Origin of the sequence: Flavobacterium sp., assembly GCF_039595935.1 — a bacterium.
GTDB lineage: Bacteria > Bacteroidota > Bacteroidia > Flavobacteriales > Flavobacteriaceae > Flavobacterium.
Genome location: NZ_JBCNKR010000006.1, coordinates 749,728 through 980,413, shown reverse-complemented (window position 1 = coordinate 980,413; position 230,686 = coordinate 749,728). Strand labels below are relative to the sequence as shown.

Annotated in this window: 214 protein-coding genes, 4 tRNA genes and 6 pseudogenes; 122 read left to right on the top strand and 102 right to left on the bottom strand. The window is 33.7% G+C overall.

Going from position 1 to position 230,686, the window contains the following annotated elements; translation table 11 throughout:
• The first annotated feature begins 256 nt into the window (after positions 1-256).
• On the top strand, positions 257-1,165 hold the full coding sequence (locus tag ABDW27_RS14120; protein ID WP_343696489.1) for a pseudouridine synthase: 909 nt from the start codon (positions 257-259) through the stop codon (positions 1,163-1,165).
• Between the two features lie 66 nt (positions 1,166-1,231).
• Here the strand turns inward: ABDW27_RS14120 and ABDW27_RS14115 are convergent, their stop codons facing one another.
• Together ABDW27_RS14115 and ABDW27_RS14110 are read right to left on the bottom strand one after the other, a co-directional pair.
• Entirely contained in the window at positions 1,232-1,834 is a 603-nt protein-coding gene (locus ABDW27_RS14115; RefSeq protein ID WP_343696488.1) for a DUF937 domain-containing protein, read from the bottom strand.
• 284 nt (positions 1,835-2,118) lie between these two features.
• Positions 2,119-2,619, bottom strand: coding sequence for a DUF456 domain-containing protein (locus ABDW27_RS14110; RefSeq protein WP_343696487.1), 501 nt, complete (start codon positions 2,617-2,619; stop codon positions 2,119-2,121).
• A gap of 47 nt (positions 2,620-2,666) precedes the next feature.
• Here ABDW27_RS14110 and ABDW27_RS14105 point away from each other — a divergent pair, with 47 nt between their 5' ends.
• Both ABDW27_RS14105 and ABDW27_RS14100 read left to right on the top strand, forming a co-directional pair.
• Complete coding sequence (locus tag ABDW27_RS14105) at positions 2,667-3,050, top strand: hypothetical protein (protein ID WP_343696486.1); 384 nt, start codon at positions 2,667-2,669, stop codon at positions 3,048-3,050.
• Positions 3,051-3,099: 49 nt separating this feature from the next.
• On the top strand, positions 3,100-3,585 hold the full coding sequence (locus ABDW27_RS14100; protein WP_343696485.1) for a hypothetical protein: 486 nt from the start codon (positions 3,100-3,102) through the stop codon (positions 3,583-3,585).
• 2 nt (positions 3,586-3,587) lie between these two features.
• Here ABDW27_RS14100 and ABDW27_RS14095 read toward each other — a convergent pair whose 3' ends face one another.
• Complete coding sequence (locus ABDW27_RS14095; protein WP_343696484.1) at positions 3,588-4,691, bottom strand: glycosyltransferase; 1,104 nt, start codon at positions 4,689-4,691, stop codon at positions 3,588-3,590.
• A complete protein-coding gene (locus tag ABDW27_RS14090) occupies positions 4,688-5,632 on the bottom strand; it encodes a hypothetical protein (RefSeq protein WP_343696483.1) in 945 nt (314 codons plus the stop codon). The genes ABDW27_RS14095 and ABDW27_RS14090 overlap by 4 nt, the downstream gene beginning before the upstream one ends.
• A 63-nt stretch (positions 5,633-5,695) precedes the next feature.
• Here ABDW27_RS14090 and ABDW27_RS14085 point away from each other — a divergent pair, with 63 nt between their 5' ends.
• The 9 genes and pseudogenes from ABDW27_RS14085 to ABDW27_RS14045 all read left to right on the top strand — a co-directional run bounded on the left by ABDW27_RS14085 (position 5,696) and on the right by ABDW27_RS14045 (position 11,868).
• A complete protein-coding gene (locus ABDW27_RS14085) occupies positions 5,696-6,379 on the top strand; it encodes a hypothetical protein (RefSeq protein ID WP_343696482.1) in 684 nt (227 codons plus the stop codon).
• Complete coding sequence (gene ruvC, locus ABDW27_RS14080) at positions 6,379-6,933, top strand: crossover junction endodeoxyribonuclease RuvC (protein WP_343696481.1); 555 nt, start codon at positions 6,379-6,381, stop codon at positions 6,931-6,933. Before ABDW27_RS14085 ends, ruvC begins: the two co-directional genes overlap by 1 nt.
• 38 nt (positions 6,934-6,971) lie before the next feature.
• Positions 6,972-7,829, top strand: coding sequence for a hypothetical protein (locus ABDW27_RS14075; protein ID WP_343696480.1), 858 nt, complete (start codon positions 6,972-6,974; stop codon positions 7,827-7,829).
• Between the two features lie 74 nt (positions 7,830-7,903).
• Entirely contained in the window at positions 7,904-9,058 is a 1,155-nt protein-coding gene (gene hemW / locus ABDW27_RS14070) for a radical SAM family heme chaperone HemW (RefSeq protein WP_343696479.1), read from the top strand.
• Between the two features lie 87 nt (positions 9,059-9,145).
• Positions 9,146-9,913, top strand: a complete 768-nt coding sequence (locus tag ABDW27_RS14065; protein ID WP_343696478.1) for a cyclase family protein — start codon at positions 9,146-9,148, stop codon at positions 9,911-9,913.
• A gap of 59 nt (positions 9,914-9,972) precedes the next feature.
• On the top strand, positions 9,973-10,374 hold the full coding sequence (locus tag ABDW27_RS14060; RefSeq protein WP_073413118.1) for a GNAT family N-acetyltransferase: 402 nt from the start codon (positions 9,973-9,975) through the stop codon (positions 10,372-10,374).
• Positions 10,371-10,721, top strand: coding sequence for a DUF4260 domain-containing protein (locus tag ABDW27_RS14055; RefSeq protein WP_343696477.1), 351 nt, complete (start codon positions 10,371-10,373; stop codon positions 10,719-10,721). Before ABDW27_RS14060 ends, ABDW27_RS14055 begins: the two co-directional genes overlap by 4 nt.
• A gap of 6 nt (positions 10,722-10,727) precedes the next feature.
• On the top strand, positions 10,728-11,099 hold the full coding sequence (locus tag ABDW27_RS14050) for an MmcQ/YjbR family DNA-binding protein (RefSeq protein ID WP_343696476.1): 372 nt from the start codon (positions 10,728-10,730) through the stop codon (positions 11,097-11,099).
• Between the two features lie 68 nt (positions 11,100-11,167).
• Positions 11,168-11,868 (top strand): annotated as a pseudogene (locus tag ABDW27_RS14045) (PH domain-containing protein).
• 109 nt (positions 11,869-11,977) lie between these two features.
• Here ABDW27_RS14045 and ABDW27_RS14040 read toward each other — a convergent pair.
• Positions 11,978-13,078 carry a DUF4407 domain-containing protein gene (locus ABDW27_RS14040; RefSeq protein ID WP_343696475.1) on the bottom strand — a complete coding sequence of 367 codons (1,101 nt, stop codon included), beginning with the start codon at positions 13,076-13,078 and terminating at the stop codon, positions 11,978-11,980.
• A gap of 230 nt (positions 13,079-13,308) precedes the next feature.
• Between ABDW27_RS14040 and ABDW27_RS14035 the strand changes: the two are divergent.
• Positions 13,309-16,120, top strand: a pseudogene (locus ABDW27_RS14035) (TonB-dependent receptor).
• Between the two features lie 73 nt (positions 16,121-16,193).
• Positions 16,194-17,252 (top strand): phytase, encoded by a 1,059-nt coding sequence (locus ABDW27_RS14030; protein ID WP_343696474.1) that lies wholly within the window; start codon positions 16,194-16,196, stop codon positions 17,250-17,252.
• A gap of 272 nt (positions 17,253-17,524) precedes the next feature.
• Here ABDW27_RS14030 and pckA read toward each other — a convergent pair whose 3' ends face one another.
• Both pckA and ABDW27_RS14020 read right to left on the bottom strand, forming a co-directional pair.
• On the bottom strand, positions 17,525-19,129 hold the full coding sequence (pckA, locus tag ABDW27_RS14025) for a phosphoenolpyruvate carboxykinase (ATP) (RefSeq protein WP_343696473.1): 1,605 nt from the start codon (positions 19,127-19,129) through the stop codon (positions 17,525-17,527).
• Positions 19,130-19,335: 206 nt separating this feature from the next.
• On the bottom strand, positions 19,336-19,722 hold the full coding sequence (locus ABDW27_RS14020; protein ID WP_343696472.1) for a DUF423 domain-containing protein: 387 nt from the start codon (positions 19,720-19,722) through the stop codon (positions 19,336-19,338).
• 187 nt (positions 19,723-19,909) lie between these two features.
• Between ABDW27_RS14020 and ABDW27_RS14015 the strand changes: the two genes are divergently transcribed.
• Positions 19,910-21,274 carry a saccharopine dehydrogenase C-terminal domain-containing protein gene (locus ABDW27_RS14015; protein ID WP_343696471.1) on the top strand — a complete coding sequence of 455 codons (1,365 nt, stop codon included), beginning with the start codon at positions 19,910-19,912 and terminating at the stop codon, positions 21,272-21,274.
• Positions 21,275-21,436: 162 nt separating this feature from the next.
• Here the strand turns inward: ABDW27_RS14015 and ABDW27_RS14010 are convergent, their stop codons facing one another.
• Together ABDW27_RS14010 and ABDW27_RS14005 are read right to left on the bottom strand one after the other, a co-directional pair.
• Entirely contained in the window at positions 21,437-21,895 is a 459-nt protein-coding gene (locus tag ABDW27_RS14010) for an energy transducer TonB (RefSeq protein WP_343696470.1), read from the bottom strand.
• Positions 21,896-22,141: 246 nt separating this feature from the next.
• Positions 22,142-23,530, bottom strand: a complete 1,389-nt coding sequence (locus ABDW27_RS14005; RefSeq protein ID WP_343696469.1) for a dipeptidase — start codon at positions 23,528-23,530, stop codon at positions 22,142-22,144.
• 110 nt (positions 23,531-23,640) lie between these two features.
• Between ABDW27_RS14005 and ABDW27_RS14000 the strand changes: the two genes are divergently transcribed.
• A tRNA-Leu gene (locus ABDW27_RS14000) sits at positions 23,641-23,722 on the top strand.
• A 244-nt stretch (positions 23,723-23,966) separates the two neighbouring features.
• On the opposite strand, the gene ABDW27_RS13995 is transcribed toward ABDW27_RS14000, so the two are convergent.
• Both ABDW27_RS13995 and ABDW27_RS13990 read right to left on the bottom strand, forming a co-directional pair.
• A complete protein-coding gene (locus tag ABDW27_RS13995; protein WP_343696468.1) occupies positions 23,967-24,836 on the bottom strand; it encodes an Abi family protein in 870 nt (289 codons plus the stop codon).
• 378 nt (positions 24,837-25,214) lie between these two features.
• Complete coding sequence (locus ABDW27_RS13990) at positions 25,215-25,409, bottom strand: hypothetical protein (RefSeq protein WP_343696467.1); 195 nt, start codon at positions 25,407-25,409, stop codon at positions 25,215-25,217.
• Positions 25,410-25,496: 87 nt separating this feature from the next.
• Between ABDW27_RS13990 and ABDW27_RS13985 the strand changes: the two genes are divergently transcribed.
• On the top strand, positions 25,497-25,727 hold the full coding sequence (locus tag ABDW27_RS13985; RefSeq protein ID WP_343696466.1) for a helix-turn-helix transcriptional regulator: 231 nt from the start codon (positions 25,497-25,499) through the stop codon (positions 25,725-25,727).
• A gap of 99 nt (positions 25,728-25,826) precedes the next feature.
• Here ABDW27_RS13985 and ABDW27_RS13980 read toward each other — a convergent pair whose 3' ends face one another.
• A complete protein-coding gene (locus ABDW27_RS13980) occupies positions 25,827-26,042 on the bottom strand; it encodes a hypothetical protein (protein ID WP_343696465.1) in 216 nt (71 codons plus the stop codon).
• Positions 26,043-26,242: 200 nt separating this feature from the next.
• Here ABDW27_RS13980 and ABDW27_RS13975 point away from each other — a divergent pair, with 200 nt between their 5' ends.
• Positions 26,243-26,506, top strand: coding sequence for a hypothetical protein (locus tag ABDW27_RS13975; protein ID WP_343696464.1), 264 nt, complete (start codon positions 26,243-26,245; stop codon positions 26,504-26,506).
• Positions 26,487-27,038, top strand: a complete 552-nt coding sequence (locus ABDW27_RS13970) for a hypothetical protein (RefSeq protein ID WP_343696463.1) — start codon at positions 26,487-26,489, stop codon at positions 27,036-27,038. Before ABDW27_RS13975 ends, ABDW27_RS13970 begins: the two co-directional genes overlap by 20 nt.
• 120 nt (positions 27,039-27,158) lie before the next feature.
• Here the strand turns inward: ABDW27_RS13970 and ABDW27_RS13965 are convergent, their stop codons facing one another.
• From ABDW27_RS13965 to ABDW27_RS13935, 7 genes are all read right to left on the bottom strand, one after another.
• Positions 27,159-27,824 carry an HAD family phosphatase gene (locus ABDW27_RS13965; RefSeq protein WP_343696462.1) on the bottom strand — a complete coding sequence of 222 codons (666 nt, stop codon included), beginning with the start codon at positions 27,822-27,824 and terminating at the stop codon, positions 27,159-27,161.
• Between the two features lie 233 nt (positions 27,825-28,057).
• On the bottom strand, positions 28,058-29,641 hold the full coding sequence (locus tag ABDW27_RS13960; RefSeq protein ID WP_343696461.1) for an MFS transporter: 1,584 nt from the start codon (positions 29,639-29,641) through the stop codon (positions 28,058-28,060).
• Position 29,642: 1 nt separating this feature from the next.
• Positions 29,643-30,692 carry an HlyD family secretion protein gene (locus tag ABDW27_RS13955; RefSeq protein WP_343696460.1) on the bottom strand — a complete coding sequence of 350 codons (1,050 nt, stop codon included), beginning with the start codon at positions 30,690-30,692 and terminating at the stop codon, positions 29,643-29,645.
• Positions 30,693-30,847: 155 nt separating this feature from the next.
• Positions 30,848-32,203 (bottom strand): TolC family protein, encoded by a 1,356-nt coding sequence (locus ABDW27_RS13950; protein WP_343696459.1) that lies wholly within the window; start codon positions 32,201-32,203, stop codon positions 30,848-30,850.
• A 287-nt stretch (positions 32,204-32,490) separates the two neighbouring features.
• On the bottom strand, positions 32,491-33,315 hold the full coding sequence (locus tag ABDW27_RS13945) for an AraC family transcriptional regulator (RefSeq protein ID WP_343696458.1): 825 nt from the start codon (positions 33,313-33,315) through the stop codon (positions 32,491-32,493).
• Positions 33,316-33,546: 231 nt separating this feature from the next.
• The gene (locus tag ABDW27_RS13940) at positions 33,547-33,792 is read right to left on the bottom strand and encodes a GIY-YIG nuclease family protein (RefSeq protein ID WP_343696457.1); all 246 of its coding nucleotides are present in this window, start codon (positions 33,790-33,792) and stop codon (positions 33,547-33,549) included.
• Positions 33,793-33,856: 64 nt separating this feature from the next.
• Positions 33,857-33,930 (bottom strand) — tRNA-Asp (locus ABDW27_RS13935).
• Between the two features lie 226 nt (positions 33,931-34,156).
• Here ABDW27_RS13935 and ABDW27_RS13930 point away from each other — a divergent pair.
• Positions 34,157-34,312: a hypothetical protein gene (locus ABDW27_RS13930; RefSeq protein WP_343696456.1), complete on the top strand. Its 156-nt coding sequence runs from the start codon at positions 34,157-34,159 to the stop codon at positions 34,310-34,312.
• 185 nt (positions 34,313-34,497) lie between these two features.
• Here the strand turns inward: ABDW27_RS13930 and ABDW27_RS13925 are convergent.
• From ABDW27_RS13925 to ABDW27_RS13905, 5 genes and pseudogenes are all read right to left on the bottom strand, one after another.
• Positions 34,498-34,571 (bottom strand) — tRNA-Asp (locus ABDW27_RS13925).
• Positions 34,572-34,657: 86 nt separating this feature from the next.
• On the bottom strand, positions 34,658-35,584 hold the full coding sequence (locus tag ABDW27_RS13920) for a DUF58 domain-containing protein (protein WP_343696455.1): 927 nt from the start codon (positions 35,582-35,584) through the stop codon (positions 34,658-34,660).
• Positions 35,581-38,154, bottom strand: a pseudogene (locus ABDW27_RS13915) (M1 family aminopeptidase). Before ABDW27_RS13915 ends, ABDW27_RS13920 begins: the two are co-directional and overlap by 4 nt.
• Before the next feature lie 99 nt (positions 38,155-38,253).
• On the bottom strand, positions 38,254-38,841 hold the full coding sequence (locus ABDW27_RS13910) for a hypothetical protein (protein WP_343696454.1): 588 nt from the start codon (positions 38,839-38,841) through the stop codon (positions 38,254-38,256).
• A 55-nt stretch (positions 38,842-38,896) separates the two neighbouring features.
• Positions 38,897-39,418 carry a hypothetical protein gene (locus ABDW27_RS13905; protein ID WP_343696453.1) on the bottom strand — a complete coding sequence of 174 codons (522 nt, stop codon included), beginning with the start codon at positions 39,416-39,418 and terminating at the stop codon, positions 38,897-38,899.
• A 203-nt stretch (positions 39,419-39,621) separates the two neighbouring features.
• Here ABDW27_RS13905 and ABDW27_RS13900 point away from each other — a divergent pair, with 203 nt between their 5' ends.
• The 3 genes from ABDW27_RS13900 to ABDW27_RS13890 are packed head-to-tail and all read left to right on the top strand — an operon-like array spanning position 39,622 to position 43,744.
• Positions 39,622-40,326 carry a LytTR family DNA-binding domain-containing protein gene (locus tag ABDW27_RS13900; RefSeq protein ID WP_343696452.1) on the top strand — a complete coding sequence of 235 codons (705 nt, stop codon included), beginning with the start codon at positions 39,622-39,624 and terminating at the stop codon, positions 40,324-40,326.
• The gene (locus ABDW27_RS13895; protein WP_343696451.1) at positions 40,327-42,405 is read left to right on the top strand and encodes an ATP-binding protein; all 2,079 of its coding nucleotides are present in this window, start codon (positions 40,327-40,329) and stop codon (positions 42,403-42,405) included.
• A gap of 16 nt (positions 42,406-42,421) precedes the next feature.
• The gene (locus tag ABDW27_RS13890) at positions 42,422-43,744 is read left to right on the top strand and encodes an agmatine deiminase family protein (protein WP_343696450.1); all 1,323 of its coding nucleotides are present in this window, start codon (positions 42,422-42,424) and stop codon (positions 43,742-43,744) included.
• A gap of 273 nt (positions 43,745-44,017) precedes the next feature.
• Here the strand turns inward: ABDW27_RS13890 and ABDW27_RS13885 are convergent, their stop codons facing one another.
• The 3 genes from ABDW27_RS13885 to trxA form a co-directional block, all read right to left on the bottom strand.
• Positions 44,018-44,209 carry a hypothetical protein gene (locus ABDW27_RS13885; protein ID WP_343696449.1) on the bottom strand — a complete coding sequence of 64 codons (192 nt, stop codon included), beginning with the start codon at positions 44,207-44,209 and terminating at the stop codon, positions 44,018-44,020.
• Between the two features lie 70 nt (positions 44,210-44,279).
• The gene (locus tag ABDW27_RS13880; protein WP_343696448.1) at positions 44,280-44,471 is read right to left on the bottom strand and encodes a hypothetical protein; all 192 of its coding nucleotides are present in this window, start codon (positions 44,469-44,471) and stop codon (positions 44,280-44,282) included.
• A 145-nt stretch (positions 44,472-44,616) separates the two neighbouring features.
• The gene (gene trxA, locus ABDW27_RS13875; protein WP_008466289.1) at positions 44,617-44,934 is read right to left on the bottom strand and encodes a thioredoxin; all 318 of its coding nucleotides are present in this window, start codon (positions 44,932-44,934) and stop codon (positions 44,617-44,619) included.
• Between the two features lie 243 nt (positions 44,935-45,177).
• Here trxA and ABDW27_RS13870 point away from each other — a divergent pair, with 243 nt between their 5' ends.
• The 3 genes from ABDW27_RS13870 to ABDW27_RS13860 all read left to right on the top strand — a co-directional run bounded on the left by ABDW27_RS13870 (position 45,178) and on the right by ABDW27_RS13860 (position 48,955).
• Positions 45,178-47,640: an AsmA family protein gene (locus ABDW27_RS13870; protein WP_343696447.1), complete on the top strand. Its 2,463-nt coding sequence runs from the start codon at positions 45,178-45,180 to the stop codon at positions 47,638-47,640.
• Between the two features lie 121 nt (positions 47,641-47,761).
• Positions 47,762-48,535, top strand: coding sequence for an HNH endonuclease (locus tag ABDW27_RS13865; RefSeq protein WP_343696446.1), 774 nt, complete (start codon positions 47,762-47,764; stop codon positions 48,533-48,535).
• Between the two features lie 105 nt (positions 48,536-48,640).
• Positions 48,641-48,955: an HPF/RaiA family ribosome-associated protein gene (locus ABDW27_RS13860; RefSeq protein ID WP_073413174.1), complete on the top strand. Its 315-nt coding sequence runs from the start codon at positions 48,641-48,643 to the stop codon at positions 48,953-48,955.
• Positions 48,956-49,108: 153 nt separating this feature from the next.
• Here the strand turns inward: ABDW27_RS13860 and ABDW27_RS13855 are convergent, their stop codons facing one another.
• Entirely contained in the window at positions 49,109-49,789 is a 681-nt protein-coding gene (locus tag ABDW27_RS13855) for a hypothetical protein (RefSeq protein ID WP_343696445.1), read from the bottom strand.
• Positions 49,790-50,111: 322 nt separating this feature from the next.
• Here ABDW27_RS13855 and ABDW27_RS13850 point away from each other — a divergent pair, with 322 nt between their 5' ends.
• From ABDW27_RS13850 to ABDW27_RS13830, 5 genes are all read left to right on the top strand, one after another.
• A complete protein-coding gene (locus ABDW27_RS13850) occupies positions 50,112-50,600 on the top strand; it encodes a nuclear transport factor 2 family protein (protein WP_343696444.1) in 489 nt (162 codons plus the stop codon).
• Between the two features lie 262 nt (positions 50,601-50,862).
• The gene (locus tag ABDW27_RS13845; RefSeq protein ID WP_343696443.1) at positions 50,863-52,245 is read left to right on the top strand and encodes an ammonium transporter; all 1,383 of its coding nucleotides are present in this window, start codon (positions 50,863-50,865) and stop codon (positions 52,243-52,245) included.
• A 350-nt stretch (positions 52,246-52,595) separates the two neighbouring features.
• Complete coding sequence (gene trmB, locus ABDW27_RS13840; protein WP_026727028.1) at positions 52,596-53,273, top strand: tRNA (guanosine(46)-N7)-methyltransferase TrmB; 678 nt, start codon at positions 52,596-52,598, stop codon at positions 53,271-53,273.
• 41 nt (positions 53,274-53,314) lie between these two features.
• A complete protein-coding gene (locus ABDW27_RS13835) occupies positions 53,315-53,953 on the top strand; it encodes a LysE family transporter (protein ID WP_343696442.1) in 639 nt (212 codons plus the stop codon).
• A 197-nt stretch (positions 53,954-54,150) separates the two neighbouring features.
• On the top strand, positions 54,151-54,477 hold the full coding sequence (locus ABDW27_RS13830; protein ID WP_343696441.1) for an MGMT family protein: 327 nt from the start codon (positions 54,151-54,153) through the stop codon (positions 54,475-54,477).
• Positions 54,478-54,634: 157 nt separating this feature from the next.
• Here ABDW27_RS13830 and ABDW27_RS13825 read toward each other — a convergent pair whose 3' ends face one another.
• Positions 54,635-55,960 (bottom strand): HAMP domain-containing sensor histidine kinase, encoded by a 1,326-nt coding sequence (locus tag ABDW27_RS13825; protein ID WP_343696440.1) that lies wholly within the window; start codon positions 55,958-55,960, stop codon positions 54,635-54,637.
• A 158-nt stretch (positions 55,961-56,118) separates the two neighbouring features.
• The gene (locus tag ABDW27_RS13820) at positions 56,119-57,462 is read right to left on the bottom strand and encodes a sigma-54 dependent transcriptional regulator (RefSeq protein ID WP_343696439.1); all 1,344 of its coding nucleotides are present in this window, start codon (positions 57,460-57,462) and stop codon (positions 56,119-56,121) included.
• 157 nt (positions 57,463-57,619) lie between these two features.
• Here ABDW27_RS13820 and ABDW27_RS13815 point away from each other — a divergent pair, with 157 nt between their 5' ends.
• The 3 genes from ABDW27_RS13815 (at position 57,620) to ABDW27_RS13805 (ending at position 62,258) form a co-directional block, all read left to right on the top strand.
• Positions 57,620-58,864 carry an HlyD family efflux transporter periplasmic adaptor subunit gene (locus tag ABDW27_RS13815; protein WP_343696438.1) on the top strand — a complete coding sequence of 415 codons (1,245 nt, stop codon included), beginning with the start codon at positions 57,620-57,622 and terminating at the stop codon, positions 58,862-58,864.
• Positions 58,865-58,985: 121 nt separating this feature from the next.
• Complete coding sequence (locus ABDW27_RS13810) at positions 58,986-59,693, top strand: ABC transporter ATP-binding protein (RefSeq protein ID WP_343696437.1); 708 nt, start codon at positions 58,986-58,988, stop codon at positions 59,691-59,693.
• A 138-nt stretch (positions 59,694-59,831) separates the two neighbouring features.
• On the top strand, positions 59,832-62,258 hold the full coding sequence (locus ABDW27_RS13805; RefSeq protein ID WP_343696436.1) for an ABC transporter permease: 2,427 nt from the start codon (positions 59,832-59,834) through the stop codon (positions 62,256-62,258).
• Positions 62,259-62,322: 64 nt separating this feature from the next.
• Here the strand turns inward: ABDW27_RS13805 and ABDW27_RS13800 are convergent, their stop codons facing one another.
• Entirely contained in the window at positions 62,323-63,942 is a 1,620-nt protein-coding gene (locus ABDW27_RS13800) for a L,D-transpeptidase family protein (protein ID WP_343696435.1), read from the bottom strand.
• Between the two features lie 420 nt (positions 63,943-64,362).
• Between ABDW27_RS13800 and ABDW27_RS13795 the strand changes: the two genes are divergently transcribed.
• From ABDW27_RS13795 to ABDW27_RS13780, 4 genes are all read left to right on the top strand, one after another.
• Positions 64,363-65,493: an Mrp/NBP35 family ATP-binding protein gene (locus tag ABDW27_RS13795; RefSeq protein ID WP_343696434.1), complete on the top strand. Its 1,131-nt coding sequence runs from the start codon at positions 64,363-64,365 to the stop codon at positions 65,491-65,493.
• A gap of 86 nt (positions 65,494-65,579) precedes the next feature.
• Entirely contained in the window at positions 65,580-65,819 is a 240-nt protein-coding gene (locus ABDW27_RS13790; protein WP_035646036.1) for a NifU family protein, read from the top strand.
• A 216-nt stretch (positions 65,820-66,035) separates the two neighbouring features.
• Positions 66,036-66,515: a hypothetical protein gene (locus ABDW27_RS13785; protein ID WP_343696433.1), complete on the top strand. Its 480-nt coding sequence runs from the start codon at positions 66,036-66,038 to the stop codon at positions 66,513-66,515.
• 57 nt (positions 66,516-66,572) lie between these two features.
• Positions 66,573-66,890 carry a 2Fe-2S iron-sulfur cluster-binding protein gene (locus ABDW27_RS13780; protein WP_012023404.1) on the top strand — a complete coding sequence of 106 codons (318 nt, stop codon included), beginning with the start codon at positions 66,573-66,575 and terminating at the stop codon, positions 66,888-66,890.
• Between the two features lie 184 nt (positions 66,891-67,074).
• On the opposite strand, the gene ABDW27_RS13775 is transcribed toward ABDW27_RS13780, so the two are convergent.
• From ABDW27_RS13775 to ABDW27_RS13760, 4 genes are all read right to left on the bottom strand, one after another.
• Positions 67,075-68,064, bottom strand: a complete 990-nt coding sequence (locus ABDW27_RS13775; RefSeq protein ID WP_343696432.1) for an aspartate-semialdehyde dehydrogenase — start codon at positions 68,062-68,064, stop codon at positions 67,075-67,077.
• Positions 68,065-68,240: 176 nt separating this feature from the next.
• Positions 68,241-68,954: a hypothetical protein gene (locus ABDW27_RS13770; RefSeq protein ID WP_343696431.1), complete on the bottom strand. Its 714-nt coding sequence runs from the start codon at positions 68,952-68,954 to the stop codon at positions 68,241-68,243.
• Positions 68,955-69,066: 112 nt separating this feature from the next.
• Positions 69,067-69,450: a large conductance mechanosensitive channel protein MscL gene (gene mscL / locus ABDW27_RS13765; protein WP_343696430.1), complete on the bottom strand. Its 384-nt coding sequence runs from the start codon at positions 69,448-69,450 to the stop codon at positions 69,067-69,069.
• 68 nt (positions 69,451-69,518) lie between these two features.
• A complete protein-coding gene (locus ABDW27_RS13760) occupies positions 69,519-71,987 on the bottom strand; it encodes a bifunctional UDP-N-acetylmuramoyl-tripeptide:D-alanyl-D-alanine ligase/alanine racemase (protein WP_343696429.1) in 2,469 nt (822 codons plus the stop codon).
• 246 nt (positions 71,988-72,233) lie between these two features.
• On the opposite strand from ABDW27_RS13760, the gene ABDW27_RS13755 reads away from it, so the two are divergent.
• Positions 72,234-72,839 carry a hypothetical protein gene (locus ABDW27_RS13755; protein ID WP_343696428.1) on the top strand — a complete coding sequence of 202 codons (606 nt, stop codon included), beginning with the start codon at positions 72,234-72,236 and terminating at the stop codon, positions 72,837-72,839.
• Here ABDW27_RS13755 and ABDW27_RS13750 read toward each other — a convergent pair.
• Positions 72,834-73,541 (bottom strand): porin family protein, encoded by a 708-nt coding sequence (locus tag ABDW27_RS13750; RefSeq protein WP_343696427.1) that lies wholly within the window; start codon positions 73,539-73,541, stop codon positions 72,834-72,836. The genes ABDW27_RS13755 and ABDW27_RS13750 overlap by 6 nt on opposite strands.
• Positions 73,542-73,764: 223 nt before the next feature.
• Here ABDW27_RS13750 and ABDW27_RS13745 point away from each other — a divergent pair, with 223 nt between their 5' ends.
• The 4 genes from ABDW27_RS13745 to ABDW27_RS13730 all read left to right on the top strand — a co-directional run bounded on the left by ABDW27_RS13745 (position 73,765) and on the right by ABDW27_RS13730 (position 80,060).
• Positions 73,765-74,118 (top strand): hypothetical protein, encoded by a 354-nt coding sequence (locus tag ABDW27_RS13745; RefSeq protein WP_343696426.1) that lies wholly within the window; start codon positions 73,765-73,767, stop codon positions 74,116-74,118.
• Positions 74,119-74,264: 146 nt separating this feature from the next.
• On the top strand, positions 74,265-76,472 hold the full coding sequence (locus ABDW27_RS13740; protein ID WP_343696425.1) for a TonB-dependent receptor: 2,208 nt from the start codon (positions 74,265-74,267) through the stop codon (positions 76,470-76,472).
• A gap of 135 nt (positions 76,473-76,607) precedes the next feature.
• Positions 76,608-78,716, top strand: coding sequence for a prolyl oligopeptidase family serine peptidase (locus ABDW27_RS13735; RefSeq protein WP_343696424.1), 2,109 nt, complete (start codon positions 76,608-76,610; stop codon positions 78,714-78,716).
• Positions 78,717-79,064: 348 nt separating this feature from the next.
• The gene (locus ABDW27_RS13730; protein WP_343696423.1) at positions 79,065-80,060 is read left to right on the top strand and encodes a Gfo/Idh/MocA family oxidoreductase; all 996 of its coding nucleotides are present in this window, start codon (positions 79,065-79,067) and stop codon (positions 80,058-80,060) included.
• Positions 80,061-80,318: 258 nt separating this feature from the next.
• Here the strand turns inward: ABDW27_RS13730 and ABDW27_RS13725 are convergent, their stop codons facing one another.
• Together ABDW27_RS13725 and dnaE are read right to left on the bottom strand one after the other, a co-directional pair.
• The gene (locus tag ABDW27_RS13725; protein WP_073413222.1) at positions 80,319-81,293 is read right to left on the bottom strand and encodes an outer membrane beta-barrel protein; all 975 of its coding nucleotides are present in this window, start codon (positions 81,291-81,293) and stop codon (positions 80,319-80,321) included.
• A gap of 179 nt (positions 81,294-81,472) precedes the next feature.
• Positions 81,473-86,011 carry a DNA polymerase III subunit alpha gene (gene dnaE / locus ABDW27_RS13720; RefSeq protein ID WP_343696422.1) on the bottom strand — a complete coding sequence of 1,513 codons (4,539 nt, stop codon included), beginning with the start codon at positions 86,009-86,011 and terminating at the stop codon, positions 81,473-81,475.
• Positions 86,012-86,345: 334 nt separating this feature from the next.
• Here dnaE and ABDW27_RS13715 point away from each other — a divergent pair, with 334 nt between their 5' ends.
• From ABDW27_RS13715 to leuB, 6 genes are all read left to right on the top strand, one after another.
• Entirely contained in the window at positions 86,346-87,149 is an 804-nt protein-coding gene (locus ABDW27_RS13715) for an SDR family oxidoreductase (RefSeq protein WP_343696421.1), read from the top strand.
• 292 nt (positions 87,150-87,441) lie between these two features.
• Entirely contained in the window at positions 87,442-88,359 is a 918-nt protein-coding gene (locus ABDW27_RS13710; RefSeq protein WP_343696420.1) for a helix-turn-helix transcriptional regulator, read from the top strand.
• 518 nt (positions 88,360-88,877) lie between these two features.
• Positions 88,878-90,272 carry a 3-isopropylmalate dehydratase large subunit gene (gene leuC, locus ABDW27_RS13705; RefSeq protein ID WP_308067576.1) on the top strand — a complete coding sequence of 465 codons (1,395 nt, stop codon included), beginning with the start codon at positions 88,878-88,880 and terminating at the stop codon, positions 90,270-90,272.
• A 111-nt stretch (positions 90,273-90,383) separates the two neighbouring features.
• Entirely contained in the window at positions 90,384-90,980 is a 597-nt protein-coding gene (gene leuD, locus ABDW27_RS13700; protein WP_091490627.1) for a 3-isopropylmalate dehydratase small subunit, read from the top strand.
• A gap of 121 nt (positions 90,981-91,101) precedes the next feature.
• Positions 91,102-92,622 carry an alpha-isopropylmalate synthase regulatory domain-containing protein gene (locus tag ABDW27_RS13695; RefSeq protein ID WP_343696419.1) on the top strand — a complete coding sequence of 507 codons (1,521 nt, stop codon included), beginning with the start codon at positions 91,102-91,104 and terminating at the stop codon, positions 92,620-92,622.
• Between the two features lie 108 nt (positions 92,623-92,730).
• Positions 92,731-93,786, top strand: a complete 1,056-nt coding sequence (leuB, locus tag ABDW27_RS13690; protein ID WP_343696418.1) for a 3-isopropylmalate dehydrogenase — start codon at positions 92,731-92,733, stop codon at positions 93,784-93,786.
• 119 nt (positions 93,787-93,905) lie between these two features.
• Here the strand turns inward: leuB and ABDW27_RS13685 are convergent, their stop codons facing one another.
• Together ABDW27_RS13685 and ABDW27_RS13680 are read right to left on the bottom strand one after the other, a co-directional pair.
• The gene (locus ABDW27_RS13685; RefSeq protein WP_343696417.1) at positions 93,906-94,253 is read right to left on the bottom strand and encodes an RNA-binding protein; all 348 of its coding nucleotides are present in this window, start codon (positions 94,251-94,253) and stop codon (positions 93,906-93,908) included.
• Between the two features lie 109 nt (positions 94,254-94,362).
• Positions 94,363-94,860: a DUF6252 family protein gene (locus ABDW27_RS13680; protein ID WP_343696416.1), complete on the bottom strand. Its 498-nt coding sequence runs from the start codon at positions 94,858-94,860 to the stop codon at positions 94,363-94,365.
• Positions 94,861-95,051: 191 nt separating this feature from the next.
• Between ABDW27_RS13680 and ABDW27_RS13675 the strand changes: the two genes are divergently transcribed.
• The 3 genes from ABDW27_RS13675 to ABDW27_RS13665 all read left to right on the top strand — a co-directional run bounded on the left by ABDW27_RS13675 (position 95,052) and on the right by ABDW27_RS13665 (position 96,943).
• Entirely contained in the window at positions 95,052-95,615 is a 564-nt protein-coding gene (locus tag ABDW27_RS13675) for a 30S ribosomal protein S16 (protein WP_343696415.1), read from the top strand.
• A 15-nt stretch (positions 95,616-95,630) separates the two neighbouring features.
• A complete protein-coding gene (gene rimM, locus ABDW27_RS13670) occupies positions 95,631-96,155 on the top strand; it encodes a ribosome maturation factor RimM (RefSeq protein ID WP_343696414.1) in 525 nt (174 codons plus the stop codon).
• An 80-nt stretch (positions 96,156-96,235) separates the two neighbouring features.
• Positions 96,236-96,943 (top strand): methyltransferase, encoded by a 708-nt coding sequence (locus ABDW27_RS13665; protein ID WP_343696413.1) that lies wholly within the window; start codon positions 96,236-96,238, stop codon positions 96,941-96,943.
• Here the strand turns inward: ABDW27_RS13665 and ABDW27_RS13660 are convergent.
• The 6 genes from ABDW27_RS13660 to ABDW27_RS13635 form a co-directional block, all read right to left on the bottom strand.
• Complete coding sequence (locus tag ABDW27_RS13660) at positions 96,940-98,232, bottom strand: HlyD family efflux transporter periplasmic adaptor subunit (protein ID WP_343696412.1); 1,293 nt, start codon at positions 98,230-98,232, stop codon at positions 96,940-96,942. The two genes, ABDW27_RS13665 and ABDW27_RS13660, sit on opposite strands and share 4 nt — an antisense overlap.
• A gap of 2 nt (positions 98,233-98,234) precedes the next feature.
• Positions 98,235-100,427 carry a peptidase domain-containing ABC transporter gene (locus ABDW27_RS13655; RefSeq protein ID WP_343696411.1) on the bottom strand — a complete coding sequence of 731 codons (2,193 nt, stop codon included), beginning with the start codon at positions 100,425-100,427 and terminating at the stop codon, positions 98,235-98,237.
• A gap of 177 nt (positions 100,428-100,604) precedes the next feature.
• Positions 100,605-100,796, bottom strand: coding sequence for a hypothetical protein (locus ABDW27_RS13650; protein ID WP_343696410.1), 192 nt, complete (start codon positions 100,794-100,796; stop codon positions 100,605-100,607).
• Positions 100,797-101,174: 378 nt separating this feature from the next.
• The gene (locus ABDW27_RS13645; protein ID WP_343696409.1) at positions 101,175-101,366 is read right to left on the bottom strand and encodes a hypothetical protein; all 192 of its coding nucleotides are present in this window, start codon (positions 101,364-101,366) and stop codon (positions 101,175-101,177) included.
• 48 nt (positions 101,367-101,414) lie between these two features.
• The gene (locus tag ABDW27_RS13640) at positions 101,415-101,585 is read right to left on the bottom strand and encodes a hypothetical protein (RefSeq protein WP_343696408.1); all 171 of its coding nucleotides are present in this window, start codon (positions 101,583-101,585) and stop codon (positions 101,415-101,417) included.
• A 26-nt stretch (positions 101,586-101,611) separates the two neighbouring features.
• Positions 101,612-103,177, bottom strand: a complete 1,566-nt coding sequence (locus ABDW27_RS13635) for a vitamin K epoxide reductase family protein (protein WP_343696407.1) — start codon at positions 103,175-103,177, stop codon at positions 101,612-101,614.
• A gap of 268 nt (positions 103,178-103,445) precedes the next feature.
• Here ABDW27_RS13635 and ABDW27_RS13630 point away from each other — a divergent pair, with 268 nt between their 5' ends.
• Positions 103,446-103,595 (top strand): rSAM-modified peptide, encoded by a 150-nt coding sequence (locus tag ABDW27_RS13630; protein ID WP_343696406.1) that lies wholly within the window; start codon positions 103,446-103,448, stop codon positions 103,593-103,595.
• Positions 103,596-103,636: 41 nt separating this feature from the next.
• On the opposite strand, the gene ABDW27_RS13625 is transcribed toward ABDW27_RS13630, so the two are convergent.
• Positions 103,637-105,400 (bottom strand): tetratricopeptide repeat protein, encoded by a 1,764-nt coding sequence (locus ABDW27_RS13625; protein ID WP_343696405.1) that lies wholly within the window; start codon positions 105,398-105,400, stop codon positions 103,637-103,639.
• A gap of 170 nt (positions 105,401-105,570) precedes the next feature.
• Between ABDW27_RS13625 and ABDW27_RS13620 the strand changes: the two genes are divergently transcribed.
• From ABDW27_RS13620 to ABDW27_RS13610, 3 genes are all read left to right on the top strand, one after another.
• The gene (locus ABDW27_RS13620; protein ID WP_343696404.1) at positions 105,571-106,752 is read left to right on the top strand and encodes an acyl-CoA dehydrogenase family protein; all 1,182 of its coding nucleotides are present in this window, start codon (positions 105,571-105,573) and stop codon (positions 106,750-106,752) included.
• Positions 106,753-106,837: 85 nt separating this feature from the next.
• The gene (locus tag ABDW27_RS13615; protein ID WP_343696403.1) at positions 106,838-107,620 is read left to right on the top strand and encodes a DUF3050 domain-containing protein; all 783 of its coding nucleotides are present in this window, start codon (positions 106,838-106,840) and stop codon (positions 107,618-107,620) included.
• Positions 107,621-107,680: 60 nt separating this feature from the next.
• Positions 107,681-108,445 carry an SGNH/GDSL hydrolase family protein gene (locus ABDW27_RS13610; RefSeq protein WP_343696402.1) on the top strand — a complete coding sequence of 255 codons (765 nt, stop codon included), beginning with the start codon at positions 107,681-107,683 and terminating at the stop codon, positions 108,443-108,445.
• 54 nt (positions 108,446-108,499) lie between these two features.
• Here ABDW27_RS13610 and ABDW27_RS13605 read toward each other — a convergent pair whose 3' ends face one another.
• The 3 genes from ABDW27_RS13605 to ABDW27_RS13595 form a co-directional block, all read right to left on the bottom strand.
• Entirely contained in the window at positions 108,500-109,069 is a 570-nt protein-coding gene (locus ABDW27_RS13605) for a transposase (RefSeq protein ID WP_343696401.1), read from the bottom strand.
• 88 nt (positions 109,070-109,157) lie between these two features.
• Positions 109,158-109,244: transfer RNA gene (locus ABDW27_RS13600), tRNA-Ser, on the bottom strand.
• Positions 109,245-109,303: 59 nt separating this feature from the next.
• Positions 109,304-110,173, bottom strand: coding sequence for a LysR substrate-binding domain-containing protein (locus ABDW27_RS13595; protein ID WP_343696400.1), 870 nt, complete (start codon positions 110,171-110,173; stop codon positions 109,304-109,306).
• A 90-nt stretch (positions 110,174-110,263) separates the two neighbouring features.
• On the opposite strand from ABDW27_RS13595, the gene ABDW27_RS13590 reads away from it, so the two are divergent.
• Complete coding sequence (locus ABDW27_RS13590; RefSeq protein ID WP_343696399.1) at positions 110,264-111,505, top strand: MFS transporter; 1,242 nt, start codon at positions 110,264-110,266, stop codon at positions 111,503-111,505.
• Between the two features lie 151 nt (positions 111,506-111,656).
• Here the strand turns inward: ABDW27_RS13590 and ABDW27_RS13585 are convergent, their stop codons facing one another.
• The 5 genes from ABDW27_RS13585 to ABDW27_RS13565 form a co-directional block, all read right to left on the bottom strand.
• Positions 111,657-112,688 (bottom strand): asparaginase, encoded by a 1,032-nt coding sequence (locus ABDW27_RS13585; RefSeq protein WP_343696398.1) that lies wholly within the window; start codon positions 112,686-112,688, stop codon positions 111,657-111,659.
• A complete protein-coding gene (locus tag ABDW27_RS13580; RefSeq protein ID WP_343696397.1) occupies positions 112,678-113,814 on the bottom strand; it encodes a 1-acyl-sn-glycerol-3-phosphate acyltransferase in 1,137 nt (378 codons plus the stop codon). Before ABDW27_RS13580 ends, ABDW27_RS13585 begins: the two co-directional genes overlap by 11 nt.
• 63 nt (positions 113,815-113,877) lie before the next feature.
• The gene (locus ABDW27_RS13575) at positions 113,878-114,657 is read right to left on the bottom strand and encodes a TatD family hydrolase (RefSeq protein WP_343696396.1); all 780 of its coding nucleotides are present in this window, start codon (positions 114,655-114,657) and stop codon (positions 113,878-113,880) included.
• Between the two features lie 195 nt (positions 114,658-114,852).
• A complete protein-coding gene (locus ABDW27_RS13570; RefSeq protein WP_343696395.1) occupies positions 114,853-115,575 on the bottom strand; it encodes a tetratricopeptide repeat protein in 723 nt (240 codons plus the stop codon).
• A 2-nt stretch (positions 115,576-115,577) separates the two neighbouring features.
• On the bottom strand, positions 115,578-116,162 hold the full coding sequence (locus ABDW27_RS13565; RefSeq protein WP_343696394.1) for a sigma-70 family RNA polymerase sigma factor: 585 nt from the start codon (positions 116,160-116,162) through the stop codon (positions 115,578-115,580).
• Positions 116,163-116,292: 130 nt separating this feature from the next.
• Between ABDW27_RS13565 and ABDW27_RS13560 the strand changes: the two genes are divergently transcribed.
• The 8 genes from ABDW27_RS13560 to ABDW27_RS13525 all read left to right on the top strand — a co-directional run bounded on the left by ABDW27_RS13560 (position 116,293) and on the right by ABDW27_RS13525 (position 125,761).
• Positions 116,293-116,592 (top strand): hypothetical protein, encoded by a 300-nt coding sequence (locus tag ABDW27_RS13560; protein ID WP_343696393.1) that lies wholly within the window; start codon positions 116,293-116,295, stop codon positions 116,590-116,592.
• A 190-nt stretch (positions 116,593-116,782) separates the two neighbouring features.
• On the top strand, positions 116,783-117,769 hold the full coding sequence (locus ABDW27_RS13555) for a hypothetical protein (protein WP_343696392.1): 987 nt from the start codon (positions 116,783-116,785) through the stop codon (positions 117,767-117,769).
• Between the two features lie 111 nt (positions 117,770-117,880).
• Entirely contained in the window at positions 117,881-119,833 is a 1,953-nt protein-coding gene (locus ABDW27_RS13550; RefSeq protein ID WP_343696391.1) for a PKD domain-containing protein, read from the top strand.
• 68 nt (positions 119,834-119,901) lie between these two features.
• Positions 119,902-122,595 carry a CHAT domain-containing protein gene (locus ABDW27_RS13545; RefSeq protein WP_343696390.1) on the top strand — a complete coding sequence of 898 codons (2,694 nt, stop codon included), beginning with the start codon at positions 119,902-119,904 and terminating at the stop codon, positions 122,593-122,595.
• On the top strand, positions 122,547-122,984 hold the full coding sequence (locus ABDW27_RS13540; protein WP_073413292.1) for a retropepsin-like aspartic protease: 438 nt from the start codon (positions 122,547-122,549) through the stop codon (positions 122,982-122,984). The genes ABDW27_RS13545 and ABDW27_RS13540 overlap by 49 nt, the downstream gene beginning before the upstream one ends.
• Positions 122,985-123,141: 157 nt before the next feature.
• Complete coding sequence (locus tag ABDW27_RS13535) at positions 123,142-124,110, top strand: glycosyltransferase family 2 protein (protein WP_343696389.1); 969 nt, start codon at positions 123,142-123,144, stop codon at positions 124,108-124,110.
• Complete coding sequence (locus tag ABDW27_RS13530) at positions 124,110-125,090, top strand: UbiA family prenyltransferase (RefSeq protein WP_343696388.1); 981 nt, start codon at positions 124,110-124,112, stop codon at positions 125,088-125,090. Before ABDW27_RS13535 ends, ABDW27_RS13530 begins: the two co-directional genes overlap by 1 nt.
• Entirely contained in the window at positions 125,087-125,761 is a 675-nt protein-coding gene (locus ABDW27_RS13525; protein WP_073413297.1) for a hypothetical protein, read from the top strand. Before ABDW27_RS13530 ends, ABDW27_RS13525 begins: the two co-directional genes overlap by 4 nt.
• 29 nt (positions 125,762-125,790) lie before the next feature.
• Here ABDW27_RS13525 and ABDW27_RS13520 read toward each other — a convergent pair whose 3' ends face one another.
• The 6 genes from ABDW27_RS13520 to ABDW27_RS13495 all read right to left on the bottom strand — a co-directional run bounded on the left by ABDW27_RS13520 (position 125,791) and on the right by ABDW27_RS13495 (position 133,884).
• Positions 125,791-126,672 carry a Wzz/FepE/Etk N-terminal domain-containing protein gene (locus ABDW27_RS13520; RefSeq protein WP_343696387.1) on the bottom strand — a complete coding sequence of 294 codons (882 nt, stop codon included), beginning with the start codon at positions 126,670-126,672 and terminating at the stop codon, positions 125,791-125,793.
• A 225-nt stretch (positions 126,673-126,897) separates the two neighbouring features.
• Complete coding sequence (locus ABDW27_RS13515) at positions 126,898-130,074, bottom strand: efflux RND transporter permease subunit (RefSeq protein WP_343696386.1); 3,177 nt, start codon at positions 130,072-130,074, stop codon at positions 126,898-126,900.
• 138 nt (positions 130,075-130,212) lie between these two features.
• Positions 130,213-131,280, bottom strand: coding sequence for an efflux RND transporter periplasmic adaptor subunit (locus ABDW27_RS13510; protein ID WP_343696385.1), 1,068 nt, complete (start codon positions 131,278-131,280; stop codon positions 130,213-130,215).
• Positions 131,281-131,289: 9 nt separating this feature from the next.
• Positions 131,290-132,624, bottom strand: coding sequence for a TolC family protein (locus tag ABDW27_RS13505; RefSeq protein WP_343696384.1), 1,335 nt, complete (start codon positions 132,622-132,624; stop codon positions 131,290-131,292).
• Positions 132,625-132,654: 30 nt separating this feature from the next.
• Positions 132,655-133,254, bottom strand: a complete 600-nt coding sequence (locus ABDW27_RS13500) for a TetR/AcrR family transcriptional regulator (protein WP_343696383.1) — start codon at positions 133,252-133,254, stop codon at positions 132,655-132,657.
• Positions 133,255-133,362: 108 nt separating this feature from the next.
• The gene (locus tag ABDW27_RS13495) at positions 133,363-133,884 is read right to left on the bottom strand and encodes a YceI family protein (protein WP_343696382.1); all 522 of its coding nucleotides are present in this window, start codon (positions 133,882-133,884) and stop codon (positions 133,363-133,365) included.
• 270 nt (positions 133,885-134,154) lie between these two features.
• On the opposite strand from ABDW27_RS13495, the gene ABDW27_RS13490 reads away from it, so the two are divergent.
• Positions 134,155-135,129, top strand: coding sequence for a polyprenyl synthetase family protein (locus ABDW27_RS13490; protein ID WP_343696381.1), 975 nt, complete (start codon positions 134,155-134,157; stop codon positions 135,127-135,129).
• Between the two features lie 128 nt (positions 135,130-135,257).
• Here the strand turns inward: ABDW27_RS13490 and ABDW27_RS13485 are convergent, their stop codons facing one another.
• The 3 genes from ABDW27_RS13485 to ABDW27_RS13475 form a co-directional block, all read right to left on the bottom strand.
• Positions 135,258-137,123 carry a trehalase family glycosidase gene (locus ABDW27_RS13485; protein WP_343696380.1) on the bottom strand — a complete coding sequence of 622 codons (1,866 nt, stop codon included), beginning with the start codon at positions 137,121-137,123 and terminating at the stop codon, positions 135,258-135,260.
• Positions 137,113-138,333: an MFS transporter gene (locus tag ABDW27_RS13480; protein ID WP_343696379.1), complete on the bottom strand. Its 1,221-nt coding sequence runs from the start codon at positions 138,331-138,333 to the stop codon at positions 137,113-137,115. Before ABDW27_RS13480 ends, ABDW27_RS13485 begins: the two co-directional genes overlap by 11 nt.
• Before the next feature lie 90 nt (positions 138,334-138,423).
• On the bottom strand, positions 138,424-141,063 hold the full coding sequence (locus ABDW27_RS13475) for a TonB-dependent receptor (RefSeq protein ID WP_343696378.1): 2,640 nt from the start codon (positions 141,061-141,063) through the stop codon (positions 138,424-138,426).
• A gap of 165 nt (positions 141,064-141,228) precedes the next feature.
• On the opposite strand from ABDW27_RS13475, the gene ABDW27_RS13470 reads away from it, so the two are divergent.
• Entirely contained in the window at positions 141,229-142,254 is a 1,026-nt protein-coding gene (locus ABDW27_RS13470; protein WP_343696377.1) for a LacI family DNA-binding transcriptional regulator, read from the top strand.
• A 41-nt stretch (positions 142,255-142,295) separates the two neighbouring features.
• On the top strand, positions 142,296-142,646 hold the full coding sequence (locus ABDW27_RS13465) for a hypothetical protein (protein ID WP_343696376.1): 351 nt from the start codon (positions 142,296-142,298) through the stop codon (positions 142,644-142,646).
• A gap of 31 nt (positions 142,647-142,677) precedes the next feature.
• On the opposite strand, the gene ABDW27_RS13460 is transcribed toward ABDW27_RS13465, so the two are convergent.
• The 23 genes from ABDW27_RS13460 to ABDW27_RS13350 form a co-directional block, all read right to left on the bottom strand.
• Entirely contained in the window at positions 142,678-145,812 is a 3,135-nt protein-coding gene (locus ABDW27_RS13460; RefSeq protein ID WP_343696375.1) for a lantibiotic dehydratase, read from the bottom strand.
• Between the two features lie 18 nt (positions 145,813-145,830).
• Complete coding sequence (locus ABDW27_RS13455) at positions 145,831-147,990, bottom strand: peptidase domain-containing ABC transporter (protein ID WP_343696374.1); 2,160 nt, start codon at positions 147,988-147,990, stop codon at positions 145,831-145,833.
• Positions 147,983-149,137 carry an HlyD family efflux transporter periplasmic adaptor subunit gene (locus tag ABDW27_RS13450; RefSeq protein ID WP_343696373.1) on the bottom strand — a complete coding sequence of 385 codons (1,155 nt, stop codon included), beginning with the start codon at positions 149,135-149,137 and terminating at the stop codon, positions 147,983-147,985. Before ABDW27_RS13450 ends, ABDW27_RS13455 begins: the two co-directional genes overlap by 8 nt.
• 407 nt (positions 149,138-149,544) lie before the next feature.
• Positions 149,545-149,697 carry a class I lanthipeptide gene (locus ABDW27_RS13445; protein WP_343696372.1) on the bottom strand — a complete coding sequence of 51 codons (153 nt, stop codon included), beginning with the start codon at positions 149,695-149,697 and terminating at the stop codon, positions 149,545-149,547.
• A gap of 31 nt (positions 149,698-149,728) precedes the next feature.
• Positions 149,729-149,878: a class IIb bacteriocin, lactobin A/cerein 7B family gene (locus ABDW27_RS13440; RefSeq protein WP_343696371.1), complete on the bottom strand. Its 150-nt coding sequence runs from the start codon at positions 149,876-149,878 to the stop codon at positions 149,729-149,731.
• 31 nt (positions 149,879-149,909) lie between these two features.
• Entirely contained in the window at positions 149,910-150,059 is a 150-nt protein-coding gene (locus ABDW27_RS13435) for a class IIb bacteriocin, lactobin A/cerein 7B family (RefSeq protein ID WP_343696369.1), read from the bottom strand.
• A 27-nt stretch (positions 150,060-150,086) separates the two neighbouring features.
• The gene (locus tag ABDW27_RS13430; RefSeq protein ID WP_343696370.1) at positions 150,087-150,236 is read right to left on the bottom strand and encodes a class I lanthipeptide; all 150 of its coding nucleotides are present in this window, start codon (positions 150,234-150,236) and stop codon (positions 150,087-150,089) included.
• Positions 150,237-150,267: 31 nt separating this feature from the next.
• A complete protein-coding gene (locus tag ABDW27_RS13425) occupies positions 150,268-150,417 on the bottom strand; it encodes a class IIb bacteriocin, lactobin A/cerein 7B family (protein WP_343696369.1) in 150 nt (49 codons plus the stop codon).
• 27 nt (positions 150,418-150,444) lie between these two features.
• Entirely contained in the window at positions 150,445-150,594 is a 150-nt protein-coding gene (locus tag ABDW27_RS13420; RefSeq protein ID WP_343696368.1) for a class IIb bacteriocin, lactobin A/cerein 7B family, read from the bottom strand.
• A 28-nt stretch (positions 150,595-150,622) separates the two neighbouring features.
• Positions 150,623-150,775 (bottom strand): class IIb bacteriocin, lactobin A/cerein 7B family, encoded by a 153-nt coding sequence (locus tag ABDW27_RS13415; RefSeq protein ID WP_343696364.1) that lies wholly within the window; start codon positions 150,773-150,775, stop codon positions 150,623-150,625.
• A gap of 27 nt (positions 150,776-150,802) precedes the next feature.
• Positions 150,803-150,952, bottom strand: coding sequence for a class IIb bacteriocin, lactobin A/cerein 7B family (locus ABDW27_RS13410; RefSeq protein WP_343696368.1), 150 nt, complete (start codon positions 150,950-150,952; stop codon positions 150,803-150,805).
• A gap of 27 nt (positions 150,953-150,979) precedes the next feature.
• Positions 150,980-151,135 (bottom strand): class I lanthipeptide, encoded by a 156-nt coding sequence (locus ABDW27_RS13405; RefSeq protein WP_343696367.1) that lies wholly within the window; start codon positions 151,133-151,135, stop codon positions 150,980-150,982.
• A 26-nt stretch (positions 151,136-151,161) separates the two neighbouring features.
• The gene (locus ABDW27_RS13400; RefSeq protein WP_343696366.1) at positions 151,162-151,308 is read right to left on the bottom strand and encodes a class I lanthipeptide; all 147 of its coding nucleotides are present in this window, start codon (positions 151,306-151,308) and stop codon (positions 151,162-151,164) included.
• 27 nt (positions 151,309-151,335) lie between these two features.
• Positions 151,336-151,488: a class IIb bacteriocin, lactobin A/cerein 7B family gene (locus ABDW27_RS13395; RefSeq protein WP_343696365.1), complete on the bottom strand. Its 153-nt coding sequence runs from the start codon at positions 151,486-151,488 to the stop codon at positions 151,336-151,338.
• A gap of 26 nt (positions 151,489-151,514) precedes the next feature.
• Positions 151,515-151,667 (bottom strand): class IIb bacteriocin, lactobin A/cerein 7B family, encoded by a 153-nt coding sequence (locus tag ABDW27_RS13390; RefSeq protein WP_343696364.1) that lies wholly within the window; start codon positions 151,665-151,667, stop codon positions 151,515-151,517.
• Positions 151,668-151,694: 27 nt separating this feature from the next.
• Positions 151,695-151,847, bottom strand: a complete 153-nt coding sequence (locus ABDW27_RS13385) for a class IIb bacteriocin, lactobin A/cerein 7B family (protein WP_343696363.1) — start codon at positions 151,845-151,847, stop codon at positions 151,695-151,697.
• 20 nt (positions 151,848-151,867) lie between these two features.
• The gene (locus ABDW27_RS13380; RefSeq protein ID WP_343696362.1) at positions 151,868-152,014 is read right to left on the bottom strand and encodes a class I lanthipeptide; all 147 of its coding nucleotides are present in this window, start codon (positions 152,012-152,014) and stop codon (positions 151,868-151,870) included.
• A gap of 1 nt (position 152,015) precedes the next feature.
• Entirely contained in the window at positions 152,016-152,171 is a 156-nt protein-coding gene (locus ABDW27_RS13375; RefSeq protein WP_343696361.1) for a class I lanthipeptide, read from the bottom strand.
• A 1-nt stretch (position 152,172) separates the two neighbouring features.
• A complete protein-coding gene (locus ABDW27_RS13370) occupies positions 152,173-152,337 on the bottom strand; it encodes a class I lanthipeptide (RefSeq protein WP_343696360.1) in 165 nt (54 codons plus the stop codon).
• Between the two features lie 28 nt (positions 152,338-152,365).
• Positions 152,366-152,530 (bottom strand): class I lanthipeptide, encoded by a 165-nt coding sequence (locus tag ABDW27_RS13365; RefSeq protein ID WP_343696359.1) that lies wholly within the window; start codon positions 152,528-152,530, stop codon positions 152,366-152,368.
• A gap of 27 nt (positions 152,531-152,557) precedes the next feature.
• Positions 152,558-152,722, bottom strand: coding sequence for a class I lanthipeptide (locus tag ABDW27_RS13360; RefSeq protein ID WP_343696358.1), 165 nt, complete (start codon positions 152,720-152,722; stop codon positions 152,558-152,560).
• 2 nt (positions 152,723-152,724) lie between these two features.
• Complete coding sequence (locus ABDW27_RS13355) at positions 152,725-152,910, bottom strand: class I lanthipeptide (protein ID WP_343696357.1); 186 nt, start codon at positions 152,908-152,910, stop codon at positions 152,725-152,727.
• 745 nt (positions 152,911-153,655) lie between these two features.
• Positions 153,656-155,494: a helix-turn-helix domain-containing protein gene (locus tag ABDW27_RS13350; protein ID WP_343696356.1), complete on the bottom strand. Its 1,839-nt coding sequence runs from the start codon at positions 155,492-155,494 to the stop codon at positions 153,656-153,658.
• 183 nt (positions 155,495-155,677) lie between these two features.
• Here ABDW27_RS13350 and ABDW27_RS13345 point away from each other — a divergent pair, with 183 nt between their 5' ends.
• The gene (locus tag ABDW27_RS13345) at positions 155,678-155,839 is read left to right on the top strand and encodes a hypothetical protein (protein ID WP_343696355.1); all 162 of its coding nucleotides are present in this window, start codon (positions 155,678-155,680) and stop codon (positions 155,837-155,839) included.
• Between the two features lie 117 nt (positions 155,840-155,956).
• On the opposite strand, the gene ABDW27_RS13340 is transcribed toward ABDW27_RS13345, so the two are convergent.
• On the bottom strand, positions 155,957-156,508 hold the full coding sequence (locus ABDW27_RS13340; protein WP_343696354.1) for a hypothetical protein: 552 nt from the start codon (positions 156,506-156,508) through the stop codon (positions 155,957-155,959).
• A gap of 116 nt (positions 156,509-156,624) precedes the next feature.
• Between ABDW27_RS13340 and ABDW27_RS13335 the strand changes: the two genes are divergently transcribed.
• The 7 genes from ABDW27_RS13335 to ABDW27_RS13305 all read left to right on the top strand — a co-directional run bounded on the left by ABDW27_RS13335 (position 156,625) and on the right by ABDW27_RS13305 (position 166,948).
• On the top strand, positions 156,625-159,399 hold the full coding sequence (locus ABDW27_RS13335) for a 2-oxoglutarate dehydrogenase E1 component (protein WP_343696353.1): 2,775 nt from the start codon (positions 156,625-156,627) through the stop codon (positions 159,397-159,399).
• Positions 159,400-159,472: 73 nt separating this feature from the next.
• A complete protein-coding gene (odhB, locus tag ABDW27_RS13330) occupies positions 159,473-160,720 on the top strand; it encodes a 2-oxoglutarate dehydrogenase complex dihydrolipoyllysine-residue succinyltransferase (protein ID WP_343698136.1) in 1,248 nt (415 codons plus the stop codon).
• Between the two features lie 226 nt (positions 160,721-160,946).
• Positions 160,947-163,391: a TonB-dependent receptor gene (locus ABDW27_RS13325; protein WP_343696352.1), complete on the top strand. Its 2,445-nt coding sequence runs from the start codon at positions 160,947-160,949 to the stop codon at positions 163,389-163,391.
• Positions 163,392-163,453: 62 nt separating this feature from the next.
• Positions 163,454-163,786, top strand: coding sequence for a hypothetical protein (locus tag ABDW27_RS13320; RefSeq protein WP_343696351.1), 333 nt, complete (start codon positions 163,454-163,456; stop codon positions 163,784-163,786).
• A gap of 13 nt (positions 163,787-163,799) precedes the next feature.
• Complete coding sequence (locus ABDW27_RS13315; protein ID WP_343696350.1) at positions 163,800-164,099, top strand: hypothetical protein; 300 nt, start codon at positions 163,800-163,802, stop codon at positions 164,097-164,099.
• A gap of 5 nt (positions 164,100-164,104) precedes the next feature.
• Positions 164,105-165,655 carry a PepSY-associated TM helix domain-containing protein gene (locus tag ABDW27_RS13310; protein ID WP_343696349.1) on the top strand — a complete coding sequence of 517 codons (1,551 nt, stop codon included), beginning with the start codon at positions 164,105-164,107 and terminating at the stop codon, positions 165,653-165,655.
• A gap of 171 nt (positions 165,656-165,826) precedes the next feature.
• Positions 165,827-166,948 carry a PepSY-associated TM helix domain-containing protein gene (locus ABDW27_RS13305; RefSeq protein WP_343696348.1) on the top strand — a complete coding sequence of 374 codons (1,122 nt, stop codon included), beginning with the start codon at positions 165,827-165,829 and terminating at the stop codon, positions 166,946-166,948.
• 35 nt (positions 166,949-166,983) lie between these two features.
• Here ABDW27_RS13305 and ABDW27_RS13300 read toward each other — a convergent pair whose 3' ends face one another.
• Together ABDW27_RS13300 and ABDW27_RS13295 are read right to left on the bottom strand one after the other, a co-directional pair.
• Positions 166,984-167,331, bottom strand: coding sequence for a membrane-binding protein (locus ABDW27_RS13300; protein WP_343696347.1), 348 nt, complete (start codon positions 167,329-167,331; stop codon positions 166,984-166,986).
• Positions 167,332-167,542: 211 nt separating this feature from the next.
• The gene (locus ABDW27_RS13295; protein ID WP_343696346.1) at positions 167,543-168,538 is read right to left on the bottom strand and encodes a TlpA disulfide reductase family protein; all 996 of its coding nucleotides are present in this window, start codon (positions 168,536-168,538) and stop codon (positions 167,543-167,545) included.
• Between the two features lie 156 nt (positions 168,539-168,694).
• On the opposite strand from ABDW27_RS13295, the gene aspS reads away from it, so the two are divergent.
• From aspS to ABDW27_RS13180, 23 genes and pseudogenes are all read left to right on the top strand, one after another.
• Positions 168,695-170,446: an aspartate--tRNA ligase gene (aspS, locus tag ABDW27_RS13290; RefSeq protein WP_343696345.1), complete on the top strand. Its 1,752-nt coding sequence runs from the start codon at positions 168,695-168,697 to the stop codon at positions 170,444-170,446.
• A gap of 302 nt (positions 170,447-170,748) precedes the next feature.
• Positions 170,749-170,943, top strand: a complete 195-nt coding sequence (locus ABDW27_RS13285; RefSeq protein WP_007137066.1) for a cold shock domain-containing protein — start codon at positions 170,749-170,751, stop codon at positions 170,941-170,943.
• Positions 170,944-171,186: 243 nt separating this feature from the next.
• A complete protein-coding gene (locus tag ABDW27_RS13280) occupies positions 171,187-171,552 on the top strand; it encodes an NADH-quinone oxidoreductase subunit A (RefSeq protein ID WP_343696344.1) in 366 nt (121 codons plus the stop codon).
• Positions 171,553-171,710: 158 nt separating this feature from the next.
• Complete coding sequence (locus tag ABDW27_RS13275) at positions 171,711-172,259, top strand: NADH-quinone oxidoreductase subunit B (protein WP_343696343.1); 549 nt, start codon at positions 171,711-171,713, stop codon at positions 172,257-172,259.
• A 1-nt stretch (position 172,260) separates the two neighbouring features.
• Positions 172,261-172,782: an NADH-quinone oxidoreductase subunit C gene (locus tag ABDW27_RS13270; protein WP_343696342.1), complete on the top strand. Its 522-nt coding sequence runs from the start codon at positions 172,261-172,263 to the stop codon at positions 172,780-172,782.
• Between the two features lie 18 nt (positions 172,783-172,800).
• Entirely contained in the window at positions 172,801-174,039 is a 1,239-nt protein-coding gene (locus ABDW27_RS13265) for an NADH-quinone oxidoreductase subunit D (protein ID WP_343696341.1), read from the top strand.
• Between the two features lie 194 nt (positions 174,040-174,233).
• The gene (locus tag ABDW27_RS13260) at positions 174,234-174,764 is read left to right on the top strand and encodes an NAD(P)H-dependent oxidoreductase subunit E (protein WP_331138575.1); all 531 of its coding nucleotides are present in this window, start codon (positions 174,234-174,236) and stop codon (positions 174,762-174,764) included.
• A 1-nt stretch (position 174,765) separates the two neighbouring features.
• Positions 174,766-176,136, top strand: a complete 1,371-nt coding sequence (gene nuoF / locus ABDW27_RS13255) for an NADH-quinone oxidoreductase subunit NuoF (protein WP_343696340.1) — start codon at positions 174,766-174,768, stop codon at positions 176,134-176,136.
• Between the two features lie 172 nt (positions 176,137-176,308).
• A complete protein-coding gene (locus ABDW27_RS13250) occupies positions 176,309-177,340 on the top strand; it encodes a 2Fe-2S iron-sulfur cluster-binding protein (protein ID WP_343696339.1) in 1,032 nt (343 codons plus the stop codon).
• 3 nt (positions 177,341-177,343) lie between these two features.
• Positions 177,344-178,396: an NADH-quinone oxidoreductase subunit NuoH gene (gene nuoH / locus ABDW27_RS13245; RefSeq protein WP_343696338.1), complete on the top strand. Its 1,053-nt coding sequence runs from the start codon at positions 177,344-177,346 to the stop codon at positions 178,394-178,396.
• An 83-nt stretch (positions 178,397-178,479) separates the two neighbouring features.
• On the top strand, positions 178,480-179,025 hold the full coding sequence (locus ABDW27_RS13240) for an NADH-quinone oxidoreductase subunit I (RefSeq protein WP_343696337.1): 546 nt from the start codon (positions 178,480-178,482) through the stop codon (positions 179,023-179,025).
• Positions 179,025-179,564, top strand: a complete 540-nt coding sequence (locus ABDW27_RS13235) for an NADH-quinone oxidoreductase subunit J (RefSeq protein WP_343696336.1) — start codon at positions 179,025-179,027, stop codon at positions 179,562-179,564. The genes ABDW27_RS13240 and ABDW27_RS13235 overlap by 1 nt, the downstream gene beginning before the upstream one ends.
• Positions 179,564-179,884 (top strand): NADH-quinone oxidoreductase subunit NuoK, encoded by a 321-nt coding sequence (gene nuoK, locus ABDW27_RS13230; RefSeq protein ID WP_133523522.1) that lies wholly within the window; start codon positions 179,564-179,566, stop codon positions 179,882-179,884. Before ABDW27_RS13235 ends, nuoK begins: the two co-directional genes overlap by 1 nt.
• 6 nt (positions 179,885-179,890) lie before the next feature.
• Positions 179,891-181,774 (top strand): NADH-quinone oxidoreductase subunit L, encoded by a 1,884-nt coding sequence (gene nuoL / locus ABDW27_RS13225; protein WP_343696335.1) that lies wholly within the window; start codon positions 179,891-179,893, stop codon positions 181,772-181,774.
• A 10-nt stretch (positions 181,775-181,784) separates the two neighbouring features.
• Positions 181,785-183,224 (top strand): NADH-quinone oxidoreductase subunit M, encoded by a 1,440-nt coding sequence (locus ABDW27_RS13220; protein WP_343696334.1) that lies wholly within the window; start codon positions 181,785-181,787, stop codon positions 183,222-183,224.
• Positions 183,225-183,359: 135 nt separating this feature from the next.
• A complete protein-coding gene (locus ABDW27_RS13215; protein ID WP_343696333.1) occupies positions 183,360-184,751 on the top strand; it encodes an NADH-quinone oxidoreductase subunit N in 1,392 nt (463 codons plus the stop codon).
• A gap of 159 nt (positions 184,752-184,910) precedes the next feature.
• Positions 184,911-185,686 (top strand): annotated as a pseudogene (locus tag ABDW27_RS13210) (Bax inhibitor-1/YccA family protein).
• 579 nt (positions 185,687-186,265) lie between these two features.
• Positions 186,266-186,466 (top strand): hypothetical protein, encoded by a 201-nt coding sequence (locus tag ABDW27_RS13205; RefSeq protein WP_343696332.1) that lies wholly within the window; start codon positions 186,266-186,268, stop codon positions 186,464-186,466.
• A 270-nt stretch (positions 186,467-186,736) separates the two neighbouring features.
• Positions 186,737-186,862 (top strand): hypothetical protein, encoded by a 126-nt coding sequence (locus ABDW27_RS13200; RefSeq protein ID WP_343696331.1) that lies wholly within the window; start codon positions 186,737-186,739, stop codon positions 186,860-186,862.
• Between the two features lie 26 nt (positions 186,863-186,888).
• Positions 186,889-187,269 (top strand): hypothetical protein, encoded by a 381-nt coding sequence (locus tag ABDW27_RS13195; RefSeq protein ID WP_343696330.1) that lies wholly within the window; start codon positions 186,889-186,891, stop codon positions 187,267-187,269.
• Positions 187,211-187,603 (top strand): hypothetical protein, encoded by a 393-nt coding sequence (locus tag ABDW27_RS13190; RefSeq protein WP_343696329.1) that lies wholly within the window; start codon positions 187,211-187,213, stop codon positions 187,601-187,603. Before ABDW27_RS13195 ends, ABDW27_RS13190 begins: the two co-directional genes overlap by 59 nt.
• Before the next feature lie 75 nt (positions 187,604-187,678).
• A complete protein-coding gene (locus ABDW27_RS13185; RefSeq protein ID WP_343696328.1) occupies positions 187,679-188,122 on the top strand; it encodes a hypothetical protein in 444 nt (147 codons plus the stop codon).
• A gap of 207 nt (positions 188,123-188,329) precedes the next feature.
• Positions 188,330-189,037: a T9SS type A sorting domain-containing protein gene (locus tag ABDW27_RS13180; RefSeq protein ID WP_343696327.1), complete on the top strand. Its 708-nt coding sequence runs from the start codon at positions 188,330-188,332 to the stop codon at positions 189,035-189,037.
• A 61-nt stretch (positions 189,038-189,098) separates the two neighbouring features.
• On the opposite strand, the gene ABDW27_RS13175 is transcribed toward ABDW27_RS13180, so the two are convergent.
• Complete coding sequence (locus ABDW27_RS13175) at positions 189,099-190,652, bottom strand: aldehyde dehydrogenase family protein (RefSeq protein WP_343696326.1); 1,554 nt, start codon at positions 190,650-190,652, stop codon at positions 189,099-189,101.
• A 180-nt stretch (positions 190,653-190,832) separates the two neighbouring features.
• On the opposite strand from ABDW27_RS13175, the gene ABDW27_RS13170 reads away from it, so the two are divergent.
• A complete protein-coding gene (locus ABDW27_RS13170) occupies positions 190,833-191,510 on the top strand; it encodes a 3',5'-cyclic-nucleotide phosphodiesterase (RefSeq protein WP_343696325.1) in 678 nt (225 codons plus the stop codon).
• Positions 191,511-191,529: 19 nt separating this feature from the next.
• Positions 191,530-191,790, top strand: coding sequence for a hypothetical protein (locus ABDW27_RS13165; RefSeq protein ID WP_343698135.1), 261 nt, complete (start codon positions 191,530-191,532; stop codon positions 191,788-191,790).
• Between the two features lie 417 nt (positions 191,791-192,207).
• Here the strand turns inward: ABDW27_RS13165 and ABDW27_RS13160 are convergent, their stop codons facing one another.
• The 5 genes from ABDW27_RS13160 to ABDW27_RS13140 form a co-directional block, all read right to left on the bottom strand.
• On the bottom strand, positions 192,208-192,456 hold the full coding sequence (locus ABDW27_RS13160) for a hypothetical protein (RefSeq protein ID WP_343696324.1): 249 nt from the start codon (positions 192,454-192,456) through the stop codon (positions 192,208-192,210).
• Positions 192,457-192,598: 142 nt separating this feature from the next.
• Positions 192,599-193,138 carry a 3-hydroxyanthranilate 3,4-dioxygenase gene (locus ABDW27_RS13155; RefSeq protein ID WP_343696323.1) on the bottom strand — a complete coding sequence of 180 codons (540 nt, stop codon included), beginning with the start codon at positions 193,136-193,138 and terminating at the stop codon, positions 192,599-192,601.
• A 335-nt stretch (positions 193,139-193,473) separates the two neighbouring features.
• Positions 193,474-193,683 carry a hypothetical protein gene (locus ABDW27_RS13150; RefSeq protein ID WP_343696322.1) on the bottom strand — a complete coding sequence of 70 codons (210 nt, stop codon included), beginning with the start codon at positions 193,681-193,683 and terminating at the stop codon, positions 193,474-193,476.
• On the bottom strand, positions 193,680-193,970 hold the full coding sequence (locus ABDW27_RS13145; protein ID WP_343698134.1) for a hypothetical protein: 291 nt from the start codon (positions 193,968-193,970) through the stop codon (positions 193,680-193,682). The genes ABDW27_RS13150 and ABDW27_RS13145 overlap by 4 nt, the downstream gene beginning before the upstream one ends.
• A 152-nt stretch (positions 193,971-194,122) precedes the next feature.
• The gene (locus tag ABDW27_RS13140) at positions 194,123-194,359 is read right to left on the bottom strand and encodes a hypothetical protein (RefSeq protein ID WP_343696321.1); all 237 of its coding nucleotides are present in this window, start codon (positions 194,357-194,359) and stop codon (positions 194,123-194,125) included.
• A 212-nt stretch (positions 194,360-194,571) separates the two neighbouring features.
• On the opposite strand from ABDW27_RS13140, the gene ABDW27_RS13135 reads away from it, so the two are divergent.
• The 11 genes from ABDW27_RS13135 (at position 194,572) to ABDW27_RS13085 (ending at position 212,572) form a co-directional block, all read left to right on the top strand.
• Positions 194,572-195,471 (top strand): LD-carboxypeptidase, encoded by a 900-nt coding sequence (locus ABDW27_RS13135; RefSeq protein WP_343694034.1) that lies wholly within the window; start codon positions 194,572-194,574, stop codon positions 195,469-195,471.
• 142 nt (positions 195,472-195,613) lie between these two features.
• A complete protein-coding gene (locus tag ABDW27_RS13130; RefSeq protein WP_343696320.1) occupies positions 195,614-195,985 on the top strand; it encodes a YraN family protein in 372 nt (123 codons plus the stop codon).
• Positions 195,986-196,104: 119 nt separating this feature from the next.
• A complete protein-coding gene (locus ABDW27_RS13125) occupies positions 196,105-196,761 on the top strand; it encodes a hypothetical protein (RefSeq protein ID WP_012023298.1) in 657 nt (218 codons plus the stop codon).
• A 390-nt stretch (positions 196,762-197,151) separates the two neighbouring features.
• Positions 197,152-197,715: an RNA polymerase sigma-70 factor gene (locus ABDW27_RS13120; RefSeq protein WP_073413377.1), complete on the top strand. Its 564-nt coding sequence runs from the start codon at positions 197,152-197,154 to the stop codon at positions 197,713-197,715.
• 317 nt (positions 197,716-198,032) lie between these two features.
• A complete protein-coding gene (locus ABDW27_RS13115; protein WP_343696319.1) occupies positions 198,033-199,211 on the top strand; it encodes a FecR domain-containing protein in 1,179 nt (392 codons plus the stop codon).
• A gap of 191 nt (positions 199,212-199,402) precedes the next feature.
• A complete protein-coding gene (locus tag ABDW27_RS13110; protein ID WP_343696318.1) occupies positions 199,403-202,606 on the top strand; it encodes a TonB-dependent receptor in 3,204 nt (1,067 codons plus the stop codon).
• A gap of 9 nt (positions 202,607-202,615) precedes the next feature.
• Complete coding sequence (locus tag ABDW27_RS13105; RefSeq protein WP_343696317.1) at positions 202,616-204,124, top strand: RagB/SusD family nutrient uptake outer membrane protein; 1,509 nt, start codon at positions 202,616-202,618, stop codon at positions 204,122-204,124.
• 13 nt (positions 204,125-204,137) lie between these two features.
• A complete protein-coding gene (locus tag ABDW27_RS13100) occupies positions 204,138-205,247 on the top strand; it encodes a SusE domain-containing protein (RefSeq protein ID WP_343696316.1) in 1,110 nt (369 codons plus the stop codon).
• A 106-nt stretch (positions 205,248-205,353) separates the two neighbouring features.
• On the top strand, positions 205,354-206,733 hold the full coding sequence (locus ABDW27_RS13095; protein WP_343696315.1) for an alpha-amylase family glycosyl hydrolase: 1,380 nt from the start codon (positions 205,354-205,356) through the stop codon (positions 206,731-206,733).
• A gap of 82 nt (positions 206,734-206,815) precedes the next feature.
• A complete protein-coding gene (locus tag ABDW27_RS13090) occupies positions 206,816-208,963 on the top strand; it encodes a glycoside hydrolase family 97 protein (protein WP_343698133.1) in 2,148 nt (715 codons plus the stop codon).
• A 243-nt stretch (positions 208,964-209,206) separates the two neighbouring features.
• Positions 209,207-212,572: an Ig-like domain-containing protein gene (locus ABDW27_RS13085; protein WP_343696314.1), complete on the top strand. Its 3,366-nt coding sequence runs from the start codon at positions 209,207-209,209 to the stop codon at positions 212,570-212,572.
• Between the two features lie 125 nt (positions 212,573-212,697).
• On the opposite strand, the gene mfd is transcribed toward ABDW27_RS13085, so the two are convergent.
• Complete coding sequence (gene mfd, locus ABDW27_RS13080) at positions 212,698-216,063, bottom strand: transcription-repair coupling factor (RefSeq protein ID WP_343696313.1); 3,366 nt, start codon at positions 216,061-216,063, stop codon at positions 212,698-212,700.
• Complete coding sequence (locus tag ABDW27_RS13075; RefSeq protein WP_343696312.1) at positions 216,056-216,664, bottom strand: hypothetical protein; 609 nt, start codon at positions 216,662-216,664, stop codon at positions 216,056-216,058. The genes mfd and ABDW27_RS13075 overlap by 8 nt, the downstream gene beginning before the upstream one ends.
• A gap of 397 nt (positions 216,665-217,061) precedes the next feature.
• On the opposite strand from ABDW27_RS13075, the gene ABDW27_RS13070 reads away from it, so the two are divergent.
• Together ABDW27_RS13070 and ABDW27_RS13065 are read left to right on the top strand one after the other, a co-directional pair.
• The gene (locus tag ABDW27_RS13070) at positions 217,062-218,000 is read left to right on the top strand and encodes an L-threonine 3-dehydrogenase (protein ID WP_343696311.1); all 939 of its coding nucleotides are present in this window, start codon (positions 217,062-217,064) and stop codon (positions 217,998-218,000) included.
• A 175-nt stretch (positions 218,001-218,175) separates the two neighbouring features.
• Entirely contained in the window at positions 218,176-219,372 is a 1,197-nt protein-coding gene (locus ABDW27_RS13065) for a DUF418 domain-containing protein (RefSeq protein WP_343696310.1), read from the top strand.
• Between the two features lie 86 nt (positions 219,373-219,458).
• Here ABDW27_RS13065 and ABDW27_RS13060 read toward each other — a convergent pair.
• The 4 genes and pseudogenes from ABDW27_RS13060 to ABDW27_RS13045 all read right to left on the bottom strand — a co-directional run bounded on the left by ABDW27_RS13060 (position 219,459) and on the right by ABDW27_RS13045 (position 225,050).
• Positions 219,459-221,338: pseudogene (locus ABDW27_RS13060) on the bottom strand (M1 family metallopeptidase).
• Between the two features lie 66 nt (positions 221,339-221,404).
• Positions 221,405-223,039 carry a S8 family peptidase gene (locus tag ABDW27_RS13055; RefSeq protein ID WP_343696309.1) on the bottom strand — a complete coding sequence of 545 codons (1,635 nt, stop codon included), beginning with the start codon at positions 223,037-223,039 and terminating at the stop codon, positions 221,405-221,407.
• Positions 223,040-223,177: 138 nt separating this feature from the next.
• Positions 223,178-224,035, bottom strand: a complete 858-nt coding sequence (locus ABDW27_RS13050) for an MBL fold metallo-hydrolase (protein ID WP_343696308.1) — start codon at positions 224,033-224,035, stop codon at positions 223,178-223,180.
• 85 nt (positions 224,036-224,120) lie between these two features.
• A complete protein-coding gene (locus ABDW27_RS13045) occupies positions 224,121-225,050 on the bottom strand; it encodes a hypothetical protein (protein ID WP_343696307.1) in 930 nt (309 codons plus the stop codon).
• 365 nt (positions 225,051-225,415) lie between these two features.
• Here ABDW27_RS13045 and ABDW27_RS13040 point away from each other — a divergent pair, with 365 nt between their 5' ends.
• The 8 genes and pseudogenes from ABDW27_RS13040 to sufD all read left to right on the top strand — a co-directional run bounded on the left by ABDW27_RS13040 (position 225,416) and on the right by sufD (position 230,636).
• Entirely contained in the window at positions 225,416-225,745 is a 330-nt protein-coding gene (locus ABDW27_RS13040; protein ID WP_343696306.1) for an iron-sulfur cluster assembly accessory protein, read from the top strand.
• An 88-nt stretch (positions 225,746-225,833) separates the two neighbouring features.
• Entirely contained in the window at positions 225,834-227,282 is a 1,449-nt protein-coding gene (gene sufB / locus ABDW27_RS13035) for a Fe-S cluster assembly protein SufB (RefSeq protein ID WP_263523870.1), read from the top strand.
• Between the two features lie 17 nt (positions 227,283-227,299).
• Complete coding sequence (locus ABDW27_RS13030) at positions 227,300-227,503, top strand: DUF2683 family protein (RefSeq protein ID WP_343696305.1); 204 nt, start codon at positions 227,300-227,302, stop codon at positions 227,501-227,503.
• 37 nt (positions 227,504-227,540) lie between these two features.
• Entirely contained in the window at positions 227,541-228,029 is a 489-nt protein-coding gene (locus ABDW27_RS13025) for a flavodoxin family protein (protein ID WP_343696304.1), read from the top strand.
• A gap of 11 nt (positions 228,030-228,040) precedes the next feature.
• Positions 228,041-228,787, top strand: a complete 747-nt coding sequence (gene sufC, locus ABDW27_RS13020; protein ID WP_008466070.1) for a Fe-S cluster assembly ATPase SufC — start codon at positions 228,041-228,043, stop codon at positions 228,785-228,787.
• Between the two features lie 47 nt (positions 228,788-228,834).
• Entirely contained in the window at positions 228,835-229,047 is a 213-nt protein-coding gene (locus tag ABDW27_RS13015; RefSeq protein ID WP_343696303.1) for a four helix bundle protein, read from the top strand.
• Positions 229,048-229,070: 23 nt separating this feature from the next.
• Positions 229,071-229,202 (top strand): annotated as a pseudogene (locus ABDW27_RS13010) (four helix bundle protein); the annotation flags it as partial.
• Between the two features lie 117 nt (positions 229,203-229,319).
• Entirely contained in the window at positions 229,320-230,636 is a 1,317-nt protein-coding gene (gene sufD, locus ABDW27_RS13005) for a Fe-S cluster assembly protein SufD (protein WP_343696302.1), read from the top strand.
• Positions 230,637-230,686: the final 50 nt, after the last annotated feature.

Genomic DNA, 230,686 nt, shown 5'->3' with positions numbered 1-230,686 from the left:
TTGTGAATCTTTGCGAAATAAGGCATTCACAATAAAAGAAGCCTAATGTTTGAATCTAGCCCCGATTGCAGTGAAAATCTTTTTATTTTTTTCTTTAAAAAATAAAAAATTGAAACAAAAAGCGGGAAACCATGCGTCAAAAAATGCCAAATGCATTGCTCCTGATTATCTTAAAATAAAATGCTATCAATCTAAGAACATTGAACTTAAGATTTATTAGCAGGAAAAAACTATCTTTGCACAAATTACAGAATTTATGAACAATAAGGAAGGCAATAATAAAAGAGGCGGATCTAGACCAAATAGCTCAAGATCAAACTCTAATAAGCCAAAACCTGCTTTGCCAAAACGTGCGCAGGGACCGAAAAAAGTGAAACCTGAAGTGAAAGCAGCGCAGGATGCCGCGGCTGAAAAATTCAGAAAACAAAATCAACCGGCAAAGAGACAAAAAGCTTCGGATGAGATTCGTTTGAATAAATATATCGCTAATTCCGGGGTTTGTTCTCGTCGTGATGCCGATTTATATATTCAGTCTGGAAACGTTAAAGTAAATGGCGTACCGGTTACTGAAATGGGTTATTTAGTAAAATTAAATGATGTTGTGAATTTTGATGGTGTTCTATTGACTCCTGAAAAGAAAGAATATATTTTACTTAATAAACCTAAAAACTTTACTACTGCTCTTGATGAAGGACAGGAATTTCGTAACGTTCTGGAACTTGTTCGCGGAGCTACAAATTCAAAAATTTCTCCTGTTGGAAGAATGGACAAAAATACAACCGGATTATTGTTGTTTACGAATGACAATGATTTGATTCGTAAGTTTACTTTGCCAAATCAGAAATCTTCTAAAATTTATCAGGTTTCTTTAGATAAAAACTTAAAGTTTGAAGACTTAGAAAAAATCAGCAAAGGTTTGGTTCTTGACGGACACCGCGTTTTTATTGAAGAAATAAGTTATATTGAAAAAGAAGCAAAAAGTGAGGTGGGTCTAAAATTACGCACATCGAATGTAAAGGTGGTTCGTGCTATTTTCGAACACTTTGATTATGATGTTTTAAGAATTGACCGCGTTTCTTTTGCTGGTTTAACTAAGAAGAATCTTCCTAGAGGAAACTGGCGCTTTTTGACAGATCAAGAAGTTATCAATTTGAAAAACTCATAAAAGGACTTTTCAAATTTAATTACTATAGAAATCCTGTTTTACTTTGTAAAATGGGATTTTTTTATTTCAGAAACTAAAAAAGTTATGTCCGAAAAGTGTAAAAATTGATCTTCCGATGTTTTGGTTTTTGTCTTCAACAGATTCGTAACATGAAAATCCTAAGATGATTTTGATTCCTGGCTGAATGCTGTTTAAAATATCTCTTTTTTGTTCTTCTAACAGTAATTTTAAACTGTCTAGTAATTGGATATTATTTTTAAGATAAGAGATAACTAGTAGTGCAGAGAAGTTAAGTATTTCGCGGGCTGTTTCGCTTTTGATTCCGACTTCATTTGAAATCATTTCAGAAATTCTGCCTTTTTTATTGGTGAAAATTTCTTTTAGCAATGCATTTCCTTCCAGACGGTAACAGTCGTCGACTGATAAAATTCGGCCGGAAGTAAAATCGACTTCCTGATAAAAATTTGAATTATCTTCGATTAACGAAACTATTTCTTTGTAGAAGCCTGTTTCTTCGGCCTTGTTATAAAGACCCATTAAAACTGTACCGATCGAAACATCAATTCCTTTGATTAGGAGTGCATCATTTTCAAAATAAAACTTATTTAGTTTTGAAACAACGTTAGAAGAAATAAAACGTCTAAGCTCAATTTGTAGGTTTGGGGTCATACTCATAACTTATTAGATAAATAATTTATACTCATTCAAAATAATCGATAAAGTGGGGCTTTTTATCGTTAATCAGGATAAAAATATAAAATATTTTAACATATCCAAAAAATAAGTTAAGATTTTACACTTAAAATTTTGAGCACTTTAAAGCCAAAAACTCTAAATACCAGTAAATATAACCCTTTCGAAATCAAAGTAAAGTGAAATATTTTTCTTAAAAAGTTCAAATTTTTCTTAAAAAAAAGAAAAAATAAGAAAAAAGCTAAATATTTATTACATAATTAAAACAATATGTTTCGATATTCCCATGTTGTGTGAATGAAAATTCCGAAATAAATGATGCAGAACATAAAGTTTATAAAACTAGATGCAAGGAAGCCTAAGAGGGATCCGGTCGCGGCTTTTAAAGCTCTTTTGTGATTGGTAGAATCGTAAATCATTTCGCCAATAAGTGCTCCCACAAACGGGCCTATGATAACTCCAAACGGTATGGGTGCCAAAATTCCAACCACAAGACCTATGTTGGTTCCCCAAACTCCGTATGAGCTTCCGCCAAATTTCTTGGTTCCTTTTGCCGGAATTATGTAGTCTAAAACCGTGATTATTATAGTCAGTAAAAGAGTAATTCCTAAAACCCAGTAATTATTGTCGACTGCTTTTGTTAGATATAATAGCAGCAAACCTACCCAACAGCTTGAAAGTCCAGGTAAAACTGGCAGAAAACTCCCAAATATACCCACAATCATACATATAAAACCTAATGTCAGTAATAGTAAATCCATATTTTTTTGTAATTTTGTACTTACAAATTTGTTTTTATATTTAAAAAATGCGCCGTTTATTGTCATTATCTCTACTTCTTTTTTTGGTCTTTTCGATCAGTGATTCGGCATTTGCACAAAGTAAAAAAATCCCAATCGACGATCAGCTTTTACAAGACAGTATTTATAAAAGTAATAAGAAAAAGATCATGAATTTTTCCATGAAAGAATTCGATTCTTTATTTTTCGAGTTTTTTAGCCGAAAAAACGATCCTGAAATTCTTTTAAGCAAAACCGACTTTTACAATTATACGGTACAAATTGCTGCATTTTCAGATCGGCTTGAAAAATTGTATCCTGACCAAAAGGAAGTTGCAAAACAAAATAAAGAACATTGGCTTTCTGAAAGTTATGAAGATTATTTAGAATACAAAGAATCTCAAAAAAAATAATTGTATTTTTATACTTTAAATCTATATTATTCAATTCAACATCAAAGCCTTGAAGTATTTTTTCATTTTTCTGATTAGTATCTTTTTTAACTCTTGTCAATATTTTGAGAAGAAAGTTCCGTCTGAAAAAGAGTTACTTCAAAAAGAATTAAAATCGATTAACTGGAAAGAAGTTGATGAATATCCTACAGTTGCCGACTGCGAAACTATAAACGATAAACAACAGCGCCAAAAATGTTTTTTTGATGTTATGTCGCAGCTTATACAACAAAAATTAGATGTAGATAGTTTATCTATTTTGTACCCTGATTTAGACACTATTAAGGTTAAGGTAACTATTTTCCCTAATTCAAAAATGAAGTTTGAGCCGGAGTTTAAAAAGGATTCTGTTAAATACAACACTACAAGAATAGATAGTATTCTTCATGCAAGATTAGTTGATTTTCCTAAAGTAAATCCTGCTATCAAACGCGGACTTCCGGTAAAAACTCAGTTTATTCTGCCTGTAATTATTAAGGCCAAAAACGAGAAATAGTTTTATTTTTCAAATCGTCTTCCCTTCCATTCATAAGAGCCAAATAAACTGTATAAAGCTACTGCTGAACTAAAAAACGGGTAAAGTAAACTACTCAATAAAAGGCTTTTAATTTTAGTCTCTGTTAAAAATTGATTTGTTACTGAAAGTAAAATAAAGTCGATTACAAACTTAAAGAAGGCAAATAAAACCAAAATGGGATAACCCAAAAATCCGAAAAGGAACAAGAAAAAACAAATAACTAAAGTTAGATTTCCTAAGAAAACAATTATCCCCAGAAACTTTCCAAAATTACTTTTGTAGGAACTTGTTTTAGCCGCCCAGCGTACTCTTTGATAGAAAAGAGCTCTCCAGTTTTCGGTTGGTTTTGTAATAACGATGGTGTTTTTCGATTTTAGATAATGAACTTCGTCCGGGAATTTTTCAATTGCTTTTTGCAGTAAAAAAACATCGTCACCACTTGCTATTTTGTCATTTCCCTCAAAACCATTTAAGCTTTCAAACAATGATTTTTTGTAGGCAAAATTGGCTCCGTTGCACATGAAACCTTTGTTGAGACCAAAACTTCCAATTGTTGCGCCTTGCAGGCTGGTTAAATCTAACTGCTGAAAATGATCTAAAAATGAATTCTTACATTCATACGAAACTGCCCCGGCAAGCATCGAAACTTTATTTTCCTGAATGTAATTATCAAACGCTAAAAGCCAGTTTTGAGGAACAATACAATCAGCATCTGTTGTAATTACCCAATTGGTTTTTACATGATTCATTGCTGTAGTTATCGCATCTTTTTTTGGTGAATTTGAAAGACGAATATTATCTATAATTGATAATTGATAATTAACAATTGATGATTGAAATTTTTCATTTGAAGAATCATCAACCAAAATTACTTCAAATAAATCTGTTGGATAATTAAGTCCGGAAATACTATTTAAAAGATTCGGCAGGTTTTCTTCTTCATTTCGAAAAGGAACAATTATGGTAAAACTCGTTTGCGGCTGTAAATCTGTTTTATGAAATTTTTTGATTTTGAAAAACCCATAAATAAGCAAACTAATACTAATTACATAAAAGGTCAATATGCCGAATAATGCAAAAATCATTCTGCAATTTTGGTTTTAAAATTCAGTACAAAATAACCTCCTAAAACTACTGGCAATACTACGTTTAAAAACCACATTAAGGTGCTTATAAATACGACTATCCATTCGTTTACGCCCAGAATACAAAAAAAATACATGGCAACACTTCCTTTTACGGCAAAATCTAAAAATTGAAATGTTGGCAGCGATGAAGCCAGAAAATAAACTGATGTTATAGTCGCAATCAAAATAGAATAAGGCAGTTCGACATCAAAAGCCAGAAACAAAAAGTAATATTGATGCGAGAAAACCAAATAACGCAAAATGCCTAAAATAATATTTTTGTGATGAATCGTTTTTGGAATTTCATTGATTTTATGAATCAGTTTTTCAATTGAATATCCTTTGATTTTGATTTTTTTAAGTGAAAATAAAATTACCAAAAGCAGTACAAATCCTCCAAATAAAATCGCTACCGTTTTAGTTGTAATTACATTATAACTTGCATTAAAATACATTAATCCGAATATTCCAAAAATGATCGTTAAAATCATCTGAATTCCGTTGCAGATAAGGTTCAGAAAAACTACTTTTTTGGCTTCTGATTTTGGATAATACAACGCTTTTCCTGCATACTCTCCTACTCCATTTGGCGTAAAAATCCCTGCTGTTAAAGCTGCTAAAACCTGTTTTGTGGCTTCATAAAGAGATATTTTATCAATTACCTGTGCCAGATTCTGCCATTTTAGAATCTCAAAATAACGATTCAAAACACTCAAAAGCAAGATAAACGAAATCCCTAAAACGGATTGATTTTTACGAAATAATACAATGAATTTCTGCCAGTCTAACTTATCGTTATTAGCGAGCTGATTGTAAATAAAATAAAATGCGCCGCCAACGATCAAAAGTTTAGCCAGAAGAACAAGGAATTGCTTAGCTTTGTGAGGAATTGAAATCATGCCGCAAAAGTAAACCAATTTGAGAATGTGGCAATTTGAAAATGAGAAAATGAATAATGAAATATGGAACACGAAAAAGATTTTGAAACTTTCAAAAAAGAAGTAATTTGGTTTTTAAAGCCAAATTCAAATATCAAATTTATTAAACAAGATTTTAGAATCAGCAAAGAATTCAGTAGCACATTCCCGAAATTAAGTTTATTGATAGAAAAAGCCAGAGTTTCAAATATCAAAATCGATAATCAAGATTATATTTTATTTGCTTGGAACGACCTAGAAGACAATATCTGTGGTTGGTTAAACAAAATAGAAAATGAAGAAAATAAAACTTTGCAGTTAATCCATGAACATCAATTATTATTAAAAAATATTGGTGGTATTCAAGAGTCTTTTAACTGTCCTGAAAATTCTTTTTGTAATAACCAGAATTTCATGTTTATAAATTCAGAATGTTTTAATGGAATTGGTGAATATGAAGATTATTATATCTCTGCTTGTGAAGAAGAAAGTTTTGAAAGAATAGATTCTTCTGACTTTTTATCCTTTGCATATGAAGCAAACGGAGCATTGACAATGTACAATCCTCATAATAAAGAAATTTTCCTGTTCTCTCATGATCATAGTTTCGATAATGTAAACTTTATTAAAAACCAACCAGAATACACATTTCATTCTTTTAAAAATGTTACGACATACGTTGATTATGTAGAAGAATTGGCTAATCAATGGATAGAACACATAAAATAATGACAAAAGAACGCATCATATTAGGTATTGACCCCGGAACTACAATCATGGGTTTTGGATTAATTAGGGTCATCAATAAAAAAATGGAATTTCTGCAATTGAATGAATTGCAGCTTTCTAAATATGATAATCATTATCAAAAACTGAGAATCATTTTTGAAAGAACTATTGAATTAATCGAAACACATTGTCCGGACGAAATTGCGATTGAAGCGCCTTTCTTTGGCAAAAACGTACAATCGATGCTGAAATTAGGTCGTGCGCAAGGTGTCGCTATGGCTGCGGGACTTTCAAGAGGTATTCCGATTACAGAATACGAACCTAAAAAAATAAAAATGGCTATTACCGGAAACGGAAATGCAAGCAAAGAACAAGTTGCTAAAATGCTTCAGCAGCTTTTAGGTTTAAAAGAATTACCTAAAAATCTCGATTCAACAGACGGTCTAGCGGCTGCTGTATGCCACCATTTTAATTCCGGAAAAGTCGTCGCCGGAAAAAGTTATTCTGGCTGGGATGCTTTTGTAAAACAAAACGAGGATAAGATTCGAAAATAATTATATTTGTTATAATTAATCCAAAATCAAATTTCCCAATGACAAAATTTAAAATTATTGCGTTTGTTTTATTTACAGCGCTTATTGCCTCATGTTCTTCTATTGACAGCAGTGAAGACGATTCATCATCAGAAACTTACTTCAACTTTACTTATGACGGTAAAACACAAAAAGTAAAAACATGGGAAGCCCAAAAACAAGGTGATTTCATAGAAGTTATGGGAACATCTGAAGAAGGAATCGCTATTGATTTTAAATTTAATGTTTATGGAAACCTGTATCAGGCTCTTACTAATCCCGTAACAAATAGTAATATTCCGTGGATGGAGGCTTCGGAAAATTTTACTGCAAATACTTTTACGTTTACTTTAGAGAACATAAATACCACAGACAAAACAGTTCAGGTAAAATTTACAGGAAAAGTGTTTGAAGACGGTTACGATTACGAATCAGATTTTGTTAACGTAAGCGGTTCTTTTAAAGTTTCTTATAAAGAAATTACTCCGCAAATTGAAGGTCTTGGTACTTCTGCTAAAATTGATGGAAAAGACTGGCATGGTTTATCATTTGACGGTACAATCGAAAATCAGGAAACAAGGATTATTTATGCAGAAAATGACAGCGAATACACAATAGGTATTGCTTTTCCTGATTATGAGGCAAAAACGGGTACTTACAATTTTACAAGCAACAACAATGCTTATAGAATTACTTTTCAAAAATACGATACAGCAACTCACCAAAACATTAATTATAATGTATCGGGTACTGTTACATTCACAACCCTGAATGATATTTTAGCCGCTGGAACATTTAGCTTAACAGCTACGAATCCGGAGACGAATGCAAAAATTACTATTTCGAATGGTACTTTTAAAGAAAGCGCATCATTCTAATAAAAAAAAATATAATTTATCACTAATTACTATTGAATATTGAAGAGCAAGATTTAACTTGCTCTTTTTTTATTATGTCAGGTATCTACATTCATATTCCTTTTTGCAAACAGGCTTGCCATTACTGCGACTTTCATTTTTCGACTTCAATGAAAAAGAAAGACGAAATGGTTTTGGCTTTAGCCAAAGAAATTGGCATGCGAAAAAATGAGCTTCTCGACTCCGCTCGAAGTGACAATGAGATTGTAGAAACTATATATTTTGGCGGAGGAACTCCTTCGGTTTTGACCAATGACGAAATCAACTTTTTAATTTCTGAAGTTTATAAAAATTATATCGTTGCAGAAAATCCCGAAATTACGCTTGAAGCCAATCCAGATGATTTATCTGCTGAGCGAATTTTCGAATTATCTAAAAGTCCGATAAACAGATTAAGCATCGGAATTCAGTCTTTTTATGAAGAAGATTTGAAGATGATGAATCGCGCTCATAATTCGGCGGAAGCCAAAAAATGTCTGGAAGAAGCAACTAAATATTTTGATAATATTTCGCTGGATTTAATTTACGGAATTCCGGGAATGAGCGACGAAATGTGGAGAAATAATGTCCAAACGGCTTTAGATTTTGGCGTTCCGCATATTTCGAGTTATGCTTTGACGGTTGAGCCAAAAACAGCTTTGAGCAAATTAATTCAAACCGGAAAAATTGCTGAACCTCAGGATGAAGTGGCTTCCAATCATTTTATGATTTTAGTTGAAATGCTTCAAAAAAATGGTTTCATTCATTACGAACTATCCAATTTTGGAAAAGAAAATTATTTCTCCAAAAACAATTCGGCTTATTGGTTAGGAAAAAAATATATCGGGATCGGTCCTTCTGCTCATAGTTATGATGGTGAAAAAAGAGGCTGGAATATTGCGAATAATTCTCTGTATTTAAAAGCGATTCAAAACGACGAACTTCCAATTGAAACTGAGATTTTAACCATTTCAGACCGTTATAACGAATATATTATGACGGGATTAAGAACCATTTGGGGCGTTTCTTTAGAAAGAATTGAAAACGAATTTGGATCGGAATATTTGAATTATCTATTAGAGCAATCTCAAAAATTCTTAAACGATGATTTGCTTTCGATTGAAAATAATATCCTGAAACCAACTCCAAAAGGAAAATTTTTAACGGATGGAATTGCAAGTGATCTGTTTTATTTAAATTTGGAAGAATAAAAATTAGACGCTGATTAAACGGATGCAGGCAACGCTGATAAATCCGTAGAAATCTGCGTTAGAATATCCATAAAATCCATGTCCCAAATGATTGCAATTCTTGACAATAAATACCAAATCGACTTATCAAAACCCATTGATATTTCTATTCCTTTAACAAATACAGACGAAAACCCAATTGCCTGGTACATCGAAAAACCAGTTATTGAACCCGTAGTTTTTGGAGATTGGATTGGAAAAGTTTCGGAAGGAAAATCATCAACAAATTTCAATAATATTTTCTTCAATCCGCATGGGCATGGAACGCACACGGAATGTTTGGGACATATTACGAATGATTTTTACAGTATTAATCAATCGCTAAAACAGTTTTTCTTTACAGCAAAATTGATTACGGTTGAGCCTGAAAAAATTGGAGACGATTTTGTGATTACGAAAGAAAGCATTTCGACTTCGCTCAATGTGACAAACGAGGCTTTAATAATTCGAACAATTCCTAATTCAAAAGATAAAAGATCAAGAAAATATTCGAATACAAATCCGCCTTATTTGTCTGAAGACGCTGCAATTTTCATCCGCGAAAGCGAAATTCAGCATTTACTGATTGATTTGCCAAGTGTGGACAAAGAACATGATGAAGGAAAATTATTGGCTCATAAAGCGTTTTGGAACGTAAAAGACACTCATAATCTAAATTCTGACGCAAGATTAAATGCCACAATTACCGAAATGATTTATGTTCGTGAAGACATTGAAGACGGAAATTATATTCTAAATCTCCAAATCGCTTCATTCGAAAACGATGCAAGTCCATCAAAACCGATATTATATAAAATTTTAGATTTTAGAATGTAGATTTTAGATTACTCTACTACAAAAAATCTAAAATCTGAACTCTAAAATCTAAAATTAAAATGATTACCGTCTCTACAGATAAAACAAAACTCGACGTTCCGTTTATACAGAACTTTTTAAAAGACATTTATTGGGCAGCCGGACGAACTATCGACGAAGTTCAGCGCACAATTGATGCTTCGGTTTGTTTTGGAATTTATTTGGATGACAAACAAATTGGTTTTGCACGCGTCATAACTGATTATGTCGTTTTTGCTTATTTAATGGATGTTTTTATTGATGAAAAACACCGTGGAAAAGGCTATTCATCCATTTTAATCGAAACAATGATGAATGATCCTCAATTGCAAGAAGTAAAAATATGGCGACTGGCAACAACAGATGCTCACTTTTTATACGAAAAATTCGGATTTACAAAACTGAATCATCCTGAAAAGATGATGGAAAAAATAATCAAATGAAAACTGTCTTAAAACTCGAAGAAACAGCTTTATTTCTTCTCGGAATATTTCTTTTTAACCGCTTAAATTTTGAATGGTGGTGCTTTTTGGTTTTAATTCTGGCTCCGGATTTATCCATGATTGGATATACTTTCGGAAATAAAGCGGGTGCTTTTCTCTACAATGTCTTTCATCATAAAGGAATTGCGCTTTTAATTTATGGTTTAGGATGTTATTTAAGTATTGAAAGTGTTCAATTAGCCGGAATTATTTTATTTTCACATTCAGCAATGGACCGTATTTTTGGTTACGGTCTTAAATATGAAAAAGGCTTTAAATACACGCATTTAGGTGAAATCGGAAAATAAACTGTTATGAATTTAGAAACGTTTTACGAATATTGTCTATCGAAAAAAGGGGTCAGCGAACATTTTCCTTTTGATGAAGATACTCTGGTTTTTAAAGTTGGCGAAAAAATGTTTGCTTTATCTTCTCTTTCGCAATGGGAAAAAAACGAACAATCTGTCAATTTAAAATGTGATCCCGACCGCGCACAGGAGCTCAGAGCAGAATATGATGAAATTGAACCTGGATATCATATGAGTAAAGTGCACTGGAATACGGTGGCTTTGAATGGAAATTTACCTGTAAAATTTGTCAAAGAATTGATAGATCATTCGTATGAATTGGTTTTCAAAAGTTTGACAAAGAAAATTCAAAATGAAATTACTCAATTAGAAAATTAGGCATTACATTTGTAGCGTCAGTAAAAAACTCAGCGACTTAGCAGCTTAGTAACTTAGAACTTAAAAAAATGAAAGAACAATTTAAAAAATTTCTGAACGAAGAACAAGATCCAAAAGCGATTGAAAAAATCACTTCGAAACTTAACGATTTATTGATGAAAGGCGAAGAAGTTGGATACATCGCTGTGCAAAAAAACCTGCAATTACTGTTTTTCCAGATAGTATTGTATTGACAAACAAGCGTATCATTATCTGTAAACCTAAAAATTTAGGTCTTTCTATGGATTTTACAGATTACACCTGGGATGATATTGCAAGTACTTTTGTAAAAGAAAACATTTTAGGTTCTGAATTTTCATTTGGTACTAAAACAGATTTAGCAATTTCAATTGACTATATTCCGAAAATTCAGGCTAGAAAAATTTATACTTACGCTAAAGAACAATTGGATTTATTAAAAAATCCGGTTACTTCTGCAGCTCCGGTTCAGGAAACTGCTGAACCAGTTTTTGAAGAAGAAGCTGAAGAAATTGAAGAAGTAGAAACGGAAGAAGTAACAAGTTTTGCTGAAATTTTACCAGCTGCGCCGGTTGTTACTGAAACTTACGAACCGCTTCCGACTCATCCAGCTGGAGAACGTAAATTAAGTGATTTATCTAAAGAAGAACTTTTTGATAAATTACAGAACTACAAAAAACTTCTTGATAATGGTTTAATTATGCAGGGAGAATATGATGCTTATAAAAAAGAAATTTTAAGCTATATGTAAAATGTGATTTGTGAGAGGTGAAATGTATCTTATCTCTCTTAAAAATAAAAAAGGCTTAAGTTCAAATAAACTTAAGCCTTTTTACATTTTACAAATTACCTTTTACATCTCACAGTGTCGCTTTCTGTTTGTCTAAAAATTTATGCGACTGTAATTCCAGTAATTCTTTTGCATTTTTTCTTTGCAAATCATACAATCCTTTATCTTCGGCAATATCAGCATAAACTCTATCGTGCATTTCGGCGCTGGTTTTCACTAATAAATCGCGTTGGTATTTATTTTGTGCCAAAGTTGCTTTCATAGCTGTTTCGGCTTCTTCTTGTTTAAAGTCGAATTCACCTTTTGGTGCTAATAATTTGGCAATAATTGGTGAAGTTTCGATTGCTAAAAACAACAACATTATAAAGAATGACGGAAGCCAAGGTAATTTATTCAAAGCATTAATACGCGCCATTAATCCGTCGAAACCTTCTATGATTGGCTGTGTCTGCGAAACTTTTTTATCTAAATCGGCCTGAAGTTGTTTTCCGGCTTTTTCTTTTTCGGCAATTTTAGCTTCGTTTGTTTTTTTAAGCGTTTCGAATTCTTTAAGAGCTGCGTCGTGTTTTTCGCGTTTTTCTTTATAAACCGGACCTTTTCCTAGTTTTTTAGTTCCGGCAGTTCCTTCGGCTTCTGTAATGTAAGTTGAATATAAAGCGTTTACCTCTTTTTCTTTCTTTACAATATCGGCTTTTAGCGCTGCAATCTCAGCTTTATTTTTATCTAAATCGGTTTTGAAATATGTTCCAATTTGCTTTTTATTGGCCAATTCCATTTCGTTTTTCTCTTTCAATAAAACGGTATTGATTTCTTTTTCGAAAATTTTAATTTCTAGAGGTTTCGAAATTACAATCGCAATAATAATAGCCAAAGCAATACGCGGAGTCGCCTGCAGGAATTCATCCATAAAACGATCTCTTTTTTTAATGGTAGAAACGATAAAACGGTCTAAATTAAAAATCAGTAAACTCCATACAAACCCAAAAATTAAGGCCGGATAAATAGAATCAAAAACGGTGAAAAGTGCATAGGCACTGGCTAAAAATGCCATTACAGCAGTAAAAAAAACGGTAGCGCCAATACCAACATATTTGGTTTGTTCGCCTTCTGAACATCCTTCTAAAATATCTCGGTCGGCACCGGAACAAAGGATAAAAAATTGTTTTAACATGATTGATGATTTTTGATTAATGATGATACGGCAAATTTAGCGCCAAATTTTCAATTACAATCAAATATTGATTTGTTTTTAACTGCAAATCAATTATTTGAGATTTGAATGTTAGTTAAACATTAATAAGAATAAGGAATAACTGACGAATCATAACACTATGTTAATTTTTTTTAAGGGTTTTAGTAATACAAAGAGTCTAGTTTCGCAAAAAATCAAACTACCCCGCAATGAAAAAATTCTATTTATTATTAACATTCCTATTTTTAGCCGTTTCCGGTTATGCCCAAAAGGCCATAATTTCTGGAAAAGTGCTTGATATAGACGACAAACTTCCTCTGCCTGGAGCTATGATTCAGATTGTTGGAGAAAACAAATACACGGTTTCTGACTACAACGGCCGTTTTGAATTATTAAATATTAACGCCGGAACTTACAAAGTTGAAGTAAAATATATCGGATATACTTCTATTACTCACGAAATTACGGTTGAGCAAGGAAAAAACAATGTTCTGGATTTTGCTCTTAAAGCTTCTGAAAATGAATTGAAAGAGGTTATTGTTGGAGACATCTTAAAAGGTCAGGCCAAAGCGCTGAATCAGCAAAAAAACAATAAAAATATCGGAAACGTAATTTCGTCTGATCAAATGGGGCGTTTTCCTGATGCCAATGTTGGAGACGCTTTAAAACGTGTTCCGGGTATTACCATGCAAAACGATCAGGGTGAAGCTCGTAATATTATCATTAGAGGTTTAGCTCCGTCGTTAAACTCAGTTACTTTAAATGGTGATCGTATTCCATCAGCAGAAGGAGATAACAGAAACGTACAAATGGACTTGATTCCGTCTGATATGATTTCTACAATTGAAGTAAACAAAACGCTTACATCTGACATGGATGCTGATGCGATTGGAGGTTCTGTAAACTTAATTACAAGAGCAACTCCAAATGGAGAAAGAATCTCTGCAACGCTTGCCGGAGGTTATTTACCAATTCGCGAACACGCAAGTTATACTGCAGGTTTTGTATACGGAAATCGTTTTTTTGATAATAAATTAGGAGCTGTTTTCAGCGGTTCTTATAATAATGTAGATTACGGATCTGATAATATCGAAAACGAATGGGTAAAAGATGATTTCGGAAATGAATATTTACAGGCTTCAGAAATTAGAAAATATGATGTACAGCGTATTCGCCGCAGCGGATCTGTTGCTTTAGATTATAAATTTGACGAGAACAATACCATTTTTGCGAATGCAATTTACAATTGGAGAGACGATAGAGAAAACCGTTTCAGAACTACTTATGATGATATCGAACCTATTTACAATGGTGAAGAAATCACAGGTTTTGAAGGTCGTGTAAAACGTCAGACAAAAGGTGGTGTAGACAACAGCAGAAACAAAAACAGAAGATTAGAAGACCAAAGAGTTCAGAATTATTCGCTTCGCGGAGAACATTTAATCAATTCTACTTTAGATTTGGACTGGTCAGCAAACTATGCAAAAGCAAGAGAATACCGTCCGGGCGAGCGTTATATCGAATACCGTCAGAAAGGTTTAGAAATGTTTGAAGATTTATCAAATCCAAGATTTCCTTTAATGACAATTGTTGGAGAATCTGTTGACGAATTTAAATTTGATTCGGTTACTGAAAACACAGATGAAACCAGCGAAAGTGAATTTGGTGCAAAAGTAAATATCCGTTTTCCTTTCTCTGTAATTGCTGGAGAAAAAGGAAGATTAAGAACTGGCTTAAGACTTCGTTTGAAAGAAAAAGAAAGAAATAATATGTTCTATTCTTATGAACCGGTTAATGATGGAATGGAATTATTATCTGAAGTTCCAAACAGTTATTATGACGGAAAAGGATTTAATCCGGGAAGTAAATATGTTCCGGGAACTTTTGCTTCGGCCGCTTTCTTAGGAAGTTTAGATTTAAACAATGCTAGCTTTATTTGATAAAGAAGCCGATCCTGCAGAATATTTAGCAGTAAATTATAATGCTAAAGAGCGTATTTATGCCGCTTATGTAAGATGGGATCAGGATTTTAATGATAAACTTTCGATGGTTTTAGGTTTCCGTATGGAAAATACGCATATCGATTATACCGGAAACCGAGTTTTGGATGAAGAAGAATTAGAAAGTAAAATCAACAATACAAATTCTTATACTAATTTACTGCCAAGTATTTCTTTTCAATATAATGCGACTAAGGATTTAGTTTTAAGAGCTGCTGCTACAACAGCTTTGGCAAGACCAAATTATTATGCTTTGGCTCCTTACGTAAACAATATTGCTGCCGATAAAGAAATTACAGCCGGAAATCCCGGTCTTGATGCAACATATTCATACAATTATGATTTCATGGCCGAGAATTATTTCAAATCTGTTGGTTTAATTTCCGGAGGTGTTTTCTACAAAAGATTAAATGATTTCATTTACAATTACAGCGACAATCAATATACTACTGAAAAATTTGCTGCCGATTTTCCAAATCAGGTAAACCCAATTCCGGTTGGCGAAAACTGGTCATTCTTGCAGTCAAGAAACGGCGATACAGTTGATGTTTACGGATTTGAAGTTGCGTTTCAGCGTCAGCTGGATTTTCTTCCGGGTCAGTTCTTAAAAGGTTTTGCGGTTTATTTAAACTATACGTACACAAAATCTAAAGCAAAAGGAATTGCCGATGAAGACGGAAACGAAAGAAACGACATCAGCCTTCCGGGAACAACGCCGCACATGTTTAACGGATCTTTATCTTGGGAAAACAAACGTTTTTCTGCCAGAATCTCAACCAACTTTACATCTGATTATTTAGATGAATTGGGTTCAGAATCATATAAAGACAGTTATTATGATAAGCAGTTTTTCTTAGATGCAAATGCTTCTTATAAAATTACGCCAAAACTTCGCTTTTTTGCAGAAGCAAATAACTTAACAAACCAGCCGTTACGCTATTATCAAGGAGTTGCTGCACATACAAAACAAGCTGAATATTACCAGCCTCGTTATAATTTCGGATTGAAATTAGACTTGTAAAATCAATTATAAAAACGACTAAATTAGACAGAACTTAGCGGTTCTGTCTAATTCATTTCAATAAAATATCACAATGAAAAATAAATCGATACTTGCTTTTTTGCTTTTATCCCTTTCATTTACAGCTTGTAAAGACGATAAATTAGCCCCAGTTTCACCAAATGCCGTAAAACCAACAACTGTTACCGAAGCGCTGCCTCACGATACTGACGATCCTTCTATATGGATTAATCCTGCCGATGCTTCAAAAAGTATTATTGTGGGAACTGATAAAGATACTGATGGTGGTTTATATGCTTTTGATTTGAATGGAAAGATCCTGAAGAAATCAATTCCTTTAAAACGTCCAAACAATGTGGATATCGCTTACGGATTAATCATCAACGGAAAAAAAGTTGACATTGCCGTTACGACAGAACGCGAAAGCAATAAAATTAGAATTTTCAGTCTCCCTGATTTAGAGCCGATTGATAATGGCGGAATTCCTGTTTTTGAAGGAGAAACAGAACGCGATCCAATGGGAGTTTCTTTATACACACGCCCAAGTGACAAGAAGATTTTTGCTATTGTAGGAAGAAAAACAGGACCTTCAGGAAGTTATTTATGGCAGTATGAACTCTCAGGTAATGGAAAATTTGCTGTTGCAAAAGTGGTTCGTAAATTCGGAACATACAGTGGAAAGAAAGAAATCGAAGCCATTGCTGTTGATAATGAATTAGGCTTTGTTTACTATTGTGATGAGCAGGCCGGAATTAGAAAATACAAAGCCGATCCTGCTTTAAATGATAATAAAGAACTGGCCTTCTTTGGTCAGAAAGATTTCAAAGCAGATCATGAAGGAATTGCGATTTATAAAAAAACAGATTCTACAGGATATATTTTGGTATCAAACCAACAGGCGAATTCTTTTATGGTTTATCCGAGAGAAGGTTTTAAAGGAAATCCAAACAATCATCCATTATTAGCTGAAGTTCCAACTTCTACAATTGAGTGCGACGGTGCCGATGTTACAAGCGTAAATTTAGGTCCAAAATACAAAAACGGACTTTTCGTAGCGATGAGCAACGGAATGACATTTCATTATTACACTTGGGATTTGATTCAAAAACGAATTGATGAAACTAAGAAATAGTTCTTTTTGTTTCAGGTTTCAAGTTTCAAGTTTTAGCGAGACTTAAATCTAGTGTCACACTGAGCGAAGTCGAAGTGCTTTGCGAGAGATTCGACTTCGCTCAGTCTCAGAAGTGTTCACTCAACCACAAACTTGAAACTAAAAAAAGCTGTTCAGTCACGGTTTTCAGTCGCAGTACCCGTGTTAGTGTTTATTTTTTTTTACTGCGATTGGAAACTAAAAAAAGCTGTTCATAATGAACAGCTTTTTTATTTTGAATTAAATAATTCCTTTTATTCTGTAATTGGTGCTCCTGCTAAAATTTCAGCATTGGCAAACTCTTCAAATTTGGCAAAATTAGCTTTGAATTTCTGAGCTAATTCCAGCGCTTTTTTATCATATAAATCTTTGTCTTCCCAAGTGTTTCTAGGATTTAAAATTTCGCTTGGAACATTAGGGCAAGATTGTGGTTTTGCAATTCCAAATACTGCGTGATTTTGATATTCTACATTATCCAGTTCTCCGTTTAATGCAGCAGTAATCATAGCACGCGTATATTTTAGTTTCATACGGCTTCCTGTTCCGTATGCGCCGCCAGTCCAACCAGTGTTGATTAACCAAACTTTTACATCAGCATCTTTCATTTTTTTGCTTAACATTTCAGCATATTTTGTTGGATGTAAAGGCATAAAAGGCGCTCCAAAACAAGCAGAAAAATTAGGCTGTGGTTCTGTAACTCCGGCTTCTGTTCCGGCAACTTTTGCTGTATATCCTGAAATAAAATGGTAAGCAGCCTGACCTGGAGTTAATCTTGAAATTGGAGGCAGAATTCCGAAAGAATCTGCTGTAAGGAAAAATATATTTTTTGGGTTATGACCAATAGAACCCGGCTGAATATTGTCAATATGTGTTATTGGGTAACTTACACGCGTGTTTTGAGTAATCGAAACATCATCATAATCTACTTCTTCCGTTCCTGGTTTGAAAACCACATTTTCTAAAAGCGCACCTTTTTTGATTGCTCTGTAAATGTCCGGTTCATTTTCTTCAGTTAAGTTGATTACTTTAGCATAGCATCCTCCTTCGAAGTTAAAAACTGTATTTTCAGCAGTCCAACCGTGTTCATCGTCACCGATTAATTTACGTTCAGGATCTGCAGAAAGAGTAGTTTTTCCTGTTCCGGATAATCCAAAGAAAATAGCTGTATCGCCGTTTTTACCAACATTGGCACTACAATGCATTGGTAATGTATTTTCGAAAACAGGCAAAATGAAGTTTAAAGCAGAGAAAATTCCTTTTTTCATTTCTCCAGTATAACCAGTTCCGCCAATTAACGCGATTTTTTTAGTAAAATCTAAAATGGCAAAGTTAGACTGACGTGTTCCGTCTACAGCAGGATCTGCCATAAAACTTGGAGCGCAAACTACTGTCCACTCTGGTTTAAAATTTACTAATTCAGACTCTTCTGGTCTTAAGAACATATTATAGCAAAACAAATTCGACCATGCCGTTTCTGTAACAACACGTACATTTAGTCTGTAATTTGGATCTGAACACACATAAGCATCACGTACAAAAACTTCTTTGTCTGATAAAAACTTCGTTACCTTATTATATAATTTCTCAAAAGCTTCTGGTGAAAACGGGATATTTACATTTCCCCACCATACTTTATCTTCTGTAATGCTGTCTTTTACAATAAAACGATCCTGAGGCGAACGTCCTGTAAATTCTCCTGTATTAATTGCCAAAGCACCTGTAGAGGCCTCAACACCTTGTCCTGACTGCACAGTTATAGCATGCAGCTCATCTGCAGATAACTGGTAACGAACCGTTGCATTTTCTATTCCTAATTCTTTTAACGAAATCGATTGCGCGAAAAGTGTGTTATTGTCCATAAATTTAATGTTGTGTTGTAAGTTATTTTTTGGTGCAACAAAATATAATTTTACTAATTCTTAAACGTAAAGCCCAAGTTTGCAAATTGTTATATTTTTTTATCAAAGAAGATAAAAGCAATAAAAATTCACATAAGTAACCTTATATGTTAATTATGAGACAAAATTAAAGATTAATTTTTATACAGAATTTTTTTTTCGGGATTTTATGATTTTTTCCTCAAAATAGTAAGAAATAATACCAACCAGCCAATAATTAATAAGAATCCGCCCAAAGGTGTTGCGAATACGATAATTTTAGAATCAAAAATTGTAAGACTTTTTGTAGCTAAAATATAGATTGATCCGCTAAATAGAACAACACCGGCCACAACCAGATTATAGATCGTTTTTACTGTTTTTTCGGCAATATCTTTTCGGGTAGAAAGAAAAAGTAAAAAGAGTGCATGGTACATTTGATAACGAACACCAACTTCAAAAGTATTTAACTCTTCAACAGACAAATATTTTTTTAGTAAATGTGCTCCAAAAGCACCAAAAATAATAGCTAACATACCTATAAAGGCGCCAGTTAAAACGATTCTTCTTTTCATATTTTCTAAACTTTTAATTTGGAAACAAAAATACTTCATAGTAACCAATATTCATTTTAGTTTTTGAAATATTTCAATCTCAAAATTGACTTTTTTAGCCCATTTACGAATTAAATAAATATCATTTTTGAAATTAAATTTGTTATATTTATAACATTTTAATATGTTTGTGTTAAATATTAGAATTATGAGAAGCGTTTTAATAATTGGAGCAGGCAGATCGGCATCTTCGTTGATTCGTTATTTACTTGCCAAATCAGAAACTGAAAACCTGCATCTTGTGGTTGCCGATTTATCTTTGGCTCTGGCCGAGAAAAAAACGCAGAAACATCCTAACGCAACTCCAATTGCTTTAGATATTTTTAATACCGAAGAAAGACGTGCAGCTATTGAAAAAGCGTCAATAGTTATTTCGATGCTTCCCGCACATTTACATATTGAAGTAGCCAAAGATTGTATTCAGTTTAAAAAACATCTTGTTACGGCATCTTATATAAGTGATGCGATGCAGGCGCTTGATGAAGAAGTTAAAAAGAACAATCTGATTTTCATGAACGAAATTGGTCTTGATCCCGGAATCGACCACATGAGCGCCATGAAAGTTATTGACGAAATCAGATCAAAAGGCGGTAACATGCTTTTGTTTGAATCATTTTGCGGCGGTTTAGTCGCTCCGGAATCTGACAATAATTTATGGAATTATAAATTTACCTGGGCACCGCGAAATGTGGTTTTGGCCGGACAAGGCGGCGCTGCTAAGTTTATTCAGGAAGGAACTTATAAATATATTCCGTACAGCGCATTGTTTCGCCGGACAGAATTCTTAGAAGTTGAGGGTTACGGAAAGTTTGAAGCCTATTCCAACCGAGATTCGCTTAAATACAGATCAATTTACGGACTTGACGATGTTCTGACATTATATAGAGGAACAATTCGAAGAGTTGGTTTTTCGAAAGCCTGGAATATGTTTGTACAGCTCGGAATGACAGATGATAGTTATGTTATCGAAGATTCTGAAAACATGAGTTATCGCCAATTTATGAATTCGTTTCTGCCTTATCACCCAACGGATTCTGTTGAAATAAAAACCCGTTTTATTCTTAAAATCGATCAGGATGATATTATGTGGGATAAACTTTTAGAATTGGATTTATTCAACCCAAACAAAAAAGTAAATCTGCCAAATGCAACTCCTGCTCAAATTTTAGAAAAAATCTTAACCGACAGCTGGGCTTTAGAACCAGATGATAAAGATATGATCGTGATGTATCACAAATTTGGTTATGAACTAAACGGTGAGAAAAAACAAATCGATTCAAAAATGGTTTGCATTGGCGACGATCAGACTTACACGGCAATGGCAAAAACGGTCGGACTTCCGGTTGCAATCGCCACTTTGTTGATTTTAAACGGAAAAATCACAACTCCGGGCGTGCAGCTGCCGATTAAGAAAGAAGTTTACGAACCTATATTAGAGGAATTAGAAGAGTACGGCGTTATTTTTAATGAACAGACTGTACCCTATTTTGGATACAATCCGGATTTATTTTAATCTGGATTTCATTTTTATTTTTAGAATTTTTTTTAGTTTATTTTTCCGCTTTCAGAAAATCTGAAAGCGGATTTTTTTTATGTTTAGGTTCAGAGTGAAAGAGGTTCAAAGGGACAAAGACTTTTTCTCTTTGAACCTCTGCATCTTTGCTTCTTAAAAAAATTACTTTTTTTCAAAATAAATACGTTTTTCTTTTTCTTCGTTTGTGTCGATATATATTCGAAAAATCACAAGCCCTTTTACTTTTTTACCATTGCGAGAAGCTGGCTTCCAGTTTGGCGAAAGCTGAATAACACGCAAAGCTTCTTCATCTAGTCCGAAACCAAGATTATTTAAAAGTTTGATATCCGATAAAGAGCCGTCTTTTTCTACTATAAACTGTACAGGAATTTCTCCTCTTACTTTTTTTCTAACTGCTTTATTCGGAATTTTAAAATTGGTTTTTACAAAATCACGAAACCTATAAATACTGCCAGGAAAATCTGCAGCAATTTCTACAGATACAAAAATATCATCGCTAGATCCGTCTTCTTGTTTTACTGTAAAATCCTGAGCCATAATTTTCCCGCTCATAAAAATAAATAACATCATTATAAAACCCTGACAAAGCATTCTTTTCATATTCTTGTTTTTGATAAACAAATATAATTTTTTACTTTAATTAAAATTGTTCTGATATTCTCTTGACAAAAAAAATCCGCTCATTTCTGAACGGATTTATATTGAGATTAACTTTGTCATAGTTTAAAACTTTGACAAAGTTCTGCATTTAAAAACTTTGCGACCTTGCTCCCGATAACTATCGGGATTGCTAGCAAAAATCATAGCGAACTTTGCGCAAACCTTAGTGCCTTTGCGGTTAAAAAACTATTTAGAAAGCTCCACAAAATACTTGTAAAACAACGGAATAGTTTCAATTCCTTTCAAGTAATTAAAGATTCCGAAATGCTCATTGGGCGAGTGAATTGCATCGCTGTCCAAACCAAATCCCATCAAAATCGTTTTGCTTTTTAATTCTTTTTCAAACAAAGCCACAATTGGAATACTTCCTCCAGAACGAACCGGAATTGCAGGAACTCCAAATGTTTCTGTATACGCTTTATTTGCAGCCTGATAACCAATACTATCAATTGGCGTTACGTAACCTTGTCCACCGTGATGAGGCGTTACTTTTACCGTAACTCCAGCTGGGGCAATGCTTGTGAAATGTTTTGTAAAAAGTTCTGTAATTTCATGCCAATCCTGATTTGGAACCAAACGCATTGAGATTTTAGCATAAGCTTTACTCGCAATAACTGTTTTAGCACCTTCACCAGTATAACCGCCCCAGATTCCGTTTACGTCTAATGTCGGACGAATTGAGTTTCGTTCGTTGGTTACATAACCTTTTTCGCCGTAAACATCAGCAATGTTTAAAGCATTTTTATATTTTTCTAAGCTAAAAGGCGCTTTTGCCATTTCTGCTCTTTCTTCTGCAGATAATTCCTGAACTTTATCGTAGAATCCCGGAATGGTAATATGATTGTCTTCGTCGTGAAGAGAAGCGATCATTTTTGCTAAAATATTAATTGGGTTCGCCACAGCTCCTCCGTATAAACCTGAATGCAAATCGCGGTTTGGCCCCGTAATTTCTACCTCAACATAACTTAAACCTCTTAAACCTGTCGTAATCGATGGCTGTTGGTTCGAAATCATTCCAGTATCAGAAATTAAAATAACGTCGTTTTTCAGTTTTTCCTGATTGCGTTCTACGAACCAAGCCAAACTTGCCGAACCTACTTCTTCTTCTCCTTCGATCATGAATTTTACGTTACAAGGCAAAACATTGTTTTGTACCATATATTCCAGCGCTTTTACGTGCATGTACATCTGACCTTTGTCGTCACAAGCTCCACGCGCGAAAATCGCTCCTTCTGGGTGAATGTCTGTATTTTTTATAACGGGTTCAAAAGGTGGTGAAGTCCATAATTCTAATGGATCCGGCGGCTGAACATCGTAGTGTCCGTAAACTAAAACTGTTGGAAGATTTGGGTCGATTATTTTTTCTCCGTAGATAATTGGGTAACCCGGAGTGTCGCAAGTTTCGACAAAATCGCAGCCTGCTTTTGATAAACTTTCTTTTACAGCCTCTGCTGTGTCAATAACATCTTGAGAATATGCAGTGTCGGCACTTACCGACGGAATCTTTAATAATTCGATCAATTCATTGATAAACCGATCTTTATGTTGTTGAACGTAGGACTTAATATTTTCCATTTAAATTATTTTTATAGAAAACCAAAAGTACAAAAAAGAGAATTAAAAAAAATTTTCAAAAAAGGCTTTGATAATTGGAAAGTATGCTTATCTTTGCACCCACAATTCCCGCGGATATGGTGAAATTGGTAGACATGCCAGACTTAGGATCTGGTGCCGCAAGGCGTGTAGGTTCGAGTCCTATTATCCGCACTAAAAAAGCTTCTGAATATTTTTTCAGAAGCTTTTTTATTTTGAGGTAATTTCAATTCTATTTTACAACAAAACAAACCCATTGTATTGATTCTATGCAACTTAGATATAAAAGAAAACCCGGAGCAAGTCCGGGTTTATACTTCTTTTTTTATAGTGCAGCATTAGAGCAAGTCTAATAGGGCACTTTCAGAGGACAAAAGTAAGAATCTTTTTTTGATTTACAATACGTATAAAGAAAACTTTAATACACATATCCTATCTTATCCTCAATAATCTTTTTGATAATCGGATTATCTTCGTGACTTTTAAACAAGTCATTAATTGATTTTTCAAGATCATTCTTTCTATCATTAGATATTTTTGAAAGTATTAATTGAATCACTTTAATTGCACTATCTAAACAATGTCTATTATTTTTATTGAAAGTTATTCCTGGTAATATAGAAATCCCTTTAGGAGTAGTAATATCAAATATTACTCCACTGTGAGCACAGCAATTTCGCACCAAAACTATTGTCTCCATAATATTTATGAATTTACTCAAATTTAAGACATCAAATTGTTTAGAAATAGTCTCTTGCGTTTTAACATCATTTAAACATTTAAATATTTTAAGAATAGTTCCAAAGGTAAAATATTCAAGTGTTTTCCATGCTGGCGCATATTTATCATTAATATATTTTTGATGATGTAATTTTATTGGTCTGCTATTTTTTATAAAATCATCATTGTAATGATAGTCAATATTATTAATGAAATCCTGACTTATAACCTGTTTATCAATAAACCAAACCGGAGATTTTTTATTTATATTAGAAACATAATACACAACCTTAGTTCTGAAATTAATTTCAATGCGATTTATGTATTTAAGAAGAAGATTTCTTAAATCTACATCCAAATAATAAAGACAAACCACATCACTAAATTTAGTTCCTTCAATAAAATTATGATCTTTATCAACCTCAAATGGGTTCCAGTAAAAACCTAACCTATAGTAACCGATATCAAGTAAAATTTCTTTTATTTTATCTTCAGAAAGATCAAGAACCATCCCTCTGCTTTTTAAAATTTCTATTTGTTTAGTAAAATTAGTTGCAACATTTCCCATATTGTTATTTGCTAAAGGTAAAATAATCGAATACAACATCCTTAAATAACTAATTTTGAATTATTGCTTCAATTACAAAGATATTATTAATTAACAATATCAAAAACTTTAGCGCAATTTGTATGAATTTAGACACTATAAAAGCTTAATAAAATGTTACACACTAGGATAACAAGCTATACAACCCTTAACCTTAACGAAAGGATATTTTAGCATAATTTAAAGGGTTTGACACATGAAAAAAATTGCGGAAATCACTCTGGAATTTTTTGTCGGTTTTGCTTTTGGTTTCTCCTTTCGTCGAAATGAAGATATTTTAAAACGTTATTTTCTCTTATTCAACTTCCAGATACGGATGCAAAATTTCGGCTAATTCATTCAGCCAATAAAACCTTTTTCTAAGTTTTCTTTTTGAGCATAAGCATATCCTCTTTCATCATCTCTCATAACAATTAAAGCAATTGCATAATTTAATTGCCGAATTGCTTTTGCTAAATCTTTAGCATCAATAACATTATTAAAAAAATCTAAGAGTCTTTTTTCTGTTTCTTCCGAAAGATCATTTGTAGCCATTGTCTTATTTTTTAGATCAAGCAAATATAATATTTTTGATCACATAAATGTGACCTGACCAAAAATAAATCTTAAGAATTTTGAAATATGGATATTTCAGAAGGAATCTTTATTGCAAATCTTGGGACTCACATAAGACAATTACGTGAAAAAAAAGGCTTATCACAGCAAGATTTAGCTGATGATTGCGATATCAAAAAAACTCAGATAGGCAGAATTGAAAGAGCTGAAATAAATACTACAGTAAAAACTCTCGTAAAAATCGCCAATGCTTTGGATATTGAACCTAAAGAATTGTTTGATTTTCCTTCAAAATAAACCATTAAAACATTGAAAACAATCAAGAATCTTGATCTAATACAAAAGTTTGCTATTGCAATTCCTGTTTTATTTTTTTTTGAATTGCGTAATAAAATATTATCCAGAGAATTTCAGAGGCACTTTGATATATACATACGGCGGCACTATTACATTGTTTCTGAGTTTATTTTTGGTGCTTCTTTCTTTAGTTAATTCTGTTTTAATTCTTATAGATTTAAACACAAAACCAATTTCAAAATCTGTTTGGTTCTTATTGAGTATGTCTATATTTTTCTTATTTGCCGGATTAATAATTACAATTGGATTCGACATTGCGTAACTCTATTTTTAATATAGATTTCGGCTAAAGCCTTTTACTTTTAAACATAAAAAAACTCACACGATTTAAAAATTCAGAAATTTCTTTAAATCTTTTTGTGTTTAGTATTTAAATATTCTTATTTTTAAAACACCAAAAACCTAATTCTCAATATTTTGCTTGTTTTTAATTCTTAAAAAAACATTTGGAACACATGAGAAAATACAAATTATTAATCATTCTACTAGGAATTGCCGGCGTTTTCTACCTTGCGAGAACAATTCGAACTTTTACGGTTAAACACAAACCTCAAACGCTGGAATCAGAGCATTTTATTATCTCCTACAACGGGATTTATAAAAGCCAGGCTGAAAAGTTAAGCGAACATCTAGAAGGTAATTATGCTCAAATAAGAGAAAACCTAAAAGACGTAAAGCGCAACAACTTAATAAAGGTTTTTGTTTACGATTCACAATAATAAATTTAATGACGCTACTGGTTTGAACGGAAATGCAAACGGAACAAGTCGTGGTCCAAATGAGTTTCATTTTGTGTGGACGAATTGGTTTAATTCTATTTTTCCAGACGATCCGCTAAAAACGGCTCTGCATGAATTTACGCATTGTGTTCAACTGAACATACTAATAGACAAGGCTAAAGAAACTATCATCACACAAGACCGACTTACTTTTGACAAGGAGTTTGAGAAAAAATTCGCAGCCGAATATTCGCGCTGGCTTTGGGAATCGATTAGTATTTTTGAAGCTAAAGAAGTTAATTCGCTAAGCGTAAAATATGCCAAAAGCAAAAACTTGACTTTAGCCGAACTAAATCAAAGCAATCAGATTTATAATATTGGCTACACCATAATCGAATATATGACCACAAAATGGGGAAAAAACATTCTTCCTAAACTAATCGCATCATTCGGAAACATTGAAAAAACTTTGAATATATCTTCTGATGAATTTGAAAAAGGCTGGATGGCTTTTTTGGAGGAGAATTATTAAAAGTTTATTATTTCACGCAGATTTAAAATGATTTAAGCAGATAAACGCAGATATTATCAAATTAAATCTGCTAAAATCTGCCGAATCTGCGTGAAACAAAAATCCTTTTAATATTAGAATTTATTTATTGGAATTTAATATCTCAATTATCTTATCCACATTCACCTCACTATAATCATTAATATAAAAATCACATACCGGAAGCTGTTCTTTTGTATGCGTACTCAAAACACCAACGACTTTCATTCCGGCATTTAATCCCGCAGTAATTCCCGAAAAAGAATCTTCGAAAACCACGCAATCAGACGGAGAAACACCAACACGCTCTGCCGATTTTAGATATACTTCGGGATTTGGTTTATGAAACGTAACATCTTCTGATGACATCATCGAATCCATTTTTTCACCGAGTTTCAAGAAATTGGCAATTAAATCCAGATTCGCACGCGGCGCCGATGTAGCAACAGCCGTTTTGAAACCACGAGATTTTAATTCGTTTAAAAAGTCCATATAATGCGGAATCGTTTCAACTTTGTCTTTGTAAATCTCACGGAACATTCCTTCTTTTTCGTCTTCGAGTTTTAGAAGTTCTTCTCCCGCAATCGGACGTTTGAAGAAATGCGTCATGATATAACTATTGTGTTTTCCGTACATATGTTCTTCAAATTCTTCCTGAGTATACGGAATATTATATTTATCGAAAAACTTTTCAAAAGCGATTACATGATGCGGATTGGTGTGCGAAATCACACCATCCATATCAAAAATTACACATTGCTGGCTCATAATTTTGTTTGTTTTTTAACGGTTGCAAGATACTGATAAGTGTGGCTTACCACAAGAAATAAATGTACTGTTTGTCATTTCGACGAAGGAGAAATCTGCGCGAGAAGCTCGACAAAGATTTGTCTTTCGTTGCGGAGTTACTTGCGCAGATTTCTCCTTTGTCGAAATAAGTGACTTTTACAGAAATGACACAAAATGAGGCGAAACTTGAAACCTGAAAGTTGAAACAAAAATCAGCCAATCCAAATTTTACTTTTAACCAAAGTCATTGTTTTTCTTAAATGCTGATTACACGCAATTAGAATGATTAAAATCAATAAACCATAACCCACAATCGTATAAATTTCCATATCAGCCAATAAAGTGGCTTGTTTGGCAACTGTTCCGAAAATCTTTTTCATGGCTAAAACATTGGCATTATCTGCCGAATATCCTTTAGCGATAAAACTCTGTGTGGTGCTGGTGATAGTTTGCTGCGCTTCGGGATTTTCGCCTGTTATGAATTGGCTTAATTTCAGAAAATGTTTTTTATTTAAGAAAACCACAGCGTTCTGCATTACACAAAAGCCAATTGTACTTCCCCAAAAACGCCCCGAAACCCCAACAATTCCCGAAGAAACCGCCATATTTGCCGGAACCGATGATGTGGTAAATAAGATGAGCGGAACAAATAAAAACCCAACACCGATTCCTTGCAAAATATAAGGAATGATAATATCGCTCAGCGCAACATCTGGCACAAAAAGAAACGTAAACCAGAAGTGGAAAATAGCAATAAGCGTAAAACCAATAATAAAAATAATTTTAGTCGAAACGGATTTCATCAGAAAAAAAGCGGCCAAAATAAGTCCGATTACGTTTCCTAATCCGTTTATATACTGTACGCCCGCCACACGCGATGGATCCCAATTCCAGATGGAAAACATCGCCGAATGACAAAGACTCAACGTCGCCCTGCTGATATAGAAAAGGAAAAACAATAAAAATCCTATTCGCAGATTGGCGTATTTTATGACTTCAAAATCGAAACTTGGTCTTTTTACCAAACGTTCTTTAAAAATGAATAATCCGCCTGTAATGAGCGAGATCATCAGCATCAAAACCATTTCTGAAGACTGCAGCCAATATTTTTTCTCAGCATATACAAAAAAGTAGGCACCGCAAAGAATTGAAATTAAAACCAAAAAATAACTCATCCAGTCGATTTGATACAACGGAATTTTCTTTGTTATTCGATGCCCACGAAAAGTAACCAAGATTAAAAAGACATTTAAAACCTGCAATCCGCCCGAAACATACAGCATGTATTTCCAGTCGTAATGATCCAGAAACCAAACCGCAATATTCATAATAAAAGGAGTTGACAATAAAAGCGAACCGTAATAAAACGAAAAACCAATTATAATGGCATTTTTAGAATTAAACTGCTCAATCAACAATTGTCTGATTGTAATAACCGGAAGCGCCATTAAGATTCCCTCGGCAATTCTCATAATTAAAAATAGAGAAAAGTTGGTAATGTACGCCGATGAAACAATCGTAATTCCAATCAAAGAATAAACCGCCATCAGATAATTTTTGGCAGGGAAAAAACTCGAAAATCGACTTTCGATCAAAATCGTTGCTAGCAAAGTTCCGTATGTAACGCACATCGCAAACTGCAAATCTTCTGGTTCAATATCCAGAAAACTTGCCGCATAAGTTACGTTTGAAGTGTAAACTCCCAATAAAATCATGGAATGCAAAAGGCAGACAAACAAAATAATAATGATTGCCCATTTTGGAACCCAGGATTTAAAAATACTTTTATCTTCCATTTTAGTGTGCTGCGATCACAGTAATATTCATTCCCGCTCTTAAAAAGTCGGTTTGTTTGTCGGTTTCTTTTAACTGAATTCTAACAGGAATTCTTTGTTCGATTTTTACGAAGTTTCCCGTTGCATTATCTGGAGGAAGTAATGAAAATCTTGCCCCGCTCGCTGGCGATAAAGAAGCAATTGTACCCACAAAAGTTTTGTCGCTTAAAGCATCGACTTTTATTTCAACATCTTGTCCAACAGTTAAATATTGCAATTGGGTTTCTTTAAAATTGGCCGTAATCCATTTTTCTTTACTTACGATTGATAATAAAGATTGACCTTCTTTTACCAATTGTCCCGGCTGTAAAGTTCGTTTACCAATCCAGCCGTCGTAAGGCGCTGTAATGATCGTATACGAAAGAAACAATGCCGCATTATCAGCTACAGCTTGTTTTGATGCTATATTGGTTTGCGTTGTCGGAACATTCGCTTCGGCAACAGAAGTGCTTAAAGTCGCCGAATGAATTCTGTTTTTCATTTCCTGAAAATGCGCCTGCGCCGATTCGTAATCTGCTTTCACTTTCTCTAATTGCTGAGAAGTTGCCGCTTCTTCGCTTACCAAAGCTTTGTATCTTTCGTATTCTAATTTTGTTTTCCAAAGATTCGATTTTGCGGCTTCCAACTGCGCTTCGTTAATCGCTGTTGCACTTGCTGTATTTATAGCATTTTTCTGCGCCACAACGCTGTTTTGCTGTGCGTTTTGAACATCGGCAAGAGCCACATTCAATTTTGATTTATATTCACGATTGTCAATTACAACCAAAGTATCTCCTTTATGCACAAACTGATTTTCGTTAAAACGAACTTCCTGCACATAACCCGTAATACGCGACATAATTGGCGTTACATATTGTTCGACTTGCGCGTCGTTGGTTTCTTCGTGGTTTCTGTTGAATACATAAAACCAAATTCCTAAAATAACTCCGCTAATTACAAGCGCACACGCAATAATCGTTATTAGTATATGAAACGTTTTATTTCTTCTAGTTTCATTTTTTATCTTAACCATAAACTTTATATCTTTAATTATTCTCCCCCGGATTAAAATCCGGCGCTACAAAATGAATCGTTCCTCCGGAACTGAAAATCTATATTCTTTATTCTATTCTCTTGATTCTAAAAAAGTCTTGTTTCTTGCCTCTTTCTTCTACCAAGTCTAAAATTCTAACTCTGCGGAAGCATCCCCGCCGTATGAAGCAACTCATAATGTTTTAAAACCGCATCCAAACGCGTAGAAATTTTGTTGTATTTCGCCTGAAGCAAAGCATTATCAGCATCAACCATTTCGGTAATTAAAACCAGCTGGTTTAAGTATTTAAGCTTTACGATTCGGTAATTTTCATTGGCCAAATCCAAAGCTTTATCAACGACAACAAACTTTTCAAGGATTTCCTGATATTGTGTATGCTCTTTGTACAGTTTGTCCTGAATTTCTTCTTTTACAATTTCATTCTGCATTTCCTGCCATTTGATTTTTGTGTTCGCCTGATCCATTTTCGTTTTATTTTTATATAAGGACGAAAGGTCAAAAGAGGCTTCAATTCCAACTTGCCCTAAAGTGTACAAGTATGGATTTGGCGGAAAGAATTTGTAATTCGGATAATAAAAACCATAATTACCAAAGAAGTGAACACTTGGTAGATAATTTCCTTTTACCAATTTTAGTTCCGTTTTACTGATATCTAATTCCTGACTTGCAATTCGCATTTCTTCGTTCTGCAAAACTTTAGTCATATAATAATCATACGGATCCAAACCGTTCATTTCGTCCAAATTTGAAGTTGTATCGATTGCAATTTCTTCGTTTTCCGGAATCTGAATTAAAGTTTTCAGATCGTGAAGCGCAATTTTTATGTTTTTGGAATTTGTAAGCGCGTTTAATTCACGATCCGAAAGCTGTAATTCGGCACGGATAACTTCGTTTTTCGTAACCGTTCCATGTTTTTGAAGTGACTGCACTTCTTTCAATCGGCTTTTTTCTTCTTTGATGTTTTCTTCAAAAATCTTCTGAAGTTCCATCATTTTATAAATCGCCAGATAGTTTGCCACCACTTCAAGCTCGATATCATTTTCGGCCTTTTCGCTTTTTATTTTAGCGATTTCTTTTTCCTGATTCGCAATCTTGATAGCATTATTAATCTTATTTCCAGCATAAATTGGCATTTTAAAAGTCGAATTTACCTCGTAGATTTCAGGAATTGCTTTTGTAACTTCTTTTCCGTTTAAAAAACCATTTCCTTTGAATTCGGTAATATTCGTAATTCTGGAATACATGCCATTTACTTGTACATCGGGCAGTCGAAGTTCTTTTCTTTCTTTAATATTTTGCTCTGCGAGCGTGACCTCCAAGTGAGATCTAAGGATTTTTTTGTTGTTTTCTTTGGCCAGTTTCAAAGCCTCTTTTAATGAAATTGTGTGGATTTCCTGCGCTTGTAAGCCATTGAATGCTAATACAATGATGATTAACAGCAGGATTCTAGGAAAACAATCGTCTGTAGAATTTGTTGTTTTAAGGAACATGATAATAATTTATGCTGCAAAGTTCCTTCATTTTTCTCGTGACTGATAATTCTAAAAAGTCAATAACGTATTCATTTCGGACAAATGTTAAAATTCTATTTTCCGAAAACGTTATATTAAAATACTGAAAAACAATTTATTACGAAAACGAGTTTTGGTTTGGGATGTTTCACGCAGATTTAAAAAGATTTAGGCAGATGAACGCAGATTTTATTATTTTATCGTTTGTGTCAAATAATTATCCGCAAAATCTGCTCAAATCTGCCGAATCTGCGTGAAAAAATAAATTACTTTGTTCTTTCTAAAATCTCTTCTCCGTTTAAGTAATCAGAAGGTCTTTGTCCTAAAATCCTGAAGAATGTATTGCTAAAAGTTGGAACACTATTATAACCCACTTCTTCGGCTACTTCTTTTACCGAAAGTTTTCTTTCTAATAAAAGTTCAATTGCTTTCAAAATTCTTCGAATGGTATAATATTGAATGAAAGACATTTTGAGATCTTTTTGAAACAAGCGATACAAAGAGCGTTCGCTGAAACCAAATTCATGAGCAACATCGGCAAACATAATTGTTTCTCCGAGATTGTTTTCAATGTAACGCAGAATTTTTCCAAGTCGTTTGTCTTTTGGCTGTGGTAATTCGAGAGGCAGATTATTGGTACAAATTTGCGGAAGAATCGCTTTTATCGCTTTTGCAATCGTAAAGTTTGGAGTTCCTTTTTCAAGATGTCCATTCCATCGATTGGTAAACATCATCATTTGGAGCAGTAAATTATTAACCGGATAAATGCCTTCGCTTTTGTAGAATTGATCTTCATCTTTTTCAACCGGAAAATACAAATTACGCATCATCACATGTTCCGATTTTGGCTCAATGCTGTGTTCTAGTCCAGCCGGAATCCAGATAAAATGTCTTGCAGGCAGAAAATAAGATTTTGTTTCAGTTGTCACAAAAACCACATCGCCTTCTGCATATAACATTTGTGCCTTTTCGTGTTTATGCCACGGAACAAATAATTCTCCCATTATATCATGGTGACAATAAATGCTTTTTTTATCGGCATCTACTTTCTCGATATAATATTTGTCTACTTTAAAAGTTCCTTGTTCCATAATATAAAGATAGGAAAGAAATAAATTCCAGATTCCATATAGTTTGTCATTTCGAGGCACGAGAAATAACTGGACGGATTAATAAAAGATTTGCGGTAAAACAAAAAAAAAGTCTTTCCGTTAAGAAAGGCTTTTAACAACTTGGTCTCGTTCTTGAAAACGAGAGGACTCGAACCCGTCTCGTCCTTAGACGAGATGACAGACATGTATCCTAACCAACTCATACCTTTCTTATTTATGATCTTGAATTAAAGCTTCTATTGACTTTCTATTTAACTTTTTCAATCTCAATTCTTCAATCAAAGCTTCTTTTTTAGTTTCAAATACTTTCGAATAAACCAAATCCCACGGTCCTTTATTTGAAGTATACCTACTTCTATTTTCATTATGATATAATAATCTTTGGGCAACATCTTCACTAAACCCTTTGTAATAAATATCAAAAGTTTTAGAATAAATTATGTAAACGTAAAACATCAATAAAAACTTAATGGTAAAAAAAAATGCCTATCATAATGATAGGCATTTTTAACAACTTAGGCGGTCTGGACGGGACTCGAACCCGCGACCCCATGCGTGACAGGCATGTATTCTAACCAACTGAACTACCAAACCCTGCGTTATTGCGAGTGCAAAAATACAACAGATCTTCGATTTCACAAGCTTTTTAACGAATAAAAATAAAGAAATTTTTAATTGGTTAAATTCCAATATTTTAAAAATTGATAAGAAATTTAAAAAAGAGGAAGTTTCTTTCTTTTTAACCGCAAGACACGCAAAGTTTGCAAAGGTTTTTAATCTTTGTCAAAGGTTTTTGAAACCACGGGCTATGTTTTAATATATGATAGAAAATCTTTGTGGAGTTACTTGCGAAGATTCTTCGTTCCTCAGAATGACAAATGGTTCGTTGAAATCAGAATTAAGCAAAAAAACAGCAAGCTTTATCAATTATAAGCTTTGCGAACTTTGCGGTAAAAAAATGGAATTTGGAATTTAAAGAATTGGAATTTGTCGAATGGCTATAAATCAAAAAAGCCATCCACAAAAGTGGAAAGCTTTTCATTGGTCTAACTACTAAACCAGCTGCGAGTTACAAAGTCGCAGCAAAACAACACAACTAATCTTAGATACCGTTTTTGGGCAAAAAAGCCTTTCTGTTAAGAAAGGCTTCTCCCAATATTGCGGTCTGGACGGGACTCGAACCCGCGACCCCATGCGTGACAGGCATGTATTCTAACCAACTGAACTACCAAACCTCTGCGTTATTGCGGTTGCAAAGATATAACAGAATTTCGTTTCTGCAAGCGTTTTTATAAAAAAAGTGAAATATTTTTTCAAATTATCACCCAAAGTTTTGTTTTTCAACCAAATATGTAGTCAATATTTTTTCAAAATTATCGCCAACATTTACCGGAACGTACTTAATTTGGTTCTTCGCGCAGGTTAAAGCCAGGTTTTTAAAATAAGCTGCTGCTCTTTTTTCATATTCGACTTTAACATTATCAGCAAAAATCGAAACTTCTTCTCCTGATTCTAAATCGATAAATTTTCTTGGTGCATTATCAAAATCAAACTTCAGTTCGGTTTCATTATCAACTACATGAAATAAAACTACTTTATGTTTATTGTGTTTTAAATGCTGCAATGCGTTAAAAAGCTTTTCATCATCTTCAGTCTGAAACATATCGGTAAACAGAATAATCATCGAACGGCGGTGCATTTTTTCTGCAATCTGATGAAGATAAGTAATAGTGTCAGTCGTTTTTTTAACTTTTGGCTGAACCAGCAATTCTTCCAGTTTATTCAAAAGCATTCTGTGGTGACGATCGCTTCCTTTTTCCGGAGCGTAATATTCATATTTGTCTGAGAAAACGCTTAAACCAACGGCATCGCGCTGTTTCTTTAAAATATTCATTAAAACCGCAGAAGCTAAAACCGCAAAACCAATCTTTTTTTCATAAAAAGGCTGATTTGATTTGAGTTCAGGATAATGCATCGACGACGAATTATCGACAATTAAATGGCAACGCAAATTGGTTTCTTCTTCAAAACGTTTCGTGTACAAACGGTCGGTTTTGGCAAATAATTTCCAATCGATATGTTTAGTGCTTTCGCCCGCGTTATAGACTTTATGCTCAGCAAATTCAGCCGAAAATCCATGAAACGGACTCTTGTGCATTCCGGATATAAAACCTTCTACAACCTGATTTGCCAGCATTTCGAGATGCTGAAAACTTGAAACTTTCTCTATTTCCGATTCGATTTTCATTCGGTTTCTTTTTTAATATTTTGTGCTTTGTAAAGCAAATCTGTGGCCTGAAATAATTTCCTTTTTAAAATAGGACTAAAATTAGAGTTTTCTTTTAAGAATCGCTGTACTTCATCAAAAGCAAATTTAGACGAATATTTCCCAACTGTATTATCAAGCCAGTCTTTCGGAAAGAAAATATCTCCGGTACGCTGGATTTCATCAACCAAATCTAATGAAAATCTAATATACTTTTGCGCACTTTCCTGACGAAGCGGATGATGAACATTTGCCAATCCAACCTCAACCCAAGATTCTTTTTCTCGGTTTTTTCTTCTTTTAAAGATTCCATAAAAGCATTTCGAACTGATTCATCTTTTGATAATGAAGGTAATAAAAACTCAAACCTTTTTTGTTTATCCGGATTTGTAATTGTTGTTCTTGTCTTTTCGAGAATTTCATCTGCTTTTTCATGTTTAAAAATAGTCAGATTCATCGCCATATTGGTAAAATCGTCTTCGTTTAATTTTAAATTCGGGATTACGATTTCTTTATTCCAGATTTGATATAATTTGGCTTTCGCCGAAGATGAATAACCAGTTGAACTGAACAAACCAAATAAAGTCTTTTTGATATTCGCAGATAAATTTGTCTGAAGACGAGAGTATAAAGTATAACTCAATAAAGTCTGGACTCTTTCTTGCTGTTTTTCAGTTAAAAATCTCCAATAAATCGTATTCAAATTATTCGATACAATTCGCAAAACCAATTCGTTTTCTTCAAATTGAATTCCTTTAAAAAAATAATTAAATGCTTCATCTGGAGAAACATTTCCAATGAGCATATTTTCGTAAAGATTACTATAAGCAGATGTTCTGGCTGTATCATCTTTTAAAGTAGAAATGTAATCTAAATTATTGCCGTCAAGCGGAAAAACACCGTATCCAAAACCATTGTAATTGTAAATAATCGTGTTTGGTTTTTCAAGTCCGGCGGCTTCTTTTAAAATACTGTTTTTGTCTTTGATGTTTACGTTTAAAACCTTCACATTATCATCATAAACCAAACCAATCTGAAAAACCTGAGGCCAGATATTATTGGATTTATCTTCGGCTTTCTGTTGAATTTCAAACTTTTTAATTTGACCTTTAGAATCGTATTCTATTTTGTCTGTAAAAATGGCTCTTCCTGATTTATTGACCCAAACGTCGCTCCATTTTTTCATATCAAGAGGCGTTTCGGCATCGAGAATTTCTACAAGATTATTCCAGTCGGCGTTGTCGTTGGCGTATTTTTTAATGTATTTTTCGATTCCTTTCTGGAAAGCTTCTTTTCCCATTGAAGCTTCGAGCTGACGCATCATTATTGGCGCTTTGTTGTAAATAATAGCTCCGTAAAGCGATCCGGCATCTTTTAAATTCGCCAAATGCTGTTTTATCGGATGTGTGCCCAAAGATCGATCTTCCGCGAAAGCGCTGCCATAATGTGCTGTAAAAAACTGCAGATTATGATTGACTTTTGGGAAAATTGGATTCATAATTTTATCGGCCATAAAATTGGCAAAAACTTCTTTCATCCAGACATCGTCAAACCATTTCATTGTTACCAAATCGCCAAACCACATGTGCGACGTTTCGTGCGCAATGAGTTTTGCACGGTTTAGCTTTTCACTGTCGGTTGCGCTGTTGTCCAGAAACAAAGTCGATTCTCTATATTGAATGGCGCCAACATGTTCCATTCCGCCGTATTGAAAAACCGGAATTGACTGCGAAATCCAGTTTTTGAAATGGAAATTTATAATTGGTATATTTTTCCAGAAAATCTAAAGATTGCTGATGAAGTTCAAAAATCGTATCGGTACTTGTTTTTATCTTTTCAGGATTATTTTCGCGATACAACATCGTCATCTCTAATCCTGGTTTTTGTGTAACACTTTTGAATTTTCCGGCAACGAAAGAAAACAAATACGTACTTATTTTATCTGATTCTCCAAAAGTGTAAGTTGTAAAATCTTCTTTTTCAACTTTTTCTTTTACATCGGCTCCAGCCAAAACTGACCAGTCTTTTGGTACAGAGAGACTTAATTTATACTTCGCCTTTATATCCGGCTGATCAAAACACGGAAATAAAGTACTCGCGCGATCCGGAACTAAAAGTGTATAGAGAAAATCATCGTTTCTATTTAAAGATAAATTGCCTGCGATGAAGGAAATTGAAATGGTATTTTTTCCTGAAATTAAATCAGAGGAAGCAATTACAATGTGTCCTTTTTCATGAACAATTTGAATACTTTTTTCGTTTACTTCAATTGATTTTATGTTCGAAGATTTCTCTTTAAAATCTAAAAGTAAAGGCTGACTCAAATCAGACAGATTCAAATTTATATTTAAATGAGAATTGATGTTTTCCTCTTTTTGATTTGGGATTTCAAAAGACAATTCATATTGAAGACCTGAAATTTGTTTTTTACGGAAGTGAGCTAATTCTTCTGAAACTCCATTTTCCAAAAATGCACTTTCTTTTTCTTTTGACTGAGAAAAGACATTCGGAATCAATATAATAAAACAAAGAAAAATGTGTAGGATTTTCATTTTTTTAAGAGATATGAGATTCGTTAAAAATAAAAAAAGGTTTGACGACTGCCAAACCTTTTAAAACAAACTCACTAATTAAACTATCCAAAAATAAAATTATTCAGTTTGTTGAAAATCAAAACTTAAATCTCCTGCATTATAATTTGCAGAAACATTGGTTGGGAAAGTTTGTGATGTTCCGCTGATCCATCTATATTCATTAAATGTAATATTTCCGGCAACAATTGGGTAAACAGCATTGGTTAGATCTGCTTTGTTCTTTTTATACCAATCATTAGAATTCATTGTAATCATGTATTTTTTGTCTTTTTCAAGAGCTAATACACTGATCTCTTTAGTAACCTGAACATCTGCTGTGGCAACATTTACAGTTTCTGAACGCAATACTGCTTTTGATGTATAGTCCCAAATCGTTACACGCACTGCAGAGTTTGTCGCAGGCAGTTTTAACGTAATGGCTTTAATATTTCCTTTTACAGTTGGCGTAAACGCTAATCCGAATTCGTAATCTCCAGAGTTTACAAAATTTGTAACTGTAGAAAATCCAGTTTGAGTATAATAAACCGCAAGCGGATTTTCTGTTTCAAATTTTGGAGAATTGTCTTTATCGTCATCATTACTGCTGCAAGAAACGGTTAGAATTGATGCTGATAAAATGGCAAAAAGTATTTTAAAATTTTTCATAAATATTTATTTTTTGATTCTTCTTATTTGGTTGAATTAATTTTATTTTAAATAATTACGGCTGAATGTTGAAACGTGCACAAACTTCTTCGTAGCTCATTTTAGAGTAATCTAATTTTGCAGCTTTTGATGTTGCAGCCTGAACTCCACCCGGAATCAAGACATAGCGCCAATTTAGAGCTGATGAAAGGTTTACTGTAGTTCCATCCGCAGCATGTTTAAATCTAAACAGCTTAATTTTTTGTAAGCTTGAGATTGCACTAATTGTATTTACTGATCCACCTGCTGTAGATGTATATGGAAGAGTATAAACATTTCCTGAAAAAGACATATAAACCAAAACTGTTCCTTTAGCCAGAATATCTGCTGAGAGTTCAGGCGCATTAATTGTTGTAGACAAACCTGAAGTTCCATCGATGGTTTCTGCGGCTGCAGCTGGAGCAGTTATCCAAGCACTGTAAATAACATTCGCGGTTCCTGGTTCTCCGTCAACACCGTCTTTTCCGTCATCGCTGCTGCATGAAATTGTAAAAATTGCTAGTAAAAAAATCGAAAAAAGGGTTTTAGAAAATTTCATAATAATTTTAGTTTTAAATTGGTCAAATGATTCTTATTTAATTCAATAACATTATTTTTGTAGAAATCCTAAAGCTGTCAGGGATAGTTATTTTCAGCCCATGAATTAATTACAAGGCAAATGTGCGCCAATAAAATCTGGGCAAAAACAGCCAATAGACAAACAACATTTTAAATAGACAGACGACATAAAATATAGTTTGAATGATGAAAAAATACTCTTGTATTATTGTTGATGACGACGAAATTGACAGACTTACTGTATTGTCTTTTGCTAAAAAATTCCCGATTCTGGATATTTTAGGTGTTTTTGATTCTGCTGAAGATGCGCTGCTGTTTATCGAAGAAAAAAAAGTAGATATTTTATTTCTGGATATTGACATGCCGGATTTAAACGGTATTGAATTCAGAAAACAAGCTCTGGAAATTCCGGTTTGTGTTTTTATTACGGCGCATCCAGAACATGCCGTTGAAAGTTTTCAGATTGAAACGCTAGATTTTATTGTAAAACCTTTAAAACTAGATCGTTTCACCCAAACCGTAAACCGAATTGAAGAGTTTATGGAAATCAAACTCAAAGCTTCACTTTTTGAAGCGAGCATTGGCGGAGATACTATTTATATAAAAGAAGGCCACGACCAGACTAAAGTTAAACTTCACGAAATTTTATATCTCGAAGCCTTAAAAGATTATACTTTAATTATTACCGATAAAAAAAGACATTGCGTTTTGTCGAGTATTGGAAATCTTTTGAAAGAAGATCATTTTCAATCGTTTATCAGAATTCACAGAAGTTATGCGGTTCAGAAACAGTTTATTCAGAAGATGAACTCGACGGAAATCATTTTAAATAATAATGTAACCATTCCGGTTGGAAGGAGTTACAAAGAAAACTTAAACCTGATTTAGATGAAGAAAGTCTGTTTTTTGTTTTTACTCTTATTTAGCATTTCTGTTTTTGCGCAACAGGAGCCTAATTTGGCAAGACTTAAAACAAGAAACGAAAAACTTAAAGCCTGGCTTAAATATACCAACGAAATTTTAGAGTTAGAAGATTATCCAAAACTTATAATTGCTTCGCAAAAGGGTATTGAATTATCTAAAGACCATCCAGCTTACACAAGTCGATTTTATCTTTATATAGGAACTGCTTATGAATTCAGTAATAACCAATATAAAAAAGCATTATTTAATTATGAAGAGTCCTTAAAATATGCCCAAAAAGCTCATCATCTGAAAAATGAAACTTCTGCATTAATGCGACTCAACTATATTTATTATTCCGTTCAGGATACTATAAAAGGTAAATCTTTAGCAAAATATATAAAACAAGTTTTAGATACTACAAAAAGTAATTATACAAAAGCAGTTTTGAACGGCAGTCTGGCGGAATATTATATGAACAATTATAAATATGAGACTTTCATTGGCTATCAATTAAAAGCAATAGGATATAAAAAACTGCTTAAAAAGACCAAAACAAATGAAGAGAACATCGGAATATCGTATCTTCAAATTGGAAGTACCTATACACGAATGAAACAATATAATAAAGCAATTGAATACCTAAATGAAGCAAAACCCTATGTAAAAAACTCTCCTTACGTAAGTGCTTTTTTATGTAATTATTATTTGCAGAGTTTTGGTCCTTTAAAGGAAATAGACAGTATTCAAAAGTACTATAAACTCATTTACACTTATCCTAGCGTTAAAGATTCTCTCTTTCTTAATCTAAGTTTTGCCAACAGAAGCATGTCTGACTACTACGTAAATTTAGGCAAAATAAATACCGCATATGATTATGCTAAAAAAGCCGTTGCATTGGGAAAAAAATCAAATGATGAAGACATACTTATGGAAGCCAACACCACAATGGGAAGGGTTTTATATGAAAAAGGGGACTACAAGAATGCCATAGAAACATTAAAAAAAGCTTCCACAAATGCTTTAAGTTATGATAAAGAATCGTTTGTAAGCATTAATAAAAAACTATCTCAAAGTTATGCTGCATTAGGACTTTGGAAAGATGCATTTCATTATAACGAAATCTATAGCAAATATAATGATGAAGTGATGCACGAATCTGCAAAACAAAATATTGCCAATGCCGAAGCACGTTATCAGAATAAAACCAAACAGCAGAAAATCAAAAATCTTTCTACTGAAAACACAATCAAAAACATTCAGATTGAAGAAGCTAAAAAACAGCGTATTTATTTAATTTCAGGATTAGCCTTGGTTGGGATTATCGGATTATTATTGTTTAGGCAAAATCAAAACAGAAAAAAAACCAATCAAAAGTTACAGCTTTTAAATCAGGAACTGGATGAAGCGAATAAAATCAAGGCTAGATTTTTCAGCATTTTGAATCATGATTTAAGAAGTCCTATTTCTAATTTGATTCACTTTTTACATCTTCAAAAAGAAAATCCTGAATTGATCGATGAAGAAACTGCAGCCAGAATGCAGACGAAAATCATTTCGGGAGCAGAGAATTTATTATCTTCTATGGAAGATATTCTGCTTTGGAGTAAAGGCCAAATGGAAAACTTCAAACCTCATTTTAAAGAAATTTCCGTTGAAGTTATATTTGAGGATACGCAAAAACATTTTTCAGGAATTGAAAACATCGAAATTTCATTTGAAAATCCAGAAAATCTCCTTTTAAATACAGATGAAAATTATCTAAAAACCATCATCCGAAATTTAACCGGAAATGCTATAAAAGCACTCGAAAAAATAGAAAATCCAAAAATAATCTGGAAAGCGTGGCAGGAAAACAATCAAACCTTTCTTTCCATAACTGATAACGGCTCCGGGGGAAATCAGGAGAAATTCAAAGCGCTTTACGACGATTCTGAAGTTATCGGAATCAAATCGGGGTTAGGACTGCATTTAATTCGGGATTTGGGAAACGCTATTAATTGTAAAATAGAAGTTTGTTCAAAACCAGATTTGGGAACAACTTTTACTATTATATCTCTATAAACATTGATAATTAAATATGAAAAAATACAGCATTATTCTCTTATTAGTAATTTTTGCCTGCAAATCAGATAACAAAAGTAAATTAGATAATACTTTTTATATGCCGGCTGAATGGGAAGAACATGATGCTGTTTGGTTAGGATGGAGCAATGCTATAGAATTTGGATATTATCCTTCTACACCATTAATAATAAAAACTTTAGCTCCTAATGTCCCTGTAAAAATTGCTTTTAATAGCGATCGAACGAAAAAAAAGGCAATGAAATATTTACAATCAAAAGGTGTTGATACAAGATTGTATAAATCTTATGTAATCCCGGGAGAAAGGTATTGGATTCGAGATCATGGAGCAACTTTCTTGGTAAATAAAAATGGAGAATTAGGCGCAGCTGATTTTGAATGGGATGGTATGGGTCTACCGCTTAGCTTGAAATTAAGATATCAAAACAATATTGACAGTATAAACAAGTATAATTTAAAGAATAAAAAAAGACTCCTTAAAACATCTTCTGTTGATAGTCAGATGGCAATTCTGGAAAATGCGCAAATTATAAAATCTAAAATCGTTCACGAAGGCGGAGCTATTGAAGTAAATGGGAAAGGTACATTAATTGTATGCGAAGCAACCGTTCTTCCTAGAAATCCTAATTTTAAAAAAAACGAAATCGAAGCGGAATTTAAAAAAACATTAGGGGTTTCAAATATTATTTGGTTAAAAAAAGGATTAGCCGAAGATCCTTTTGATTTAAGAATTATAGCAAAAAAATATACTGGACAGGGTACTGGTGGGCATACTGATGAATTTGTTCGTTTTACCAACCCAAACACAATTCTATTATCGTGGATTTCTGAAAAAGAAAAAGATAAAAATACTATAACTAAAATAAATTATGTTAGAATGCATGAGAATTATAACATTCTAAAGAATGCAAGAGACCAAGATGGAAAACCATTTAATATTATTAAAATTCCACAACCTGATATTATTACAAAAGAAATAATTGTTAAAAATAAAATTAGTTCTATTGATAAAAAAAAGGTAGACTCAGAAAAATTTGATGTAAATGACTTTTTCTCTTTTGAGAAACCCAAAGCAGGCGATATTCTATTAAAAACAGCTACTGCCAGTTATCTAAATTATTTAGTTACCAACAAATTGGTTCTTTTACCAACTTATGTAAAAATGGGATCTTCCAAAGAAAAAGAAAGAACGGTTGAAGGAATTTTTAAGAAGCAGTTTCCAGGAAGAAAAATCATTTTTATAGATGTTATTTCTCAAAATTGGGATGGAGGTGGTCTTCATTGTATTACTCAGCAGCAACCAAAAAAGCAAATGTAATTTAAGCAGGAATAATGTGAGCCATAATCCTGCTTAAATAAAATTTTTATGACACCCCACGCTTTACCCTTGGTTCCAATAAATCCGGATCAATATCAGCGTTTATATTTTTTATTTCTTCTGATTTTTCAATAGTTGTTTTTTTGGCAGATGATGAAGGTTGAGAATCTTCATTTTCTGTACACGATAATGCTAAGAAAAATAATGCTGAAAAAGCAATAGATTTTATAATGATTTCATAGTTTTTTAGTTGTTAAATTTTTAATCAAGAAGTTATTTACGTTTCGGATGAATCATATCATCATCTTCTACTTTATCATTAGAAGTATTTAACGTTTGAGCTTCTTCTACTTGTTTGACATTAGGCATTTTAGATTCTGATTGTTTAGAATCCTCATTTTCAGTACATGATAATGCTAAAGAAAATAGCGAACATACAGCAATTGATTTTAAAATGTTTTTCATGATTTACTAGTTATCAAATTAATAAAAGGAATTCTGTTTTTAACTACCTTTATGAGATCTCTCATCCCTATTAAGGAGTCTTACGTTTAGGATGCGCTTCGTCATCTTCTTCTGCAGAAGCATTTAGGGTTTTAGTTTCTTCTAATTTTTTTACAGTAGTTGTTTTAGAAGTTGGGGCTTGTTGAGAATCCTCATTTTCAGTACATGACAATGCTATAAAAAACAACGAACAAATAGCAAGCGATTTTAAAATAATTTTCATAGTTTAATGTTTAGGTTAATTTGGATAAACATACAAATTATTTGCAAATCTATGACAAGCAATCTAACATTTTGAAAGTCATTAATTTCCAATAAAAAAGACCTGAAAAAATCAGGCCTTTTTTATATAAATCATAATCTTACGATTACAACAAAGCGTCTAAGCTGTCAGCGTAGGCTTGTTTCGGAGCAACTCCTACTTGTTTTCCTACTACTTCACCATTTTGAAACACCAAAACGGTTGGTATGTTACGCACACCATATTTAGCAGCAAATTCCTGGTTAGCATCTACATCTACTTTACCAACCACAACTTTACCTGCATATTCTTCACTTAATTGGTCAATGATTGGACCAACCATTCTACAAGGACCGCACCATGCTGCCCAAAAATCTACCATTACTGGTTTATCTGATTTTAAAACTACTTCGTCAAAAGTAGCATCTGTTATTGCTAATGCCATAATTATTTTTCTTTAAAGTTATTCTCAGCTCATATCTCGGGGAGACTTTTTAAATACTTTCAGAACTGAGGTACAAAGTTAGAAATTAAAAACAAATCATACACCATTCCCAAATTAGTTTTGATTATAAATGCATCGTCAATTATTATACTATTTCCATGTGCTTTATTTACAAGCTCTAATCATGCTGTAAAAGAAAACCGTTTTTTATTCTTACCTTTAATCATCGTGAAAATCCACAACATGAAGGAAACTTTACTTCAAATAAAAACATTTTTCCAGTCGGTTCATTTTAAAAAATATGCCAGACGTTTTGGTATTTTTATTTTGATACTATTTGGATTGCTTTTATTGGCCTGTGGAGGATTATCGATTTATTTTAATCAGAATAAAACTGAAATTATTGCCAAAATCAATACAAAGATTAATGAGAACATAAACGGAAAATTTCATATAGGCGATTTTCAGTATAAGTTTTTAACCGGTTTTCCCAATTTTACTTTGGCTTTAAAAGATGTCGAACTCAAAGACAATAAATGGAATACGCATCATCATACTTTACTGAAAGCACAGGAAATCGAAGCACGTTTAAACGTTTGGAGTTTATTACAAAAAGAAGTCAACATTCATAAAATCCTGATTAACGACGCTGATATTTATGTTTATAAAACTAAAAATGGTTACACAAACTTGGATATTTTTAAAGCAAAAAAGAAAAAATCTCCAGAAAATAAATCAAAACCCGAAACTACAATTGACGAAATCGACCTCAGCGATGTTCATATTATTATAGATAATCAATTGGGAAATAAATTATTTGATTTTGATGTTCACAGCTTAAAATCAAAAGTGGATTATGACGGAGACGACTGGAATACCGATTTGTTTATCAATACTCAAATAAAGAGTATAGCTTTTAATACCGTTCACGGAAGTTTTGCCAAAGAAAAAGAACTCAAAGGAACTTTGTCTGTTACGTATCACGCCGACAAACAAAAAATTGATGTTTCGACCAAAAACCTAAAAATTGGTTCTGATTCATTTGATATTGTGGCTTATTTCAATGTTAGCAAAACCAATTCTCTTTTCGGAATTAATATTAATACGCGTATTTTATGGAGTAATGCTTCTCGTTTATTATCCGGAAATATTAGTTCAAAACTGAATCGGTTTGATTTGAAAAAACCAATCGATGTAAACTGCGATCTAAAAGGAGATTTGAATGTTCACGATGATCCTAAAATTGTGGTTCAGGCTGTAGCCAAAAACAACGAACTCACGATTCCCGACGGGCAAATTGACAAATGTAATTTCAGAGGAATTTTTACGAATAATTTTAAACCAAAAGACGGATTTAACGATCCGAATTCGGCTGTAATTTTAACCCGATTTTCGGGAGAATATGAAAATATCCCGCTTTTGATTCCGCAAGTTGTAATCAGCAATCTCGAAAAACCCATCGCAACCGGAAACGTAAGTTCTGATTTTGATATCGAAAGATTAAACGAAGTAAGCAACGAAAAGTGGATTCATTTTGAAGAAGGCCACGCGAAAGCCAACTTAAAATTTCAGTTTGATATTGTCGATTTGTACATCAACAAACCAAGATTTATAGGAAATATTGATGTCGACAATGCTTCGTTTCATTATATTCCGAAAAATGTTCACGCGGTAAAAACCAACATTCATCTCAATTTTACTGAGAAAGCTTTACTTATCAAACAAATCGCTTACAAACACAAAAAGAATACGATTTTTATAGAAGGAAAAATCGATAATTTCCTGAATTTGTATTACGATGCGCCAGAAAAAATGGTTGTAAACTGGAAAATTTACTGTCCAAATATTGATCTTAAACAATTTCTGGGCGTTTTGGCTTCTTCTCAAAAAAAGAAAACCGCACTTAAAAACAATAAAAGAACAACGATTTCAAATCATCTGCGAACTGTAATCGATAAATGTGTTGTAGTTATTGATATTAAAGCAGACAAAATCAATTACAATAAGCTGACAGCGACAAATACAAAAGCAACAATCTCAATGTTGGATTCTAAGTTGGTTATAAAAAATGGTTCGCTCCAAACTTCCGGCGGAAGCATTACTTTTAACAGCGAAGTTTTACCAAGCGGAAAAAATTATGCTTTTAGTTCAAACGCACAGGTAAACCGAGTTGATATTGCGAGTTTTTTAAGATCGTTCAACAACTTCGGAATCAAATCTTTTAATCCAAATAACATAAAAGGAAGATTAACCAGCACAGCAAACGTAAGCGGATTCATAAACAGCCGAGGCGAATTAATCACCAATTCCATGCACGGAAAATTAAATTTCACCGTCAATCAAGGTGCATTGCTCAACTTTGAACCTATTGTAAAAGTGGGCAAATTTGCTTTTCCGTTTCGCGATGTCAAGAATATAACTTTTAGCGATTTATCCGGAAACCTCAACATGCGCGGAGAACAAATTGACGTAAATAATTTAACCATAAGTTCAAGCGTCCTAAACATCGATGTTGACGGAATTTATTCTTTCGGCCGAGGCACTAATCTCGCTCTCACAATTCCACTAAGAAATTCTAAAAACGACGCCAAATTAGCCAGCAAAGCCGAACGCGACGCGGTTCGTGAACGTGGGATTGTGCTTCATTTACTTGCTGTTGATGATGATGGGAAAATGAAGATTAAGTGGGGGAAGAAAGATAAGTAGTCTTTAAATTTTCAACACAGTTTTATCATTCCGAGAAACGAAGGAATCTCACAACAAGTTCGACAAAGATTGGCGACGATATTTCTTTATAGTTATATTTGAAGAAGAAAAAACCACACAAATGGCAACTATAAGACTTTGGACAAGAGACGAATTAATTCTTGCTTTTAATTTATATCTGAAAATCACTTTTGGAAAAACACATTCACGTAATCCAAAAATAATTGAATTAGCTAGTCTTATCGATAGAACTCCTTCATCTATAGTAATGAGATTAGGGAATTTTGCCAGCATTGATCCATTTCATATTAATAGAGGTATTAGTGGCTTAAAAAATGGCATGAATCAAGTTCAACCTATTTGGGATGAATTTTTCCATAACCAAGAAGAATTGATATTCTTGAGTGAACAAATTCTCGCTCAAAAACAAAACATTTCAATTGAAGATAAATATGAAGATATTCTTTTTGATATAAAAAACTTAAAAGGCGAAGATGTTTTTCGGACAGTAAAAACGAGAGTCAATCAATCCGTTTTTCGACAAATGATTTTATCCAATTACAATAATCGATGTGCAATTTCTGGTATTGATATTCCTGAACTTTTATTAGCCAGTCATATAATTCCTTGGTCCAAAAACGAAGAACATAGGTTAAATCCTGAAAATGGAATTTGTTTTTCTGCACTTTATGACAGAGCTTTCGATAAAGGATTAATCGGAATAAATCTCGAACATAAAATAATATTTTCTGATAGTCTAAAGATTAAAAGAAACACTGAATACTTTCACAAATATTTTACAAAAATTGAGAATCAAGAAATACTTAAAGCTCAAAAATATTTACCAAGAAAAGAGTTTTTAGAGCATCATTTAGATACAATTTTCAACAAGTAATTAATCTTATAAATCTTCAAAAATTTCATAATGTTTCCTTAACTCACTTGGCTTTTCCTTCTAAAAGAAATAGATTTGAGAAACAATCATTAAATAGAATCCATTATGAAAATTCAAATCAATACCGATAAAAACATCGAAGGACACCAAAGATTAGAAAATTATTTCTCTGAAGAATTAGAAAAAGGCTTAGCGCGTTTTGAAGATAAAATCACACGCATTGAAGTACATTTTGGAGATGAAAATGGAGAAAAATTCAGCCTGAACGATAAAAAATGTGTTCTTGAAGTTCGTACCGCAAAATTACAGCCAATCACTGTAACAGAACACGCTGAAACTCTTGAAAAAGCTTTTAACGGTGCTTTGAGTAAAGCTAAAAAAACACTTACTACAACTTTCGAAAAATTGAAAGCACACTAAATTTCAAAATAGATAAAAAAAAGGCGTTTCGGATCGAAACGCCTTTTTTTTATCTATTTGAAAAGGTACAGGGATGCAAAGTGACAAAGGTTCAAAGTTTTCTTTACGCTTGTTTTACTTTGCACCTTTGTTACTTTGTCACTTTGCACCTCTTTATGATTTTGGCAGAGGTGCTCCAACTGCAATGTCACAGCGGTGTCCCGGTTGTCCGTGTGGCGGATTCATTCCTTCTGCAACTGTTTTGTTGGCATCTGTACTTAATAAAGCAGGAACCGGATTTGATGAAGGCGCAGGAACGGTAACATTTTGTGTCATTGTTCCGCTTTGTGGTGTTGAGGCTGTTGTCGTAGTTTTGGCAACCGGAGAATTTAAAGGTGCTCCAACCGGAATATCACATCTGTGTCCCGGCTGTCCGTGCGACGGATTCATTCCTTTTCCAACTTTTACCGGCGCAGCAACTGTAGTCGTAACCATATTTTTCTGATTCGGATTTACTTGTACTGTTTGTCCCGGTTGTGCCTGAACTTGCTGCACTTGTTGTACTTGTTGCGTTGGTGCAGAATTCAAAGGTGCTCCTACGGCAATATCACAACGGTGCCCCGGTTGTCCGTGAGCCGGATTTAATCCTTTATTTGCACTTAAAACTGTATTGGGGTTTGAAGCTTGAACAGGAGCTTGCTGTACTGCTGAATTGGTTTTCGCAGTATCTTTAGCCAATCCAAGTCTTACCAATTCAGATGTTGCTGTGGTTTCTTGAGGTTCTAATTCTTTTTTGCAGGAAACAAAAAATAATGAGGTTATAACGAGTGAACTTATTAGGATTTTTGGATTCATAATTTGGGATGTTTAAAAGCTCTCAAATATACTCGTTTTTTGAAATTAAACCATATAAGTTATTTAAGATAATTATAAGTTGCTTTAATCTTTTAATCTCTTAAATTCGTAAATCTTTTATTGTAAATTAAGTGTTGCTTGTCATTTCGACGAAGGAGAAATCTGCACAAGTAACTCCATTCCTATAATCCAATCTTTGTCGAGTTTCTAGCGCAGATTTCTCCTTCGTCGAAATGACATAAAACGAGAAAAATTGGTTAAATCTGTAAAATCCGTGTGCCATCAAAAAATCCTTATCTTTAAAACTCAAATACAATCTCTCATGAAAAAAACACTTTTACTATTATTATTCGTCGCTTCTTTTGCAAATGCTCAAACCGACAAAGAAAAAATTACTCAAACTCTTGACGCGTGGCACAAAGCCGCTGCCGAAGTAAAATTTGATGCTTATTTTAATGTTTTGGCAGATGATGCTATTTATATTGGAACTGACGCAACCGAAAACTGGACTAAAAAAGAATTTTCAGTTTGGGCAAAACCATTTTTCGACAAAGGAACAACCTGGAATTTTAAAGCCTTAGAACGTCATATCTTTTTTGACAAATCTGGAAAAACAGCTTGGTTTGATGAATTGCTGGATACACAAATGAAAATTTGCCGCGGATCTGGGGTTTTGGTAAAAGTTGGTAAAGAATGGAAAATTCAACATTACGTTTTATCGATGACAATTCCGAATGATGAGGTTGATGCAGTAACAAAGCTAAAAGCCCCAATTGAAGACGCTTTGATTGCTAAGCTTCAAAAAAAATAAACATTTTTCAGCTTTATTCTTATATACATAACTTTTTAAACACCTTACTAGTTAAAATATTAAATTAATTATAATGTAATTGACAAAATTCGGCGTAATTTAGGGTATCAAAATAAAATAGTATCAAAAAAACAGGGTGTATTTTATAAATTTATTTAAAATAAAAATGCACCCGCTATTTTAACAGCCCTTAAAATCATAATATTTAATTTTTTTTAACTTTGACCCCAAAAAAAATAGGGCTCAATTAAGTATTTGAAAAATGAAAATAGAAAAACGCTGGATTATCTCCTTCATTATGATAAGTGTTGTTTGTACCATTGGTGCATTTTGGCCAACAGTAACAGAAAATAATTATGTTTTATCAGAATTTGGAACTACAGATCACATTGTACCAGCAGATGTTGCCTGGATGCTTACTTCAAGTTGTTTAGTATTAATTATGACACCGGGATTATCGTTTTTTTATGGCGGAATGGTGGGCCGTAAAAACGTAATTTCTACCATGTTGCAAAGTTTTATCTGTTTAGGTGTTGTTACACTTTTATGGGTTGTTGTCGCTTTTAGTTTGGCGTTTGGCGAACCGGTTGGCTTTGGCTCAGGAGATCATTTTTATAGCTTTTTCGGAAATCCAACAACTTTTGCTTTTATGGATTATGTGGGCGTTCTGCCTCATAAACAATTGGCAAGTACGATTCCGTTTATGCTTTTTGCTTTGTTCCAAATGAAATTTGCGATTATCTGTCCGGCAATTATCACAGGTTCATTTGCAGAACGTGTTCGTTTTATCTCTTATTTAGTTTTCATTAGTTTATTTACCATTTTTATATATGCTCCATTATGTCACGCGGTTTGGTATCCAACGGGTGTTTTAGGAAGTTATTTTGGAGTTAAAGATTTCGCCGGAGGAACAGTCGTTCACATGAGTTCTGGTTTTGCAGCTTTGGCTGGGGTTTTAGTTTTAGGGAAAAGAAAAAACAGTCAGCATATTCCAACAAACATTCCGTTTGTGTTATTAGGAACCGGAATGCTTTGGTTCGGATGGTTTGGTTTCAACGCTGGATCTGCGTTTGCTGCGAATGGAAATGCTGCTATGGCTTTTGCAACTACCACAACTTCATCTGCAGCCGCAATGTTAACTTGGATTTTCTTTGACAGAGTAAACGGAAGAAAAGTTTCTGCTCTTGGTGCCTGCATTGGTGCTGTTGTTGGTTTAGTAGCTATTACGCCTGCCGCTGGATATGTTTCTGTTCCCGAAAGTATGTTCTTCGGATTTGTGACTGCTCTGGTTTCTAATACTGCTGTAAACTGTAAATATTCAAAAAAATTCGACGATACGCTTGACGTTTTTGCCTGCCACGGTGTTGGAGGAATTATGGGAATGATTTTAACAGCGATTTTTGCTCATGGCGAAGATGCGAGTTTACTGCACGGAGGCTGGAACGTTTTTGGACACCACATGATGGCATTGGTTCTGGTTTCTATATTTACTTTCTTCGGAGCTTATTTCTTGTTTAAAGTAACCAATTTCATTATTCCGCTTCGTGTTTCTGAAGAATCAGAACATATCGGATTGGATTTATCTCAGCACGATGAAACGCTTGATCCAAAATTAAAACCAATTACTGAACCACATTACGGTTAAGAATATTTTTTTTCGCCACGAATCCACGAATTATTTTAAAAATAGAATTCGTGGATTCGTGGCGGAAATGTTCTAAATATAGTCCCTACGGGACATTTTCATCAAATCAACATTTTTTTTCTACCGATCTTTAACTCCTAACGGAGCATATCTCGTAGAGATTAAATATCGGTAAAATCAATATCGCTCACTTTGAAGTTGTCCCGTAGGGACTATACAGATTATTTATGTAAAAAAATCTTTTTAATTTGTGATCCCGATAGCTATCGGGAGTGGCTAAAAATTAAAACCCTGTTTACACCCCGTTGATTCGTTTATATTCCTTAATTTTGCGGAAAATTTTTGTAAAAGTGGGAAGTAAAAATAAACTAAAAAGATTCAGAGAAAACGAAACATTTCAAAACGTTTTTCAACCAACAAGAGAAGAAGTTGTAGGCGATTTAATGCCTTTGAGAGGAAAATGGAATTCGGATTTCTTTAAAAATGATAATCCTCTGGTTTTAGAATTAGGATGCGGGAAAGGTGAATACTCAGTTGGATTAGCAGAAAAATATCCCAACAAAAATTTTATCGGTATTGATATTAAAGGCGCACGTTTCTGGCGCGGTGCTAAAACTGCTGTAGAAAACGGACTTCATAATGTTGCTTTTGTACGTACTCAAATCGAACTTATAAATCATATTTTTGCCGAAGGCGAAGTAGATGAAATCTGGATTACTTTCCCAGATCCGCAGATTAAATATAAAAGAACAAAACACAGAATGACCAATTCTGAGTTCCTGAAATTGTACAAAAAAATCCTTAAAAAAGACGGTGTCGTAAACCTTAAAACCGACAGCGAATTTATGCACGGTTATACGCTTGGGCTTCTTCATGGAGAAGGACACGAGGTATTATACGCCAATCATAATGTTTACAAAAATGAAGGAAGTCCGGAAGTTGTAACTTCGATTCAGACATTTTATGAAAAACAATATTTAGAAATTAACAAGGCAATTACGTATATTCGTTTCAAAATTAAAGACTAATTTAATTTTGAAACGATTCTTTTAACCGATTAACTTACTGAATGGTATACCTTACTCCTATTCTTTCAGGTTTTATTGCCGCCGCAATTGGGATTATTCCTCCGGGATTAATCAACATGACAGCAGCCAAAATAAATTTGAAAGAAGGAAAAAAGAACGCTTTATGGTTTGTTATTGGAGCGGTTTTGGTCATCTTTTTTCAGGTGTATGTTGCAGTTTTATTTGCACGTGTCATAGATAATCGGCCGGATGTTGTAACGCTTTTACGCGAAGTTGGGTTTGTTATTTTTTCGATTCTAACCATTTATTTTTTGTTTATTGCCAAAGAACCAAAAACCAAAAAGAAATCGAAAATTAAAAAGAGCAGTAAAAAAAGTCGTTTCTTTCTTGGAATGCTGCTTTCGGTATTAAACTTTTTTCCAATTCCGTATTATGTTGTAGTGAGTGTCACTCTGGCTTCGTACAATCTTTTTGTATTTGAAAACACTATTATTTTCGCGTTTGTTTTAGGTTCGGTTCTGGGATCATTTGTTGTCTTATACAGCTATATTGCTTTCTTCGGAAAGATTGAAAAGAAAACGGATTACTTAATGCGAAACATGAATACTATTATTGGAAGTATTACAGGTTTAGTTGCTATTGTGACGCTTTTTAATATTTTGAATTATTATTTCGGGTAAAATTATAGGCCACAGATTATACGGATTAAAATGATTTTTACTTTGTGGTTAGATATTTTTCACGGATTTATTTAGCAGATCTAAAAGGGTTTTAAAAATAATCTGTTTAAATCTGCAAAATCTGCGGGAAACTTAAATTTTAAGACAAAGCAAAAAAATCATTTTAATCCGTATAATCTGTGGCAAAAAAATAATTTATGGCTGAAGAAAATTTTTTCGAAAGAGTTTATGTAATTGCCAGACAAATTCCGTTTGGGAGAGTCACTTCTTATGGTGCCATTGCAAAGGCTTTAGGAACTGCTCGTTCTGCACGAATGGTGGGCTGGGCAATGAATGCCTGTCATAATATGGACGATGTTCCGGCGCACAGAGTCGTAAACCAAAAAGGACTTTTGACAGGAAAACATCATTTTGACGGAACAAATTTAATGCAGCAGCTTCTGGAAAATGAAGGTATTAAAGTGGTAAACAATCAAATCGTCGATTTTGAAAAACACTTTTGGAAGCCTGAAGTTCAATTTTAATTTTTTTTATACAGCAAAATAACCATTATCTTGTCATTCCGAGGAACGAGGAATCTGCGCAAGGAACTCCTCAACGAGAATACAATCTTTGTCGAGCTACTTGCGCAGATTCCTCGTTCCTCGGAATGACAAAACACGTGCACTGATGGACGTAAATCTAAATCAAACAAATCACAAAACTCGTTTTATCTTCATCAGTTTGGTAACTTAAATAGCCGCCGTGTGCTTCGATGATGTTTTTAGAAAGCGTTAAACCAATTCCGGCGCCGTCTTTTCTGGTAGTGAAAAAAGGAAGAAATACTTTGTCCTGAATTTCAGGAGCGATTCCTTTTCCGTTATCAGCGATTGTGATAAAAAAACGATTGTTTTCTGTATAACTTGAAACATACATTTTCTTTTCGCTTTTTTCTTTTAAGGCATACACACTGTTGGTTATCAAATTGATAATCACCTGTTCCATTTGATTTTTGTCAATCATAATCGAACGCGAACTGTGAATATCATTTATCAATTCGATATTTTCTGCTTTCAAAATCGGGCTCATAATTCGGAGGCAGTCTTCGAATAAAGCGTTAATTGGCGTCATTTGTTTGGTTGGCGTTGGCAGCATGGCCAGTTTACGATAGTTTTCTACAAAAACCTGCAAATGATCGCTTCTATTTATTATGGTCGAAATACTGCTTTTAATATCATCAAAATCATCTTCTACTAAATTTTCCTGATCAACAATGTGCAGTAAATTCTGCGAAAGCGCACGAATTGGCGTTAGAGAATTCATTAATTCATGCGAAATAATCTTCATTAAATTAATCCACGCTTCTTTTTCTTTTTTCTCAATAACACGCTGAATACTATCTAATAAAATAATAAAATATTCTTTGTTATAACTCTGGGTATGCGATGTTTGCAGCATAAAAGTCTGCAAATCCTGTTCTTCTATTTTTATCGAAATTGCCGATTTTAATTCGCTGAATTCTGTTTTTTCAATTTCACTGCAAAGCGACGGCAGGTAATTTTTAAGATATTTCCAATGACTTACTTTCGGAACTTTAAATAAATCTGAAAAGCAGTCGTTCATTAAAAAAATATTCCAGTCTTCGTTTTCTTTTTCCAGAATTAAGGCCGCTGTATCAATATTGTTTAAAAGCGAACGATAGATCATTTCTTTTGATGTTTGTTCCTGCTGCCGAACTTTTAAATTTTCATATAAAAGATACAGGCTTTTGAAATTGTCTTTTTTATTCTCTTCGGGAAAATTGGTAGAAAAATCATTTTGAAGAATCGAAAGCAAAGTTCTGTCGTAAAACTGAAGCTGGTTTTTGACATAAAAATACATTTCGGCCAGAAACAAAAAAACAAAAAATCCAACTAAAAGGGCATTGTAATAAAACGTTCTGTAAATAAGAAAAACACAGCAGAAAAAGAGTATCATTACAAACAAAACTCTAACAAACAAAGCATTATAAAATTTCCAGTTTTTCATTTAGTTTTAATTTTAGCCACAGATTACACAGATTAAAATGATTTTAATTTTTGTCTTTAAAATTAATTTTTCACGCAGATTAAGCAGATAAAAAAATCCTTTTAATCTGTGTAATCTGTGGCAAAAAAAATCTTGCTTCTTAGCTCTTGTTTCTTTCTCTAATTCTTCAAATCGTATTTTTCAATTCTTCTGTATAAAGCAGCTCTCGACAAACCCAATTCTTCGGCGGTTTTTGATATGTTTCCGTGATGTTTAAAAAGTGCTTTTTCGATGGCTGTTTTTTCCATTTCAGATAATGGATTATCATCATTTTCCTGAATATCTTCAAAATCCAGAATATCTAAATCAGTTACCGAAATAGTATTGTTTTCAGCTAAAATAACGGCACGTTCAATCTTGTTTTCCATTTCGCGCACATTTCCTTTCCACGGATATCTTTCTAAATACGGCGCAGCGTTTTCTTCGAAATGCCAGTTTTCCTGATTGTATTTTTCGGCAATATTTTCAAGAATAAAATTGGCCATCGGAACAATATCATCTTTTCTTTCGCGTAATGAAGGCAGATTTATTTCCATTGTATTGATTCTGTAAAGCAAATCTTCCCGAAAAGTTTTGCTTTTTACCTCAGCTTTGATATCATTATTAGTTGCCGAAATTATTCTGACATTCAAAGGCCTTGCTTTACTTTCGCCCAAACGTGTAACGGTTTTGGTCTGTAAAACGTGTAATAATTTTGATTGTAAATGAAGCGGAATATTTCCTATTTCATCCAAAAAAATAGTTCCGTTCTGCGCCATTTCAAATCTTCCCGGCGTATCGGTTTTGGCATCTGTAAAAGCACCTTTTGCGTATCCAAAAAGTTCACTTTCGAATAAATTATCGCTTAAAGATCCTAAATCGACATGAATAAAAGGTTCGTTTTTTCGCGCAGAGTTTTGTTGAATAAACTCCGCAAAAACATATTTTCCGGTTCCGTTTTCACCTAAAATCAAAACGTTTGCATCGGTTCTGGCTACTTTTTCGGCAATTGCGTAAGCTTGTTTTATTTTGGGAGATGTGCCTACAAAATAACGTTTCTCTGTTTTTTCAATAACTGGTTTTTTACTGTTTTTTCGGCTTTCGGCGACAGCCTTATCAATTGTTTCCAGTAATTTTTCGTTGTGCCAGGGTTTTAAAACATAATCAAAAGCGCCCATTTTTATTCCTTCAACCGCTGTATCAATTTTCCCGAAAGCGGTCATTAAAATCACAATTGTGTTTGGCGAAAGTATTTTTATTTCTTTCAGCCAATGAATTCCTTCGCGTCCGTCTTCAAAACCAATTCGGTAATTCATGTCCAGCAAAACGACATTTATTTCGTTTTCATTCAAAATTGAAATGATCTTTTTTGGACTATTCGTCGTAAAAATCGTTTCAAAATGCTTTTTGAGAATCATTTTTGCCGAAAAAAGAATTTCTTCCTGATCGTCTACAATTAATATTTGGGCTTGCTTTTTTCTCATGCTGTATTTTTTTGTGCGATTTTGAACGGTCAACTGTTCATTATCGAACACTCTTTTTTTGAGTTGTTTTTAAAGTCTCTTTAAAATCAATGCTTTACAAAAAATAAATTTTATGGCACAGTATTTACCTATTGATTATCAGTAAATTATTTAAAAAATGGACAAGGTAATTCCTCGTAAAAATAGAAAATTTAGATATCTCACAATAGTAATTGGAGTTTTTTTAGTTTTGGCAGTAATCCTCTTTTTTTCGTTCAATTCGAAAACAAGTTTAAATGTAAAAGCTGAAGAGATTTCTGTTCAAAAAGTTGAAAAGGCTTTTTTTGAAGATTTTGTGGTTTTTCAGGCAAAAGTTGAACCGCTTAACCTGATGCTTGTAAATGTTACAGAAGGAGGATCTGTAAAAGAGATTTTTGTAGAAAACGGAGCTATGGTTACAAAAGGTCAATCACTGGCTCGCTTGTACAATCCTAATACGGAACTGAATTATCTAACTCAGGAAACTGCCATTATTGAGCAGATCAACAACCTGAATACAGGAAAATTAAACATTAGAAATCAGGAATTGAATTTGACTAAAGATTTGGTTTTAATCGAACATGATTATAATGACGCGAAAAGATTGTATGATTTGAATGCTAAACTTTTTGCTAAAGATGTAATTTCAAAAAATGACTGGAATACTTTTAAGGAAAGTCTTCGTTTTCAGGAAGAACGCAAAAAAACGATTCAGCAGAGTATTCAAAAAGAGAAACAATCCAATCAGGTTCAGATTTCGCAAATTAACCGCTCGATTCAAACTATGGAGAAGAGTCTGGATATTTTGAGAAATAACAAAAAGAACTTTTTAATTACCGCTCCGGAATCTGGAAGGTTAACTTCTTTTGAACCGGTTTTAGGAAAAACATTTCAGGCTGGAGAAAGCATTGGAAAAATTGATTCTAAAAAAGGATATAAATTATCTGCCGATGTTGATGAGTTTTACTTGGAGAAAATTCATGAAGGCTTAAAAGGTCAGGTAGAATTTAAAGGAAAAAATCTTGAAGTTGTGGTTACTAAAGTTATTCCTGAAGTTAAAAACGGACATTTTATTGTTGAATTGGCTTTTACTTCTAAAGAACAAATCACTTTACAAGATGGCTTAAGTTTTGGTGTGAAACTCGTTTTATCTGAAAGAAATAAAATTCTGGTAGTACAAAAAGGAAGCTTTAATCAGGAAACTGCCGGAAAATGGATTTTTGTAGTAAAAGGAAATAAAGCCGAAAGAAGAAACATAAAATTAGGAAGAGAAAATCCTTCGTATTATGAAGTTCTTGAAGGTTTGAAAGAAGGCGAATCTGTAATAATTTCATCTTATTCAGATTATAAGGATATTGAAGAGCTTTCGATTCAGTCGCAGTAATTAGTGTTCAGTTTTCAGTCGCAGTATTCAGTTACAGTTTACAATTTATAATTAACCATTTATAATTAATAATCATTCAATCATCAATCAAAAAACGAATTAATAACTAATCTTTAAAATTATGATTACGATACAAAATTTAACCAAAGTATTTAGAACCGAAGAAGTTGAAACTGCTGCGTTAAGCGGTATTAATCTTGAAATTAAAAAAGGTGATTTCCTCACTATTATGGGACCTTCTGGCTGTGGAAAATCAACTTTGTTGAATATAATTGGTCTTTTGGACAGCGCAAATGACGGTAGTTATAAATTGTTAGATCAGGAAATGATTGGTTTAAAAGAAAAAGGCAGAGCGGCTGTTCGTAAAGAAAATATTGGTTTCATATTTCAGAATTTCAACTTAATCGACGAGCTTTCTGTTTATGATAATATCGAACTGCCTTTGCTTTACAATAACGTAAAAGCATCTGACCGAAAACAAAAAATCGAAGCTATTGCTGATAAATTAAATATTTCACACCGATTGAAACATTTTCCGCAGCAGCTTTCAGGAGGTCAGCAGCAAAGAGTTGCCGTGGCGAGAGCTTTGGTTAACGATCCTAAAATTATTCTGGCCGATGAGCCAACAGGAAATCTGGATAGTAAAAATGGTAATGAGGTTATGGAACTTTTGACTGATTTACATGCCAAAGGCGCTACAATTTTGATGGTTACCCACTCTGATTATGATGCTTCTTTTTCACAAAGAACAATTCATATGAAAGACGGAGTTATATTCTCTGAAAAACTAAATCAGAGAAATGTGGATGTTTTTATGGACGCTAAATAATTACAAAATGATAAACTTTGTTGTTACCGCAATCTTAGTTCTGGCAGAATTTGTTTGCAAATTTTTTACTCTTCTTTTTTAAAAGGCAAAACCGGCCTTTAGACCAAAAAATAACTAACATAATTAAAAACTTATACCATGATTTTTAACTGGTTTAAAATATTTATTTACCATTTAAGGCAGAGCAAATTGTTTTCGCTTTTGAATGTTTTAGGATTAAGCATTGGAGTTGCCAGCGTCATATTTGCCATCTTATACTGGAATAATGAGCATGCTTATGATCAATGGAATCCTGAGAAAGAAAATGTATATCAGGTTTTAAATGTAATTGGAGGAACTGGTGATACCTGGGCAACAAGTTCGATTCCGTTTGGAAATACCTGCAAAGCTGCAATTACTGAAATTGAACAGATTTGCTTTATGAACGATTGGTATAATGAGGCTGTTGTAAAATATCAGAATAAAAAACTGATCGATAAAAAGATCACGATATCTGATAATAACTTTTTTGATTTCTTTCCTTTTCCAATTATTAAAGGAGCAAAAAAAGATATTTTAAAAGAAAAAAACAGTGTAGCAATTGCCGAAGAACAAGCTAAACTGCTTTTTAATGATGAAGACCCAATAGGAAAATCGATTATATACAACGATAAGCCATACATTGTAAAATCTGTTTATCGCATTATGAGACCTTCTTCTGTTGAACCTAACTACGTTTTTGGCGGTATTATTCGCGAAGATGATATTAATAATTGGGGAAATTTCAGTTATGGCTTAAAAATTAAAATTAAAAAAGATGCTGATATTAATGTCGTTTTAAAGAAAATGCATAACGTAAATTATGTAAACAGAACTTTAAAAGATGCTAAAGAAAGCGGTCAGACTGTTGAACAGTATATTAAAGAAAACGGTGAAATTAAAATTGTTCTTGACCAGCTTAAAACTTCACGTCTGCACGGTACAAAAACTACGGGGTCTAATGCTCCGGAAGGAAAAGGAAATTTACAGCTTATTTATATCATGGTGGGTTTATCGATCTTAATTTTGGTTTTATCATTGGTAAATTATATTAACCTGGCAACGGCTTCTGCTATAAAACGTGCTAAAGAAGTAGGTGTTCGAAAAATTGTAGGTGCTTCAAAAAACCAAATTATAGGACAGTTTATATTTGAAACTGCCATAATTGTAACGCTTTCAATCTTGTTTGCCCTGGCAATTGTAGAGCTTTCTTTACCGTATTACAATACATTTTTAAGAAAAACCCTGACTATGAATGGCGGTGAATTTTACCTGCAGCTCATTTTGATTTTTGGATTAGTAATCATTCTTGCTGGTATATTCCCTGCCATTTATATCTCAAACTTTGAAACTTTAAAAGTATTAAAAGGGAATTTCTCCAGAAGTAAAAGCGGTATCTGGATTCGAAATTCGATGCTTATTTTTCAATTCGGAATTGCGGCTTTCTTTATCATTGGAGCTCTAATTGTAAATTCTCAGGTTGATTATATGATGAATAAAGATCTTGGTTTTAGCGGAAATCAGGTTATCAGAATTCCGTTTAATTATCAGGATTATGCTAAAAAAGGCGATAAATACCAGCTTACCAAACAAGAAATTCTTAAAATTCCGGGAGTTGAGGAAGTTTCTACTTTTGCAGGAACTTTTGGAAACAGTACAAATTCCAGCTCTGGTTTTACACACAATGGTGTTTTTGTTCAGCCGAGAAATGTCGAAATGGATTTTGACTTTTTGAAAATGATGAAAATTAAAATTGTTGAAGGCCGCGATTTGTCTCCAAAATTTGCTTCGGACACTATCGATAACTGGCTTATAAATGAAACGCTGGCTAAAACTTTAGGCCTTAAAAATCCAATTAATACGGTCATAACTTCGGGCTGGGGCGGCGAAAAAGGCATTATGAAATTTAAGGTTGTGGGCGTTGTAAAGGATTTTCACATTACCGGACTTCAAAATAAAGTTCCGCCAATGGTTTTCATCAACATGAAAACTTTAAAATGGAATAATTTTCAAAATGTGTATGTAAAGGTTTCTCCAAATAATTTATCTGAAACATTAGATAAACTGAAGGTATATTGGGAGAAAAACGTTAATCCGGATTATCCTTTCTTTTATGAATTTGTAAATAAAGGTTTTGCGAGAACTTATGAGGAACAAGTCAAACAAAAAGATTTGTTTTTTATCCTGAATCTGGTTGTAATCACGATTGCTATTTTCGGATTGTTTGCTTTGGCATCATTTTCGATGGAAAGAAGACTGAAAGAAATTGCGATTAGAAAAACCCTTGGTGCCGAAACGGATGTTTTATTGAAAGAATTATCAAAACAATATATTCTTTTCTGCTTTATGGGATTTGGAATTGGTATTGTTCCGGCTTATATTTTATTGCAGAAATGGCTGGAGGATTTCGCTTTCAGAATCAACATTTCACCTGTTCCGTTTACCGTTGCACTTATTTCGCTGGTAATGCTTACTCTGCTGATTGTTTTGGCAAAAGCGTATCAGGTTACTAAAATAGACGTTTTAAAATATTTAAAATACGAATAAACTTGTAGACCATTTTTTTAAAGAATCCCCGTCAGGATATGAGAATCCTGACGGGGATTTGCTTTTATTTTAAGGCAACAGCATCAGAATAAAGCAGTTTATCTAAACGTGGATCGCGGTCATAAACATCAGGATAAAAACCAATTTCGCCATCGTCGTTTACCCAGGCCGTAAAATATCCTATATAAATTGGTATTTTCTTTTTGAGCATGCAAACCGTTTCTTTTTCACCGCTCATGGCTTGATTAATTTTATCTACCGGCCAGTCTGGATTGTCTTTTAAAATTTCTAATGCCAGTTGTTTTGCATCTTTTACATTAATGCAGCCATGGCTAAAAATACGTTTTTCAAAATCAAACAAACTTTTTGCAGGCGTATCGTGCAGGTAAATATCATTTGGATTTGGAAACAAAAATTTGACTAATCCCAAAGAATTATTCGGTCCGGGTTTTTGTCTCACATTACCTCCATTCCATTCCATATTATGATCTGCGAGGTAATTTTTGTCTTCGGCCATTTTGAGTTTTAATTCATTTTTGATGATACTTGCCGGAACGTACCAATAAGGACTGAAAACAATTCGGTCGATATTGCCGCTAAAAATTACCGTTTCGGTCATTCGCGTTCCCACAAAAACATCCGAAACTAAATCATATTTTCCATTTTTTACATAAACCAATCTAAACGACGGAATATTTACCATTACATATTCATCGGCTTTTGCCAGTTTCGTCGGAATCCATCTGCAGCGTTCCATATTCAGCATAATAGTTCGAATTCTATTGCCTATTGGCTCATTCATCTGATCGATTTGTTCTTTTGTAAAAGTATAATTCAATTTAAGTCCGTAACGCTTTTTATACTTTAAAACGGCGTCCATCATTTCCTGGTCATAATATTTACTTTTAGAATCTTCTTTTAAATCGCCAACTACAAACAAACGTTCCCTAATCTGCTGGATCACTTTTCCGCTGTCTAAAGGTTTTAACTCTTTGAAATTGGCTTCATCAATTGCGATTTTTTTCCAAAGTCCGTTTTTTTCGATATTGCGGTATCTCTGTAAAACATTTTGAAGTTTATAATACTGGCTAAAGAGAAGATTTTCGTCTTTATTCAATCGGCTTGGATCTCCCATTAACGAATCTAAAATTCTATCGTACGAAATGGTCTTTGTAGGCAAAAACCATCCAATTTTTTTTAATGTTTCGGGATCGACACCAGAGTAAACATTACTTGCATAAAACACATACATGTTAGAAAGCAAAAGTTCAGTATCTATTTGTGGCAGTTTATTTGAAACATTTTCATTAAAAACATCATCGACCAAATCCATATAAGGCATTTCGGCATTTATCCCCTGTTCTTCCAACAGACTAACTTTGTGATACAATAAAGCACCAAATTCGCTTACGCTTTTATCATCATACCAAATCAATTTGTATTCTTTCTTTTTGTAAAGCTCTTCGACATCTGTTTGGTATTTCTTTAGTTTGGGATATTTTTTGTAAAAACTGCTTATAGAAGCGGCATCAAGTGTTCCTAAAACAAAATTATTTTTGGAAGCAAAAACATTTTCAAATTCCTTGATATCGTTTTTGTTTTTTAAAGTATTGCTTGTTGAATTAAAAGAAAACATTAAAAAACTACAGGCAATAATTACAGAGAGTGAAGTAAAATTTCGCATATTTTTAAAGTTTAAATTTTTATACAAAAAATCATTTTAAAAAATATCGAAAACTCATAAAGAAACTCCAAAAATAAGTTTTGATACTTTTTTGTACTATTTGGAAATCTTCGATTTAGGGAACTCAAATTTAATTAAGATAATTGACAATTCTTACATTTTATGTTATAATTTTCATACAAATCTGTACAGATTGTATTCATCAAAATAGCTTCAAAGCATGCTTTTTTACCATCTTAACCCGATTTTTATAATTTTAAAGAAAATATAGTAATCATTTTGACTAATCTCAATATCAATAAATACAATTTAAAAGAGTTTAAATCCGAACTTAATCTGTTATCTTTGCAGTCTGAAATCAGTTTAAATTAACATAGATTTATTGAACCGATTTCATTCCATACATAATAGCACAATAAAATGAAATTAGATAGAAAAGAAATTCTAAAAGCTTTAGAAACAATCACTATAGCTGGAGAAGGAAAAAATATGGTCGAAAGCGGTGCGGTTTCAAACGTACTTACTTTTGGCGACGAAGTTGTAGTTGATTTAGTATTACATACTCCGGCAATGCACATTAAAAAAAGAGCTGAAGACGATATTAAAAAAACAATTCATGATTTAATATCTGCTGATGCAAAAGTAAAAGTAAATATTAAAGTTGAAGCTCCTGAGAAAACCGAAATTAAAGGTCGTGCTATTCCGGGAATTAAAAATATTATTGCTGTAGCTTCTGGAAAAGGAGGAGTTGGTAAATCAACAGTTACTGCAAATCTTGCCGTTAAGTTGGCAAAAATGGGTTTTAAAGTTGGTGTTTTAGATGCCGATGTTTATGGGCCTTCTATGCCAATTATGTTTGATGTTGAAAACGAAAAACCGGTTTCAATAAACGTTGACGGAAAATCAAAAATGAAACCAATTGAAAGTTATGAAATCAAAATGCTTTCTATCGGATTCTTTACAGCACCAAGTCAGGCTGTAATCTGGAGAGGACCTATGGCTGCAAAAGCTTTAAATCAAATGATTTTTGATGCAGACTGGGGAGAATTAGATTTTATGCTTTTAGACCTTCCTCCGGGAACTGGCGATATTCACCTTTCAATCATGCAGTCTTTACCAATTACAGGAGCTGTTGTAGTAAGTACTCCGCAGGCCGTGGCTCTTGCCGATGCTAAAAAAGGAGTTTCGATGTTTATGCAGGATAACATTAATGTTCCTGTTTTAGGAATTATCGAAAACATGGCTTACTTTACACCAGAAGAACTGCCAAATAATAAGTATTATATCTTTGGACAAGAAGGTGCTAAAAACCTTGCACAAGATTTAAATGTTCCGTTTTTAGGAGAAGTTCCAATTGTACAGTCTATTCGTGAAGCTGGAGATTACGGACGTCCGGCTGCTCTACAGACAGCATCGCCAATTGAAGCTGTTTTTGAAGAAATCACAAGAAATGTAGTGCAGGAAACAGTAAACAGAAATGAAAGCCTTCCTGCAACTGAAGCTATTAAAATTACAACAATGGCAGGCTGCTCTGCAGTAAAAAAGAATTAATTAGGATAATTGAGATAATGTGATAATGAGATAATTTTTTTAAAGTTTTCTAATTGGCACATTTTCTAATTGACACATTAAATATTATGACAACAGAAGAATTAACAAACAATGTTTTATTGGCCTTAGACGAAATCAGGCCTTTCTTGAAGTCTGATGGCGGAGATATTACATTAGTCTCTATCGACGAGGATAAACACGTAAAAGTGCGTCTTGAAGGAGCTTGTATTAGCTGCAGCGTTAATCAGATGACACTTAAAGCAGGTGTTGAAACAACTATAAAAAAATATGCACCGCAAATCGAAACTGTGGTGAATATAATGTAACAAAATTTGGCTTTTATCCTGTCATTTTGATTCATTAGAATTAACAAGAATAATAGACCTATACGCAATAACATTTATAAAAATTCAATAAACCTATTGTAATTTTATAGTTTTTTGAAGATTTGATAAAAAACAATATAAAGTTTTAAGAGTTTTAGTTGAGTAATTGTTACATTTTTAACTTAAATTTGTAACATAACCCTAAAATCTTAATTTATGAAGAACTTTTACGCTCTATTTTTATTATTGTTTTTTGCGACTGCAAATTATGCGCAAAATAAAACAGTTGTTGTTGACAAAGCCTGGATAAGCGAAGCCGAAGAATGGTCAGATTTTACATACTCAGGAAAAATTGTATTTTCAATTAACCCTAATGATGTACCTGGTACTCTAACTATAGGAAACTATGATTTCTTATATGATTTTGTTGATGGAAAAGGAAAATTTGCCAACAAAACAACATACAGTTCAGCTCAATTTATGAACCCTAGAAAGGTTTCTGTAACAACAGACAAACAAGGAGTTTTAAACTCTACTTACGAGGGAACATTAATTTTTCAATCAGACAGAGATTATTATTCTGTAGTTGCAGTTGTTACCATTCTTGAAAAAAATGATTACGTTTTGGGTGTAAAAATGCGTCTTAAAGAAAGTAACGGAAAAGAATACGCATTTAGCACTAAACCTACAAGTTAGTATAAATACAGGATTTTTTCACGTTATAAAATCCTGACAATAAAATTCCAATAATAAATGGATGTATTAATAAAGATTAAAGATCGAGAAGGAGTTATACACGAGTTACAAGCTCCGACTGATATGGCAATGAATATAATGGAGTTATGCAAAGCATACGAACTTCCTGTTGAGGGAACCTGCGGAGGAATGGCAATGTGCGCTTCCTGCCAGTGTTATGTTCTTAATGATGTTGCATTACCAGAAATGGGAGATGAAGAAGAAGCTATGCTTTCGGAAGCGTTTTATGTTAAATCTAACAGCCGTTTAGGTTGTCAGATCCCAATTACTGAAGAATTAGAAGGACTAGAATTAGAACTGGCTCCGGAATATTAAAAATAAAAAAAGCGAGAATCAAATGGTTCTCGCTTTTTTTATGCCTTTTACTTAATCAAACCCGACAGGTTTTAGAAACCTGTCGGGTTTCTATTATCTATACATAAAAAAGGTATCAAAAAAACCGTAATTACCTTACTGGAATTACGGTTTCTTCTTTATAACAATTTTCTTTAATCTCTAATTATACCAAACCAGCCTGAATTAAATATTCTGCGATTTGAATTGTGTTTGTTGCAGCACCTTTTCTTAAGTTATCAGCAACGATCCACATGTTTAATGTATTTGGCTGGCTTTCGTCGCGACGAATTCTTCCAACAAAAACATCATTTTTACCTTCAGCATATAACGGCATTGGGTAAGTAAATGTGTCTAAGTTATCCTGTACCACTACTCCATCAGTATTGTGAAGAATTTCGCGAACTTCGTTCACATCAAAATCATTTGTAAACTCGACATTTACCGCTTCGCTATGCCCACCTACAACTGGTACACGAACTGCAGTAGCTGTAACTCTGATAGTGTTATCACCAAGAATTTTTTGAGTTTCACGAACTAATTTCATTTCTTCTTTAGTATATCCATTTTCTTCAAAGCTATCACAGTGTGGAATTGCATTTCTGTGAATTGGATACTTGTAAGCCATATCACCCTGAATTCCTGCGTATTCGTTTTCTAATTGTTTTACTGCTTTTACACCAGTTCCAGTGATCGATTGGTAAGTAGAAACAATGATTCTTTTGATGTTATATTTTTTATGCAAAGGCGCCAAAGTCATTACCATTTGAATAGTAGAACAGTTTGGGTTTGCAATAATTTTGTCTTCTTTTGTTAATACAGAAGCATTGATTTCAGGAACTACTAATTTCTTAGTTGGGTCCATTCTCCATGCTGATGAATTGTCGATTACAGTTGTTCCGGCAGCAGCAAATTTTGGAGCCCATTCTAATGATGTATCACCTCCGGCAGAGAAAACTGCAATATCAGCTTTCATATCTACAGCAGTTTGCAATCCTACAACTTTATATTTGGTTCCTTTGTATTCGATTTCTTTTCCTACTGATCTTTCAGACGCAACAGGAATTAATTCTGTAACAGGAAAATTTCTTTCTGCTAAAACTTTAAGCATTACTTCGCCAACCATTCCGGTAGCACCTACAACTGCAATTCTCATTATTTATATTTTTAAATATCTATTATTCTAAATTTTACATTGCAAAAGTAGTTATAATGTAAATGAAAACAATGTGATTCACAAAAAATAACAAAATGTTATATTTTAAACAAAGTGTTTCGTTTAATTTCAAGATTTACCTTAATCACAACCCGTAATTAATTACTAAACAACTACTAAGAATAAAAAATCACGATTCCATCCTTAATGTTTTCAATTTTCTTACTTAATTCTACAGCATTAAATAATATAGATTCACTATTATTCATCAACCTTTCGTCTTTCATTGCAGAATCGAAATGACTTTCTACAACATTATTCAATAACTCGTTTTTTTCAAGATTTTCAATAGTAACAATTAGTTCATTTTTTTCATCAAGATTATCACATTCAATAAGTTGTATTTTACTATGTAGAAGCATAATATATTCGAGTTCTCGTATAAACTCATCTCTTTCTAAATTCATCCTATCTCTTTCATCATAATTCCAACTTGAATAATCTAATGATTCTGAATCACCAAGACTTATAAGAAAAAGACTTGCACAGCCATGTGATATATCATGTATTAATTCGAAACCAAATTCATGCATTTTTTTTACGAATCTCTCATCTTCTGGATTATACCCTTGCCTGTAGCCAATAGATACTTCATAAATATAGTTTTTAACATCACTTAATTCGTCTCTATTCAATAATAACGTATCCTCTTTAACTTTCTGAATTATAATACTTGCATCAGTTGCGGAATATGTATTCCCTTCTTTAATGTTTTTCTCAATCAAATAGTTTCTGAAAAAAGTATACTTATCTTCTTCTTTTTCTAGCTCAATAAACTTGGCCGTTAAAATATCTCTTTTTAAAAGATAAAAATCTACATAGCACCCCATAAATTAATTTATAAATTAGTTCTTATTTTTTCTGATCTAAAAGAAAACAAATTAAAAAAACCGCCTCAATCAAGAAGCGGTTTAGTTAGACTTAGTGTAGCGGTATTATATTTTATTGTTTATTTTTTAATAGATCTCTAATTTGAGTAAGCAGTTCTTCCTGAGTTGGTGCTGCTGGTTGATTTGGAGCTGGTTCTTCTTTCTTTTTAAGACTGTTTAATGCTTTAATTATCAAAAACAAAACAAAGGCAACAATAATAAAGTTAATTACTGCCGAAAGAAACAGACCATATTTAACTCCACCAAAAGCTGTTAAATCCTCAATTTTAGATAAATGAGCCGCGTCTAAAGCAGGTTTTAATACTAAAGGAGTAATTACGTCTTCAATGAATGAACTTACAATTTTACCAAAAGCAGCTCCAATAATTACTGCAACAGCAAGGTCAACTACATTGCCTTTCATTGCAAATGCCTTAAATTCTGAAAAAAATCCCATATCTGATTTGTTTAATTTTACAATAATTGAATATCGAAAATACGCAATTTTATTGGAAATTCTTAGAATTATCTAAAAAATACCCTTTTCACGCGTTGCGAAATACTCGTCATGATTTCATACGGAATGGTTCTTAAAGCTTCTGCCATTTCGATAACGGTTGGGCTTTCGCCGAAAATAATTACCGAATCGCCTTCTTTGCAGTCAATATGACTTACGTCAACCATCAGCATGTCCATACAAACGCTTCCTACTATGTAGGCTTTTTGATTTTTAATGGTTACAAACCCAACCTGATTTCCCCATAATCTCGAAATTCCGTCAGCATAACCAATTGGAATTGTGGCAATTTTGGTTTCTTTTTCTGCCATGAAACGACGTCCGTAACCTACGCTGTCGCCACTTGGAATGGTACGAACCTGTGAAATAATCGATTTCAGAGTTCCTACATTTTCCAAATATTTTTGTTCTGAAGGATCATTAGAAACTCCGTATAAACCAATTCCTAAACGAACCATATTGTATTGTGCGCTCGGAAAATTGCTGATTCCGGAAGTATTCAAAATATGACGAATTGGGTTTATGTTTAATTCTGTCATTAATTTTGACGATAATTTTTCGAATAAATTAATCTGCTTAATGACGAAATCGTAATGATTCATATCGTCGCTGGTTGCCAAATGCGATAAAATACTCTGAACTTTTACCGTTGAATTTCCTTTTAAAGTGGCAATTAATTCGTTGATCGTATTGTCTTCAAAACCTAAGCGATGCATTCCTGTATCGAGTTTTATATGAATAGGAAAATCTTTCAGATTCTTTTCTCTCGCAATTTTTAAAAAAGCATTTAACCCTTTTATGCTGTAAATTTCAGGCTCCAGTTTGTATTGAATTATCGAAGGAAAACTGGTCGATTCCGGATTCAAAACCATAATAGGCAATTTAATTCCGCCATTTTTCAGCGAAATTCCTTCATCGGCGAAAGCCACACCTAAATAATTTACTTTATTGTGCTCGAGTAATTTTGCAATTTCGAGTCCGCCGTTTCCATAACCAAAAGCCTTCACCATAACCATGATTTTTACATCATCGGCCAATTTTGATTTGAAGTAATTTAAGTTATGATTTATAGCGTCAAGATTGATTTCGAGAACGGTTTCATGTGTTTTTTCTTCGAGCAGAGAAACAATTTCTTCAAACTGAAATGATCGGGCTCCTTTTATTAAAATAGTTTCGTTATTGAAATTCAGGTTTTCAATTTCAGCAATAAATTCGGCCGTATTTTTAAACATCACACTGTTTGGAAATTTATATGCAAAAGATGAAATTGTGTTTCCAATTCCAATAATTCTATTGATTTTATTATCTGAAATTAACTGAGCAACTTTTGAATACAACTCTTCATTCGAAAATCCGCTTTGAAAAATATCCGATAAAATAACCGTTTTAGAAGCGTTCTTTTTTTGGCTTTCCAAGAAGTCTAAAGCAATTTTCAATGATTGAAAATCGGAACTGTAACTATCGTCAATTAAACTGCAATTATGGATTCCGTTTTTAACTTCCAGGCGCATTTCTACCGGATAAAGCAATTTTACGCGATTTTGAATAACTTCAAAATCATAATTAAAACGCAGTAAAACCAGTAAACATGAAATGGTATTTTCGATAGAAGCCGAATCACTAAAAGGAATTTCAAGATTGAAAACTTCGTCTTTATATTGATATTTTATTGTTGTTGAATCGTTTTTGATTTCTTTATTCAAAATAAAAACATCGGCAGAAGCATCGATAAAACTCCATGAAAATAAAGTTCTGTTTTCTAGTTTATATTCGGCAGAAAAATCCAAAAGACATTTATCTACCAATTCATTTTTCTGATAAATAATTACGTTTGACTTTTTGAAAAGCAATAATTTTTCTTTGATTTTCTGTTCCGGATTTTCAAAACCTTCATCGTGCGCAGAACCAATACTGGTTAAAACACCAATATTAGGTTTAATGATTTTTTCGAGATTAATCATTTCGTTTACCGTCGAAATTCCGGCTTCGAAAATTCCTAAATTATGTTTTTCGTTTATAGCAATAACCGAAAGCGGAACACCAACCTGAGAATTATAACTTTTTGGGCTTCGGATAATATTATAATCCGGGCTTAAAAGAAAATTGAGCCATTCTTTTACGATGGTTTTTCCATTACTTCCCGTTAAACCAATTATAGGAAAATCGAATAAATCGCGGTAATAACCCGCAAGTTCCTGAAGTGCTTTGAGCGTATTTTTTACAACAAAAAAATTGGCTTTTCCTTTTACATTTTCAGGAATATACTGTACAACAAAATTCTGAACGCCTTTTTCTATCAATTCTGAAATGTACAAATGAGCATCGTTATTAACTCCAGAAAGAGCAATAAACAATGTTTTTGATCCGTTTTGTAATGAACGGCTGTCAATCGAAATATGATCAACAAAAATATCAGTATCAGGACCTATCCATTCGGCGTTAAAAACTGGGATGAGGCTTTTTAAATTTATGCTCATTTAGAAATTTCTTTTTGTCAAATTTAAAAAAAGGTTTGCCACGAATTTCCCAAATTTTCACTAATTATTCTGTTTTCTGATTTTAAAATTAGAGCCACAGATTAAAAGATTCTCACAGATTATAAAATCATTTTAATCCTTTAATCTGTGGTAAAAAATTATTATAAAAATTTGTGAAAGTTTGCGTAATTCATGGCAAAAAACATTAATTCATTATATTTGTTCAATACCACAAAATAAAGCGTTTTGAAAAAAATACTTCCCTTATTCTCCTATATACTTCATCCGATTTTTATATCGATGTATGCTGCCTTATTTTACCTTTATTGTAAAGATGATATTTTTACAACACAGGAAAAATACTTTGTTTTATTTCAAATACTAGTCATTACAATTATTGTCCCGGTATTGTTTTTTATGCTTTTACGCTCAACCGGACATGTAAAATCGATGATGCTTCCGGAAATTTCACAACGCAGGATTCCGCTTGTTCTTCAATGCTTTTTATACATTTTATTGGTTAAAAGAAGTATTGTAATCACGCGTTATCCCGAGCTTCATTTCTTTTTTCTCGGTGCTTTGTTCAGTACCATTTTAGCTTTGGTTTGTTCGCTTTTTAAAATCAAAGCAAGTCTGCATATGACTGCCATAACCGGATTCGCCATTTTTGCTGTTGGCTTAAATCTTCATTTACAAATGCATAATCCGTATTGGGGCGCGCTCGTGATTTTATTATCCGGAATTGTGGCTTCATCAAGATTAGAAATGAATGCACATACTCCTAAAGAATTACTTATCGGGTTATTAATTGGCGTTTTGCCTCAGGTTTTGTTTTTGTATTTGTGGCTATAAAATGTAGAATATTAAGCCTGCATTCAGCGTTTTCATGGTAATTTTTTCTCCACTTAAAGTGGTGATGTTGTCTTTAAATAACGGACTCAATCCATAATACAAATAAACATTCCAGGTGTTGTATCCCGCTGAAAGATAAGGGCCGTATTGAAATTTATTGATAGCATCGTTATTGTTTATTCTGTAAGTGTTAACACCATCGTCTAAAATTGAGCTGTTTGAGAATACATAACTTAGTTTAAAACCTGCATAAATTCTCCAGAATTTGGTGCTTTCATAAGTCGAATTTCGCCATCTAAATTCAATAGGAAGATCAACAGAATATTGTCTGTATCTGTTTGAGGCAATGTCGCCCGCATCCACAACATTATACACTAAAGCGCCAGATGCATCTTTTGAAATGGCAAAATTTTGATAATAGTTTTGATAACTCAATCCTAAACCTGCTGCAATAGAAACTGTTCTGGTTTTGTTTACCGGCATATCGCGCAGGAAACCTCCTGAAAGTCCCAAAGAAAATTTATTCTGTCTGAATTTTTGCGGAATATCGGTAAACATATTATACGTCACCGAAAAATAGAACTGATCTTCTCTATACAAAGAATCTATTTTAACTATAGGTTTTATTTCTGCTTTTACATCTTCCTGCGAAAAAGCATTAAAAAATGAAACTAAAAACAAACAGCTAAAAAGTAATCGCATAGATTTTTTGGTTTTAAAAAGAGGTTTTATAAAATAAACGTTCTCCAGAATTATTTATTTTACTTACAAATATAATATAATGCCAGTTCAGGACATGATTAGAAAGCAATTATTCTATTTTTGATGATGAATAAAACTATTTGCTGAACTTTTTTCAAACAATTTACATTAGAATTAAAAAAATGAATTTGTATTTACATGATCTTTTATACCTTTGTCATGTATGAAGAAAAAACAGCTCATATTAAGTTTATCATTTGCTTTAACGGTATTGTTCTCAATATTGTTTCAGTCGATACACAGTTATGAGCATATTGTAAAACAGCTTTCAGAAAAACAATGTCACCACGATTATAATGATCCGAGCGGTGAAATAACGCATCAGCACCATAATTACGATGTTTGTTTTGTTTGTAACTTCGCCTTTGGAAGTTACATTGCGCCAGAAAGTTTTTCTTTTGAGTTTCATTCTTTCAACAGCGAAATAGCTTATTTCTTTCCGCTTTCAGAAAAGATTTTCTCCATTTCAAAAACTTCGTATTTACTGCGAGGTCCTCCGGCTGCTTTAGTTTCTTAAAAAATCTAAAACCTTTTTTTAAATCTAAATTCAAAATTTACTTTGAGTTTCCTAATCCTATTTTATAAATCAGGATTAGAATGCTTTATGTTAATTTAATTTTCATTTAAAAAGAAAAATCAATTTAACTATAGCACATTTTTCAAATGAAAAAATTCATAATTACCCTTATTTTAGGGGTTTCGGGTATGCTTTCTGCCCAAAATTCAGTTTCGGGAACTGTAACCGATAATCAAAACCAGCCATTACCAGGCGTTTCTGTATATGCGCCAGAACTTCATAAAGGAACAACAACAGATGCAAACGGAAAATACGAATTAAATAATCTTCCAAACGGAAATCTGCGTCTGTCTTTTTCTTATGTTGGATATGCTACTCAAAATAAAACAATCGCCAAACTTGTAAAACAAAATACAATTGATGTTACGCTCGAAGAATCGATTTTAGAAATGGATGAAGTTGTGGTTTCTACGCCTTTTAACAAATTACAATCGCAAAACGTAATGAAAATCGAGCATGAAAGCATTAAAACTTTACAGCAAAAAGGAACCTCAACTTTAATTGAAGGTTTGGCGACAATTCCCGGAGTAGCGCAGATTTCAACCGGAACTTCTATTGGGAAACCGGTAATTCGAGGACTTAGCGGAAATCGTGTTTTGGTTTATTCTCAAGGTGTTCGTATCGAAAATCAGCAGTTTGGAGATGAACACGGTTTAGGTTTAAATGATGCCGGAATTGAAAGTGTTGAAGTTATTAAAGGCCCGGCATCGCTATTGTACGGTTCTGATGCTTTAGGTGGAGTTTTATACTTTAATCCTGAAAAATTTGCTGATGCCGGTACTTTCAAAGCTAATTTCAGCCAAAAATATTTTACAAATACAGAAGGAAGCAACTCTTCTATTGGGTTAAAAACTTCTACAGATAACTGGAAATTCTTAGCTCGCGGAAGTTACAATACACATTCTGATTATAAAATTTCCGGCGGCGACCGCGTAACGAATTCGCGTTATAATGAAACCGACTTTAAAACCGGAATTGGTTACAGCAACTCAAGTTTTTCAAGTGTTTTAAGATACAATTACAACAAACTTGATATCGGAATTCCAGAAGATGGAATTGCTGAACAATCTTCTAGTAAAGATACACAGTTTCCGAGACAGGGAATTTTCAACCATTTGTTGAGTTTAAACAATGTTATCTTTTTTGAAAATTCAAAATTAGATGTTGATTTAGGTTATATTTCTAATGACAGAAGTGAATTTGAAGACAGCAACGAAGCTTCTCTTCACATGAAACTGAATACTCTGAATTATAATTTGAAATACCATTTCCCTAAATTCGGAAAAATCGAAACTATTTTAGGTGTTCAGGGAATGCATCAGACAAATAAAAATTCTGGTGAAGAATATTTAATTCCGGATGCTACAACGAATGATTTTGGTGTTTTTGGAACTGCCAATTACGAATGGAACAACAACGTTTTACAAGCCGGATTGCGTTTTGATAACAGAAATATCACTTCAGACGCTCACGGAACTGAAGGTGAAGAAGGCTATTTTCAGGCTCTCGACCGATCTTTTGACAGTTTTAATGCTTCTTTAGGATATAAAACAAAACTGGCTGAACCGTTAACACTTCGTTTAAATGTTGCTACAGGATTTAGAGCGCCAAACTTAGCCGAATTGACTTCAAACGGCGTTCACGAAGGAACAAATCGTTATGAAATAGGAAATGCTGATTTAAAAACGGAACAAAATGTTCAGACAGATTTAAACTTAGAATATAAAAATTCTCATTTTGAGTTTTTCGTTAACGGATTTTATAATCACGTAAACAATTATATCTACACTTCGCCAACGGGAGAAGTTCGTGATGACAATGATGTTTTTGCTTATGTTCAGGATAATGCCAAATTATATGGTGGTGAAGTTGGATTACACTTTCATCCGCATCCTTTAGACTGGCTGCATTTTGAAACTAGTTTTGAAACTGTAACAGGTAAAAAAGACAATGATGATTATTTACCGTTAATTCCTGCAAACAACTGGAATAACACCTTGAGAACTGAATTTAATATCAAAGACTGGTTAAGCGAAGGTTTTGCTTCTTTGAATGTTTCATCTACTTTCAGTCAGGATAATGTAAGTGGTTTCGAAACGGCTTCTAAAGGTTATACTTTAGTGAATTTAGGTTTTGGAGGAACGGTAAAACTAGGAAAAACTGCTTTTGATGTTAATCTGAACGGAAACAATTTATTCGACAAAAAATACATTGCACACCTTTCCAGATTGAAAACAGACGGAATCCCAAATATTGGAAGAAACATCGTTCTGGGCGTTAATTTCAATCTGTAACATTTTTTAAACCATATAAGTTATATAAGTTCATTTAATTTTAAGCCTGCTTACATTTACTTATATAACTTATATGGTTTAAATTATTTTCACAACAAAAAGTGCTATTTTTGTTACAACTGTTAATCAAAAACTATGAAAAAAACCTTTCTAATAATGGCTATTACAACTGCAGGAATTTCATTTGCGCAAAATAAAATACAATATCCGGAAACTAAAAAAGGAGAAACTGTCGATGTATATTTTGACACAAAAGTAAGCGATCCGTATCGTTGGCTGGAAGATGATAAATCTGCAGAAACTGGCGCTTGGGTGAAAGCTGAAAATGAAGTAACGTATGGATATTTAGATAAAATTCCGTTTCGTGAAGAGCTTAAAAAACGAATGGAAAAACTTTGGAATTACGAAAAAATTGGAGCTCCGTCTAAAGAAGGAAAATATACTTATTATTCTAAAAATAACGGACTTCAAAATCAATCTGTCGTTTATCGAAAAGACCAAAATGGCAAAGAAGAGGTTTTTCTTGATCCGAATACTTTTTCAAAAGACGGAACGACTTCTCTGGGTGGCTTAGAATTTTCTAAAGATGGGAACAAAGCCGCTTATTCGATTTCTGAAGGCGGAAGCGACTGGAGAAAAGTGATTATTATTGATGCTTTGTCTAAAAAAATTTTAGAAGATACTTTGGTTGATGTAAAATTCAGCGGTGTTTCATGGCTTGGAAATGAAGGTTTTTATTATTCAAGTTATGATAAACCAAAAGGAAGCGAGCTTTCTGCCAAAACAGATCAGCACAAATTGTACTTTCATAAGTTAGGAACTTCTCAAAAAGAAGATAAAGTAATTTTTGGTGCCGATCAAAAAAGAAGATATGTTGGCGGTTATGTTACCGAAGACAATCATTATCTGGTCATTACAGCAGCAAATTCTACTTACGGAAACGAGCTTTATATTCAAGATCTAAAAACACCAAACAGTCCGATTATTACAATTGTAGATAATTTTAATACTGATAATTCGATTATAGAAAACGAAGGCACAAAATTATTTATACATACCGATTATAATGCTCCAAACGGTCGTGTAGTTTCTGTAGATTTCAGCAATCCAAAACCAGAAAACTGGAAAGATTTTATTAAAGAAACTGAGAATGTTTTATCTCCGTCTACAGGCGGTGGTTATTTCTTTGCAAATTATACAAAAGATGCTGTTTCATTAGTTTTACAATACGATTACAGCGGAAAATTAGTTCGTGAAATTAAACTTCCTGCGGTTGGAACTGCTGGAGGATTTGGTGCAAAAAAAGAAGAAAAGATTTTATACTACAGCTTTACAAACTATACTACACCAGGAACAATTTTTTCTTTTGAACCAAAATCTGGAAAATCAGAAATTTATCAAAAACCTAAAGTGGATTTCAAAAGTGAAGATTACGAGTCTAAACAAGTTTTCTATACTTCAAAAGACGGCACAAAAGTTCCGATGATTATTACGTACAAAAAAGGAATAAAATTAGACGGGAAAAACCCAACGATTCTTTACGGTTACGGCGGATTTAATATCAGTTTGACGCCTGCTTTCAGTATTTCAAATGCGGTTTGGATGGAAAACGGAGGCGTTTATGCCGTTGCCAATTTAAGAGGAGGCGGTGAATACGGTAAAAAATGGCACGATGCGGGAACAAAACTTCAAAAACAAAATGTATTTGATGACTTTATCGCTGCTGCAGAATATCTAATTGCTCAAAAATATACTTCATCTGATTATTTAGCGATTCGCGGAGGATCAAACGGAGGTTTATTAGTAGGCGCAACAATGACGCAGCGCCCTGATTTGATGAAAGTTGCATTACCGGCAGTTGGTGTTATGGACATGCTTCGTTATCACACTTTTACAGCTGGTGCAGGTTGGGCGTACGATTACGGAACAGCTCAGGACAGCAAGGAAATGTTTGAATATTTAAAAGGATATTCTCCTGTTCAAAACGTTAAAAGCGGCACTAAATATCCGGCAACAATGGTAACGACCGGAGATCATGACGATCGTGTTGTTCCGGCGCATAGTTTTAAATTTGCAGCTGAATTACAAGATAAACAAGCGGGAGAAAATCCGATTTTAATTAGAATTGATGTAAAAGCGGGGCACGGCGCAGGAAAATCTGTTGCGGCTACAATTCAGGAAAATGTAGATATTCAGGCTTTCACGCTTTATAATATGGGTTTTAAAGCTTTACCTAAGAAATAAGACTTTTAAACTTAATTTTTTAGCCACGAATTCACGAATTAATTTTGTGAATATCGTGGCTTTTTTTGTTTCACGCAGATTTTGCAGATTTAAGCAGATATAAGTTGATTTAATTTTAAAAAAAAATCTGCGTTCATCAGCTTAAATCCTTTTTAAATCTGCGTGAAATTAATTCGTGGCTAACTTTTTTGCTCAATATTTTTCTCACGCAGATTTAGCAGATAGGCAGATTTTTTTTTTACTATGAATCTGCAAAATCCGCTAAATCTGCGGGAGAAATAAATTCGTGGAAATTAGTGCAATTCGTGGCAAACCTTTTTTAAATTTGAGAAACTTAAAACTTAAACCATGAAAATTATAAAATGGGGAATTATTGGCTGCGGAAATGTAACCGAAGTAAAAAGCGGTCCAGCTTTGCAGAAAGCGCCAAATTCGGCTTTAGTTGCTGTTATGCGACGAGATGCAAAACTTGCCGAAGATTACGCCAAACGTCATAATGTTCCGAAATGGTATTCGGATGCGGAAGATTTAATAAATGATCCCGAAGTTGATGCTGTTTATATTGCTACTCCGCCTTCTTCTCATAAAGAATATACCATTTTGTGTGCTAAAGCTGGAAAGCCTGTTTATGTAGAAAAACCTATGGCTTTGACTTTTGAAGAATGCAACGAAATGATCAGCGCATGCAAAGAACATAATGTTCCTTTGTTTATTGCTTATTATAGAAGAGGTTTGCCACGTTTTTTAAAAATAAAAGAAATTATTGACCAAGGAAAACTTGGAACTATAAGACATGTAAATTGCGTTTTATACCATCCGTTTGAAGCACGCTACGACGACGAAATTAATCTTCCATGGACGGTTTTACCGCATATATCAGGCGGTGGAATTTTTGTTGATTTAGCCTGCCATACTTTAGATTTTCTGGATTTTGTTTTAGGTCCGATAAAATCCGTTCGCGGACATGCAACTTCACAGCTTATGGCTTATCCTGCCGAAGATTCGGTTTCAATGTCATTTTTATTCGAAAACGGAATCCATGGTTCGGGAATTTGGAATTTTGCCAGCTTTGAGCGCTATGATAATACCGAAATTGTAGGTGATAAAGGAAAAATCTCGTTTTCGACTTTTGGAAATGATCCAATTCATATTCAATATACTAATGGAGAAAAGGAAAGTATTACAATTGAGAATCCACTTCATATTCAGCAGCCATTTATTGAAACTGTTATTGCCGAACTTTTAGGTAAAGAAGGTGCTTCTCCATCAAAAGGAGTTTCAGGAGCGAGAACGACCTGGGTTATTGATGAAGTTTTGAAAGAGTTTAGAAATTCTAAATCTTAATATTTCAATTGCCTCCAGCTTTAGCTGGAGTATAAAATCAAAAAATATTCAAGGCTTTAGCCGAACGAATGATTGTTTGGCTAAAACCTTTTTAGATTCAATCCTATCAACCTCCAGCTAAAGCTGGAGGCAATTCAAACTCAAGCTTTGTCAAAGTTTAAAACTTTGACAAAGCTAAAATCTAACAAAAAAGCACAAAAAAAGGATATTCTCTCGAACATCCTTTCTTCAAAAAACTATAAAACTTCTATAAAAAAATTATAGGCTGTATTTTAAACCTACAGTTAATCCTAAACCAGAGATTCCAACATAAGAGCTTAACTCATCCATTTTGTCATTTGGTCTTGTAGTATCAGTTGTATCGGTTGTAGTTGCCGTATTTGGGTTAAACAAAGGATTATTAGAATTTACATCTAATCTATCATGATAAACTGTATATCTCTGTGAAGTATTTCTTGTTGCTAAAGCATCTTGTCCATTCACTGTATATTCAGTAGTTTCTTTTGTTTTTCCGTGCACAGTAAAGTTACGGTATTCTAATTCAGCAAACGCAGAAATGTGTTTTCCTAATTTATACGATGTTCCTAAAGAAGCCATAAATCCAAGTGTTGGGTTTGGTTTTACCACATCCTTAGAATAAATATTATTAGTTGCTACCACATTATTTCCTGAATAAGATGTAAGCTCTCTATCAGTTTTTATATCTAATGTACCGTGAATTGGAACAATTACTCCAACTTTAGTATACGGCTCAAATCCATGAGCTTCACCTAAAAACATTACGACAGCTGGTGCAATGTCAAAAGCTTTAATTTGTCCTTCAGCAGTAAAGCTTAGATAAGTATCTACGTTTGTAGCCTGATTGTAAGCATAAAGTCTATTTGTTGTCTGAGCCATTGTCTTACTATTACTAATGTAGTAATTAGCTGCAACCTCAACTCCTAAACGTGTAGAGAAACGATATCCTGCAGTGATTCCACTTCTAAAACCCTGACCAAAAGAACCTGTAATACTTTCTCTTGAAACCAATTTATTATTTGTTAATCTACCTTCGTATACATCTCTGTTTGGTGCCTGTCCTCCAACTTCTGGAAACTCAGTTGAAGCAGTTTGGTTAAAATAAGATCCTCCTAATTTAAAATACCAGCTTTCTGGTTTGTCTGCTTTTTCTGTCTGCGCCATAGTAGCCATCGAGCAAACTAATAATCCTAATAAAAATAGGTTCTTTTTCATAATTCTGATTTTAATTGTTTTTTTACAAACATAGATTATTTTAACATATTCTTATAGTTTGTATTGTTAGACTTGGAACGAAATCGTTGTAATTTTGAGCAATAATACTAAAAAAGTATTATGCGTGCATATTTTTAACACTAAAATTTCACATTCTTTTAAATTTTAACTGTTAAAATTTAATTCAGTTTAAAATTTACCTGCATTTTCTCTAATTCCTGAAGTAATTCAGCACAGATTCTGACTTTTAATCTTCTGCTTGGCATAGATAATTTGGTTACAACTTTCACTTCTTCTACTTCTTTTACCTCCTGCATTTTAGCTTCTGCGGCTGTAGTTTCGTTATCGTCGCTCTCATCTGCAAAGACTGCATCTTCATTATCTTCAAATTCACTTGTGGTTTCTACCTCAACCAAACGCTTTATATTTTCGATTTCCATAATTTCAAAACTCACCGAATTTTCTCCTCTATTCTCGTTGAATAAATGACTCAGTCTGTGAATAAAATCGGGATGTAAATCTTTTATATCTAATAACAAAATGAGTTTTTTAGCAAAGGCTTCTAAAATATCCTGCAATTGTCTTACCTCGACAAACTGCATTCTCGGGTCTGATTTTTTACCGGTTTCATGATTAACCCAGCCGTCTTTTATCATTATTTTCAAAAACGCGAAATTATTTTGAATTAAGAAATGGCGGAATTTCAAATATTCTTCACCAAAAATCTTAAACTCATAACTTTCATCATAACCTTCTAAATTGAAAGCTGCCCAGCCTTTTCCATTTTTAGCCACACGATGCTGTACGTTATTAATAATTCCGGCAAAAGTTAGATTCTTCCCAACATATTCATTCATACTTTTCAAAGCTTCTAAACGGGCATTACAGAAGTATTTCATTTCAAACCTAAAATCATCAAGCGGATGCCCGGAAATATAGATTCCGACAACTTCTTTTTCTTTTGCCAATTTTTCCATTGTGCTCCAGTCTTCACATGGCGGCACAACTGGCTCTGCAATTTGTACTTCACTGGTTTCTCCAAATAAACTTACTTGCGAAGAGTTTTCATTTTCCTGAAACTTAGATCCGTAACGCATTGCTTTTTCGTAGAAAGTGATTCCGTCACCATCGTCATGGAAATATTGCGCTCTGGTTGTTCCTTCAAATGAATCAAAACCTCCAGCCAATGCTAAATTCTCAATCGCTTTTTTGTTGGCCGCGCGCAAATCAATTCGCTTTGCCAAATCAAAAATCGATTTATATCTTCCGTCTTTTCTGTTTTCTACAATGGTTTCTACAGCTCCAGAACCCACTCCTTTGATCGCTCCCATTCCGAAACGAACCGCGTAATCATCGTTTACTGTAAACTTATAGTACGACTCATTTACACAAGGCCCCAAAACCTGTAATCCCATACGTTTACATTCTTCCATAAAGAAAGAAACTTGTTTGATATCGTTCATGTTATTCGAAAGTACCGCTGCCATATATTCTGCAGGATAATGCGCTTTCAAATATGCCGTTTGATACGCAATCCAAGCATAACAAGTCGAGTGCGATTTGTTGAAGGCGTAACTCGCAAAGGCTTCCCAGTCTTTCCAGATTTTCTCAAGAATTTTGGCATCATGACCTTTTGCAGCTGCTTGTTCAACAAACTTCGGCTTCATTTTATCTAGTACGTCTTTTTGTTTCTTACCCATCGCTTTACGCAAAACGTCGGCCTCACCCTTTGTAAATCCTGCCAAAGACTGAGACAAAAGCATTACCTGCTCTTGGTAAACGGTAATTCCATAGGTTTCTGATAGATATTCCGCACAAGCATCTAAATCGTATTTGATTTCTTCGTCACCATTTTTTCTTCGAACGAAAGACGGAATATACTCCAAAGGTCCCGGACGATATAAGGCATTCATGGCAATTAAATCTCCAAAAACTGTTGGTTTAAGATCTTTCATATATTTCTGCATTCCAGGTGACTCGTATTGGAATATTCCAACGGTTTCACCTCTTTGGAAAAGCGCATATGTTTCTTCGTCATCAATTGGAAATGTATCAGGATCTAGTTCAATTCCTGTTCTGTATTTTACCAGTTTTACGGTATCTTTTATCAGCGTAAGGGTCTTCAGACCCAAGAAGTCCATTTTCAGCAATCCGGCACTTTCTGCAACCGAGTTATCGAACTGTGTTACATATAAATCAGAATCTTTTGCTGTTGTAACAGGAACGTAATTCGTAATATCCGACGGCGTAATGATTACCCCACAGGCATGAATTCCCGTATTACGCATCGACCCTTCCAAGATTTTTGCCTGCTGAATGGTTTCTCCTGCCAAATCATCTTCATTGGCAATGGCGATTAATTCTTTTACATTATCAAATTCGTCCGAACGAAGGGCTTTTTTAACCTCTTCTTCACTTTCAGAAATAAAACGCGCCAAATTCCATTTTGACGGCATCATTCCCGGAATCAATTTTGCAATTCTATCGGCTTCAAATAGCGGCAAATCTAGTACACGCGCCGTATCACGAATCGCCGATTTGGTTGCCATTTTACCATACGTGATAATCTGTGCTACCTGTTTTTGACCGTATTTATTAATTACGTATTCCATTACGCGTCCACGACCCTCGTCATCAAAGTCGATATCAATATCGGGCATCGATACACGGTCAGGATTTAGGAAACGCTCAAAAAGTAAGTCGTATTTAATCGGGTCAATATTGGTAATTCCGAGACAGTATGCAACGGCTGAACCCGCTGCAGATCCACGGCCAGGCCCTACCGATACGTCCATTTTTCTTGCCTCGGCAATGAAATCTTGTACAATCAAAAAGTAACCAGGATAACCTGAATTCGAAATCGTCATTAACTCAAAATCCAAACGTTCTTGAATGGATTCAGTGATTTCTCCGTAACGCCTTTTGGCACCTTCCATAGTAAGGTGCCTTAAGTATTTATTTTCTCCGCGAACACCTCCATCTTCTTCATCTTCAGGAACCATAAATTCTTCCGGAATTTCAAATTTCGGAAGTAATACGTCTCGATATAATGAATATCCTTCGACCTTATCAATAATTTCCTGAATGTTGATAATCGCTTCGGGCAAATCAGCAAAGAGTTTTTTCATCTCGTCTTGCGACTTGAAGTAGTATTCCTGATTTGGAAGTCCGTAACGGTAGCCGCGACCGCGACCAATTGGCGTCGCTTGTTTTTCTCCATCTTTTACACACAATAAAATGTCGTGTGCATTGGCATCTTCTTTATTTAAATAATACGTATTGTTTGTCGCAATTAATTTGACATTGTGTTTTTGTGAAAATTCAATCAGGGTTTTATTGACACGATTTTCATCTTCCTGATTGTGGCGCATCACTTCAAGATAGAAATCTTCGCCAAATTGTTCTTTCCACCAAATTAAAGCTTCTTCAGCTTGGTTTTCACCAATATTCAAGATTTTACTCGGAATTTCTCCATACAAATTCCCAGACAAAACCATGATATCGCCTTTGTATTGCTCGACAATCTTACGGTCAATTCTCGGAACATAATAAAATCCGTCTGTATAGGCAATCGAAGCCATTTTAGCCAAATTGTGATATCCAGCTTTATTTTTAGCCATCAAAACAACCTGATACCCGTTGTCTTTTTTGCTTTTATCTAAGTGATTTTCGCAGATATTAAATTCGCAACCAACAATTGGTTTTACCTCAGTTTCTGTTGGTTCTTCTCCCGCTTCTACTAAAGCTTTATTTTTTCCGGAAGCCGCTTTATTGTGGTTCATAACGGCGCTCACAAAGTGAAAAGCTCCCATCATGTTTCCAGTATCTGTCATGGCTACAGCTGGCATTCCGTTTTTTGCTGCAGCTGCTACAATATTTCCAATTCCGATAGTCGATTGAAGTACCGAAAACTGTGTATGATTGTGTAAATGTGCAAATTTTGCGGCTTTGAAATCGGCTTTATCTTCTTCTGAAAAGACATTTTCTGTGTCTTCTCCTGCTAAAGCTTTAAGCTGTTCTCTAATTTTATCAGAAGCCGCTTTTAAGTTGATGTGTTTTAAACCAATTAACTTAAATGGCTCTGGATTTCTTTCCTGAAAATCTTTGAAATATTCTTTAGGAACGTCAAGCTCTTCTTTAGTGAAAACCTCTCTTCTAACTAATTCCAGAAAACAACGCGTAGTTGCCTCAACGTCGGCAGTTGCGTTGTGCGCTTCCGCGAAAGGAACGCTGAATAAATATTCGTGAAGTTCTGTCAAAGTTGGCAATTTGAATTTTCCTCCACGACCTCCCGGAAGCTGTAATAATGAAGCGGTAACTTCGGTACAGGTATCCAAAACAGGAATGGAAGCCATAGTAGAATCTACTCCCATTCTATGGAATTCGGCTCCCATAATATTAACGTCGAAACCTAAATTCTGTCCAACGATGAATTTAGTTTTACTTAAAGCGATATTGAATTTTTCTAAAACTTCGGCCAAAGTAATTCCATCGGCTTCAGCCAATTCAGTAGAAATTCCGTGGATACGCTCGGCATCATAGGGAATGTTAAATCCTTCTGGTTTTACCAAATAATCCTGATGTTCGACAAGCTGTCCCATTTCGTCATGCAACTGCCAGGCAATTTGTATACAGCGAGGCCAGTTGTCAGAATCGGTAATCGGGGCATCCCAGCGTTTTGGTAATCCGGTTGTTTCGGTATCGAATATTAAATACATAGAGTTGTAAAAAGTCAAATTTTAGAACTCCAAATTCCAAATCACAAACATTGTAAAACATTGACAACATGAAACATAACAAAATGTGAAATGAAAAATAGGAGGAATTCAAATTTACGCTTTTTTTTAAGTGAATGAAAAACGAAGTTATCAACAAAAGCACAATTAACATCTCGGCATTCTAAATGCAAAAACTACCAAATTTTATTCTTTTTTTCTTAAAAACCTTCAATTATTCATTTTGGATACTCATTAGACCAAAATGAACACTTTTAAGCTTTACTGTATCCTGAACTTTGCTTCATCAAATTATAACAATTAAAAAATAATAATCATGAAAACAATTTTTATCACAGGCGCATCATCAGGTTTAGGAAAAGCAACAGCAAAATTATTTCAGGCAAAAGGATGGAACGTAATCGCAACAATGAGAACTCCGGAAAAGGAAACCGAACTTTCTCAATTAAAAAATGTAACGCTTTTACCATTAGACGTTACCAATTTTGACCAAATACAAACTACGGTTCAAAAAGCGATTTCATTAGGCGATATTGATGTCGTTTTTAACAATGCGGGTTATGGATTAATTGGCCCTTTAGAAAGCTTTTCAGATGATCAAATCACAAAACAGCTAAACACTAATTTATTGGGAACTATTCGTGTTACGAATGCTTTTATTCCGTATTTCAGAGAAAAAAGGAATGGATTATTTATTTCAACAACTTCTATTGGGGGATTGATTTCTTTTCCTCTAGGTTCTGTTTATCACGCAACTAAATGGGGATTAGAAGGCTGGAGCGAAAGTATGGCTTTTGAACTAAATCAATTTGGAATAAACATTAAAACGGTTTCTCCGGGCGGAATCAAAACAGAATTCTTACACGGTTCACTTGATACTGGCGTTAAACCAGAATATGAAGCAATGGCCAACAAAATGTTTGAAAATGTAGATGTAATGTTTGAAATGGCATCAACACCAGAACAAATTGCCGATGTTGTTTATGAAGCTGCGACTGACGGAAAAACCAAACTAAGATATGTAGCAGGCGAAGATGCAAAAGCACTTTACCAACAAAGACTGGAACAAGGCGACGAAGTTTTTCGTGCTGCATTTGGCAAACAATTTTTGGGTGCATAATTTATTCTTAAGAGGCTGTTCGAAAAATATTGAAAATTTTATTAAGCTCCAGCGGAGCAGAATATTTATAGAAATTAATTTAAGCGTCCAGATGAAAAAGAGCTCCAGCGGAGCAAAATATCTATAGAAATTCAATCATACGGATGGAAAAAAGCTCCAGCGGAGCGAAATATTTGTCGCAATGAATATGTCGCTCCGCTGGAGCTCTACTCTCAATAATAACTGCAATTTCTATACATATTTCGCTTCTCCGAAGCTTTTTTAGACTCTCAAATTTTCATACTTTTATATCATGGAAAAGAAAAACAATAAGCCAACCAAAATTTCCTCTGTTTCGCAGTTTCATACTTTGTTTGATCTGCCAAAACCATTGCATCCAATGATTAGTTTGGTTGACAATAAAATTCTGGCTGTCAAAGCAGAAACGAATAATTCTTTTCTGTTAGATTTTTATAAAATATCTTATAAATATTCTACGAATGGAAAAATGGGTTACGGTCAGGGTTATTATGATTTTAACGAAGGCGGTTTGATGTTTACTTCTCCTAATCAATTGATTTTTACGGATAATGAAGAAGGTGCCGAATATCATGGCTATACTTTGTTTTTTCATCCGGATTTTATTCGAAATTATCCTTTAGGAAAAAACATCAAGAAGTATGGTTTCTTTTCATATGATACAAATGAAGCGCTGCATCTTTCTGACAGCGAAAAAACAACCATTTTAGGACTATTAAATAGTATTGAAAATGAACTCCAGACAGCGATTGACGAAATGAGTCAGGACGTTATTGTTTCTTATATCGATGTTTTACTGAATTATAGTAATCGTTTTTATAAACGTCAATTCATTACGAGAAAAACCATCAGCAATGATTTATTACTTAAAGTAGAAAACACTTTAAATGATTATTTTAATAATGCCGAAACTTTAAAAAGAGGCTTGCCTTCTGTAGATTTTTTGGCTTCACAAATTAATGTCTCCAGTCATTATTTAAGCGATATGCTTCGCAATTTGACGGGACAAAATGCACAACAGCACATTCATTCTAAATTGATTGAAAAATCGAAAGATTTTTTAATGACAACAAATCTTTCGGTTGCGGAAATTGCTTACCAATTGGGCTTTGAATATCCGCAGTCTTTTAGCAAATTATTCAAAAAGAAAACCAATTTAACGCCTTTAGAGTTTAAAAACTCATTGAATTAATCTTCAGAATAATTCTCCACAAAAAAGCAGTTTTTGTGTTTAAAAAACATGAAATTTCATAAAAATACACTTCTTGGATGTCGTAGTATTTTGATGTTTTATTGAATCTAAATAACGTCCGAAAAACACCTTTCAAAGCTTCAAAAAACCTAAAAAGCATTCTTTTTTCAGAGATTTCAAAACTAACAATTATTACTATTTTTATGTAATTTGTTAGATTTTTTCAATCAAATTCTTATATTTTATATTGATTTTGAGATAAATTTGCAAACTATTAAAACAAAAAACAAACAAGGAAAATTTAAGCCGAAAAAGAAAAATCAAATCAGTTTCTTTATCATTATTCCTTCAAATTTTAGTCTGCAAAAGCCATTTGACAATTTGTAAATTAGTTTGGGTATCGTATATAATGAAATATCGAAATTGACGCTTTTTTATCTTTTTTTACTTTTGTTTTGCTATTATAATGAACAGGAAATTGCTGTGGTTATAGAAATTACAATTTAAAAAAATAAAAAATGAGTAAGACATTATTTGACAAAGTATGGGATTCACATGTTGTGCGTAAAATTGAAGATGGGCCAGATGTGTTTTTTATTGACCGCCATTTCATTCATGAAGTTACGAGTCCTGTTGCTTTTTTAGGATTAAAATCAAGAGGCGTTAATGTATTATATCCTGAACGTACTTTTGCAACTGCAGACCACAATACACCAACCATAAACCAACATTTACCAGTTCAGGATCCGCTTTCTGCAAACCAGCTTAAAGCTCTTGAAGACAATGCTAACGAATACGGAATTTCGCACTGGGGATTAGGTCACCAAAAAAATGGAATTGTACACGTAGTTGGTCCTGAAAACGGAATTACTTTGCCAGGTGCTACTATTGTATGTGGAGATTCACATACGTCTACTCACGGTGCTTTTGGAGCTATCGCTTTTGGTATCGGAACATCTGAGGTTGAAATGGTGCTTTCTACGCAATGTATTATGCAACCTAAACCAAAGAAAATGCGTATTAACGTAAACGGTCAATTAAGCAAAGGTGTTGGTCCAAAAGACGTTGCACTTTATATTATTGCTCAGTTAACTACTTCTGGAGGAACTGGTTATTTTGTTGAATACGCTGGTGATGTTTTTGAAAACATGACTATGGAAGGCCGTATGACAGTTTGTAATTTAAGTATCGAAATGGGTGCTCGTGGAGGAATGATCGCTCCTGACCAAACTACTTTCGATTTCTTAGAAGGAAGACTTTATGCTCCAAAAGGTGAAGCTTGGACAAAAGCTGTTGAATACTGGAAAACTTTAAAAACAGATGCTGACGCTGTATTTGATGCTGAATTAAACATCAAAGCTGAAGATATTGAACCAATGATTACTTACGGTACTAACCCAGGAATGGGAATTGGTATCACAAAACATATCCCAAGTGCAAACCAAGTTGAAGGCGGTGAGGAAACTTACAAAAAATCTTTAGCTTATATGGGCTTCAACGAAGATGATGTAATGATCGGAAAACAAATCGATTACGTTTTCTTAGGAAGCTGTACAAACGGACGTATTGAAGATTTTAGAGCTTTTGCTGAAATTGTAAAAGGAAGAAAAAAAGCAGACAATGTTACAGCTTGGTTAGTTCCGGGTTCTCACGTTGTTGAAGCGCAGATTAAAGAAGAAGGAATTTTAGATATTTTGACTGAAGCTGGTTTCGTATTACGTCAGCCGGGATGTTCTGCTTGTTTAGCAATGAACGATGACAAAGTTCCTGCTGGAAAATATGCAGTAAGTACTTCAAACAGAAACTTTGAAGGTCGTCAAGGTCCTGGTTCAAGAACGCTTTTAGCAAGTCCGATTATGGCTGCTGCTGCTGCTGTCACAGGAAAACTAACAGATCCAAGAGAATTATTTTAATTCTCGCTGTAAGCTTTAAGCAATAGGCTTTAAGCTAAAAATTCAATACAAAAACAATGCTGTAGAAAAAAGCCTAAAGCTTATAGCCTACAGCCTAAAGCAAAAATCAAAATGGCATACGATAAATTTAATATACTTACTAGCAGCGGAGTTCCGTTGCCAATTGAGAACGTAGATACAGATCAAATTATTCCAGCTCGTTTCTTAAAAGCTACAAAACGTGAAGGTTTTGGAGACAATCTTTTCAGAGACTGGAGATACAACGGAGACGACACTCCAAAAGCAGATTTCGTTTTAAACAACCCAACTTATAGCGGGAAAATTTTGGTTGGAGGAAAAAACTTCGGTTCTGGATCCTCTAGAGAGCACGCTGCTTGGGCGGTTTATGATTACGGATTCCGCGCTGTAGTTTCTAGTTTCTTTGCAGATATCTTCAAAGGAAACTGTTTAAATATTGGTGTTTTGCCAGTACAAATCAGTCCAGAATTTTTAGCTAATATTTTCAAAGCTATCGAAGCTGATCCAAAAACAGAATTAGAAATCAATCTTCCAAACCAAACCATTACTTTATTGTCAACTGGTGAGCAGGAATCTTTTGCTATTAACGGTTACAAAAAGAACAACTTAATTAATGGTTTTGATGACATTGATTATTTACAAGATATGAAGGAAGATATTAAAGCTTTCGCTGATAAACTTCCTTACTAAAAAATCAGGTTCAGTCCTTTGAGACCCGACAGGTTTTTGAAACCTGTCGGGTCTTTATAAGTTAAAAAAACCAAGACAACACAACAAAAATTTACCTTATAAAGGAATTCAGAATATCAATATGGAAAAAAGAAAAATTGAAATAATGGATACGACGCTTCGTGATGGTGAACAAACCTCCGGAGTATCTTTTTCTGCTGCAGAAAAACTAACCATTGCGCAATTGTTGCTGGAGGAATTAAATATTGATAGAATCGAAATTGCATCGGCTCGTGTAAGCGAAGGAGAATTTCAGGCTGTAAAAGGCATTACTTCCTGGGCTGAAGAAAAAGGATACATTAACAGAATTGAAGTCCTTACGTTTGTTGACGGAGGCGTTTCAATTGACTGGATGAAAAAAGCCGGTGCCAAAGTCCAGAATTTATTGACCAAAGGTTCAATGAATCATTTAACGCATCAATTAAAAAAAACTCCAGAACAGCATTTTTCTGAAATCGCTCAAATCATTGCTTTAGCAAAAGAAAACAATATTGAAACCAATGTTTATCTGGAAGACTGGAGCAACGGAATGCGAAATTCTCCAGATTATGTTTTTCAATTCCTAGATTTCTTATCCACTCTGCCCGTTAAAAGAATTTTACTTCCAGATACTTTAGGCGTTTTAATTCCGTCTTTGGCTTTTGAATTTATTTCTAAAATCCGAGCTAAATATCCAAACATTCATTTCGATTTCCATGCACATAACGACTACGATTTAAGCGTTGCCAATGTGATGGAAGCGATAAAAGCCGGAATCAACGGACTTCACGTTACCGTAAACGGAATGGGAGAACGTGCCGGAAATGCCCCACTAGAAAGCACTGTTGCTGTTATCAATGACTATATGCCAGAAGTAAATATCGGTATTAAAGAAACTTCTTTGTATTCTGTAAGTAAGCTAGTTGAAACTTTTACAGGTTATAGAATTCCTGCAAATAAACCAATTGTCGGCGATAATGTTTTTACGCAGACAGCTGGAATCCACGCCGATGGAGACAACAAAAACAATCTTTATTTCAATGACCTTCTTCCAGAACGTTTTGGAAGAAAAAGAAAATACGCCCTCGGGAAAACTTCTGGAAAAGCCAATATCGAAAAGAATCTTCAGGAATTAGGCTTAAAATTAAACAACGAAGATTTGAAATTGGTTACTCAAAGAATTATCGAATTGGGCGACAAAAAAGAAACCGTAACGAAAGAAGATCTTCCATACATCATTTCAGATGTTTTGGATAGTCACACTTACGAAGAAAAAATCACGATAAACTCGTATATGCTGGTACATTCTAAAGGAATGCGTCCATCTACAACTTTATCTTTAAATTTAAATGGAGAAATAATCGAAGAAAATGCCCAAGGAGACGGTCAGTTCGATGCTTTTATGAATGCTTTATCGAAGATTTACAAAAGCAAAAAACTTACGCTTCCAAAATTGATCGATTATGCCGTGAGAATCCCACCAGGAAGTAGTTCTGATGCGTTATGCGAAACTATTATTACCTGGGTCAATAACGGAAAAGAATTCAAAACCCGTGGATTAGATTCTGATCAAACTGTTGCAGCGATTATTGCAACGCAGAAAATGCTTAATATTATAACTTAATTATAGTTACAAAGGTTCAAAGTGACAAAGAGACAAAGATTTTAGTCTGCTTTTAAAACTTTGAACCTTTGTCTCTTTGTCACTTTGAACCTTAATAACACATATAGAATGAAATTAAACATAGCCCTTTTAGCCGGAGACGGAATCGGACCAGAAGTAATCAATGAAGCTGTAAAAGTATCTGATGCTGTTGCGCAAAAATTTGGACATGAAATCACTTGGAAACCAGCTTTAACCGGAGCAGCAGCGATTGATGCAGTAGGAGAACCTTATCCGGATTCAACACACGAAATTTGTAAAAATGCTGATGCCGTTCTTTTTGGAGCAATCGGCCACCCTAAATACGATAACGATCCTTCTGCGCCAGTACGTCCAGAGCAAGGTTTATTAAAAATGCGTAAAGCATTAGGTTTGTTTGCAAACGTAAGACCAACTTTTACATTCCCATCATTATTAGATAAATCTCCTTTAAAAAGAGAAAGAATCGAAGGTACTGATTTAGTTTTCTTAAGAGAATTAACTGGCGGTATTTACTTTGGTGAAAAAGGAAGAAAAGATAACGGAGATACAGCTTACGACAATTGTGTTTACACAAGAGCCGAAGTACAGCGTTTGGCTAAAAAAGGTTTCGAATTAGCCATGACTCGTTCTAAAAAATTATGCTGCGTTGATAAAGCAAACGTTTTGGAAACTTCACGTTTATGGAGAGAAACGGTTCAGGCAATGGAAAAAGATTATCCAGAGGTTGAAGTGAGCTACGAATTTGTTGATGCGGTTGCAATGCGATTGGTACAATGGCCAAATTCTTATGATGTATTAATTACTGAAAACTTATTTGGAGACATCTTAACAGATGAAGCTTCTGTAATTTCTGGTTCAATGGGATTAATGCCTTCTGCTTCTATGGGAGCTGAAGTATCTTTATTTGAACCTATTCACGGTTCTTACCCACAAGCTACAGGATTAAACATTGCTAACCCAATGGCTACTATTTTATCTGCTGCGATGATGTTCGAAAACTTCGGATTAATGGAAGAAGGAAAAGCAATGAGAGATGCCGTAAACAAAGCTTTAGAAGCTGGAGTCGTTACTGAAGATTTAGCAAACGGAGGCAAAGCTTACGGCACTAAAGAGGTTGGTGACTGGTTAGCTGCGAATGTATAATTTTTGTTTCAAGTTTTATTTGTTTCAAGTTTCAACTTAGAAAACCTGAAACCTGAAACAAAACAACATAAAAAAAGGGATAAACATAAGTTTATCCCTTTATATTTTAGAAAAAAAAATTAATATCTTCCTCTGTTTCCGCGGTCATCTCCCCCACGGTTGTTTCCGTAACCACCACGATCGTTACCGCCGCGGTTATTATTAAAACTTCTTCTTTCGCCTTCTGGTTTAGGCTCTGATTTATTTACTACAATTGCACGTCCCTGAACAGTTGCACCGTTCAATTCATCAATTGCTTTTTGCGCTTCCGCATCGTTTGGCATTTCTACAAAACCAAAACCTTTGCTTCTTCCAGTAAATTTATCAGTAATAATTTTAACAGAATCTACTGCTCCATAAACCTCAAAAGATTCTCTTAAATCTGCTTCCTCAATACTGAATGGAAGGCTTCCAACAAAAATATTCATAGATATTTATTTATAATAAGAGGCAAATGTAGTCTTATTTATATCTAATCTACCATGTTATGAGTTTATTTAAGTTTTTATTCTGATTTGATGAAGCTCAAAGAACAGATTAATTGCTAACAGGTACCAAGTTTCCACTCGGTTCCAATGGAATTTTATAAAAAACCCCTTCCGTAAAATTAATTTTGGGATTTTCAGTATCGGTTTCGTCCTCATTTAAAGCAGTAAACTTAAATGTTCCCGAAATTGTATTGGTTTCAGTATCATAATCTGTAATAACAATTTGTCCGCTCCCTTTATTTGTTCCTGTAGAAAATGATACTAATTCGCTCGTTAAAGTATTTTTATATGAAGCTTTTGAAACATCATCAATACCTAATGTAAAAGTTTGTTCTGAAGAAGAAGCCATTTGCAAAATAACTTTTTCATATCCTAAAGAACCTTCAACAATAACAGTTCCGTTTGCTCCAAAATAAGCTTTATAAGCCTGAGCTCTCCAGAAAACATTATTTTTTAAAGTTTGAAATGCGGGATTATTGAATTTTACATCTTCTGTACAAGATGTTATTAAGAATATAAATGATAAAAAGTAAAAATATTTTTTCATGTAAATAAGATGAATTTGATGCAAAAATACCGCATTATGAGATAAATATTTAAAATTGATAGTCAAAAAAAAGCTAAAAATCTGTTTTAATTACTTTTAATACTTTTAGAAACGGATAATTAATAAAAAAATTATATCTTTGCGCCCTTAATTAACAGAGGTCGAGTACCTCAAAATTTAATCACTAGATTATGTCAGTAAAAATTAGATTACAAAGACACGGTAAAAAAGGAAAACCTTTTTACTGGGTAGTAGCTGCAGATGCACGCTCAAAAAGAGATGGTAGATACTTAGAGAAAATCGGTACTTACAATCCAAACACTAACCCAGCAACTGTTGAGTTAAACCTTGACAGCGCAGTTAAATGGTTACACAATGGTGCTCAGCCAACTGATACTGCAAGAGCTATCCTTTCTTACAAAGGTGCTTTATTGAAACACCACCTTGACGGAGGAGTTCGTAAAGGAGCTTTAACTCAAGAACAAGCTGATGCTAAATTAACTGCATGGTTAGAAGCTAAAGCTGGAAAAGTTGATGCTAAAAAAGATGGTTTATCTAAAGCAAAAGCTGATGCTAAAGCTACAGCATTAAAAGCAGAGAAAGAAGTTAACGCTAAGCGTATCGCTGATGCTGCTGCTGCACAAGCTGAAGCTGCTGCCGCTGCTACAGCTACAGAAGAGGTTGCTGAAGAAGTTGCTGAAGCAACTGAAGAAGCTCCTGCTGCTGAAGAGAATAACGAAACAACTGAGGCATAATTTTACTTAGCGATAATGCGTAAAGAAGAATGTTTTTATTTAGGTAAAATCGCTAAAAAATTTAGTTTCAAGGGTGAAGTCCTGATCTATTTAGACACAGACGAACCTGAGTTATACGAAAATCTGGAATCAGTGTTTGTTGAACACAACAAACACTTGGTTCCTTTTTTTATTGAATCTAGCTCAATGCATAAAAACGACTTCCTTCGAGTTCGTTTTGAAGATGTAAATACCGAAGAAGATGCAGATGCTTTAGTAGGAAACAGCATCTATCTTCCTTTAACTATGCTGCCAAAACTTTCAGGCAACAAGTTTTATTTCCACGAAGTTATTGGTTTTGAAATTGAAGACAAACGTCTGGGGGTTTTTGGAAAAATTACTTCTATCAATGACTCTTCTGCCCAGCCTCTTTTTGAAGTTCTAAACGGCGAAGTAGAAATCTTAGTTCCGATGATCGATCAATTTCTTGTAAAAATCGATCGTGAGAATAAAAAAGTTATCATGGATCTTCCTGAAGGATTGGTCGAGATGTACTTATAATTTAGTGTTCAGTCTCAGTTTTTAGTATTCAGTTTCTAACTGAGTCAAAAGTTTTCAATCCTATCAAATCATAAATCAAAATGTTTCAGTTTAAGCAATTCTCTATCAACCAAGATCGTTGTGCTATGAAAGTTGGCACTGATGGCGTTTTATTGGGCGCTTGGGCTCCAATTCATCATAATCCGTTTAGTATTTTGGATATTGGCGCCGGAACAGGAATAATTGCTTTGATGCTTGCCCAAAGAACAAATGCTGAACAAATTGACGCTCTGGAAATTGATGAGAATGCTTACGAACAAGCTGTCGAAAACTTCGAAGCTTCTCCATGGGGAGATCGACTATACTGTTTTCATGCAGGTTTAGACGAATTTATCGACGCACCGGAAGATGAATATGACTTGATTGTTTCCAATCCGCCTTTTTACGCAGAAGATTACAAATCTGAAAATGAACAACGCGATTTGGCTCGTTTTCAAGATGCAATGCCTTTTGAAGAAATTGTTGAAGCTGCCGATTTACTTTTGTCTGAAAATGGAATTCTAGCTGTAATTCTTCCTTTTAAAGAAGAAGGAAAATTTATCGCTCTGGCAAAAGAAGCTGAATTATTTCCTTCAAAAATTACCAGAGTAAAAGGAACGCCAGCCTCTCCCATCAAACGAAGTTTATTGGCTTTTAGTCGTAACGAAGTTTCTGAAATAGAAATTGACGAATTAATTATTGAAACTGAAAGACACGTCTATACTCCGGAATACATTGAACTTACGAAAGAATTTTATTTAAAATTTTAAACCTGTTCGAATATACTTTTAAACTGATATAGAATTCTTTCGATCAATCGTAAATCTTCGGTTACAATTTCGGCACTTCCTTTCATTTCCTGCTGAAAAACAATTTGTTTCTTATAAGATGTTTCTAGTCCGTTTGGAAGAGCGACATCAATTAAAAGATTTCCATCTTTATCCGGAACCAGAGAGATGTTCTGAATCTTTCCTCTTAAAACGCCAAACTCTCGGTCAGGAAAATTAGCCAGACGAATATTAACTCTCTGCCCTACTTTTATTTTTCCAGAATTTAATGCCGGAGCTTTCACTTTTCCTATAAAACCATTTTTAGCATCGGGAATAATCGAAAAAACATTATCGCCGGAGTTAATCGTTTGATTTTCTGTCCAAACCTGTAAAAAGGTTACTTTACCACTTATCGAAGATTTTAGAGCATAAGCCAGTTCCCAGTCTTTAATCACTTTTTTAAGCTGATAAAAAGACTGCGCCATGTTTCTTCCCAGATTCACTTCCTCTTTAGTGCTGTTTGCCTGCGAACTCTGGCTTGATTTTGTATTGTCAATCAACGATGATTTCAATTGAGAAATCGATGATAAAAGGCCTCTGTAGCTCTTTTGCGCCTGCAGAAAACTTAATTTCTTGGCTTCCATTTCCTGAGCCGAAATGATGCCTTTATTAAATAAAGCTTCAAAACGCGCTATTTCATTTTTTTGAAGCTGAAGCTCACTTTCATTAATTACTTTTTGCTGCTGCAGAATCTCCAGTCTTTCTTTTATTTGAATTTTTTCAGAAATCTGAGCTCTGTTTTCAATAGCAAAAGGCTGCAGGTCATGATTTAATTCCTGTGCCTGATAATCTTTCTGAAAAACAGCATAAGCACTTTCTATTTCTCCTAATTGTGCATTTTTAAGCTTTGAGAACGGAAATTCTTTCGGATCATTAATATTGTAATGCTCAACGATATTTTTCAGCAGAAAAACGTCATTATAATTGGCTGTATTTTCTATAATGGCAAGCGTACTGTTTTTATCAACAACTGATTTGTTTTTTACCAAAATAGCTTCAATTCGCCCTGAACTTTTCGCAACGATTTTCTCTGGCGGGATATTGGTTGTAATGACAATTTCTGTATTAACAACATCGGGATATTTTATAAACCAGGAAACAAAAAAAAGCATCAGGATAATGACAAAAATCAAAACGGTTCCCCAGCGTATCATCCAGTGCGGTACTTTGGTGAGAATGTCCTGAACTTCCTCGCTTCTTAATTCGAATGTATTATTATCTTCTGCCATGATTAATTTCCTAACTGTAATTGATTTTTAACCAATTCAAAATAATTCCCTTTCTGTGCCACTAAAGCCGAATGTGAACCGATTTCAATTATTTTTCCTTTTTCTAAAACCACAATCTGATCTGCATTCATAACCGTGCTTAAACGATGTGCAATTACAATTACCGTTTTGTTTTTAAAGAAAATATCCAGCTTTCGCATAATTTCTTTTTCGTTATTGGCGTCTAATGCTGATGTTGCTTCATCAAAAAACAGAATTTCAGGGTTTTTATAAACGGCTCTTGCAATTAACAATCGCTGTTTCTGTCCTGTACTCATTCCAGTTCCTTCTGCACCGATTTTTGTGTTATAACCTAAAGGAAGCTCACTGATATATTCTTTAATATTGGCTACATCTGCCGCATAAACCAATCGTTCTTTGTCAATTTTGTCAACGCCAAAGGCAATGTTGTTGGCAATAGTATCGCTGAAAATATACCCTTCCTGCATAACAGCTCCAATATTAGAACGCCAAGCTTTCTGCGAAATATTTTTAAGGTTTGAATTTCCAATATTGATTTCTCCTTTTTCGGGTTCATAAAACTTTAAAAGCAGTTTCATCAATGTTGTTTTTCCGCTTCCGCTGACACCTACTATTGCTGTTACTTTATTGGCCGGAATGGTTAGGTTCAAATCTTTTAATACCGGAATATCTGATCCTAAATACCGATATGACAGGTCTTTTATTTCAATATCAGAATCATACGGAACATCGTGCGACTGATGCTCTTCCTGCTGGGTTTCGTCTTCTTTTTCGTGAATTTCAGATAGTCTGGCCAAAGATATTTTAGCATCCTGAAGCTCCCTCACAAACTCAATAAGCTGTGTTATCGGCCCGTTTAAACTTCCCACAATTGAACTGATTGCCAGCATCATCCCCAGTGTTATCGAACCGTCAATTACCAGTTTAGCTGATAAAAATATGATGAAAATATTCTTTAGTTCATTAATTACAGAAGAACCTATTGTTTGTGACTGCTCTAAAACCAATCCTTTTATAGATACTCTGAAAAGTCTTGCCTGCACATATTCCCAGCCCCATCGTTTTTGTTTTTCTGCATTATGGAGTTTGATTTCCTGCATACCGTTAATAAGCTCCATTACTTTGCTTTGTTCCTGAGAAACCTCTGAAAAACGTTTATAATCCAGAACTTCCCTTCTTTTTAAAAACAAAGTAATCCAGCCAAAATAAAGAGCGCTGCCGGCAAAAAACACCAGAAATATTTTCAGGTTAAAGTAAGCCAGAACTGCTCCCATAACAAACATGTTGATTACGGAGAATAATACGTTTAGCGATGATGTGGTCAGGATTTTTTCAATTCGGCGGTGATCGTTAATACGCTGCATGATATCTCCGGTCATTCTCACGTCAAAAAACGAAATGGGAAGGTTCATCAGTTTGATGAAGAAATCTGAAATCAGTGAAATATTGATTCGGGTTGAAAGATGCAGTAATATCCAGCTTCTGATGAGTTCCAGACCCGTTCTGCCCGCAAAAAGGAACAGCTGTGCAAAAAGGATTAAATAAATAAAATGAATATTCTGGTTTTGAATCCCGACATCTACAATACTCTGGGTTAAAAACGGAAAAATAAGCTGCAGTAAACTGCTGGCCAATAACCCAACGCTCAGCTGAATCAAAAATGATTTATATCGCAGTACATACTGCGATAATAATCCAAATCCTAAACCGTTGTTGTCTTCTTTATCAAAATCTGACTGGAAGAATTTTGGCGTGGCTTCAATAAGTAAAGCAATACCTTCCTGAGTAGAATCGTCAGCATTATTACCAATCCAGAATTTAAGAAAATCCGCTTTATTGTATTCAATTAAGCCAAAAGCAGGGTCGGAGATATAATATTTTCCTTTTTTAATATTGTATAATACAACGTAATGATTTTTATTCCAGTGCAGGATGCATGGCAGCGGAGCTTCTTCTAATCTTTCGGCACTTAATTTTACCCCCAGGGTCCTGAATCCTATTTTCTCTGCAGCATCACTCAAAAAAAGCAAATTACTTCCCTCGCGAGTCGTCTCGCTGCTATCGCGCAATTCCTGAATGTTTATTGTTTTGCCGTAATGTTTGGCTATGATCTTTAAACACGTAGGTCCGCAGTCTTTATAATCTGCCTGTTTGTAATTGGTGAATTTTTTCAATTCTAATATTTAGGTTTTTTAATAGCAATATTATACAAAAATTCTTAAAAATTTAAACGATATCTTGATTAAATAGACATATTTTGTTTTGCAATTAAATTTTATTCTATTTATATAAAGCAAGAAAGCTTTACTAAATAATTAGCAAAGCTTTCTAAAATATTATATTATTTAATTTTAAGATTCTAATGGACAGTTTTCCTCAATAACTGCCGCGCAGGTTTCTCCTTCGCCTGGATGTATAACCCCAGCAAAAATACCTGTGTTTGGGCAATAACAAGCCTCGATTCCTGGTCCGCCGCCAGTAATATTTTTTCTTTCATTAACGCTTAAAATTTCGATTCCTGCTAGGCTTTTTAATTTTTTCATAATTTAGGTTTTGTTTTGATTTGTTAATTCTTCAAAAATTTATAGACACTTGAAGTTGCTGTCTTTTATAGAAACGCATAATTGTAGTAACTACACGTTATTTTCATTAGCAAAAAAAAGAGTAGAAATTCATCTACTCTTATTTAGGTATCTAAAAAGATATTTTTAGTAACATACTTTCTCTAGGAGATGGCACTTGATCAGCCCTAACCAAATAAAACCGACCCAAGTGACCAATTATCCTGAGAATCCCGACACCAATCATCAATGTTGGGATAATTTGCTCAATGTTCCACGATCGAGCGCCTACAAATTAAAAAAAACATGACTAAATTTTAAAAAGGCTTTATTGTATATTACTTTAAATAATTTTAATAATTAACAGCAAAGACGACTTGTCTCGCAAATTCCTGACATCGTGTCTAATGGACAAGTGCCTCCTACCGGAATTAAAATGCATCCTGCTTCGATTGCATAAACCCAGCAGTCAGGAATTCCTCCCTGCATTGTTTTTTGCTCATTTTTACTAATATTTTGAGCTCCTTCCAGATTTAAAATATTTTTTATCATCCTCTTCTTGTTTTAAAATTAAAACCGAAAAACAAACATTTAAATTACTTAGTCTTTTATACAAACTCCAGATTGTCCATCTTCGCTTATATAATCACAATGGGTTCCTGCTGGGCAAGCCGGCGTATTCACTCCACATGCACGTCCTTCAATAATTGACTTTTTTTCACTAATCGTCAATTCTATAGCTCCTTCTAGATTTAAAATATTTTTTATCATACAAAGGGTTTTATGAGGTTAGCTTATTAAGCAATTTTTTCTAAAATTTCTGTTGTTTCTTTTTCTTCAACAAAATCATTTAAGAAATATTTTAATTCACTCAATTCATATTCACTTGGAAATAATTTTTCATTTACAATTTTTACTGGCGTATAATTGAAATTATTTTTTGAACACCATTCGTATTGTTTATTTATTTCCTGATTTATCATCATACTGACATTTTCAACATGCCATTTTTTTAACCATTTTTTCAGACTCATTTTTTTAATATGCCAGTCTGAAATCGCTTCAACAGTTTTTCCTGGTGTAGATCTGTTTATGGTTAACAATCTTTCTACAACAGCTTTATATGGGTTATCAGCATTTTCCGGGTTGATATTAAACAAAACACTTAAGAAAATTTTATCCGGGAATTTCAACACCAAATCAAAAGCTTCCTGAAATGTTTTATGACAATGCACACAACTCGGACTTATTATTATACTAAGTTTGACTACTGCACTTCTGTTTCCAAAATTTAATCCTCTCAAATCTTCAAAACCATTTGAATGAGAAACTCTTTTTGATAAAAAATTTAGCAATGAATAATTTCTCTTGAACTTTTTAAGTTCTTTCAATGAGTTTTCATTATTAAGCACATCTTTTGCAATTGATTTTATAACAAATCCAATTGGGATAAGTAAAAGCAAAGAGAATAAAAATGGAAAAATCGTACCGAAACTAAAACTTAACGTAAATAAGTCAGACGAAAACCATATTGCACTTTGCGTAAATATCAAAAACGAAACCATTAAACACATCACACACCATTTTTGAAGTTCGAATTTTTGAATCCAAATCGAAGAAACGATAATCGGAATTGCCAATAAACTCAAAAAACCTACAAAAATCGACGAGTTAAATGGCTGAACTAGTATTGAGATAAAACTCGCACCAAAAAACAAAAGAGGCAAATCTGAAAAACTAATCCATCTGTTCTCATAATTTTCAGTAAAACTTAAAACAGAACTACAAGACGAATTTGTACTTAGATTACAAAAGTTTGAAATAAGACTGTTTTTAAATCCTAATTTTTCCTGAACAATTAAAATACTAACTATTAATCCTAAAATTGAAGTCAATAAAAATATAGCGCTGAAAATTGTATACGAATTATAAAAGAAAGATAATCCTGCTAACAGTACAAAAGGTACCAGGTATTTTAACCAGTTTAATTCAACTTTTAAATTTTCTCTTGCTACAACATTATTTGGTTCAATTGCTACAATTACTCCATTCCAGTCTAAAAGGAATTTATCGTATGAAATTTTTTGAACTCCTTTTTTGATTGTATTAATTCGAACAAAGTTTTTGGCTTTTTCAACAAGAATTAATTCATCCTTGAAATAAGCTAAAAAATTTGATGGTAAATCGACTATCTGCTCCTTAGGAACTCTTATTGCGGCATTCTCTATCGACAACAAATCAAACGAATCTGTTATCGCAAACAGACTAGGATAATTTGGATGAGAAAGAAATAAATCTTTAAACTCATTTTTCACTTCCGAGTATCTGTTTATTTGCAGAAATTTTTGAATAAGTTTTAGCATCTTTCGGGTCGGTTTTAAATCGAATTACAATGCAAATATTGTGGTTTTTATTCAAAATCTGATGATCAAATCACACATTTTATATATTATACTACATACAATTTATAAATTATATCAACTATAATTAATATGCAAAATGTTGATTTACAATGAATTACAATGAAAAATAAAAATCAAAAAAGCTCAAAACCCAATTCTCGATCAAGAACTAAGCATTTTCTGTAGTTTTGATAAATCAGTAACCGTAACATGTAAAAAGATGGCAAATATGAAATTAAAATTCGAAGATTTTGAAGATGAAAAATTATCAAAAAATCAACAAAAAGTAGTTAGAGGAGGTGATGATCCAATACCTCCAGTTGATCCAGGTAAATCAGGAACTGGCGGAGGCGGTAGTTCAGGAGGTGGTGCAGGTTGAGAAAATCTACAATTTTAAATTAAATAAATTAAACCTTTACATTAAATATTATTCGCAAATTGAGCTGGAGATACTCCAGTTCTTTTGCGAAATGATTTTGCAAAAGAAACCGCATTTTTAAAACCTACACTTTCTGCAATAGCCTGAGTCGAATATTTTCTATACATGTGATTAGTAATCATTTCATTAATTACATAATTAATTTTCAACTCATTAGAATACTCTCCAAAAGATTTTCCAAATCGTTTATTAACAACATACGACAAATAAGTAGTATTTGTTTTTATCTTCTTAGCAACGTAAGGCAATGTAAAATCAGCATTTAAGTATTCGTGTTTACTTTCAAGTGCTAATAATTTTTCTACTATTTTGTTTTCCTTTGCTTCGTCGATACTTAAAGTAAGGTTTTCTTTTTTAAGATGAATTTCTTCTAATTCAAGTACTTCATCTCCTTTTTCTATTGTTTCAAGTTCCGCTTCAGCATTATTTTTCTTCTCAATATTAGCTTTAAATTCTTCAATTAAAGCATTCATTTTTTTGTGTGCTTTATTCTTGTCTCTAATATTTTTTATCAGTAAGAAAACAATTCCGACTAATAGAAGCGCATAAAAAACCCTTAAACCTCTGCTTAATAAAACATCGTTTTTGTATTTTTTCTCAATTACAACCATTTCATTAGTTAGCCCGCTAACTCCCTGTTTATAATTAACTTCTAAGCTTTCTTCATTTAATTTTTCTTCTAATTTTTCATAATTATCCAAATAGATTCTGGAATGTTTATATGCCAGTTCAGGCTTTTTCTGGATGTTATAAATTTTTGCCTGATAAAAATTAGATTTCAGATAATCTATCTCATTAACTTTTGTTATTTCCGAAAGTGAATCGCATTTTTTAAAAAACACAAGTGCTTTATCGTATCTCTTTGTAGTATAATAAACGTCTCCCAAATTATAATTGGCAACACATAATAAATCTTTCTGATTATTCTGGCTGGATAAAAAAACAACATCATAATAAGTCTTCTCAGCATTTTTATAATCGCCTTTCCAATTATAAACATTTCCTAAACTTAATTTTGCCACTATTTTATTTTGAGCAAAGTTTTGAGAATAATTAATCGTCTTCTTATAATAGTGTTCAGCAGAATCCAAAAGGTGCTTCTTTGTTAAATTCTTCATGAAATAGCTTTCATAAGAACTTGCCAAAGCCCTGTTTATATTACTTTTATTATTTAATAACTGCTCTTTGCTGTAAACCCCTTCGTTTTTATCAATAAACTCATCAAGCTGTCGGAGGTTTTTTATAGCTAATTGATAGTTTCCAACTCCTTCGTTAATTAAAGCTATATTAATCTTAAACTTAACAATTTGTTTTACATCATTAATTTCTAAGGAAAGCTTCATTCCTTTCTGATAAATTTCAAGAGCATCACTAAAATTTCCTCTGTTCCACTCTGATAATCCCCCATAATTGTATATATAAGATTTTACCTGTGTCTTATCTCGAGAGTCAGGCATTTTCTCTAAATATTGAAGTGCAGCTTTGTATTTTTCTTTGGATTCTTTGGTATTTCCTTTTATTTGCAGCAAACTTGACAAAGCGCCATTTGCAAAAGCTAAATGTTTATAATTGTTTGATTTTGCCATTTGATATGCATATACAAGAGCGCTATCGACATTTGCGTTATAATTTAGTCGAATTTTATCCTGCAATATCAAATATTCTTCTTCGCTCAATGTCTTTTTTTGCTGTGCAAATGTTACATTCAAGGCAAGAAAGAATACAAAAGAAATGATCAGCCTCATTCAATTTATGTTTTTTGGAATCTCAAAATTAGTCTATAAATTATCAATAAACTAAAATTAATTCACCTAATTTGTGATTATTTTATAACTACTATATATAAATATAACAATTTTACTTTGTTTTGTTATATTTTTATTACGTAAATTTGTTTTGAAAAATCCTTTACAAAATGAAACCAGACTTATTTCAAGCTCCAGATTATTATAACCTAGACGATTTGCTAACAGATGAGCATAAACTTGTTCGAGAATCTGCACGTGCATGGGTTAAAAGAGAAGTTTCTCCTATTATTGAAGAATATGCTCAAAAAGCAGAATTTCCTAAGCAAATTATTAAAGGGCTTGGAGAAATTGGCGGTTTCGGACCTTATATTCCTGTTGAATACGGAGGTGCCGGTTTAGATCAGATTTCTTATGGCTTAATTATGCAGGAAATTGAAAGAGGAGATTCTGGTGTAAGATCAACTTCATCAGTACAATCTTCTTTAGTTATGTATCCTATTTGGAAATACGGAAACGAAGAACAACGCATGAAATATTTACCAAAATTAGCAACTGGTGAATATATTGGATGTTTTGGTTTAACAGAACCAGACCATGGATCTGATCCCGGAAGTATGATTACCAATTTTAAGGATATGGGCGATCATTATATTTTAAATGGTGCTAAAATGTGGATTTCGAATGCGCCTTTTGCTGATATTGCTGTTGTTTGGGCAAAAAATGAAGAAGGAAGAATTCACGGTTTAATTGTTGAACGTGGAATGGAAGGATTTACAACTCCTGAAACTCATAATAAATGGTCTCTAAGAGCTTCTGCAACCGGAGAATTAATTTTCGACAATGTTAAAGTTCCGAAAGAAAATCTTTTACCAAACAAATCTGGTTTAGGAGCACCGCTTGGCTGTTTAGATTCAGCTCGTTACGGAATTGCCTGGGGTGCAATTGGCGCTGCAATGGATTGTTACGATACCGCTTTGCGATATGCCAAAGAAAGAATTCAGTTTGGTAAACCAATTGGAGGAACTCAGCTGCAACAGAAAAAATTAGCAGAAATGATTACCGAAATTACAAAAGCGCAATTATTAACATGGCGTTTAGGCGTTTTAAGAAATGAAGGTAAAGCTACAACGGCACAAATTTCAATGGCAAAACGTAATAATGTAAATATGGCAATTGAAATTGCACGTGAAGCAAGACAAATGTTAGGCGGAATGGGAATTACAGGAGAATATTCGATTATGCGCCACATGATGAACCTTGAAAGTGTGATTACTTATGAAGGAACTCATGACATTCATTTATTGATTACCGGAATGGATGTAACTGGAATTCCAGCATTTAAATCATAAACAACTATTAAATTATATACAAAAACAATACAAAAAGCTTCTCTTAACCGAGAAGCTTTTTATCTTTGCACCAAAATCTACATAAATGAATATTGAAACTATAAACAATAGCATTCAACCACAAAAAGAACAGCTTTTAAAACATTCACTATATAGCAAAATCCAAACTATTGATGACTTACACAGTTTTCTAGAAAATCATGTTTTTGCAGTTTGGGATTTCATGTCTCTTTTAAAAGCTTTACAAGCCAAACTTACCTGCACAACAACACCTTGGTTTGCCACTAAAAACCCGGAAACAAGATATTTAATCAATGAAATTGTTCTTGCAGAAGAAACTGATTTAAGCATCGACGGAAGAAGACAAAGTCATTACGAAATGTATCTTGAAGCTATGGAAGACTGTGGTGCAGATACAACAGAAATCAATAAATTTTTAGATTCAGTAAACTCACTTCATAATATTTTTGTTGCGATTAAACAAAGTTCACTTCATCCTGAAATTAAAGCTTTTCTTGATTTTACTTTTAGAGTTATCGAAGAGGGAAAACCGCATCAAATTGCCGCAGCCTTTACTTTTGGAAGAGAAGATCTAATTCCGAGTATGTTTACAGAGATTTTGAAAAACTTTCAAAAGAACCTTCCTGATACTGATTTAAGTAAATTATTGTATTATTTCGAAAGACATATCGAACTTGATGCAGATGAACATGGCCCAATGGCAATGCAGATGATTACAGATTTATGCGAAGATGATACTCAAAAGTGGAAAGAAGTTGAAGAAGTTTCGATTCTAGCTTTAGAAAAACGCATCGGACTCTGGAATGCCATTGAAGAAGAAATTCTCCTAAAAACAGAAATGGTTTAAAAACCAAAACTGCATAATTAACGTAACTATTTGTTTAAACCAGCCTAAATTAAACAAATTATGAAGCCTAAGTTCAAACAAATAGTTACCGTTATTCTTTCAGCATTTTTATTAAGCTGCAGCCCCGAAGAATCATCTTCTGAAACGCCAGTTTCACCTGCGCCTGTAACGCCTCCAACAACACAAATTCCCACAACTCCTATTTCTAAAACCATAAATTATCTGGCTTTAGGAGACAGTTATACTATTGGTCAAAGTGTTTGCGAAACCTGCCGATATCCCGAACAGCTCAAAACAAGCTTAAAAGCGATTTATCCGGAAACTAGTTTTTCATTAAGAGTAATTGCCACAACCGGCTGGACAACCAATAATTTACTTACTGCAATAAAAGAACAAAATCCAGATTCAAATTATGATTTGGTAACGCTTTTAATTGGCGTAAACAATCAATATCAGGGAAGAGATTTTTCTATGTACGAAAAAGAATTTCCCGAATTGGTTACCAAAGCAATTGCATTGGCAAAAGGCGATAAAAAAAATGTAGTTGTACTTTCGATTCCAGATTATGCTTATACTTCTTTCGGAATGATGTTTGGAACAAATGGAAGAATGAAAATCACCGAAGAAATAAACAAATACAACACATTTGCCGAAAACTACTGTATGATGAATGGTGTAACTTTTGTTTCGATTACAGATATCACAAGAAACGGATTAGTCAACACAAGTCTTGTTGCTTCTGATGGCCTGCATCCTTCTGAATCTGCTTATGCAATGTTTGTTGAAAGGATTTTGCCTAAAGTGAAAGTGGCGCTGCAGGATTAATCATCAAAACAACATATTGATCTATATAAAAATTGTCAATCACATTTTTTTGGATCATTTTCCACAAAATTTATCTTTATTCCAATTGATCGGATTGTTTTCTATATAATTTTGTATGGTATCAAACGATTTTTCATTTCTGATAATATGATCATGAAAACGCGATTGCCAGCCAAAATCGGCATGCAATTTTCTCATTTCAAAGGAACATCTTCCTTTATACCATCTTATAATTCGTGAAATATTGTCCTGCAGCATCGGATTTTTATCCCCTGAAATACCACCTGTTTTATTTATTGTTTGGGATAGAGACGCGATTAATCGCGTCTCTACGGAAATCGATGCATTTTTATCAATAATCAAAATCCCATGTACATGATTAGGCATAATTACAAAATTACCCAATTCTACATACGGAAAATGTTCAGGAATTTGCAGCCAATATTTTTCTGCCAATATTCCTAATTGAGATGCGATTAATCGCGCCTCTATGATTTCGCCAAAAAAATGTTCTCTGTATTGAGTACAAATTGTAATAAAATAAGTCCCATTTGCACCATAATCCCAATTTTGCAATCGAGCTGATGAAATGCGATATTTATTTTGAAATTTTTGAGACATCATACCAAATAGGGGTTTTTATATTCGAGAAGCCAATAAAAAACCCCGAAATATATATTTCGGGGTTTGGTATTATATTTTTTAAAATCTGCAGAGAAGAAGGGATTCGAACCCTCGATACAGTTACCCATATACTAGCTTTCCAGGCTAGCTCCTTAAACCACTCGGACACCTCTCTATTTAGGTCTGCAAAGAACACAAAAAAATCTGAGTTACGAAAACAAAATTGAAGTTTCCTTAAATGCTTTTCCGAAATTCTTCCATAAATATTTTAACGGCTTTCTTTTGGTAACCTTCAATTGTTAACATAAAAGATTCTCGTTTAGTAGCAACACCCGTAATTTGTATCGCTTTAAGCTGATCCCAGCCTTTTAAAGCCTTTTCTGCTACAATAGTGGCCCAATCGCTGTTTTCTACCATTTGCAGTAATGCGTGTATCGAATGCAATTCTATTGAGATTTTGGGTTTCATATTGAATTTCATAAATAATTCTTCTACAAATTCTCTTGAGTTTGATCCTTTTCCCGGCAATACCAATGGAATTTCCTCAATTTTTTTAAAAGCTATTTTATCCAAATCTACTAATGGATGGTCCTTTGAAACTGCCAAAACCATATACGACGTAAACAAAGGAACTTTCTGAATTGGCGGTTCAATTTCATGAGACGAAATAACCAAAACCACATCTAACTGGTTGTCAAGAAGTTTTTGTTCTAAAGCTTCTGTCGTTCCGTATTCAACAACAATTTTTAGATTTTGATATTTTTTAGCAAATGTATTCACAATCGGAAGAATCAATAAACCAAAAATATACGTTACACCAATTCGTAGTTCACCTCCAATCATTTCGTTTAAATCTTCGATTGCCTGTTTTCCGTTTTCTACATTTTCGACCACTTTTTTGGCGTGAATCAAAAAAACAGAACCGGCTTCTGTAAGCTGTACTTTTTTACCAATTCTTTTAAACAAAGGCAGTCCAAGCTCTTCTTCCAGTTTTTTAATTTGCTGCGAAAGTCCTGATTGTGTTACAAAACACAATTCTGCAGCTTTGGTAAAATGCAATACCTCAGCCGTTTTAATAAAATATTCAAGTTGATAAATTTCCATATTGATAAGTTTTAATACTTATTACAAGTAAAATTATTAATTTTTCTAATGAAATCATAATCCCGACCTTTGTAAAAAATATTTCAGGTTATGTTCAAGGCTTTAAAATCAAGAAATTTCAAATTATTCTTTTACGGACAATCTGTTTCAGTAATTGGAACGTGGCTGCAAAAAACTGCCGTAAGCTGGATGGTTTACAGCGTAACCGGATCTGTGTTTTTACTCGGACTGGCCACTTTTTTGAGTATGATTCCGTCCTTATTTCTTGCCCCGTTGGCCGGAAGTATTATCGGAAGATACGACAGACATAAAGCCATGCTTTTTTTACAATCTATGGCAATGCTGCAGGCGGGACTTTTAGCTTTATTGATTTATCTGAAAATTTACAACATCAACTTTATTCTGGCACTAAGTCTTTTTCAGGGAATTATTAATGCATTTGATATGACTTGCCGACAAACCATGATGATCGATATTGTTGACAATAAAGATGATTTATCAAATGCTGTAGCACTAAATTCAACTTTAAATAATTTCGCCAGAATTGCCGGACCTGCATTGGCTGGTATTATTTTGCATAACTACGGCGAAGACATTTGTTTCATGGGGAACTTCTTAAGCTATATTCCGGTTTTAATTTCTTTACTAATGATGAAAATCACACCGCACATTAAAGCCGTTGATAAATTTAAAATGCTTGAAGATTTTATCGAAGGTTTTGATTATGTGAAAAAAGAAACCGAAATGGCCAGAATGCTTTTAATGCTTATGTGCAGCAGTTTGTTTGTTATTTCTTTTAATACTTTAATGCCTGTTTTTGCTAAAGATATTTTTAGCGGAAATGCTCAAACCTTCAGCTGGTTCGAAAGTGCCGCGGGTATTGGCTCGATCTTATCAGCTATTTATTTGGCAAACTTGAAAAAATCCGACAATATGAGCAAAATAATGATCTCTGCAAGCCTTTTATTGGGTTTTAGTATTATTATACTAGCTTACTCAAATAATTTAACCATAGCGCTTATTTGTATGGCTCTGAGCGGTATAGGAATGATGGCACAAACCTCATCTATAAATATTTACGTTCAAACCCAAAGTGCTGTTAATATGAGATCCAGAAGTATTAGTTATTATTTAATGGCTTATCAGGGAATGATTCCTGTGGGAAGTTTAATTATTGGATACGTTTCTCATATCATCGGAACCAGAAATACGGTTGCCATTCAGGGAATTATCTGCATTATTTCTGTTATTGTTTATATGTATTACAAAAAACATAAATCTGCTGAGGAGTTAGAGACTTGCCCAGTTGAATATAGAAATTCTAAGTTTTAATAAATTCCAATAAAAAAATTCCAAATTCCAATTTGCTTTATGGTAAAGAACTTTGTCAAAGTTTAAAACTTTGACAAAGTTGTCTAGCGCAATTTTTCAATTCTATAAAAGTTTGAGAAAAATTGGAATTTGGAATTTTTATATTGGAATTTTATAGCGAGATTTCCCCGCGAAGCGCAGTTTCAAAAATATCTTTAAACTCGTTTTGTGGAATATTATGTCCAAGCAAGTACATCAATTTTGTAATTGCAGCTTCTGTAGTAATATCTTTTCCAGAAATAACTCCAAGCGATTTTAAAGCCGTACTTGTTTCGTATTGTCCCATATTTACGCTTCCGCCTGAACATTGCGTTACGTTTACGATATGCATTCCGGATTTGATTGCTTTTTCTATTAAGTTTAAAAACCAATCTTCGGTTGGAGCGTTTCCTGAACCGTACGTTTCTAAAACAATTCCGCGCAAACCCGGAGTTGCCAAGATTGAAGCCAAAACCACTTCGCTCATTCCCGGAAACATTTTTATAATCGCAACGTGATTGTCTAAGTTTTTGTGAACAATCAGTTTAGCATCTTTATTTATTGGAAGAAATAAATGTGAATTTAATTTTAAATGAACGCCAGATTCTACCAATTCAGGATAATTTGGCGCTGTAAAAGCTCTAAAATGTTCTGCATTTACTTTTGAAGTTCGGTTTCCTCGGTATAATTTATATTCAAAATAAAGAGAAACTTCATTAATAACAGGTTTTCCATTTTCCTGAAGAGAAGCTATTTGAATCGCTGTAATTAGGTTTTCTTTGGCATCGGTACGCAAATCCCCAATTGGTAACTGAGATCCGGTAAAAACAACTGGTTTTGATAAATTCTCCAGCATAAAACTCAATGCCGAAGCCGAATATGACATCGTATCTGATCCGTGAAGAACCACAAAACCGTCATAAGAAGTGTAATTTTCCTCAATAATTGTGGCAATTTTTGTCCACATTTTTGGATTCATGTTAGATGAATCTATAGGATTTTCAAAAGAAACCGATTCGATTTCACAATCTAATTGTTTGATTTCGGGAATCTTCTGTATTAATTTACTAAAGTTGAATGCTTTAAGCGCTCCTGTTTCAAAGTCTTTGCTCATACCGATGGTTCCTCCGGTATAAATCAAAAGTATTTTAGCTTTAGATGACATCTTGGTATTTTAATTTATTGACAACCGGATTGGCGTACATGGCCAAAAATCCTTGTCTGGTAACTGGATTATCGCTTCCGATACGCATTTCTAAACGACGCTCAAAAAGCTGCTTTTCGCTTTCTTTATATTTGTCAGCAAATCGGTCCGTTTCGTTTAAAATGTCATAAGCAATAAAATTAGTCGGCCATAATTGGTAGTTTTTCAGAATAATATCATCGATAGTCTGTGCCAGTGCCAAAACTTGTTTGTTTGCATTGTCGTTTTCAGCTACAATCTGGTCGATTTCTGTATCCAGAACATCGCCGACAGAAATATGAATTCTTTTCTTAGTTCCCATGATACCGCTAATGATATTCATGAAATCTTCGTTTTTATCTTTTACATAAACTTCGTTGTTGGCTTCTGCCATTAATTGCGGCATTTTCAACATATCAGTCGGGTCATATTCGTATGAAATAGAAACCGGAACTATTTTTAATTTCTTAAAATAATTCATTAAATCTTCTTCATCAGAAGCCATTCCAATCATTTTTAAAACTCCAGGATTGGTTTCATCATTTCCGTCTTTGGTTCTTCCTTCTTTCTGGGCAATCCAAACCGAACGATTTTCGCGAAGTAATAATTGTCCCATATATTCTGAAAGCAATTTAGAACTTTGCAGCATTTCTCGAGGAGATAATCCTCTTAAAACCAAAAAGTTTCTATTTAGTTTTGCCAATGTTGCCAAAAAAGCTTTCTTCACTAAATTATCTCCAATTGCAGATGCTGTCATAACCAAACCATGTTCGAACAAACAAACATTAAGCAAAGTAGTATCTAGTAGAATGTCTCTGTGATTTGAGATAAACAAATAAGAAGTATTGGGTTCCAGTTTTTCAAAACCTGAAGTTGTAAGCCCTTCTGAGCTTTTCTCTAAAACCTTTTGTATGGTGTGATAAATAAAATTGCATTGAAAATCACGAATCGAATGTGTTTTCTTAAGCTGATCCTTCCAAACCTCATCTTCTACTTCCGGAAAGGTGAAATTCATCATGGTTTTCATCATTGGATGATTTACAACATCATGAAGTGCTTCATTTATTTCGGAATCATAAAACGGTCGAATGGCATCAAATTTCTGCATTATCTATAGTGATTTAAGTGGGCAAAAGAACAAAAAAAAATTTAGATTAAAGTAACGATTAGATTAAATCCCAAAAACGTCTTTTGAATTTTGGGTTGTTATTGCTGCGATTTCATTCTCAGAAACTTCATAAATAGCTGCCAGTTTTGAAATTACATTTACTAAATAACTGCTCTCATTTCGTTTTCCTCTATACGGAATTGGCGCTAAATAAGGCGAATCTGTTTCAAGCACAATATGTTTTAAATCGATTTGGTTTAAAAACTGATCTATTTTTCCGTTCTTGAATGTTACCACGCCGCCAATTCCTAATTTCATATTGTAAGAAATCGCTTGTTGGGCTTGTAATAAAGTTCCGGAAAAACAATGAAAAATCCCAAATAAATCTTCAGATTTTTCTTCTTCCAAAATTTCAAAGATTTCATCAAAAGCTTCACGGCAATGAATTACAATGGGCAATTTGTATTGTTTTGCCAATTGAATTTGTCTTTTAAAAGCAATTTGCTGTTCTTTTAAATGTGTTTTATCCCAATACAAATCGATTCCGATTTCGCCTACAGCGTAGAATTTTCTTTTTGATAATTCGGTTTCAACATGTGCTAATTCTTCCTCGTAATTATCTTTCACGTAAGTGGGATGCAAACCCATCATCAGGAAAATATTATCGGGATAGTTTTTCTCTAAATCGTACATCGATTGTGTCGCCGCGGCGTCGATTGCAGGAATAAAAAAACGTGTAATTCCGGCATCAATGGCACGTTGAATCATTTCGTCACGATCCTGATCAAACTCTTCAGAATATAAATGTGTGTGTGTATCGGTAATAATAGATGTTGAATTCAAGGCTGTAATTTTAAAATGCCAAAATTACGACAATATTAAAAGAATAACAATTGCGGGTTTATTGGCACACGGATTTTGCGGATTCACTTCGTGAAGGCGCGGATGAAAACGGATTTTTATATAAAACAAAAAATCGCAAAGCGTTTTAAACTTTGCGAATCTCTGTGTAGATCTTTGTGTCTCTTTGCGGAATCCCTAATCCAGCTGATGCAAAAGTTCTTCAACCTGATCATATCCTTCGTAATCTTCAGAAATACTTTCGAGAATTTGTTTGCAGGCTTCGTAATCTTTTTGTTTTAGTTTAGATAAAGCCAGATACCAAACAGCTTTTTCTTTATAGGCAGAACTTCCTGCTTTTAATTGATTAAAAACAGCTTCGGCTTTTAAATAATGGCTTTCTTCTAAAAGTGAAACACCATAAAAAAACTGAATTTCGGCTGTTTTTTGTTTTTCTAAAACGGCTTCAAAAAGCGGAATTGCTTTATTATATGTCTTTTTATTATAAGCAGTTTCGGCTTTTTTTAAAGTTTCATCAACGGTTCCTCTTACTGTAAAAGAAGCTTGTTCGGGATTATTATAATCTGCAAAAACAGGATTTTGGTTGTAATTGAAAAAGAATAGTCCGAATAAAACCGCAACCGAAGCCGCAACCGCTAAATACCAAGGCTTTAAACCAATAACTTTTGTTTTTTTGCCGAAATGCTGTTCTGAAATTTGAGTTAAATTCTCTTTAAAGGCTTGTCTTTCCTGTTCAATTCCGAATTTATTTGCCAATTGAAACTGCACATCTTTGAAAATCTCAAACTGCGAAGCAAATTCAGGATCTTCTAACAATTGTCTTTCAAAATCATTTTTGCCCTCAATCGTTAATTCACCCTGAAGATATTCATCAAATAATATATAGCGTTCTTCGTTCATGACTAATTGTTTTTTAAAGAATTAAAGTTTTTTGCTTCCTGAATCCACTGCGTTAACTGGCCAATACAAAGCGACTTTTTTTTACGTACATATCCGTATGTTACGTTTAGTTTTTCGGCCACTTCTTCCATCGATTTAATTTCAAAACTCAGCTTTAATAACTCTTTGCATTTATCTCCTAATTTTTGGAACATAGTCTCAAAAAGCTGTTGTTTTTCATCAAATTCTTCGGTTTGTCCAATAAGCTCACCTGCAGATTCATTGATAGATAAAACATCTTCAATAATTGTTACCCCTTTGTTGGATGTTTTTTTCAGTTCGTTCAGCCATTTTCTTTTACACAAAAGAAAAAAGTACGCATCAAACGGACAGGTTAACTGCAGCGAATTGGCTTTGGCCTGATTAAAAAGCAAAATCAAAACTTCCTGAACAACATCCTGAGCCTGATCTCTATCGCCGGAATTGTTCATGATGAACAAAACGACTTTAGGAACGAACTTTTTATAAATAGACTGAATGACTGCCGAATTGTTTGCGGCAAGTCCGTCAATATACATTTGGTCAGGATGCACTTTAGTTTTACTCATAAAAAAACTTTTAATCAGATAAAGTTAAAAAAGAATCTCAAATAAATTTCAAATAAAAGGGTAACAATTATCAATTGCAGTTGATATAAGGAAACAAAATTCTTTTAAAAGAGTTAAAAATTAAGAGAAAATGGAAACCTGTCAATTTACAAACGAAAAGACTTTAGATCAATTCTACAAAATGATATCTGCCAAAACCCGAAATGGCTTTGTAATCGTAGAGCATAACGAGAAACTACCTTATGTTGTTTTATGCCGCGAGAAAAAAATTGTAAAACATTCTCTTCATTTCTTTCTGACCTGTCTCACTTTCGGACTTTGGTCAATTGTCTGGATCTATTTAATTATTACGCTTTCGCGGAAAACAAACATTCTCGTGGCTGTCGATGAAGACGGAAATCTCTTTGAAGACAAATGTCTCTCGGCATAAATCAAAAAAATAAAAATCTAGGGGTAACAAATAAAAACCAAAGTTGATATAAGCCTGTAAGAACATTTAAAAATATTTTTTTGAAAACAGAGGTAACAATATCAAACCGTAATTGATATAAGAATGTAATTAATAACCAAATCTGAAAAACCGCTTGATAATCAAGACAGATTTATAAAAACTAGAAATTATGAACACAAATTTTAAAACTATCGGACTTTTATTTCTATTGTTATTTTCCTTTGTAAGCTGCGATAACAGCGATGGCGATGATAAAGAAACTATTCTGCCTCCAACTGCGGCAGCCTTTAAAAGCATTAACGAAAAAGGAGTTAAAAGAAATACACAGAACTTTACCATTACTGCCGGAGATGGTATGGTAACACTTACATCTGCAAAAGGTGTAAAATTGAACATTAACGGCGACTGCCTTACTAAAAACGGAAATCCTGTTACCGGAGAAGTTAATATCGAATATATAGAACTTTTTGACAAAGGAAACATGCTGGTTACCAACAAACCAACTATGGGACTTACTGCTGACGGAAAGAAAAACCTTTTGATTTCGGGTGGAGAGTTTTTTATTAAAGCAACTCAAGGCGGTGTTGAACTACAAACTTCTTGTTATATGAGTTTAGTGGTTCCAACTGCGCTAACTGACGGTTATGACAATTTAATGACTTTGTGGACCGGTGCAATTGATGAAAAAGGAGAACTGGCCTGGAGAGAAGCAAAAGCAAATGCTGACGGAACCGGAGGTAAAGGCGGAGTTCAAGGCGAAGGAAACAATTATTATGTAACTTTTGGAAACTTTGGATGGACAAATGTTGACCGTTTTTACAGCGATCCAAGACCAAAAACAACTCTTTTAGTTGACGTTCCAGAAGGATTCAACAATACAAATAGTGCCGTTTATCTTTCTTATGATGGAGAAGGAACAAACGCTCTTGCAAAATTAGACACTTATACTGCCGAAGGATTATTTAGTGAACACTACGGCCAAATTCCAATTGGTCTTGCTTGTCACATCATTTTCGCGACAGAAGATAATGGAAACTGGAGATACGCAATAAAAGGAGTGACAATATCTGCAAATGCCGTTTACACCTTTACACTAGCCGAAACAACAGTCGGTACCGAAGCTCAATTAGTTGCTGCAATTAATGCCATACAGTAACTTATAAATGCTTTTTTTAAGAAAAAGTGATGATTTGCTCATCACTTTTTTTTACATTTAAACCTGTTTTGAAATTGATTATGATGATTTTAAGACTAAAACTATCTAGTTATGAAACCACAACTGTCTATTTTCTTGATTCTATTTTCGATTTTTTCAATAGGACAAACCAAAGTAAAAGACACCATAACCCGAAGAGCCAATATTGGTTTTATCCAAAACGGAAATGCTGTAAATTTTAAACCCGAAACGCCGCCGCTGATTCCAATTGCGGGTGCGCCAAAACCAAGTTATTCTTATTTATGGGAACTCGGCGACGGGCATTACAGCAAAGAAGCAGAACCAAAACATGTTTACAAAAACAAAGGAACTTACACGACAAGACTTGCTGTAACCAACAATTACGACAACGGAAAACCTCCGGCAACTCGCCCGAAGAAAGTTGCTGTAAATGATATTACAGACACTAATTATAAAGACATTGCTTCGATTGCAGATCAAAATGGTTTTGCGATTTTAAAAAACTGCGATCCTATTCCGGAACAGGAAATGGTAGTCGTAGTAAGTTATCAAAATCTGGAGAATTATGTTTCTAACGGAAAGCTGTATTTATTTTATAATGAGAAACAATTTAAACATAATAACTTCGAATTAAGTGACTTTAGAACGTATGCAAACGAACGCGAAGTAAAAGAAAATTTAGTCGCTTCGGTCGATGATCTTGACGATTCGAATAATTTTGTGGCTTCCGCCGAAAACAATTTCAAACTTAAAAAATACCGAAATACAACTACCGAAGAAGATCTTGACGATTCGCTTTTAGACGCTCATAAAACGTATCATAATGTTTCGGTTTTAGAATTTGATGATGCCAATCCAGGAGAAACACGCAATGTTTTTTATACGTTTAAAACAACGCCCGAAATGATAAAAGATACGAGCGCAACAGTTACGATGCGTGGTATTTTTGTTCCGAATCGAAGTTATAAAAACCATAAGATTAAAAACCTAGAAATGGAAATCGTTACGTCTCACGATCCGAATAAAATGGGTTCTAACGGACGTTTTATGAATTACAGATTAGTTCGTTTTAAAAGAGTGAATTTTAAAACCCGTTTTCAGAATAATGGCGAAGGTCCGGCGAGAAAAATTCGTTTAGAAACTGATGTTCCGGATATGTTTGACAAAAAAACTTTCCAGATCGAAAGCATGTATCCAGAATGTCCCATTTGTCCAAAAGGAGAAGAACCAACCGTGAGTTGTCTCGATACAATTATCAAACAAAAACAGATAATTTTTACCTTTAAGAATATTTATCTTCCGGGAACGGAGCAAAAAAATGTAAAAGAAAAAGATTCAACAAAAGGCTTCGTAAAATATTCGATGAAGTTTGGCGAAGATTTCCATAAAGTAAAAACCAAAAGCCGGACTTCGATTATTTTCGATAAAAATGAACCTATTATTACTAATTATGCTACTACTCGATTCCTGCCGGGAATTTCAATTGGTGTAAAAGCGGGTTACAACTTTTATCCTGATTTAGACAAATCAACAAGTTATTTTTTGGGTGCGACACTTTCGCCTTTTAAATCGTATCGTTTTTACTGGCAGGTCGAATGGGTAAATGCTTTAAACCAATATAATAGTGCCATAAATGTTGTCGATCAAATAAATACAAATGCAAACGGAGTCAGACAGTTAATCCGTACGACAACGGCAACAGAAAATAAAAATATCAATTGGGAAGTTCCTGTTTTGATTCGATATAACATCAATAATTATATCGGAGTTGGAGCCGGAATTCAGGCGAACATTAATGTTTCTTCTGAACAGAATCAAAGCATACAAACTGACACTTATGAAGGCGATAAAGAATCGTTTTTAATAAGTTCTGTTATGAGTTCTAATAAGATTAAAAACACTTTTACTGATGTAAAAACCGGTCTCTTATTTGATTTAACGGCTGGTTTTGCCAGAATAGGACCAAGTTTAGGCGCGCGTTATGTGATTAATTTTGAACAGAATTTTAATTATTTTCAGGTTTATGGAATATGGAAGTTTTAGAGTTGCTACGCAGAGATTCGCAAAGGTTACACAGAGACACACGAAGCTTTTTTATACTTTGTGAATCTTTGCGAGAAATCTTTGCGAATCTCTGTGAAATAAAATTCAATATAAACTTATATGGTTTAATCTTCCTCTTCATAAATCTGAATGTTTTTGGACAGAGTCAGGAAGATAAAATATATAATTCAGTTGATAATTTCGTTGCTCATCCTTCCGCGAAAGCATTACAAAATTTAAACGCTGCAGAAGCTGATTTTTGGAGAAATCCAAAACCTAAAACCAAAGATGAATTCTTGGCAATTGTGGTTTTAAACTGCAATAAAGCGTATTACGAAAACCAATTTGGACAGACGCAAAATGCAATTTCTAGTTATGAAAAAGCCTGGCAAATCTATCAAAAACATAAACTAAGTAATTACGATATTATCGAATTCTGCCTGAAACCTTTAGGCAATTTATATACCGTTTTGGGCGATTATGACAGTGCCGAAAACACCATAAAACAATACTTCTTTATTGTAAATACTTCTAAAAATTATCCTGACGCACAAAAGCAAAAGTTTGCTGCAATTCTCAATTTATCTAATGTTTATCAGAGTTCCGGTAAAATTTCTTTGGCAATTGAAGTTTTAGAAAATACTCTAAAAACAGAGCAATTATCTAATTTACAAAAGGGGATTTTATGGAATAATCTTGGGAATAATTATTGGCTGGGCTCTAAACAACTTATGATAATTCGGAATTCATCTGAAAATGCAGAAAAAGCTTTTCAATCTTCGATAAAATATCTACAAAACGAAAAAGATCAATCTGAAAAATTATCAAACTCTTATCGAAATCTGGCTTCGATGAACAGGCAATGGCAGCGATTTGATATCGCCGATTCTTATATGCAAAAGGCTGAAAAGCTATTTTTAGAATCTAAAAATCAACAGCCTCGAAAACTGGGAAAATTATATTATGAAAAAGCTTTATTACTTTTTGATGAAAAAAAATATGATGAAAGTTCAAAGCAGATTTCGGCTGTTTTTCAAGTTTTAATTCCGAATTATAATTCTAAAGATATTCTTCCAAATCAAAACCAATTGTATGCCGAAACGGTTTTGATGGATGCAATTGATTTGGAAGCAGAAATTCTGAAGTTAAAACAGCCTAAAAAAGCATTAAAAGCATTTGATCTTTCTTTTTATATTGAAGATTTATTGATTAATTCGCTCGTTTACGAAAACTCAAAAATCATATCGCAATTACGATCCCGAAACCGTACTGAAAAATGTATTTCGATCTACAATAATTTATATCTAAAAGAAAAAAAAGTCCAATATTTAGAAGAAGCTTTTCAATTATCTGAAAAAACAAAATCGGGAATTTTAAAAAGTTATCGTTCGAATATTAAAAACGCTTCCGCAGAAGAAAAACAGCTTTTGCAAGAACTTCAAAATTTAAATAATGCCATTTTAAAAGAACAACAAAAAGCCGATTTAGCAGATATTTCAAAAATAAATCAATTCATAAAAAAGCAAAACGAATTGATGCTTTCGCTCAAAAAAAATCAGTCAGAAAATCAAGATTATCTTCCTGAAAAATGCGATTTAAAAGCTTTATTTTCAAAATTAGAAAATGATAAGGCGATGATGGTTTATTATTTTATGGGATTTGAAAATCAATATTATTTTACGTTGCAAAACAATCAAATTCAATTAAATCATCTTAATACTACACATACTTCAATTCCTAAAATTTTACGTTTTGTAGATTACTTTAATGAAGCAAATGCAATTACAAATGATATTTTTGGTTACAATAAGTGCGGTAAAGAAGTATTTGATATTTTGAAACTACCTAACAATTCTGTTTACCAAAACCTAATAATTGTTCCTGACGGAATTTTAAATTTTCTTCCTTTTGAGGCTTTAATTACACAGGAATCCAGCACAACAAATTTTGCCAAAATGCATTATTTACTAAATGATTTCAGGATTGCTTATAATACTTCGGCAAATATTTATCTGAATTCAAAACCTGTTTCAAAATCAGATAAAACGGTTTTGGGAGTTTTTCCGGTTTTCGAAAAAACGGCTTTTGAATTGAGTTATTCGAAGAAAGAATTAGAATCGATTCGAAGTAATTTTAAAGGCAAATATCTAGAAAATTCGAATGCTAGTTTTTCAAATTTTAAAAATAATGCTTCCAATTATTCCATTTTACATTTGAGTACACACGCATCATCTGGCGATATTGAAACTCCGGCAAGTATTAAATTTTACGATCAGGAAATTTTGTATTCTGAATTGTATAACATGCGTATAAATCCTGATTTGGTAGTTTTAAGTGCCTGCGAAACCGGAATTGGAAAGTTATATAAAGCAGAAGGCGCGATGAGCGTTGCAAGAGGTTTTCAGTTTGCGGGCGCACAGAATCTGTTGTTTTCTTTATGGAAAGTAAACGATTTTACGACTTCGGTTTTTATGTCTGATTTTTATAAAAATGTCAAAAATGATGTTTCTTATTTTGAAGCAAATTCCAACGCCAAATTGGAATATTTAAACGATAAATCAATTCCGAATGCTAAGAAATCGCCTTATTACTGGAGTTCGTTTGTGTATTACGGATCGATTTCGGCAGAAGAAAAATCAGGAAATTATATATATTATGCGATTAGCTTTTTGATTGTAATTGGCTTATTTTTGGGTTTCAATCAGTATCGAAAATGGAAAATCTTCACGAGGTTCTCAAAAAAGGGAAATATAAAAAAATAAAATTCAAGGTTACTAAAACCCAGCATCTGCAGATTAAAGCAAAAATCAACGGCATTTCGGGAAATTTTATTTTAGATACCGGAGCTTCAAATACCTGCATCGGATTTGAAAGTATCGACCGTTTTGAATTGTCTGCAAAAAAATCTAAAACAAAAGCGTCAGGAGCTGGCGCAACGGGTATGACAACGCAGATTTCTTCGCAGAATACTTTACAATTAGGAAGCTGGAAAAGTAAAGATTTTAGTATTGTGATTTTTGATCTTTCTCATGTTAATGAGGCTTTAGAATCGTATAAAGCAAAACCTGTACACGGAATTATTGGTGCCGATGTTTTATTGGAGGGAAAGGCTATTATTGATTATTTTAATCATTATTTGTATTTGAAATAGAATAAAAAATCATAAAAAGAAGTGAGTCGTATATTAAAAATTCTAACTTTTTTCATTTAAGATTCCTGATAGAGAATTATTTAGATTGGATATCTAAATAATTAATTAGATTTGTGTTCCAAAAAACAAATAAATCTAAAACCAAAAACTAACCCCATTGATTATTGCTGATTCTCCTCTTGTTTCGATTATTATCCCCACTTATAACCGTTCTTATTGTTTACAGGCTGCTATCGATGCTGCTATAAACCAGACTTATCAAAATACTGAAATCATTGTAGTTGATGATGGTTCGACGGATAATACCAAAGATGTTATATCATCTTTTGAAGATAAAGTTATATATATTCAAAAAACACATACCGGACAGGCTGACACAAGAAATGTAGGATTGCAATATGCTACAGGGGAGATTATTGCCCCACTTGATTCTGATGATATTTGGCATGACACCTATCTTGAAAAAAGTATTGAATATATGCTTGAACATAAACTAGATTTATTTTTTTCAAATTGGGAACTCCATTCTTTTAATTCACATCATGTAAACATTTTTCCTCATTTTATTAAAAACAACAATATTCCAAATCAAGGCTGTTATGTTTTTGATTATAAAGAGTTTAGAAAACTTTTACTGGTTGATTCTATTGCTCCCAGCTCTGGTTTAATAGTAAAGAAATCTTCCATTCCTTTTGGATGGAATAATCAGGTAAATATTGGTGACGACTGGGTTTTGCAACTCGAAATGGTTTTTAAAAATTTGAATTGTAGAGTTGGTTTTACTAAAGAGGTTTTTTGGAAAAAAAATCGAGATACAACTAATGTTAGTGATGGCAGAAAAGGGATTACTTTTAGAAAATTACATCTTAAAGATTTAAATCTCGTGATTTTTGAGTTTAGTTCTTTGATGAGTAAGCATGAACGGGAAATGATTGATTTGAAAATCATTCAAAATAAAATTTTAGTGACCTATTTATCCTTATCGGAAGGCAGTATGAGCAGAGAAATAGGACACTTGCTTGTACACATTGTTAAACAGCCTCTTTTATTTTTCATTGCTTTAAAAAGAGGAATTCAAAAACAGATTAGTAGAAAAAATTACCAACTTACCTTTGTTAAGAGTTAATGAGTTTTTTTAAACATATCCGCATTGCTACCTGGTGGTTTAAACTACCTCCTTTTTTAGTACTTATCTATTTGTATTTTATCAAAGAAAATATAACTGATTTTGGGCGCGAGATTTTTCTTATCTTGTTTCTTTTATCCGGGGTAGTAACTATTGCTATATTCGCAAGTTTGATTAATAATTACTACGATCAGGAAGATGATGCTGTCGCGGGAAAAGAAAATAAGATGACAAATCTTAGCAAAACCCAACAGTATTTAGCTTTAGGAAGCATTATATCATTTGGAATTTTATTCTCTTTTTTAATATTTCCTAATTTATATGCTTTAGTATTTTATTGGCTAAGCTGGTTTTGCTTTTATCTTTATTCCTGCAAAAAATTTCGACTAAAAGAAAAGCGGTATCTGGGTATTATTTTTGACGGATTAGGATCTCAATTTTTCCCTTCGCTTTTTATTTTTTCTTTTTTATATGCGGGTAATATCGAGAATCATTTGGTTTGGATAATCAGCGGGAGTTTTTGGATGACTTCGGCCTTTGGAATGAGGTCATTGATTATTCATCAATATGATGATTATGAAAATGATTTAAAAGCCGGTGTTTCTACTTTTGTAAACAATACAGTTCAATTACCTAGAAATTTGTTTAAAGGATTTGTTTTGTTTCTGGAAATTATATCTTTTATAATATTTGTTTGGGGAATAGACTGGCATATTTTCGTGTTTCCTATTTTAATTTATGGTATCATACTCGCTATATTTAAAGTTGCTTTAAACATAAAATTTTATTTTTTTGAACCACTTCAAAATCAAAAATCCAGAAGTTTATTTTTTGATTTTTACATAACAATTCTCCCTTTTACACTTTTGGGATTACTTACTTTTAAAAATCATCAAAATGGAATTTTATTGGTGGTTTCTATTATCCTGTTTAATGTACCTACTTTGTTTAATGTTATTAAATTTTTTAAATTAAAATGAAATATACTTTTTTCTATATCTGTGGAACTTTTGGAGAACTTTTTTGGGTATTAGCTTATATGCTCATAATTTATAGAGGATTAAAAGACAAAAGTTATGGGATGCCGCTTGTACCGCTTGCTTTAAATTTAGGTGTAGAATTTGTTTTTTCTTTTTGTGACAGATTCAATTTATTATTTAGTTATACCTGGTTTTTACTGGATCTGGGTATTGTCTATACTTATTTTAAATATGGATATCCTTCGTTTAAAAAATATTATCGTTTAGAAAAAACGCAATGGTATGTTATAAGTATATTGGCCTTAATACTTGGTATTCTAATTAACTATTATGGACATGAGTTTTTTGCTCATCTTTTACCAGAACTTCATGATAATCATATTAGTATTTTCTTCTCTGTATTAACATGTATCTTTATGTCGATATGCAGATTGGCGATGTTTTTTCAGCGTGAAAATTCAGAAGGACAGTCTTTTATAATTGCAAGCGTAATAATGATAGGTAATTTTTTATGCTTTTTTCAAATCGTAGCTACCTCTACTCTGTATATATGGACAAATCCGCTAATGAGATTAATTTTATTGATTATCGTTGTTACTGATACCTATTGTGCAATATTACTTTATAGACAACTTACAAAAGAAGGAATAAATCCGTGGAAAAGATTGTAATTTTTTCCTTCTTTGGTAATTATGATAATTTATTTGATCACAATATTTGTGTCTAATTTGTAATTTTTTAAAAATGCAATAGCTACTCCAATACATAAACCCAATAAAATAAAACCAGTAAAAACTTTAGGTATTGAAGGTTCACTATTGGCAGCAGGAATTTGTGGCTTTTGTAAAACCTGAATAGTTGGGGTATCTTCTTGTATTTTTATTTTCATTTGTATTACCGATGCGGATAAACTATTTTGTATTTCATTTTTTATCGCTTCATTTTTAGAAGAGTCCTCTTCAACGTTTTTTATTAAGTTTTCTAAAAACCGTAAATCCTGACGGGATTTTTCGGTGCGGTATTTTGTAATATAATCTATTAGATAAGTCATTGTAAAATTAGCAATATCTGCTGCAACTATTGGATCTTGCATTTTTGCAGTTACAAAAACCATATTATTTTTTTTAACTGGATTTATTACTATTCTATTTTGAATATCCTGAATAATACCAGCTTTATTTTTCAAATTGAGATCATAATAAGATTTAAAACTCATCTTTTTATTTGAGCTTGTTGTTACTTTTTTATTAAGAATATAATCGTAAAAGTCAGTTGTATTTAGAATTTCCGGATAAAGTTCCGGGCTGGTAATTTCGGTGTTGAACAAATCAACGTTTCCGTTATATTTTTTTAATAACTGATTTATACCCGCTATGCCATTCGAAGCTTTATATGAAACTTCAGGCATAATTTTACCAACGGAAATATATTCTTTAGGAGTAATAAATATATATACAGAACTAATAATTAAAAAAAACAAAGTGCTTAACAAAATTATTTTGTATTCCTTTTGTAAAACAGCAAATATTGAACTTAAAGAGATTGACCAGTATTCATTGTTTTCTTCTGTTATATGTGTCATGCTTTTTTAATTAAATTGTAATACCAAATTCTACAAGTTCATCATTATGTAATTTATTCGAAAGAGACATATATGATAACTAAATCAAAGATGCTTAAAAATTATTGCATTTACTAATATTATTTAAGGCCTCTTATTGACTTTTAACTTCTCAAAAGTCAGTCATTAAAAAATCCCAAACTCCTTTCGGAATTTGGGATTTTTTCGTCTAAAATTAAATCAAAATTAATGGGTATGTTTAGGATTAAAACCGTCTTCGCTTAATTCTGTTGGCTCGTAATCAGCAACCATTTCAGCTTCGTAATCGATTTTTTCTCCTTTAGAGAATTTCTGAATTAATTTCTCCATGATATTATAAATTACAGGAACCACAATTAAGGTTAGGAATAATGAAGAAATTAATCCTCCAATAATTACCCAGGCTAATCCGTTTTTCCATTCTGCTCCTGCTCCTTTTGCCAATGCAATTGGGAACATACCAAACACCATCGCAATTGTTGTCATCAAGATCGGACGTAAACGAGCGTGGTTTGCCTGAATTAAGGCGTTTCTAATAGATTCTCCTGCGGCTCTTCTTTGGTTCGTATAATCGACAAGCATGATCGCATTCTTACACACCAGACCAATCAACATAATGATACCTAAAATCGTAAAGATATTTAATGAATTGTTTGTTAAAGCCAGTGCTAACATCGCTCCAATGAACGAAAGCGGAATAGCAAACAATACCACAAATGGGTGTGCGAAACTGTCATACAAACTCACCATTACAAGGTAAACCAAAATAATAGCGGCCAATAAAGCGATTCCTAAAGTACCAAATCCTTCAGACTGGTTTTCCTGGTCTCCACCCCAAATATAATTTACTCCGGCTGGTTTATCTAATTTATCCAGTTTTGCCTGCCATTGCTGAACAATTGTTCCTGATGGAACCCCAACGTTTTGTCCTTTTACTGTTACAGACGCAGATTTATCTCTACGCTCTAACTGGCTAGGTCCAGAACCTTCAGTAATATCAGCAAACTGAGACAATTTAATCTGCTGTCCTGCATTGTTTATGAAAATCAAATTACTTACATCAGTAATACTTTTTCTATCAAATGCATTATATCTAATGTTGATATCGTACTCATATTCTCCAGCTCTGTATTTACCGTCAGTGTTACCACTAAAAGCAGTCTGCATGGTTAAACCAACTGTTTGAAGTGTTAATCCTAAAGCAGCCATTTTATCACGGTCAACTTTTACGTTAATTTCAGGATTTCCGTCTTCAACCGTTAATTTAATCTCTGTTGTTCCAGGAATTGTACGTAATTCTGCTTCCGCTTTTTTAGCAAATGCCATTGCAGCTTCTGTTGAAGGACCTGTTACAATTAATCCTAATGTAGCATCTTCGGCAGTACCTAAGATACCTACTGGAACTGTTTTTACTTTTGCACCAACTAATACTTTTTCAAGTTTACGTTTGATTTTTGCAGCGTAAACATTCGCATCATCAGTACGATCTTTTTGTTCGATCATTTTTACGTCAATCTCCGCTTTGTATGCTGTTGCCTGCGATGCCCCAAAACCTTCAGATGTTTGTCCAACAGTTGTAATTTGGCTGTGAACATATTCCTGAGATTTTAAGAAAGCTTCTGCTTTTTGCGTCATGAAGTTGGTTTGCTCTAATGAAGCATCTTTTGGCATCTCAATTTGAACTAAGAATTCACCACTATCAGAAGAAGCGAAGAACTCTCCTCCGATGAAACCTCCGCCCATTAATCCAACAGTCGAAGCAAAGAATAATATAATTACAACTATGAAAGTCTTAATATAATGATCTAAACACCAAGTCAATAAATGAGAAACCCAGTTAGTGAAACGTGTTAAATAGTTTTCGAAACCAAGAATAATTCTTCCAAATAAATTCTTTCCTTCAATATGCTCTAATTTTCCGAAACGAGAAGACAACCAAGGAATAATTGTAAACGAAGCTAAAAGAGATAACATCGTTGAGATAATTACCGTAACACAGAATTGCGTGATGATGTTTGATACTAAACCAGAACTCATTGCGATAGGCAAGAACACAACCACAATTACTAAAGTAATCGAAGTTACTGTACCACCAATTTCTGCTGTACCATCATACGATGCACGAATTCGGCTTTTACCCATTTCCATGTGCCTGTAAATGTTCTCGAGTACCACAATCGCGTCATCCACAAGAATACCAACAACGAGAGATAATCCAAGTAAACTCATTAAGTTTAAGGTATATCCCATTAAATAAATTCCGATAAAAGTTGCAATCAACGATGCAGGAATCGAAACCATTACAATTAATGAGTTTCTAATACTGTGAAGGAAGAACAACATTACAAATGCTACCAGAATTACGGCAATCAATAAATCGTGTACAACAGAATCTGCTGCTTCAAGAGTAAAGATTGTACTATCTTTTGCAACTTCTAATTTCAACTGATTTTTTGCATAATCTTTTTCAAGAGTTGCAATTGTTTTCAATAATTGCTCACTTACCGCAACGGCATTTGCATCAGATTGTTTAATAATTTGTAAAACAATCGCACTTTTTTGATCTACACGAGATATTTTTTCAGCAATTTTCTGTGTATCCTGAACGTCTGCAATTTCGCCTAAACGAATCTGGATTCCATTTTGAGAAGAAACTACAAGGTTTCTTAATTCTTCAACACTTTTATATTTACCCGCTAAACGAATTAATATTTTTTGATTACGGGTCTGGATGTTTCCTGTTGGGAAATCTAAGTTCGACGTCAAAATATTTTGTTGTACCTGAGGAACAGATAATCCGTAACCCTGCATTTTTACAGCATCAAGATTTACCTGAATTTCACGCTCAGAACCACCAATAATATTTACCTGAGCAACACCTTGTACACGAGATAAAATAGGAGCAATTTTTTTGTCAATTAAGTCATAAAATTCTGCTTCATCCATTTTACCATTCGCACCAAGCGTCATAATAGGTAAATCACTCAATGAGAATTTAGTCAATGACGGTGGATCAGCATCATCTGGCAAATCACTAATAATGGCATTAATTTTTCGCTGAGCATCGTTTAAAGAGAAATCGACCTTAGCGTTTGATGTTAGTGTAATCGAAACGATAGACAAACTTTCGTAAGATTTAGAATCAATTTTCTTGACATTTTCTAAAGACGCAATCGCATCTTCAATTTTCTTTGTAACCGTATTTTCTACCTCACTTGGAGAAGCTCCAGGATAAACAGTAGTAATTGTAATAACGTTTTGTTCAAATTTCGGGATCAGCTCATAACCTAACTGGCTGTAGCTGAACAATCCACCAAGTGTCAGAATTGTAAACAATACAATTACCAACGACGGACGTTTTATGGATATTTCGGCTAATTTCATATTTTTTTAATGCTATAGGCTTTAGGCTGTAGGCTTTAAGCTTTAAGGTTTAATTTCATATTTTTTAATGCTATAAGCTGTAGGCTGTAGGCTTTAAGCTTTTGAATTGCTTAAAGCCTACAGCTTATTGCTTAAAGCCTACTTAATAATTTCTACTGTATTTCCGTCTTGTAAGTTAATCTGACCTGTAACAATTACTTTTTCACCATCAGATAAACCTTTGATAATTTCCACTTTATCACCCAAAATTCTTCCTGCAACTACCTTTCTTAATTTTGCAACACCGTTTTCTGCAACAAAGATTTCGTTACTGTTCACACTTCCTACGAATGCATTTCTAGGAACAACCATCAAGTTTTGTTTTTGTTGGTTTGATGCGAAGTTCGCAGTTCCGTACATACCTGCTTTTAAGTCGTTGTTTGCATTGTTTGTGATTTCAATTTCAACTGGGAAATTTAAAGAAGCATCCGCTTTTGAAGCAATAAAAGTAATTTTTCCAGAGAAATTTTTATCAGGATAAACACTAGCTGTTACATTAATATGATCTCCTACTTTTAAGCTTGCAACCTGATTTTCATTTACCGTAACTACTAATTTTAATTTAGAAACGTTTACGATATCAAATAAAGCAGTAGCTGGCATTCCTGCTAAAATAGATCCCGGTTCAATGTATTTTTTATTGATAAATCCGTTGATTGGTGCTTTTACTTTAGTATCGCCAACATTGATGTTTGCTTGTTTTAAATTAGATTCTGCATTTGTTAAAGCTAACTTTGCCTGATCCAATTGCTGCTTTGTAACACCGCCGGTTTTAAAAGCGTTTTCGTATCTGCTGTAATCAGATTTAGCATTTTGATATACCGCCTGTGCTTGTTGAGCGCTTACATTAATAACATCTCCTCTTACTGTTAATAATGTTTGTCCAACTCTTACATAGTCCCCTTCTTTAGCTAAAACGCTGATCACTTTTCCAGATTTTTCTGCAGAGAAAGTTAACTCCTGAATTGGCTGAAAGTTTCCGTTTGCAACGAAATCTAATGAAACTTCTTCTGTTTTTACCGGAGATATTTTTACTGAAACCGCCGCATTTTTTTCAGCTACGATATCTGTTTTCTCCTTGTTCTTTTTCTTATTATTATTTAAGACATATCCAATTACACCCAAAGATGCAATTATGATTACGATTGTTATAATAGTTTTCTTCATTGTAATTAGTTATTTAATAAGAGATTTAAGTTCGCCTTTTGATTTGATTAGAGATATTTCGGCAATTTTATAATTTAAAACTGCTCTTGTATAATTATTTTGAGCTTCAAGTGATGCATTTTCAGCATCTAATAAATCGGTTAAAGATGCTAATCCCTGAAGGTAATTGTTTTTGGTGTTGCTTAAAATTTCAGTTGCCAAACGCATATTTTCTTTTTGATTTTCGATCGTAACAAGATTGTTTTCGATTTGCGCCATTGCATTTCTATAATCTAAATCAAGAGAAAGTTTTGTGTCTTTTATGTCTTCCTGAAGCGATCTGATTTGTACATCTGCCTGTCTTACTTTTGCACGAGTTCCAAAACCTGTAAAGATTGGTACGTGTAAGTTTAATCCAATTGCAGAGAAATCTGACCAGTAAACTCCATCTTTTGGTTTTGCAAACCAAGGAAATTCAGGACCCTGACCAATATAATTGTATCCTGCAGTTAAAGAAAGAGTTGGATAATAGGCTGCTTCTGCCGCTTTTTTATTGAAAACTAAAAGCTCCTCTTGTTTTTTCAAAAGTTTGTATTCTGTTCTGTTTTCAATATTTGGTTCTTGCGTTAAGGCTGCCGGAACAACTTCAAATTCTTCTTTTGGCATATCGATTTGAGATTCGATCGGCATTCCCATATAAAACTTCAAAGCATTTTCCTGTAGTGTAATTTGATTTTTAATCTGCTGACGTTCAGTGTCAATGTTTGACATTTTTACAACAATACGATCTAAGTCTATTTTTTTAGCCAAACCATTATCAAACTGACCTTTTACGATATCACGAACTTTTGTTGTGTTTACGTAATTGCTGTCTAATAAAGTTAGTCTTTCTTTTTGTACATAAACTGAATAGTAGTTATTTGCAACTCTTTCAATAACTTGTTCTTCTGTTAACTGATCGTTGATTTGGTAAAACTCACGTGTTGTTCTGGCTGCTTTTAATCCTGTAAAAACAGATTGATCAAACAAAGCCTGTGTTAAAGAAAGTCCCGCAGTTGAAGTCCATTTTTGACCAAATGCTGCCTGAATTGTAGTTCCCGGTGCACCAAATCCTGCTCCGTCAATAACTGTTGTTTGAATTATCGGATTATAAGTTAAGTTTCCGTTTGCACTAATTTGCGGCAAAGCTCTCGAACGCACTTCCTGAATTTGATACTCGCTATTTTCAACCTGAAGCTTTGCTTTTTTAGCATCGGCTTTATTTTGAAGCGCATAATTAACTGCGTCTTTTAAAGTTAAGGTAGTTACCTGTGCGTTGACCGAAAGGCCAATTGTGCACAAAAATATAAGAACTATTCTTTTCATATGTAGTTAAATATTATTTATTGATGATGATTATGATTTTACTTTTTTAAGTTGTTTTTCAAGCTCGGCTATTCCTTTTTCTGTTGCCATAGCCCGGGTATGATATTCTAATGCTTCTAATTCTATTCTTTGTGCTTCACTTTCAGAAACTGTATTTTCGTTAATATGAAAAATTAAGGTGTAGTAAAACTTCACATAAACCTCAACATTTAGTTCGCTTCTGTATAATCCTTCGCGAATTCCTTTTTCGATATTATCTCTAAAACATTGCGTACACTGCTCAATTTCGATGGATAGTATATTTTGGTAAATCTCAGGATAATGTTTTTTCAACTGGTAAATTGGAGAAGTATCAATGTTGTTTTTAAACATATCACGAAACATTTCTCTAATCTCAAAGTTTTCATGAATCGCATTATAATTCTTTGCAATAATGGTGTCCATAATTTCGTGAACTTGTTTATGAACCATTGAAGTGCTTTCTTCGATTAAAACTTCCTTATTGCAGAAATACTTGTAAATCGTTTTTTTTGAAATACACATTTCTCCAGCAATGTCATCCATCGTAACACTCTTAAAACCAAGCTTTAAAAAAAGTTCGCTTGCTTTTGATATTATTTTCTCTTTCATTTTGATTTTCCCAATTGTATTACAAATATAAATAGGAAACTAAAATTTAAAAAATAGTTTCCGTTGTTTTTGTAATAATTTTACATTAATTTATTCAATATATAAGATTTATATGCTGAATTCTAAATTTGCGATCAGCTTAATATCTTTTCCAAGAGCTAAACCTCCATTGTGCTGAAAAGAATTATAATCTAAACCGAAATCCTGACGTTTAATGTCGCCTTTAATTTCAAAAGCTACTTTCTTTTGTCCGTTATAAGTATTCACACCAATAAATTCTGCATCAAGTTCAACCACTTTGGTTACATCTTTTATGGTTAAATCTCCTTTAATGAAATTTATGTTGTTGTTTACTTTTTGAAATGAAGTCGATTTAAAGCTGATGATTGGATGTTCATCCGCATCAAAAAAATCCTGAAGCTGTAAATAGGAATCTACCTTCTGGAAACTTTCGTTTTTATTATTAATATCAAGTGAAAACTCTACCGATGCATCTTCAATTTCATTATCTTCAAGACTCACATAACCGCCAAATTTATTTGTAGCTCCTCCTAAATAAGCAATTTTTGAATGTCTCATTTTAATTAAAACATCTGATTGTGTAGAATCTAAGGTCCATGTTGTTTTCATAACTATCTGATTTAATGAGTTTATATTTATTTAAAACTCTATACGGAAACTTTTATAGTGTTGTCAGTTTCCATTTAATGCTGCAAATATATACAGGAAACTCTAAACACCAAAAAAGTTTCCGTGTTTTTTTTGAAATAATTTTAAAACCCTAAGAATTAACGCTTTTGAGGGTTATTTTGAATGGAAACTCTCTTTTTAAAATTTTAGGAAAGAAATAATTCATATTTGAATTGTATCTTTGAAGCTCGTAAATCAGAATTTCATTTTATGCACAATATAAGTCAGTACCAGGATTTTTTTATTGAATATTTAAGTAAACAAGACATCCATAAAGAACCCGTAAATCTTTACGAACCTATTGAATACATTTTAGGACTTGGCGGAAAACGTATGCGTCCAGTACTTACTTTAATGGCCGCAGAGGTTTTTGATACTGATTATAAAGTGGCGCTTCCGGCAGCAATGGCGGTTGAAGTTTTTCATAATTTCTCTCTTGTTCATGATGATATTATGGATGATGCGCCTTTGCGAAGAGGACAAGTTACGGTTCATGAAAAATGGAATTTAAACACCGGAATTCTTTCTGGCGATACCATGTTAATTCTTGCGTATCAATATTTTGAGCAATATGAACCCGAAGTTTTTAGAGATCTTGCGAAACTTTTCAGCAAAACAGCGCTTGAAGTTTGTGAAGGACAGCAATGGGATGTTGATTTTGAAACCCGAAAAGATGTTACAATTCCTGAATATCTGAAAATGATAGAATATAAAACAGCTGTTTTAGTTGCTGCAGCCATGAAAATGGGTGCAATTGTGGCCAAAACTTCTGAAAAAGAAGCTGATTTAATTTATGATTTCGGATTAAATTTAGGTTTGGCTTTTCAATTACAAGATGACTTTTTGGATGCTTTTGGTGATCCGGAAACTTTTGGAAAACAAGTTGGCGGTGATATCATCGAAAACAAAAAAACCTATTTATACTTAAAAGCTTTAGAATTTTCATCTGAAGAAAAAGCTTCAAAATTACAAAAATTATTCAGCTTACAATTAGAAGATAATTCAGAAAAAATAGAAACTGCAAAAGCTATTTTTAACGAATCAGGAGCTTCAAAAGCTACTCAGGAAGCGATCGAAATGTATACTTTTAAAGCTTTTGAAACTTTAGAAAAATTAGACATTAATGCTGAAAAGAAAACTATTCTGAGAACTTTTGGAGAGAATTTAATGGGCAGAAAAGTTTAGTTTTTTTGCCACAGATTAAAAAGATTTTCACAGATTTAATCCTTGAAATCTTTTTAATCTGTGGCATTACTTACACATAGAAAACCCGACAGGTTTTAAAAACCTGTCGGGTTTATCGTTTACGGGTATTAAAAAAGTTCATCAGGATCAACTAAATCTGATAATTTTTGTTTTAAATCCTCTTCTAAAATCGTCAAACCGAATTGATATGAAGCGTTCATCCATCCAAAACCTTCTTCGGTTATGTAATTAAACTCCGTTCCTACGTTTCCGTATTCTGCGAAGATTTTGTGGGAGCTTATCGATAAATCAAACTTTTCGGGAATTGTTCCATTATAATCAACCGCGTTTCTGGTAATCAGCCAAAGCCAGCGATACACCATTTCCTGTGCTTCTTCGTTAAAATTATAATTCAGCAAACCTTCCCATAAAAGCATTTGATGCGGCGCCCAGCCAAATGGATAATCCCATTGTCTTGTTGGCGAATTATCATCAAAACCGGCGATAGATTCTTTGGTACTTCCAGAAATTCCGCCTTTCATTTTAAATTTTGAAAGTGTTTTTTTAATCAAAATATCGGCTTGTTCGGGCGTACTTATTTTTGCCCAAAGCGGATAAAAAGTTGTCGCAGCATCAAAAACATGCTGTTTTTCGTTTACAAAATCATAATCGAAATAAATTCCCTTTTCTTGATTCCATAACAATTTGTTTATTTTTTCTTTTCTTGAAGAAGCTTTTTGCTGCCAATATTCACTTGAAAAAGATTTATCCTCAAAATACTGAAATTCATTTTTAAAGTATTTTTGAATCAAAAAAGCAATATCTGTTTCGTATTTATAAAGCAAACTATTAATTGCAACGGTATTCAAATTAGCACAAACTCCAACCAATCTATGAGTTGTATCGTGTCCGCTTTCACGCATGCTTCGGTCGTGCGTAAAATACTTATCAAGCTCAGGATCAACGATTTCTCTTTCGAGATATTTCTTTTCAAATTCACGGGTTGAGAGATTATATTTTGGCGCGTATTGTTCCAGAATATCATCAAAATGTCCTTCTTCAACCTCAAACGGAAGTCCGATTCCTTCTGCTTTATAACGATTTAAACCATTTGCAGTAAGTCTTTTTCCTTCTTCCATCCAAACCGTTAAATATTCTTTTATGGCAGTTTTTAAATGTCTTTCAATCCAAAAAATATCCGGATTTGACTTTTCTAAAACATCCATAATTAAAGATGTATAAAGCGGCGGCTGCGTTCGGGTTAAGTAATAACTGCGGTTGGCATTTAAAATTTTTCCGTAATGATCTATTTGATATTTGAAGTTTTCGGCAATGCCCAAAGCAAGGTCAATTTTATCATCAATCAAAAGTCCTTTGGCAATAAAATAACTGTCCCAGCCGTACATTTCGTTGAATCTTCCGCCGGGAACGACAAACGGAACGCCCGAAATTTCATTGTTTTTTATTTGAAGTGCCAAAGCCAAAATTCCCGGTTTTTTGTTCAGCGATAAAACATATTCAGGAGTAATATTTTTCGGCAATTGCAACACTTTTAATTTTGGCGTTGTAGCTTCTAATTTTTTGAAATAATCAAAAACAATTTCGTCTCCAAAAGGCACATATAAATAGGCAAATTCATTTTCGATTTTATCGTCTTCCAGAATTTTCTTTACGCCTGTTGCGTCAATTGTTCGTGTAAGTCCATTCCAGTATAAATCTTTTATTTTTCTTGAGATGCGTTTTACAGGATCTTCGGTAATTTCATTCAAATCAATTTCTGCAAATTCTGTATTGTTTTTTTTAGCCAAAGCCAATTCCTGCAATAGATTTGAAAGCTGATACGTTCCTTTAATTTCTACCGGATTTCCATCCAAATCGTACAGCAAAAAGTTTTTGGGACCGTTGTCATCAATCGTAATTTTTTTATCACCGTCAGTATCTTCCTGAGCCAATAATTTTTCGATGGTTTGGGTTATATGTAGTCTAAATTTCATCTTTTGCAGTTATTTTTTTAAGAATAAAAAAGGAGATCAGTAACAAAGTCATCGGAATTAAGGTGAAATAAAAAGCTTTTTCAGGTCCTTCGTTTTTAAAAAGCCAGCCTGTTATTCTGGATCCTAATGTTCCGCCAAGTGCAGAAAAAATCACGATTAATCCGGTCATTGAACTTTGCAGATTCTTTGGTAAAGCGCTTAATACAATCGAATTTAACAACGGATAAATAGGTGCAATAAACAATCCAATTAAAGGAAATGCGAAACCAATTAACGGAATATCTGAAAGTGTCTCGATGTTTTTTACTTCTAATCCAACTGTTTTTGGAAGTACAAATGTTACCAAAAGCATAGCGGAAATAATGCAAAAAGTCAACACCCAAATCCAGTTTACTTTTTTGGTTACAATTCCGGCAATCAATCTTCCGATTGCTAGTGAAACTGCTAAAATACTGGCCATCATTATGCTGATATTTTCCGGCAGATGAAGCACTTTTGTATTAAATGTTGGCAGCCACGAAAGTATTCCCTGCTCGATCATTACAAATAAAAACACGCTGATTACAAAAATAACGGTCAGCAGTTTTGCCATCAATTTGAACATCTGCAGGAAATCATCTTTTAGGTTTGCTCCTGCTGCAGCTTCGGTTTCTTCAAATTTTATAAAAAGTAAAAACAGAAATGACAAAAATGATAATCCGGCTAATAACCAATATACATTTAGCCATGAATTGGGATCATTTTCATTATTAAACGCCGGAAATAAAAAATAGGCCAGCGCAATTCCTACCATAAAAAATCCTTCAATACTGCTCATTAAGGCGTTGTGTTCTTTTTTGGTTTCGGTTACCGTTCCTATTAAGGAATAAACAGAAACTTTTATCAAAGCAAATGAAACTCCAACGGTTGCAAAAAGAATTTTGGCACTGTCAAACGAGTTTCCAAAATACATAGAAATACAGGCCAAAGTCACTAAACTCAATCCTATTAACATGGCTTTTCTATAGCCAATTCGGGGCAAAAAAGAGGCTATAAAAAAGGATACAATAGCAATTGGCATGTCTTTAAAGGCTTCTAAAATACTCGCCTGAACTTCATCGACTCCGTAATTTTTCTGTGATTTTAAAATCACTATTCCTACGCTGTTTAATAAAATGGCGAAGACAAAATAATTGAGGTAAAGTGAGATTTTAATTCCTATGTTTTTCATTTGTATTTTGTATTTTTTGGCACGTAATACGTTGTGGTTACGGTGCGGAGACGCACAGCAGTGCGTCTCTACGATACCGTATATATAAATTTAGAAATTAATCGCTACAGAAAATCTAAACGCGCGTCCTAAAATAGGTCTTGCCATAAACACATCGCTTGCTGCAGATGTTGTTTGTCTTGGATCTCCTTCTGTTAAACCAATTTCGTTGAATAAATTCGAAGCATCGACTGCAAAACGAAGGTTATTATACGTATAATTTAACCCTGCTCCAACTTCTTTGTAAGCCGGTAAAACTTGTTTGTTATCCTGATTTGTGAATTTTTTATCATAATAAGAAAACTGAACATAAGCTGTAAAATCTTTTGTAATATCAACTTCTGGTCTTAGGTTACAGAAAAATTTAGGGATTCTTCGCGCTGTATTTCCGTTAAAATCAAAAGTAGAACCATCGGCATTTGTTCCGGTAAAATTGTCGTATTCTGGTTTTTGAACTGTGAATGTAAAGTTCAGTTTTGCAAATTTATATCTTGCATTCGTTTCCACTTCAAGACCAATATTGTTTACGTCGGCAAATTTGTTTTCTGAAGATCCATCAGATAAAATATCTGTGAAAGCAACATTTTTCAAGTTCATGTGAAATAAATTCGCATTTACTGAGAAGAAAGAACTTGAATATTTATAACCCAACTCAAACTGATTTACTTCTGTATTTTCCAGCTTGCTTAAATTGGCAGCATTATCATAAAATGATTCTTCAATTGGAGATCTAAAACCGTGGCTGTAGCGAACGTATGAAGCCATATTATCGTTGAATTTGTAGTTTCCAGCCGCAGTGTATGACCATTCGCTTACATCATATCTCCAGTATGTATACGGATTTCCTTTTACCGTTGTTACCGCGTCGTCAGCCGTATTGTTGTCTAAAACTCCTAAGTTTTCTGCAAAAAATCTAGCATTGTCTCTGTATCCGGAATATTTATCTTTATTATATCTTAAACCTGCGTTGAAGGTTAAATTATCTGTAGCTTTAATTTCAGCATCAGCATAAATATCATTCAAAAGTCCTTTTGTCTGTGCATCTCTTTCCAGCCATGTAATTCTTTCGATACCATTCCAGGTATGATCAACTCCGGTTGTATTATCTTTTACATTTAATAATCTCGGATTATCTGAAACGCTTACTAAATAGGAATTCCAGTTCCAGTATTGATTTGATTTCCAGTTAGAATAGTAATAACCAGCTGTTAATTTCACAGGATCTAAATCAAAAGAAAAAGAGAAATTGTTCGCAAAGTTGTTCATCTTTTTCTCGATGTGCCAAAGATCTGCTCTCATAATCAAAGCGTTTGGATCCAGCGTTTGTCCGTTATCTACATAACTGTAAGTCAAATTACTTGCTGTTGTGTTTTGAACTCCTGTTGCATACGCCTCTTGTGTCCAAGGTCCGCCATTTGGGAAAATAGCATTGTAATTTAAATCGATGCTAGTTTGTTTGAAAGCATTTTTGAAAGTAACTTTTTCAGAAATTTTCTTTTTGAATTCTGCTCCAATTGAGTTGATAATTGGATGAGAACCATCTTCTAAATCTGCGCTAAAAGTTCCGCCGCCGTATTGAGGAACATTTAAATGACTGAAATTAACAGAAGTCAAAGTTCCGTAATTTGGATTAAAGCCCGGAATTCCTTCTACTTTTCCGTTGTTGCTTTTTAATGGAATTGGCAAATAGAATGTATTTCTGTCGTCAAGATGTTTGAAGTTAACTCTTAAATAATCGTTGTCGTCAAATTTATAGGTAAGATTTCCTTTTATTTGTCCGCCTTTATTAGCCGTAAAACCCGTATTTCTTACTCCATTATCAGTTCTGTAGAATCCGCCGACATTAAAGAATAATTTATCCTGAACTAAAGCGCCAGATAAATTAAGATCGGTTCTGAACATTCCGTAATCTGAAGTCGTGAATTTTGCTCTTCCCTGAAAATCATTCTGACCCGTTTTCGTAATGAAGTTGATAATTCCACCCGGAGCATTGTTTGCAAAAATTGACGCAGAACCTCCACGAACAGCTTCCATTTTACTTACTGTTTCATCAAGTCTGTAAAATGTATCTGCGTTGGCAAATTGTAAAGCTCCATCTTCAAAAACCGGTAATCCGTCTTCCTGAATCTGTACATATTCATACGCTCCTGCTGATGGAATTCCTCTTGCAAAAAGGTTGTTTCCAATTTCTCCTCCAGATGCTTCAACCACAAATCCCGGAATTGTCTGTAATAAAGCCGCCGTGCTCGATGGCGCTCTGTCTTCGATTGCTTTTGCTCCCATTGTGGTAATGGCAACGCTCGATTCTAATTTTGATCTTGGGGCAGATGAACCTGTTACTACAACTTCTTTTAAACTTTGAGATTCGGTTTCTAAAAGTAAATCTGTAACTACAGATTCTCCTTCTTTTACTGAAATTTCTTTGCTATACGTTTTGTAGCCCACATTTGTCGCTTCTACAATATAATTTCCGGCAATAACATCTGTAAAAACGTAACGTCCGTTTTCATCTGTTATCGTATTTTTTCCAGTGTCTTTTAAAGATACATTAGCTCCGGGAATTGATTGTCCGGTTTCGTCTAAAACTTTTCCGGAAACGGTGTTTTTTGCCTGGGCAAATACCTTATTTTGAACAGTAATTAAGCATATTATCAAAAATAATATACCTAAATAAGAATGTTTCTGTTTCATGATTTTTTGGTTTAGTTAGTAAATTTTTCATTTATACTGTAAACTTAAAACACTAATTAAACACAATTTAGCAATTCTAAATCGAAAACGTTTTCGAAATCACCTAAAACGTTTTCGGAAACATATTTTTTCTCAATGAAATTTATTTTTTACTACATTTATTTCATGAATGATACAAAATTAATAGATATAGCCTCGGCCTTGGGAATATCGGTTACAACGGTTTCAAAGGCATTAAAAGGATATACAGACATTAGTAAATCGACGCGCGCCAAAGTTATCGAAATGGCCGAATCGATGAACTATATGCCAAATTCTGTTGCGGTTAATTTAAGAACTAATGAAACCAAAACAATTGGTGTTATTATTCCCGCGACGGTTCATCACTTTTTTTCGAGTGTTTTAAACGGCATTTTAGAAGAAGCCGAAAAAAGAGGTTATCTGGTTATCATTCTGCAATCAAATGAAAAATATGAAATGGAGAAAAAACAGCTTGCTTTATTAATTCAAAAGCGGGTTGACGGAGTTTTAATGTCACTTTCAAACGAAACGGATGATTTCTCTCATATTAATGACGCCATCCGAAAAAATACGCCTGTTGTTTTATTTGATAAAATTGCCAAAAGAGTCGATTGCTCTAAAGTGGTTATAAATGATGCCAAAGCGGCTTATGATGCCGTTACGTATCTTATAAATAAAGGGTATAAAAAAATCGCTCATTTTAGAGGTTCATATGTTCCCCAAAATTCTATTGATCGTTTTTTAGGTTATAAACGTGCACTTGAAGCGCACGGAATTGAGTACGATTCAAAACTGGTTTATGTTTGCGACAACAATACTGATTTTGAAGACGGCTACGAAAATGCCCAAAAAATCATGAACGAACATCCGGATATCGACGCTATTTTTGCGATTACAGATTTGGTTGCTATCGGAATTATAAAATATTTTAATGAGGCGGGCATAAAAACGCCGGATCAGGTTGCGGTTTTTGGCTTTAGTAACTGGTTTATGAGTACTGTTATTTCGCCTAAATTAACAACAATCGATCAGCCGGGATTTGAAATGGGACATACTGCTGTTTCTATTTTAATTGATGAAATTGCCGACATAAAAGAGCATCGAAAAGTAGAACATCAAATTATAGAACTTCCTACGAGAATCATAGAACGAGAATCGACTGTAAAATGATTTTTTAGTTTTAACTTTGCGCAAATTCTTAAAAAGCGTCCATGTTTGTAGCACCAGTAAATACTGAATCATTATTAGCCCAAGCGCAGGCAGAAACTTTGTATTTAAATCTGATTGAGCAGATTAATAAGGATTTTAATCTGGCTAATGAGGGAATTGATTTTCCGTTAAGCATTTCTCCAAATGAATTAAAAATTCAGCTGCACGAAAAAATCTACCGCATGATTCAGTACAAATTTGCTGAATATTTAAACCTGCTTTATATTATTGATGTTCCTGAAAATGAAATAAAAAAACTTGACGGCTCAGATTTGGTAATCCTTGCCGAACAAGTTTCTTTTTTAATTTTAAAAAGGGAATGGCAGAAGGTTTGGTTTAGAAAAAACTATTAAATTCTAATTTCCTGAATTCCCTTTTTAGTTATTATACTATAGATTCTTCAACTTCTTTGGTTTCTTTCTTTTTTCCTGTGTGAAGTTGTTTACTGTAATATTTGTATAAGTAATCGTAAACTACCATTTCATGAATTCTGTGTTTCGTAAGGAAAATTCGGTTACAGATCATGTGTACATAACTCAGCATTATATTGTCGAGATACGTTGGTAAACGATGTTCTTTGCTTAACTCTTTTATCTCTGCAACTACAGGAGCATTTTGTTGAGAACGTTCTTCGAGAATTTCAATTAATGGCTCATACATTTCATTCATAAGATTTGGATCTAAGAAGGATTCAATCTCAGATTCGTGCTGTACAAACATTTCGTTGATTTGTTTGTTTAGTCTTCCTGAACGGTTGAATTCTTTTCCAAAACTAGTTTTGGCTGCATTAAACAACTTTACTTTTCCTTCGAGTTTTACGTCAAAATCGTTTAAGAAATGGTCGATTGATAATAATGAGAACATCCATCTTATTTTTTCTCCAGTGTCTCCTTCGATCATATCTGCAAATTTTAAAGTGCATTCACTGTCATTAAAAAACAATGATTCTGTTGCTTCAATTGCTTCATAACCGTATCGTTGTAATTCACGCAAGTAATTGTCTGTTTGTGTTTTCCAGATAATTCTTGTCTGCTCAAATGGCTCTACGTGTTGTTTGATAATTTTGATACAATCCGTAAACAAATTGCTGTTTTTTAATAAAACACGGAATCTGATATGATGTCCCTGAACATCATAATAACGAATAAAGAACCATTTGTCGATTAAACCTTTTGCTTTTAGTTCTTCTACAATTGGTGTAATACCATTTTTAAGCAGTTCTTCTCCTGCTCTTTCTCCGCAGTAAAATTTATAGTAAAGCCATTTTTCTCCAATAGAGAATGAAGTCTGAACATTATTTTTATTTTCCTGAGATACAAATTGATTTACCTCAGCAGTTTCTGCTTTTTTCTCTACGTTTTTATGTGCTGTGAAGATAATTTCATTGCAATAATCCGGTGTAATTGTATTTTCTGTAAACAAAAATTCTTTCAGCTGGATTGTATTTTCACCTTTCAGCATATAGTAAAAAACATTTCGGCTTAATTCATTATTGAAGTTAATAAGCACCTCATTGTCTCCCTGAGAAATGTATACAACATCTGGAATATTTCTTTTTTGTTTGAAATCAGTAATAAAATCGATGTTTTTTGCTTCGGAAGCTGCTACAAGATTTTCAATTTCGGTTTTGTTAAGGTTCCATACGGCTCTGCTAAACACCGTGTCTTTATAATTTACTCTTGGCAGAAAATCAAATTCACTTTGAAGGCCGCCCCAGCTAAATGCAAATCCAAATGAGTTTTGGTTCTGCAGGTCGCATAAAAAGTGATAGATTGGCAGTGCATTTGAGGCAAAATTGTGTGCGTTGCTTAATCTTGGAATCACTTCTTTATTTAATCTTTTTGAACGCAGTACTACTTTTCCTGATTTTACCGAAACATACAAATCATCAATCTTAATTTGGTGATCTCTGTCGACAGAAGCATTTCCTAAATACGGGATTTCATACTCTCTCTGAAAGTTTCTGTATAAGATATTTCCAGTTCTTGCTTGTGGTAAATGAATTACTTCGGCAATGATTTTGTCCGGGTTTAACTGGTTTTCTATTTCGGCTACTTCGTTGCAAAGATTTAGAATTTTGTTATCTAAATGTCCAAATCGACCAATTAAACCATTTGCAGATGGTCCGCTGGCTGTTTTAATGTTGATTTTTTCAACGCCGTTTTCATGAAATACATTTACAAATGCCGAAAAAGTATCTGGATACAAGGCTTCGTTTTCTTCAAATTGGTTGATTTCTTCATCAGTTAATTCGATAGATTGCAAATTGTTTTTTGTGGCATAAAGCAGTTTTTTAAACAGAAATGATTTTTTAGCATCCATCGAAATCTGATTAACTTGTGCCTGACTTCCACTAATTAATAGATCGTCAACCAAAGGTGATTTGGCTCCTGCTGTTTTTGCATAACCAATTCCAACATCCGGGTCAAGAACGCTTACTAAAGGCTGCTCGTATTCTTCATAACGTTCTAAGAATTTCTTTTTGAATTCTTTTAAGTTTGCGTTTTCTGAACCTGACTGCAATTTGTTTAAAGCACTTAAAGCCGGACGCAGATTTTTTAAGGTTTTAAAACTAATAGATCCGTTTTCGATTTTTCTGAAGCTATCTACCTGAAATAGTTTTGAAATGTCTACATGATCCAGTTCTTCGTTTACTAACTCATGAATTTGAGTATATAAAGCAGGATCGTTAATAGTATTTGTGTCAAGGGAATTGATTTTGTTTTTTAAATTGGTTATTAATTCTCTGATGACTTCGGCTTCATAGAAATCAAATCTTTCTTCAGAGAATGTTTTCAGGAGTTTATCAAAGTAATCATCGCCTGTAATTGTAAATTCTAATTCAGATACGATAAACTGGCATTTGATTAAAGTATCGATAAATTCGTTGGCATCTTTTAATGTAATTTCATCAGAAACAAGCAGTTCTGCCAATTCACTTAGTAAAACACCGTCTTTTGCTTTTTCGAAAATAAGTTCCAGATAATCGCTTATTTCAACTTCTGAAATTTTGTGAAAACGCACATTGTCTTTAAAATAATACTCGACATATCGGTATTTATCAAAAACGGTATAAATAGAGTTGTTACTGTAGTATTTCAGAACGTTTTTAATGGCATCGTTTTTTACGATCACCGGCAGAAAACTTCCTAGAAAATACATGTCGAATTTGGTAAATCTTCCTAAAGTGCTTTCGGCGATTTTAAGGTTGGTTTCAGAATTTAATTCTACAGCGGCTACTGTGGCAAACATTCCAAAAGGCGTGCTTCGGTTGGCTAAACGCGAAGCATATTTGTATAATGATCCTTTTAGGTTTTTCAGTTCTTCTTCTGTTTGAAAACCTTCTCCGGTTTCCCACATTACAAGTGCTTTATAAATGTTTGGAGAACCAATAAATAATGCTTCTCTGTTTTCTTTTTTAGAAAAAATTTCCACGATTTTTTCCCAGGTAAGATCCACTTGTTTTTCTTCAATTGGAGTTCTTACAATAGCCGTTTTTGCAAAAGAGTAATTTTTCATTTTTGTTAAATTTCCTTATTAAACAATTATATTATTCCACATTCTATAATAGTATTCTTCTTTATTCATAAGTTCCTGATGCGCACCAGATTCTACGACTTCTCCTTTTTTGAAGGCATAAATAACATCGGCATTTTTAATTGACTGTAGTTTGTGTGCAATTACAATGATTGTTTTGCCTTGTGCATGCAGTTCGTCAATTAGTTTTTTGATCACCATTTCAGATTCAGAGTCAAGTGCTGATGTTGCTTCATCCAGAATCAATACTTCAGGATCTTTGTACAGCGCCCTTGCGAAAGCAATTCGCTGTTTTTCTCCTCCTGATAAATTGGCTCCAAATTCTCCCAAATAGGTATTGAATCCGTTTGGCAGTGATTCGATAAAATCATAAGCACCAACCTTTTTACTTACTTCGATGATTTTTTCCATATCAGGATTTGATTCTCCAATGGAAATATTGAAGGCAATAGTTCCGTCAAAAAGTTCAACGTTTTGAGGTACAGTTGTAATAAGAGCGTTTATGCTGTCTTTTGATATGTAATTCAGGTCGTATTCGCCAATTAATATTTTACCTTCTTTTGGGCTGTATATATTTTGAATTAACGATGCGATGGTACTTTTTCCGCTTCCACTTTCTCCAACAAAAGCGGTAAAAGCTCCTTTTTTAATGGTAATATTTAAGTCTTTAAAAATGTAACGTCCCAGTTCGTATGAGAAATCAATGTTTTTGAATTTAATATCATCAAAGTTGCTTCGGGTCAAATGCACTTTTGATTCCATTTCTTCTCTGTCCAAATCCATGATTCCAAACAAACGGTCTGAAGCAATCATGGCATTCTGAATCGCCTGATTTGTTCCTATTAACTGTGATGCCGGTCCTGTAAAATATCCTATAATAGAATAAAACGAAAACAATTCACCTGGTGTAATATCTCCATCAATAGCATAATAGGTTCCTACCCATAAAAGTATGATGGTAAACAATCTGGAAATAAAATCAGTAGCGGTTCTTGAAAAAATTCCGTTCATTCCTGATTTGTAAACGCTTTTTAGCAAATCAACAAATTTTAGTTCTGTTCTGGTTTTAGAAAAATCTTCTAAAGACAGTCTTTTTACAGTTCCAATATTTTTGATAGATTCTACCAGCTGAGATTCCAGCAAAGCATTTTTTTCCATTATAGAACGTTCTGCTGTTTTATTCAATTTGTTTGTTATCAAATAAATAATAACATAAAACGGAATAATCAGCGAAATAATCAATGCGAGTTTCCAATAGAATGAAAACATAAAAATAAAGGAAAAAAAGACAATAAGCACGTTTACTGAAACACTTAAAGCGGTTTCGTTTATTAAGGCTCGTATTTTTACTGCATCGCCAATTCTGGACATGATTTCACCAATTCTCATTGTGTCAAAAAACTTTTGAGGCATGGTAAAAAGATGTTTGTAATAACCCAAAATTAGTCGTGAATCAATCTGCTGGCTTGTTTTTAAAATAAAAACATCTTTTAAAACGCTGTAAACAATCTGCAGCAGCAAACATCCAATAACGATAACACTCATAAGGTTTAATAAGCTTTTGTTTCCGCTTACCAAAACAAAATCTGTAATCTTACCTACGTATATTGATAATGAAAAACCTAGTAAAGTATATAAAACAGCTCCTATAATGGCTTGTAATAAAATGTATTTATGAGGCTTTAATAAAAATAGTATTCTTTTAAAATTGGATATTTTCTCGTTTTTTTCTTTAAAAATATCATCATCCGGAACTAGTATTAAGGCGTAACCTGTAAACATTTCCTGAAATTCGGCAAGCGGCTTTTTTTCCAGTTTACCATTTGAAGGATCCATGATCTGGATATATTTACTGGTAACTTTGTAAGCAACAACATAATGAGGAAATTCATGTCCTTCGTGTTTTATTACAACATGTAAAAGAGCCGGAATTGGCAGATCTTTTATTCCTTCAAAATCTACTTTTACACCTTTTGCCAGAAAGCCTAATTTAACTGCCGCTTCTCTTAATCCAAGTAATGTTGTCCCTTTTTGATTCGTGCTGGCATACTGGCGGATTCTTGAAATAGGCAGGCTTAAATTATAATGTTCCGAGATTGAAGCTAAACAAGCAGCACCGCAATCTGAAAAATCATGTTGTTTTATTTCTATTTTACTCATTTTTGCTATTGTAAGGATTAAACCAATCTTCTACTTTGTCAAATATTAACTGAAATGCAGTTCGCTTAGTTAGGAAAAAACGGCTGGTTAAACTCATTCCTTTTTTGAGAGTCCCTTTGGCTCCGTTTTTTAGCGTTAAGCTGTCATTGTGCAGATTGCTTTTTATTTTATAATACGGGACATTGTTTACAATTAAAACATCTTTGCTTATTTCGAATATTCTTCCTTTTGCAAATCCCCATTGATTGGAGTTAAAAGCGTCTATTTGATAAATGGCATCTCCGCCTTCTTTTAAATATCCTATTTCTGATGGATTTACATAAGTTTCGACGATTATGTTTTTATCCGGAGAAATCTCTACTATCGGGTTTCCGGCGGCGACCCCGCTTCCTTTATGAAATCCCTGCATATTAACCAGTTCGCCGTCTATTGGAGCAATTATGATATAATTATTCTCCTCTTCTTTAAGCTGTTTCTGGTTCGAATGAATATTTTTATTCGACTGACTCAGCTGTGTGTATTCTTTCTGCCAGGACAATTCGGTTTGTTTGATCAGATTGATTCGGTCGTTCTTGATTTTGTTGAGTTCCAGTTCGGCCTTTTCGAATTCTGATTTTGAGATGACTTCTTTTTTGTACAGCAGTTCTTTTCGGTCGAAGTCTGTTTGAGTGTTTTTAGTTACGATATCCAGATTATACAATTCCTGCTGATGTTTTAAAAGCTCTCTTTTATATTGATCTGATTGTACCTGATTATAATTATGATTTATAAGGTTTTTTAGATCGCTTAGATAAAGAGAGTTTTCTGAACTCTGAATTGTATTTAAATTCTCTCTTTCTTTTAATATGTTGTGATCTATTATAAGTAAGGTATCGCCTTTTTTTATTTTCTTATTTTCCTCAACATTAAAAAAAGATATTTTACCGCTGATAGGAGAATAAAGTGTTAGTTTCTTTTCCTGTGGAATAATGGTTCCTCTACTCGTTGTATAAACATCTATATATATAAAAGGAAGGGAAATAAAAGCTATTAATAAAGCTAAAAATGTAATCACAAATAAACGGGATGTTTTTTTATTGTGTTTAATAATATGACTTTCAACAGTGTTGTTTAAAATCTCTTCTGGGAAAATTTCTTTATCGCTCATTTTTTTTCGTATTAATTACATGGCAAATGAACCTATTATTTAAGGAAGAAAAAAATGAAAAACCCCCATTTTTATAAAAAATCGTATTGATTTTTAAGATTTAACTATTTGAAATACAGTTATTTATTTTCATTTTTTAAGAATTCCAAACGAAATTTGTCTGCTGTCTGTTTTTATGATTTTAAAGCATAAAAAAAGCATTATCAGCGCAAACTGATAATGCTTTTTTTGAAGGAACATGTCCGGAATTTATATTAAAAGTATCATTATAATACTGTACCGAATGTAAAAGTTGAAGCTTCCACCAACAACATATTGCATTTTATAGGCACTTAATTCCGTGACAGCTTTGTATAGAAATACAGCTTGTTGTTCACGTTTTTGTTTTTTCTGGTTCTAAGGATTTCTTAGTTATCAGATGCAATTGTAATTGTAAGACCGATGATTACTCCGATACATAATGGGCTTGTTCCACCATCTACATCATGCATTTGTTTGTCATTTAATTCGATAACAGCAACTTTGTTAAAAGCTAATTTGTTTGTGTTTTGATTTTTCATCTTATTTATAATTTAAAAGTTAATGGATTAATTATTTAGCAGCAAGCGTGATTGTAATACCAATGATTACTCCAACACATAATGGGCTTGTTCCACCATCTACATCATGCATTTGTTTGTCATTTAATTCGATAACAGCAACTTTGTTAAAAGCTAATTTGTTTGTGTTTTGATTTTTCATCTTATTTATAATTTAAAAGTTAATAGATTAATTATTTAGCAGCAAGCGTGATTGTAATACCAATGATTACTCCAACACATAATGGACTTGTTCCACCGTCTACATCATGCATTTGTTTGTCATTTAATTCTACTACTGCAACTTTGTTAAAAGCTAATTTGTTTGTGTTTTGATTTTTCATCTTGTTTATAATTTAAAAGGTTAGTGATTAGTCTGCTGCGATTGTAATTGTAAGACCGATGATTACTCCGATACATAATGGGCTTGTTCCACCGTCTACGTCGTGCATTTGTTTGTCGTTTAATTCGATAACAGCAACTTTGTTAAAAGCTAATTTGTTTGTGTTTTGATTTTTCATCTTATTTATAATTTAAAAGTTAATAGATTAATTATTTAGCAGCAAGCGTGATTGTAATACCAATGATTACTCCAACACATAATGGACTTGTTCCACCGTCTACATCATGCATTTGTTTGTCATTTAATTCTACTACTGCAACTTTGTTAAAAGCTAATTTGTTTGTGTTTTGATTTTTCATCTTGTTTATAATTTAAAAGGTTAGTGATTAGTCTGCTGCGATTGTAATTGTAAGACCGATGATTACTCCGATACATAATGGGCTTGTTCCACCGTCTACGTCGTGCATTTGTTTGTCGTTTAATTCTGCTACAGATGCTTTATTAAAAGCTAACTTGTTTGGGTTTTGATTTTTCATCTTGTTTAAAATTTAAAAGGTTAATTGATTAATTTTCTGAATAGATTGTGATTGTAAGACCGATGATTACTCCGATACATAATGGACTTGTTCCACCGTCTACGTCGTGCATTTGTTTGTCGTTTAATTCTGCTACAGATGCTTTATTGAAAGCTAATTTGTTTGTGTTTTGATTTTTCATCTTGTTTAAAATTTAAAAGGTTAGTGATTAGTCTGCTGCGATTGTGATTGTAAGACCGATGATTACTCCGATACATAATGGGCTTGTTCCACCGTCTACATCATGCATTTGTTTGTCGTTTAATTCTGCTACAGATGCTTTATTGAAAGCTAACTTGTTTGGGTTTTGATTTTTCATCTTATTTATAATTTAATGGTTAATTGATTAATTTTCTGAATAGATCGTGATTGTAAGACCGATGATTACTCCGATACAAAGTGGACTTGTTCCACCGTCTACGTCGTGCATTTGTTTGTCGTTTAATTCGATAACAGCAACTTTGTTGAAAGCTAACTTGTTGTTTGAGTTTTGTTTTTTCATAATGGTTTAAAATTTAAGGTTGTTATTTACTCTGCAGCTAATATTATTGTAGTCAAAACTATGATACAAAGCGGGCTTGTTCCACCATCTACATCATGCATTTGTGTGTCGTTCAATTCTGCTACAGATGCTTTATTAAAAGCTAACTTGTTGTTTGGGTTTTGATTTTTCATCTTATTTAAAATTTAAAGGTTAATTGATTAATTGTCTGAATAGATTGTAATTGTAAGACCGATGATCACTCCGATACATAATGGGCTTGTTCCACCGTCTACGTCGTGCATTTGTTTGTCGTTTAATTCTACTACTGCAACTTTGTTAAAAGCTAACTTGTTTGTGTTTTGATTTTTCATCTTGTTAAAATTTAAAGGTTAATTGATTAATTTTCAGAATAGATTGTGATTGTAAGACCGATAATTACTCCGATACATAATGGGCTTGTTCCACCGTCTACGTCGTGCATTTGTTTGTCGTTTAATTCTGCTACAGATGCTTTGTTGAAAGCTAACTTGTTTGTGTTTTGATTTTTCATCTTATTTAAGATTTAAAGGTTAATTGATTAATTTTCTGAATAGATTGTGATTGTAAGACCGATGATTACTCCGATACAAAGTGGACTTGTTCCACCGTCTACATCATGCATTTGTTTGTCGTTCAATTCTGCTACAGATGCTTTATTAAAAGCTAACTTGTTTGGATTTTGATTTTTCATCTTGTTAAAATTTAAAGGGTTTATTGTGCTGCTATTAATATTGTTGTAAAAACTACAATACAAAGAGAGGTTGTTCCGCCATCTACATTATGCATTTGCTGGTCATTCAGTTCTGTAACAGCTACTTTGTTAAAAGTCAGCTTGTTGTTTGGATTTTGATTCTTCATATTATTCTGCTTGAAGAGTTATAACAGTTACAATAATTAGACTTGTAGTCGTAACCGTTATTGTTCCGCCATTTACACTTTCTAATTGGTTACTATTTAATTCTGTAACAACTGCTTTATTAAAAGCCAATTTGTTCTTTGGGTTTTGATTTTTCATATTATTCAGCTTGCGCAGTCAAAAGGGTTATTAAAACAAGGCTTGTAGTTCCTACTGTTGTAGCACTAGATGTTCCGCCATTTACAGTTTCTAATTGATTATTGTTTAATTCTGTAACAGATGCTTTATTAAAAGCAAGTTTGTTCTTTGGGTTTTGATTTTTCATGTTTAAATGATTTTAGATTATTATTATTTTACATTAAATCGAATGTCACTCTTAAGCAGCAGCATCCTGTACAAGTGTCTTCACCTCCGATTATAGAAGTTCCTCCGTTGATTACTGCTAATAAATTGTCGTTTAGTTCTGTAACAGCGGCTTTATTAAAAACCAGTTTGTTCTTTGGGTTTTGATTTTTCATGTTTAAATATTTTTTAGATTATTAATTTTACATTAAATCGAATGTCACTTTCAGGCAGCAGCATCCTGTACAGGTATCTCCTCCTCCGTCTATAGAAGTTCCACCATTGATTGATGCTAATAAATTGTCATTTAGTTCTGTAACATCTGCTTTTTTAAAATACAGTTTGTTGTTTAGGCTTATGTCTTTCATTTTTATAATTGATTAGGTTTAATTACAGTTATTTTCGTTAAAATTGGATCACATATACATCCGGAATTAGGATTGGTATCGATATCATATCCAGATATTCCTCCATTTACATTTCTTAATTGTAGAACATTTAGTTCTGTTACAGCAGTTGTGCTGAAAATCAGTTTGTTTTGACTTTGTTTTTTCATTTTGTTTAAATTTTTTAGTTATTGAACAGCTTATGCAAATAATTATGTATTTAGAATCAAATGATTCAGAATAGAGCATGTTGGATTGGGCTAAAAATGATTTAGCTGAATGAAATACATAACAATTTCAAATAGATATACTACATCTAAGTTTTAGACAATGCTTAAATAAAAAGCACAGAAATTAGTTCCGGAAAAATCCCGAAAAGTTCTATTTGAAAAGTTTTGAAATGCGTTTTTTTATTTTGTAAAACAACGACTTAGGCTGTTTTACAGCATCATTGTCTTCAATTTTAAAAATTGAATTTTTGCTAAGGCGTTTTGGGCCAGATTGATTACTATTAGTCATAAAATTTTCTTTTTGCCTAACAAGTAATGCCCTGTAGAAGTGTACTTTTAGAAAGAGTAAAAAAAAGTTTTATTGAAAACATTTTTTTTTACTTTTGTAGAAGTAATTTCTGGCAACTTGTTAGTAATTACGTTTTTGTTAAATCAACTTATAAAACAGAGTCTCCACACTCTGTTTTATTTTTTTATTCTGGTTTTGTTTTTGAAGTGGCTACTCGTTTTCACTTTCGCCACCCTTCAAAACCAAAGTCGAAACTAATCTTGTTTTTCCGATTAATTTCTGAGACAAAGTAAAAAGCTTTTTTCCTGAAAAAAAAACGAAAAACCCCCATATTTATAAAATAAGGGGGTCTTTTTAAGGGTTTAAACCGTTTAATACCAGCAACTTACAACAAAACTACTTGTTTTCGTTTTCTTTCATCTGATTTATCTTTTTTATATAAATTGAGGGGCTAATTCCGGTTGCAATCTTAAAATATTTGGTAAATGATTCCGGACTTTTATACCCAATTTCTTCTGCAATTGCATTAATTGAATACGATCTCAGCTTCACATTGTTCTTTAATTCGATAATAATAAAGTTAATTCTGAGCTCATTTACATAGGAACTGAAGTTTTTATCCAGCTCGCTATTGACTATTTTAGATAAATAAGCTGTATTTGTTTTTAATCGTTTTGCAACATTATGCAGCGTAAAGTCCTGTTTTAAAAACAGTTTCTTCTCTTCCAGCTTAATTAATTTATCCAAAATCTCAGTTCTGGTTTCGTCTTTTATAATGAAGTTGCTGTTAGCCGTTTCCTCAATATCAATGTTTTCGATTTCGATATCGGCATCAATATGATCTTCTTCAATATTTGTTCCGTCAGATGAGTTATTTATAGTTACTATACTATTATATATAAGTTCTGTTTCAAACTCTTCGTCTTTTTTATCAGTAAAAGAGCCTGCAATCTCAGTATTATCAGCTGTAGGAGTACTTTGCTGTGTCTCTTCAGAAGATTTCTGGTTTTCAAAATTTTTGATTTTAAGAAGCAGCTCTTCAAACTTAACCTGGTTTTGAATAGATTCTTTTCTTCTTTTAATAAAAAAACCAATAAATAAAAGAATCAAAAAGCTTGTTACTCCCAGCAATATCCATTTTTGATTGGCTTGCTCTGTTTCTCTTTCTTTACTTTCATTAATATCAATTTTATGAAGATGATCTATAGCTTCGATTCGCTTTTCACCTATTTTCTTGGATTTATCAATAAATTGACTGTAGTAATAATTTGATTCTGAATAGTTCTCAACCGATTTATAGTTCTCAGCCAGCAAATAATAAATTTCAGACAGTTTCTCGACCGGTATATTCGACAGAGATTCGTTTTTAATAATCGATTTTAAAAGATCGATTGCTTTATTATATTCTTTTTGAATCGAATAGAGTTTAGAAATCCTGATATTAATCTCTGTAATTAGATTATTACTATCAATTTCCTGAGCAATTTTAAGAGCATTTTCGAACGTAATTTTTGCGTTTGAAAAGTCCTTTTTATCGAGGTAAATTAAGCCCAATTGTTCCAAAAAATGGATTTCGTGCTCTTTTAGGTGGTTTTTTCGGGATTCCTCAATGCCACTTTTTATAAAAACATGGGCTGAATCCTGTTTATTTAAATTAATATAAGTTTTTACCAAGCCTAATTTTATGTCCAGCTTGCTAATATTATTAAAACCCTTCTTAGACAGGTTTTCTTTGTAGATTTTTAATGCTTCCTGATAACGTTCTAATTCGTAAGCAATACTTCCTTTTTTTATTGAAATATAGTTGTAAGCGTCGGTATCATTGAGTTTTTTAGATAAGATTACACATTCTTCATATAAAGTAAGAGCTTCCTGAAAATCAAATTCATTGAATAAATAATTGGCTTTATTTATTTTAAAAACCATTTCCAGCTTTTGATTATCAATTGAATTTGCTTTCTGAATGGCCTTATCAAAGTAGTAAAAAGCGCTGTCTTTCTGGGTTAAAGCCCCGCTTAAATCTGCAAGGAAACAATATGATTTTGCTTCCTCAGCTACCAAATCATTGGCCTTAGCATATTTAAGAAGCTTATGGCAATAATATTTTGCCTTTGCGGGATTATTGTACAATAAGCTTTTAACAGAATCCTTATAAGTTTCAATTTTATTTTGAGAAAAAGTAAAATTGATTGCTAATAATACAACCAGGGTATAAATCCTACTTATTACATTCATATTTATTCATTTTTTAAAAATAAATGATTGACAATCAAATAATTACGTAGATTTCGAAACGGACTATTTTTATAAATCTGGGGATTTATGACTTTTTTTTGAGGCTTTTTTGGGATAATTTCACAATATGATTTTCACAACACATTCAAAACCAATTCAAAAACAATTCAAAACCCAAAGATTATGAAAAAAAATAACTTAAAAAAATTAGTGTTAAAAAAAACTAATATTATTGAGCTTAATTCAGAAGAAGCTAAAAAAATTATAGGAGGTACTAGTACAGTTGCTGCAGCTCCAGAGTATACAGACCCCCGTAGTATGTATTCGATGTTTTGCGTGGTGTAAGCAAACATTGAAGCAAACAAAAAGCGACCCAATTGGGTCGCTTTTTTTATTTGTTTTAGGTTCAAAGGTCTTATACTCTGTGCCTTTGTTTCTTTGTTTCTTTGAACCTTAGCAGCTCTAAAAATACACTCTCACAAAAGGCATAAATCCAGATCCGTAAAGACTTTTGTCCGGATCATACAATACATCGTAACGAGCACCAATTGTAACATTTCCGGTTCTGTAACCTGCACCAAGATATAAAGCAGTATTCCAATAAGCATCAGAAAAAGCAGGTCTGTTTATATTCGATTCATATCTTGTATCTACTCTTACCTGCTCTAACTCTGCAGATAATTGAATTTCCGGAATTGGGTTTACAAGCGTAATGAAACTTCCGCCATAAACATAAGATTCATAATAGTTTTTTGAAGATAAGTAGCCAAACTGGAGCCCGAGTCCAACCGCGACAATTTGGTTAACATTATAAATGGCGCTTGGCATTACCGAGATATCAGTATAACCTGAGCCAATTCCTAAACCAAGACCGCCTCCAAATTGTACTTTTTCCCAGAAATGATTTTTGTTATCAATAACATACGTTTGCTGCGCATTTGCATAACTTGAGAATAACACTGCCAAAATCACAAAAAAAGATCTGCAATCGATTGAAAATTGTTTTTTATTCATAGTTAACGTTTATTTTAACAAATTTTTACGTAAAAGTACGTAAAAAAAAGATTTAAATAGAGGCGATTGTTGTACTTTTGCCATTCTATTTAACAAAAAGTATATTCACTAATATTATGGATAGGTTTTCATTTTTAAATGCAGCGCATACCGAGTTTTTTGCACAATTATACGATCAATATTTAGTTAACCCAGACAGCGTTGAGCCTAGCTGGAGAAGTTTTTTTCAAGGTTTTGACTTTGGACAAACAACTTATAATGACGAAAACCCTGTGCAGACAATCGTTGAGTATGTGTCTAGCCCAAACACAGATTACAGTCAGGTTTCAGAAAAACTACAAAAAGAATTTAACGTTCTAAAATTAATTGATGGTTACCGTACTCGCGGACACTTGTTTACAAAAACAAATCCGGTTCGTGACCGCAGGCAGTCTTCACCAACTTTAGATATTGAAAATTTCGGTTTATCTTCAGCTGATCTTTCAACTGTATTTGATGCTGCACAAACAATAGGAATGACGCCTTCTTCTTTAGAAGCTATTGTAACTCGCCTTAAGGCTATTTACTGCCAGCATATTGGTATTGAATATATGTATATTAGAAATCCTGGTGTTGTAAAATGGATTCAGGATAAATTAGCTGTAAATACAAATCAGCCTAATTTCTCTACAGAAGAAAAGAAAACGATCTTAAATAAATTAAACGAAGCTGTATCTTTTGAGAACTTCCTTCATACTAAATATGTTGGACAAAAACGTTTCTCATTAGAAGGTGGAGAATCTATCATCCCGGCTCTTGATGCTTTAATTGAGCAGGCTGCAGAAAAAGGTGTTGAACAATTCGTAATGGGAATGGCTCATCGTGGTCGTTTGAACGTTTTGGCAAACATCTTCGGAAAATCTACTCAGGATATTTTTGGTGAGTTTGACGGAAAAGATTACGATCAGGAATATTTTGATGGTGACGTAAAATACCACTTAGGTCTTACTGCCGACAGAAAAACAAGATCTGGAAAAAGCATCAACATCAATTTGGCACCAAACCCTTCTCACTTAGAAACTGTTGGAGCTGTAATTGAAGGTATTACAAGAGCAAAACAAGATAAATATTTTGCTGATGATTTCTCTAAAGTTTTACCAATCGCCGTTCACGGAGATGCTGCCATCGCTGGTCAGGGTATTCTTTATGAAATCATTCAAATGGCACAATTAGATGGTTACAAAACTGGAGGAACAATCCACATTGTAATCAACAATCAGGTTGGGTTTACAACTAACTATTTAGACGCTCGTTCATCTACATATTGTACAGACGTTGCAAAAGTAACTTTATCTCCGGTATTACACGTAAATGCTGACGATGCTGAAGCTGTTGTACACGCTGTATCTTTTGCATTAGACTATAGAATGCAGTTTGGACGTGACGTATTTATCGATTTATTAGGATACAGAAAATACGGTCATAACGAAGGTGATGAACCTCGTTTCACGCAGCCGGTTTTATATAAAATCATTGCTAAACATAAAAACCCAAGAGACATTTACGCTGAGAAACTATTATCAGACGGTGTAATCGATGCTTCTTATGTTAATGGTTTAGAAAAAGAATACAAATCTGCTCTTGAAGAAAACTTAGAAGCTTCTCGTAAAAAAGATTTGACAATCATTACTCCATTCATGAAAAACGAATGGGACGGATTTGTTCAGGTAACTGACACACAAATGCTTCAAAAAGTAGATACTACTTTTGACAAAAAAGGGTTAGATTCTATCATCAACACTATTTCAACTTTACCGGAAGACAAAAAGTTCATCAATAAGATAACTAAAATTGTTACGGATAGAAAAGTTGGATACGATAACAACACTCTTGATTGGGGAACTGCAGAAGCATTAGCTTACGGATCTCTTTTAACAGAAGGATTTGATGTTCGTATTTCTGGTCAGGATGTTGAAAGAGGAACTTTCTCTCATCGTCACGCTGTTGTAAAAGTTGAAGATTCTGAAGAAGAAGTAATTTTATTAAACGGAATCGAAAACAAAAAAGGAAAATTCGGCGTATTCAACTCTCTTTTATCTGAATATGGAGTTTTAGGTTTTGATTACGGATATGCATTAGCAAACCCTAAAGCTTTAACAATCTGGGAAGCACAATTTGGAGATTTCTCTAACGGAGCTCAAATCATGATTGACCAGTATATTTCTTGTGGAGAAGATAAATGGAACAACCAAAATGGTATTGTTTTATTATTACCGCACGGATATGAAGGACAAGGTGCAGAACACTCTTCTGCAAGAATGGAGCGTTACTTACAACTTTGCGCAAGACATAATATGTATGTAGCTGATTGTACAACGCCAGCTAACTTCTTCCACTTATTGAGAAGACAAATGAAAACAAACTTCCGTAAACCTTTAGTAGTTTTCTCTCCAAAAAGTTTATTACGTGATCCTAGATGCGTATCAACAGTTGATGAATTAGCAAACGGAAGCTTCCAGGAAACAATTGATGACAATACAGTAGATAAAAAGAAAGTTAAAACTTTAGTTTTCTGTACAGGTAAATTCTACTACGATATTGTGGCTGAAAGAGAAAACAACGGAAGAAATGACGTTGCAGTTGTTCGTATCGAGCAATTATTCCCTTTCCCTGTAGAGCAGATCAAAGAAATCATTGCAAAATATCCAAATGCAGATGATTATGTTTGGGCTCAGGAAGAACCTAAAAACATGGGAGCTTACAGCTTTATGTTAATGAACTTTGATCTTGTAAAATGGAGATTAGCTTCATTAAAAGCATATTCTGCTCCGGCATCAGGAAGTTACACACGTGCAAAACGTCGTCACGCAGATGCAATTAGAATGGTATTCGATAAAAACTTATTTAGATAATTAAAAAATGTTTCAAGTTTCAATCCCGATAACTATCGGGACTGAAACCATAAAAACCTTAAACAAAAACAAGATGATTTTAGAAATGAAAGTCCCATCACCAGGGGAATCAATAAAAGAAGTTGAAATTGCAACTTGGTTAGTAAAAGACGGAGATTATGTAGAAAAAGATCAGGCGATTGCTGAAGTTGATTCAGATAAAGCTACTCTTGAATTACCTGCTGAAATGAGCGGTGTAATTACACTAAAAGCTGAAGAAGGTGATACAGTAGCTGTAGGCGCTGTAGTTTGTTTAATTGATACAGATGCTGCAAAACAATCAGGAAGTGCAGATGCTGCTCCAAAAGCGGAAGCTCCTAAAGCAGAGGCTCCAAAGGCTGAAGTAAAAGAAGCTCCAAAAGCTGAGCCAGTTCAGGCTCCGGCAGCTGCAAGTTACGCAGCTGGAACTCCATCTCCTGCGGCTAGAAAAATATTAGATGAAAAAAATATAGCTCCTGCAGCAGTTACAGGAACTGGAAAAGGCGGCAGAATCACTAAAGACGATGCAGTAAATGCTACAGCTGTAGCTTCTATGGGAACTCCAACTGGAGGAAACCGTGGAACTGAGCGTACAAAATTATCAATGTTACGTCGTAAAGTAGCAGAAAGATTAGTTGCAGCTAAAAATGAAACAGCTATGCTTACTACTTTCAACGAAGTAAACATGACGCCAATCAACAATATCCGTAACGAATACAAAGATGCCTTCAAAGCTAAACACGGTGGTTTAGGTTTAGGTTTTATGTCATTCTTTACAAAAGCGGTTACAAGAGCTTTGCAATTATATCCAGATGTAAACTCTATGATCGACGGAGATTACAAAGTAGGATATGATTTCTGTGATATCTCTATCGCAGTTTCTGGACCAAAAGGATTAATGGTTCCTGTTGTTCGTAATGCTGAAAACTTAACTTTCCGCGGAATTGAAGCTGAAATTAAAAGATTAGCTTTAAGAGCTCGTGATGGTCAAATTACAGTAGACGATATGACGGGAGGAACTTTCACAATCACTAACGGTGGTGTTTTCGGAAGTATGTTATCTACTCCAATCATCAACCCTCCTCAATCAGGAATCTTAGGAATGCACAACATTATTGAGCGTCCGATTGCTGTAAACGGAAAAGTTGAAATTCATCCAATGATGTATGTAGCTCTTTCTTATGACCACAGAATTATCGACGGACGTGAGTCTGTTGGTTTCTTAGTTGCCGTAAAAGAAGCATTAGAAAACCCATTAGAATTATTAATGAATGGCGATGCTAAACGTGCTTTAGAATTGTAATTGTAATAATTTTCGTTAATATAAAAAAGCCTGTTCAAATTAATGAACAGGCTTTTTTGCTTAATATTTGCTTAATTTTGACTTAATTTTAGCTTAAGATGTAAATTTTTTACATAAATGTAATTTTTACCTTTTAAAATACAATTATTTAGAATAAATAAAAATAGCTTGTTTTGTTTACATTCAAAACATACATTTGCACTATTCAAATTAATTCTAAATAAAAATGAAATTCAAATTCCCACTTTCTTTTTTGAGCTTTTGTTTTTTCTTATTAACCGCCGGTACATTATTCGCACAAGAAAAAGCTACATTAAAAGGTCAGATAACTTTAAATAATAACGAATCAGTCGAAAACATTTCTGTTGTTTTAAAAGGAACAAAATACGGAACTACTACAGACGAACACGGTAATTATACCTTAAAGAATATTAAACCCGGAACTTACACTTTAAAAGTTTCATCTGTTGGATATATTACTCAGGAAAAATCAATTGTATTTAAAGAAGGCGAAGAGATTACCCGAAATTTCATTATTTCTTCTAACTCTGAAGATTTATCAGAAGTAGTTGTTAACAGCCGTAAAAATCATTTTGTACGCAAAGAAAACCAACAAGTTTCAAGATTACCTCTTAAAAATTTAGAAAACCCACAAGTATATACTACAATTACAGGAGAAGTTCTTAAAGAGCAAGTAATTACAACATTTGATGATGCCTTAAAAAATGCACCGGGTGTTACACAGCTTTGGACTTCAACAGGCCGTGGTGGTGATGGAGCCAGTTACTACTCTTTAAGAGGATTTCCGGTTCAGGCTACTATTGTAAATGGTGTTCCTGGTTTAACAAACGGTAGTTTAGATCCAGCAAACATTGACAGAATAGAAATTATCAAAGGACCTTCCGGGACTTTATTCGGAAGCAGCTTGATTTCTTATGGAGGATTAATCAACACTACTACAAAAAGACCTTATAAAGGATTTGGCGGTGAAGTAAGCTACACTGTTAGAAGTTATGCATTAAACCGTGCAACTGTAGATCTTAATACTTCGCTTAACGATAAAAAAACACTTAACTTTAGAGTTAACTCAGCATACAACACACAAAACAGTTTTCAGGATGCTGGTTTTATCGAATCATATTTTATAGCTCCTTCATTATCTTATGAAGTAAATGACAGATTATCATTTTTAGTAAATACAGAATTCAGAAGCAATGAAACAACAAACCCAACAATGTTGTTTTTAGACAGAGGAAATCCTTTAAGAGTTCACAATATTGATGAATTAAAATATGATAACAAACGTTCTTATACAAGTAATGAACTAACAATCAAAACACCTTCATACAATATTCAGGGACAAATAAACTATAAGCTTTCAAGCCAATGGACTTCACAGACTATCTTCTCGACAAGTTCTGCAAAATCAACAGGAAATTACGCTTATTTATATGAAGGAACAGCTTACACTCCTATTACAGACGGAATTGTTTTGGCAAGATATTTTAACTATCAGGACAGTAAAAACACCACTTTTGATGTGCAGCAAAACTTCATTGGTGATTTCAAAATTGGAAGTTTAAGAAACAGATTGGTTGTTGGTTTAGATTATTACAACAGAGTTGCTCTTGATCGCGGTTCAAGCTACTTCGGAAACGGATATGTATATGTTGGAGATAATTTAGCTCAGTTTAACGCTGTATTTGGTCCTTCAAATGGTGATACGGGAGATTTAACAAAAGCTGGCTCTGATGCAATTGTGGGAGACAGCCCAAGAAATAACAATAAAACAAAACAAGAAGTTTACAGCGCTTATTTCTCAAACGTAATCAACATTACTCCTGCCCTTTCTGCAATGGTAAGTTTACGTGCAGACCGTTTTATGAACAGCGGAGATGTTTCTTCAGATGCTGACGACTATAACCAAACTTCTTTCTCACCAAAATTCGGATTAGTTTATCAGCCAGTTATTGATAAAGTATCTCTTTTCGCAAACTACATGAACGGTTTTTCAAATGTAGCTCCGGGTGAAAACGTGAGCGGAACGGTAAGAACTCCGGTAACATTTGATCCGGAACATGCCAACCAAATCGAATTTGGTACAAAACTGAACATCTTTAGAGATAAACTATACGCTACTTTAAGCTACTATGATATTAAAGTATCTAATCAGGCATATAGTGTTAGACCAAACGCAACTGACGTAATCAATTATCAGGATGGTGGTCAGCACAATAAAGGTTTCGAGGCTGAATTTATCGCAAATCCGGTTACAGGTTTAAACATTATTTTGGGTTACAGCTATAATGATGCAACATTAACTAAAGGAGATGCTGATTTCGTAGGTTTTAGACCAGAAAGTTCAGGAGCTTACAACTTAGCAAACCTTTGGGCTAGTTATAAATTTACAAATGGTTTCTTAAGAGGTTTTGGTTTAGGATTTGGAGGAAATTATGTTGGAGACAACAAAATCATGAACAGATCAGTTTCGGGAACCTTTACAATTCCTGAGTATACCGTTCTTAATTCTTCGTTGTTTTATAATGCAGAGAAATTTAGTGTAACACTAAAACTAAACAACATTACAAACGAAGAAATCTACGACGGATGGTCAACAATCCACCCGAAAGATCCTAGAACTTTAGCCGCTAGTTTCTCATACAGATTTTAATAAAGAATAATACAAAAACACCTTTCTGTATATAGAAAGGTGTTTTTTAAATTTTCAGGATTATGGTAACAATCGCAAGTCTTATCGTTTTTTTAGCTTTTTACACACTTTATTACACCTCAAAAAGAGCCGCTTTATCGTATGATTTAGGTTTTGAAAAATGGATGCAGAAAAATCCGAAACAAACCAAAATTACAGGACTGGCTTTACTTGCTTCAGCATATGCCATGTGGCTGTTTACGCAGTCTTTGGGATGTGGAACTTTGATGTTTTTTATTCAGCTAATGACAATTGGAAGTTTGATTATCATTCTTACACCATTAAAAAAGGTAAACAGTAAAGCACTTTTAGCGCTCTTAATTATTGTTGCTTTATTAGAATTCTATTACAATTAAACCACATTAATCAATGCCAGCAAATCCAAAATATTTAACCCCGGCATTTTGGCCGCGTTTTGCCAAAATTACTGCCGCTATTTTAGGCGGCTACTTTGTTTCTGTCACATTTCATTTAGCGTTAGCTTCTTGGTTTAACCGACCTGAAGTTTTAATGACAACGGCTTTCAGCGGATTTATACTTTGGGTTGCTTTAATGGTTATTGCTTTCTTAGCAAAAAGCGGATTGAAAATCTGGGGAATTTACATTCTTCTTTCACTCATTTTTTCTCTTCTTATTTATCTTGGTCAAACTTATAATCCTGCTGCGTAATACTTATGAATAATCGTCATTATAATATTTATTTTCATACACATACCGTTAGCGGAATTGTCATCAGCGTTGTGCTTTTTGTTATTTTCTTCGCCGGATCCTTTTCTTTTTTTAGAGATGAAATTATCAATTGGGAAAGAAGTGAATCTACAGCTATTACAAAAGAAATTCAATTAGATTACAATAGCGCTTTAAAAAAACTTGACAAAGAATACCTATTACACGGAAGAAATATCACCATCTCCAAACCATCTGTAGAAAACAGGGTTGCGGTTTATATGGAAGGTACTAAAGATACTTTGGCTCCGGCCAAACAAAAAGAAGGTTCTTTCTTTTATCTTGACAATAAAAATTACAAATCCTATACCTATGAAGACTCTTATTCATTAGGAGAATTTCTATACCGTTTGCATTTCCTGGCGCAGATTCCTTATCCGGTTGGATATTATCTTTCGGGATTTACAGCTTTATTTTTTCTGTTTGCCATTATAACCGGAGTTCTGTTACACTGGAAAAAAATTGTGTCTAATTTTTATGTTTTCCGTCCAAAGGAAAAATTAAAAACATTATGGACAGATGCGCATACAGCATTAGGAATGATCGGTCTTCCGTTTCAGTTTGTCTATGCCGTAACCGGAGCCTTTTTTATGATTAAACTTTTAATTGTAGCGCCGGCCGTTATGGCACTATATAAAGGTGATCAAAATAAATTATACCAGGAATTAGAATACAACGATCCTGACTATAAATTTGAAAACAAAAAGTTAGCTGCTCCTTTTGATATTAATCAGTTGGTTTCTAAAACAAAAAACAATTGGTCCGATTTTGAAATTACACGTGTATTTATTCAAAATTACGGAGATGCCAACATGCACGTTTTAGTTGAAGGAGAAATGCTAAATCACAAACAATTTACCGGAATTGGAAAAGTAGTTTATCGCATTTCTGACGGAAAAGAAATTGCCCGCAAAAATCCTGTTACTCAAAATGGTTATATAGATGTTGTAAAAAATGTTTTATACAGAATTCACTATGGTGATTACGGAGGTTATGCACTAAAAATCGTAAGTTTCGTTTTAGGAATTATCACTTGTTTTGTCATTATTTCAGGAGTAATGATTTGGCTGGTAGCCAGACAAAAGAATAATATGCCTGAAAAGAAAAGACGTTTCAACAATGCTGTGGTTCGTATTTATTTGGCAATCTGTCTCAGTATGTATCCCATCACAGCTTTGTCCTTTATCGGCTCAAAAATATTTTATCCGTTAAGTCAATCGAACTTGTTTAGTTTATATTTTGGCGGATGGCTTTTACTGAGCGTGTTTTTTATCATTAAAAAGAATGATGATTTTACGAATAAATTCTGTTTAATTTCCGGAAGTGTTTTAGGATTTTTAATTCCTGTTACAAACGGAATCGTAACTGGAAATTGGTTTTGGACATCGTTTATGCAAAACAAAATTCAGATTTTCTTTATTGATGTTTTTTGGATTGCTCTGGCTTCTATAACACTTTATACAGCTTATCATTTAAAACCTAAAAAAGAAGTCGCTTAAAAGAACTAAGATTTTTTCACACAGATTCCGCAGATTTGGCAGATTTTTTTAAATATTAATTATCTGCTCGATCTGCAGAATCTGCGTGAAAAAAAACTTTACGCTTCACAAAATATCAGAATTATTTGCCCCATATGAATTTTGCGTATACTTTTACGCTTTTAATCAAAAATGGGATTTACAACGAAAATACGTTTTATACATAAATGGCTCGGATTAATTTCCGGGCTTATTGTTTTTATAGTCTGTATTACCGGTTGTATATTCTGTTTTCACGACGAAATAAAAGACATAACCAGAAAAGAATGGCGTTTGGTAGAACCTCAAAACAAACCTTTTGTACTTCCATCTGTTTTACAGCAAAAGGCCAAAGAAATTCATCCAGATTACAAACAATCTATGGTTTCCTTTTATGGAAAAAACCGATCAGCAATTGTTTTTACTTATTCGGATACCGAAAATTTATACCTCTATTTTAATCCCTATACAGGAGAATATTTAAAAACCGAAAATCCAAAAACGGACTTTTTCATTATTGTCGAATATATCCATCTGTACTTACTACTTCCGGATTATATAGGAAAACACATAATTGGCGGCGCGACTATTATTTTTATTCTGTTATTAATTTCAGGAATTATACAATGGTGGCCAAAACGAAAAAGCGATATCAAAAGAAGTTTCACCATAAAATGGTCAGCAAAATGGCGTCGTGTAAATTATGACTGGCACAACACTTCTGGATTTTATATTGCATTAATTGCGCTTATTCTTGCTATAACAGGATTAACTTTTACCTACGAATGGGTTGGTGACGGAATTTATAAGACTTTTAATTTTGGCGGAAACAAAGAAGCAGAAACAAAAGCTCCAGCAATCGATACAACAAAATTCAGTTCAAATTCTTTAACCGCAGTTGATCGTGCCTTTGTTCAAACCCTGAAATTACAGCCAAAAGCCGAAATGCTTTTTGTTTTATTTCCGCAGCAAAAAGGAGATATTATCAGTACGGGAGCTTATCCGCATACTTTACGATACGATCACCAAAGCAATTATTATTTTCATCCGGGCGATGGGAAATTGATTCAGAGTGATCCTTATTATTCTAAAAGTTTAGGCTTACAGGGTGTCGAAATGAATTATGGAATTCATACCGGACAAATTCTGGATTTACCGGGAAAAATTATTGCCTTTACCATAAGTTTAATTGCTTCTGCTTTACCTGTAACCGGTTTTATAATTTGGTACGGAAGAAATAAAAAATCTAAAAAAAGAAATAAAAAAACCGCCTGAAATAAGCGGTCTTTTTATAAATATTCGAAACTAAATTAGTTTCTGTTTGCTAAAGCATTTTTTTGTAAGTTTTTAACTGAGGCAACTTTATTATCAACATAAGCAACTTCGCTTAAATTATCATCATTAAAGTAAATCCATTTTCCAGTTTTAACTCCGTCTGTGTATTCTCCAACGGCTTTTTTATTTCCTTTTTCGTCATAAGATACCCAGACACCGTCTAATTTACCATCCTTAAAAAAGCCTTCCTGCTGTACTTTACCATTTTCATAATAATATGTAGCTTTTACTGTGTTTCCAACAGCTTCTAATTCAGGTTTTGTTTCTTGTGCAGTCAATATTCCAGAGAACAATATTGCAGCTAAAATTACACTCTTTTTCATATCTAGTAGGTATTAATGTTAAGAAATCATTACCAAATATAATCAAATGTTTACATTAAAAAAACTTTTGCTTAACAATTTGGTAACATTGGATAAAAACTTAACATTGGAAATTTCCCAAAAACAAAAAAACCAACGCTGAGGCATTGGTTTTACTGGTATTTTAGCAAAAAACTAAAATTACGATAACGTTATAAATTTCGTAAATAAATTAGTTCAATAAACTGTTTAACTGTTCCTGAAGCTTAGGATCTGATGGTCTGGAAGCATCAGAGCTCACAATGTTACCATTTGGATCAATTAAAATAAATCTCGGAATTCCGGTTACACCGTACTTTACAACAAAATCAGATTCCCAGTCTTTATCTGCAAATAATTGTACGCCGCCTAATTTTTTATCGGTTACAAATTTTTTCCATTTTTCATTATCCTTTGCTTTATCAATAGAAATACTCACAAATTCAATGTTTTTATCATGGTATTTTTCTTCCACTTTTTGAAGATACGGGATTTCTGCTCTACACGGCGCGCACCAGGTTGCCCATAGATCTATATATATGTACTTTCCTTTTAAATCAGCCAGTTTTGTTTTTCCTCCTTTAAAATTTTCATAATCGAATTCAGGCGAAGGTTTTCCAATTAGTTTTCTTGCTGCAGCAGTTCTTTCATAATCCTGAGCTGCGTATTGATTAAAACTTTCGAAACTCGTTTTCAAAGCTGTTTTAAATTCAGGATCGTAATTTCCTTTTTCAATACTTTCAAAATCAGTTTTCTTTTTAGCTTCTAAAAGTGAAGCAAATTCTGCGGCTTCTTTAGTATAAGCTTCGTTTTGGAATTTTTCATCTTTTAGGGCCTGCTGCGCTAAAAAATTACTTTCATCTACACCTTTACCTTTATAAACAATGGTTTCATCAAATTCCTTAGCGTTCATTGTTAAATTAATTTCAGAATTTGGTTTCAGGTATAAATTAGAAGATTCTGTTCCGTCAGAAAACATATAAAATCCTTTCGGAGCTTCAAAAGAAGCGATAAACATTCCTTTTTTATCAATTGGAATAACTTGCTTAAAATTATTTCTTCCTTTAATAACTAAAGTATCACTGTTTCTATTCTCAATTTTGGCAGTAAATTTTACTTGTTCTTTAGCTTGTCCTATAACATTCAACCCGCTAAAAATCAACAAACCTGTAACAAAAAGTTTTTTCATAGTATTAAAATTTGTTTTTAGTGACTCAAATCTAAAGAAATAACAGCTTTGAAATTTCAGAATTAACAAAATATTTAAAATTAAAAGCATCAAGTTTATCAGTTTACTATATTATTTTGAATTTTGTATTTACTTTTGCAGTCTAAAATTGAGATTATGTATAGAAGTCATAATTGCGGCGAACTAAACGCTTCAAATATTAATACCGAAGTTACACTTGCGGGCTGGGTTCAAAAATCACGCGATAAAGGATTTATGAATTGGGTCGATCTACGCGACCGTTATGGAATTACACAACTTATTTTCGACGAAAGTCGTACTGATAAAACCGTTTTTGAATTAGCAAAAACTCTTGGCCGTGAATTTGTAATTCAGGTAAAAGGAACTGTTATTGAGCGTGAAGCAAAAAACAAAAACATTCCGACTGGTGAAATCGAAATTTTAGTTTCTGAATTGACTATTTTAAATTCTGCTTTAACGCCGCCTTTTACAATTGAAGATGAAACGGACGGTGGTGAAGATATCAGAATGAAATACCGTTATTTAGATATTCGTAGAAATCCAGTAAAAAACAGTTTATTATTCCGTCATAAAGTTGCGATGGAAGTTCGTAAATATCTATCAGATTTAGATTTCTGCGAAGTTGAAACGCCGTATTTAATCAAATCTACTCCGGAAGGAGCAAGAGATTTCGTTGTACCAAGCCGTATGAACGAAGGACAATTTTATGCCTTACCGCAATCTCCGCAAACTTTCAAACAACTTTTGATGGTGGGCGGAATGGATAAATATTTCCAAATCGTGAAATGTTTCCGTGACGAAGATTTACGTGCAGACCGTCAGCCTGAGTTTACTCAGATTGACTGCGAAATGGCATTTGTTGAACAAGAAGATATTTTGAATGTTTTCGAAGGTTTGACAAGACATTTATTAAAAGAAATTAAAGGTATAGAAGTAGATAAATTTCCAAGAATTACTTACGATTATGCTATGAAAACATACGGAAATGACAAACCGGATATTCGTTTCGGGATGAAATTTGGTGAGTTAAACGAATTTGCACAGCATAAAGAATTCCCTGTATTTAATTCAGCAGAATTAGTTGTGGGAATTGCTGTTCCGGGAGCAGGAAATTATACTCGTAAAGAAATCGACGGGTTAATTGACTGGGTTAAGCGTCCGCAGGTTGGTGCATCTGGAATGGTTTATGTAAAATGCAATGAAGACGGAACTTATAAATCATCTGTAGATAAATTCTACGATAATGATGATTTAGCAAACTGGGCAAAAGCTACAGAAGCCAATCCCGGAGATATGATTTTTGTACTTTCTGGTCCGGCAAACAAAACACGTGCGCAGCTTTCTGCACTTCGTATGGAATTAGCAACTCGTTTAGGATTACGTAATCCTGAAGAATTTGCTCCATTATGGGTTGTGGATTTCCCATTATTAGAGCTTGATGAAGAAAGCGGTCGTTATCATGCAATGCACCACCCGTTTACTTCTCCAAAACCAGAAGATATTAAATTATTAGAAACTGAACCTGGAAATGTTCGTGCTAATGCTTATGATATGGTTTTAAACGGAAACGAAATTGGAGGTGGATCTATTCGTATTCACGATAAAGCAACACAGCAGTTAATGTTTAAATATTTAGGTTTTAGTGAAGAAGAAGCAAAAGCGCAATTTGGTTTCTTAATGGATGCTTTCCAGTTTGGAGCGCCGCCACACGGAGGTTTAGCTTTTGGTCTTGACAGATTAGTAGCTATTTTAGGCGGACAGGAAACTATTAGAGATTTTATTGCTTTCCCTAAAAACAATTCTGGACGCGATGTAATGATCGATGCTCCTGCTGCAATTGATGAAGCACAATTAAAAGAATTACACATAAAAATTGATTCTATATAATACATATAGAAATACATCAATAAAAAAACGGCTGAATTACTTCAGCCGTTTTTTTATTTACAATTGTAGAAATAATCATAAAATATGTGTTTTTTGAAATATGAAATTCTTACAATTAACATATTTTTATATTCTTACAATTAATGATTCTCAATTAATGGTGTTTTATAAATAAATTGCTGTAATAAACTACGCAAAAACACTGTAAATCAATAATTTTTAGAAAAATTTAACAGGTATATGTAGTTTGTATGGTTTAATATATTACATTTGTTTTATTATAAATTATTATTACAATTACAATGCGTACAGGTACAGTAAAATTTTTCAATGAATCTAAAGGTTATGGATTCATTACAGACGAAGAAACAGGAAAGGACATCTTCGTTCACGCTTCAGGAATTAACGCGGAAGAATTACGCGAAGGTGACCGTGTAAGCTACGAAGAAGAAGAAGGAAGAAAAGGGAAAGTTGCTGCTAAAGTGGCAGTAATCTAAGAAAAATATAGCAATTTATTTTTTTTGCCTCTGAATGGTTTAAGAAACGTCTCGATTATTCGGGACGTTTTTTTATGCACCTATTTCTTAAAAAAATATTAAAAAAACCGAACCTTATTTATAATCAATAAAAATTACAGGTAAACGCGGTTTCATCGAGTACTTATCTCTCCCTTTAGTTTGTGATTTACGTAGTTGAAAGTTATCTTTGTGGCTTATTCTTTAAGTAAAAAAGTTAAACTTATGCAATCAGATCAATACAGTTACATTCCTATTTTAATGCAGTTCATTTTGGCTGTTGGTTTTGTGGTAGGAACAATCATTATTTCTGGAAAATTAGGCCCAAAAAGAACCTCTGAAGTTAAAGATAAAAACTTTGAGTGCGGTATCGAATCTGTTGGTAATGCTCGTATTCCTTTTTCGGTAAAATATTTCCTTGTAGCTATTTTGTTTGTATTGTTCGACGTAGAGGTTATTTTCCTTTACCCTTGGGCGATAAACTTTAAAGATTTGGGTGTAGAAGGAATGCTTAAAATGATTGTTTTCATGGCTTTGCTTTTAGTTGGTTTCTTTTACATCATCAAAAAGAAAGCTTTAGAGTGGGAATAAATTGATTTTAGATTTCAGATTTTAGATTTTAGATTAACATGATTTAGAATTTCAGATTTGAAAAATAATTTCTCAACACACAATATTGAATTTTAAAATATTGATTTCGGTTTCAGAATCAAAAATCTAAAATCAGAAATCTACAATCTAAAATAAAAATGAGCGATTCAAATGTAAATATGGTTGCGCCACCCGAAGGTGTTGTTGGTGAAGGTTTCTTTGCTACAAAACTAAATGATGTTGTAGGTTTAGCACGCGCGAATTCTCTTTGGCCATTACCATTCGCAACATCTTGCTGCGGAATTGAATTTATGGCAACAATGGCTTCACATTATGATTTAGCACGATTTGGTTCAGAGCGTGTGAGTTTCTCACCTCGTCAGGCCGACATGTTACTGGTAATGGGAACAATTTCAAAAAAAATGGCTCCTATCTTAAGACAAGTTTACGAACAAATGTCTGAACCACGCTGGGTAATCGCAGTTGGTGCCTGTGCTTCATCAGGAGGAGTTTTCGATACATACTCTGTTTTACAGGGAATCGATAAGGTAATTCCGGTTGATGTTTATGTACCGGGATGCCCGCCAAGACCAGAACAAATTGTTGACGGTGTAATGAGATTACAAGAATTGGTAAAAAACGAATCTGTAAGACGCAGAAGCTCGCCAGAATACCAGGAATTATTAGCTTCATATAATATCTCATAAAATGGCTTTAGAAAATACCCAAATTCAAGATAAACTTGTAGAAACATTCAATAACGATGTTTTTAACTTTCAGCAGGAAAGAGATATTTTTACTTTAGAAGCATCTGCAGATAAAATAACAGCATTGATTCTATTCTTAAAAAACGATTCAGAATTACGCTTTCACTTTTTAACAGATTTATGCGGCGTTCATTATCCAGACAATGATTCAGAACGTCAATTTGCTATCGTATATCATTTACATAACTGGTACGAAAACAAACGCCTTAGAATCAAAGTATACCTTAATGGCGAAAAACCTGAGATCAAATCTATTTCAAATATTTTCCTTGGTGCAAACTGGATGGAGAGAGAAACTTACGATTTCTACGGAATCAATTTTATTGGTCACCCGCAATTGAAACGTATTTTGAATATGGATGAAATGGTGTCTTTCCCAATGAGAAAAGAATTCCCAATGGAAGACAGCGGAAGAACTGACAAAGACGACAGATTCTTCGGAAGAACAGTATCAAATTGCTAAATAATTCAACATTATAAAATGTCAGAACTATTATTACCACCAGAGCATCGTTATGCTAAAATAATTAAGGAGAAACTAAACGAAGACGGAAGCGAACTTTCTGTACTGAATTTAGGACCTACTCACCCGGCAACTCACGGTATTTTTCAAAATATCCTATTGATGGATGGTGAACGAATTTTAGAAGCTGAACCAACTATTGGTTACATTCACAGAGCTTTTGAAAAAATCGCAGAAAATCGTCCTTTTTATCAAATCACACCTCTTACAGACCGTATGAACTATTGCTCCTCTCCTATTAATAATATGGGATGGTGGATGACTTTAGAAAAACTATTAGGTATTGAAGTTCCAAAAAGAGCACAATATTTAAGAGTTATTGTTATGGAGCTGGCACGTATTACAGACCACTTAATCTGTAACTCAATTCTTGGTGTTGATACTGGTGCGTATACAGGTTTCTTATACGTTTTTCAATTTAGAGAAAAAATCTACGAAATCTACGAAGAAATTTGTGGAGCTCGTTTGACTACAAATATGGGAAGAATTGGTGGTTTTGAAAGAGACTGGTCTCCGGAAGCTTTCAAAAAACTAGATACTTTCCTTGAAGAATTTCCAGTTGCATGGAAAGAATTCGAAAACTTATTCGAGAGAAACAGAATTTTCCTTGACAGAACTGTAAACGTTGGTGCAATTTCAGCAGAAAAAGCAATGGCTTACGGATTTACAGGTCCAAACTTGCGTGCAGCAGGAGTTGATTATGATGTTCGTGTTGCTCAACCTTATTCATCTTACGAAGATTTCGATTTTATTGTTCCTGTTGGAAAATCAGGAGACACTTATGATCGTTTCTGTGTTCGTAATGCTGAAGTTTGGGAAAGTTTAAGCATTATTCGTCAAGCTTTGGATAAAATGCCGGCAGGAAACGAATATCATGCTGAAGTTCCAGATTATTACCTTCCTCCAAAAGAAGACGTATATAATAATATGGAAGCTCTAATCTATCACTTTAAAATCGTAATGGGAGAAGTTCCTGTTCCGGTTGCCGAAATCTACCATCCTGTTGAAGGAGGAAACGGGGAAATTGGTTTCTATTTAGTTACTGACGGAAGCAGAACTCCATATAGATTACATTTTAGAAGACCTTGCTTTATTTATTATCAAGCATATCCTGAAATGATTAAAGGTGCTTTATTATCTGATGCAATTGTTATTCTATCAAGTTTAAACGTAATTGCAGGAGAATTAGACGCGTAAAAAATTTTAGATTGAAGATTTTAGATTTTAGATTGCAGAATGGCATATCTAAATTTTAGATTGAAAATCTACACTTATATAGAATTGAAGAATTCAGATTGAAAAATCTAAAACTTAAATAAAGATTGCAGAATACGGATTATAGACAAAGATTGAACAAATCTAAAATCTAAAATCTAAAATCTAAAATAAAAATGGAACGTAAACATTACAAACAAGAAATAAATATGACTGAGGCATTGATGACACGCATCAATGAATTAATCAGTCATTATCCGGAAGGCAAACAAAAATCGGCTTTACTGCCTGTTCTGCATGAAGTACAGGATGCGCACAATAACTGGCTTAGCATTGAATTGCAGGATAAAGTTGCCGAAATTCTTCAGATAAAACCAATTGAGGTTTATGAAGTGGTTACTTTTTATACCATGTTCAACCAAAAACCAATTGGAAAATACATGTTTGAATTTTGCCAGACTTCTTGCTGTTGTTTACGTGGTGCTGAGGATTTAATGGATTATACTTCTGAAAAACTAGGCATTAAAATGGGCGAAACTACTCCTGACGGGATGTTTACCATTGCCGGTGTAGAATGTTTAGGTGCCTGCGGATACGCTCCGATGATGCAGCTGGGCGATTTCTACAAAGAGAAACTGACAGAAGAAAAAATCGATCAGATCATTGCTGATTGTAGAGATGATAAAATAATATTACACGATAAATAAGATGTCACAAAAAATATTATTAGATAAAATCAATATTCCTGGAATTAAAACCTACGAAGTTTATCGCCAAAATGGTGGTTATGCTTCTGTAGAAAAAGCTTTAAAAACATTAACGCCAGACGAAGTTACTGAAGAAGTAAAAAAATCAGGATTACGTGGTCGTGGTGGTGCAGGTTTCCCTGCCGGAATGAAATGGAGCTTTATTGACAAAAAATCAGGAAGACCAAGACACTTAGTTTGTAACGCCGACGAATCTGAACCGGGAACTTTTAAAGATCGTTATTTGATGGAATTTATTCCTCACTTATTGATCGAGGGAATGATTACTTCAAGTTATGCCTTAGGAGCAAACTTATCATATATCTACATTCGTGGAGAATATATGTGGGTTTTCAAAATTTTAGAAAGAGCAATCGCCGAAGCTAAAGCTGCCGGCTGGTTAGGAAAAAATATATTAGGTTCAGGATATGATCTTGAACTTCACGTTCACTGTGGAGCTGGAGCTTATATCTGCGGAGAAGAAACTGCACTTATCGAATCATTGGAAGGAAAAAGAGGAAATCCTCGTATTAAACCACCTTTCCCAGCGGTTTCTGGTCTTTGGGCAAATCCAACTGTAGTGAACAATGTTGAAACAATTGCAACTGTGCCTTGGATTGTAAACAATTCTGGCGACGATTATGCAAAAATTGGAATTGGACGTTCTACAGGAACTAAATTAATTTCTGCTTCAGGACACATCAAAAATCCTGGTGTTTACGAAATTGAACTAGGTTTAAGCGTTGACGAATTCATGAACTCTGATGAATATTTAGGAGGAATGTCTTCTGATCGTCCGTTAAAAGCATTTGTACCGGGAGGTTCTTCTGTGCCAATTTTACCAGCTGAATTGATTTTCAAAACAGCAAACGGCGAAGATCGTTTAATGACTTACGAATCTTTAAGTGATGGTGGTTTTGCTACCGGATCAATGTTAGGTTCTGGAGGATTTATCGTTTACAACGACACCGCTTGTATCGTAAGAAACACTTGGAACTTTGCACGTTTTTATCACCACGAATCTTGCGGACAATGTACGCCTTGCCGTGAAGGAACTGGATGGTTAGAAAAAATCTTATGGAGAATCGAGAACGGCCAGGGCCGTGAAGAAGATATCGAATTATTGTGGAGTATTCAGAGTAAAATTGAAGGAAACACAATTTGTCCGCTTGGTGACGCCGCTTCTTGGCCAGTAGCAGCAGCAATTCGCCACTTTAGAGATGAATTCGAATATCACGTTCGTTTCCCTGAAAAAATTAAAAATAGAGATCACTTTGTTGCTGAACCTTTCTCACAAGTTAAGCATTTAGTAGGCGGTAAAGTAATCGTATAAAAATAAAAAGCAGAAAGTTATAAAGTTCATAATGTTAAAAAGGACCGCAATTCTTTTCAATATTCCGACTTTCAACAAAAAAGTTTAAAATAGTTTAAAGTTTCAAGTTTTTTTTAGTTTCAAGTGAAAAAGTGAAACGTAAAACCTGAAACTAAAAAAACAAAATAAAGAGATGAAAGTAACCATAGACGGTCAAAGTATAGACGTAGAGCCAGGAACAACGATCCTGCAGGCTGCACGTATGATTGGCGGGGATTTAGTTCCTCCAGCCATGTGCTATTACTCAAAATTAAAAGGCAGCGGTGGAAAATGTCGTTGTTGTTTAGTTGAAGTTTCCAAAGGTAGTGAAGCTGATCCACGACCAATGCCAAAATTAATGGCATCTTGTGTAACAGGATGTATGGACGGAATGGAAGTAAACAGTAAATCTTCTGCCAGAGTAACGGAAGCGCGTAAATCTGTAACAGAATTTTTATTAATTAACCACCCATTAGACTGTCCTATTTGTGATCAGGCGGGAGAATGTGACCTTCAAAATTTAAGTTTTGAGCACGGAAACCCAAAATCACGTTATATTGAAGAGAAAAGAACGTTTGAACCAGAAAATATTGGTCCAAATATTCAACTGCATATGAACCGTTGTATTTTATGTCAAAGATGTGTACAAGTTGCAGATCAATTGACAGACAACAGAGTTCACGGAGTATTAGATCGTGGAGATCATGCTAATATTTCTACTGGAATTTCTAAAGCGATCGACAATGAGTTTTCTGGAAACATGATCGACGTTTGTCCGGTTGGAGCTTTAACAGATAAAACTTTCCGTTTTAAATCAAGAGTTTGGTTTAACAAGCCTTATAACGCACACAGAGAATGTACTACTCCTGGATGCTGCGGTAAAACTACAGTTTGGATGTTTGGTGGAGAAATTCAGCGTGTAACGGGTCGTAAAGATGAGTACCATGAAGTAGAAGAATTCATCTGCAACAGCTGTCGTTTTGATCATAAAGATGTTAATGACTGGGTTATCGAAGGACCAAGAGAATTTGAAAAAGATTCTGTTATCAACCAAAATAACTACACTCAAAAATTAGAGAAAGTAGAAATCGATACAGAGAAAAATATCCTTTTAGGTAGAGATATTGACCGTAAAAAAATTAGTATGGCAGCAATTCCATTAACTAATAATGATAAAAAAGCGTAAGGAATGGAAAGTGCATTTATTATAGAAAAAAGTGTTGTAATTGTAGTCGTTTTTGCGGTAACAATGATTATGGCTATGTATTCTACATGGGCTGAACGTAAAGTTGCAGCTTTCCTTCAGGATCGTGTTGGTCCAAACCGTGCAGGTTGGGGAGGTTTATTACAACCACTTGCCGATGGTATGAAATTGTTCTCAAAAGAAGAATTTTTTCCAAACACACCTAATCGATTTTTATTTATTGTAGGGCCTGCTATTGCCATGAGTACAGCTTTGATGACAAGTGCTGTAATTCCGTGGGGAGACAGACTTCATGTTTTTGGAAGAGAAGTTATCCTTCAGGCAACTGACGTAAATATTGCTTTATTATACATTTTTGGAGTTCTTTCTGTTGGAGTTTACGGTATCATGATTGGTGGATGGGCTTCTAACAATAAATTCTCATTGATGGGAGCGGTTCGTGCAGCTTCTCAAATGGTTTCTTATGAAATTGCAATGGGATTATCAATGATTGCTTTATTGATGATGACCGGAACTATGAGTTTAAAAGAAATTTCATTACAGCAGCAAGGCATGAACTGGAATGTTTTCTATCAGCCTTTATCTTTCCTGATCTTCTTAATTTGTTCATTTGCAGAAACTAACAGAACACCATTCGACTTAGCGGAATGCGAGAGTGAGTTAATTGGAGGATACCACACTGAATATTCATCTATGAAAATGGGATTCTATTTATTTGCTGAATATGCAAGTATGTTTATCTCTGCAACCATTATTTCTGTATTGTTCTTTGGAGGATATAACTATCCTGGAATGCAGTGGATGGTAGAGAATGTTGGTGTAAATGCGGCTAACTTATTAGGAATTGGGGTACTGTTTATAAAAATATGTTTCTTTATATTCTTCTACATGTGGGTACGCTGGACAATTCCAAGATTTAGATATGACCAATTAATGCACTTAGGCTGGAGAATTTTAATTCCGCTTTCGATTGTTAATATCATGATTACAGGAGCTGTTATTTTGAGGCACGATATCGCAGCTTTCTTAGGATTCTAAGAACCGTAATTAGTTTAAATAAAAAACAAAATAGATTTGAATTTGAGTGACCAAATTTTGAATCATAAATTATAATAGTAAAAATGTCAATAGAAACTATATCATTATCGGGTAGAAAAAAATTAGTCTCTAATAAAGAGATGACTTTTTTGGAACGATTGTATCTTGTGGCAATTGTAAAAGGTTTGTTTATTACCATTAAACACTTTTTTAGAAAAAAAGCTACGATTCATTACCCAGAACAGGTTCGTGAAAGAAGTGCTGTTTACCGTGGTCAGCATATGCTGAAACGTGATGAACAGGGCCGTGAGAATTGTACTGCTTGTGGATTATGTGCTTTATCATGTCCTGCAGAAGCTATCACAATGAAAGCCGCTGAACGCAGACCTGATGAAAAACATTTATACAGAGAAGAGAAATATGCTGAAATCTATGAGATCAACATGCTTCGTTGTATTTTCTGCGGTTTATGTGAAGAAGCCTGCCCGAAAGATGCTATCTATTTGACAGAATCTAAAGTATTAGTTCCAGCTAATTACGAGAGAGAAGATTTCATTTTTGGAAAAGACAAATTGGTAATGCCTTTAGAAATGGCAATTAAAAATTCACAACTTAACAACGCTAACTAATGATACACATTCCAGATCTTGCAAACGCAACTCCTGTAGGAGTGATATTTTGTATCTTAGCGTTTATTACGGTAATTACCGCTTTCCTTACTATTTTTAGCAGAAACCCAATTCACTCAGCAATTTATCTAGTGATTTGTTTCTTTACTATTGCTGGTCATTATTTATTATTGAACTCTCAATTTTTAGCTGTAGTACATATAATAGTTTATTCTGGGGCGATTATGATTTTGTTCCTGTTTACGATTATGTTAATGAACCTAAATGAACAAAAAGATGTTCACAGACCAAGGATTACTCGCTTGGGAGCAATTGTATCTTTTTGTTTAATCGTTATCGTTTTAATTGCAATTTTCATCAACTCAAAACCAATTGTTGGTGATTACGATTCTACTGGCGAAGATTTCCAATCTATTAAAGTATTGGGCAAAATATTGTTGAACGAATATATGGTCCCATTTGAGTTTGCTTCGGTTCTACTTTTGGTTGCGATGATTGGAACTGTATTATTGTCTAAAAAAGAAAAATTAAATAAATAATGGGTAATATATTAAATCAAATAGGTATTGAAAATTACATCTTTTTAAGTGTTGTACTTTTTTGTATTGGTGTTTTTGGTGTATTGTACAGACGAAATGCAATTATCGTTTTTATGTCTATCGAAATCATGCTGAATGCAGTTAACCTTTTATTTGTGGCTTTCTCAACGTATCACCAAGATGCGCAGGGGCAAGTTTTTGTATTCTTTTCAATGGCTGTAGCTGCTGCCGAAGTAGCAGTTGGGTTAGCAATTTTAGTTTCTATTTTCAGAAACATTGGCTCAATTAGTATCGATAACTTAAAAAATTTAAAAGGATAAAAAGAAATGGATATTAATTTAGCTTTACTTTTAGTATTAACTCCTTTTTTAGGATTTTTAATCAATGTTTTCTTTGGAAAAAGCTTAGGTAAAACAGTTTCGGGATTTATCGGAACTGCTGCTGTAGCAATTTCTTTTATAGTTACTCTTGTTCTTTTTAATCAAATTACATCAACAGGAAAAGCAATTCAGGTTACTCTTTTTGACTGGATTCAAATTAGTAACTTAAAAATCAATCTTGGATTTTTATTAGATCAATTATCTGTTCTTTGGTTATTATTCGTAACCGGAATTGGATCTTTGATTCACTTATACTCTATCAGCTACATGCATGATGATGAAAACATGCACAAATTCTTCTCTTACCTGAATTTGTTCGTTTTCTTCATGATCACTCTTGTAATCGGAAGTAACTTATTAGTGTTATTTATAGGTTGGGAAGGTGTTGGACTTTGCTCTTATTTATTAATCGGATTTTGGTATAAAAATCAGGATTATAACGATGCGGCAAAGAAAGCTTTCATCATGAACAGAATTGGAGATTTAGGTCTTTTAATTGGTATGTTCATTCTTGGTTCAATGTTCTCAACATTAGATTACGCTACATTAAAAACAGCAATTGCCGGAGCTTCAAACTTAAATTTATCATTACTTTCTTTAGCTGCTTTATGTTTATTCATTGGAGCTTGTGGTAAATCTGCTCAAATTCCGTTATACACCTGGTTACCTGATGCGATGGCTGGACCAACTCCGGTTTCTGCATTGATTCACGCCGCAACGATGGTTACTGCTGGTATTTTTATGGTAACAAGATTAAACTTTGTTTTTGATTTAGCTGTTGATGTACAAACTGTAATTGCAGTTATCGGAGCAATCACTTCATTAGTTGCTGCTACAATTGGCTTAGTACAAAACGATATCAAAAAAGTATTAGCTTACTCTACGGTTTCACAATTAGGATTAATGTTTTTAGCATTAGGATTTGGAGCTTATGAAGTGGCTGTTTTTCACGTAATCACACACGCTTTCTTTAAAGCTTGTTTATTCTTAGGTTCAGGTTCTGTAATTCATGGATTGCACGGAGAACAGGATATGCGTAACATGGGAGGATTGCGTAAAGCAATGCCTATTACATTCTGGACAATGCTTATTTCATCATTAGCCATTTCAGGAGTTCCATTTTTCTCAGGTTTCTTCTCAAAAGATGAAATTTTATTAACTGCTTTCCACCATAGTATTCCATTATATGTTGTTGGATCTGTAGCTTCAATCATGACGGCTTTCTATATGTTTAGATTAATGTTCCTGACTTTCTTTAAAGAATTTAGAGGAACTGAAGAGCAGAAACATCATTTACACGAAAGTGGTGCGTTAATTACTTTCCCTTTAATGATTTTAGCTCTTTTAGCTACTTTTGGGGGATTAATTAGTTTACCTGGAAACAGCTGGTTAAATGAATATTTAGCTCCTCTTTTTACAAAAGCGGCTGGCGAAGAACATCATTTAGGAGCGACTGAATATACTTTAATGGGTGTCGCTGTATTAGGTGCATTGTTAGGAATTTTAATTGCTTACGTAAAATACTTCAAACAAGATAATGTTCCGGAAGCTGACGAAAACATTACAGGTTTAACAAAAGTATTATACAATAAATATTATGTAGATGAAGCTTACGAAGCGATTTTTGTTCGCCCGGTAAATGCATTATCAGGATTCTTTAGAGACTATATTGAAACGGGATTATCTGCAGTTGTTTTTGGATTAGGAAAAGCAGCAAACGAATTAGCATTTCAGGGTAAAAAACTTCAAACCGGAAGTATCGGATTGTATTTATTCGCTTTCGTTTTAGGTCTTTGTGCCATTGTTTCTTATATATTTTTAGCTCAATAATTTTATAACTATGAACGTTTCTCTTATATTAATTATTCTTTTAGTTGGTGCATTTATCACCTATTTTGCCGGTGACAAACTCGCTTCAAAAGTAGCTTTGTTCTTTAGTTTAACAGCTCTTGGCTGTTCGGTTGTATTGTTAAACCATTTTAATGCTGGTGAAAATATCAGCTTAGTTAATGCGTGGATTACACAACCTAAAATTTCATTTGCGCTAAATGCTGACGGATTGGCTCTTGCAATGCTTTTATTGACAACAGCTTTAACTCCAATTATTATATTCTCTTCTTTTGGGAACGAATATAAAAACGCAAAAGCTTTTTATGCACTGATTTTATTTATGGCTTTTGCGATGACAGGAACTTTCCTTGCTGCAGATGGTCTTTTATATTATATTTTCTGGGAGTTAGCTCTAATTCCTATTTACTTTATTGCTCTTATTTGGGGTAACGGAGATGCTGAAGAACGCAGAAAAGCAGTGGTTAAATTCTTTATTTATACACTTGCAGGTTCATTGTTCATGTTAGTTGCTTTCATTTATTTGTACCAAAAAGCAGGTTCTTTCTTAATTGAGGATTTATACAAAGTAGATTTATCTGAAAGTGAACAATTATGGATTTTCTTAGCTTTCTTCTTAGCTTACGCTATTAAAATTCCAATTATTCCTTTCCACACCTGGCAGGCAAATGTGTACCAAAAAGCACCAACCGTTGGAACAATGCTTTTATCTGGTATCATGCTTAAAATGGGATTATACAGTGTTATCCGTTGGCAATTACCAATTGCACCTCTTGCTGCAAAAGAATACATGAATATTTTTATTGTATTAGGAATTGCTGGTGTTATCTATGGATCAATCGTTGCTTTACGTCAGAAAGATTTAAAGAAATTATTGGCTTATTCATCTCTTGCGCACGTTGGATTAATTGCTGCTGCATCTTACACTTTAACTCTTGATGGTTTACGTGGAGCTGTATTACAAATGATCGCTCACGGTTTTGTAGTAGTTGGATTATTCTACGCTGCAGAAATTATCTTTAGAAGATTTGCAACAAGAGAAATTTCAGAATTAGGAGGAATCCGTATACAATCTCCAAAATTTACTTCAATGTTTTTAATTTTGGTTTTGGCTTCAGTAGCACTTCCAAGTACTTTTAACTTTGTTGGAGAATTTACAGTATTATACAGTCTTTCTCAAATCAATATCTGGTTTGCAATTTTAGGAGGAACTACTATTATTTTAGGAGCTTACTATATGCTTAAAATGTTCCAGAATGTAATGCTTGGTGATACCAATTCTAAAACTTTTGCAGATGTTTCTGTAAATGAAGGAATCTCGATGGTAGCAATTATAGTTGTTTTGATATTCTTTGGATTCTATCCAAAACCAATTACAGATTTGATTACTCCAAGTTTAGAAACGATTTTAAACGTTATCAATAAAAACTAAGATTTTAGAATAATGATTAACGATTTTTGATTTCAGATTTTCCGAGACTTAAAAAGTTAAACATAAAAAAATAAAAATATATTTTAAATAAAATAAATTAGGGCGTTTTAGATTTCCTAAATCAAAAAAACAAAAATGAATACATTAATAGCTATAACAGGATTGGGTATTTTCTGCCTATTGTTTGAAATTCTAAATTTTAGAAAAGGCATCGTTCCGTTTACCATTTTAGGTTTATTGGGAGTTTTGGCGCTTAACTTTTATGAGTTTGGAACAACGGCAAGTTATTACAATAATATGATTGCAGTAAGCAAATTTTCGACTGCATTTTCATCATTATTTATTATTCTAACTATCTTCCTGGTAGCATTAAGTCATAATTTTTACGAAAATCACCAAACTAAAATTTCAGATTATGTTGCTATAAAAGTATTCCTTTTAGCAGGAGCTGTAGCAATGGTTTCTTTCGGAAACTTAGCTATGTTTTTCCTTGGAATCGAAATTTTATCTATCGCATTGTATGTTCTTGCAGCGAGCGATCGTTTGAATATAAAAAGTAATGAAGCAGGTATGAAATATTTCTTAATGGGATCTTTCGCTTCTGGGATTATCTTATTCGGAATTTGTTTGATTTACGGTGCAATGGGAACTTTTGATATTGCTGAAATTCACGAAAGCTCTTTATCTGCTGAGTTACCAATCTGGTTCCCTATCGGAATGATTTTAATGACTATCGGAATGTTGTTTAAAGTGGCTGCAGTACCTTTTCACTTTTGGGCACCGGATGTTTACGAAGGTTCTCCAGCTTTAACAACTGCTTTAATGAGTACATTGGCAAAAGTAGTTGCCATTGCTACTTTATATAAATTAGCAGATGGGTTAAACTTAATTCCTTCTTTAGAAAACCAAGACCTTTCAAATACATTTGTAAACGTTATCCTTACTATTTCTATCGCTTCGATGACCGTTGGAAACATTATGGCTTTACGTCAGGTAAATGTAAAACGTATGCTTGCTTTTTCAGGGATTTCGCATGCAGGTTTTATGTTAATGACATTCTTAACAATTGCAACTTCTGCGGGAGTTCTGTTATATTATACCGCTGCTTACGCATTGGCCGGAATCGCCGCGTTCAGTGTCGTTTTATACGTTTGCAAAAGTCAGGATAATGAAGACATTACAAACTTTCATGGTTTAGGAAAAACAAATCCGCTTTTGGCAGCAATCTTAACGGGTTCATTATTATCTATGGCCGGTATTCCAATTTTCTCAGGATTTTTTGCAAAATTATTCTTGTTTGATCAGGCGCTTCACGCTGGTTATGTAGCAATCGTAATCGTAGCCGTAATTAACTCTATTATAAGTGTTGGATACTATTTCAAACTAATTTTAGCAATGTATTCTAAAGAGCCAAATGAAGAGCGCACAGGAAAACCATTTCTTATTTATGCCGTTGCTGTAATTTCAATTGGTTTAAATATTGCTTTAGGTTTATTCCCATCTTTAGTTTTAGATTTATTGAGATAAAATCAGATCAAAAAAACAAAAAATCCATCAAGAGTTTCTTTTGATGGATTTTTTATTTTATATACTTTTTCAAAAGAAAAATTCATGTTAAAAATTTTCGCATAAGTCGATAGACTTCGAAAAAACTCCATATATTTGGGTTCACTAAAAGCATAAATTATGGCCTTTAATTCAAAAAATCCTTTTTTAAGTAACAAGCGTTTTTCATCAAATGCTGTTTCAAGAGCTGAAGAAGTACATGAAGCAAAGATTATTGATTACAATCAGGAAATGACTTTGTCTGGTACTATAAATAAAACAGCTATTTTATTTTTAATATTATGCGGCTCTGCTATGGTAACATGGTGGATGGCATTTAACGGGATGAATATTATGCTGCCTGCAATTGGTGGTGCTGTAATTGGATTCATTCTTGTTTTAATTTCTGCATTTAAACCGCAAGCTTCTCCATATTTAGCGCCGGGATATGCCTTATTCGAAGGGTTATTTATTGGAGGAATATCTGCAATATTTGAAGCTAGGTTCCCTGGAATTGTAATGAATGCAGTTGGAGCAACTTTAGTGACATTTTTAGTATGTCTTGGATTGTATAAATTCAGAATTGTTAAAGTAAATGAACAATTTAAATCTGTCGTTATTGCTGCAACACTGGCAATTGCAACTTATTATTTATTTTCATGGCTTGCTTCATTAATTTTTAACTTCACTCCAGTTCATTATGGAAATGGAATGATGAGTATCGGAATTAGTGTATTTGTTATTATTGTAGTCGCTTTAAATTTATTTCTTGATTTTGATCTAATTGAGCAGGGAGTGCAAGAGAAAAAATGCCAAAGTTTATGGAATGGTACGGAGCAATGGGATTAATGATTACATTGGTTTGGTTGTATATCGAATTCTTAAGATTATTAGCAAAACTATCGAGTAAAGATTAATTTCTTTCTTAACTAAATACTGAAAGCCTTTTTGAGTAAAATCAGAAAGGCTTTTTTATTTCAATCAATTAATTTTTTGGTTATCACTATTAAAACTTACAATAATCTTCTAAAAACAAGAAAGAATCTTTTTCTTATAAAAAATAAATTTTAACAAAAACACCTGAAAAAGTTACAAAATGATAAATTTGATTATTACATCATTTTTAAATCCTTTAGAAGACCAATAAAACAAAGCTTTTCCGCAAATGTATTTAACATGCAATAAATTACAATTAATGCAATTTATTACATTTTTAATCAAAACAATTACAATATTTTTTACATATATGTTTTTTTATGACGATATAAATAAGAATATTAAAATTATTGTATAATTTCGTGTAATCGATTACAATTACCTTGTGTAAACGATAAATACAAAAAACCACAAAAACTTTTATTAACGTCTAACTTAAACAATTATGAAAAAAAACCTACTTTTTCTGGCTGTGTTTTTTATTGCTGTTCAAACCTGGTCACAGTCAAATTAATGAAGCAAGCGGATGGCTTGAATCTGTGTTTGTAAAATGGCAGCCTGTGAGTAATGCCCAAACGTATAATGTGTATTATACAGGGGAAGGAATTGTCGACAGAAAAATTGACAATCAGCTTATTAGAAGTTACGGAACTTATTTTCGTGCTGACATTCCGGGATTAAAAGCTGGATCTTACACTGTAAAAATTAAACCTGTAATTTCTGGCGTAGAAGGAACTGGAGCACAACTACCAGCACTTTAACAGTAAAAGCTCACGATCGATCTGGATTTGCTTTTTCTAATTCGGACGTGTTCCTGGAGGATACAAAGCTGACGGAACTCCTAAAGACAACGCCGTAATTATCTACGTTACTGAACAAACTAAAAATACGGTTTCTCTAAATGTAACCGGAGCTACAACAAATCCGTGTGTTGGTTTACAGACATATTCTTGACGGCTACAAAAAAGGAAAAGATTTAAGACCTTTTATCATTCGTATAGTGGGCCAGATTACCGATTTGATCATATATGATGAGCGGCGATATTGTTATTGAAAACGCTAAAAATGCTTCAGCTTATCTGACATTAGAAGGAATTGGAAATGATGCTGTTGCTGATGGCTGGGGAATACGAGTAAAAAACGGCTTCAAACATTGAGATACGAAATATTGGCGCAATGAATTGTGACAGCAGCTGAAGGAGACAATATTGGTTTACAGCAAGATAATGATTATGTATGGGTTCACAACTGTGATCTTTTCTATGGAGATGCAGGAAGCGATGCCGACCAGATAAAAGGCGACGGAGCTTTAGATTGCAAAAATTCTACTTACATTACTTTTTCATATAACCACTTTTGGGATAATGGAAAAGCAAGTCTTTTAGGCTTAAGCGAAGGAACAACTTCAGGATTGTACATTACTTATCATCACAACTGGTTTGATCACTCAGATTCTCGTCATCCACGTGTACGTTACTATTCAGCACATATTTACAACAACTATTATGATGGAAACTCTAAATACGGTGCTGGGTCAACTCTTGGTTCATCAGTATTTCGTTGAAGGAAATTATTACAGAAACAGCAAACATCCAATGCTTACTTCTCTTCAAGGTTCTGATATTTGGGATGAAGCCAATCAAGTGAATAATGCCGGAACAATGGGAACATTCTCTGGTGAAGCTGGAGGAAGCATTAAAGCTTTCAACAATACTTTTGATGCTTCTAACGGAACAAATAATATGCGTTTTGTAGCTTATAATGATCCTAATCCGTTGTATAATATCGCAGGAAAAATAAGCTCTACAACAGATTTTGATGCTTATGTAGCTGCCAGCCAAGACGAAACAATCGGTAAGCAGTATGTACAATCAAAAACAGGTGCGAAATACGTATAACAACTTTGATACTAGATTCAAGTTATAATGTAAAAATTCGTATACTGCCAGATACGCCTGAAACAGCCAGAACAAATGTTACTGCAATATGCAGGACGCGTTTCTGGAGGTGATTTTCAATGGGCTTTTAACAATGCTGTAGATGATACTTCAGATGCTGTAATTACAGGATTAAAAACGGCATCTGACAAACTACACAGAACTACTTTAGTGTACTGTTCAAGGATGGAACGAAATCCGCCTGCTGGAACGCAGACTTTAACTTTAACTTCTTCTGCAAACAATAATCAAACTGTTGCAAATGGTACTGCAATTTCTTCTATCGTATTTACATGGGGTGGAGATGCAACTGATGCAACCGTAACTGGATTGCCAGCTTCTGGATTGACTTTTGTAAAAAATACTACAGCTAAAACCATTACAATTACGGGAACTCCAACTGCAACAGTTACTTATTCTATCGCTACTACAGGAAGCTACTGGAACACCAGCTACAGGATCTGGAACGATAACAGTTAATGCAGCTGGAAATCAAACTTTAACATCAACTAGGATAACAACAGTCAGACCGTTACAAGTGGAACAGCTATAAGCTTCAATTGTTTTTACCTGGGGCGGAAACTGCTACAGATGCATCTGTAACAGGATTACCTTCTTCTGGGTTGTCTTTTGTAAAAAAATACGACAGCAAAAACTATCACGATTACGGGAACTCCAACTGCAAACGTGTCTTATTCTGTAACAACTTCAGGAAGTGCAGGAACTCCTGCAACTGGCATCAGGAACTATAACAGTAAACACAGGAACTTCAAGTGGTGGACTGAACTTCATAATTTTACAACATCTGGCAAAACAAGTACATTCTACTCTATTACAGGAAACATGAATTCAACTCCTGGATCTGTAACTTACAACGGATTAACATTAACAGAGCGTTTAAAAATAGAATCAAGCACATCTATAACGTATACAACAACAAGTGCGTCTACTTTAACTTTGGTTTTCGATTCAAGTTTTACGGGAACCATTAAAGTAGATAATGTTTCTTATACGGCATCAGCAGGTATCGTAACTGCTTCAATTGCTGCAGGTTCTCACACTATAACAAAAGGTTCTGTTGCCAACTTATTTTACATTAGCACTGTTTATAGCGGAAGTACTTTAAGAATGGCTGTTGGAGCTGAAACTACTGCAAAAGAAAGTACAGAATCATCAAAAATAGTTTTATATCCAAATCCAGTTTCAAGCACTTTATTCTTATCAGATCCAGAACAAAAAGTTCAGAGTGTGCTTATATACAACATTTCTGGAAACTTGGTAATTAATTCTGGAAACTCTGAGAGTATTGATACAAGCAGTTTAATTCCTGGTACTTATTTAGCCAAAATTATTACTGTTGATGGATCATTTAACCAAACACTTATTAAAAAGTAAAACTAACTTAACGAAAAAGGCTTCCAAATTTGGAAGCCTTTTTTATTTCTGATAATATGAATTACAAATCAAATTTAATTCCCTGTGCTAACGGAAGATTTGTAGTATAATTGATTGTATTGGTTTGACGTCTCATATAAATTTTCCAAGCATCAGAACCAGACTCTCGTCCGCCTCCAGTTTCTTTTTCACCACCAAAAGCACCTCCAATTTCAGCACCAGAAGTTCCGATATTTACGTTTGCAATTCCACAGTCAGAACCTGTTGCAGATAAAAATCTTTCGGCTTCTCTTAAATTATTCGTCATAATTGCAGAAGATAATCCTTGAGCAACACCGTTTTGAATTTCGATTGCATTCTCTACTTCTCCAGAATATTTAATCAAATATAAAACTGGTGCAAAAGTTTCATGCTGCACAATTTCAAATGAATTTTCAGCTTCGGCAATCGCAGGTTTTACATAACAGCCACTTTCATAACCTTGACCAGAAAGCACTCCGCCTTCAACCAAAATTTTTCCACCTTCGGCTACAACTTTATTTAATGCTGCGGCATACATTTCTACAGCATGAGTATCAATTAGCGGTCCAACATGATTGTTCTCGTCAAGCGGATTTCCGATTCGTAACTGTTTGTAAGCTGCCACCAATGCATCTTTTACTTTATCATAAATACTTTCGTGAATAATCAATCTTCTAGTTGAAGTACAACGCTGTCCAGCCGTTCCAACAGCTCCAAAAACAGCACCAATAACCGTCATTTTAATATCGGCATCTGGAGTAACAATAATAGCATTGTTTCCTCCTAATTCCAATAATGATTTACCTAATCTTCCTGCTACAGTCTGCGCAACAATTTTCCCCATTCTAGTTGAACCTGTTGCAGAAATAAGCGGAATACGAGTATCTGCAGTCAATAATTCTCCTATTTTATAATCTCCGTTTATTAAACACGAAATTCCCTCTGGAAGATTGTTTTCTTTAATAACCTGAGCTATGATATTCTGACAAGCAATACCGCAAAGAGGTGTTTTTTCAGAAGGTTTCCAAACGCAAACATCACCAGAAATCCATGCCAAAGCTGTATTCCAAGACCAAACCGCAACTGGGAAATTAAATGCCGAAATAATTCCGACAACTCCCAACGGATGATATTGCTCATACATTCTGTGTCCCGGTCTTTCAGAATGCATTGTTAATCCGTGAAGCTGACGCGATAAACCAACAGCAAAATCACAGATATCAATCATTTCCTGAACTTCTCCAAGACCTTCCTGAAATGATTTTCCCATTTCATAAGAAACCAGTTTACCAAGAGCTTCTTTATTTTGTCTTAATTTTTCTCCAAACTGACGTACAATTTCACCACGTTGCGGCGCAGGAATTAATCTAAAAGTTTTAAACGCTTCTGCTGCTGTTTGGATTACTTTTTCATAATCTTCTGCTGTTGACATTTTTACCGAAGCAATTAATTTTCCGTCAACTGGTGAATAACTTTCTAGAATTTCTCCAGATGAAAAATTATTAATTCCTGTTGATGTTCCTTCATTTATTGTCTTGATGCCCAATTTTTCAAGAGCTTCATTCATTCCAAATTGCGATGCTATTGTTGTCATTGTAACTTTTTTGGTTAAAATTGTTATATTTTTATGTAAAGATATTGTTTTCGAATTAATTTCCCATTGAAGTTAATTCATAAATGAAAGTAAATTTAAGTTTATTTTATAGTATTAACAGAAACAAAACTTCATTATTGAATTTATTTAATGAAATTTGCGTTACTTAAAATTAAAAATATGACCTCGTACATTAGGCTTCTCCTTTGTTTTCTTTTAGTAACAACCAATATATTTTCTCAAAAAGCAAAAACTTCTTTTTCAGTAGTTCCATTAGGAGTGATGGGCGGCATTGATGAAAAAAATCTTTCAGCCTATTTAATTGCTCCATCCAATACAACCGATTATATCTGTCTTGATGCTGGAACTGTAAATGCCGGAATTGAAAAAGCTATTGAAAAGAAAACTTTTAAAGTTTCTACAAGCGAAGTTTTACGAAAATACATCAAAGGATATTTGATTTCGCATGCACATTTAGATCATGTTTCAGGTTTCATTATAAACTCTCCTGCTGATTCTTCTAAAACGGTTTATGCTACCAATAAATGTATGGAAATGATGGAAAACCATTATTTCAACGATCAGACTTGGGCTAATTTTGGAGATGCAGGTCCTGGCTTTCCTTTAAAAAAATATCATTTTCAAACCTTGAATCTAGGAGAAGAAACTCCTTTAACTAATACCAAAATGACGGTTAAAGCTTTTTCTCTTAGCCATGTTAATCCGTTTGAGAGTACTGCTTTCTTAATTAAAAACGAAAATGATCATGCATTATATTTAGGAGATACAGGACCAGATGAAGTAGAAAAAAGCGATAAACTAAAAGACTCTATGGACAGCAGTTGCTCCATTAGTTAAGGCCAAACAATTAAAAGGAATTTTTATTGAAGTTTCGTTTCCTAACGAACAGCCTGACAAATTTTTATTTGGCCATTTGACTCCGAATTATTTAATGAAAGAACTTCATGTTCTAGAGGATTTAGCAGGAAAAGGTTCTCTTGAAAACTTTAAAATTATCATCACACATTTGAAACCGCCTGCAAAGAATATTGCAAAAATTAAAGAGCAGTTAAAAGCTCAAAATGATTTAGGATTGAAGATTATCTATCCTGAACAGGGGAAAAAGTTTGAGTTGTAAAAATTTAGCTTTATGTAAGTTTATTTTTATATATTTAGTGGATATTTCAAATTTACAATGAAAATTATTTGGTCTAAAAAAGCAGAGTACAACTTTTATACTATTGAGAGATTATCTTAAATCATTTTTGGTCACCGCTCATTAGCTCAAAAATTCATCAAGGATGTTTTACTACATAATAAGTTTGCTTGCAAAATAATCCTTCGCTTTGGAAAATATAGATCCAAAATTGAAATGTCGAAGTATTGTCATTTCGAGAAATATTACATTATATTATGAAGCTACACAAGATTAATATCGAATTGATTAGCTTTTTATAATAATCGGCAAAAACCAATAGATATATCTTATATTTTAAGATTTTCTTTCTCTTCAGTTTATCCAACATTTCTTCATGCGTTATAAAGTCTCCATTTTTTATATCTCAACTTTACCTTGCTCAATATCCGCCTTCAATTCCAACATATAATTTTCTTCAGGAGAAAGTATTTTTGCAATTGATAAAACTTCGTCAGGAGTAAAAGACTGTGTTTTTAATTTTCGATAAAATGTTGGACTGGGTATCCCAATTTTTTCAATAATATAGTTCTTTTTATAAGGAGAGTTATCTATTAAACCTTCAATATTTTCAACTATATTTTTATATGCAATTACCTCTTGTATCATAATTGAGAATTTTTTAATTCATTTATGATACAAATATATATCAAAAACGATTGTAAATATTATAATTTCTTACAAAAAGTAATATTAAACCAGACAGGTCTTTAAAACCTGTCTGGTTTAATATTTTAGTTGAATGAAAAGATTATTTCTTAGCCATAAATCTAGGATCAGTTTCCATAACAGTTCCACAATTATCGCACGTTCTTAATTCTTCTGAATTGTAGAAATGTTCAAAATGAGGAAGGAAATCTTTTTCGATATTATGAAGTTCAAAATACACTTCATACAATTTATGATTACAATTGTCGCAATGCCAAAGTAAACCATCTGTAAAACCTTGTCCGGCACGTTTTCTTTCTATAACAAGTCCGATCGAACCTTCTGAACGAACAGGAGAATGTGGCACTTTTGCAGGATGCAGATACATATCGCCTGCATTTAATTCCATTTCTTTACGCTGTCCATCTTCCTGAATGACAACCTTAATACTTCCTTCTAGCTGATAAAAAAGTTCTTCTGTTTCGTTATAATGATAATCTTTTCTTGCATTTGGTCCCGCCACAATCATTACAATATAATCCCCAGAATCTACGTAAAGATTTTTATTTCCAACTGGCGGTTTTAGTAAATGACGGTTTTCGTCAATCCATTTAGTTAAGTTGAAAGGTTTTGCTATAGCCATTTTTATTCAAAATTTGTGAGTAGCTAAGATAATGAATTTGTAGAGATGCACCGCAGTGCGTCTTATAGGTTTTGATTATACAAGCGAGACATACTGCGGTGCGTCTCTACCAATTTAAATTCTTTTATCAAATAAATATAAACCGGAAAATGATCACTAAAACCAGCTTCTGCCAAAGTATTCCGCAACGGATAACCTTTATATGCTTCCAGAAGTCTGAATTAAGATAAGGTCTCTTGAAAATGCCCGCTTTCCAAAATTTATAACTGGAAAAATCAGGTTCAATAAAAGAAGTTGTCGTGATTATGATTTGATCAAAAATATCCCAGGAATCTCTATAAGGCTAAAGTTCCCATTCCTTTATTCAGCCATTTCTTCAAAAGGATTATAAACGCCAAATTCAGGAACGTCCGCTTTTTTTGCCTTTTGTTCCCAATGCAATTTTTATAGCTTTTATTAAAAGGTCCGTCATTTAAATCTCCCATGGTTAGTACTTTCGCATTTGGATTTATTTGCTGTAAAGAATCTATAATTTTTCTGTTCAATCTTCCTGCTGCTTCCCGAAATAGGACTTACTGGCTTTTTCTCCGCCAGATCTCGATGGCCAGTGATTGACAATAACATGTATTTCTTCATCTTCTAAAAATCCCGAAACCAAAAGCTGATCTCTCGTAAAAACTCGGTTTTTAGTATCAATTTTGATTTCAACATCGCCTAAATCTTCATTGTTATTTTCCTCAAGAATTGCTTTGTTTTTGTAAATCAACAACGGAATATTTGAGTAAGAAGTAGGTCTGAAATATTTCTTTTGATACAAAAGCGCAACATCAATTCCACGTTGATCCGGCGAATCAAAATGAATGATTCCGTAATCGTATCCGGAAATCTTTGTCTTGTTTTATTAAATCTTCGAGAACGCCTCTGTTTTCAATCTCGGAACAGCCTAATAATACTGGAGCATTTGAATTTTCAGGAGTTCCAATTTCAGCAATTACTCTGGCAAAGATTTTTTAGTTTTTGTTCGTATTTTTCTTTTGTCCAATGCTGAGCGCCTGTTGGAGTCCATTCGTCATCATTTTTATTTGGATCATTATTGATATCAAAAAGATTCTCGAAATTGTAAAATGCTGCGGTATGGATTATATATTTTTTTGATTGTGCAGTTGAGACAGAAATTATAAAAAAGGCGAGTAAACAAAAGTGAAATTTAATAATTTGCATAACTTTAAAAATTTAAGGGCTCAATTTAAATAAATTGTAAGAATTTTCAATAATTTACTTGAGTAAATAATTTATATTTGTTAATCTCAACATTCAAATAAGCAAAAGATATTATGAAAAGCTTCCTTACTATCACAAAATATTTTAATCGTGCTAAACTGGCATTTCTTATTTTTGCTTTACAATCATTCAACTGTCAATCCCAACAAAACATGATAACACCACCTTATTTACAAAAAGGAGATACTGTAGCTCTTTTGGCAACGGCCAGAAAAAATATCGACGACAACTTAAAACCTACAATAGATTTGCTTAAAAGCTGGGGTTTAGAAGCTGTTATTGGCAGTACAATTGGACTTGATTATCATCAATTGGCCGGAACTGACGAACAGCGTGCTGCCGATTTTCAAAAACAATTAGATAACCCAAATATAAAAGCGATTTGGTGCGTTCGCGGCGGTTACGGAACTGTGAGAATGCTGGATCTGTTGGATTTTACAAAATTCAAACAACACCCAAAATGGATTATCGGTTTTAGCGACGTAACGGTTTTACACAATCATTTAAATACAATGGGTTATAAATCGATTCATGGGGCTATGCCGGTTACAATTCCACGTGCAACTGCGGCAGCGATTAGTTCTATGAAATCAAGTTTGTTTGGCGAACCTCTTTCCTATTCTATTGAACCAAGCAGCATGAATCGTTTTGGTAAAGCAACTGGTGAATTAGTTGGAGGAAATCTTTCTATTTTATATAGTTTATTAGGTTCTCCATCGGCAATTGACTGCAAGGATAAGATTTTATTTATCGAAGATTTAGATGAATATCTTTATCATATTGATCGTATGATGATGAATTTACGACGCAATGGCTGCATCGAAAATTTAAAAGGAATCATTATTGGCGGAATGACGAAAATGAAAGACAACGAAGTTCCGTGGGGGAAAAATGCTCTTGAAATTATTGACGATGTTACCAAAAAATACAATATTCCGGTAATCTTTAATTTCCCAGCCGGGCATATTCAGGATAATCGCGCTTTAGTTATGGGAAGTACTATTTCTATTGATGTAAATGCAGCTGGAAGTACGGTTACTTTTCAGAAATAACAACAATTCAATTTAAGAAAGTCTCTTAAATACCACACATAAAATCTCGCAGAGACGCAAAGCCGCAAAGTTTAATTCTTTGTGCCTTTGCGTTTTTTATTTTAAGAAACTGAAAACCGTCACTGAGACTGAAAAACTAAACATGGCAGAACATAACGAACTTGGCAAAAAAGGAGAAGAACTTGCAGTAAATCATCTCGAAGAAAATGGGTATGAAATTTTAGAAAGAAACTGGGTTTTTCAAAAAGCCGAAATAGATATTATTGCACAAAAAGATGAAGTTTTGGCAATCGTAGAAGTGAAGACAAGATCGAGTTTAGATTTTGGTTCTCCGCAGGATTTTGTGAAGCCAAAAAAAATTCAACTCCTAATAAAAGCAGTAAATGCCTACATAAACTATAGGGAAAAGGATTTTTGTGACGATTTAAATATTCGTTTTGACATCGTTGCGATCCATAAAAACGGGGAATCATTTGCAATTGAACATCTTACAGACGCATTTTATCATTTTTAACATAATTTTTTCTTGTTATAATTGTAACAAATTGTTTTTTTATTTATCTTTGCAAAGATTTATAACATCAAATTAACTAAACCAACCCAATTACGTTACAAAAAAAAAGAAAAAAAATTATGAAAACCGTTTCTTCCATCGTCGAAAATTACATCAAAACAAAACCCTTTCTTTTAAATGCTTTATCTCTCGGGATTATCAACCTGACTTCTCTTTCTCGGAACATTATGACCGAGCTTGAAAATGAGTTTGGTAAAGAAGTAAAACAAGGCGCCGTTGTAATGTCGTTGAAACGATTAACCGAAGAATTAGATTTTAAATTAAACCACAAAATCAATAAAGTAATCAAGAATATTGGCGAAATTACAGTAAGATCTGAGCTTACAGATTACACTTTCGCAGCTTCAGAAACTGTTTTAAACAAACAAGCTGATTTGATTTCTGATATCAATGCTTTATCTGATATTTTTTACACTTCATCTCGTGGTGTAAACGAAACTAATATTGTAGTAAGCAGCAGTGTTAATCATTTAGTTGAAAAACACTTTATGAGAGAAAAACTAATTCAAAAATTAGATAATCTGGCTTCGATCACGGTTAAATTACCAAAAGAAAACATTGTAGTTCCTGGTATTTACTATTTCATTTTCCAGCGTTTAGCTTGGGAAGGAATCATTATCAATGAGGTTATTTCAACTTCAAATGAATTTACCATTTTAGTTGGTGAAGATCAGGTTGACGTTGCTTTTAAAGTTATCAAAGATTTGAAAAACTAATAATTTGTAATACCCCGAATCTTCCTGTACGCAGATTCAAAAAACTAAATCCTTTTATCTCAACAGATAAAAGGATTTTTTTTACAAATTTTGTTTTTGATTCTTTAGACAATTAATTTCAAAATAAGAATATTCTCAAAAAACAAACCTCATTATAGTTAATTTTTAAAAAATTAGCCAAAAAGTTATCAACTTGATAAAACGGGTTTTACTGCCGTGTTTATTGAGATTGTACTCAAAATAAATCACAAAAAAGCGAATTAAGTTTATTTTAGCATTATTTGCTGCGAATAATATTTTTATATATTTGCTAACCACTCAACGCATTAGAGTATCGATTTTTGATAGTATCGTAATATAATTAGATTTAAATACAAACTAATTAATTTAATGTTGGAAGCCAAAGACTATAGCGACAAATTATTGGTAAGCGAATTAAAAAATGGCAGCGAAAAAGCATTTCGTTCCCTTTTTGATTTGTATTATCAGGATATTTACGGCTACAGTATTAGTTTATTAAAATCGAAAGAAGCTGCCGAAGAAAATGTTCAGGATGTTTTTATGAAAGTCTGGCAGCATCGCGAAAACCTCAACACAGAACAATCTTTTAAAGCCTATATTTTTACCATTGCCAGAAATCAGGCTTTTAATACTTTGAATAAAGCCGCCAATGATTTGGTTTTGAAAGAAGCCGTTTTTTATGAAAGTCAAAAATCGCATGAATACGGAGATTATTCCATTCGCGAGGAAGACTGCAAAAAACTGCAAAAACAGGCAATGAAACAGTTACCGCCAAAACGGAAACAAATTTTTAAAATGTCACGAAAGAAAGGCATGAGTTACGAAGAAATTAGTCAGGAACTCGGCATTTCTATAAATACTGTCAGGAATCAAATGAGCAAAGCATTAGAATCAATGCGGGTCTTTTTTCAGGTTCACGACGAGATTATCTAACCAAAACCAATTTTTAACCAATTAAATCACTTCTTTTCGAAGTGATTTTTTTTATGGTTAATTTTTTCACGCAGATTTTACAGATTTAAGCAGATTTTTTATTTACCTCATTTGAAATACGAAAGAAATAAAAAAATTTCTGCGCAAATCTGCTTAAATCTGTAAAATCTGCGCGCAAAACAACAATTGATAATCAACCACTTAGATTAAAATCAATCTTGCCAAATGTTAAAATTTAAAAATTTATAACGTTTGAGTAGTACTGAAAACGTTTTCGGCTGTATTATATTCAGAACCCGACCTAAAAACAATTCGTAATGAATTCAAATTCTGAAATAAAAAGTCTTTTACAAAAGTTTGTTTTAAACCAATGTACACCCGAAGAAGTAAACGAAGTAGTTGCTTATTATAAAAAAAATCAGCTTACGGATGATTTCCCAACGGTAGAAGACATTCAAAGTCTTTTGGGGGAAATGCCAAAAATGGATAAACAAACTGCTGATATTATTTTCATGAATATTTTATCGGCTTCTAAAGAAGAAGAAACTGTAATTGAACTGCCTGAAAGAAGATCAAATTTCAGAAAATATATTTCGATTGCCGCTTCTGTAGTTGTTTTATTGGGAATTGGCTTTTTCTACAAACAACATGTTTCAAACAAAGTTGTGGAACAAAAATTCGATTTTAAAAGTTCTGACATCGTACTTCAATTAGAAAATGGTGAAACGCAGATTTTATCTGAGCATAATTCGGCACAAATAAAAGATGCTAAAGGAAATGTTGTTGGAAATCAAAACGGAGATAAAATTGCTTATGAAAGCAGCTTAGATCCTGAAAAACTAGTTTACAACACGATTAAAATTCCATACGGAAAAAAATTCCGTCTTCAATTATCAGATGGAACTATGGTTCACTTAAACGCAGGAACAACTTTAAAATATCCTGTAAAATTTATTGCCGGAGAAAACAGACAGGTATTTCTTGATGGAGAAGCATTTTTTGATGTTGCAAAAGATAAAAAACATCCATTCATTGTAAATGCTGACGACTTGAATGTCCGTGTTTTAGGAACACATTTCAACGTTTCAAATTATCCTGAAGATGCTGCAACAGATGTTGTTTTAGTTGAAGGTTCTGTTGGAATGTATCAGTCAAACGAAGAATTTGATGCTTTAAAAAATACGATTCTGAAACCGGGATTTAAAGGAAGTTTCAATAAAGAAAATGCTAAAATTTCGACAAAAGCGGTTATCACAGATATTTATACTTCATGGATAGACGGCGGACTGACTTTTAGAAATATGACTTTTAAAAACATTATTACAAAACTCGAAAGACGCTACAATGTTACGATTGTAAATAAAAATGAAAAACTGGCCAACGAGAAATTCAATGCTAGTTTCAAGGACGAATCTATTGATAAAGTGATGAGTTATTTCAACGACATTCACGGTATTAATTACACCATAAAAAACGATCAAATACTAATTAAATAACCACTTAAACCAATGAAAAAATATGAAGAAATAAAATTACAGGAATAAAAAAATCGGAAAGAGCTGCGAACAATTTCCGATTAACTAAGTGATTGAATATAACGAATTAACTACAATCAATTAACAAAATTATGAAAAAAAAATCAAAGAATACTGGGTTTTTATACCGAGTGTTCCAAAATGACCTAAAATTGAAACTAACAACTCTACTTCTTTTGGTCGCCATGTTTAATATCAGAGGGAATACTTATGCCCAAAAGACAAAAGTTACCCTTGAATTAAACAATTCAACAATCGAAAAGGTTATTGAGACCATTGAGCAAAAAACAGATTTCAGATTTATTTATAAACTGAACGATATCGACTTAGATCGCACAGTTTCTATTTCTGTAAAAGATCAATCGATATATGTGGTTTTAGACAGGATTTTTAAAGGAACTCCAACTGAATTTAAAATCAGAGATACGCAGATTATCCTTAAAAAACCGGAGCTTAAAACGCAGGTAATTGAATTTCAAAAACAAACTGTTTCTGGTGTAATTACCGATGAAAACGGAATGCCTTTGCCTGGAGCTTCAGTTATTGAAGAAGGAACTAAAAACGGAATGGTAACGGATTTTGACGGAAAATATAAAATTACTGTTGAAAGCAGCCAATCTGTAATTGTAGTTTCTTTTGTGGGATATAAAGAGAAAAAAGTTACAGCAAATCAAAATGTAATTAACATTCAGCTTTTTCCGGATGCTACTGACTTACAGGAAATTGTAGTGGTTGGTTACGGTACAACTATTAAAAAAGATGTTACGGGAGCAGTATCTTCTATTAATGCAAAAGACATGAATCAGGGAGCGATTGTAAATCCATTACAATTGATTTCTGGTAAAGCAGCTGGTGTAAATATTACTCAAATTGGTAGTGAACCGGGTTCAGGTCCAAGTGTTCGTATTCGTGGAATTTCTTCTTTAATTGGAGGAAGTGATCCGTTAATTGTTGTAGATGGAATTCAGGGAAACATGGATTTATTAAATCAGGTTCCGCCAAGCGAAATTGAAAGTATTGACCTTTTAAAAGATGCTTCTGCAACTGCCATTTACGGTTCTCGCGGTGCGCCGGGTGTACTTATTGTTACGACAAAAAAGAATAAAGCCGGAAAAACTACGATGGATTATACGGGTTCAACATCTTTAGATTTTATTCCAAAAAAATTAGACATGTTAAGTGCTGACGAATGGTGGACAGCGGCTCAGAGTGTTGGAGTTCCGGCATCGGCAAATCATGGATCTAATACAGATTGGTATGGGCTTTTGACTCAAACCGGAATTACGCAGACACATACTTTATCTTTTGGAGGAGGAACTGATAAATTCAATTACAGAGCGTCTTTAACAGCTATTTTGCAAGATGGAGTTGTAATTAATTCAAGCAACCAAAAATATATTGGTCGTATTCAGGCTACTCAAATGGCATTTGATGATAAATTAAAATTGACTTTTAATTTAAATACGGGTGTTAACAATACAACAAGCAGTATTCAAAGTATTGGAACAGCAGCTTATACATCAAATTTAATTACAAATGCGTATTTGCTTAGACCAACAGATCCAGTTTATAATACGGACGGAACTTATTTTACAGATCCAAATGTATTCCAATATTTAAATCCTTATGCAGCTGCACAAACAACCACAAATGAATCTCAAAATGATAATTTATTCGGAAGTTTAAAAGCTGATTTGGATTTAGCAAAAGGTTTAAGTGCAAGCTGGTTCGGAAGCTGGAGAAAAACAAATGTGACATATGGTTATTTTCAACCAATAGAATCTACAGTTGCTTTTGCTATTGACCAAAAAGGTTTTGCTAATATCAATAACCAAAGACAAAATGAAAAGTTAACCAACTTTAGCCTTAATTATAAAAGAACATTCGGTATTCACAATATCAATGTATTAGGTTTATACGAATGGCAAAACCAAACTTACCAAGGAAATTATGCACAAGCAAGAGGTTTTATGAACGATAAAACAACTTACAATGCGCTTCAGTTAGGAGATATGTCAAATGTTAGACCGGGCGATATTACTTCATACAAAAACGACAGAAGTTTAGTTTCATTTTTGGCAAGAGCAAATTACTCTTTATTAGATCGTTATTTGCTTACTGCAAGTATTCGTCGTGATGGTTCTACAGTTTTTGGTGCTAATAATAAATGGGGAAATTTCCCTTCAGCATCAGTTGCGTGGCAGATTAACAAAGAACCTTTTATGCAAAACCAAACTTTGTTTGATGAATTAAAAGTTCGTGCAGGTTATGGAGTTACCGGAAATCAGCAAGGATTAAATCCACAGCAGTCAATCGCTTTGGTTGGAAGTTCAGGAACCACTTATTTTGGCGGTCAGCAGATCCCAAATTACAGTGTTAGCCAAAATGCCAATGCCGATTTGAAATGGGAAACTAAAAAACAAACCAACTTAGGTCTTGATTTTGCCCTTCTAGACAATAGATTAAGAGGAACTGTTGATGTTTATACTTCTAAAACTGAAAATCTTTTATTTAATTATGTAGTACCTCAGCCTCCGTTTCCACACGATCGTATTATGGCAAACGTGGGAAGTATTTCAAACAAAGGTATTGAGATTGCTTTGGCTTATGACGTAATTAAAACACAAAACAGTACACTTACTTTGGCAGCAAACGCTTCTTTCATGAAAAACGAAGTGCTTAATTTAAGCGGAAGCATAAACGGAGTTCCTTTAAATACCGATTATGTAGGCTGGGGAGCTGAAAACTCTTATTTAGTGAAAGGAAAACCAATTGGAGCTTTTTACATACTAGAGCATACAGGAAAAAATCAAAACAATGTTGAAACGGTTTTAGATCGTGACGGAAACGGAATAATTGATCAGGGAACAAGAAGTCCGGATCGTTATTACGCAGGCTCAGCTTTACCAACTTATACTTTCGCATTTAACCCATCTTACAGATATAAAAACTTCGATGCTTCGATGTTGATAAGAGGTTCTGGCGGAAATAAAGTTTACAATAGTTTACGTTCAAACTTAAGCAGAATGGAAAATATTGGTAAATCGAATATTTTGGCAAGTGCAGTAGATCAGGGAATTTATACTTCTCCTTACGGTTCTGATTTATGGTTAGAAGATGGTTCATTCATTCGTTTAGAAAACCTTACAGCCGGATACAGTTTCCGTTTTACAGATAAATATATTGATACCATCAGACTTTCACTTACAGGAAACAACTTATTCCTGATTACAGATTATACAGGAATTGATCCTGAATTAAATGTAAGCGGAAGTGGAGACAGTTTTGGAGGCGATAAAGGAATTTATCCTCGTACCAGAAGTGTGGCGTTTGGTTTGACTGTAAAATTTAAATAGTAAAAAAAGATGAAAATTAAAAATATAGTAATAGCAGGAAGCGTTTGTTTTCTTGCCCTTTTCAGCTGTACGGATGTAAGCGAAAATGTATACGATAAATATCCTGCAGATGAATTTTACGGAACTCCTGAAGGTGCTGATATTGCTCTTGCAAACGTATATGCACAAATTCCGGGTGAATTCGTAAGAGAAAATGCATCAGGTGTTGGTTACGCGGGAGCAGATAATGGCTGGTACGACATGAACTGTATGTCATCAGACGAGCAGGTTATTCCACATAGAAATACAGGCGACTGGCAGCAGGATTTTGCCCGTTTGCACAAACACGAATGGCTGCCTACAGATTTCATTATCAACAATACATGGAACTGGTTATACAAAGCGGTTTTCAATGCCAATTTAGCCGTTAGTTTATTAGAAAAATCAAATGCTGAAACTTCAAAAATTGCCGAAGCAAAAGTATTAAGAGCTTTCTTTTATTATTTATTGATTGATGATTATGGAGATGTTCCATTTTTTACAGACAATAATATTACAGTGGATAAAATTCCGCAGTCAAGCCGTAAAGAAGTTTATGATTTTATCGTAAAAGAACTAACTGAAAATGTAGATCAGCTTTCTGGAACAAGAGGCGGAAATTACTATGGAAGATTCAACAAATGGGCTGGCTATACTTTACTGGCAAAAGTATATTTAAACGCTGGAGTTTACACAGGAACTCCAAAATGGAATGAAGCTTTAGCTGCTTGTAACAAAGTTGCCGAGGGCGGATTTACGCTTCATTCTGGCGCAGCCGATGCGGCAAATCCTCTTGGAAGTAAATATTATGAATTATTTGGAGATGTACTTCCGGAAGATGAAACTATACTTTCAATTTACGCAACACTTGACGTTGTTTCTCGTAACGTTTATGCAGTTCGTAGTTTATACGGAGCACACGCACAGGCTTTATTTGGATACAGCGGATGGAACGGTACAATTGTTCCTAAAGAATTTTTCTTAAAATATGATGCCAATGACATTCGCAGAAAACAGTTTTTGTTTGGAGAACAGCCAGGCGGATTCAATTATACACTTGATGTAGCTTCTCTTGACAATCCGGGAGCAGATCCACAAGCTGGAGTTCGTAACGTGAAGTTTTATCCTGCAGCGCCAAGAACAGGTGGAGGAGCTTCTAACGATTTTCCAATTTTCAGATATGCTGATGTAATTTTAATGATGGCAGAATGTAATGCACGTTTAGGAAATCCGGGCGCTGCAAAACCTTTTATTGATCAAATCAGACAACGTGCAGGACTAGAAGCATTAGACCACAACCCTACTCTTGATGATATTTACAATGAAAGAGGATTCGAATTGAACTGGGAAGGACACAGAAGACAAGATATGATTCGTTTTGATAAATTTTTACTAGCAAACGAATTCAGACCTGCGTCGCCTGCTTACAGAAAATTGTTCCCAATTCCAACCTCAGCATTAAATGCTAATCTAGGATTAAAACAAAACCCGGGTTACTAAAAACAAAACTATCATGAAAAAATATATCAATAAATTAATCTTATTAGGCAGCGTGCTTTTTCTGGGTTCTTCCTGTGACAGCAATGCCGAATTAACGACATTAAAATCGGTTAGTTTTCCTTCTGAAATTACAGCTTCATCAAGCACATTAGTATTGACAGAAGATACTGCAGACGATCAGGTTTTACTTCTTTCATGGCCTTCTGTTTCTTTTCCTATCGAAGCTCCGGTAACGTATGCTATTCAGTTTGATTTAGTTGGAGATACTGGCGGAAGCAATGCATGGCAAAAAGCAAAACGAATTGAAGTAGGTTCAGATGTTTTAAGCAAAACTTTAATTGGCCGAGATTTAAATAAAATCGCTGTCGATTTAGGGCTTGAGCCAAATGTAGCTGGGAAATTAGTAGTTCGTGTAGAAGCTGCAATGGATCGTAAAATCTATTCAAACCCTATTACTTTAACTATTACACCATACGAAAAAAGTGTTGTTTTTGGCGAAATTTATATGCCGGGAAGTTATCAGGGATGGGCTATTGAAACCGCTGCTCCTTTAACAGCAATTCAAAAAGGTGTTTACCAAGGATACATGACTGTTCCTGTTGGAGCAGGTCCTGGATTTAAATTAAATACAGCCAGAAACTGGGCACAATTCTACGGTGCAGGAGCTACAAATAATGATTTACAAAATATGAGCGATACAGATTTTGTACTTCCGGGTGCAGGTTCATATCAAATAAAAGTAAATCTAAATACTCTAAAATGGAGCCAGACGCCGTATGCCTGGGGAATTGTCGGACCAGCATCTGCAACAGCAGATCAAACAGCCGGAGATCCAAATTATGGATGGAATCATTCTGTTCCAATGTCATACGATCATGTTTCTCAAACGTGGAAAATAACAGCTAATTTATTGCCTGGTGCATTAAAATTCAGATTGAATGATGCATGGACAATTAATTACGGACCGGCAGATCCTTCAACAAATATCGTAAACCTTGATAATGGAGGAGCTTACACAATTGGTGAAGCGGGAACTTATGAAGTAACTTTTAAAATTATCGAAACAGATCCGGCAACAACAGGTTATCCTGCAACTGCTGTTACATCGATCGTTAAAAAATAATCTAACATTGTAACAAAGCTAGATTAGTTTGAGTGATACCTGCCTTTCTTGAGCAAAAGGCAGGCTATCTTAAACTTCCGGCTATTACAACTAAATTCAAAGAAATATGAAATTTAATATAAAAATCGTTTATACATTGCTGCTGGCAGTAGCCTTTATTTCCTGCAGTTCTTCTGATGACGATACAAGTTCAGACTCTCCGTATACACAATATGGAACTCCTTTTGAAAAAATGCCAAAGAAGGAAGATGCCATAATTTATCAGGTAAATATTCGTGCTTTTAGTCAGGCCGGAACTTTAAAAGGAGTTCAGGACAGATTAACACAAATTCAGGAACTTGGGGCAAATGTGGTGTATTTAATGCCGGTTTACCCTGTCGGAAAAGTAAAAGCTTCGGGAGAATTAGGATCGCCTTACGCAGTAAAAGATTATAAAGCAGTAAATCCTGATTTCGGAACTTTACAAGATCTTCAGACTTTGGTTGAAGAAGCGCACAAAAAGAACATGGCTGTCGTTTTAGACTGGGTTGCTAATCATACGGCTTGGGATAATAACTGGATTACAGAACATCCAAATTGGTATCAAAAAGATGCAAACGGAAATATCATTATTCCACCTGGAACAAATTATAATGACGTAGCGCAATTAGATTTTAATAATGCTGAAATGAAAGCCGCTATGATCGACGCCATGTCTTACTGGGTTTACAACGCCAATATCGACGGTTTCAGATGTGATTATGCTGATTTTGTACCGCAGACTTTTTGGACTGAAGCGATTACAAAATTGAGAAAAATCAAAAAAAATCAAAACATATTGATGCTTGCCGAAGGTTCTAAAGTAAATCATTTTGCTGCTGGTTTTGATTATACTTTCGGATTTAATTTCTTCAGTACTTTAGAACAGCTTTTTAAAGACAACAAACCTGCTACAACAATTCAGGATTCGAATGCAACAGAATATGCTAACAATTATAATCCTGAAAACAGAGTGGTAAGATACACAAGCAATCACGACGTAAACCTTTCTGAAGGAACTCCGTTAGAATTATTTGGAGGTAAAAAAGGATCAATCGCGACTTTTGTTGTAGCTGCTTATTTAAAATCGGTTCCGATGATTTATAATGGACAGGAAATTGGATACGCTCAAAGATTAAATTATTTCTCAAGGACGCCAATCGACTGGACTACTGCTGATAATGACATGCTGGCAGAATACAAAAAAATCATTGCTTTTAGAAATACAAGTAATGCTATTAAAACAGGAACTTTTACAGGTTACAGCAGCGATGCCGTTAGCGCATTTACTATGATAAAAGATTCTGAAAAAGTTTTTGTCCTTTCAAACTTAACAGGTTCAACAGTTAAACAACTTGTACCTTCAACATTAAAAGGAAACTGGAAAGATGCTTTTACCGGAGCAGCCGTAACTCTTGGTGCAGATATAACATTACAGCCTTTTCAATATGTAGTGTTGAAAAATTAATTCTAAATGCATCTTTAAATACAATTAGATTTGCAAAAAACTAAATAACATGAATTTTCAATCCCAAAAATCATTGCTTCAAATGCGTTTGAGCAAAAAAACTGCGCTTTTATTTTTTGTCTTCGTAAGCACGATTTGGCTTCAGGCACAAGAAATAACTTCGCCGGACAAAAATCTTTCCTTAAAATTTGAATTAAAAGAAGGCGGAATTCCGTCTTACCAATTATCATATAAACAAAAAGAAGTTATAAAACCAAGTTCTTTAGGTTTAGAACTAAAAAATATGCCTTCGTTTTTGGATGGTTTTACCATTACAAACACAGCACAATCTTCTGTTGATGAAAATTGGAATCCTGTTTTAGGAGAAGAAAAAACAATTCGCAATCATTACAACGAATTGGTTGTCACTTTAGCTCAGGCAAAAAACAACAATAGATTTATTCGTATTCGTTTCCGTTTGTTCAACGACGGATTGGGATTTAGATATGAATTTCCAAAACAAAATGATCTAAGCTATTTTGTAATAAAAGAAGAACGTTCGCAGTTTAATTTGGCTGGAAATCATAAAATTTTCTGGATTCCGGGAGATTATGATACCAATGAATATGCGTATACAACATCAAAAATTTCAGAGATTCCTTCGTTGATGAAAAAAGCTACGATTGAAATCAATGCACAGTGTCCAATAAAAGAATTATCAGTACAAACGCCGTCAATGATGAAATCTGATGATGGTTTATACATCAACATTCACGAAGCAGGATTAATCAATTATCCGGCCATGTATCTTGAAGTTGATGCTGTAAACAACAAAATGATGAGTCATTTGGCTCCAGATGCAGTTGGTGCAAAAGGTTATATGCAGACCGATGCACAATCGCCTTGGAGAACCATTATCGTAAGCGATAAAGCTACCGATATTTTAGCTTCAAAACTAATTTTAAACCTTAACGAGCCAACAAGTTATAAAGATGTGTCGTGGATAAAACCTTTAAAATTCATCGGGATTTGGTGGGAATATTTTGTTGCCGGAAGAAGCACCTGGGCTTTTGGAAAAGAAAACAATGTGAAACTTACAGATGATTTTACAAAACTTACGCCAAACGGAAAACACGGAGCCACTACAGAACGTGCAAAAGAATATATTGATTTTGCTTCTAAAAATGGTTTTGATGCCATCCTTATCGAAGGCTGGAATATTGGCTGGGAAGACTGGATCGGCAACTGGAAAGAAGAAGTTTTTGATTACGTAACTGCGTATCCGGATTTTGATGTAAAAGCAGTTCATGAATATGCTGCTTCAAAAGGTGTAAAAATTATCATGCACCACGAAACTTCAGGATCCGCAACCAATTACGAACGTCGTTTAGATCGTGCTTTTCAGTTTATGAACGACAATGGTTATGACGCTGTAAAAACAGGTTATGTAGGACAGATTATTCCACGTGGCGAACATCACGACGGACAATGGATGGTAAATCATTACATTAACGTTGCCAAACGTGCTGCCGATTATAAAATTATGATTGACAGTCACGAAGCAGTTCGTCCAACGGGATTAAACCGAACTTTTCCAAACTGGATTGCTCAGGAATCAGCGCGCGGTACTGAGTTTGAATCTATGGGAGGTTTAGCTCCGGATCACACTACTATTTTACCTTTTACACGTTTAATGGGAGGCCCAATGGATTATACTCCGGGAATTTTCCAAACAGATCTTTCTTATTATGGAACAGGAAGTTCACAACGAGTAAATACAACTTTAGTAAAACAATTGGCTTATTATGTTACCATGTACAGTCCGCTTCAAATGGCTGCTGATATTCCGGGGAATTATGAGCGTTTTCCAGATGCATTTCAGTTCATTAAAGATGTGGCTGTAGATTGGGACAACAGTTACATTTTGGAAGCTGAACCTGGAGATTATATTACAATTGCTCGTAAAGCAAAAGGCAAAAACGAATGGTTTATTGGCGGAATTACAGATGAAAATGCAAGAACAGCAAACATTTCATTTGATTATTTACCTGCTGGAAAAAATTTCATCGCCACTATTTATGCTGATGCAAAAGAAGCAAATTGGAATCAAAATCCACAAAAGTATACTGTTACCAAAGTTATTGTAAACTCAAAAAGCAAATTAAAGCAGTATTTAGCTCCGGGCGGTGGTACTGCAATCAGCATCAAAGAAGCAAATGCTGAAGAATTAAAGGGATTGAAAAAGTTATAGATTACTAAGTTTTTTTGCCACGAATTCACGAATTATTTACAATTTTTAGATTAAGAAGCAGAATTCTAATTCTAAAAATTCGTGAATTCGTGGCGGAAAACTATGCTCATTCCTGAGCGAAAAATTAAAATTTTACTACTTGAAAACTATTAACCACAAAATGTTTGTCAAATTTAAAAACAATGCGAGTGAGAATGAATTTTAGTTAAGAATGCTGACAAGCATGCAAAAAAATTTACTACTATGAAAATCAAAATTACCACTAGATTATTTCATATTACGAAAACACTAGTCTGTTTTCTATTATTATTTGCAAGTTCAGTGTATGCGCAAGATCCGGCTCAGTACGGAACGCCATTTGCAGGCGTGCCTGATACACGAGACATCAACATGTATCAGGTTCATATACGTCCGTTTAGTGCCAACGGAAATTTAGCCGGAGTAACCGCCCGATTAGATAATATAAAAGCACTCGGTACCAATGTTATTTATTTAATGCCGATTTTCCCACACGGAACTGATTCCCGAAGTTCGGCTTCGCCCTATTGTATTAAAGATTTTAAAGCTGTAGGATCAGAATATGGATCACTGGCTGATCTAAGAACTTTAGTCGATGGCGCTCACAGCCGCGGAATGGCCGTTATTTTGGATATTGCCATCAACGGAACTTCATGGGATCATGGATGGACAGTTTCGCATCCGGAATATTATAAACGAACCGGAACAACAATTCAACAATTAGGAAATTTTGGTGATATTGCAGCACTTGATCTTAATAATTCGGCAACACGAGCAGCTATTAAAGATGCTATGCGCTACTGGATTTTCGCAGCTAATATTGATGGTTATCGCTGCGATTATGCTAATAATCCGCCTTTAGATTTTTGGTCTGAAGTAAATTCAAACCTTCGAGGAATAACTTCTCATAATTTATTAATGTTGGCCGAAGGTGACAGACAAGAAAACTTTCAGGTTGGTTTCGACATGAATTATGGCGACAGATGGTTTCATAGCGGTTTGTATGATATTGCAAATGGAGGACCAGTTTCTCAGAGACTTCAGGATCAGTCAACATATGAATATGCTAAAGCAACCGGAAATCAGCAAATTGTTAGATATACTGGAAATCATGATACTTACACAAATGACGATGGCGTAAGAAGACCATTTGTTGCATTCAAAAATCATAACGGAATCGTTGCTAATTTCTTAGTTTCGGCTTACATGAAAGGTGTTCCTTTTTTAATGAGCGGACAAGAAATCGATTACGAACCAAAAACTGACTGGCCTTGGACTGGCTTTAAATTCAACTGGTCACAAAATCCAACTGCAGCTGCTGATTTTGCTAAGATTCTTAATTTTAGAACACAAAGCGCAGCTATACGTCGCGGTGATTTGACTACATATGCAAACGATGACATCAGCATTTTCACTAAAACATTAGGTTCAGAAAAAGTTATTGTAATGTCGAATTTAAGAAATGCTTCAAAATCGTATGTAATTCCAGCGGCTTTGGCAGGAACTTATGTAAATCCGTATAACAATAATGCTTCAGTAACTTTAACAGCGGGTTCTACGCGCAATTTTGCTGCGTTCGAATATTTGGTTTTAACCAATACAAATGCTCCGGTTGTAGCCGTTACAGGAGTTTCGGTTAGTCCTACAACAGCAACTGTTGGTTTAGGAACTACGCAGCAATTAAACGCTACAATTGCTCCGGCAAATGCAACAAACCAAAATCTAAGCTGGTCTTCAAGCAATACTGCAGTCGCAACTGTAAATGCTTCTGGATTGGTTACGGCAGTTTCTACGGGAACAGCCACTATAACTGTTACAACTGCTGACGGAAATAAAACAGCAACTTCTGCCATAACAGTTTCTACAATTCCTGTTTCTTCTGTAGCCGTTTCACCAACTTCTTCAAGTTTATATGCTGGAAATACACAACAGCTTACAGCGACAGTTTCGCCAACAAATGCAACAAACAAAAATATAACCTGGTCTTCAAGCAATACATCAGTTGCAACGGTAAATTCAAGCGGACTTGTAACTGCAGTTTCGGCAGGAACAGCAACTATTACAGCAACTACTCAAGACGGAAATAAAACGGCTTCGGCAACAATTACAGTAAATCCGAATACTAATTTTACAGTATATTTCTACAAACCATCGAATTGGGGAACTGGAATTAAAATCTATTATTGGAATACTCTTCCAACTGGAGTTTTGGCAACTGTAAATTGGCCGGGCGTAAACATGACAGATGCTGGAAATGGTTGGTACAGTTACACATTTACAAATGTAACTTCAACGAATTTAATTTTCAATGACGGAACCAACCAAACTGCAGATTTAAGCAGAGATAAAAATGGATGGTATATGAACAGTACTTGGTACGACTCAAATCCGGGAACGGGTGTTGCGGTTACAAGTGTAACTTTATCTCCAACAACTTCGACATTGTTAGTTGGTGCAACACAGCAATTAACACCAACTGTTAATCCTGCAAATGCAACAAATAAAACGGTAACTTATAGTTCAAGTAATTCAGCCGTTGCAACTGTAAATAGTTCAGGATTAATAACTGCTGTCGCTGCAGGTTCTGCAACAATTACCGTTACAACTCAGGATGGAGCAAAAACTGCGACTTGTGCAGTAACTGTAAACGCAGCAAATGTTGCCGTTACGAGTGTGAGTTTGAGTCCGACTTCGACTTCATTAAATGTTGGCGGAACTCAGCAATTAACACCAACTGTTAATCCTACAAATGCAACAAACAAATCGGTAAACTATAGTTCAAGCAATACTGCGGTTGCAACTGTAAATAGTTCAGGTTTAATTACTGCTGTTGCAAATGGAACGGCAACAATTACGGTTACAACTGTTGACGGAAACAAAACTGCAACTTGTGCAGTAACCGTTTCAACTTCAACTGGAGGAACTTATTACACAATTAAAAACAGATGGACAGGCGCTTATTTATCTGATGCCGGAGCAAATGTTGGTTACGGAACAACCGTTTCTGGAAACAGTTACAAATGGCAAAAAATTGCTATCGATGCAGCTTATTTTGTTCTTAAAAATGTAGCAACGGGAGAATTGATGAATATCGAAAGCCAGACTGGAAATGTTCAATGTAACATTACGGATACTACTTTCTGGAGCGCACAATGGTCTAGCGATTATATTGACGGAACCTGGGTTCGCCTAAGAAACAGATGGCAGACTGGAAATATTATTCATATCGAAAATCAAACGGGTTCTGCGCAATACGGAAATTCTCAAGATGGCTGGTACAGTGCGCAATGGCAATTGGAACCAACAACTGTTGGAACAGGAAAATCTGCTTTAACAATTAATGAAAGTTCAGAAAAAGTAATTGGAATTTATCCAAATCCAGCTACAAATAATGAGTTTCATATTTTATTGCCAGAATTAGAAAACGGAGATTCTGCTGCAATTTCAGTTTCAGATATGAACGGAAGAACGGTTTTGACTGAAAGACTTTCCTCTTCAGGAAAAATCGATCATCATTTAGCTTCAGGAATTTATATTGTAAATATTATTTCTAAAGATTTTAAAGCGACTAAAAAACTGATTGTTAAATAATTAGCTTTAGTTTTAAAATTGAAAGGCGTATGAGATTTTCATGCGCCTTTTCTGTTTTTTTGCCACGAATTCACGAATTATTCTAAAGATTTATAAAAATTAATTCGTGAATTCGTGGCTATCTTTTACTCCTCAAACAACTCCATCAACTCCAAAGCGCGTTTAATAGACTTCACATTCTCAAAAGTCAATAACAAACGTAATCCGTTTACGGTTTGCTTTTCTTTCATTTTACAAAGATTGCTATGTTTCTGAACAAAATTTAAAACATTTCTAAATTTCACCGATTGATAATAATCTGACTGCTGATCGGATACGAAATAACCAATCATTTTACCTTGTTTCAACACTAATTTCTCAATTCCGACTTTCGTCGCGATCCATTTTATTCTAATGCTGTTTAGCAATGCAGTCGCTTGTTTTGGCAACGGTCCGAAACGGTCAATCAGTTTTCTTTCGAATTCCTGCAAACCGGCTTCATCTTTTATTGCGCCTAATTCATTATATAAAACCAAACGTTCTGAAACGTTATTGATATATTCATCTGGAAATAAAAGCTCAAAATCGGCATCGATTTGAATGTCTTTTACGTATTCTTTGGTATCGATATCATTTTCTTCAGGATATAAATCTTTGAATTCATTTTCCTTTAATTCTTCGATCGCTTCGTTCATGATTTTTTGGTACGTATCAAAACCAATTTCATTAATGAAACCACTTTGTTCACCGCCTAATAAATCTCCTGCGCCACGAATTTCTAAATCTTTCATCGCAATGTTGAAACCACTTCCCAATTCGCTGAATTGTTCCAGCGCCTGAATACGTTTTCTCGCATCTTCGGTCATTGAGGAATACGGCGGACAGATGAAATAACAAAATGCTTTTTTATTGCTTCGTCCTACTCGCCCACGCATTTGATGCAAATCTGATAATCCGAAATTATTAGCATTATTGATGAAAATCGTATTGGCATTTGGAACATCCAATCCACTTTCTATAATTGTGGTTGCCACCAAAACATCAAAATCTCCGTTCATGAAACCTAACATCAATTCTTCGAGTTTTGCGCCGTCCATTTGTCCGTGGCCAATTCCGACTCTTGCATTTGGAACCAAACGCTGAATCATTCCTGCGACTTCTTTTATATTTTCAATTCTATTATTGATGAAGAAAACTTGTCCGTTTCGCTGAATTTCATACGAAATCGCATCACGGATAATTTCTTCATTAAAACCAACAACATTAGTTTCAATCGGATAACGATTTGGCGGAGGCGTAGTAATTACCGATAAATCTCGTGCCGCCATCAATGAAAACTGTAAAGTTCTCGGAATCGGCGTTGCCGTTAATGTCAAAGTATCAACATTCGCAGCAATCGTTTTTAATTTATCTTTTACGTTTACCCCAAACTTTTGTTCCTCATCGACAATCAACAATCCTAAGTCTTTAAAAACTACATTTTTGTTTACTAATTGATGTGTTCCAATTACGATATCTAATTTCCCTTCTGCTAAATCTTTTAGGGTTTGCGTTTTTTGTTTTGCAGTTCTAAATCGGTTTAAATATCCAATTGTAACCGGCATATCTTTCAAACGTTCAGAGAAAGTTCTATAATGCTGATAAGCCAAAATCGTAGTTGGCACTAAAACTGCAACTTGTTTACTATTATCAACGGCTTTAAAAGCTGCACGAATCGCAACTTCTGTTTTTCCGAAACCAACATCACCGCAAACCAAACGATCCATCGGGCGATCGCTCTCCATATCGGCTTTTACTTCTGCCGTTGATTTGGTTTGATCTGGAGTATCTTCATAAATAAACGAACTTTCTAATTCATTTTGAAGATAACTATCCGGCGCAAACTGAAATCCTTTTTCCAGACGACGTTTTGCATACAATTGAATTAAATTGAATGCAATATGTTTAACACGCGCTTTGGTTTTCTGTTTTAAAATCTTCCAAGCATTCGAACCTAATTTATAGATTTTAGGCGGAGCGCCGTCTTTTCCGTTGTATTTGGATATTTTATGAAGCGAGTGAATACTTACGTACACAATATCGTTATCGGCATAAACCAATTTTATGGCTTCCTGCGTTTTTCCTTCTACCTGAATTTTCTGTAATCCTCCAAACTTCCCAATTCCGTGATCGATATGCGTTACATAATCTCCCACAGAAAGTGCGGTTAATTCTTTCAGCGTAATATTTTGCTTTTTAGAATAACCATTTTTGATGCTGAATTTATGATAACGCTCAAAAATCTGATGATCGGTATAAGCCGTTATCTGGTTTTCTTCATCAATAAAACCTTGGTATAAAGGCAGTACAACGGTATTGTATTGTTTACGAATATTCTCTGAATTGGCTTCGTCTAAAGATTCAAAAATATCGTGAAAACGTTTTGCCTGTGTTTCATTCGAACAGAACAAATAATTTTTGTATCCGTTAAAATGATTATCGCTCAGATTATTCAGCAATAAATCAAATTGTTTGTTGAATGACGGCTGAGGCTGAATATGAAAATCGTATTTTTTTGTGGTTTTAAAAATTGGTTTTGAGGCCAATTCTACAATCGAAAAATCCAGAGCGCGTTTTATAAATGAGCTTTGATTCAAAAATAATTGTTCCGGCTCAGCGTGTTTTATTTCTTTCGAAAGTTTCTCAAAAGCTTCTTCTGCTCTTGCAAATTGTTTGTCGAGCTGACTAAAAAGTCCATCAGTATTTTGAATAAAAAGAACTGTTTTTTCAGCAATATAATCTAAGAAACTTTCGCGGTTTTCCTGAAATATCTTGTTTTCGACATTCGGGATAATCGTGATTTTTTTATGGGTTTCAACAGATAATTGGGTTTCAACATCAAAACTTCTGATACTGTCCACTTCATTTCCGAAGAATTCAATTCTGTACGGATGATCGTTTGAAAATGAAAACACATCGACAATTCCTCCACGAACCGAAAATTCTCCGGGTTCTGTAATAAAATCTACTCTTTTAAATTCGTATTCAAATAAAACTTCGTTGATAAAATCGATCGAAATTTTATCGTTTAAAGAGACTTTTAAAGTGTTTTTATCTAATTGCTGACGCGTTACCACTTTCTCAAAAAGTGCTTCGGGATAAGTAACAATTACAGCTGGTTTTTTTCGTGAATTGATTCGGTTTAAAACCTCAGCCCGAAGCAAAACATTCGCATTATCGGTTTCATCAACTTGGTATGGACGACGAAATGATGCCGGATAGAACAAAACGTCCTGTTCGCCAATCATCTGCTCCAAATCGTTTAGGTAATACGCTGCTTCTTCTTTATTGTCTAAAACAACTAAAAAAGGAAGTTCTGTCTTTTTGAAAACTGAACGTATTACAAAGGAAACTGCAGATCCCAGCAATCCGCTTAGGTGCATTTTTATCTGATTTCCTTCCAGTAAATTTGTCGCAATCTGCTGTGCTTTTGGCAAATTGTCGTATATCGTGTATAGTGCGTTTTTACTCAACTCTTGGTAAATTTTGATCTAGTGGCGGCGCAGAATTCGGAATTGCACGCGTTGTGTCTAACATTTTAAGGAAATCAGCTTCTCCTTCTTCTTTTGGAATTTTAGCTTTCTCAACAATTTTATCCATTTGTCTTTCTAACGAAATCAATTCTTTGTTGATTTCACCAATTAAAAAAGCCACTTTATCATCCGGAATTTGATTCAAATGGATAAATAAATCCATCATTCTCACTTTTGTAATCAAAATGGAAATTCTCGCTTTTATCTGCGGCTGATTAAACTGCGCCGGAATATTGTTGTTTAAAGCCATTGCTTTTTTTGAAATCGCTGTTGATTTTTTCTGAAAAGCGCCAATTGTTTTTCTCGGTTTATCTCCTATTTCTTTGATAAAATCACGCCATTCTGCCCAGTTTCTAACATTTTGTTCAGAAACTTCGTTGATTGGTTCGTCTATAAAAATCCAGGCTTTATTGATGTTATTAAAAATCTTTTCGTTTTTCTTAGCCTCTTTTTCATTTTCGGCAAGACGCTTATCATTCTCATTTTGACATGATTGAAGTGCAAAAATCAAGAGTAAAAACAGCGCTATTTTATATTTCATTTGATAAAATGTTAGGGTGCAAAGTTACGAAGTAAATTTACAATTACGAATTCTGATTTATGCCAAGAAACTTTTAAAATTAACAACATAAAGATCATTTTCGAATCCTTGTCTAAAAAATTTAAACGCAAAGCACACAAAGTTATTTCTATTTTATTATTTAAGATGTTTTATAAAAACAAAGTTCACAAAGCTGATTCAAGATATAGCTTTGCGAACTTTATGTTTTCTAAACTCAATGTGAGACAAAAATGACTTTGCGTACTTTGCGGTTAATTTTTTCAATTCGACAATAATCTAAAAAACAATCTTTATCGTTGTTAATTTTATAATTTAATGTTTGAAAAAACGTTGATATTTGCGAAAACGTTATATTTGCAACACTAAATCTAAACAAATGAACCCAAAAATATTAATCATAGGCGCTTGCGGTCAGATCGGAACTGAACTGACGCAAAAACTGCGTAAATTATACGGAACCGAAAATGTGATCGCTTCTGATATTCGAAAATTAAATACTGATGTTGTTAATTCAGGACCTTTTGAAGTGGTCAATGCTTTAGATTTTAACCAGATTGAGCATTTGGTTGAAGTGCATAAAATTACAGATGTTTATCTAATGGCGGCTCTTTTGTCTGCAACGGCTGAAAAAAATCCGGCTTTTGCATGGGATTTGAATATGAATTCTCTTTTTCATGTTTTGAATTTAGCGAAAGCTAAAAAGATTCAAAAGATTTTCTGGCCTTCGAGTATTGCCGTTTTTGGACCAACAACTCCAAAAGAAAACACACCGCAATATACTATCATGGAACCTTCTACGGTTTACGGAATCAGCAAACAAGCAGGCGAAAGATGGTGCGAATATTATCATAATATTTATGGTGTTGACGTTCGCAGTATTCGTTATCCGGGCTTAATCAGCTGGTCTACACCTCCGGGCGGCGGAACTACAGATTATGCAGTTGATATTTTTTATAAGGCTATTGCCGATAAAAAATACGAATGCTTTTTATCATCTGAAACCAAAATGCCGATGATGTATATGGATGATGCGATCGATGCGACAATCAATATTATGAAAGCGCCTGTTGAGCAAATTAAAATTCATTCGTCTTATAATTTAGCTGCAATGAGTTTTACTCCAACAGAAATTGCTGCCGAAATCAAAAAACATATTCCTGAATTTGAAATTACTTATAATCCTGATTTCCGTCAGAAAATTGCAGACAGCTGGCCGGCAAGTATCGACGATGCTGAAGCAAGAGAAGACTGGGGATGGAATCATAAATTTGATCTTGAATCTATGACAAAGGATATGCTGGAACATTTACGATAATCCGGAAAAAGTAAAAATTATAAAAGCGTGTTATTCTAAAATAACACGCTTTTTTTATAAATTATCATTGTAAGAAAAACTTTGGTTGTATAATTTATTATTTTTGGTTGCGTTAAATATATTTCATATTTATTTCAAAATCATCAATCAAAATCACAACAAAAACATCAATCAAATGACAAATTCTTATTATCCTATCGAACAAAGCAAAAGAACTGCAATTGTCGACATACTTCGGGGCTGGGCAATATTGGGCGTAGCCATTGGCAACTATGTGGATTTTCTATACATCGGTATAGAAAAAGAGATTAAGTACGATACTTTTTCTCAGGTACTTCAATATATTAACCGCTATTTTTTTGCAGCAAAATCCTGGACATTATTAACTCTTTTATTTGGCTACGGATTTGCCGTTTTAATTAATAATGTAGCTTCTAAAGGGAAAAATCCTGTCGCTTTTTTTGCGTGGAGAATGGTATTACTATTTATTCTGGCTTTTATTAATTCGGCTTTTTGGCTGGGTGACATTTTGAAAGATTATGCCTTTTTAGGACTAGTTTTATTGCTTTTTTACAGATGTTCCGCCAAAACTTTAGCCATTATTTCTGCCGTGATTATACTCACAATTCCATTTGTCATGGCGTATGTAAATGGTCTAAAAATCGAACACCCGGCTATTGCAACAAATCCCGAATACTTAAAACTCTATCATTCCGGGAACTGGATTGATTTTTTCAGGTTTCATCTTCTTGCCTCATTTTATGAACAAATTATTGTGCCGGGTTATGCTATTACGGCTCATTATGTAATGTTGGGTTGTATGCTTTTTGGCTTTATGCTTCAAAAAATAAACTTTTTTAATCGCTTGACAGAATTGAAAAAACTATTAAAATATGTTTGCATTATTAGTTTTATGAGTGCTGTTGTTATCGGTATTGTATTTAATATTGCTATAATTTATAAAGCAGGATTTCTAAAAGTTTTCCATCCGCTTTACTGGCTGGTTTTAAGTACAATGATTTTTATATCAACATCAATCTGCCTTTTATACAATAATGGAAAGCTAAAAACTGTTTTCGGCTATTTTAGTGCTGGCGGAAAAATGACGTTAACCAATTACATGAGCCAAAATATACTGGCCGCTTTTATTTTCTCAGGAATTGGTCTAGGAATTGCAGATTCAATGCCGTATTGGTTTTACTTTTTACTGGCTGTTTTTATTTTTATTATTCAATTATTTATAAGCAAATGGTGGCTTTCAAAATACAATTACGGTCCAATTGAATGGTTATGGAGATCTGCAAGTTACCGAGAATGGTTTCCTTTAAAAAAAGCAGAACCCGAGGTTGCCGCTGATATAAAAACGATATAATTCTTAACGATTTTTGAAATAAATTTGAAATAAAAAAGCCCTTAAATTTAGTTTTAAGGGCTTCTTTTTAAAAGTATTATAAAGTTTTATTTCACTTCAAAAGCATTATTGGCAGGTTTTACATCTGCCATTAATCCACTTGGATCAATTGTGATTTTTTTGATTGCTGTTTTGTTTTTATCAATCGTAAAACTATAATTTTGCTGTGCCCAAGCCCAGTCTTCTAAAACTGTTCTTTTTTCGTTTGGATTTGGGTTCGGTTTAATGAAATTCATCATTCTTAACGGAATGTAGAATGTTTCTGATGTCCCGTCAGTATAATCAACTTTCAAGTCGATTGGCATTGGCATTCTTCCAATTCTTTCTAAAGAAACTGTTGTTTTTCCTGAATTATCAGCAACATCTTTAATTCCGTAATCGATCGTGTTAGCCGTTTGTGCCCAATCTACTAAATACCAATCTAGTTCAGCTCCGGAAACTCTTTCTGCAGTTCTTTTGATATCATTTGGAGTTGGATGTTTGAATTTAAAATCGCTGTAATATCTTTTTAAAGTAGCATCCAGATTTTCTTTTCCAATTACATATTCTAATTGTGCCAAGAAGATGCATCCTTTTACATAAGATGAAATACTGTATGGACGATTTTCGTCATAACGGTCTCCGTGTGTTGTCTGTGGCTGTTCTTTACCAGAATTAACTAAACTGTAATAAGCAGCATAAGTTCCTTTAAACGGATTTGCTTCTTTTTTTCTCCTTTTAATTCATTCAAAGCACTGTCTTCAATGTAAGTTGTAAAACCTTCATCCATCCAAGGATGTTTTGATTCGTTTGAAGCTAAAATATGCTGGAACCAAGAGTGTCCTAATTCGTGAGTTGCAGTTCCCAGAATTCCTTCAAGAGTTCCGTTTCCTAACATTAAAGTACACATTGCATACTCCATTCCGCCGTCGCCGCCCTGAATAAATGAATATTGTTTGTATGGATAAGCTCCAACTCTGTGGTTGTAATAATCCATCACTTTTACCATCAATGGTTCTAACTGTTTCCAGTTTGCAGTCGTCTTTTCATTGTTTTTGTAGAAGAAATGCAAATCAACATCATTTGGTCCTTTTACAATATCATGTGTATATTCTTTATCAGCCGCCCATGTAAAATCGTGAACATTTGGTGCAATAAAATGCCATGTCAACGTTTTTGCTTTTTTAGGATAAACAACTGTTACACCAGCGTCTTCGTAACCATGCCCAATTGAGTTTTTGTCTTGCAAATATCCAGAACCACCAATTGTGTACTCTTTGTCAATGGTAATTTTTACATCAAAATTACCCCAAACACCATGAAATTCTCTTGCGATATAAGGATCTGCGTGCCAGCCTTCAAAATCAAATTCGGCTAATTTTGGATACCATTGCGACATAGAAAGTTCGACTCCTTCAGAATTATTTCTTCCTGAACGACGAATTTGTACCGGAACCTGACCATCAAAATCTAATGTAAAAGTAGTTTTAGAATTTGGCAAAATTGGTTTAGGTAAAGTTACTTCTAAAACTGTATTTGAAATTCTTGTCTGAGCAGAAACACCGTCTTGTTTGAAGTTAGCAATTTTTAAGTACCCAATTTCATTTGGTTTTAAAGTCTCAATACGGCTTTGTTTTACTTCTTTTCCATCAGCAGTTTTTACTTTGTTTACCATTCTTCCGTCAGGATCTTTGATAAAATGAAGACGAGCGTCCATTTCACTTCCCGGCTGAAAAGCATTTGGATATAAATGATAAAACACTTTTCTTAGAGTATCAGGAGAATTATTGGTATAAACCAATTCTTGCTTCCCTTTGTACTGATAGTTTTTTACATCCATTGAAACCTCCATTTTATAATCGGCGTGCTGCTGCCAATATGGGGCACTTTGGGCAAAAGCAGAGTTTAAACCTAAGCTCAAAAAAGAAAGTAAAATAATTTTTCGCATGTTAATTTTAATAATGAAAATGGAAGAGCTGCGGCTCTTCCATTGGATTAGTATTCTATGTGTTTTTTATTTTTTGGACATTTTTTCAGCCATTAATAAAGCATTGTAAGCGTTTACCATTTTTGCTGTTTTTGATGATTCTGCAGAAGAAACCGCTACTGGTTTTTCATCTGGATTTTCGCTCTCACCCAAAACCACTTTTGCAGGAAGGGCAACTCCTGATTCCATTAAAATTTTCTTAACCTGAGAAGCTTTTAATTTTGGATAATAAGAACGAATCAAAGCAGCAACTCCCGCTGCGTTTGGAGACGCCATTGAAGTTCCTTGTAAATATTTGTATTTGTTGTTTGGAACTGTTGCATAAATTTCTTCACCCGGAGCAAAAACGTCAACATTTATTTTTCCGAAGTTCGAAAATCCTGCTACAACAGTTTCTCCATATTGCTTGTTAATGGCCCCAATTGTGATCACATTATCTGCAAATTCTTTTACGTTGTCTTTAGAATCATTTGGGTAATTGATGTTTTTTGTTTCATCAATATTATAACCGTCATTACCAGCTGCGTGAACAATTAAAACATCTTTTTTTGCTGCATATTTAATCGCATCGTAAACCCAGTCTTTATGTGGAGAAAAACTTTTTCCGAAACTTCCGTTGATTACTTTTGCTCCATTGTCTACTGCGTAACGAATGGCAAGTGCAATATCCTTGTCGTATTCATCTCCGTCAGGAACGGCTCTTACAGTCAATATTTCAACATTATTAGTAATTCCGTCTCCACCTAAATTATTGCCTCGAACTTGTGCAATAATTCCGGCCACGTGAGTTCCGTGAAGTGCTTTTTCTTTATCCGGGCCAAAAACAATATTATTTCCATAATGATTGTTTTTTATATCATCCGGATTATCTCCAACCACTTTTCTTCCGTCAAACTCTTTGTTTAAGTTGTAATTTAACTCATCATAAACATGTTCTCTGTAATCTTCAAGTTCAGCTTCAGGATCAAAAGTTGGTCCGGCATTTGTAAAGATTTGAGTCATTATCATTTTACTTCTCTCAACTTTTGGATCTGTAGAAGTAATAGTCGCTAAATCTTCTATTTTATAAGTCGTTTTGTTAAGCTCTTTTTTGATTGTATTATGAACGTCAAGTAAAAAATCTACTTGTTGTTTATCTTTTAAAGCTTTTTCATATTTCTCATTGTATTGAGCTAAAGCCTGTTTATATTCTGCAGAACCGTCGTCTTTCTTTTTAACGATACGCGTCATTTCAAGATTTTCGGCAACAGCATCTCCAAGGAAATTCCATCCGTGAACATCATCAATAAAACCGTTTTTATCATCATCAATTCCGTTTCCTGGAATTTCTTTTGGATTTGTCCAAATCATTCCTTTTAGATCTTCATGTTCGATATCAACACCAGAATCTACAATTCCTACAATAACCTTTTTACCGGTTTTTCCCTGAAGCAATTCGGCGTAAGCCTTATCAACACTCATTCCCGGAATTGAATCTTTTATCAAATCAAGATGACTCCATCTTTTTAATTCATTTTCGCTAACCGGTGCTTTTTTTACAACAGCTATAGGTGCTGTAATAAATTCTTTAGGTGCTGAAACCTGCGCTTGTACAGTTGCGCTGCATCCTGCTAAAACAAGTAATGCAAAAGCAGATAATTTAAGAGGTTTTATATGACTCATGTATCTATAAATATAATTGTAAAGTTAAAAGATGGGTCTAAATTATGCTTTTTTGTTACAAAAAGCTAACTGTTAACACTGTGTTATGAAATATACCTAATTTATTAAAGCGAATTCCTATTATTCGTACACAGAAATTTAAAAAATATCCTCGCAAGTAAACACCTCTTTCAATCTCACGCCTTTTTCAGTATGTTCAACCGTTATGATTTGATTGTGAGCATCATGCTCTAAAAACAAATAATAATTATTATCAGCTGCAGCATTTAAAAATTTTGCTTTTTCATCTAAGGTTAAAAGTGGTCTTGTATCATATCCCATTACATACGGAAGTGGAATATGTCCGGCTGTTGCCAATAAATCGGCACAAAAAACGATCGTTTTATCTTTGTATTGAATATGCGGAATCATTTGTTTTTCTGTATGGCCATCAGCATAGAAAATTCCGAAGCCTAATTCTTTTGAAAAACCAAAATCATTTTCCGGTCTTTCAATAAAATTCAATTGTCCGCTTTCCTGCATTGGGAGAATGTTCTCTGTTAAAAAAGAAGCTTTTTCACGTGCATTAGGCTTTGTTGCCCAGTTCCAATGATTTTCATTTGTCCAGAATTTTGCATTTTTAAAAGCTGGCTCGTAAAAAGTTTTATCAGAATTCCACTGAACACTTCCGCCGCAATGATCAAAATGCAAGTGTGTCATAAAAACATCTGTAATATCATCTCGGTGAAAACCATATTTTGCCAAAGATTTATCGATTGAATGTGATCCCCAAAGCGAATAATAACCAAAGAATTTTTCTGATTGTTTGTCGCCCATTCCGGTATCAATCAAAATCAGGCGATTGCCTTCTTCAATTAATAAACAACGTGCAGCAATATCAATTAAATTATTTTCATCGGCTGGATTGGTTTTGTTCCATATAGTTTTAGGAACGACACCAAACATAGCGCCGCCGTCTAATTTAAAATTTCCGGATTCTATTGGGTAAAGTTTCATGAGTTTAAATTTCTAATACAAAAACAAAGCTAGGAAATCCTGTTTCCTTTTGCTAAAATTTCTCTTTAAAACTCATTTGTGGTAATTATTCTAATGAAATTGAAGCGCTTCCCATTATTTCTTGTTTGTCGAAGAAGTTGACAAAATAGGTTCCTTTTTTAAATTCTTTCTCATCTGAATTTAAAACGCCATAAACGTTTAGAGGTTTTCCCTGAAAGTCTGCAGCAACTATAAAACTGTAAACCAAAGCTTTATCGTTGCCGAATTCAATGAGTTTGTTTTCGCCCAAAACAGTATTTTTTTGATCTAAAACCTGAATATAAAATACTCTTTTTCCTGTTTTAGCAATTGCATTTCCATTTACCGAAAAACTGATTTTAAGTTTATCTGCACTTTTTGCTTTATCTGTTTCCTGTTCTTTTCCTGACTTTTTCTCCTTCATAGCAACTACTTTAAAATTATTGAGAAACAGTTTGGAAGCATCTTTTATGGTCGATTCTAATTTTTTCTGATTTGAAATTAAAGTATCATTTTCTGCTTTTTGCTTGTACATTACAACATTTTGAGTTTCAATTTCTGTAAGCAGGTTTTTATTTTGGGATTTTAAAGTTTTAATTTCTGCCACTTTAGAGGCTAATGCAGTCTGTAAATCTGAAAGCTGTTTTCGGTAAATTTTGATTTGAATGACCGAAGGATTATTTGAAGCTTTTATAATTTCCATTAAATTTTCGACATTCTTTTTTTCGAATGCTAACTGTTCTGAAAGTGCTGTTTTTTCAAGAATTGCAACTTCGTATTCTAATTTTAAAATATTTAAAGAATCGAGTATACTTTTTTGCGCATTAGATCGTTTGGCAGGATTAACAAGCTTAATTGCATTATTACTTGCTTTTACCTTATCCGCTTCGTCCTTTAACTCTTTGCTAAATATGTAAAATGTAGCACCAATTCCAAAAATAAAAAATATTGCAAAAAGTACCCTAATCCATTCACTTGTGTAATTTTTCTTTATCATTCTTCACAATTTATTACAAAAATACCAATATTTTATTCGATAGAACAAGTAGAAATACGGTTTTTTATCTATTTTACCGTAACTTAACACACAGAAAATCAATGTTTTAAATAAAAATCATACTTTTCTCTCAAAAACAAAATCTCTTGTAAAATTTAAGTCACTAGCAGACATTTTTTTTAAAAGAAATAACTTCTATCTATTTTAACATTTGTTATAATAATGTGAACCGTTATGGAAAAAGGTTTTTAAGTCGTATCTTTGCAGACAATTTCTATTTAACATTGAAAATTAGCGTTTTAAATCTGTACTAAATTCATTACAGAAGAAAAAATGTCCATTAAAAAACAAACATCTTAAGAACAATGATAAAAGTTTCTGATACTGCCAAAAAGAAAATCATCGACTTAATGAAAGACGACGGTTTTGATGCTGCGCACGACTATGTAAGAGTTGGTGTTAAAAGCGGCGGATGCTCTGGTTTATCATATGAATTAAAATTTGATAAAACCAAAAACGAAGACGATAAAATATTTGTAGACAACGATATATCTATTGCTGTTGAAAAAAAATCATTTCTATATTTAGCCGGAACAATTTTAGAATTTTCTGGCGGATTAAACGGAAAAGGTTTTGTTTTCAATAATCCTAACGCGAGCAGAACTTGCGGATGCGGAGAATCATTTTCTCTTTAGTCAAAAGCCGAAAGTCATAAAGTCTAAAAGACTGCCTGGTGACTTTACAACTTTGGACTTTACAACTTTAAGACAACATTAAAATATAATGAGCAAATACACCGAAGACGATTTAAAGATCGAACTGGAAACTAAAGAATATGAGTACGGATTTTATACCAATATAGAATCTGAAACTTTCCCTATTGGCTTAAACGAGGAGATTGTAAGAGCTATTTCGCTTAAAAAAGAAGAACCTGAATGGATGACCGAATGGCGCATCGAGGCATTCCGTGCCTGGAAAGAAATGATTGAGCCAGAATGGGCAAACGTAAGTTACGAAAAACCAGATTTTCAGGCGATTTCATACTATTCAGCTCCAAAACAAGTAGATCCTAATAAAACTCTGGACGATGTAGATCCTGAATTATTAGAGATGTACAAAAAACTTGGAATTTCTCTTGACGAGCAGAAAAAAATGAACAATATCGCAATGGATATTGTTGTCGATTCTGTTTCTGTAGCTACAACTTTCAAGAAAACTTTGGCAGAAAAAGGAATTATTTTCTGTCCAATTTCTGAAGCTATTAAAGAACATCCAGAATTAGTAAAAAAATATTTAGGAACTGTTGTACCTCAAAAAGACAACTTCTATGCAGCATTAAACTCTGCAGTTTTCTCTGACGGAAGTTTCTGTTATATTCCAAAAGGCGTAAAATGCCCTATGGAACTTTCAACTTATTTTAGAATCAATCAAGCTGGAACTGGACAATTCGAAAGAACTCTAGTTATTGCTGATGAAGGAAGTTATGTTTCTTATCTTGAAGGATGTACAGCGCCAAGCCGTGATGAAAATCAGTTGCACGCTGCTGTAGTTGAATTAATCGCTTTGGATGATGCTGAAATTAAATATTCTACCGTTCAGAACTGGTTCCCAGGAAACAAAGAAGGAAAAGGTGGAGTTTACAATTTCGTAACTAAAAGAGGTTTATGCGAAACAAACGCTAAAATTTCCTGGACACAAGTTGAAACGGGTTCTGCTGTAACTTGGAAATACCCTTCTTGTGTACTTAAAGGAGACAATTCAGTAGGAGAATTTTACTCTATTGCTGTTACCAATAATTTCCAACAAGCAGATACTGGAACAAAAATGATCCATTTAGGTAAAAACACTAAATCGACTATTATTTCTAAAGGTATTTCGGCTGGAAAATCACAAAATAGTTACCGTGGTTTAGTGCAGATTTCACCAAGAGCAGAAAATGCAAGAAACTTTTCTCAATGTGATTCATTGTTAATGGGTAACAATTGCGGTGCGCATACTTTCCCTTATATCGAAAGTAAAAATCCATCGGCTAAAATCGAACACGAAGCAACGACAAGTAAAATTGGAGAAGATCAGGTTTTTTATTGCAACCAAAGAGGTATTCCAACTGAAAAAGCAATTGCCTTAATTGTAAACGGTTTTAGTAAAGATGTACTAAACAAACTTCCAATGGAATTTGCTGTTGAAGCTCAAAAATTATTAGAGATTTCTTTAGAGGGTTCTGTTGGATAATGTCAAAAAAACTAGTCATGAATTTAACTCTGAAAAACGTAAAGAAAAAAGATTTGCCAGTTTTAAAAGCACTTGCAAAACGTTTGAATTTCGAAATTGAAGAGATTGAAAAGCCATACAATCCAGAATTTGTAAAAGAAATACTGGAAGCCCAAAAAGATATTAAAGAAGGCAGAGGCATAAAAATGACTAAAGAAGATTTAGACAATTTGTGGAAATAATTTATTTTCATTAAAAGGACATTACGAATAAGTATTAATGGAAAATAAAAAAGTTATCATTTTAGGTTCTTCCAGAAAAAACGGAAACACAACAAAAATTGTGGACGAAATTTCTAAAGAACATCACATCGATGTAGTGAATTTAAGTGATTACAATATTTCGTATTACGATTACGAAAGCAAAAATATAGACGATGATTTTCTTCCTTTAATAAGAAGAATACTGGAAGAGTACGACACCTTAATTTTTGCAACGCCGGTTTATTGGTATAATATGAGCGGAATTATGAAGGTCTTTTTCGACAGGATTTCAGATTTAATCCGAATTGAAAAAGAAACCGGACGAAAACTAAGAGGAAAGAAAATTGGTGTGATTACAAATTCACACGACAATGAAATCGAAGATAGTTTTTATATCCCGTTTCAAAAATCAGCCGATTATTTAGGCATGGAATATTTAGGACACGCGCATTTTAATGCCAACATCCTAAACCACCAAACAAAAATAGAATTGACATTTATATAAAATAAAAAACAATGTTATCAATAAAAAACCTTCACGCCGCAATTGGTGATAAAGAAATCCTGAAAGGAATTAATATAGAAGTTAAAGCTGGAGAAGTTCACGCTATCATGGGACCAAACGGTTCTGGAAAAAGTACACTTTCTGCTGTTATTGCAGGAAATGAAAATTATGAAGTTACAGATGGAGAAGTTATTCTTGACGGAGAAGATCTTGCTGATTTAGCTCCTGAAGAAAGAGCACATAAAGGTGTTTTCCTTTCTTTTCAATATCCGGTAGAAATTCCTGGAGTTAGCGTAACTAACTTTATGAAAACTGCTATCAACGAAACTCGTAAAGCAAACGGACAAGAAGAAATGCCGGCAAACGAAATGTTGAAAGTAATTCGTGAGAAATCTGAATTATTAGAAATTGATCGTAAATTTTTATCTCGTTCTTTAAATGAAGGTTTTTCCGGAGGAGAGAAAAAAAGAAACGAGATTTTCCAAATGGCAATGTTAGAGCCAAAATTAGCGATCCTTGACGAAACCGATTCTGGTCTTGATATCGATGCTTTAAGAATTGTGGCTAACGGAGTAAACAAATTAAAAAGCGACAAAAACGCAATTATCGTGATCACGCACTACCAACGTTTGTTAGATTATATCGTTCCTGATTTCGTTCACGTTCTTTACAACGGAAGAATTGTAAAATCTGGAGGAAAAGAATTGGCTTACGAACTGGAAGAAAAAGGATACGACTGGATCAAGGCAGAGAATTAGTCAGTCATAAAGTCGAAAGTCAAAAGTCATAAAGTCGAAAATACAATATGAGTAAGTTCAAATCTTTTGAGGAAATAAATTCTTGGCAAAAATCTCGAATCTTCAACAAGAAAATATATTTGATTACTGAAAATTCTAATTTCAAAAAAGACTTTGATTTTGTTAGACAAATAAGACGAGCATCACTTTCTATATCATCAAATATAGCAGAAGGTTTTGAGAGAAATCAGACAAAGAGTTTGTTTACTTTTTATATGTAGCCAAAGCTTCAGCAGGAGAAGTAAGATCTCAATTATATTTAGCTTTTGATTTAGAATATATTATAAAAGAAGAATTTGAAATGCTTTTAGAATCGATTACAGAAATATCGAAATTATTAAGCGGTTTCATTAAATATTTGAGCCCAAAGTCATAAAGTCGAAAGTTATAAAGTCAAAAACTTTATGCTTTAATTCTTGACCTTTAGGCAAAAACAGTCGGCAATCCTAAGTCTTTCGACTTTCGACTTTCGACTTTAAGACTAAAAAGAACAATGGATTTAAAAGAAAAATTAGTATCGTCTTTTATGGCTTTTGAAGAGCGTGTCGATGTACATTCAGATTTACATGACATACGCACAAATGCTTTAAAAAACTTCGAAAATAAAGGTTTCCCAACCAAAAAAGAAGAAGCTTGGAAATATACATCGCTAAATGCCATCTTAAAAAATGACTTTACGGTTTTTCCAAAGCAGGAAAATGCAATCGAATTTAATCAGGTAAAAAAATACTTTTTACACGAAATTGATACTTATAAATTAGTATTTATCGATGGTGTTTTCAGTTCGCATTTGTCTTCTACAACACATGACGGAATCGACGTTTGTTTGATGTCTTCGGCATTGACCAAACCAAAATATAAAATGTTTATTGATACGTATTTCAATCAAATTGCAAGTAAAGATGACAGTTTGACTTCATTGAATACTGCTTTTGCAATGGAAGGTGCTTTTATCAATATCCCGAAGAAAAAAGTAGCTGATAAACCAATTGAGATTATGTATTTCTCAACTGGAAACGAATCGGCTTTAATGGTTCAGCCAAGAAATTTGGTTATTGTGGGCGAAAATTCACATGTTCAAATTATTGAGCGTCACCAAAGTTTGAATGAAAATCCGGTTTTAACCAATTCGGTTACAGAGATTTTTGCTCAAAAACGTGCGATTGTTGACTATTATAAAATTCAAAACGATAATAGTGAAGCCAATTTAATTGATAATACTTATGTTTCTCAACAACAAGAAAGTCACGCTTCTGTTCATACTTTCTCTTTCGGAGGAAACCTGACTCGTAACAACTTAAACTTTTACCATTTCGGAGAAAGATTGACAAGTACGTTAAACGGAATTTCTATCTTGAATGACAAACAACACGTAGATCATTATACTTTGGTAAACCACGCACAACCAAACTGCGAAAGTTTCCAGGATTATAAAGGAATTTTCTCTGATCGTTCAACAGGAGTTTTCAACGGAAAAGTTTTGGTAGAAAAAGAAGCTCAAAAAACAAATGCTTTCCAAAAAAGTAATAATATTTTATTGAGTGACAAAGCAACGATCAACGCAAAACCACAATTAGAGATTTTCGCTGATGACGTAAAATGTTCTCACGGTTGTACAGTTGGACAATTGGATGAAACAGCAATGTTCTACATGCAATCTCGTGGTATTCCGCAAAAAGAAGCAAAAGCTTTATTGATGTACGCATTCTCAAATGCCGTTATCGAAAGCATCAAAATACCGGAATTAAAACAAAGAATTACTAAAATCATTGCTATGAAATTAGGTGTGAATTTAGGATTTGATTTGTAAAAAATTCTATCTAATAAAAATGAAAAACCGATAAGCTTTTAAAGTTTATC

Excerpts from the sequence above, each read along its gene's own strand:
- ABDW27_RS14120 (WP_343696489.1), top strand. The coding sequence starts at position 257 with ATGAACAATAAGGAAGGCAATAATAAAAGAGGCGGATCTAGACCAAAT.
- ABDW27_RS14115 (WP_343696488.1), bottom strand. The coding sequence starts at position 1,834 with ATGACCCCAAACCTACAAATTGAGCTTAGACGTTTTATTTCTTCTAAC.
- ABDW27_RS14110 (WP_343696487.1), bottom strand. The coding sequence starts at position 2,619 with ATGGATTTACTATTACTGACATTAGGTTTTATATGTATGATTGTGGGT.
- ABDW27_RS14105 (WP_343696486.1), top strand. The coding sequence starts at position 2,667 with ATGCGCCGTTTATTGTCATTATCTCTACTTCTTTTTTTGGTCTTTTCG.
- ABDW27_RS14095 (WP_343696484.1), bottom strand. The coding sequence starts at position 4,691 with ATGATTTTTGCATTATTCGGCATATTGACCTTTTATGTAATTAGTATT.
- ABDW27_RS14090 (WP_343696483.1), bottom strand. The coding sequence starts at position 5,632 with ATGATTTCAATTCCTCACAAAGCTAAGCAATTCCTTGTTCTTCTGGCT.
- ABDW27_RS14085 (WP_343696482.1), top strand. The coding sequence starts at position 5,696 with ATGGAACACGAAAAAGATTTTGAAACTTTCAAAAAAGAAGTAATTTGG.
- ruvC (WP_343696481.1), top strand. The coding sequence starts at position 6,379 with ATGACAAAAGAACGCATCATATTAGGTATTGACCCCGGAACTACAATC.
- ABDW27_RS14075 (WP_343696480.1), top strand. The coding sequence starts at position 6,972 with ATGACAAAATTTAAAATTATTGCGTTTGTTTTATTTACAGCGCTTATT.
- hemW (WP_343696479.1), top strand. The coding sequence starts at position 7,904 with ATGTCAGGTATCTACATTCATATTCCTTTTTGCAAACAGGCTTGCCAT.
- ABDW27_RS14065 (WP_343696478.1), top strand. The coding sequence starts at position 9,146 with ATGATTGCAATTCTTGACAATAAATACCAAATCGACTTATCAAAACCC.
- ABDW27_RS14060 (WP_073413118.1), top strand. The coding sequence starts at position 9,973 with ATGATTACCGTCTCTACAGATAAAACAAAACTCGACGTTCCGTTTATA.
- ABDW27_RS14055 (WP_343696477.1), top strand. The coding sequence starts at position 10,371 with ATGAAAACTGTCTTAAAACTCGAAGAAACAGCTTTATTTCTTCTCGGA.
- ABDW27_RS14050 (WP_343696476.1), top strand. The coding sequence starts at position 10,728 with ATGAATTTAGAAACGTTTTACGAATATTGTCTATCGAAAAAAGGGGTC.
- ABDW27_RS14040 (WP_343696475.1), bottom strand. The coding sequence starts at position 13,078 with ATGTTAAAACAATTTTTTATCCTTTGTTCCGGTGCCGACCGAGATATT.
- ABDW27_RS14030 (WP_343696474.1), top strand. The coding sequence starts at position 16,194 with ATGAAAAATAAATCGATACTTGCTTTTTTGCTTTTATCCCTTTCATTT.
- pckA (WP_343696473.1), bottom strand. The coding sequence starts at position 19,129 with ATGGACAATAACACACTTTTCGCGCAATCGATTTCGTTAAAAGAATTA.
- ABDW27_RS14020 (WP_343696472.1), bottom strand. The coding sequence starts at position 19,722 with ATGAAAAGAAGAATCGTTTTAACTGGCGCCTTTATAGGTATGTTAGCT.
- ABDW27_RS14015 (WP_343696471.1), top strand. The coding sequence starts at position 19,910 with ATGAGAAGCGTTTTAATAATTGGAGCAGGCAGATCGGCATCTTCGTTG.
- ABDW27_RS14010 (WP_343696470.1), bottom strand. The coding sequence starts at position 21,895 with ATGAAAAGAATGCTTTGTCAGGGTTTTATAATGATGTTATTTATTTTT.
- ABDW27_RS14005 (WP_343696469.1), bottom strand. The coding sequence starts at position 23,530 with ATGGAAAATATTAAGTCCTACGTTCAACAACATAAAGATCGGTTTATC.
- ABDW27_RS13995 (WP_343696468.1), bottom strand. The coding sequence starts at position 24,836 with ATGGGAAATGTTGCAACTAATTTTACTAAACAAATAGAAATTTTAAAA.
- ABDW27_RS13990 (WP_343696467.1), bottom strand. The coding sequence starts at position 25,409 with ATGGCTACAAATGATCTTTCGGAAGAAACAGAAAAAAGACTCTTAGAT.
- ABDW27_RS13985 (WP_343696466.1), top strand. The coding sequence starts at position 25,497 with ATGGATATTTCAGAAGGAATCTTTATTGCAAATCTTGGGACTCACATA.
- ABDW27_RS13980 (WP_343696465.1), bottom strand. The coding sequence starts at position 26,042 with ATGTCGAATCCAATTGTAATTATTAATCCGGCAAATAAGAAAAATATA.
- ABDW27_RS13975 (WP_343696464.1), top strand. The coding sequence starts at position 26,243 with ATGAGAAAATACAAATTATTAATCATTCTACTAGGAATTGCCGGCGTT.
- ABDW27_RS13965 (WP_343696462.1), bottom strand. The coding sequence starts at position 27,824 with ATGAGCCAGCAATGTGTAATTTTTGATATGGATGGTGTGATTTCGCAC.
- ABDW27_RS13960 (WP_343696461.1), bottom strand. The coding sequence starts at position 29,641 with ATGGAAGATAAAAGTATTTTTAAATCCTGGGTTCCAAAATGGGCAATC.
- ABDW27_RS13955 (WP_343696460.1), bottom strand. The coding sequence starts at position 30,692 with ATGGTTAAGATAAAAAATGAAACTAGAAGAAATAAAACGTTTCATATA.
- ABDW27_RS13950 (WP_343696459.1), bottom strand. The coding sequence starts at position 32,203 with ATGTTCCTTAAAACAACAAATTCTACAGACGATTGTTTTCCTAGAATC.
- ABDW27_RS13945 (WP_343696458.1), bottom strand. The coding sequence starts at position 33,315 with ATGGAACAAGGAACTTTTAAAGTAGACAAATATTATATCGAGAAAGTA.
- ABDW27_RS13940 (WP_343696457.1), bottom strand. The coding sequence starts at position 33,792 with ATGTTTTACGTTTACATAATTTATTCTAAAACTTTTGATATTTATTAC.
- ABDW27_RS13930 (WP_343696456.1), top strand. The coding sequence starts at position 34,157 with ATGATAGAAAATCTTTGTGGAGTTACTTGCGAAGATTCTTCGTTCCTC.
- ABDW27_RS13920 (WP_343696455.1), bottom strand. The coding sequence starts at position 35,584 with ATGAAAATCGAATCGGAAATAGAGAAAGTTTCAAGTTTTCAGCATCTC.
- ABDW27_RS13910 (WP_343696454.1), bottom strand. The coding sequence starts at position 38,841 with ATGAAAAATTTTAAAATACTTTTTGCCATTTTATCAGCATCAATTCTA.
- ABDW27_RS13905 (WP_343696453.1), bottom strand. The coding sequence starts at position 39,418 with ATGAAATTTTCTAAAACCCTTTTTTCGATTTTTTTACTAGCAATTTTT.
- ABDW27_RS13900 (WP_343696452.1), top strand. The coding sequence starts at position 39,622 with ATGATGAAAAAATACTCTTGTATTATTGTTGATGACGACGAAATTGAC.
- ABDW27_RS13895 (WP_343696451.1), top strand. The coding sequence starts at position 40,327 with ATGAAGAAAGTCTGTTTTTTGTTTTTACTCTTATTTAGCATTTCTGTT.
- ABDW27_RS13890 (WP_343696450.1), top strand. The coding sequence starts at position 42,422 with ATGAAAAAATACAGCATTATTCTCTTATTAGTAATTTTTGCCTGCAAA.
- ABDW27_RS13885 (WP_343696449.1), bottom strand. The coding sequence starts at position 44,209 with ATGAAAAACATTTTAAAATCAATTGCTGTATGTTCGCTATTTTCTTTA.
- ABDW27_RS13880 (WP_343696448.1), bottom strand. The coding sequence starts at position 44,471 with ATGAAAATTATTTTAAAATCGCTTGCTATTTGTTCGTTGTTTTTTATA.
- trxA (WP_008466289.1), bottom strand. The coding sequence starts at position 44,934 with ATGGCATTAGCAATAACAGATGCTACTTTTGACGAAGTAGTTTTAAAA.
- ABDW27_RS13870 (WP_343696447.1), top strand. The coding sequence starts at position 45,178 with ATGAAGGAAACTTTACTTCAAATAAAAACATTTTTCCAGTCGGTTCAT.
- ABDW27_RS13865 (WP_343696446.1), top strand. The coding sequence starts at position 47,762 with ATGGCAACTATAAGACTTTGGACAAGAGACGAATTAATTCTTGCTTTT.
- ABDW27_RS13860 (WP_073413174.1), top strand. The coding sequence starts at position 48,641 with ATGAAAATTCAAATCAATACCGATAAAAACATCGAAGGACACCAAAGA.
- ABDW27_RS13855 (WP_343696445.1), bottom strand. The coding sequence starts at position 49,789 with ATGAATCCAAAAATCCTAATAAGTTCACTCGTTATAACCTCATTATTT.
- ABDW27_RS13850 (WP_343696444.1), top strand. The coding sequence starts at position 50,112 with ATGAAAAAAACACTTTTACTATTATTATTCGTCGCTTCTTTTGCAAAT.
- ABDW27_RS13845 (WP_343696443.1), top strand. The coding sequence starts at position 50,863 with ATGAAAATAGAAAAACGCTGGATTATCTCCTTCATTATGATAAGTGTT.
- ABDW27_RS13835 (WP_343696442.1), top strand. The coding sequence starts at position 53,315 with ATGGTATACCTTACTCCTATTCTTTCAGGTTTTATTGCCGCCGCAATT.
- ABDW27_RS13830 (WP_343696441.1), top strand. The coding sequence starts at position 54,151 with ATGGCTGAAGAAAATTTTTTCGAAAGAGTTTATGTAATTGCCAGACAA.
- ABDW27_RS13825 (WP_343696440.1), bottom strand. The coding sequence starts at position 55,960 with ATGAAAAACTGGAAATTTTATAATGCTTTGTTTGTTAGAGTTTTGTTT.
- ABDW27_RS13820 (WP_343696439.1), bottom strand. The coding sequence starts at position 57,462 with ATGAGAAAAAAGCAAGCCCAAATATTAATTGTAGACGATCAGGAAGAA.
- ABDW27_RS13815 (WP_343696438.1), top strand. The coding sequence starts at position 57,620 with ATGGACAAGGTAATTCCTCGTAAAAATAGAAAATTTAGATATCTCACA.
- ABDW27_RS13810 (WP_343696437.1), top strand. The coding sequence starts at position 58,986 with ATGATTACGATACAAAATTTAACCAAAGTATTTAGAACCGAAGAAGTT.
- ABDW27_RS13805 (WP_343696436.1), top strand. The coding sequence starts at position 59,832 with ATGATTTTTAACTGGTTTAAAATATTTATTTACCATTTAAGGCAGAGC.
- ABDW27_RS13800 (WP_343696435.1), bottom strand. The coding sequence starts at position 63,942 with ATGCGAAATTTTACTTCACTCTCTGTAATTATTGCCTGTAGTTTTTTA.
- ABDW27_RS13795 (WP_343696434.1), top strand. The coding sequence starts at position 64,363 with ATGAAATTAGATAGAAAAGAAATTCTAAAAGCTTTAGAAACAATCACT.
- ABDW27_RS13790 (WP_035646036.1), top strand. The coding sequence starts at position 65,580 with ATGACAACAGAAGAATTAACAAACAATGTTTTATTGGCCTTAGACGAA.
- ABDW27_RS13785 (WP_343696433.1), top strand. The coding sequence starts at position 66,036 with ATGAAGAACTTTTACGCTCTATTTTTATTATTGTTTTTTGCGACTGCA.
- ABDW27_RS13780 (WP_012023404.1), top strand. The coding sequence starts at position 66,573 with ATGGATGTATTAATAAAGATTAAAGATCGAGAAGGAGTTATACACGAG.
- ABDW27_RS13775 (WP_343696432.1), bottom strand. The coding sequence starts at position 68,064 with ATGAGAATTGCAGTTGTAGGTGCTACCGGAATGGTTGGCGAAGTAATG.
- ABDW27_RS13770 (WP_343696431.1), bottom strand. The coding sequence starts at position 68,954 with ATGGGGTGCTATGTAGATTTTTATCTTTTAAAAAGAGATATTTTAACG.
- mscL (WP_343696430.1), bottom strand. The coding sequence starts at position 69,450 with ATGGGATTTTTTTCAGAATTTAAGGCATTTGCAATGAAAGGCAATGTA.
- ABDW27_RS13760 (WP_343696429.1), bottom strand. The coding sequence starts at position 71,987 with ATGAGCATAAATTTAAAAAGCCTCATCCCAGTTTTTAACGCCGAATGG.
- ABDW27_RS13750 (WP_343696427.1), bottom strand. The coding sequence starts at position 73,541 with ATGCGATTACTTTTTAGCTGTTTGTTTTTAGTTTCATTTTTTAATGCT.
- ABDW27_RS13745 (WP_343696426.1), top strand. The coding sequence starts at position 73,765 with ATGAAGAAAAAACAGCTCATATTAAGTTTATCATTTGCTTTAACGGTA.
- ABDW27_RS13740 (WP_343696425.1), top strand. The coding sequence starts at position 74,265 with ATGAAAAAATTCATAATTACCCTTATTTTAGGGGTTTCGGGTATGCTT.
- ABDW27_RS13735 (WP_343696424.1), top strand. The coding sequence starts at position 76,608 with ATGAAAAAAACCTTTCTAATAATGGCTATTACAACTGCAGGAATTTCA.
- ABDW27_RS13730 (WP_343696423.1), top strand. The coding sequence starts at position 79,065 with ATGAAAATTATAAAATGGGGAATTATTGGCTGCGGAAATGTAACCGAA.
- ABDW27_RS13725 (WP_073413222.1), bottom strand. The coding sequence starts at position 81,293 with ATGAAAAAGAACCTATTTTTATTAGGATTATTAGTTTGCTCGATGGCT.
- dnaE (WP_343696422.1), bottom strand. The coding sequence starts at position 86,011 with ATGTATTTAATATTCGATACCGAAACAACCGGATTACCAAAACGCTGG.
- ABDW27_RS13715 (WP_343696421.1), top strand. The coding sequence starts at position 86,346 with ATGAAAACAATTTTTATCACAGGCGCATCATCAGGTTTAGGAAAAGCA.
- ABDW27_RS13710 (WP_343696420.1), top strand. The coding sequence starts at position 87,442 with ATGGAAAAGAAAAACAATAAGCCAACCAAAATTTCCTCTGTTTCGCAG.
- leuC (WP_308067576.1), top strand. The coding sequence starts at position 88,878 with ATGAGTAAGACATTATTTGACAAAGTATGGGATTCACATGTTGTGCGT.
- leuD (WP_091490627.1), top strand. The coding sequence starts at position 90,384 with ATGGCATACGATAAATTTAATATACTTACTAGCAGCGGAGTTCCGTTG.
- ABDW27_RS13695 (WP_343696419.1), top strand. The coding sequence starts at position 91,102 with ATGGAAAAAAGAAAAATTGAAATAATGGATACGACGCTTCGTGATGGT.
- leuB (WP_343696418.1), top strand. The coding sequence starts at position 92,731 with ATGAAATTAAACATAGCCCTTTTAGCCGGAGACGGAATCGGACCAGAA.
- ABDW27_RS13685 (WP_343696417.1), bottom strand. The coding sequence starts at position 94,253 with ATGAATATTTTTGTTGGAAGCCTTCCATTCAGTATTGAGGAAGCAGAT.
- ABDW27_RS13680 (WP_343696416.1), bottom strand. The coding sequence starts at position 94,860 with ATGAAAAAATATTTTTACTTTTTATCATTTATATTCTTAATAACATCT.
- ABDW27_RS13675 (WP_343696415.1), top strand. The coding sequence starts at position 95,052 with ATGTCAGTAAAAATTAGATTACAAAGACACGGTAAAAAAGGAAAACCT.
- rimM (WP_343696414.1), top strand. The coding sequence starts at position 95,631 with ATGCGTAAAGAAGAATGTTTTTATTTAGGTAAAATCGCTAAAAAATTT.
- ABDW27_RS13665 (WP_343696413.1), top strand. The coding sequence starts at position 96,236 with ATGTTTCAGTTTAAGCAATTCTCTATCAACCAAGATCGTTGTGCTATG.
- ABDW27_RS13660 (WP_343696412.1), bottom strand. The coding sequence starts at position 98,232 with ATGGCAGAAGATAATAATACATTCGAATTAAGAAGCGAGGAAGTTCAG.
- ABDW27_RS13650 (WP_343696410.1), bottom strand. The coding sequence starts at position 100,796 with ATGAAAAAATTAAAAAGCCTAGCAGGAATCGAAATTTTAAGCGTTAAT.
- ABDW27_RS13645 (WP_343696409.1), bottom strand. The coding sequence starts at position 101,366 with ATGATAAAAAATATTTTAAATCTGGAAGGAGCTCAAAATATTAGTAAA.
- ABDW27_RS13640 (WP_343696408.1), bottom strand. The coding sequence starts at position 101,585 with ATGATAAAAAATATTTTAAATCTAGAAGGAGCTATAGAATTGACGATT.
- ABDW27_RS13635 (WP_343696407.1), bottom strand. The coding sequence starts at position 103,177 with ATGCTAAAACTTATTCAAAAATTTCTGCAAATAAACAGATACTCGGAA.
- ABDW27_RS13630 (WP_343696406.1), top strand. The coding sequence starts at position 103,446 with ATGAAATTAAAATTCGAAGATTTTGAAGATGAAAAATTATCAAAAAAT.
- ABDW27_RS13625 (WP_343696405.1), bottom strand. The coding sequence starts at position 105,400 with ATGAGGCTGATCATTTCTTTTGTATTCTTTCTTGCCTTGAATGTAACA.
- ABDW27_RS13620 (WP_343696404.1), top strand. The coding sequence starts at position 105,571 with ATGAAACCAGACTTATTTCAAGCTCCAGATTATTATAACCTAGACGAT.
- ABDW27_RS13615 (WP_343696403.1), top strand. The coding sequence starts at position 106,838 with ATGAATATTGAAACTATAAACAATAGCATTCAACCACAAAAAGAACAG.
- ABDW27_RS13610 (WP_343696402.1), top strand. The coding sequence starts at position 107,681 with ATGAAGCCTAAGTTCAAACAAATAGTTACCGTTATTCTTTCAGCATTT.
- ABDW27_RS13605 (WP_343696401.1), bottom strand. The coding sequence starts at position 109,069 with ATGATGTCTCAAAAATTTCAAAATAAATATCGCATTTCATCAGCTCGA.
- ABDW27_RS13595 (WP_343696400.1), bottom strand. The coding sequence starts at position 110,173 with ATGGAAATTTATCAACTTGAATATTTTATTAAAACGGCTGAGGTATTG.
- ABDW27_RS13590 (WP_343696399.1), top strand. The coding sequence starts at position 110,264 with ATGTTCAAGGCTTTAAAATCAAGAAATTTCAAATTATTCTTTTACGGA.
- ABDW27_RS13585 (WP_343696398.1), bottom strand. The coding sequence starts at position 112,688 with ATGTCATCTAAAGCTAAAATACTTTTGATTTATACCGGAGGAACCATC.
- ABDW27_RS13580 (WP_343696397.1), bottom strand. The coding sequence starts at position 113,814 with ATGCAGAAATTTGATGCCATTCGACCGTTTTATGATTCCGAAATAAAT.
- ABDW27_RS13570 (WP_343696395.1), bottom strand. The coding sequence starts at position 115,575 with ATGAACGAAGAACGCTATATATTATTTGATGAATATCTTCAGGGTGAA.
- ABDW27_RS13565 (WP_343696394.1), bottom strand. The coding sequence starts at position 116,162 with ATGAGTAAAACTAAAGTGCATCCTGACCAAATGTATATTGACGGACTT.
- ABDW27_RS13560 (WP_343696393.1), top strand. The coding sequence starts at position 116,293 with ATGGAAACCTGTCAATTTACAAACGAAAAGACTTTAGATCAATTCTAC.
- ABDW27_RS13555 (WP_343696392.1), top strand. The coding sequence starts at position 116,783 with ATGAACACAAATTTTAAAACTATCGGACTTTTATTTCTATTGTTATTT.
- ABDW27_RS13550 (WP_343696391.1), top strand. The coding sequence starts at position 117,881 with ATGAAACCACAACTGTCTATTTTCTTGATTCTATTTTCGATTTTTTCA.
- ABDW27_RS13540 (WP_073413292.1), top strand. The coding sequence starts at position 122,547 with ATGGAAAATCTTCACGAGGTTCTCAAAAAAGGGAAATATAAAAAAATA.
- ABDW27_RS13530 (WP_343696388.1), top strand. The coding sequence starts at position 124,110 with ATGAGTTTTTTTAAACATATCCGCATTGCTACCTGGTGGTTTAAACTA.
- ABDW27_RS13525 (WP_073413297.1), top strand. The coding sequence starts at position 125,087 with ATGAAATATACTTTTTTCTATATCTGTGGAACTTTTGGAGAACTTTTT.
- ABDW27_RS13520 (WP_343696387.1), bottom strand. The coding sequence starts at position 126,672 with ATGACACATATAACAGAAGAAAACAATGAATACTGGTCAATCTCTTTA.
- ABDW27_RS13515 (WP_343696386.1), bottom strand. The coding sequence starts at position 130,074 with ATGAAATTAGCCGAAATATCCATAAAACGTCCGTCGTTGGTAATTGTA.
- ABDW27_RS13510 (WP_343696385.1), bottom strand. The coding sequence starts at position 131,280 with ATGAAGAAAACTATTATAACAATCGTAATCATAATTGCATCTTTGGGT.
- ABDW27_RS13505 (WP_343696384.1), bottom strand. The coding sequence starts at position 132,624 with ATGAAAAGAATAGTTCTTATATTTTTGTGCACAATTGGCCTTTCGGTC.
- ABDW27_RS13500 (WP_343696383.1), bottom strand. The coding sequence starts at position 133,254 with ATGAAAGAGAAAATAATATCAAAAGCAAGCGAACTTTTTTTAAAGCTT.
- ABDW27_RS13495 (WP_343696382.1), bottom strand. The coding sequence starts at position 133,884 with ATGAAAACAACATGGACCTTAGATTCTACACAATCAGATGTTTTAATT.
- ABDW27_RS13490 (WP_343696381.1), top strand. The coding sequence starts at position 134,155 with ATGCACAATATAAGTCAGTACCAGGATTTTTTTATTGAATATTTAAGT.
- ABDW27_RS13485 (WP_343696380.1), bottom strand. The coding sequence starts at position 137,123 with ATGAAATTTAGACTACATATAACCCAAACCATCGAAAAATTATTGGCT.
- ABDW27_RS13480 (WP_343696379.1), bottom strand. The coding sequence starts at position 138,333 with ATGAAAAACATAGGAATTAAAATCTCACTTTACCTCAATTATTTTGTC.
- ABDW27_RS13475 (WP_343696378.1), bottom strand. The coding sequence starts at position 141,063 with ATGAAACAGAAACATTCTTATTTAGGTATATTATTTTTGATAATATGC.
- ABDW27_RS13470 (WP_343696377.1), top strand. The coding sequence starts at position 141,229 with ATGAATGATACAAAATTAATAGATATAGCCTCGGCCTTGGGAATATCG.
- ABDW27_RS13465 (WP_343696376.1), top strand. The coding sequence starts at position 142,296 with ATGTTTGTAGCACCAGTAAATACTGAATCATTATTAGCCCAAGCGCAG.
- ABDW27_RS13460 (WP_343696375.1), bottom strand. The coding sequence starts at position 145,812 with ATGAAAAATTACTCTTTTGCAAAAACGGCTATTGTAAGAACTCCAATT.
- ABDW27_RS13455 (WP_343696374.1), bottom strand. The coding sequence starts at position 147,990 with ATGAGTAAAATAGAAATAAAACAACATGATTTTTCAGATTGCGGTGCT.
- ABDW27_RS13450 (WP_343696373.1), bottom strand. The coding sequence starts at position 149,137 with ATGAGCGATAAAGAAATTTTCCCAGAAGAGATTTTAAACAACACTGTT.
- ABDW27_RS13445 (WP_343696372.1), bottom strand. The coding sequence starts at position 149,697 with ATGAAAAATCAAAACACAAACAAATTAGCTTTTAACAAAGTTGCTGTT.
- ABDW27_RS13440 (WP_343696371.1), bottom strand. The coding sequence starts at position 149,878 with ATGAAAAATCAAAACACAAACAAATTAGCTTTTAACAAAGTTGCTGTT.
- ABDW27_RS13435 (WP_343696369.1), bottom strand. The coding sequence starts at position 150,059 with ATGAAAAATCAAAACACAAACAAATTAGCTTTTAACAAAGTTGCAGTA.
- ABDW27_RS13430 (WP_343696370.1), bottom strand. The coding sequence starts at position 150,236 with ATGAAAAATCAAAACACAAACAAATTAGCTTTTAACAAAGTTGCTGTT.
- ABDW27_RS13425 (WP_343696369.1), bottom strand. The coding sequence starts at position 150,417 with ATGAAAAATCAAAACACAAACAAATTAGCTTTTAACAAAGTTGCAGTA.
- ABDW27_RS13420 (WP_343696368.1), bottom strand. The coding sequence starts at position 150,594 with ATGAAAAATCAAAACCCAAACAAGTTAGCTTTTAATAAAGCATCTGTA.
- ABDW27_RS13415 (WP_343696364.1), bottom strand. The coding sequence starts at position 150,775 with ATGAAAAATCAAAACACAAACAAATTAGCTTTCAATAAAGCATCTGTA.
- ABDW27_RS13410 (WP_343696368.1), bottom strand. The coding sequence starts at position 150,952 with ATGAAAAATCAAAACCCAAACAAGTTAGCTTTCAATAAAGCATCTGTA.
- ABDW27_RS13405 (WP_343696367.1), bottom strand. The coding sequence starts at position 151,135 with ATGAAAAAACAAAACTCAAACAACAAGTTAGCTTTCAACAAAGTTGCT.
- ABDW27_RS13400 (WP_343696366.1), bottom strand. The coding sequence starts at position 151,308 with ATGAAAAATCAAAACCCAAACAACAAGTTAGCTTTTAATAAAGCATCT.
- ABDW27_RS13395 (WP_343696365.1), bottom strand. The coding sequence starts at position 151,488 with ATGAAAAATCAAAACACAAACAAGTTAGCTTTTAACAAAGTTGCAGTA.
- ABDW27_RS13390 (WP_343696364.1), bottom strand. The coding sequence starts at position 151,667 with ATGAAAAATCAAAACACAAACAAGTTAGCTTTCAACAAAGCATCTGTA.
- ABDW27_RS13385 (WP_343696363.1), bottom strand. The coding sequence starts at position 151,847 with ATGAAAAATCAAAATCCAAACAAGTTAGCTTTTAATAAAGCATCTGTA.
- ABDW27_RS13380 (WP_343696362.1), bottom strand. The coding sequence starts at position 152,014 with ATGAAGAATCAAAATCCAAACAACAAGCTGACTTTTAACAAAGTAGCT.
- ABDW27_RS13375 (WP_343696361.1), bottom strand. The coding sequence starts at position 152,171 with ATGAAAAATCAAAACCCAAAGAACAAATTGGCTTTTAATAAAGCAGTT.
- ABDW27_RS13370 (WP_343696360.1), bottom strand. The coding sequence starts at position 152,337 with ATGAAAAATCAAAACCCAAAGAACAAACTTGCTTTTAATAAAGCATCT.
- ABDW27_RS13365 (WP_343696359.1), bottom strand. The coding sequence starts at position 152,530 with ATGAAAAATCAAAACCCAAAGAACAAACTGGTTTTTAATAAAGCCGCT.
- ABDW27_RS13360 (WP_343696358.1), bottom strand. The coding sequence starts at position 152,722 with ATGAAAGACATAAGCCTAAACAACAAACTGTATTTTAAAAAAGCAGAT.
- ABDW27_RS13355 (WP_343696357.1), bottom strand. The coding sequence starts at position 152,910 with ATGAAAAAACAAAGTCAAAACAAACTGATTTTCAGCACAACTGCTGTA.
- ABDW27_RS13350 (WP_343696356.1), bottom strand. The coding sequence starts at position 155,494 with ATGAATGTAATAAGTAGGATTTATACCCTGGTTGTATTATTAGCAATC.
- ABDW27_RS13345 (WP_343696355.1), top strand. The coding sequence starts at position 155,678 with ATGAAAAAAAATAACTTAAAAAAATTAGTGTTAAAAAAAACTAATATT.
- ABDW27_RS13340 (WP_343696354.1), bottom strand. The coding sequence starts at position 156,508 with ATGAATAAAAAACAATTTTCAATCGATTGCAGATCTTTTTTTGTGATT.
- ABDW27_RS13335 (WP_343696353.1), top strand. The coding sequence starts at position 156,625 with ATGGATAGGTTTTCATTTTTAAATGCAGCGCATACCGAGTTTTTTGCA.
- odhB (WP_343698136.1), top strand. The coding sequence starts at position 159,473 with ATGATTTTAGAAATGAAAGTCCCATCACCAGGGGAATCAATAAAAGAA.
- ABDW27_RS13325 (WP_343696352.1), top strand. The coding sequence starts at position 160,947 with ATGAAATTCAAATTCCCACTTTCTTTTTTGAGCTTTTGTTTTTTCTTA.
- ABDW27_RS13320 (WP_343696351.1), top strand. The coding sequence starts at position 163,454 with ATGGTAACAATCGCAAGTCTTATCGTTTTTTTAGCTTTTTACACACTT.
- ABDW27_RS13315 (WP_343696350.1), top strand. The coding sequence starts at position 163,800 with ATGCCAGCAAATCCAAAATATTTAACCCCGGCATTTTGGCCGCGTTTT.
- ABDW27_RS13310 (WP_343696349.1), top strand. The coding sequence starts at position 164,105 with ATGAATAATCGTCATTATAATATTTATTTTCATACACATACCGTTAGC.
- ABDW27_RS13305 (WP_343696348.1), top strand. The coding sequence starts at position 165,827 with ATGGGATTTACAACGAAAATACGTTTTATACATAAATGGCTCGGATTA.
- ABDW27_RS13300 (WP_343696347.1), bottom strand. The coding sequence starts at position 167,331 with ATGAAAAAGAGTGTAATTTTAGCTGCAATATTGTTCTCTGGAATATTG.
- ABDW27_RS13295 (WP_343696346.1), bottom strand. The coding sequence starts at position 168,538 with ATGAAAAAACTTTTTGTTACAGGTTTGTTGATTTTTAGCGGGTTGAAT.
- aspS (WP_343696345.1), top strand. The coding sequence starts at position 168,695 with ATGTATAGAAGTCATAATTGCGGCGAACTAAACGCTTCAAATATTAAT.
- ABDW27_RS13285 (WP_007137066.1), top strand. The coding sequence starts at position 170,749 with ATGCGTACAGGTACAGTAAAATTTTTCAATGAATCTAAAGGTTATGGA.
- ABDW27_RS13280 (WP_343696344.1), top strand. The coding sequence starts at position 171,187 with ATGCAATCAGATCAATACAGTTACATTCCTATTTTAATGCAGTTCATT.
- ABDW27_RS13275 (WP_343696343.1), top strand. The coding sequence starts at position 171,711 with ATGAGCGATTCAAATGTAAATATGGTTGCGCCACCCGAAGGTGTTGTT.
- ABDW27_RS13270 (WP_343696342.1), top strand. The coding sequence starts at position 172,261 with ATGGCTTTAGAAAATACCCAAATTCAAGATAAACTTGTAGAAACATTC.
- ABDW27_RS13265 (WP_343696341.1), top strand. The coding sequence starts at position 172,801 with ATGTCAGAACTATTATTACCACCAGAGCATCGTTATGCTAAAATAATT.
- ABDW27_RS13260 (WP_331138575.1), top strand. The coding sequence starts at position 174,234 with ATGGAACGTAAACATTACAAACAAGAAATAAATATGACTGAGGCATTG.
- nuoF (WP_343696340.1), top strand. The coding sequence starts at position 174,766 with ATGTCACAAAAAATATTATTAGATAAAATCAATATTCCTGGAATTAAA.
- ABDW27_RS13250 (WP_343696339.1), top strand. The coding sequence starts at position 176,309 with ATGAAAGTAACCATAGACGGTCAAAGTATAGACGTAGAGCCAGGAACA.
- nuoH (WP_343696338.1), top strand. The coding sequence starts at position 177,344 with ATGGAAAGTGCATTTATTATAGAAAAAAGTGTTGTAATTGTAGTCGTT.
- ABDW27_RS13240 (WP_343696337.1), top strand. The coding sequence starts at position 178,480 with ATGTCAATAGAAACTATATCATTATCGGGTAGAAAAAAATTAGTCTCT.
- ABDW27_RS13235 (WP_343696336.1), top strand. The coding sequence starts at position 179,025 with ATGATACACATTCCAGATCTTGCAAACGCAACTCCTGTAGGAGTGATA.
- nuoK (WP_133523522.1), top strand. The coding sequence starts at position 179,564 with ATGGGTAATATATTAAATCAAATAGGTATTGAAAATTACATCTTTTTA.
- nuoL (WP_343696335.1), top strand. The coding sequence starts at position 179,891 with ATGGATATTAATTTAGCTTTACTTTTAGTATTAACTCCTTTTTTAGGA.
- ABDW27_RS13220 (WP_343696334.1), top strand. The coding sequence starts at position 181,785 with ATGAACGTTTCTCTTATATTAATTATTCTTTTAGTTGGTGCATTTATC.
- ABDW27_RS13215 (WP_343696333.1), top strand. The coding sequence starts at position 183,360 with ATGAATACATTAATAGCTATAACAGGATTGGGTATTTTCTGCCTATTG.
- ABDW27_RS13200 (WP_343696331.1), top strand. The coding sequence starts at position 186,737 with ATGAGCGGCGATATTGTTATTGAAAACGCTAAAAATGCTTCAGCTTAT.
- ABDW27_RS13190 (WP_343696329.1), top strand. The coding sequence starts at position 187,211 with ATGATGGAAACTCTAAATACGGTGCTGGGTCAACTCTTGGTTCATCAG.
- ABDW27_RS13185 (WP_343696328.1), top strand. The coding sequence starts at position 187,679 with ATGTTACTGCAATATGCAGGACGCGTTTCTGGAGGTGATTTTCAATGG.
- ABDW27_RS13175 (WP_343696326.1), bottom strand. The coding sequence starts at position 190,652 with ATGACAACAATAGCATCGCAATTTGGAATGAATGAAGCTCTTGAAAAA.
- ABDW27_RS13170 (WP_343696325.1), top strand. The coding sequence starts at position 190,833 with ATGACCTCGTACATTAGGCTTCTCCTTTGTTTTCTTTTAGTAACAACC.
- ABDW27_RS13160 (WP_343696324.1), bottom strand. The coding sequence starts at position 192,456 with ATGATACAAGAGGTAATTGCATATAAAAATATAGTTGAAAATATTGAA.
- ABDW27_RS13155 (WP_343696323.1), bottom strand. The coding sequence starts at position 193,138 with ATGGCTATAGCAAAACCTTTCAACTTAACTAAATGGATTGACGAAAAC.
- ABDW27_RS13140 (WP_343696321.1), bottom strand. The coding sequence starts at position 194,359 with ATGCAAATTATTAAATTTCACTTTTGTTTACTCGCCTTTTTTATAATT.
- ABDW27_RS13135 (WP_343694034.1), top strand. The coding sequence starts at position 194,572 with ATGATAACACCACCTTATTTACAAAAAGGAGATACTGTAGCTCTTTTG.
- ABDW27_RS13130 (WP_343696320.1), top strand. The coding sequence starts at position 195,614 with ATGGCAGAACATAACGAACTTGGCAAAAAAGGAGAAGAACTTGCAGTA.
- ABDW27_RS13125 (WP_012023298.1), top strand. The coding sequence starts at position 196,105 with ATGAAAACCGTTTCTTCCATCGTCGAAAATTACATCAAAACAAAACCC.
- ABDW27_RS13120 (WP_073413377.1), top strand. The coding sequence starts at position 197,152 with ATGTTGGAAGCCAAAGACTATAGCGACAAATTATTGGTAAGCGAATTA.
- ABDW27_RS13115 (WP_343696319.1), top strand. The coding sequence starts at position 198,033 with ATGAATTCAAATTCTGAAATAAAAAGTCTTTTACAAAAGTTTGTTTTA.
- ABDW27_RS13105 (WP_343696317.1), top strand. The coding sequence starts at position 202,616 with ATGAAAATTAAAAATATAGTAATAGCAGGAAGCGTTTGTTTTCTTGCC.
- ABDW27_RS13100 (WP_343696316.1), top strand. The coding sequence starts at position 204,138 with ATGAAAAAATATATCAATAAATTAATCTTATTAGGCAGCGTGCTTTTT.
- ABDW27_RS13095 (WP_343696315.1), top strand. The coding sequence starts at position 205,354 with ATGAAATTTAATATAAAAATCGTTTATACATTGCTGCTGGCAGTAGCC.
- ABDW27_RS13090 (WP_343698133.1), top strand. The coding sequence starts at position 206,816 with ATGCGTTTGAGCAAAAAAACTGCGCTTTTATTTTTTGTCTTCGTAAGC.
- ABDW27_RS13085 (WP_343696314.1), top strand. The coding sequence starts at position 209,207 with ATGAAAATCAAAATTACCACTAGATTATTTCATATTACGAAAACACTA.
- ABDW27_RS13075 (WP_343696312.1), bottom strand. The coding sequence starts at position 216,664 with ATGAAATATAAAATAGCGCTGTTTTTACTCTTGATTTTTGCACTTCAA.
- ABDW27_RS13070 (WP_343696311.1), top strand. The coding sequence starts at position 217,062 with ATGAACCCAAAAATATTAATCATAGGCGCTTGCGGTCAGATCGGAACT.
- ABDW27_RS13065 (WP_343696310.1), top strand. The coding sequence starts at position 218,176 with ATGACAAATTCTTATTATCCTATCGAACAAAGCAAAAGAACTGCAATT.
- ABDW27_RS13055 (WP_343696309.1), bottom strand. The coding sequence starts at position 223,039 with ATGAGTCATATAAAACCTCTTAAATTATCTGCTTTTGCATTACTTGTT.
- ABDW27_RS13050 (WP_343696308.1), bottom strand. The coding sequence starts at position 224,035 with ATGAAACTTTACCCAATAGAATCCGGAAATTTTAAATTAGACGGCGGC.
- ABDW27_RS13045 (WP_343696307.1), bottom strand. The coding sequence starts at position 225,050 with ATGATAAAGAAAAATTACACAAGTGAATGGATTAGGGTACTTTTTGCA.
- ABDW27_RS13040 (WP_343696306.1), top strand. The coding sequence starts at position 225,416 with ATGATAAAAGTTTCTGATACTGCCAAAAAGAAAATCATCGACTTAATG.
- sufB (WP_263523870.1), top strand. The coding sequence starts at position 225,834 with ATGAGCAAATACACCGAAGACGATTTAAAGATCGAACTGGAAACTAAA.
- ABDW27_RS13030 (WP_343696305.1), top strand. The coding sequence starts at position 227,300 with ATGAATTTAACTCTGAAAAACGTAAAGAAAAAAGATTTGCCAGTTTTA.
- ABDW27_RS13025 (WP_343696304.1), top strand. The coding sequence starts at position 227,541 with ATGGAAAATAAAAAAGTTATCATTTTAGGTTCTTCCAGAAAAAACGGA.
- sufC (WP_008466070.1), top strand. The coding sequence starts at position 228,041 with ATGTTATCAATAAAAAACCTTCACGCCGCAATTGGTGATAAAGAAATC.
- ABDW27_RS13015 (WP_343696303.1), top strand. The coding sequence starts at position 228,835 with ATGAGTAAGTTCAAATCTTTTGAGGAAATAAATTCTTGGCAAAAATCT.
- sufD (WP_343696302.1), top strand. The coding sequence starts at position 229,320 with ATGGATTTAAAAGAAAAATTAGTATCGTCTTTTATGGCTTTTGAAGAG.